Below are 207,984 nucleotides of genomic sequence, written 5' to 3'. Positions count from 1 at the left end.
GCCGGTGGCCTCAAATGCCACCCGAACGGGGAGGCCGTAACTGGCCAATGTTGTGATCAAGCGTTTGAAGTCGTCTAGTTGGTTGAGAACTGTCAATCTACGGCGTCGCTTCTTGCCTGGAATGGCAATCAAAATTTCATGGCGCGCCTTCGCGATGTCGATCGCCACCAAAATGGGCGCGTTCTGTGGAATGATGGTCTCGGTCATAGTCGGTCTCCTTTGCGGTGTGGTTTGTGCAAAACCACTGTAGGGACCTGAGGCACGGCTATGACCACCTGCTGCGCTATATGAGGGCTGCGCAGGCTGTCATAGCCTCTTAGAAAACGTCATTCCGAAGGTGTTATGGGCCGGAATTTATCGCCGACGCCGTCAGGGACTGGATCAAGGCGAGTGATGCAAAAACTGCCTACATTGAACCTAGGTCACCTTGGGAGAACGGAGACTGCGAACGTTTCTACGGGCGAATAAGGGATAAATTGCTGAAGGGTGAAATCTTCTATTCCCTGCGTGAAGCCCAAATCATCAGGAGGGACCATTGCAACACAAAATGACCACACAGTGCATTGGGTTGCCGCCGACCTGCGCCAGAGGCCATCGTGCCGATGGATCAAAGGCCAATCATGGACCAACTTTCAACATGTGCCACTCAAGTGGGGCTGCCCATGGTTGAAGCTCAAGTTAGGCGCCGTAGTTTTTGGCTGCGAGCTTTTCTGATAGCCTTCATCATAATTTTCCCGACGGAAAAGGACGGCGGCTACGTAATAGATGTATAGCCTCAGCAAAGGACACAACCATGAAGCTCGCCCTCCCCTCTCTGGCTGTATTGGCCACAACTGCACTTCCGCTTTCAGCTGAAACTTTCACGGCAGATGTTTGGGCCGACAATTGGTTCGAGATGCGCATTGATGGGGTGCAAGTAGCAGAAGACAGTGTGCCGATCACCACTGAGCGGTCGTTCAACGCTGAAAGCTTTAGCTTTGACGCTGAGCGTCCCTTTGTGGTTGGTCTGGTCGCCAAAGATTTCAAAGCCAACGACACAGGGTTGGAATATATCGGGACCCCGCGCCAACAAATGGGCGACGGGGGAGTGATCTTGCAGATATTGGATGCAGCAGGCGCGCCAGTCGCAGTGAGCAATGATGACTGGCAGTGTCTTGTAATCCATACAGCGCCGCTCGATAAATCTTGCGAAACGGCAACCGATCCTATGGCAGGTGAAGGAGCCTGCCAGTTTGAATTATCAGATGAACCAGCAGGATGGGATACAGCTGAATTTGACGCATCGGATTGGCCACATGCGAATGTGTATTCCGAGCGCGAGGTCAGCCCCAAGGATGGCTACGACAAAATCAATTGGGTCGAGGGCGCTGAATTGATCTGGGGCCCAGATCTTGAACAAAGCAACACTATTTTGTGTCGCCTGACTGTAGAATAATAGATCGGAGCATCACACTATGACCCTTGTCAGACCTATCGCGCTTATCACCGTGTCGCTGATTTCTGTTCCCACATTTGCCAGCGCTCACGATGATCACTGCAACGCCGTGACCGCCTCTGTCGCGGAGGCGGGATTTGACGATGATGTCACTGTGACCTGCACCGACAGCCACGCCATTTTAACGTCAGACACATATCCAGATCATGACTTAATGACAGGGATCATCGGCACAAATGAACAGGTGCCAGTGCCCGCGGAATACGCCGCGCCGATCATCTTGGCGCCAAAGCTGGGGACCACACCCTTGACGCGCGATGCGGCTTTGGGCGTCGCGGTGAACGGTGTGCCGATTTATGATTACACAGGTGGCGGAGAGATGTCTCAGGCCGATCTCGCGCACCACCAAGCGCACCACGACACGCTGCAAACCAATCAGTTGGACGTCTGCGGTGGTCATGCGGGGCGGGGTGATGATTACCACTATCACGCCAAACCCACTTGTATGATCGAGCAGATGGAAAACGCTGGTGATGCCGCGATCATAGGCTGGGCTTTTGATGGTTTCCCAATCTACGGCGATGCCAATCCGGACGGCACAGCCATTGCAGAGGGAACATTGGACGTCTGCAATGGGCAACCCGACGAGGAGTTTGGCTACCGCTACCATACGTCACCCGACTCTCCGTACATCGTTCAATGCCTCATGGGCGAAGTCCCTAACTTCGATGCCCTGCCCCGCGTGCGGCCCTTGTCTGCTGCAACGGGCGGTGGAGCGCAGCCAGGTCGCCCCCCTCAAGGTGGCGTTGAAGATCTAGTTTTCACACAAAACGATGATGGCAGTCGCAGCATGGACTACACTTATGAAGGAAAACCCTATTACATCCGCTACGCACCTACCGAGACTGAAGGTTGCTATTCATTCACAACCAAAACGGTCACAAACAGCGGTGAGATTATGAAGGGCGAATTCTGCCGTTGATGCGGTTTGTACAGCTAAGTGCGGTCGCTGCAATGGGCGCACTTGTGGCAACTGCCTGTGCGGCACAAGACAGTCTCAAACTGTCCAGTTCTGAGATTTAGGACGGTGGGATGCTTCCCGTCGCGCTAAAATGCACGCGCGACGGTGGCGATGCTGTGTCGCCGCCGCTGCAATGAGACGTCTCTGAGGGCACCGAAAGCCTGTCGGTGATCATGCCTCATTATCCGGGTGGCACTGTGGCTAGGAGAGTTGCCCCTCAGCCAATATTGGTTGCTGTGGAATAACCCGCCCGATGTCCGCGCCATAGATCGCGCGAACCCTTTGTCTATTAGGATGAAGTTGCCGCAAAATATGAGCGTCGCACTGGCTATACGCTACCGTGTTCTCCCGTAGGTTCCGTTCACGAATACACCATAGATGTCTATGCCTTATATACCGCACTTTCGGACCTGCCTCAAACCGATGACATTTCTGTTGATTAAATTACTTTATCCTATGCAATGGCGAGTCATGTCATCTCAACGCAAAGTTCAGTTTTAAGAATTAGTGTTTATGTGATGCATCGCGAAACATTCCTACGATTGTTGCCACATAGTGGCCGTTCGCCACGAGGCCGCCGGAAGTCAGCTTTCAGCCTATTCTGTTGAAAAACTCATGTTGATCTAGGTCATTGCGGCCGATTCAATATCTGAATTGATATTGGAGATTGAAGGCAATGATGAGATCACACTAGGAAGCTAGGCGACTCTTTTCTGCGCTTTCTCGGTAGAGGGCCACGTTCCTATGGACCATGTGTTGCGAGCGAATGATAGTGTTATCGATCCGTCCAGCGTTCGGACGCATCTGACAGAGTTTTATAGCTCTGCTGGCTGGCCTTCGATTGAACCAGAACTGATGATGCGGATGTTGTTGGTGGGATACGTCATGGACGTTGCTGATCGTTGGTTCTGCAAGATGACTTTGTCCGATCCAATTCCCGATCTTTCGATATTTTACAAGAACCGATATGGTCGATTTCGCGACAGAGATGTGCTGCGTCATGTGTTTGTGAATGAGCCTTGCAGCGCCATTGATGAAGTAGATGACTCCCGTTTTCGGCATCGCAATGTGCTATAATTAGGGCTTGAACACGGACAGCAATGGGAGCCATCCATGACTGACATTGTCACAATCGGGACCGATCTGGCGCAATCTGGTTTCCAACTGCACGGTGTCTACGCCAAAGGCCGCCCGCTGCTTCGCCGCCAACTCTGATGCAACCAAATGTTTGAGTTCTTTCAGCGCCAGCACGTATTACTGGGCGCATGAATTGATCAAGTATGGCCATGACGTTCGGCTGATGCAGTCCAGCTATGCGATTTGTTCCCGCCGAGAGCGAGGACACGCAGGCGTGGCTGATGATACACAAGGCGCTTCCAGTCCGCTAGCAGCCCTAGATCGTGAACGCCATGCGCGCGTATCCGGGCGAGTTCGGGAGCGTCGTTCTGAAAGGTATTCATAACGTCGAGCGGCTGATCACGGCATGTGACGGGGGTGATCTGCCCGTGCCAGCGCGTAAGGCGCTAAACTTGCAGGCCGATCAACCGGTGGACACACAAAAGAAGACCGAGGAGATGATCGCGGAAATCCGCGCAGACGCTAGAGCCAATGACGCCGCACAGAGCCTGCAAACGATCCCTGGCATCGGGCCGGTTACCACCAGCGCACTGGTTTTTGCACTGCCGATATCTCCGACTTCAAATCAGGTCGCGACCTTTCTGCTTGGCTAGGTCTGACGCCACGACCGCATTTAACTGGCGGCAAGGAAAGGCTGGGGCGCATATCGAAGATGGGCAACAGGTTTCACCGGCACCTTGTTGCAGGGGCCTAAATGGCTATTCGCAATGTTCGTATTCCGAGTCCACGCAAGCCGCAGCACGCGCACGGGCGTCGGCGATGTCCTCGTCGCTTAGCCTATCATCCAGCATCCGAACCATCGTGCCGCTCGGGGTGAAGCCATTCAGTTCGGCGGCGGCAATCCACATCCGGCCCTTGGTTCTGTCAGTTTCCACTCTGTCGCCAAATCCGTAGAGCAAGCCAAGCGTGCTTTGGGCTTGGGGAAACCCGAGTCTTGCCGCTTTTTCAAACCACGCGACCGAGGCCGCGGCGGCCTCTTTCGCTGTGTCACTCAGGTCGTCCGGTGCGACGCCCGTATAGACGAGTGTGCCAAGTTCATACATCGCGAGAGGGCTACCTTGATCTGCGGCACGTTCATACCAGCGGATCGCCTCCTGGATGTCTTTCTCAGCACCGAGACCATACTGATAGGACTGTGCAACACTAAGTTGTGCCTGTAGATCGCCGGACTCGGCCTTGCTGATCTGAGGTGACAGTGCGGTCTGCGCGAACGTGAGCGCGGGCACGAAGAGACCCAAAAGGATCAAGAGTAGGGTTCTAACAAACATCGACGATTTCCTTTCCAATGCACAGGACACTTGGCTCGATCCGCGCGCTTGATCAAAGCCAATTCGTATCGCATATTGTATGAATTCAAGCAAGATTTTCACAATTACGGAGTTTAGCCTTTGCTCACGTTGTTCCGGATTGCCGCCCTCGTTTTATTCAGTTTCCCAGCTGCCACAGCAGCGGAGCAATTGGGGACGGTTTCGATCATATGGGATGGTGAAGCACAGGACTGGTTCACCATATCGGACGATACTGGCGACGCCCTGATCGCATCGGCAAGCCTCAAGAATGGGGAACGCTTGTCCAGCATCAGCATTCAAGCGCATCCAAATCCGAGGTTTTCGTCAAAAAATATTCTCAGCATCAGCTTGACCTATTTGGGCGCTTTCGAGCCGGACACACCGCCCAATGAGGCAGAGTTTATATACACGACGAATGGGATGCGCCCGCCGTTCTATACCAGCGCAGGTGCACCGATTGCCCCCACGGTTACGATTGAGGGATACGAAGCAACCCAACAAGATGGGCAGTTAACGGGAACTTTTTCCGCTACACTGTGTCTGGCAAAAGACCTCTATGGCGATGTCGACACCAACGATTGCAAGGTCCTTTCCGGAAGCTTCAGCACCGGCATCTTGTTGCGGTGAGATTTCGCGTAGCGGTTCATTCCGTATTACGAACAGCGTTTGCGAGCAGGTTGTCCGAGTTGGTCGCTCTGTCGATTACCACCAAGAAATGTGCTGGATTACGATACAATTGACGATGGCGAGCGCCGCTGGAGTTGTAGCCGCTTCGGGGCAAACGCAGGCGCGAAATATCTAAGGAATGCGATCTGAAGTGCCCCGACTGACATGCGGATGGCAAGCTGCACCCATAAAGAGCGCGGACGAAGAGGTCATGCGTTGACAGCCCTCAAAAGAGGAACGGACACACGCTCAATTGCAAATTTGTGGAATTTTTGTTAGGATTGCACACCGTTTGAGGCTGTGTGGCCTTAGCCGTTTATGTCTCTACAGCGGAAATTTAAGCATGAGCATACATCCAAGCCTTTCGAAATTTACGCGAGCCCTCATGGTAAGCCTTTTGCTTTGGCCACAGTTGCCGGACGGGGTTTGGGCTTGCACCGAATATAAACCACCGAGCATGTGTGATGATATCGCCCACGAGGAGGCATTCTGGATCGGTGAATACAGGGGGCATGATTTGTCGTTCGAGATGACGATTAATGGCACGCGATTTGACCCGCCACGCGAGACAAAGGGCACACTTACCTTGTTCGAGATGAATGGCCGGCTCGGATTCGATGGTGGTGGTGCCTTCAAGGGAGAAGCGGATTTCGGGATGTTGCACAGTGGCGACGAGGCACTTCAGACCCGCCCGGGGTTCAAATTCCTGTTCGACAAGCCGATCAGGGAAGTGCTTCGCAAGTTTGAAGACGAGTATTGCACATTCGAATTCTGGCCACGATGGACAGGAACGTACAAACCGCCCCAGTCACCAACGATGAGCATTGAACTGGTCGCTTTTACGGCGAACAATCTTCTGGGACATGTCTACTTTGATGGTGTACAGGATGGCGCCCTCGTCCATATATCCTCCACATTCGCTCTTTCGCGCGAAAGACCGGATGTCACAGGTTGGGCAACCGTGTCTCACCCCGACGACTCTGCAATATGCCGCGATAATTGCAAAATTAATCAGTTTTCTGTTGGCTATGCGGGTTCTCTTTGGGGAGATTGCCCCGCGGATTGAGCGGTGTCTCTGACCACTCTTTTATTGCCCTGCCAAATTCGACACCTGTCTTATCCCGCGTCAGGACGGCGCTGCGGCCAAAACTATGATCTTCGCGACGGTATGCCGATCATGGCTCTAACGGCCTCTCCAGCTCAGGGCATGGAGGCGCTTTCTGGGGCTAAGCCCGGGTCAAATCGAACGCCGTCATGAGGCAGGCATTCTCCCGTAAAACCAGCCATACTTCAGATCTGTCCCAGAAACTTCCACCACAGAAAATCGAGTGGCATCAAGAAGAGTAGGGTGATCATAAACAGCGAGAGAGTGATTTTTAACAGGGGCCTCGTGCTTTCACCAGCGAGCCCCATAGCAACGATCAAGGGTCCGACTTGATAGGGGAACAGGATGGTTGAGAAGCCGATTACCTGCGTCATCAGGATGGCGTTAAGCGAGAATCCTGTTGTCTGGGACAGCTCCGGTGCAAGAGGCGTCAAGACAGCTGGCATGCCCGGAGCGGTTGTGAAAACGGATGTAGCGACGCCGAGAAGCGAGAGCGACATGAAATTCAGGAAGTCGCTCCCTTGTTGGAATGGCAGAACCTTCAAGACAGCATGCGCGATGATGTCGCCCAAGCCGCTGCTGTTGACGACGGTGCCAAGTGTTAATGCACCCGCAACGAACAGGATCATGGAGAAGTCGAGCGAGTTCTTGAACACGGGCGGCGGAAGAAAGCCCAGTTGAGGGATCATCAACACCAAAGATGCAGCCAGTCCGATCCACGCTGCGTTGATGCCGTGTAGTTGATCTGTGGACCAAAAGCCCAATGTCACCAGCAGGATCGACAAAAGAGCGATTTGGGTGCGGTTGGAGCCTTTGATCGGGGCAGGCGCATCCGTTGCCGCCGTGACGCGGGCAGGGAAGAAATAAAGCACCAGCCCGACGATGAAGGTGGACTTGATGATGCCAAGGACAGGGTAGTGCAGCAACAGGTAGTCAGCATAACTGAAGTGCGCGCCAAATGATTGTTCGGCGACACCTGACAGGATGATATTGGGGATGTTGGACGGCAGGATCGCAGAGCTCGGCATGTTGGTCCCGATCGCGATGATGATGGCAACGCCTGTGCGTCCCAGTGAGCCTTTTTCAAAGCCGAGCGCGTCGGCAAGGGCCATGCCGATCGGCACAAGCACTGCCGCCCGTCCGAGCGAGGAGGGCATGACAAAGCCAAGTACCATGCCCAAGACCATCAACCCGCCGATCAATGCCGGGTAGCTTTTTGAGAGATGCGGGCGTGCATAGGCCCCCATGCGCGCGCCAAGACCCGTCTGGGTGATCGCCGCGCCAATGACGAAGCCCGCAACGACAAGCCAGATCGCAGTGGACGAGAAACTGGAGAACACCTCTTGCGGCGTTGCGATCCCTGCGAGGATCAAAGTCACGAACAGGAAGGTTGACGCCACATACCCTGGCACCAGTCCCGTGCCCCAAAGGGCGAGCGTGATAAGGACGATCCCGAAGGTCATCCCCTGATTGAGTGTCATTCCAATTGGCTGGGCGGCGGACACCCAAACAGCCGAGGCGACAGCTATGACGAAAACAGTTTCTTTGAAACGGAGCATTGCGGGCCTCTAATCAATTTAGCCGCAAGGCTACCGCGTGGGTGTGGTCTGTGGTAGAGCGACAAAATGCCAATTGATGTCGTTTTTCCGCCAAGTGGCCGTTTGCCCGTGGTGGCGTGGTCTGGCCCTTTGTCAAAAGGGGACGAATTTACGCCGCGCAGTGCGCAGGCCATGGTCCTGTTTTGCTTTGGCGGGCTCATGCGTGTCGAGGTTGGCGATGATCGCTGGTTTATCCCAGATCGCTACGGGATATGGCTCCCTGCGGGGACTTGGCCAACGGTTGAGGCATCGGGCGACATCGAATTTCAGGCGTTTCAACTGCATCCCAAGTTTGGTAGTCGCATCACGATGCCAAGCAAGCCAACGGTTTTGCGTGCGACGCCTTTGATGCGCGGAATTGCGCGGCGTCTGATGCGGGACGAGCCTCTACCGCAAGCACAACAAAGGCGATTGGGCTGGGTCGCGCTGGATGAAATCGCCCGTCTTGAGCGCCCCGATCTTCACCTTCCAGGCAGTGGTGAGCCGCGTGTTGCGGCTGTTATGGCGCGTGTAATGGAGGCCCCGCGCGAGGCCAATAGCCTGAGCCAGCTTGCTCAGGCGACGGGCACAAGCGAGCGGACGCTCAGCCGTCTTTTCCTGCAAGAGACGGGGATGACTTGGCGGGACTGGCGCGACAGGATGCGCTTTGTGCTGGCGCTTGAGGGGCTGCAATTGGGCCAAAACAGCAGTGCGCTTGCCGCGTCGCTCGGATATTCAAGCCCGTCCGCCTTTATCGCGGCCTTCCGCCGCCAGAGCGGGATGACGCCAACCGAATGGCGCCATCGCCGTTAGCAGACCTGCGATCAGCGGCTCTCAAAATAGTTCAATGGCAGCTTCAGATAGGAGCTCCCGTTGTTTTCCGGCTCAGGCAGGCGCCCGCCACGGATGTTGATCTGCAACGCTGCCAGCATCAGTTTGGGCAATGCCAGCGTGGCGTCGCGGGCATCGCGCACCGCGCGATAGTCGGCCTCTGACGGGGCATCTTTCCAATGGATGTTCGACGCGCGATGCTCGGCAACACTCGCCTCACAAGCTGCCTCGCGGTTGGGGGCGTAATCGTGCCCGACAAAAACGCGCGTGTCCTCTGGCAGGGCAAGGATTGCGGAGATGCTGTTATACAATTCCGCCGAACTTCCCCCAGGAAAATCAGCGCGGGAACTGCCGCTGTCTGGCATCATCAGGGTGTCATGCACAAAGGCCGCGTTGCCCGCGACATAGGTGATCGAGGCCAGCGTGTGACCAGGTGAAAACATCACCTTCACGGGCACGTTGCCGACCATGAATTCGTCGCCATCTGGGAACAGGCGGTCCCACTGGCTGCCGTCCTTGGGGAAATCATCGGGCAGGTTATAGATGCCCTGCCAAAGGACCTGCACGCCTGTGACTTTCTCACCGATTGCCGTCTGCGCCCCTGTCTGCGCTTTGAGCCAAGGCGCGGCGGAGAAGTGGTCGGCGTGGGGGTGCGTATCGAGAATCCAAATCAGGTCGATCCCCGTCTCGCGCACATAGTCGAGCAGCCGCTCTGCGTTCTTTGTCGATGTCGCGCCTGCAAGCGGGTCAAAATCCAGCACAGGGTCAATGATCGCCCCTTTCATGGTGTCGGGGTCGTGAAACACATATTGCCAGCTTCCTGTCGGTTTGTCCCAGAAGCCTTTTACGATTGGATTGCTCATTGGTTCTCTCCTATGCGTTTGGGGTGGGGTAGGTGGCCAAGCCCGAAGGCTTGGTGTCGGTGGATCAGCGGGTGCTTGATTTCATCATCCACAGTTCCTTTTCATGATAGTCGAGGCGGTCTGTCAGCATTCCTGCCGAGACTTCGTCCCCTGCGTCTGCGCTTGCGGTGATTGCGTCGCGCAGCGTTGTGGCAAGGGCCTCGTGGCCAGCGATCAGCTTGGCTATCATCTCTTCGGCGGATTGCGCCGCTGTATCCTCGGGTGCGGCCAGTGCCATGAGGTCGGCAACGGAACTCGGTGCATAGGCCCCTTGCGTGCGGATGCGTTCAGCGATCTCGTCCAGTGCGCCCCGGAGGTTCTGGTACTGCTCTTCGAACAAGGCGTGCAGCTGGCGGAAATTGGGACCTTCGACGTTCCAGTGATAGCCGTGGGTCTGGACATAAAGGCGGAATGTTTCGCCCAAAACTGTGTTCAGAGCATCGATGTTCTTTTGGGATGCGGTCGTCATGGGGCGTCTCCTTGTTTGATCATTTGTTTCGGTGGTTGGGGCGGGCCACTTGGGCCCGCCAAGGCGTCAGAGTGTGCGGGTGGAGAAATACCAGTCCACTGTCTCGTACCCTTCGTCCGCGCGTGCCATTGCGGCCTCGGGTGTTGCGGGTGTCGGCACGATCACGGGCTCGCCTGGCTTCCAGTTTTCAGGCATCGCACAGCTGTTTTCGTCGCCTGTCTGCATGGCGACCAAGAGGCGGTAAATCTCATCAACCGAGCGGCCTGCGTTCATCGGGTAGTAGACCATGGCACGCAGCACCCCTTCGGGGTCGATCAGGAACGTTGCGCGGACAGCGGTCGTATCGGATGCGCCTGGCTGGATCATCCCGTAGGCTTGCGCCACTGCCATATTGAGGTCGGCAATGATCGGGAACTTAATCTCAACGCCGAACTTTTCCTTGATGTTCAGCATCCACGCGATGTGGCTGTAGTGGCTGTCGATCGACAGGCCGAGAAGCTCAGTATTGCGGGCGTTGAAATCGTCCTGCTTCTTGGCGAAGGCGATAAATTCGGTGGTGCAAACAGGTGTGAAATCGGCGGGGTGCGAGAACAGAACCAGCCATTTGCCGCGGTAATCTTCAAGCGTTTTACGGCCGTGCGTGGTCGGGGCGTCAAATGCGGGTGCGGGTTCGTTCAGGCGTGCACCGGGTGTCTGGATTTGGTCGGTCATATCTTCTGTCCTTCGATGTATCGTTTCGATGAGACAGAGATAGGCGCTGGACTAAAATAGAGGAAATTGAATATAAAACTAATAATGATAGAGGAGATCTATAAGTGATCACACTTCGTCAAATGCGCTACCTCACCGCTGTGGCTGACACGTTGAATTTTTCGCGTGCGGCTGAGATGTGCTTTGTCACCCAGCCCACCCTCAGCGCTGGCATCAAGGAACTCGAAGACCGCTTAGGGGTTCAACTGATCGAACGCACCCGCCAGAGCGTGATGCTCACAACCATCGGTGAAGACATCACTGCGCGCGCACGTCAGCTTTTGCTGGATGCTGCCGAGATCGAGACCGTCTCGAAAGCGCACCGCAATCCGTTTGAGGGTGATTTGAAGCTGGGGGCGATCCCGACAATTGGCCCCTACATTTTGCCGCGCGCTCTGCCCAAAATCCGCAACACCTTTCCTGATCTGCGCGTCTATATGCGCGAAGAGATGACCGAAAGTCTGATCGAGGGGCTTCAGGCAGGGCGTCTTGATCTGATCCTGATCGCGCTGCCTTTTGAGACGGGTGCCTTGGAGATCATGCCGTTGTTTGAAGACGGCTATCAGTTGGCAACGCCCGTTGATTGGCCCGTCGGGCGCGATGTAGAGATGTTGACAGAAGGCGGGCAACTTATGCTGCTGGAAAAGGGGCATTGCCTTCAGCGTCACGCATTGGAAGCATATCCTGAACGCAGGTTATCCGTACAAGACAGCTTTTCCGCGACCAGCCTCACGACATTGATTGCGATGGTGTCTGAAGGGCTTGGGGTCACTCTATTGCCCAACCTTGCAATCGAAGCGGGGGTTGTGGGGGTAAGCGCAGTGCGCCTGACGCCGCTCCCCGACGCCTGTCCGCGTCACGTGGTCCTCGCATGGCGACCAGGCTCAGCCCGCGATGCGCTGTTCAAGGAACTTGGAAACTTGTTGCAAGGCGACGGGTGAGTTCCGATTGAATACCGCAAGAAAAGTGAACCAGGTGCGTCTGGTACAATTTGTATTTGGTATCACTTGTGGCTTATGTCGCAGAAGGTCAGTTCCAGCCCACGGTCTTTGGCATCACTGTTTCGGCGCCCGCTAAATGCCCAGAGAGCAAATTGTAGTTGTGTCCCACGCAGCTGTCATGTGAGTGAATGGAACACCACGTCAGATGCCGCCCGTAGCCGCCATTGATCAGTTCTTTGAGCCGTCAGGCTCAGATCACACCCATGGCGCGCATTGCATCGGCCACGCGTACGAAGCCTGCGATGTTGGCACCAAGGACGTAATCTCCAGGCACGCCGTATTCCTCGGCGGTGTCGTGACACGCCCCATGAATATTGATCATAATTTCTTCAAGGCGGCTTTCCGTCTTGGAGAAACTCCAACTGTCGCGGCTTGCGTTTTGCTGCATTTCGAGCGCGGATGTTGCCACGCCGCCTGCGTTGGCCGCTTTGCCCGGTGCAAAAAGGACGTTTGCGCTTTGGAATAGACGTACTGCTTCAGGAGTGCAGGGCATGTTGGCGCCTTCTGCGACAGCAATCACACCATTTTCTATCAGTGTTTTGGCGTCGCTGCCGTTCAATTCATTTTGTGTGGCGCAGGGCAATGCAATCTCGCAGGGCACATCCCAGATAGAGCCACCCTCGACATAATGGCAGCCATCTCCACGCAGCTTTGCATATTCAGAAATGCGACCGCGTTTCACCTCTTTGATCTGTTTGACCAGATCCAGATCAATGCCGTTTTCGTCAACGACATAACCACCCGAGTCTGAACAGGCGACGACCTTTCCGCCAAAGGAGATGACTTTTTCCATGGCGTAGATCGCCACATTTCCGGAGCCAGAGACGACGCAGCGCTTGCCTTCCAGATCGTCTCCCTTAACGGCCAGCATGGAGCGCATAAAGTAGGCGGTACCAAAGCCCGTTGCTTCCTTGCGAGCGCGGGAGCCGCCATAGACAAGGCCTTTACCAGTCAAAACACCTGCTTCGAACCGGTTGTTCAGCCGTTTATACATACCGAACATATAGCCGACTTCGCGCGCACCAACGCCGATATCGCCTGCGGGAACGTCAACATATTCGCCGATATGACGGTGCAACTCGATCATGAAGGACTGGCAGAACCGCATGATTTCGCCGTCCGATTTGCCTTTGGGGTCGAAGTCCGAGCCGCCCTTGCCGCCGCCAATAGGCAGACCCGTCAGTGCATTTTTAAAGATTTGTTCAAACCCGAGGAACTTGATGATCCCGAGATTGACCGACGGGTGAAAACGGATGCCGCCCTTATAGGGGCCAAGCGCCGAATTGAACTGCACGCGGAAGCCACGGTTGATCTGAACCTGATTGTTATCGTCGACCCACGGTACCCGGAAAATGATCTGGCGCTCGGGTTCGCAAATCCGCTCGATCAGCGCCTCGTCAAAATATTCGGGGCGTCTTGCGACAACACGGCCGAGGCTTTCAAGGACCTCACGGGCGGCTTGGTGAAACTCGGTCTCACCGGCATTGCGGTGCAAAACAGTGCTAAAGATGGGTTGGAGTTTTTCGTCAATGGTTTCCATAATGCTGCATTCCTAATCACAAACGACAGCTAGATGGTCAAAAAATAGGCGGTTTGCAACGAGAAAAAAGGTACTGCAACGCTTTGTCGCTGGCACATGTCGATACAATGGGCGGCTTTGTATACGTCACCCGCGGGCTTTGATGGCCCGCGATGTGTTCCTATCTACATGCAGGTACGTTTCAAGGTGTCAGACGGCAGCTCCCCAAAACGCTCGCGGTAGGCCTTTGCGAACTCGCCCATATGAATATAGCCCAAGTCCTTAGCAATCTGGCTGACGGTTTGATCTCTATCCGCGACAAGCAATTCTCTTTGCGCCGCTTTAAGGCGCTGCTCCCGAAGAAACTGGCCCGGTGTGCAGCCGCGGAATTTCTTGAAGTTCATGGTGAGATTTCGGACGCTGATGTCCAAGGCGCCCGCAACCTCAGTCAATGTCGGAGCGTCGGCGGCATGTTCAATCATGTAGTCTTCTGCCATGCGGATAATATGTGGAACAATGACACGATCTTCTGCACTGAGATTTATACCCGCTTGCGCAGCCCAGTTTTCGAGAAGATTTGCGGAGAGGGTCTCCTCAATATGTCGCACATTTCGGTCGGACAGCGGGTGTGGCGTATCTGAAATCAACCGCATGACATAGTATAGACAGGCATGCCAACTTGTCCCGCGCCCGCCGAAACGGGTTTTGATTTGCCACGTTTCGCGATTTTGGACATTCCCAAACCAACTAAAACAAATTTCATCCAGTAGCTTGGGTGAGAACGCGAGTTGAAGTTGCACATTGTCACAGCTTAACTGACTTCGGTGGAAACTCTGCGAAAGGTCGAAAACAAAGCTCCTGTCTGTTCCATTTACCCCGTTTTCGCGGCCCTCCAGATCCGGGATCGAAAAGCCCTGTAAATTTGTCGCAACAATAACGGGAGCGCCGGAAAATCCATCGACTTTGACGAGAGCCGCTTTTCCAAATGTCGTCCGCGAAATCCCTATGCGCCCCACTTTTGCCGAGTGGATTACACCATCCATTTGATCGCCTGAATCGAACGGCAGCAACGTCATGGGGCTGATATTGCTACTGGCCCATTCGGACATTTTATCCCAGTTACGTATTTGATGTTTGCGAGCCTGAGGAATTTCGATGTCCGATGCATCGAAAAGTGGCAACTCCTTCATAGCGCCCATCCAAGGATGGAAGCTTGCAGGTTCGATCGCAAGTCGTACTTCTCTTCAATCTCAACAACCAATGAGCCGCCTGTGCATGTCGACGGCACTAGACTGTCAGGAGAAAACAGAGAGATGTGCATGAGGGACACCTAAATCTAAACGCGAGTTTCTGAATTCGGACTCAACCATAGGCATTATTACAAGACCGTGTATACAGACTTTTGGGCGAGGGTGAATGATAATAGGTGTATTTCTCGGATATATTTTCGATCGACAGAGAAAATCTGGGTTTCCCAAGAATCGCACCGCCCCAATTAAACCCTCCCGACCGCCAAAAATTTAATCGTTTATCGGGGTAATAGCTGCCTCAAATGTCGGAAAAAAGACTCCCACGTCTTCATTTGGCAACTATCAATATCGCACTCGCTGAAAAACCTCCTTTTCGCGAGACAGCCCGAATGAACTCAACCACAAGTATAGTATGTGGCGTTCATGTCAGGGCCTGATGTTCCCCCAAATTGCCCTGAGAACGCTCTCGTGTGAGCCACTGATCAGGAAGGGAAATGGCGTGTCAATTTGTTCCGTCCCTCCATTCCGACACTCAGACGCTCCAAACGGCATGCATATCGCGGGCCCCCAGTACCGCGTAATGGCAGCGTTTATACGAGGAATCCGCTCTGCCGCGTCTCTCGGGCAGAGCGGAATTTCTCGGATGCACCTAAACGTCGGGACCGCCCGGCTTCGAACCTGACGGCCACGTTCTATCCCTGAGAATACAAAAGGATTGAAAATATGAGTGTTTCATTAACTGCGGACAACAGCCTTTATGCCTACAACGGCTCTCTCGTTAGTCTACTTGGGGTTGATGTGGCTTTTTCGGTAAATGCTCCCGTTTCGGGCGAATTTACCGACGATGATGGAACGCTGAACTCGGGTGAAACGAGTACCGTTTCTATCGCAGGCGGTGCGGATGAACCCATGACATATATTGGGACGGGAACGGCCACAGGTTTGTTGGGGCTTACGGGCACAACCCACTTTATGGTGTTCTCTGTGGGGACAGGCCTAAGTGAACAGATCTACCTCTATGCTCCTGATGGTTTTCCAGCGGCAGCAGGTCTAATCGTTTCTCTCAACGTTGACACCTCCGCTTCATTCGACCTGTCGCCAAGCACTGACGCTGTGGACGGGACAAGTGGCGATGACGTGATGGATGTTGGTTTCACAGATCCCGACGGTGACGAAATTACGGATTATGACGAGGGTTTTCTCGGGGTCGGATATCAATCCGGCGAAGATGAAATCTACGGATATGCGGGTAATGACTGGATCAATGGCGGCAGCGGAGATGACATCATTGATGGTGGCACAGGCAATGACACACTGTTGGGCGGTGATGGTGATGACACCATTTACGGCGGCGATGGCGACGATACGATTTCGGGTGGTACAGGCAAGGATACTGTCTATGGCGGTGACGGCAATGACACGTGGCTCGCTGGCGACACCGAGTCAGACTCGGACGTGGTCTATCTGCAAGGCGGGGATGATTACGCCGAGATCGGATTTTTCACCACGGGCGACCCCGATGTTCTGGATGGTGGCGATGGTGTGGATACGCTCGCTCTGGATAACCCGATCGTTGATGATCTCGACAGCGGCATAACGCTGAACGATGACGGTACCAGCACGACGGTCAACTTTGGCACAACGGTCAACAATTTCGAAAACGTGCGCGGCAGTTCTGGCGACAACGTGATCACCGGCAACTTTCTGGACAACACCTTTTGGGGATTGGACGGCGAAGACACGTTGGACGGCGGAGCCGGCAATGACACAATCTACGGCGGTGCCGGAGCAGATACCATGTTCGGCGGTGACGGCGATGACACATTTATCATCGGATCGGCCGCAGATGCCGATGGCGATGTCATCACTGGCGGGTCGGGACCAGATGACACATCCGACATGGATGAAATCGACCTCAGTGCCATTGACCGCGACAGTTACACGATCACCGCAACCGAAGACCCCAACGACAGCGGTGCCCTGACCGGCACGGTCAATTTCGACACCGGCGAAGTGCTAAGCTTCAGCGGGATCGAAATCATCTGCTTTGCCGCAGGCACCGAGATCATCACATCGGAAGGCCCCGTCAAAGTGGAAGATCTCGAAGTCGGGAATCTGGTTCTGACAATGGACCACGGGATGCTTCCGCTACGCTGGATGGGGAGCCAAAAACTTGGACCCGCTGAATTGGCTGCACGCCCCAAGCTCAAGCCGATTAGAATTGCGGCAGGTGCGCTTGGGAACGGCGTCCCCACAAATGACCTCTTCGTCTCACGTCAGCACAGGGTTCTTCTCCGCTCCGTGATTGCTGAACGTATGTTCGGGGTTCCTGAAATTCTGGTCGCGGCCATTAAATTGACGGATCTACCCGGGATCGACATTGTCGAAGATGCGCAGAGTGTCGAGTATTTCCATATGCTCTTTGACCAACATGAAATCGTTTTCTCTAACGGAGCTGCAACTGAAAGCCTCTTCACAGGCCCTGAAGCGCTTAAAGCGGTCTCGGCGGAATCGCGCGCTGAAATTTTGGACCTGTTTCCAGACATTGAAACCCAAGCCGCGTTGATTCCTGCACGTCAGATCGTTGAGAAAGGCTCTTTGGCAAGGAAATTGGTGGCAAGACATGTGAAAAATAACAAAGCGCTTATTGCCGAGCCGCAGTTTCACAAGGCGTTGGAAGAGTGTGTGTTACAGCGCATTTGAGCCGCGACGTAATTGCGTTTTTGCGCATCGGGGTGTCGTCCGTGAACTCAACGGTTCCTTCGCCAAGATTGTCTAGTGACGCCTTGGAGACATTGAAGGGGCCGTTCGGTTGGTGTTGTCGCACACGGAAGGGCTCGCATTCGTCAATTGGCTATGGGGGCTAGTGGCGGCCTAGGCTTAAAGGGGCTGGTTTAGACCCGACCGGACGTTTCATTTGTCCGGTCGGGTCCATGTTTTTAGTGGTGCGCGTGGTGATCGGCCTCGATGATGTTGAGGGCCGGCGCGGGTTCTGCGAGGTCATGGCTGTCTTGGCCTTCCGCTGGGATATTCACCCAGTTGTGGGACCCGTTTGCGCATTCTTGGATGACGGGGAAGTAGACTGTCGTCCCTGCTTTCAAGCTGTCCGTGAGCTTGCCGCGAAATGAGAATTGGTCAAAGTGCGCGTCATCAAGCTCACCTGTCCAGATCAATTCGACGGGCCCTTCGCTCAACGGTGTGCCGTAGTAGTCGTAGCTTGTCGCGTATGTGCCTGTGACGATTTCAAGATCCCATCCCGCTTTCGGTACGGGTTTTACGGCGATGACGCCTTCGGGGATTTGAACGCGAACGCGACGCGTCGGTTCGCCCTCGCACCCGTGGCCGATGTTGAGCACTCCGATGTAGGTCGAGCCTTGCGATGCTTCGGGTGTTGCGAATGTCACGTGAGCGACGGCGGCTGTGGATGTCATGGCGATGGCCGCGATTGCAGTTGCGATAGTTTTCATAGGAATTCTCCTGTTCAGAGGTCTTTGATTGATGTGAAAGAGACACCCGCTCGGCTCTGTTCCCTGATTTTTGCATGAGGGAAAAGAGGGCCGAAAAGGGCAGGGCACCGTGTGAATGTGCCGTCAATGCGCAAGGCAGGGCCCGACATGGACCAATGTGGTCATGTCGAAAGAGCTGCAAATGCGTCTTGGGGTGTCAGGAGAATGTCGGTGGTGCGCGCGGTTGAAGCGGGGATTGTTCCGCTATGAGCGCACGGCGGCGGTTTATGAACGTCGCGCGATACGGAGAAAACTCGGCCGTATTCACAAGGGCATCATGCCACGCCTGCACCAAAACCAGAGATAGCGTGATGGCAAGGCAGTTGGGCAGATCGGGTGCAGAGTTATCCGCTGGGGCGTCGTCAAGAATGTCGCCATCGGCAGACAGCCAAACCTCTGTTGGTCCGCCTGATGTGCAAAGAACAAGCATTATGCCATCGTCATCCGAGGACCGCATGAAGCCCTGAGGCACTGTGCCGGACAGGATCAGCGCGAATATGAGGGTACAGAAAAGAACCGATTGCCGCGTCACAAATGACACCGCGCGCCCGAATAGGCCCTCGCGAAAATGTCCTATGTTCACGGTCGGGTTCGTCACAGTTCTTCGTCTCCTCACGGGGTTGTTATCAATGGACCTGACGTCTGACAAACACTTAAGCCCGAATGCCCTGAGCCCGAGCGCGTGTTATACGCCTCTCGCGCGGTGAACTCTCCATGCCCTGATCGCATTCGCCTTGTGGGGCAGGGGGCGGACGTGGTGCCTTGGCTGGTCGCACTCATTGAGCAGGGGCAATGTGTCGCAATCTCCGTGGGCGGAGTTCTCCTTTGTCGCGGCGAAGGACTTTGCCTCACCGTGCGTGAGATTGTCCATTTAGGGAGAACACCGCACCACTCAGGTTTTGCTGCATATGGAGCAGGCGACGAACGGGTCGTTGAGCGTGTCCTGACGATACTCAACTTGCACGCTCTCGCCGATCGGGACTTCGGCACATTGTCGGGCGGCGAGCGTCAGCGCGTCATGGTGGCCCGTGCCTTGGCACAGGAACCTCAGGTTCTCATCCTTGACGAGCCGACCAACCATCTCGACGTGCGTCACCAACTGGAAATCGTGTCGCTGCACGATCTCAACATGGCGATTGGTGTCTGCGACGATGTTCTGGTTCGCAAGAACGGACAGTCCCAAGGGGTCGGCCCGCCTCACACACTTCTCACCAATTCGCTCGTCTCCGACGCATTTCGCGTCGATGCGCAGCGTGAGCATTTGGCCCAAGCGGGGCATCCCATTTTTCCTTCTCCTTACCAAAACAGGAAGGCACCCTCTCATGAAACGCATTATTTTCACCCTCGCCCTTCTCTCCAGCGCCAGCACCTCAGCCGCGCAGGCAACAGTGCAAGGCTGCGACCGTCAGGTCACATTCGACGCGCCGCCACAGGCCGCCGTTTCCAATGACGTCAACCTCACCGAGATGATGCTGGTGCTTGGCCTCGCTGACCGTATGGTAGGCTACACAGGCATCTCTGGCTGGAAAACGCTCGACGAGGACATGCGCGAAGGCGTGGAAAAACTGCCTGAACTCGCCTCGAAATATCCCTCGAAAGAATTGCTGATCGGGGCTGATGCGGATTTCTTCTTTGCGGGTTGGAACTACGGCATGAAGGTGGGCGGTGAAGTGACGCCTGAGACCTTGGAACCATTCGGCATCCAAGTTTATGAGCTGACTGAAAGCTGCATCCACATTGGGGAGAAAGCCCCCGCGTCGATGGAGGATATGTATAACGACCTGCGCAATCTCGGCGCGATCTTTGATGTCTCCGAGCGAGCGGAGACTTTGATTTCGGGCTATCAAGACGAGCTTGCTACCTTCCTCGATACACTCCCCGCTTTGGAGCGGGCGCCGCGTGTGTTCGTCTACGACAGCGGCGAGGATGCACCCTTCACTGCAGGTCGCTACGCCATGCCCAATGCGCTGATCGAGGCTGCTGGCGGCGTCAATATCATGAATGACTTCGAGAAGAGCTGGGCCACTGTCGGCTGGGAGGCGGTCGTGGAACGCAATCCCGAGGTGATCGTGAACTACGGCGAGGTCACAGCCGAGCAAAAGCGAAACTTCATGATGACCAACCCTGCCTTTGCGGGCATCGACGCAGTGCGCAATGACCGTTTCGTTGACCTCGAATACGTTGAAGCCACACCAGGTCCGCGCAACATTAGGGCGGTCAAGACGCTTGCCACTGCATTTCGGGGCGAGTGATCGGATATGAATACGATACAGCAATCGGCAGCCAAACGAGCGATCCTTGCCAGCTTGGTCGGTGCGGGGCTGGCGATGGTCGGGGCGAGCCTTCAGGCCGTGACGCGCAATCCCTTGGCTGACCCGCATTTGCTTGGCATTTCGGCAGGAGGTGCATTTGGCGCGATTTTGGCTCTGCTTCATACGGGGCTGTTTATCGGCCTTCTGACCGTGCCGTTGCTGGCTTTCCTCGGCGCGACCCTCATCGTGCTTGCGGTGGCGCAACTTGCCGCCGCCACAAGTGCGGATCGATTGGTTTTAGCGGGTGTGGCCGTGTCTTTCATTGCGATGTCTGCGGCGAATGTTCCCATCTTTTTAGGTGTTCCACGGGCGACACATACGGTGGTGTTCTGGATGCTCGGCGGTCTTGGATTGGCACAGTGGGATCAACTGATCTATCCCGCCGTGGTGCTGCTTGGCTGCGGGGCGTACCTGTGGCTCAAGTCGGGATACTTGAATGCCATGACTGTCGGGGATGAAACAGCGACCACATTCGGTATTCCCGTCGCGCGCTTTCGCCTCACCGTCTTTGTTGTCGGCGCTTTAATCACGGGGGTGATGGTCGCGTTTTCGGGCATAATTGGCTTCGTCGGACTTATGGTGCCCCATATTGTCCGCCTCGTGGTGGGAGGTGATTACCGCCGCTTGTTGCCCGTCACGGCCCTGTGCGGCGCGGTTTTTCTCGTATGGGCAGATATCATTGCACGGACCATTATGGCACCAGAAGACATGCCCATCGGCATTGTCACGGGTCTCATCGGCGGCATTTTCTTTGTCTGGCTTCTGAGACGTCGGTTCGGCTAAGGCTGTGGTGGGAGGTTGGTGTGGATTAGCTGTCACTACCCTGACCGAGGACTGTCGCGCGGGCGCGTTTGACCGCAAACCAGCCGCCAACAAGACCGGTAAAGATCAGACCCGCCGAACAAAACAGTGAGAGCCAGAAATAACGTGTAAGATAGCCCAAATCGACCGCGCTTTGCTTGGGGTCGTCTGGCAGATACCAAACGTCAATCGGGCCGCCCCCGCTCAGCGTGTCGAAAAGCTGTTTTCTGACACGTTGATTCCCACGGTTATACGGATCGGCTTCGGTGGCGAAGATATAGGCGACATCGTAGGTATTTGGCTTGTTCGTTATGGTCTCGTGCAAATTGGTGACTTCACCGACCACCTTGATGCCGCTGTCCGAGAATGCGGCCGCTGTCCGATAGTCGGACATCTTGAGCATCCCAAGCCCGATGCCCGCAATGATAAGCAATGGGTAGACCCATATTTGTTGACGCCACATCACTTTGGCCAATGTCTGTTTTTGTTCGTCCATCGTCATATCCTTTGATCCTATCCGCGCGTGAGCGTCACAGCGCGCCAGCTTTTGACGGGGATGCCATTTGCGACAGACGATGTATGGAAAATGCCATACATCTGATCAGGCCCGACGACCATCAACCGCATTGTCATGTCTAATGTGACCCCGTCGAGTGTGGCCTGTGTTCGCCCGACCAGGCGGGCAAGGTTTTCGACGCCACACCCCATCAGCATCTCCACGTCAGAGGACGACAGCATGGGGGCAGGTACGCCATCTTTGCTTGCATCTGCCTCAAAGCTCCATGGTGGCTCGTCGGCCCAGACGAAAGGGATGGGATGTTGTGCTTCTGGATGCGTGCCCACAAGCCCGCCATCTGGAGACATTTCGATTTGCATCGTTTCAACGTCTCCACTTGCAGGGAAGGGGATCGTCATTGGGCCTGAAATCACATAGCCCGCATGATGGGCGATCTGCCAAGGACCGACATACATAAGGCTAATTTTGTCCCATGCTTTTTGTGATCCGTAGTCGCAGGCGACATTCGGTTCTGCTTGCGCGGGAGACATTGCCAGTAATGCAGTCGCGATACAGCAGGTTAATGAAAGGGCCTTGAACATTATTTTACTCGCTTATGGATTGGAACGGGACGTGTAAGCGCATTTTGGATGCGCTCTGCGTGTTGTTTCCGTCATTGGTCTTTCAACAAGGCCTCGGGTAAGGTTGCACTGAAATGTCCGTCGATCTGTTTTGCTTGCGAAGGATCGACCTGACTGCTCACCAAGTTGTCGCTGTAATGCGTGGTCGATGCGAAACGTCCTTCCACCAGAAGGCCGCCCTCGACTTCCTCTAACGTTGTCAGAGTCAGGACGGTTTGCTCCTCCTCATTGGCCAACCAACCTGAGGCCCAGCCGTCAGCGAGATAGGTCAGAGACGCATTCAACGGGATCGTGTTTCCACCAACGGTCATGACACCGAAGCCGAGCAGCAAGCTGTCTTTGGTCTCGGCAATAGTGTCCTCCGTTGGTTGTCCCCACAGGTTGAAACTCTGCATATTCGCGACAGAGATCGTCAGGCCGTGGCTTTGGCTTTGTCCGTTATCTGACGTCAAAAACCAAGTGCGTTCGGCGCCGTCGATGGTGGCTGTCAGGGTGCCAAACACATCTTGCGCGACACAAAGTGCAGGCGTGAAAGAGATGGCTAGGGCAAAAGCGGTTTTGCGAAAGAATGAGCGTGACATAGGAACTCCGAAATCAAAACGAATGCGGTCATCGCGGTGAAAAGCAAGTCAAACACATCGACGTTGGCGCAGGCAATATCTGCACATTTCCAACCGTCTGGCACGGTGTCGTTGTCTTTGAGTCAACTATGCGCGAATACGTTCATGCGTCAATAGCCGCCATCGGGGGTGCAATGGCTCCACAGTGAGGCTTATGAGCGGCCCGGCGCGTAGAACACTGATGGGCCCCGCGGGCCGTTCCTGCGCAACCTGATGAATTTGGGTTGTTAAAACTTGGGATCTGAGCCCGACGGCCCGTCGTCGGGGGACCGCGTGTTTTTATACCATCCGTACCCCACGCCGCAGATCAATCCGATGCCGGCAGGCAAGACCGCGAATATAGCGATGATCACCAGTCCGATACCTTCCCAGCCTGTGCCCTGAGCGGCATATCGCAGATATCCGAGGAGCAGCGCGATGCAGGCGATAACGGTTACAGGCTTCCACCAGTGATGCTTGCGCATTCCGTAGCCGACAGACACCGAGATGGCAAAAATTACGAAAGAGCCCAGTGGAAGCAGAATTTCACTCATGACAGGCCGACCTTATTCAATGCAATGCGTGGACCGTATCAGGTATTTTGCGCCATGAAAATTCACTTCACGAGCCCGTCCGTTTCGCCGTAGAGGCTCATGTGAATGGAGAGCAGAGATGCCCCTTTAAATATGATCGCAAAACCCATCAACACCTGCAATGATGGAGGGGATTTGGTGAAAGATGAGACTGTATGCCTATGCCCGCCCCGTTGATGTATGACGATGAAATCGCCGCATTGCCCGCGTTTCGTACGCTTGCCTATCTGGATGGCGCGCCCGATGACCCGCGGATCGCGTTGGCCGTTGGAGCGATGTTCGACGCGTTTGTCGCGCGGTTCAGGGACGATCTGGGGTTGATATCCATGCGTCTCGTGGGCCGCTCGGGGAAGCCGTCGAAGGTCACGCCGAAGGCGCTGAAAGACCTTCGCGAGTGGATCAGTGCGCCTGACCAGTTGGACTCTGGTGCGGGGGTGCGCCTTGGCTCGCTCAATACAGATGAGCTGCCGCCCGCGATGCCGTGGTTTCGCCTTGAGCAGCGCTATGATGATCAAACGCTGGTGGAAATTTCGGTCGCGCCAGATGCGCCCGACGTATTGAGCTTTGCCGATGAGATTGCAGGGGCATTGGCCACGGCCCCGATGATCTGTGCGGCGCAGGGCTTCGGGTTCTTTTTGCCCACCGCCTATGACAGTCTCAATTGGCTGCTCCCGCGCCTCGCCGAGCGCTATAAGACCGCGTTGCTCCACACGCTTGATATGCCCTCTTGCGGGTTGCGTCGCGCCCATTCGACGATGCCCTATACCGACGATATGAAGCCCGGAATTGCCGACATCGGTTGGCGCACCTTTGTTGGGCCAGAGTATCTTGATCGCCTCCCGTCACCCTTTGACCTTCCCTACGATGTGCGCGTTGAGGCGGGCGAGGCGATGCTGATCCTAACAGCGGGGGACGCGCCGATGTGGGGCGACGTCCAGAAGGCGGAAAATATCGACAGCTACCGCGCGATTGCCGCCGCTCTCGCCCCTGTGCGCTATCCCTATGCCATCGCACTCAATCAAAACTTCGGCGGCGATACGGCGGCGCCTGATCAGGCGGATCTGATCAAAGCCCATTTTCATCGGCTGGATTGATCGTTGGCGGAAATCGTGGAGTTGGGGCATCTCCAAAAGGCTTTCATCTCGTTCCAAATTTGCGCTCCCTGCGTCAGAGACTTCGCGAAACAGGGTCGCTAAAATAGTGGTAAGCGGAAGTCATTCTCGTTTGATACACTCGGTTGCCAGCAAAGAATATCGCGTGGTCGAGGCGTGAAGCCAATACATGGCATATGAATTCGGGCTTTGGGACAGACGTAAAATTGCGCACATGAAATGACTGAAGACAGGAGTGCGCAGGGCACGCCTTAGAATGGCGCGCTCAAGGTTGGTTGTCCTGATTTGATATGACGCGTGATCATATGACGTGCTTTGCGACCTTTGACAAAAACGCGGGCTGGTTTGGGCGTGTAAGCTGCGTCGGCGTTTTTCAGTTCGGCGCAGGCCTCGGGGGTCAAAGTCTCCAAAGCCATTTTGCCCATATAAAGGTTTTCGGTTGGGACACCGTTTGCAAAAACGACCTCGTGTTGATCGAACATGAAATGGTAATAGGTCACGTCGATGAGCTCCGTCGCAACACTCACCCCCGCCAGTTCAAGCAGGTCTTTGTAACCGCTATCCATTGTCCGCACACGGTCGCCGAAATTTAAATCGGCAACGTCGACGTGGCCCTTCGCGGTTTCGATCAGTGTGCTGCCCGCAAAGTAAATGAAGGAAGTGTTATAGGCACTGAAATCTGCACGGTTCATATAAGTGGCTTTTGGGCCATCGATCCGCGATGCAAATTCGATCGCCGAAATGATTTTGTCATCGAATGTGTTGCTGCCATAGTTTTGGAGAAACACATCGCCACTATCGGTCTGAATGACGCGCGCAAGAACGTTATTGGTGGTGCTGAAGGACCCGTCTGGGTTTTGGTAGGTGATGTTGATGTAGTAGCCGGTGATGCTGTCGATTGCGACCGCGCCACCCGCCGCGGCTCCCCATCCTCGTGCGTGTTGACGTCCCCGTCGCCATAGGTTGTGCCGTCTGGAAGCTCGTATTCAAGGCTTTCGCCCATATACGAATAGCCATCGCTATAAGTTCCGACGCTGCCATGATTGTAGGTGTCGTAATCATCCCTGCCGATGAGGGTGTCATTCGCGCCGCCGCCTGCTTTGACAGGTGTCACGTCGACAATGGCCATTTGAGATCCGAAGAATGTTTTGCCCCAAAACACCGTCGTTTGGTGTTGCGGAGGATCCTCCATCATCGACATCCGTATAGGCGCCCGTCAACGGTCCGGCTGTACCGGACCCATCTTCGAAGTCGTTAAATTTGCCAAGGTATATTAGATTGTTTGGCACGGGCACGGTCCTTTGTCGGTCGGCTCCCTACTCCCTAAATGGTCTTCCGAAGACTTGGGTGTGAGCTATAATGCCAACACCAAACGGGCCACAAAGAGCGTGCCTGTTGATGACATGTTAAGCTGAAAATGTGGTGAATATTGCCAATGAATGCAGTGGGTTAGGTGTGCTCTCATGGGGGCAAGCCCTTGGATTTAGTACAATTTGTACGGGCTTTTTGCCGTCATATTTGGTTGCCTTCTGGGTTTTGGGGCGTGTTTTTACAAGCCCGTTCCTTACTCCAACGCAACACGCTGCATTTTAAGACCGGAAGGCGCGAAGGAGGCTGATCCCCGCATCTGTGAGATCGGCGAGGCGGGCAAGGATGTGTTCAGGTGCGAGATCTGAGGTTTGTCCTTCGACTGCCGAGATTTTATCGAGCAGCCGCAGCAAGCGCCGCCGGTGGATGCCAAGGCGCGATTGAATCGGGTCGGCGATTATGCCTGCAAAGGTGGTCACGATAGAGGCGATCATGGCCAACACAACGCCCGTGCCGATCACAAACCAGACGGGCAGGGCCACGGGGAAGACCCCGTACCAGAGGCTTCCCAATCGCGTCCCAAGGGGAAAGTCTGCGACAGCGGCAGCATGGGCGACAAAGCCTGACATTTTGGGGGTAAGCGATGCAATGCCAGGTGTCGCTGTGCCGAAAAGGACGAACCCTGCCAGAAGGACGAGCAGCGATGTGGTGATTTCAGCGACAGCGGAGCGGGTGCTGGTGTATTGGTCAATCAGCGCACGACTGCGCGGGGTTAAGCTGGCGTTCTCCAACAAATCCGTTGCGATATGGGTCTCGATCCTGCGGGCGACGGCCGTCTTTAGGAAGACTTGCCGTTTCTTTAACGCATTGCTGATACTGTGAAATCCAAGACGTTGCGCAACTGCTCCTGTAAATTTCAACAACAAATAGAGTGGCGCTAAGACGACATTGACAGGCGCTCGCAACAGATCCCAACCAAGGGCTTCTCGATGCAGCCGAAGGGTGCCTGCTACATTGAAATGGGTGCGCACAAAGGCATCAACCCGTTGGCGCACATCCCGAACGTTGTCGTTTAAAGGCTGGGGCATGTTCGTTGTCCGTTTGGGAGAATGGTCGGACTATCTCCCAGAACGCACGAAACTGGAATAGCAAAGGTGGGGGTGTCTGCGGATGGTGTCTTGGGGGACCTCGTAGAGATCCCCCAAACGGGCCTCGCGGCTTATTGCAAGAGGTCGTACATATTGCCGAGGAACTCTTCGAATTCCACGCACATCACCATCGATTTGGAGTCACTGTCGTAGTAGGCGTTTGCCTCACCACAAGTCTCGATGGATACGGGCAAGGTCACGTCGAGGCCCATATCTTGGTTGAGCGCTTCCAGTTCGGCGGTGATCACCGCTTCGGTGACAGGGGCACCGTCTTCGATTGTGCCTATGACGAAGCTGCCGCTGTTTGCCTTTTCGCTAAGGCGGTCAAGCAAGGTGCCCCAGCTTTTTGTGGCAACGTCATATTCGTCGGCACAGCGCTCTGCGCGCCCTTCGGGCAGTTCCATCATGTCGGCCCACTCTTGGCGGGCTTCCGTGTCGCCACCGTAGTAGATGCAGACCGTGTTGAAGAAGCGGCCTTGGTCGCTGCCGTGGGTATCTGCGTAATCGGCAAAGTCTTCGATTTCGCCACGATCAATGCCCTCGGCGGCAAAGAGGTCCGCCGCTGCGGTGATCATTTGCATCGAGGTTTCTGGCGGATAGAGACGCTCAACGATCATAACGGAGGCGATGTCGGCGCTTGGCTCGTTGGGGCCGTAAAGCGGGAGCTGTTCAAGGTCGATCAGCGCATGGCCAAGCTCATGGTAAAAGACTGTCAGCAAAGTGTGCTCAATGAACGTATCGCGTTCATCGGCCATCGCCGCGGTTCCAAAAAGCAGTGCCGCGGTCATCAGAATGGATTTCATGTTACCCTCGAAATCTGTGTAAAAACATGCGTGGAATCAGCAAGGTTCCCTCAGGGCATGTCTGCTTCGCACGTGGTCAGTATTCGGGTGAAATTTGAAAACCTACAAGTAATTTCTGACTTTGTTTGCCGTGTTTGTGGCAAAGCGACGTGAGGGATGGGGGGTGTCATCGTGACTTGCGCAACCACAGCGATACTACGGTAAATGCGTTGTCATTGGGCAGCCAACCCCATAAGAAAGGTCGGCGCAATTTGAATAGTGTGGCTATAGAGCATGTAATTTTATGATGACGCCGAAAACCAAAATCCATTGGACCTCGTCGCTTTTGTCTGCGGTGCGTGACGGCGTTGATCTAAGGGCGCGTTGTCGTTCATCTGCTGTGGGATTTCGCAGCCTTGGTTTGGTGCTTCTTGCCATTGTGGTTGTCGGCACGTCTTCGGCTGTGGCGCAGGACCGCAAGCGCCTTGGCGTGCTTGATGCAGGACAGGTCGTGCGGTTGCCAATTTCAACCGAGACTGTGTTTGAAAACCTGAGCGTCGAAATCGATGGGGTCATGTTTGACGGTCAAATCGGGCGTGCGGGCACGACCGTGCTGATATCGGTTCCGGATAACCTTTCAGGGATTTACCACCAGATTGTTCTGTTCACAGGAGAGCATCCCAATCGCCATATTCTGGGAGTTTGGGATTTCGAGACCCAAACGGGTGAATGGGCCAAAAGCGCGACACTGAGCACCGAAGTGGGCCAACGTGCGGGCGAGGGGCGCCATGAGGGCTACGGGCTTGGTAGCGGGCGCTTGAGCTTTAACAATGATGACGGACGCACACGCGGGGCTTTGGGGTTTTCCATTCCCGAGGGCGCGAGGGATGCGGGGGATATCACCCTCGACACATGGTACTTGGAGCGCCGTATGACGGTTGCGGGACAAGATGCCTATTTGCGGTTTGGGGATCAGAGCTTTGATGCGCCCAGCCGCCTGATCGGGTCAACGGTGCGGCGCGGTGCTTCGTTTCGGTTGGCCGCACCATCGGGGGCACATGACACGGCGGTCTTCGCGGTGCAGGCCAGCGGTGCGCGAGACCCCCAGTCACTTTTCGGAATGACGCGTGACGATTATCTGTTTGGGGCTCTGAGCAATATCAAACCTTTCAAGGATCACGGGCTGACCTTTGGGCTGACTGGGTTTGACGGGCATAGTCCGCAGGTGGCCGATGGAATGCCCGGACAGGTATCTGGCGCGGGATTGGCCGTTTTGGCGCCTTTGTCCGACCATATCGATCTCGCCGCTCAAGTAGATCGCAGTGTGGCGGGCGGAGAGACAGGCCTTTATCGTGCTGTGTCGGGGGACTTTTCCTTGCTGCCGGATGTCACGGATCGGCTGTTGATCCTGTCGCTTGGCTATGAGGCGATGGATCAATACTTTTTCACACCTCTGACCACCAATGACGAACAGGGCCAAGAGCGGGTGCGTGTGTCATTGGAGCGCCTGAGCCAAGATTGGATGTGGTTGTTAGAGGGAAGCGTGGCGACGACAAATTACAACGGCTCAAGTGATGTTCCTGTGGACCGTCTGGCCAAGGTGACATTTGATGCTTCCTTTGTTCCGACATCATCAAGCGGTCTGTGGGAAGGAGCGGCCTTGTCGTTCGGAGCGAGTTACATGGAGCAGCGCCGGCAGATCACGCCTGCCTCTGCATTTGGCCCTCAAGATCACGACATCTGGACCGCCTATATCGGTTATGATCGTCTGAGCGACTTTGACAGTTTTGCGGTGCAATACAGTTTTGATTGGTTTCAGGACCGTGTGGACGGAGCGACATCGGAAAAAATTCATAAGATTGAGACCTATTACAATCGCATCCTGTCGCCACGCAGTGATGCGCATTTGTCGTTGAAGGTCGAACATACATCGACGCCAAGCACGAGTTACTTGTCGGCACAGGGCCTTGCCGAAATTTCCTTTGACCTCGTTCCCGATGAATGGACCTTGCGCGCCATTGGCGAAATCTCCGCGTTCGAAGACCCGAGCAAAGAGGATGGCGCGGCCTTCGGGGCTGCCCTTGAATGGGAAGTGTTTGACGACCATACCTTGGTGTTACAGGCAGATTACGGCAGAGGGGCGTCACGCCCCGATTTTCTGACGCAAGACGGGTGGCAGATCGGTCTTGCACTTCGTTCTGATTTTTCGCTGTTTTAGGGGAGGGCGTAGATGAAAGATGCACAATTGCGCGCTCTTCTGACACGGATCGTGGCCAAGGATAAAATCGCGTTCAAACAGGTCTATGAGGCGTTGGAGCGACCTTTGTTCCGGTTTATCCATTTAAAATTGAACGATCCCTTTCAGGCCAGCGACATACTCCATGACGTGTTTATGGAGGTATGGAATAAAGCAGACAGGTATCAAGGACGATCGACAGTCAAGTCTTGGGTGTTTGGCATTGCCCACAACAAGACAATGGATGTTTTTCGGAAGTCCTCTCGCTTGGTTGTGACTGACACCTTTCCTGATGTGGAAGATGAGGGACCAACTGGCGAAAGCTGTGTTTTGGCGGCCCAAGAGGCTGCCCATGTCAAAGCCTGCCTCGGCACGCTGAAACCACAGCAAAAGGAAGTCATCGAACTGGCGTTTTACGAGGACATGTCTTACCGCGATATCGGAACTGTTTTGAACATACCTGAGGGCACGATCAAAACACGGATTTTCCACGCCAAGCAGCTCCTTTTGCGCTGTCTGACGGATCGGATTCAAGGAAAAGGATCGCGCCATGACTGATACATTGCCCGCCGATATGACAGCGCGCCAAAGGCTAGAGGCGTTGTTGCCGTTCTATGTGAACGGGACGCTTGAGGGTAATGAGTTGTTGCAGGTGCGTACCGCTCTTGATGCGGACGAAGAGTTGCGGAGGCAAGTGCAATCTCTCGAGGCTATTCGTGAGCAGATGCAAGGCGAAGACCTGTCCTATTCTCCGGGCGAACTGGGATTTGCACGCCTTTCCAATGCGATTGATGGCCAACGGCGGCCCGCTGCAGGTCTATGGCGCACGGGCCTTGTGGCCGCTTGTGCCGCTCTCGTCGCAGTGGTGGTGACGTTGCAGGTGCAACGGCCAGAGGTGGCATTGCCGCTCTATGAACAGGCCTCATCCGCCGTTGATGTTCCGTATCTGCAAGTCGGGTTTCAGTCAGGCGCGTCGATGGATGACATCACCGTATTGTTGTCCGAGGTGGAGGTCGATATCGTTGCGGGACCATCAGCGGTCGGGCTATACGAGCTTTCAACCCATGAAGGTGTGAACGCTGCGCAGGCGCTTGCCGAACTGGAGGAGCATAGCGACTTGGTCGATTTCGTCGAATTGGTGCAATGATGTTTGTGCGGTGTTTCTCTCTCTTGGCTGCGATCTTTTTTTCAACCGCGGCGATGGCGTGTTCCGGCATCGGTTCGACAAACACTTTGGCGCGACCCGCAGGCTTGGCCGATGGGACGACAGAATTGTATCTCGGTCCGAGTTTCGGTTGGGCCACGATACCTATCACACGTTTAACGTCGTCAACGGTCACTTTTGAACTGCCGGCATCGGCACAGTCGGACACAGTGGCCGTCTACTTTTTGGTCGAGCGAACTGCAAACCGTGTGGTGTATTCACGGCTAGGAGAGTTGACGTGCGACGAGCCAATTGATCCCGTCGATCCGATCGACCCAGTAGACCCTATTGATCCTGTAGATCCGACCGATCCAGTGGATCCGGTCGATCCCATCGACCCAATTGATCCGATCGACCCAACGACGCCGATTGGCTCTATGGGGGCGACCTCTTTGTCTCAGGCTCGTGATAGTTTCCGTGCTGCACAAGCGAGCCGCGTAATGGTGCGTGCGACCTCAACTGAAATGGCCGCACCCAGTGGGGCGCCTGAAATTCTCATTACCGGCTCAGGTGTTCAGATCACAAAGGCTCGCACTTTGGTTCCGAAACTGGGCGGCGTAGTCTTGCGCGAGCGATCCTTGGGGGGACTCGGATTGTCCATGCTCGCCGTTGATATGAAGGGCGCATTGTCGAAACAGGCCCTGATGATCAAACTGGCGCAGGGTGGTGCAAATGTGACCGTCGGAAGCAATTCACTCTATTCCGCATCGAGCAGTCGAACCTATGTTAACGAGATGGTTGGAGGGCAGGATTGGGACGGGTGTATCCTTCCCAGAGGGCTTCGGATCGGCCTGATCGACGGCCCGATTGATCTGACCGCCCCTGCATTGCAAGATGTCCAAATCTCGATGCAAAGCGTCTTGGGACGTGCCGAGCGCAGCGGGTCGACCGACCATGCCACGGAACTGGCAACCCTCATTGCGGGGCGTCCTACGGATAAAACGCCAGCAGGTCTGGCGCGTGGGGCGCATATTTATGCCGCAGCTGCCTTTATGCGGTACAAGGGGCGCAATGTTGCCTCTTTGGAGCATATTTCGGTTGCGCTTGACTGGATGGCGGCGCGAAGGGTGCCCTTGGTCAATATGTCTCTGGCGGGGCCGAAAAACGATACCCTGTCAAAAGTGGTGTCCTTGGTGGCGCAAAAAGGCATGATCATCGTGGCCTCCACGGGGAATGATGCGCTGGCCAGTGTGTCATTTCCTGCCGCAGATCCCAATGTGATTGCGGTGACGGCGGTGGATGCAAAGGGGCGTTTGTTCGGCAAGGCAAATCGTGGTCCCGAAGTGGATTTCGCAGCGCCCGGAGTCGACGTATTGGTGCCGAAAAAAGGGGGGCGGACATTCCGCTCTGGTACGTCCTATTCGGCGGCAATTGCCACAGGGATCATCGCGCATGAATTGGCGGGTGGAGCGCAGTCGCGTAACGCCGTCGTTTCCCGTCTGAGTAAACGCGCAAAAGACCTTGGCCAATCTGGGCGCGATGAGGCTTACGGATACGGCTTGATCGCTATTAATCGCTGCCAGAAATAAATCGTAAAAACTTTTGAACCTTTGTTGCCTTATGACCGACTTACTCAATGTAACGAGTGAGATGTTAACGACAGGCAAGTAATGAGTATCAAGGTGTGCCGCCCTCATCCCAATTTTTGGCACACCTTGAAGTTAAAGGGTTTGATCGTTGTCCGTCCTATTCAACAGACTTCGTTCCTACGTGAACCGGTCAGTTAGAAGGCCCAGCTTGGCAGAGTTGGGCCTTCTCCCTTTAACGCTTTTCCATGGTATTTTTCTGTCACAGTCTTTTTGCTGTGTGTCGCCTGTCGCCTCACGATTTTGGTTTTCGTGCCCCTGATATTTCAAACGTGCTCTCTCGCGCCCTGCCTTGCATGGGAGTGAGTTTGTTCGCTATGGTGCGGCGGAGAATATGCTATTGTTTTACCAACCTATTTGTGAGGTCGGATAAGATTTGGCGTATTGTCATGGTGCGGCGCTTGGACACGGAAACTTGCGAATGAAATCAACCTTCATTGTTCTGGGCTGGCCGCGATGCGAGCGGTGTCAGCGGCATGATTGCTTCCCGTTGTCACGCCATGTTAGCGCGTTTCCATGAAGCGCCATCTCCTTCCATATGCACGTGCGGGGCAAGTCATTGGACTTCTTGGTGGATCGTTTGATCCCGCGCATGAGGGGCATGTGCATATTACCCATGCTGCGCTCAAACGGTTTGGGTTGGATGCCGTTTGGTGGCTCGTCACGCCTGGAAATCCGCTTAAATCCGAGGGGCCGGCGCCACTTGATAAACGGCTTGAACGAGCGCGTGCGGTTATGGATCACCCCCGTGTCCAGATCACGGATATAGAGGCCCATACTCAAACGCGCTACACTGCTGCCACGCTTGATGCGCTGCGAGATCTCTATCCTGACGTCACCTTTGTGTGGCTGATGGGGGCGGATAATCTGGCACAATTTCACAAGTGGCAGGACTGGCGCGGCATCATGGCGACAACGCCCGTCGGGGTGATTGCGCGACCAGGTACGCGAGGCGCGGCGCGCAATTCGGTGGCGGCGAAAACCTTTGCCCATGCCAAATTGCCCGCGCGATATTCACGGTTGTTGGGGCGGCATGGTGTTCCTTCGTGGTGCTTTATCAATGTGCCGATGAGTGATGCCTCCTCGACACGTATTCGTAATGCGGGGGCGTGGTCGCGTGAAGAGCCGTAAATGGGTCTTGCCCTTCGCACGGTGCGCCGATTAACTCAACGTCATGTATGAAAAACGTTCGACATTGGTGAGCCGCCGTGCGGCATTGGGGCTGCTGTTGGGCGGCGTCGCGGGAGCCGCCATTGGCCAAGAGGCCGCGCCAAAGTTTACTTCTCCTTTTCCCATTGCCCGTCCTGCTGACCTATACAAACGCGCGATCCCGAGCGCCGAGGCGCTGATTGAGGCTTCGGGGTTGTCAGGGCAGGTGTCGTTCTCTGTGGTGGATTTGGCCACAGGCGAGACCCTTGAGACGCGCAATCCGATTTTGCGTTTGCCGCCTGCGTCGGTGGCAAAATCCGTCACGTCGATCTATGCGCTTGAAACCTTAGGAGCGGATTTCACGTTCAAAACACAGGTTTTTGTGACGGGGCCTGTGGTTGAGGGTCGCGTGCAGGGCGATCTGATTTTGGCGGGAAGCGGTGATCCGACGCTCGATACGGATATGCTTGGTGCTTTGGCTGAACAGGTGAAAGCGGCCGGCATTACGGGGGTGACGGGGCGGTTCCTGATTTGGGACGGGGCCTTGCCGCGGATCGAACAGATTGACCATCAGCAAACCGAATACGCGGGCTATAATCCGACGATTACGGGATTGAATGTGAATTACAATCGCGTGCATTTCGAATGGCGTCGCGCGGGTGAGGATTACACGGTCAAGATGGATGCCCGCGCCGAGCGCTATGCCCCTGATGTGCGGATCGCCTCTATGCGCATAGCGCCGCGTGATCTGCCCGTGTTCGATTGGGAAGCAGGGCAGGGGCGCGATGATTGGACTGTGGCTCGCTCGGCGCTTGGCAACGGTGGCGCGCGATGGCTTCCAGTGCGCCTGCCTGCGCTCTATGCAGGAGAAGTGTTTCAGGCGGTGGCAAAGATGCAGGGTGTCGTGCTGCCCAAAGCAAGCCGTGCAGAGAATGCTCCGAACGGCGAGGTTGTCGCGTTGCATGAAAGTCCGCCACTGTCGGTGATGGTGCGTGATATGTTGCTCTATTCCACCAACCTCACGGCGGAAGTTTTAGGCTTGAGCGCGACACAGGCACGAGGAGGGGATGCGAGTTCTCTTAGAGCCTCCGCGAAAGCGATGACTGAGTGGGCAAGAACACGCCTTGGTACGCGGCACTTGGACTTTGTCGATCATTCAGGATTGGGCGGTGAGAGCCAGGTGTCTACCTCTGACATGGTGCGCCTGTTTGCGGAAGACGGGGTCGAAGCTCTCATTGGGCCGCTATTGAAAACCATCGGGATGCCCGACGCGAGTGGGAAAAAGATTGATCCTGATCACCCTGTAAAAGTGGCGGCCAAGACGGGGACGCTTGATTTCGTGTCGACTTTGGCAGGGTATGTGACCGGACCAAACGGGCGGCGCATGGCTTTTGCGATCTTTGCTGCCGATCTGCCTGCGCGGGCACAGGCCAAGGCCATTGGCAATGAGGTTCCGCGTGGGGCTAGATCGTTTAATTCCTCGGCCAAGAAGCTGCAAAAGCAACTCTTGGACCGTTGGGGTATGTTCTACGCCAGTTGATGTACGGACGTCAGCTGTTCGGCAATGTGGCGTAGCGGGCGCGGGCGCCACGCTCAATCGCGGCAGCGTGCAGGCGATCAATCGACAATTCGTAGCGGATTTCGGCGAGCATCTGTAGCTCGGCCTCATAGGTATGCCCGTCGGCTGCGGCAACATCACAGGCCAGCGCATAGGCGGTTTCATACAGCGGCTGCGGCAGGTTATCGCGGATCAGACCGAACAAGGCGTCCAACCCGTCCTCTTCGCCAAACAGATCAAAGACTACGGAGGAGACCGTTTTGATGCGGTCGGGATCGAAATCTGCGAAGATCGGCAAGTGATTGACGATGGTTTCAATCGTCACAAGCTCCGAGGTGCGCATGTTCTCGTCGGACAAAGAGACGGCGATCATTGTGGCCACAAGACAGTCTTGAGGTGTGAGAGAATGCGGAAGATCGGCCATTTTTGGTCCTTTTCAGGTTGTTTGAACCTCAGACATTATTGACCTAGAGGCTCATGAGCAATAGGAGACGAAGGCTGCGGGGTGGTCCCGTGCAAGAAACAAGGATTGCTTGATATGTCTGACCTGCGTGACGCTGGTATGAACTCGAAAGCGTGGCCCTTTGATGAGGCGCGTAAAGTTCTCAAACGGTATGAGCAATCCAAAGACAAGAAGGGCTATGTGCTCTTCGAGACGGGCTATGGCCCCTCTGGCTTGCCGCACCTTGGCACCTTTGGCGAAGTGTTGCGCACGACAATGATCCGCCGCGCGTTCGAGGTGATTTCAGATGTGCCGACGCGTCTGATCTGTTTCTCCGATGACATGGACGGGATGCGTAAAGTGCCCTCCAATGTCCCGAACCAGGAGATGTTGGCCGAACATGCGCAAAAGCCGCTGACCTCTGTGCCTGATCCCTTTGGCACGCATGACAGCTTTGGGGCGCATAACAATGATATGCTCAAGCGGTTCCTCGACACCTTCGGGTTCGATTACGAATTTTATTCTGCGACCGAGTTTTACAAATCGGGCCAGTTCGATGAGGTGCTTAAACGCGCCGTCGACAAATATGACGACGTCATGAAAGTGATGCTGAAATCCCTGCGCGAAGAACGCGCGGCGACCTATTCCATTTTCCTCCCGATCCACCCCGAAACAGGTCGTGTTTTGTATGTGCCGATGAAGTCGGTGAACCGCGATGATTATACGATCACGTTTGACGATGAAGACGGCCGTGAATGGACCCTGCCTGTGACGGGCGGCAATGTGAAGTTGCAGTGGAAGCCTGACTTCGGCGCGCGCTGGGCCGCCCTAGGCGTGGATTTCGAGATGTTTGGCAAAGACCACTCGACCAACGCACCGATCTATGGCCGGATTTGCGATATTCTGGGCGGGCGGCGACCCGAGAACTACACCTATGAGCTGTTCCTCGATGCGCAGGGTGAGAAAATTTCGAAGACAAAAGGCAATGGCCTGTCGATCGACGAATGGCTTGCCTATGCCTCGACCGAGAGCCTGAGCTATTTCATGTTCCAAAAGCCCAAGACCGCGAAACGGATGCACTTCGACATTATCCCACGGATGATGGATGAGTATCACCAACAGCTTCGCGCCTATCACACGCAAGATGTAGCGCAACAGGTGTCCAACCCTGTCTATCATATCCACGGTGCGGACGTGCCGCAGTCCGATATGGTTGTGCCGTTCTCGATGCTGCTTAACCTCGCCTCTGTTGCGGGGGCTGCGGAAAAAGAGCAGCTTTGGGGCTATATCCAAAGCTATGCGCCTGAAGCCTCTCCCGAAGCCAACCCGCAACTGGATGCGGCGGCGGGATATGCGGTGCGCTATTACAATGATTTTGTGAAACCCCAAAAGACCTTCCGTGCGGCGACAGAAGTCGAGCGGGCCGCAATGGCCGATTTGGTTGCGGCGCTCAAATCCCCTGAGGTGGCCTTGACCGAAATCGCGAAGAAGAACGCAGAGATGGGGTCGGATGAGGCGCTGCCCGAAGCTGATTTCACCGACGGTGATTTCTTGCAGTCGGTCGTGTTTGCGGTTGGCAAAAACCATGGGTTTGAAAACCTTCGCGAGTGGTTCAAGGCGCTTTACGAAGTGCTTCTTGGCCAGTCCCAAGGCCCGCGATTTGGCTCGTTCATGGCGCTTTACGGTGTTGAAGACAGTATTGCCTTGATCGAAAAAGGTATTGCTGGCGAGTTGTCGTAAGGCTGAATTCCTTAGACGTTTTCCACCAATAACAAGGCTGTCTTTCGTGGCGCTGGGATAACATTCTAGCCCACGGAGCGCCTGTGGTGTTGCGCCAAGCGACGAGGCAGCGAACGACCCCATAAGGGCTGCGTAAACCCTATCGTTTATCCCTTTCGTATCTCGGGACATGTGCCTTGAGGTCCATGGTTTCGGCTGTGGAGCTTGGCGGCGCATGGCCTTCAATGGATTCGAAAGGGGTTCGGATGAACAAGGCCATTACAGACGGGCTGGCGCTTATGCCGCCGGCATTTGCAAGCGGATTGGACGTATGGTCCAGTGAGAACGGTACACCAGGATCGGCGACCTACGACGGTGCAGGAAACGCGGCCTTTGTCCCCGCGGACGGTGATTTCGGCGGCGCGCTTGAAATCATCAAGCAATCAACAACATCCAAACTGCGCTACATGGGCGAGACGCCTTTGTTGCCCGGCATGTATTTGCGCATAACGGCGCGGGTCAAGGCGATCTCTGGCAACCTTCCCAACGTTCGCATTGCAGGTTGGGCGATGAACGCATCCGATAACCATGTCGCAGGTCTGACGGAAGTCGGATCGGAAGTGGCCTTGACCACTTATGGTGAGGTCGTGGAAGTGTCGGCCATTGTAGGGTCGGGATCGCGCAACGGCGTGGACATGCCGTGGGGATTGGAGGCCGTTTACGGGCATTTCGGTCTGGATCTGACCGGCGCGAATGGCGGCACGGTGCGCATTGATGATATTCGGATCGAGGATGTCTCGTCGTTTTTCTTTGCCGATAGCACCGGGTCGGTTGATGTGCGCGATTACGGGGCTGTTGGTGACGGTGTCACGGATTGCGCCGCGGCATTCGAGGCCGCTGATAATGCTGCCAACGGGCGCAAAATTCTCGTGCCGGAAGGTACCTATCATATTGGTGCGAACCTGAGCCTTGTGCATGAGCCGATTTTTGAAGGCTTCGTGACCCAACCTGACGATAAGTTTCTGGCGCTGCGTCGCGGCTACCATCTCAATTCCTATATTGATGCGTTCGGGGATGAGGTGTTGGCGTTCAAGAAAGCGTTCCAAGCGCTGTTGAACTATACCGACCATGAGGCGCTTGACATGTGTGGTCGCCGTATCGAAATCGACGCGCCGATTGATATGCATGCCGCCGTGGGGAACAAGAGCACCTTTGCCACCCGTCGCAAAATCTACAACGGTCAGTTCAACGTCCAGGACTCAAGCAATTGGGACCCCGAAACAGTGACATCGCAGGCGAGTTATTCGACGGCGAACGAGTTTGAACTCACCAATGTTGCCAATATCGCGAACATCCAAGTTGGCAGTCTCGTGACGGGTAATGGTGTGGGCCGTGAGGTCTATGTCAAATCGGTTAATGTCGGTGCGCAGAAGCTGGAGTTGAGCCAACCGCTTTGGAATGCCAACGCAAACCAGTCGTATACGTTTACGCGCAACAAATACGTGCTTGATTTCTCGGGATTCACCAAACTTTCCCAGCTTGAAATTATCGAGGTGGAATTCCTGTGTAACGGCCATGCGTCGGGTATCATGTTGGCCCCCGAAGGTATCTCGTTTGCCTTTAAGGACAGCCACATCAAATACCCACTTCAACGCGGTATTACCTCGATTGGTCGCGCTTGTCAGAACCTGACGATTGACGGCTGTCAGTTCGTGTCCAATGAGGGCAGCGTGGATGCAGATCAACGCACGTCGATTGCGTTCAACGTCAACGCCAACGACCCCAAAGTGCGCAATAACCGTTTTGTGTTGTTCGGGCATACGGCGGTGCTTGCGGGGACGGGCAACTTGTTCGTTGGAAACCACTGGTTCCAAGGCGATTACAAAACAGATAGCCCACGTGTGGCGGGGCTGGTGTTCACCGCAATGAACGTGAAATCCATCATCACGGGTAATTACATCGATAACTGCTTTATCGAAATGACGAACGAGCACGATATCGATCCCGATTTCAACTCCGAGTTTTCCTTCGGTGGTTTAACTATTACGGGCAATATCTTTGTGGCGACGGATGCCGCATCGTGGTTCTCGTTTATCGTGTTCACACCGCGCGGCGATGGCCATTTCATCAATGGTCTGTCTGTGCAGGGTAATACGTTCAAGGCGATCAACGGGTTCTTGGATCGTATCGACCGCGTGGACACAACCTATGCCGATCTCAATTACGGTCGGATGCGCAATATTGTGTTTGAGGGGAATACCTTCAACGGGATTTCGGAGTTGACGTTTAACCCTGTGTCGCTTGATTTTACGCAGGCCACAGCGTCGAGCAATTGGGTTCTAGATCCGTCTGAATACCTGCCGTTTGGCGGCTGGGCGCGGACGGTTGAGAGCATTGTGTTCAATGGCGAATTGACCGATAGCAGCGGTCAAACGGCCTCTGCGATGCCCTATGTCACTCCGAACTACGGAGCCAACTCGAACCAGATTCGACTGACTTTCCCGCAAGCGACACGCGGTACGGTTCAGATGTCTGTGCGGATGGACCGTCCGATCTAGTGGGACGCTTCAAAACTTTGCCAAAGGCCGGATCTCGAAAGCGGTTCGGCCTTTGTGCATCAGGCGATCAGGTCGTCGGCGCTTAGGGTATAGGCTTTGCCAAACCCGCCATTCAGATCGGCTGAGAGCGGTGTAAACTGAACGAAATTAAAATCGGCAAAATCGATATACAGTTTGGACTTCGGATGGTGGCTCAACCATGCGGTGCGTAGGGCGTCACTTTTGGGAACCACCTGTGCCTTTGCCGAGAGGCTAAGGCGCGGGAAAGCGAGAGGATCGCCTTTTGTTGGCGCTTCGCCGATCAAGAGCGAACAGATCGGGGAGGCCTTGAGACGGGCCGCATGTGCGGAGAGATCGGAGATCAAGGTGAGTAGTTCCCCGTCGGGCCCGCATCCGAAAGCGATACGCGTCACATAGGGCGCTCCCGTGTCCGGATCTACAACGCCGAGGGCGGCAATGCGGGCTTGCGCGATGAGGTCGCGGGCCAAGGTGCGCGCGGTGTCATCGGTCGGGCGGATCGGGGAGAGGGTGTCTTGTGTCATGCCCGCACCTTATGCGCTGAGGCATGTGCGGCTCAAGCCCGCTTTGGCAATTTGTGTTAGGCAGCCATACCCTGCGGGCGGGCTTGCGCGGAAATCCGGTAGCCAAGCCCCCAAACGGTTTCCAACATGTTCGCATCTCCCCCGCTTGCTTCGATTTGTTGACGGATGCGGGACAGGTAGACGTTGATGATCCGTGCATCGGGTTCGTCGTCCCACGCATAGAGATGCGCCATTAAGGCTTCGCGTGTGACCAAGCGCTCGCGATTCAGGACCAGCAATTCGAGAATTTCGTACTCTTTGCGTGTCAGGTGTAGCGATGTGCCGTTGATGTTTGCATGGTTGAGGACGGTATCGAGAACCATCGGTCCGACCTTAAGCTGCGCCGAGGCGTATCCTGATGCGCGGCGTACGGCAGCTTTGATTTGCGCGGCGAGGTAGGCAGGGTTCACGTCGCCCGCCATCACCACATCTGCGCCCAACTCATAGGCCTTGCGGCGGGCGGCCCAGTCTTCGTTTTGCGACAGGACATAGATTGGCATTAACGGCTGACGGTCACGCAGGTCAGAGAGTAATTTGTGTCCGTCCATATCCGGAATATCGAGGTCAAAGACGATGGCGCTTTGCTCGCCGAACTTGGCAAACTCAAGCAACTCAGTGCCATCGTTGACGCGCGTCACCAACAGGCCGGCTTCTGAGAGGCCCGCACCCGCGGTCATTGCATTCCAGTTCGTTTCGGCAAGAAGTACTCGCATAATCGACGTCCTTTCCAATGGGGCTACTCGTAAGGGGGGATCCATTCTGGACAAGTCTTGCGGCTTTTTCGCGCGGGGCTTGGGGCTGACTACGCCGTCTAATCGGGCGTGGGGGTCGGTTAAACAAATGTAAGCACTTTCGTTAATCGCCGCACAAGGTCTTGTTATGGTTAACGAAAAATACCGCGCTAAATGCGGCGAAAGACGGGGCGATGCAGAGTGGATTGTGATGGAATTACGGCGCAAGGGCGGTGAGTTCGCGAAGGATGCCCGTGTTTTCTTGGTAAATGCGCTGAACTCAAAATCCGACAGCGTCCTGTTTGATGGCGCCGAGAGGGAATCACCTTCGTTGACACGCGTCATTGCGCGCACTGACAGCGGGCGATCCTCGTGCTAGGCTTAGTCTGTCGCGCGACAGTTTTAGGGAGGACCACATGCCCCAGATAATCAAAGACGCCCACATCCAAACCGTTCTGACCACGTTCGAGACATCGCCAGCTTCGGCGCTTGATCTTATGGAGGCGCTTCAGGCGGCTTACGCGGAGTGTATTTCAAAACAGCCCGGCTTTATTGCTGCCGCGCTGCATATGAATGACGCGCAAACGCGGATTGCCAACTATTCGCAGTGGCAAAAACGTGAAGACTACCAAGCGATGCTACGCACAAATGAGATGCGTAAACGCAATCGCGAGATCAACAATATGTGCAAGACGTTTGAACCCGTCATGTACGATGTACAGGGAGTTTATTGATGCGCCTTTTAACAGCTTTGATGATTGTGGCTGCAAGTGCTGCAAGTGCCGATCCTGTGGGGATCACGAAGGACATTATGAGCGTGACGGTCGAGACCGCCTCCGGGCCTGTCGAGATTTCGCGTGTTCAGGATAATGCCGCAGTGATCGAGGGGGATTTCGCTCAAATCGCCCGCCCGTGTCCAAACTTCTGCATCCAGCCGATGATCCCCGCCGAGGGGGTAACCCCTGTGGGCGAATTGGAAATGCTCGAGTTCCTGAACGATCCGAACGTGGTTGTGGTGGATGGTCGTGTGCGCTCGAACTTTGTGGCGGGTGCCATCCCGGGGGCGATCAACATTCCATACACCGAGGCTGCGGATCGTTTGGGCGAATTGGGCTGCGAGCCTGATTTCGAAGGGTACATTTGCGAAGGGGACGATGTGAAATCCGTCGCCCTTTATTGCAACGGTCCGTGGTGTGGCCAGTCGCCCACCGCCGCGCGGCGCATGATCGAAGCGGGGTTCCCTGCGGAGAAAATCTATTACTACCGTGCAGGGATGCAGGGGTGGACTATGTTGGGTCTGACGGTTGCCAAGTAAGATTGGCCGCACCTGTTAGGGTCGGCGATAATAAAAGGGCGCGGTGCTGCGGGTCTTCCCGGCCTCATCGCGCCCTCATTTTGTTTAAGTGGTGTTAGTCGCGCAGCGCGCCTTCGTCGTCGGCGCGAGCCCGCATTTGAGCTTTCACTTTGCGTCCCACGATGAGCGGCAAGATGAACCCGACGATGGCAATGACCCACAGCGTGATCGACAGCGGACTATCGACCAAAGTCGTCCAGTCCCCGTTGTCGATGGTGATCGCACGGCGCAGGTTGTTTTCCATTGCGTTGCCCAACAGTGTGCCGAGAATGATTGGCACAAGTGGCACGTCAAGTTTGCGCAGCACCCACCCCAAGATGCCAAATCCGATCATAACGAGCAGATCGAACGACGATCCGGAGATGCCGTAGATACCGACGAAGGAGACCATCGCGACGATGGGCATCAAGATGCGCGGGGGCACCATCAGCACACGGGTGAACAGCCCCACCATCGGGATGTTCATGGCCAAGAGCATGATGTTCGCGATGAACAGTGCCGCGATCAGACCCCAAACCACATCTGGGTTCTGGCTGAACAGCAATGGGCCCGGTGTGATGTTGAGCGACAAAAGAACCGCCAATAGCACAGCCGTGGTGCCAGATCCCGGAACGCCGAGCGCCAACATCGGGACCAAGGCTCCGCCTGCAGCGGCGTTGTTGCCTGCTTCGGGAGCGGCAACGCCACGTGGATCACCTTTGCCAAAGGTTTTGCCGTCTTTATCGACAAGGCGCTTTTCGAAAGAGTAGGAAATGAACGATCCCAGCGAGGCCCCTGCACCGGGCAACACCCCCGCGATAAAGCCCAAAGCCGTTGAGCGGATCATGGTAGGTGTCGTCTCTTTGAGCATCGACAAAGGTGGCGTTAGACGGCCAACTTTGATTTTGTCCGCCGAGCCTTCGGCGTCGCCGTGACGACGCTCGAGAAAGATGAAAACTTCGGACAGAGCAAACAGGCCGACGATGGCGACGAGAAAATCGAGGCCGTCATAAAGGTGGACTTCGCCAAAGGTAAAGCGTGGCACGCCTGTTTGCGTGTCGACGCCTATCATCGCAAGGCCGAGGCCAAGGGCGGCGGCGAAAGCGGATTTGGCTTGGTTGGTTGAGGAAACCCCGCCAAGGGTCATAAAGGCCAAGGCAAACAACGCGAAATATTCCGCAGGCCCAAACAGCAACGCGATTTTGACCAGTTGTGGTGCGAGGAAAATGAGACCCCACGTGGCAAAGAAGGCTCCGACGAAAGACGCGATGCCAGACAGCGAGAGCGCTTGTCCCGCCATGCCCTTTTGCGCCATCGGGTAGCCATCGAGACAGGTCATCATCGCGGGTTCATCGCCCGGAATGTTGAGCAGGATCGACGAAATTCGGCCCCCGTACATCGCCCCATAATAGACCGAGGTGAGCAAGATCAACGACGGTGCCGCGCCAAGCCCGAGTGTGAAGGCGAGGGGGATAAGAATTGCCACGCCGTTGGACGGGCCAAGGCCGGGCAGGGCGCCCATGATCGTGCCAAGAAAACAGCCCAACAGGGCGAGAAGGATATTTTGCCACGTCAATGCGATGGCAAATCCGTCTGCGAGAGACGACAAAGTGTCCATGAGTTCTCTCCTTTAAAACCCGAGCGGGCCGCGTGCGAGCGACAGGCCGAGGATGAGGTGAAAGACAACGTAGATGCCAACGGAAGTGCCGAGGCCTGTGAGAACGGTTGCGAGCAATCCGGACCCCAAACGCCACGTCAGGTAGGCGGCGGCAAAGGCGGTGGAAATGACGAAGCCGACCACGGGGAGCAGTTCGGCATAAAGAACCATCACAACGATCGCCGCAAGAATTTCGGTCAAACGGCCAAGGCTCGGCCATTCAGGGGCAGTATCAGGCTTGAGGGCAATGGCGATGGAGCTAAGGCCGAGAATGGTGGCTATGATAAGCGGGAAGGCTTTGGGGCCAACGGCATCAGACAGGAAGCTCTCCTCAATCGCCAAAGCGGCCAAGGCAAAACCAATCGCGATTAAAAGGCCAACAACACCAAAAATACGATCACTCATGGGACTATCCTTTTGAGGGTATGGTTTGGGAGACGTGCTTAAACTTCGGGCGCCACATTGATATGCGGCGCCCTCATGTCAGCGGATGCACATCAATTATTTGATGATGCCGATCTCTTTCGAGATTTTCTGGATCTGGGCAACGCTATCGGCCACAAAGGCTTCGAACGCAGCGCCTTGCAGGTCGAGTGGAGCCAGACCGTTGTTGGCCATCGTCTCTTTCCACTCAGGTGTCGCATAGAGGTCCGCGATTTTGCCGACCCATGCGTCATAGGCCTCGTCGCTCATATTGCCAGGGGCGTAGAACCCGCGCCAGTTTGCGCCGATGGCGTCAACGCCTTGTTCCTTGGCTGTTGGGAAGTCGGCAAACTCGCCCTCAAGACGTTCTGGGGAGAGAATGGCCAAGACGCGAATGTCGCCACTATCGACGAAGCCTTTGGCCTCGGAGATGTCCCCAGTGAAGGCCTGAACAGACCCTGCGAGAAGCTGCGTGACAGCCTCGCCGCCACCGTCAAAGGCGATGTATTTCACCGCGCGTACATCCTCGATACCATAGGCATTTGCGGCGATCAGCACTTTGAGGTGATCCCATCCGCCAACGGCAGAGCCGCCAGCCACCGAGATTGCGGTCGGATCGGCCTTGATGATGTCGAGCAGCGCGGGCAGGTCTGCGATTTCGCTATCTGCGGCCACTGCGATCACGCCGTAGTCCGCGCCAATGGAGGCCAGCCAGCGCACTTCGTCCATCGAGTTTCCGGGGAAAGCGCCTTGGGCCAGTCGGGTTGCTGTCGCAGAAGAGGCTGCAACGATCAGGTCGTTATCATCGCCACGTTTGTTGACAACTTCAGCAAAGGCCACGCCGCCACCGCCACCAGCGAGGTTCACAACCTGCATGGTTTTGTCCAACAGTCCCAGGTCTTGGAGAGATTTTCCGACTTGGCGGCAGGTGAAATCCCAGCCACCGCCGGGGTTCGCGGGGGCGATACATTCAGGATTTTCAGGGGTGAAGCCTTCAGCGAGTGCGCCAAAGGTGGATGCGCCGAGCAATGCTGCGGCGACAACGGTGAGGCGTGTTGCCTTGATGAACATGTGTATTCTCCTCCACAAATTTTCTTCGGGCCGTATGGCCGCCCGATGTCCAAAGCAGTCGCACCACAGGTTTGCGGTCTCCTCGCGACTTGCTATGAGGTTGTGTACACGGCAAAGCTGTCGTGAACCTGTCATGGGGAGACACTGGGCAGGGGGAGGAGGGACCATGCGAATATTGATCGTCGAGGATGCCGCCGATGTCGCCGAGGCAATCGCCATTCGGTTAGGCAAAACCGGTATGGCATGTGATCTCGCGGAGAGCTGCGCGGCAGCCGAGGACTTTCTCGCTGTGCAGCGCTATGACGCGATCGTGCTCGACATCAATTTACCCGACCGCAACGGCACCGAATTGCTGCACGCTATGCGCCAACGTGGCGACCGCACGCCCGTCTTGATGCTCACCGCACTGTTCTCGGTCGATGACCGCGTTTCTGCGTTGGACCTCGGCGCGGATGATTATCTTGTCAAACCGTTTGATCAACGTGAATTAGAGGCGCGATTGAGGGCGCTCGTCCGTCGTGAAGCCGAGCAGAAATCCGATGTGATTTCTCTTGGTCCGCTCACCTTTTCCCCTGCCACCTTGAGCGCGACGTTGGGAGGTGAGCCGCTGGATCTCACGCGCCGAGAGGCCACTCTGTTGGAGCTTTTGTTGCGCAGTCAGGGCGCGATTTTGAACAAGCAGCGCTTGTATGACGGCTTGTTCGCCTTTGAGGATGCGGACGTTGGGTTGAACGCCATCGAGCTTTACATCGCACGCCTGCGCAAGAAACTCGCGCCTTCAACCGTGGGCATTGAGACGCAACGCGGGCTTGGGTATCGGATTTTTAACGATGGATAGACTGGCAGCAACTCAGGCCCTTGATCTTGCGGGACAACGAACATTGTTGTCGCGGGTGATGGGGGGCGTGTTGTCATTGCTCGCGATGGGCGGAGTGGTGGTGATGCTGGCCTCCTTTGCCTATGGGAAAAACGCGGCGCGTCAGTCTTTTGACCGCCTCTTGGTCGGCGCGGCAAGTGACATCGCAGAGTCGATCAATGTGGTGGATGGCGTGCCAATTGCCGACATTCCTGTCTCTGCCTTTGGTCTCTTGGCTTTCGCGGATGAGGACCGTGTGTCCTATTCTGTGCGCGGTCCGGATGGAGACCTATTGACGGGACATGAGGAGGCAAAGGAGCGCATTGATGTGGCCCACTCGTTGACGCAACCCCATTTTTTCGACGCCAAAATTCACGGCGAGCCTGCGCGCTTTGTTACCGTTGTGCGGCGGTTTTCGGAGCGTGATTTCTCTGGCAATGTGTTTGTCACCGTTGGGCAGACGTTGCGGGCGCGTAACGCGATGGCGATGAGCCTGACGAAAGGGGCTGCTCTTGTGACGGGCTTGGGCGGGCTTGCGTTGATTTTGAGCGCGTTCTTTGTGATCCGCTCCGCCATGCGCCCGCTAGACCGGATGACGCGAGAGCTCTTGGATCGCGACCCTTATGATCTGACGCCAATGCCTGCCGATGGTCCTGCGGAAGTGGCCGTCATGGTCCACGCGATGAACCGCTTTATGCAACGCCTCGACCGACAGGTCGGCGCTATGCGGCACTTGATCTCCGATACCGCGCATCAACTGCGCACGCCCGTTGCCGCGATCCGCGCTCAGGCAGAACTGGCTATTGAGGATGACGGGGATCACCTGCCGCAACGATTGGACCGTCTGGTGCGCCGTACGCGCTCGCTCGGTACTTTGCTCGATCAAATGCTGTCGCGGGCCTTGGTCATTCACCGTGCCGATAATGCGCCACCCACACCTGTGGATTTGCGCGACATCGCACTCAAGGTGTTAGAGGACCGCGATCATGAGGTTCTGGCTCCTGAAGCGGTGGTGGAATTGCGAATTGGCGAGGCCCCTGTGATGGTGATGGCGGATGACATTTCGTTGAGCGAAGCCGTTAAAAACATGCTTGCGAATGCGCTGCGCCATGGTGTGTCGCCCGTGGTGATCGGCACGTCTTGTTCGCAAGATCGCGGCGCGATTTGGGTTGAGGATGCGGGAGACGGACCGCCCCCTTATGTGTTGGACAAGATCGGCCAAAGGTTTGAACGCTCTGCGGCTTCCAAGGGCAATAGTGCGGGTCTGGGCCTGTCGATTGTGAGGGCCGTGGCGCAGGCCTTCGGTGGTGAAGTGCAGATGGGAAAAACGGACAGGGGGTTCCGTGTCACGTTGAGCCTACCCCAAAAGATGGAAGGCGCTCCCACATGACTCGATCAAAGTTTCAGCAAGGTCTGCGCGGCGCTCTCGCGGGGCTTTGTCTTTGCGCGGCACCTGTGGCAGCCCAAGAGGCCATTGCCCAATTTTCGGCACAAGGCGCGTTATCGCCCACCGAGTTGCTTGTACGCTCTACTACGGACATCGCCATTCTTGCGCCTGCGCTCACCGCTTTTGTCGAGGCCAATCCGCGTGTGTCTATCACCTATGAACAATGGGGGTCGAATGCGCTCTATAGTGATAGCCGTGCGGCGTGCGAGGGAACCGCGAAATCTGCGGATGTGGTGATCTCATCAGGCGTTCATCAAATGTTGGATCTGGTCAATCGCGCCTGTGCGAGCCCTTATGTGTCGACCTATACGGCGACCCTTCCGTCCGCGCGCAAATGGCGCAACGAGCTTTGGGGCATTACACAAGAGGCCGCGGTTATCATTTACAACACTGCCTTGGTGCCTGATGAGGATGCTCCACGCACACGTTTTGCATTGCTTGATCTGATGCGCCGTCAATCGGCGCAATACCGTGGTCGGATCGCAACCTATGATATTGAACGTTCGGGGCTCGGGTTTCTGTTTGCCTTCATGGACAGTCAGGAAGCCACAACATTCGGGGGGCTTTTGGAGGGCTTTTCGCGGGTTGATGCGGTGGCGACTTGTTGCTCGGCGGAGATCATCAAGGGCGTCGAACGCGGAGAGTATCTTATTGCGTATAATGTGCTGGGCTCCTACGTGGCCTCCGCTCCGCATGAGAACCTCGGGGTCATTTACCCCAAAGATTATACGCTATTCTTGTCGCGAGCCTTTATGATTCCGAAAACAGCGCAGCGGGCAGAACAGGCCGCACAGTTTCTGGATTTCCTGTTGTCACCTGAGGGGGAACAGATTCTGGCGCAAAGCAATCTTGTCCAGCGCCAGGACGGGATTGATCCTTCATTGCCGCAAAGCGCACAGCGTTACATCCCCATTGATATTACCTTGCTGGTCGCAATGGATCAGCACCGTCGGGCGAGTTTTGTCGAAAAATGGCGTGCAACGTTTGGTGATGAGTTGCGTTAGCGAGCGATGAGGTGCTCCAAGTGCGGCAGACGTTGGTGTTTTCCTCTGATTGAAAGCCCACAATTCTGTGGTGCGAAAGCCGATGGCGCGCTGTTCCCTTTCGTATGCGCATGACTTCAATTGTATGAAAAAAGTGCCGGGAGCGCCGTCAGTCTGGCGTTTGTCGCAGAGATCGAGAAGCGAACCGTTCGTGCTGATTGGTCCTTTTATCCATCTATCTGTTCTGTTAAGAAATTTCAGTGGTTTTGGCCCCGTAGCTCAACTGGATAGAGCAGCCGACTTCTAATCGGCAGGCTGAGGGTTCGATTCCTTCCGGGGTCGCCATTCCACCGCATGTGATGGCTTTGGAGTGCAGCTGCGAATGAGGCGGGACATGGTTTCTCTAAAGGATTTGCCGCTCGTTACGCGTATCGTTTACGTGGTGGAGCAGGGTTTTGTGCATGTGCTCTTGCCTTTGATCTTTATTCTTTTGGCCGTTCGCGCTCGCAAGGAACCCGCCCACTTACATCATTTATCGCATCGGTTCGGGTTCTCCCCGCCTTGTTCCAAAGGCGCGGTATGGGTCTTTGCGGCATCCTTGGGTGAAACACGTGCGGCTAGCCCTTTGATTCGACGCTTGAGGGCCGCGGGCCACCACGTCCTTTTGTCTCACCAATCTCCCGCCGGATTGGCCGAAGGGGCGCGCTTGTTTGCGCAGGATGAAGGCGTGACGCAGTGCTACGTCCCATTGGATGTATTTTGGGCTGTGCGGTTGTTTTTGCGCCGAACGCGCCCTGCGGCATTGGTGGTGATGGAGATCGAACTTTGGCCCGCCATGCTGTTTGAAACGGTGCGCAAAGGCATTCCTGCCGTGATGGCGAATGGCAATCTTTTAGAGCGTTCGATCGGCAATGGCCGTGGTTTGCGGGGACAAATTCTCAAGCTGTACTATTTGTTCAGCCATATTTTTACGCGTACACAAGAGTATAGTGATCGCTATGCCCGCATCGGCGTAGACCCGTCGCGGGTCTCTGTGGTGGGAGATATGAAATTCGATCAGTTGATTGATCCCACGCATTTGGCGCTCAGTGACAGATTACGCACGGCTTTTGACGGCGGCGCACGTGTTTTGATGATCGCGTCGTCGGTTGAGGCGGAGGAGCGCATTCTTTTGCCAATGGTGGCGCGGCTTTTGGCGGCAGATTCCGGATTGCGTGTATTATGGGCCCCGCGCAGCCCGCAGCGGTTTCAGGCTGTGGCGGACGCCCTTGTCTCGCTTGGCCTGACGGTGGCACAGCGATCTTCTTTCGGGGCCGATGCAGCAGAAACCTTGCCGCAGGTGCAGGTCTTGGTCGGGGACAGTACGGGCGAAATGAATGCCTACTATCCGTTGGCGGATTTGGTGTTCGTGGGGGCGAGCCTTGTGGATCATGGCGGGCATAATATCGTTGAACCTATGGCGCTCGGACGTCCCGTCGTGATGGGGCCCTCGACATATGGCATAGACTTTGTTGCCGAACCTGCCGCGCGTGTTGGTGCCTTTGAAAGCCTGCCAGATGCGGCGACATTGGAGGCCCGTATCGCGGCACTGCTTGCAGATCCTTCTGCACTTGCCCAAATGGCCGCGGCGGCGGTGGCGTTTATGGCCAACCAAACAGGCGCTTCAGATCGGACCTTTTTGGGCCTGCAGCCTTTTCTGAACTTGGACGCTTAAGGAGCCAATAGATGAGCCGCAAAAAGCAACTGTTCTGTGCTATGCCTCATCGTTCGGCGTGTTTTGGTGAGGTCTCAGACAACCTAGATACTGCCGCCGAAGAGGTTGAAAGCTACCTTCTTGGTCTGTAGAAACCGAAGTGATGTCGCCCGTTGGGCGCAATAAAAGATGGAGCCGCAGATGCTTTCGAATTCCACTATTCTCGTAACTGGCGGCACTGGCTCATTCGGCCATGCTTTCACGCGTATGACGTTGGAGCGCTATAATCCCAAAAAGATCATCATCCTGTCGCGCGACGAGATGAAGCAGTGGGAAATGGCTAAAATTCACGGCGATGATCCCCGAGTGCGTTTTTTTATCGGGGATGTGCGCGACCGTGAACGGTTGTACCGCGCATTCCGTGGGGTGGACTATGTGATCCACGCTGCGGCGACGAAGATTGTTCCGACTGCCGAATACAACCCGTTCGAATGCGTCAAAACCAATATCAATGGCGCGATGAACGTGATTGATGCCGCGATTGATTGCGGAGTGAAGCGCGTGGTTGCCTTGTCCACAGATAAGGCGTCCTCCCCCGTCAATCTGTACGGCGCCACTAAACTGGCCTCCGATAAGCTGTTTGTAGCCTCCAACTCCTACGGTGGTGAACACGGCACACGCATGGCCGTTGTGCGCTACGGCAACGTCATGGGCTCGCGGGGCTCTGTCATCCCGTTCTTTAAATCCATCGCGGATAAGGGCGTTTTGCCCATCACGGACCCTCGCATGACCCGCTTCATGATCAGCCTTGAAGAGGGTGTCGAGCTTGTTTGGCATGCGCTTGATGACATGGAGGGCGGCGAGATTTATGTGAAGAAGATCCCGTCCATGAAAGTGACCGATGTCGCCCGCGTTCTGGCCCCTGACGCGAAACAGGAAGTGGTGGGAATCCGCCCAGGTGAGAAGCTGCACGAGCAAATGATCGGCCCCGAAGATGCGGCGCACACCTACGAGTATCCCGAACATTTCAAAATCTTGCCTGCAATCAACAACTGGTCGGCAAGCCCCGCACGGATCAAGGATGGCGTGAAGGTGCCCGATGACTTCACCTATGCGTCCGACACCAATCCTGAATGGATGAGCGACGCCGATTTGCAAGCGTGGATCACGGCTAATGAAGCCAAGATCGGCGAGATTTGATTGTGGTGTTCGTAGTGAATATTCTGGCCATGACGTTTAAATAAAACGTGTTTTGTCCTGGGCTTGGTTGTTGGTTCCAATGTCTGGGTAAATGTGTTTTTCTACTCAACGCGGAGTGACGCAATCAACTCTAACAATTTGCAGGAATAATGAGACTGTGACAGTTTCTATTCAGCCTGAATTTTCAGTTGTAATTACTTGCTATAATAAATCATCCACAGTCGCGGGTGCAATAAAGTCAGTTCAAGCGCAAAATTCGAACTGTGAGATCATTGTCGTTGATGATTGCTCCACCGATACCTCTCGTGAAGTTCTGGCGCAGTTTTCAGATATCAATGTCATTCTGCACGATGTGAATAAAGGTGCGTTGCAGGCCTACTTAACTGGAATGCGAGTGGCCCAAGGGCGATTTATTGTTATGCTTGATGGAGATGATGCGCTCGCGGACGGCATTTTAGAGGAATTGAGTAACGCTGAGATCCTTGATGATACTACAAGTATCCGTATGGGAATTGCTCAGCGTAAAGATGCTACCAATCGAACTGGGGCGCCATCTGGCGTTCGGGTTAACATTACTTTCCGGCCTGGGTGGCTTTTTGCGGCAACCCAGTCAACGGGCGGTGCTGCAAATATATTTCCCAATACCCTCTTCAAAGAAGTCGATCAGGCGTTAGGCCAAAACTGGCCCGACATCGTCGTTCAAGACCATATTTTGCCTGGGATGCTCGCATTTGTATCAAGGCGCGTTTTGAAGCTATCGAATGTCGGATATTTGATTCCAGATGTTCCTTTGGATCGTTCATTAGGTCAGAAAAGGCATAGAATGGATAACGATAGGTTGTTATCGGACCAAGCTCTCGCTGCGGCCACATTTAATCCAGCGTTTTCGCAAGGATGGATTAGCCGTGTCCTCTTGCAACTAGCACTCGTTATTCGCATCAGAAGATTAGGGCGTAAGTACGGGGTCGCGACTCGCAACGCATTTGGCTTGTTATTGTCCTCCCGCCAAAGGAACGATGCAGTTGATAGAATCTCATCGGTCATTCGTTCAAGCCCTAGTTTTTAGAGGTTCACGCGATCAAAATGCTGCGCCAAAGTGTTGTCTATGTTTAGCCTCTGCTTCACTGTCTGTTGCGATTCAGTAGTCCAATCGAAAGCAAAGCCATGACCAACACCTTCATCCCTTACGGACGGCAAGACATCACCGACGAGGACGTCGCTGCGGTGGTTGAGGTTTTGCAAACGGATTTCTTGACACAAGGCCCACAGGTGCCCGCGTTCGAGGCTGCTGTCGCTGAGCGTGTGGGCGCAGCTCATGGCGTGGCGATGAATTCGGCGACATCGGCTTTGCATGCCGCCTGTATGGCGCTTGACCTTGGTCCGGGCGATTGGCTTTGGACCGTGCCCACGACTTTTGTGGCCTCGTCAAATTGCGGGCTGTATTGCGGGGCACAGGTGGATTTCGTGGACATTGATCACGAGACCTACACCATGAGTGTCTCGGCATTGAGTGCGAAACTCGAAGCTGCGCAGGCGGCAGGGACATTGCCCAAAGTGATCGTGCCCGTGCATCTATGTGGTCAGTCTGCCGACATGGAAGCGATAAGCCGTGTCGCACGGGCCTATGGTGTCAAGATTATCGAGGATGCGAGCCATTCCATCGGGGCCGACCATCAGGGGCTCCCTGTTGGTGACTGCCGCTATTCGGACATCACTGTCTTTTCGTTCCATCCCGTGAAAATCATAACCACCTGCGAAGGCGGTCTTGCCACGACGCAGGATGCGGGCCTTGCGCGGAAAATGGAATTGGCGCGCAGCCACGGTATTACGCGCGAGGCAGATGAAATGACCCATGCGCCAGATGGTCCGTGGTATTATCAGCAAGTCACCCTGGGCTATAACTACCGTATGACCGAAATTCAGGCCGCTCTTGGTCTGTCGCAGTTGACGCGGCTGGACAGTTTTGTGGCGCGGCGGCGGGAGCTTGCGGCGCGATATAATCAGTTGTTGGCTGACCTGCCAGTCACCTTGCCCGCTCAACATCCCGATACAAACTCGTCATGGCATCTCTATGTGGTGCGCGTTGCCGCGGATCGCCACGCGGCGGTGTTTGACGCCTTGCGGGCTGCGGGAATTGGGGTGAACTTGCATTATATACCCGTCCACACACAGCCATACTACCGCGCGATGGGCTTTGCCGAAGGGCAGTTTCCCAATGCCGAGGCCTACTATGCCGAGGCTATTTCTATCCCGCTTTACGCGGGGCTGAGTGATGCCGACCAAGATCGTGTGGTCGCGGAGTTGGCCAAGGCCTTGGCGGTGACCCAATGAGCCTGTGTGTGATCCCCGCACGTGGCGGATCAAAACGAATTCCGCGCAAGAATATCCGTGAGTTTCACGGACGTCCGATGATCGGTTGGTCGATAGCTGCGGCTCGTGAGAGCGGCCTGTTCGACCGTATTGTGGTCTCCACGGATGACGCGGAAATTGCACAGATTGCACGTAGGGAAGGGGCTGACGTGCCGTTTATGCGCCCTGAAGAGCTGGCCAATGATCATGCTGCAACGGTGCCTGTCGTCGCTCATGCGATCTCGGAACTCGGTTTGACGGAGGATGTGCCAGTGTGCTGCCTCTACGCGACCGCGCCGTTTGTTCAGGCTTCCGATCTTGTCGAAGGATTGCGTCTGTTACACGCGGGGGCAAGCTATGCGATGGCAGTGACGGAGTTTGCCTATCCGATCCAACGGGCCTTGCGGCGCGACGCGGACGGAGCGGTGGCGATGATGGATGAGGCGCAAATGCAGGTGCGCAGCCAAGACCTTGAGCCCGCGTGGCATGATGCGGGACAGTTCTATTGGGCTTTGGCCGCAACATGGAAGGCTGCTGCCCCCGTCTTTGGCGTTGGCGCACATGGTGTGGCGTTGCCCTCTTATCGCGTGGTGGATATCGACACGCCCGACGACTGGGTTCGTGCCGAAGCCCTGTTTCAGGTTTTGCAAAAATGAAGGTGGTGTTTCGCGCTGACGCTTCCGTGCAAATGGGCACAGGCCACGTGATGCGGTGCTTGACGCTTGCGAAGGGTCTGCGAGAGCGGGGACACGACTGTCGTTTTGTCTGTCGTGACTTGAACGGCCATCTAGGTGAAAGAGTTGTAGGCGATGGGTTTGATCTGACCTTGCTCCCCGCGCCCTCAGTCGCGTTTACACCTGCGGCGGATGATCCTGCACATTCGGCATGGGCCGAGGTGGCGTGGGACGTGGATGCGGCACAGACCCGCGCGGCTGCCCCTGATTGCGATTGGCTGGTTGTGGACCACTACGCTTTTGATGCGCGGTGGCAGAAGATGGCGCTCTGCGCTGGCGCGAAATTGGCGGTCATTGACGATCTCGCCGACCGCCCGCATATCGCCGATCTGTTGTTGGACCAAAACTTGGGGCGGCTTGCGTCGGACTATGACGGCTTGGTTCCCGATGGCTGCATTCGCCTCATTGGTCCGCGTTATGCTTTGCTGCGCCCGGAATTTGCACGGTTGCGAGATGAAAGTCTGGCACGGCGTGAAGGGGCGCACTTAGACCACATCCTTATCTCAATGGGTGGTGTCGACAAGGATGACGCGACTTCACGTATACTCATGGCTCTGGCCGAAAGTTCGTTGTCGGATCAATGCCGTATCACCGTAGTCATGGGGCGTAACGCTCCTTGGTTGGACAACGTTCGATCTCTTGCCACAACGATGATCAATCCAACAGAAGTGGTGGTCGATGTGACGGATATGGCGGCGTTGATGGTGCAGGCCGATCTGGCTATTGGCGCTGCGGGCGGCACGTCGTGGGAGCGGTGTGCATTGGGGTTGCCGACACTGATAGCGGTATTGGCGGACAATCAAATGTCTGCCGCCGCAGCGCTCGCCTCCGAAGGGGCCGCGATAGAGGTCGGAGGCCCTGATTCCCCCGAGTTTTCCGTACGCTTGTCGGACGCATTGCATCAGGTCCAAACCTCAACCACGCTGAACGCGCTGTCCCAATCCGCAGCGTGTATTGCGGATGGGCGTGGTGCGACGCGTGTCGTCAACGCCCTTGAGCAGCCGTTAACCCTGCGCCGCGCGACGATGAATGACGCCGAAGTGATTTGGACGTGGCGCGACGCATTACCTGCGTCGCATTTTCACACAGGGATCAAGCCGTCCCTTGCCGATCACCTTGCGTGGTTTTCGCGAGCCCTCGATGATCCGTACCGCCGCCTCTACGTTGCGGGAGATCCTGCGATCGCGCACCTTCGGTTGGATGTCGACGACGCAAAGGGTTGCGATGCCCGCCGTGCGGTGGTGTCGATTATCCTTGCACCAGAGGCGCGTGGAGGAGGGCTCGGGGTTCGACTTTTGGCAGGCCTTGCTGATATCGGTCGCGCAGAGGGTCTCGCTACGCTTATTGCCGAGGTGCAAGTTGAGAATGAGGCCTCATTGGCCCTGTTTCAATCCGCAGGCTACGCGCAGGTCGGGCTTGAAAACGGTTTTTGTTCATTCCGCCTCGACCTTTTTTGACCCCTTGAAATCCACTTCTCTATGCGCCACCAGTTCCTGATAGGAGACAGCCATGACAGTACATCCAGAACTCAGCATCGCCGGACGGCGCATTGGTCCGGACCATCCCCCGTATGTGATTTCCGAGTTGTCGGCGAACCATAACGGGAACCTTGATGCGGCGCTTCGGCTTATTGATGCGGCCGCGGCATCGGGGGCGGATGCGGTGAAAATCCAGACCTACACCGCTGATACGATTACGCTCAACTCCACGCGTCCTGAATTTCAAATCACTTCTGGAAAATGGGCAGGACAAAGCCTGTATGAGCTTTACCAGTCGGCATACACGCCGTGGGAATGGCATGCCGAGATGTTCGCACATGCTCGCAAGCGCGGCATCACGATGTTCTCCTCACCGTTTGATCCTACCGCGGTCGACTTGTTGGAGGACTTGAACGCGCCTGCCTATAAAATCGCGAGCTTTGAGGCGGTGGATCTACCGCTCATTCGTTATGTGGCGTCGACGGGAAAGCCGATGATCATCTCGACGGGGATGGCGGATGCCGAAGAGATCGCCGAGGCCATTGCTGCGGCGCGTGAGGGTGGCTGCAAGGAACTTGCTATTCTGCACTGTGTCTCGGGCTATCCTGCTCCTGCGGGCGATTATAACCTTGCCACAATCCCTGACATGATGTCCCGCTTTGGTCTTGTTACGGGGCTCTCGGATCACACGCTCGATAACACCACGGCCATTGCCGCTGTGGCGCTTGGCGCCTCGGTGATTGAAAAGCACATGACCGAAGACCGCAACGGTGGTGGCCCCGATGACAGTTTTTCACTGGAGCCAGACGAGTTCGCAAAGCTGTGTACGGGTGCGCGCACCGCGTGGGAGGCCTTGGGGCGTGTGGATTACGGGCGCAAGTCTAGCGAGACATCTAACGTGACCTTCCGCCGTTCCCTTTATTTTGTACGTGATTTGAAAGCGGGCGATACGATAACCGCCGAAGATTTCCGTTCTGTTCGCCCCGGATTTGGCGCGGCGCCAAAGCTCACTGATCAGATCATCGGTATGCGGGTCCGCGAAGCGGTCGAAGCCGAAACGCCCGTTTTGATGGATAACTTAGAGAAATGATCAGCACCTGACGTTTGCGGGTCTGGCGATGTCAGACCCGCTCGCGTGGTGTTCGATGGTGATCATCGGCACTCTGCCGTGATCAGATCATAGGCGCTTCCCGAGCTCTACGAACAAATTCTTGCGCTCGTTTTGCGGCGTCGCTGTTGTGCGGACGACGTTGCAGCGCAAGCGTGGCTCTGTTGGGTTTAGTGGCCCGCTCCGCTTTGAGGAAGGGAGCGATACGGCTGCCTTTCGAAGGGGTGTGACCAGTATCGTTGACTTCACGTGTCATGAGAGGACTCCTTTCGTGTGCAGCAGTATAGCACAAATCACACGCCGTTGTCTGATGTCGCTCAAATCTAGCGCAGATTTCCGCCTGTTTTGCGTTGCCACCTCACGAGAATGATAAAGCAAGTGGCGGTCAAAAGGGCGGCGATCAAAAAGGGTGCGCCGGGGAGGCGGATGGGGGCATCTGAGCGCGTAAAGATTGCAAAAGTTTCGGTCATCAGGAGCGGACTGACGATGGTCGCAAGGGCCGCAATGGAGCCTAAAACGCCTTGCAATTCGCCTTGGCGGTCATCGGGGGCCGCGCGGCTCATGATGGCTTGGAGCGCGGGCATGGCGATGGAACTGACCCCTGTGATCACCGTCAAGAACCACATCACAGCGACAGAGGTTGCAAAGCCGATGCTGACGAAGGCGACGACATCAATCACGATTGTGCCGAGGACAACCACATAGGCCCCGAACCGTTTTGTTAGAGGGGCGATGAGGAAGGCCTGCGAAATGCCCATGGAGACACCAAAGACAAAAAGGGTCAGGCCGATGGTGGTTGTGTCGAGGGAGAATTGCGCCTGAGCAAAGAAGGCCCAGATCGCGGGATAGACGAAATAGGCGACCTGATAGAGGCCAAACACCACGAGCAGGGGTAGTACGCCGCCGAGTGTGCCGATGGCATGGAACGCGGCAAAGGGATTGGCGCGTTTGAGGGAAAAGGCGCGGCGTTTATCCGCGGCAAGGCTTTCGGGCATGACGAAGAGACCAAAGAGCGCGTTGCCGCCTGCGAGGATGGCGGCGGCATAAAAGGGCGCGCGGGTGTCGATGCCTGCCAGAAGCCCGCCGATGAGGGGGCCAAGGGCAAAACCGATGCCCATGGCTGCGTGGACAAGACCAAAGTTCTTTTCGCGCTCCTCAGGGGCCGACACATCCGCCATGAAGGCGCTCGCCGTAGATTGCGTGGCGGCTGTGATTCCCGCAAGGAGGCGCCCCAAAAGCAACAGCCAGATGGTGTGCGCCATGGCCATGATGAGGTAGTCGAGGGCGAAGATAATGAGTGCGGAAATCAGAATGGGTTTGCGCCCGAACCGATCTGACAAGTTGCCCACGATCGGCCCGAAAAAGAACTGCATCACTGCATAGCTCGTTGCCAGAACCCCGCCCCAAATTGCGGCGTCTGATAGGTCGCGGCCCGTCAGCTCGCGGATGAGGTCGGGCATAACGGGAAAGATAAGCCCGATGCCGATCCCGTCGATCAAGATCGTCAACGTGATGAAAATCAGCGGGAGGCGGCCCGTCACGGTTGCGTCCCCTCGGGGGCGGTCAGAATGCAGTCGACCAAGCGTTTGGGCATGGAGAAAAACGGTGAATGCGACGATGGCAAATGGTGCACGGATGTGGTGGGCCAGTCGCTTGTCATTGTGGCCTGATAGGCGGGCGGGATGACGCGGTCGTGGTCGCAAATCACAAAACTGCGCGGGACAGATTCATAGGCGGCGGTCAGCATGAGTGGGGTTTCTTGCGGTGCGATGGGCTGCGGGTCAATACGGGCAAGCGCGAAGTTGATGACTTCGGGCGGGCAATCATGGAAAAAGGCGTCAGGCGCTTTGGCTGTGATAAATTGAAATGCCAAGCCGTCATCGGTGCGCTCGATCAGGTCGAGGATCGGATGGGTTGGTGCGGCGCGGCGGCGGTCTGCAAGGCTTACACCGTCAAGCGGTACATAGGCGCAGACATAGACAAGGCGGACGATTTTGTCGGGGGCCGCTTCGGCAGCTGCGGAAATCGGATAGCCCCCTGCGGAATGACCGACCAGCACCACAGGAGCGCCGCCATGCGCATCAATATCGGCTAGAATGGCGTCGCGGTAGGCGTCCAGTGTGACAGCCGCGAGAGGCGTGTCATCCGCGCCGTGCGACGGCAGGTCCAAGGCTCGTGCGGAATGCCCGCGCCGCGTCATTTCGGCCAAGACATCGCGCCAACACCATGCGCCGTGACCAGAGCCGTGAATGAAGAGATATGCGGGGTTATTCATGGTCAGCGCCGCCGCTGGGAATGTGCCCAATGTCGGTGAGGAAACTGGTGAGCAAAGCGGCGAAATCTTTCGGCGCGTCGACGCAGGGCAGGTGTCCAGAACGGCGCATCAATTCGAACCGTGATCCAGGGATCAGGTTGACGGTCTCGCGCACCAAGTCGGGCGGGGTTGATCCGTCGTATCCGCCCGCAATCCCGAGGCAGGATAGCCGCAGGCCGGACGTCGGCGTGTAGAAATCCGTGCCTGAAATAGCTGCGCAGCATCCCAAATAGCCGCGCTGATCTGTGTCGAGAATGGCGTTGCCCCAGCGGGTCGCCTCATCTGTGGCGCGGAACTCTGGCGCAAACCACCGCTCCAGAGTGGGCACAACAATACTGTCGAGGCCCCCGTTGCGGATCTGGGTCATGCGTGCGTCCCACACGGCGGGCACACCAAGTTTGGCGGCGGTATTAGACAGCACCAAAGCGCGGATTTGGTCGAGGCGTTTGATGGCGAGCCCTTGGGCAATCATCCCGCCGATGGAACTGCCAACAAATACCGCGTCGCGCACGTCCAAGGCGTCGAGCAGTTGTTCGGCATCGGCAATCAGTTGGCCCATAGAATAAGGAGCGGGCGGGGTGTCCGAGTGACCATGCCCGCGCATGTCGTAACGGATGAGGCGGAGCCCATTAGGCAAGTGGGCGAGGGCGGCGTCCCAGACATCAAGTGTGACCCCCAAGGCATGTGAAAAAACCACAGCGGGGGCGTCTTTGGGGCCTGTGTCTATTACGTTGAGTTGGATTCCGTTGACTTCGACGCGCATCGCTTATCCTGTTTCAGCAATCTTGTGATTGCCCTATTCAGTAGCGGCGCGCGTCGACGCGTTCAATGAGCTACGGCAATCATGCCCGAAATTATCAGGGCGCCACCGAGGATCATTCGGGGCGTGAACTTTTCCCCCATGAACAATGCAAAGACGAGTACGAGTGCCGTCTCGACACCCACCAAGACGAGGTACAATTGCCCCATCGAGTTGTTTTTTAGAAGTGCGATCTCGCCAGATGCGGCGAGTGCAAGACCCGCGAGGATGAGAGCAGCTCCTCCCCAAGCGAATTGTATACCTGAGACGAGTTTCATCCCCATGGTGGCAAGCGCGTAGCTTGAACCGACTAGGATTAAAAGAACGGATTGCGGTACTGCATAGGCAAACATATGGCCTCTTGTTGTTGTTAACGATGCCCTCAATATAGCGCTGCACCGCCGCATCTCCTACAAGAATTAAATTCCTATCGACTGAACCTAACGGCAATCTGAGCCAAAAAGCGCTCAATCACGTCGAGGCTTTCGGATTCATCCAGAAACGGCACATGTCCGCGATCTTTTACTTCGGAGAAAATCATATCCGGCCGACGGCGGCGCATCTCTTCAACGCATTCGCGAGTGAGAAGAGTGGAGTTTTCGCCCCGTAAAAGCGCCAAAGGCAGGCCGGAAAAGGAATCAAACAGCGGCCACAGGTCGGGCGTTTGTCCCGTGGCGCCCGCTGCCTCGACGGCGTCGCGGAGCCGTGGATCATAGCGCAATTCGAGCCGTGTTGGGCCTTGTGCCCAGATCCGCCGCGCATAGGTCATCCAACCGTCCCGTGTGACGTTTGGAAACTGGGTGCCAAGTGCGATTGGCAGCTTGTCGGCGGCACCGTCGTATGAGCGGTAGGCGCAGGGGCGGCCAAGGTAGTCCATGATGTGCGCCAGACCCGCAGGGTTCAACTCGGGGCCAATGTCATTGAGTAGGACACCCAACAGGCGAGGCTTTGCCGTGGCGGCCAAGACCATAGCAATCAATCCACCGCGAGAGGTGCCCAAGATTGCCGCTTGGTCAATGTTCAGATGATCAAGCAGAGCCAGAGCATCCGCGCTTTCTTGGGCGATGGTATAGGTCGCAGGGTCGGTGAATTCAGACGCGCCTCGGCCACGGCTATCGAGGCGTATCACCATCGCGCGGTCTGCGAAGTGAGTCACAACAGGCTCGAAATCATCCATGTTGCGGGTTAGGCCCGCGAGGCACAAAAGCGGTGTGCCTTGCCCCTGCAAGTCATACGCGAGGGTTACACCATCGGTGGTTTGAAATGTGGACGGTGACGGTGACATTTGCCCTCCTGTGGTCGTGTGAGCCAATGGGGTTAGGCTTGCACGGGGACGGCGCAGAGGGAAGGCCTTACATCAGGCTGTTAAGAAGCCACCATCCGCCTGTGAAGTGCGTGCAAAGAATGAACGCATAAGCGGCCATGACCAAGAGGGCTTGGTTCGGGGTGAGCATCTGGATTTTGTCGCGCCGTTTATGCAGAAGGCTTTGGAGGCCCGCCCCCGTCAGCACAAACATGGCGATGGACCCGTCTTTGAGCGCGGCAGAGAAGAACGCCGCTGTCATAAAGACCGTGATGAGCGTGCCCATGCGGGGCCAGAAGGCCTCGGAAATGGCGCGCACCACATGCCCGCCGCCGAAGGGCAGGAAGGGCAGTAGCATGATAAAGTTGAAAGCGCCGAGCATGATTGCGGTGGCGCGGAACACATTTGCTGCGGCAGGAGCGGATGCGGCGAAGGTGTGGAAGAGGGCAAAGCACAGCACCATCGGCACAATGGAGAGCGCGGGGGCATAAAGCGCCACGTAGCTTTCCTCAAGGGCGGTATTGAACCGTTGATCCGAGCGGGGCGCTGCAAAATAGGGCAGGGGAACGAGACGCACACGGGCGACCTCATGGCCGACAAAACGACAGGCCAGTGCGGCACTGATCTCATGCAGCAGCACGGCAAAAATGAAGGCAAAGCCCATGAGGGGCGATGTTGCTGCGGCAACCAGAGAGGTAATGCCAAATCCGACAACAACGCTCACGCCATCAAATCCCGAAGGTTGGATGCGTCCGCTTTGCGCTGTGACCCCTTTGAGCAAGGGAAGCGCGAAGACGCCCAAGGCCAGAGCGAGCATCAAAAATGACATATAGAGTTCCCAGACTTTGCGTGGTTGGTATTCGGTCAGATTTGCGGTCAAAATATGGCGAGAATGTGGCGGCGCCATAGTTAACCGTCGAGCATTAGTCCTAAAAACGGAGAGTTTCGAATTGGTTAACAAAACAAAATCCGCAACAGCGAGAGGGCCGCTTTCAGGGCTGGATCAGGCCGTCGCAAAACCCACATTTGATCGGGTTTTGTAAGGGGCGTTGAGCAAAGAAAAGCCCCGCATCCGAGCGAGGCTTTGCAAGGTCGTTTTAAGGCCGCTCCGCGCGTCTTACAGGTTTTCTTCCTGCGGCATCCCGAGGACGTGGAACCCGCCATCAACGCGGATGATCTCGCCCGTCGTATAGGCTCCGCCATCGGAGTTGAGGTAGACGGCTGTTGCGCCCACAGATTCTAACGTTGCATTGGAGCGCAGCGGAGCGTTTTCCGTGGTGTGGCGATAGGTTTTGCGCGCACCGCCGATGGCCGCCCCCGCGAGGGTTTTCATCGGGCCAGGCGAGATCGCATTGACGCGGATGCCTTCGGGGCCGAGGTCATTGGCGAGGTAGCGCACTGAGGCCTCCAACGCCGCCTTGGCCACGCCCATGATGTTGTAGTTTGGTGTGACGCGGTTTGAGCCGCCATAGGTCAGCGTGATCAGCGAGCCACCGTCGGGCATCATCTCTGCGGCGCGTTTGGCCACGTCGATAAAGGAGTGGCACGAGATGTGCAGGGAGTTTTTGAAGTTCTCCACGGAGGTGTCGCGAAAGCGTCCCGTCAGCTCGGCTTTGTCCGAAAACGCGATGGCGTGGACGACGAAATCGAGCGTGCCCCATTTGTCCTTGAGCGCCGCAAAGGCCGCGTCCATTTGCTCGGGGTTGGTCACATCCACGTCGACCATCGTGTCCGACCCAACGCTCTCGGCAAGGGGTTGAAGCCGTTTGCCGAAGGCCTCGCCTTGATAGGTAAAGGCCAATTCCGCGCCCGCTTCGGCACAGGATTTTGCGATCCCCCAAGCGATGGAGCGTTCATTGGCGACCCCCATAATGAGACCGCGTTTGCCTTTGAGAAGATCGGACATGGTTCAAACCCTTTTTGTGTTGGAGGGTAATTGACCGTTTAAACGGAAAAGGTCAAGTTTTTGGAGTAGACGACCCACTTTGCAGCTCTCAAAGAAAACGGCCGCGCTCTTGCAAGCGCGGCCGTCTGAGCATTCTCGCAAAACAAGATCAGTCGCGATACTTCGACAGAAGCATAGAGCCGTTCGTGCCGCCAAAGCCGAAGCTGTTGGTCATCACCGTGTCCAACCCTGCGTTGTCGACGCGGGTGGTGGCGATCTCGTTTGGATTAATGGCAGGGTCGAGAGTTTCGACGTTGATCGACGGTGCGATGAAGTCGTTCTCAAGCATCAGCAAGCAATAGGCAGCTTCTTGTGCGCCTGTGGCCCCTTGGGAGTGGCCTGTCATCGACTTGGTGGAAGAGATCAGCGGGGTGCTGCCTTCACCAAAGACACGGCGGACGGCCTCGACTTCGCCGACATCGCCCACAGGTGTGGAGGTGCCGTGCGCGTTGATGTAGCCGACCTTGCGGTCCTCGCTGAGTGTGGACAGGGCCACACGCATCGCGCGCTCGCCGCCCTCACCAGACGGTGCGACCATGTCGGCCCCATCGGATGTGGCGCCGTAGCCCGTGACTTCGGCGTAGATTTTCGCGCCGCGAGCAATCGCGTGGGACAACTCCTCAAGCACGAGGATCGCGCCGCCGCCACTAATGACGAAGCCGTCACGGTCGGCATCAAAGGCACGCGAAGCTTTCTCGGGCGTGTCGTTGAATTTGGACGACATCGCGCCCATGGCATCGAACAGGCACGACAGGGTCCAGTCCAGTTCCTCGCCGCCGCCTGCGAACATCACGTCTTGCTTGCCCATCATGATCTGCTCGGAGGCAGACCCGATGCAGTGCAGGGACGTCGAACAGGCGGAGGTGATGGAGTAGTTGATGCCTTTGATCTGATAGGCGGTCGCCAAGTTGGCGGAGATGGTCGAGCCCATGCACTTCGGCACCGCGAACGGCCCGATGCGTTTGGTTGCCCCAGAGGACAGCGCGGTTTGGTGTGCGGCGAACATGGCGGAGGTCGACGGACCACCAGAGCCCGCGATCAGACCCGTGCGCGGGTTGATGATATCGCTTTCCTCAAGGCCAGAATCCGTGATCGCCTGTTGCATGGCGATATAGGCATAGGCAGCGCCTGGCCCCATGAAACGCAGGGCGCGTTTGTCGACGTGATCCTTGATGTCGAGTTTCACATTGCCCGCAATCTGACTGCGGAAGCCGTGCTCGATCATATCTTCGTTGGCGGTGATGCCCGATTTGCCTGCTTTGAGCGAGGCGAGAACTTCTTCGGCATTGTTACCGATGGAGGAAACAACCCCCAAACCTGTGACGACGACGCGACGCATTGCGTGCTCCTTTTATTGCTTGGGTTCGTTGTACGGCAGGGGGGGAGGGGCGTGCAAGGGGGAGGGTGGTGCGAATGATGATAGAACGTAAGTCCCAATGACTACAGGGACGCAATCTTAAGAGCCATTGTTTTTGCCCTAATCTGTACTCACTTCGCCCATTCCAAAAAATTGTTGCGCCAAAATGCCAAAGCGTCTTCGTGCAGCGATGAATATGGTAATAGGGTTAGAGTTTTATCGGATATCACGGAATAATCTAAGGCCTCGATAATTGCGTTATCCGTCAATAATTCAATGAGGTTTACGATCATCTCGGCGAATGTAATCAAGTCTCTGATGGGAGCATATTCGTCGCGCTCCCCTTGTATAAAATTTTTGTCGGAGTGGGCGGCGACTTCGTCGCGAAATTCTTTGATTGTTTTGGAATATGGCCTAGAATCTGTGTTGAATTTTCTAAAGGCGTTATGAATCTTCGTTTTTGTTTCGGCACTTTCTACAGGGTTAAGCCCGTCTAAAAGGAAGTTTTTTAACTGCTTCACGTTGTGGCTGTGCTGCGTATCTTCAATTGTTTTCGTGCAAAACAGGACAAGTGTATCCGTTGTCGTGTCGAGTCTTCTAATCGCTACGCGTCCAATCGGGTTTTCGAGTGGATTGGAAAGGTCAGACTTATTTTCTTGCTTGCAGCATAACTAGCTCGCGTTTCCTCGAACGCTCTTATGAACGCTATGTCTGCCAAAGCGTTGTTAGCTTGAAGAACCCAAAACTCTAATACTTTGAGCTGGTAATGGTTTTCCATTGCCTCGTCCGTTTAGATTGTTTCTTAATGAACATATCTGCTCCCGCACAACTGATCACGTCAAGCAAACAAAAAACGGCGAGGCCCATGCCCCGCCGCTTCAATCTCTCATAACCAAAATAGGCCGTGCGCTTTCGCACTTAGCTCTCGCTAAGCGCCACTTTCATGTCCTTGACCTCATAGGCCAGTTCGCCGTCGATCTTCACGATCCCGTCGGCCACGCCCATCGTCAGGCGGCGGGTTTGGACGGCTTTGGTGAAGTCGATCTCATAGGTCAGCAGTTTCGCCTCTGGGCGCACCATGGCTTTGAGTTTGATTTCTCCGACGCCAAGCGCATAGCCGCGACCGGTCCAGCCGCGCCAGCCGAGGTTGAAGCCGGTGAGCTGCCACAGGCCGTCAAGACCCAGACAGCCGGGCATGATCGGGTTGCCGGGGAAGTGGCATTCGAAGAACCACAGATCTGGCGTAATGTCGAACTCGGCGCGGACATGGCCTTTGCCATGTGCGCCACCGTCGGCGGAGATGTCGGTGATACGGTCCATCATCAACATCGGTGGGGCGGGGAGTTGGGCGTTGCCCTCTCCGAACAGCTCGCCACGGGCGCATTTCAGAAGGTCGTCTTTGTCAAAGCTCGTTGGATAATCGGCCATTGAGGCGTGCCTTTTCTGTCGGTCTTTATAGGTTCCGACCCGTTTATCATTCCCTTTAGGGACCGCGCAAGGGCGCAACATTCAATGTGTCGCGGTGTGGGATTTGGGAATCTCATTGAAAAAGGGCGGTAAAAGACCCTATATTGAGCTTCAGAGTGAAGGAACCTGCGCCAACATGAAACAGATGACCGAGATTCAGACACGACGCGGTGAAGCGTGGCTGTCCACAGCCAATGTGCGCCCGACACGGCAGCGCGTGGCCTTGGCGAGCCTCTTGGTCGGGGATGGGCATGATCGTCATGTGACCGCCGAAAGCCTTTATGCGGCTGTGTGTGATGCGGGTGAAAAGGTGTCGCTTGCAACGGTTTACAACACGCTTCGGGCGTTTTGTTCTGCGGGCCTGATGCAAGAGGTCACGGTTGACGGGACGCGGTCCTATTTTGATACCAACATGGCAGATCACCCGCATTTCTTTTGGGAATCCTCGGGTGAGTTGACCGATGCCCCTGCCGAAGAGCTTGAAATTTCCCGCCTTCCAGAGCCGCCCGCAGGGATGGAAATTGCCTCGGTTGATGTGGTGATCCGCCTGCGCGCCAAATCCAGCTGACCCGTTTTTGTGTATATGCCGCAACTGTGGCAAGCCTTGGCTTGGGCGGGGCCGCATGGGCGCAGGGTGCTGTTCCGTTGCTTTTTGTCGATGCCCCAAGCCCGACGACATTTTCGATCTCCTTTACCGACCGACAGTTCAATGCCGATGAGGTCTGGTTCGTTACGGGGACGTGTCGCGACACGCCCACCCCCGCGCCGATCTATGTCACGCCGTTGGAACTGGACGCGGAACTCAAAGTGTTCTTGTCGCGCTATCGGTTCTCTGCTGTGCGTAGCGTTTGTGTCGTGAACCAAGAGGATGCGCCGCCCGCGTTTTGGGCGGCTTACGAGAAAACACGGGAGAAAAAGTGATGGCTGTGTTTCAGGGCGAGGATGGTCAGGTCCGCTGCGCATGGTGTGCTGCGCATCCCGAATACATTCGTTACCACGACGAGGAATGGGGCTACCCCGTTACCGACGACGTGCGCCTGTTCGAGAAGATCTGCCTTGAAGGGTTTCAGTCGGGCTTGTCGTGGTGGACCATCTTGCAAAAACGCGAGAATTTTCGCGCCGCTTTTGCCGGGTTTGATATCCATGAGGTCGCGGCGTTTGATGATGCCGATGTGGCGCGTCTTGTGCAGGATGCGGGGATTGTCCGCCATCGTGGCAAGATTGCTGCGGCGATCAACAATGCGGCCCGTGCCATTGATCTAACCGCCGAATATGGTTCGCTCGCCGCTTATTTCTGGTCGTTCGAGCCAAGTGCGGAGCGGCAAGAGCGCGAAAAGGGCGGGGAGATGTTTGTGGCCACGACCGAGACTTCGGTTCGCCTGTCCAAAGACCTCAAGAAACGTGGGTGGAAATTCGTGGGGCCGACGACTTGCTATGCCTTTATGCAAGCGATGGGTATGGTGAATGACCACATGCCGACCTGCGCCAGTCATGCAAAATCGGAGCGCGCCCGCGCGGCACTCATCCGTCCGAAACCTGTTTAGCGCGCGAGGTGTTCGGCCAGTCCGCGCAGCCATGTGCGGATGGCTGTGGCGGTGCCATTGGCGTCAAACCGGCTAAGGCTTTCCCGTGTCCAAGTGCTGTCCAATGCGGCAAGCCACGCTTCGCGCTCGGCGGATTTCTCATTGGGGAGGGGCAGGGTCTTTGCCGCGCGTAACAGTTGGCGCAACTCCTGAATGTCACGCATGGTGCGAAAGGCGTCTATCATCGGGGCGGTGAGTTTGGGCACCTCGCGCCATGATTGCCCGAACATGGCCGTCACGCGCTGCCCCGCGCCTAAGCATTCATAGGTCACGCAGCCTTTATAGCCGCGCGTCTCCAAATCGTTATGAATCGCGCATTGGTGCTGTGTCAGATGTTTACAGGCCTCGCCTGCGTCTTTGTCGTGGGCAAAGCGCTCCCCTTTGTCGAAGGCAAAGGCGAGACAACATAGGGCGGCGCAATTGGCACAGTCTGAGGTGAAATCAGCAGAACTCATGCGAGCGTTTTCCTCTCCCGTGTCAGGACTGTCAAAGGAAAAGGCGGTCCGCATTTCTGCGCACCGCCTCTTTTTGTTTTCGTTTCACGGGCCAGAGCCTTAGGCGACGATCTCGACAACTTCGATATCAAAGGTCAGGTCTTCGCCAGCCAGACGGTGGTTCGCGTCCAGAACAACTTCATCGTCAGAGATGCTGACGACAGTGACAGGGATCACTTGACCTTCGGGTGATTGCATCTGAAGTTGCAGACCGACCTCAAGTGGGATCTCGGCAGGGATTTGTGCGCGGGGTACGGCTTGCTGTGCTTCGTCGTGGCGTGGGCCGTAGGCCTCATGTGCTTCAGCGACGATGGTTTTCTTTTCACCGACACTCATGCCAGGAAGGTGTTTGTCCATGCCGGGAATGATTTGACCAGAGCCGACTTCGAACTCAAGTGGGTCGCGACCCTGCGAGCTGTCGAACACAGTCCCGTCTTTAAGGGTGCCTGTGTAGTGGATGCGAACTTTGTCGCCGGATTTAACTTCGCTCATATTGAATTCTTTCGTGCCGAAGTGGATTTTGAGGATGCCCTTCGGCAGTCCCTCTGCGAGTGCGGGACAAGATAGGGGCTGAAGCTATGATGTAAAGGCGTGAGGAGGGAAAGCTGTTAACGGCTGCCAAAACGTCACGGAGTTTGAGGCGCGGGCGGGCAGATGATCCTTAGCGGTCCTATAGGCCGTCGCGTTAGAACCACTGCCCAGGTTCGATGAGACCAAGCGACAAAAGCTGTTGGCTGTTCCATTTGAACTCGGTTGAATTGTGCCACATGAAGGTGTCGATGTCGAAGGTCGACCCCGCGTTGGCTTTGAGCGCTTTGGCTGTGCGGAACGATCCGACGGCTGCGGTGATGTTGTTATGCCACGGGCAGGCGTAGGTGTTGTATTCTTCGTCGTTGAACAGATGAGCCTCGGAGAGTTTCAGGCCCTTCTTTGCCTTGAAAATCGAAATGCGATCTATGCGGCGGCGGCTTGGTTCAACGTGTTCCTCGAAACGCCACCGCAAGCCCCCAAAGAAATCGAGCTGTCGTTCTTTTGGGCCTGCGTTGCCACTGCGGCCCAAGGCGTAGTACCCCGAGCGATCCAAGTGGGCGTCTTCCAAGGAAACGGCGCTCGGGCACTCCCAAAGATTGCCTGCGTAGAGATCAATCACATAGGTCAGCATCGAGTCGCGGCGTTCCTCGGTGTGAAAGGTCAGCAGGTCGTTGATGGTGCGGGTCTCGCAAAACGGGAAAAAGAGGTATTCCGCATTGTAGCAGTAGTAGAACCAAATCCCAGGCGCGGCGGCGATCAGCGCGTTGACTGCATGTGTGAGCATGCCCGGGGCGCGGGTGTTGTAACGGATGCGCACAATTTTGGTCACAATCCCCTTTGGCACATCAATTTCGTCGGGCGCGAACAGGATGACGGTTTTGAAGCCTTGAGCGAGGTGGTGGCGCAGGGTGGAGGCCACTTCGACATCATCCTCAGCAAAGATCAGCGCTACAGGCCCTTTGGCAAGGCTGTCTTTGCCGTCTTTCAGGAAGATATCTAGGCTCTCGTAACGCATTGGTACTCCGACTCACATGGAACTGAGTGTCCACGATTGCGGTAAAAAGGCCATGAAGATTAGGGGATTGCAAGCAAACGGGAAACAATCTCGGTCCTGTGTGTTGAGGTGGGGCTGAATGGTCGCACTCTTGCGCTGTGGTTGCGGGGTGTGGCTGGCATCGGCGTTTTTGAGGCGCGTTGGCGGGGGAACGGCAAAACCCGTTTGCTCCAAAACCACCCCTGCTGTAGAGAGACGCCTTGAATTCCTCATGAAACGCGGACGCAAAGCCATGGCCGAGACCAAAAAGCTCTTCATCAAAACCTACGGGTGTCAGATGAATGTTTACGACAGCGAACGCATGGCCGAAAGCCTTGGCGGATCAGGCTATACTGAAGTGTCGTCGCCCGAAGAGGCGGATATGATCCTGCTCAATACCTGCCATATTCGCGAAAAGGCCGCTGAAAAGGTTTATTCCGAATTGGGGCGGATGAAAGAGCTCAAGATCGCTAATCCAGACCTCAAAATCGGTGTTGCGGGCTGTGTTGCTCAGGCCGAGGGTGAAGAGATCATGCGCCGCCAGCCAGCGGTCGATCTGGTCGTGGGGCCGCAAAGCTATCACCGTCTTCCCGATTTGGAGGCCAAAGCGCGCAAAGGGATCAAAGCCCTCGATACGGATTTTCCTGAGGAAGACAAATTCGAGATGCTCAAGGCACGGCCAAAGGTCAAACGCGCCCCCGCTGCCTTCCTCACGGTGCAAGAGGGTTGTGATAAATTCTGTGCTTTTTGCGTAGTGCCTTATACGCGCGGTGCCGAGGTGTCGCGTCCCGTGGATCGCATCTTGCGCGAGGCCGAGGATCTGGTGGACCGTGGCGTGCGTGAGATCACGCTCTTGGGCCAGAACGTCAACGCCTATCACGGCACGGGCGAGGGCGGCACATGGGGGCTTGCGCGGCTCATTCGCCGCTTGGCCGAGGTTGATGGCTTGGAGCGCATTCGCTTTACCACGTCTCACCCCAACGATATGGAAGACGACCTGATCGCTGCGCATGGTGATTGTGACAAATTGATGCCTTACCTGCACTTGCCCGTGCAGTCGGGATCGGATCGCATCCTAAAGGCGATGAACCGTAAACATACGGCGCAAGATTATCTGCGTCTCATGGAACGCATCCGCGAGGCGCGACCCGATATCGCCTTGTCAGGTGATTTTATTGTCGGATTTCCGGGCGAAACGGATCAGGATTTCGAGGACACGATGAGCCTTGTTCGTGAGGTCGGTTACGCCTCCGCTTATTCGTTTAAATATTCCCCCCGTCCAGGAACCCCCGCCGCCGAGAAGGGCGACAAAATGGTGGATGAGGATGTGGCAACCGAGCGGCTTTACCGCCTGCAGGGCCTCATCACAGAACAGCAAAAAGCGTTTCAAAACGAAATGGTCGGTCGTGAGGTCTCTGTGTTGTTTGAACGCAAAGGACGTGAAGCGGGCCAAATGGTTGGAAAGTCCGAATATCTTCACGCGGTACATGTCACCGATGACGTGGAGATTGGCGAGATCAAACGGGTGAGAATCGTGGAGAGTGGAACAAATTCTCTGGGCGGCGTTCTGGTTTCTTGACCTAAAGTCAGGAGGCAATGCCACCCAACACGCCCTTAATGGCAACAATTACCCCATTCCATGGCGAAAGTTTCCACACTAAACACAATATATAGTAAAAGTTTCTTCACAAGCCCACGGAATTTGCTATCCTTCGCCAGTAATGGGTGATCATTTTTTTGTCGCGTGGGTTCGCGGGTCAAAAAGATGACAGCAACAATGAATTTGTGGGGGGCAGCCAGCCGTGTTGAACCAGTATATTAAAAAAGGCATCGCCATAGCAGCAATTGCAGGCATGACCTTCTCAGCGACAGCAGCTTCGGCTCAAATGATTTCGGGGACCGTCAACGGCGAGCGTTATGCGCCGACGATCTGGATTGATCCCGATGGATGCGAGCACTGGGTTATGGACGATGGTGTTGAGGGCTATATGGACCTCAAAGTGAACCGCCAAGGTCTTCCGACCTGTCACCCGGTTCAGTCTTGCGCAGTGATGAACTCTGATCAGTTGTTTGCGACGGACAAATACACCATTTCCGCGGCTGGGCGTCAGCGTCTCGCGGAATTTTTCTCGAAGGCAAATGCACGCGCCTACATCATCATTGGTCACACCGATAGCCGTGCCTCTGACGAGTATAACATGCGCCTGAGCTATAACCGTGCAAATGCGGTTGCCAAGGTTGCCAAGCAAACGGGCGCGCGTATCGCGGACGTTCGTGGCTACGGGGAGCGGATGCCAAAAGCGTCCAATGGCACCGCAGCAGGCATGCGCGAAAACCGCCGTGTCGAAATTATCTGTATCAAGTGAGGAGAGCTCCGATGAAACTACTCAAAGGCATGGCGCTTCTCGCCGTTATTGGTTCCCTTTCAGCTTGTGAAGGCGGCGGCATTGGCGTCGGTAGCAAGCAAGACAAAACTGTCGACCGTGGATTTGACAACAAGCACCTGAGCCAGTTGGTTGCGGGGATTTGGGTTGATCCAATCGGGTGTGACCATTGGATCATCGATGATGGTGTCGAGGGTTACCTGTCCCCACGCGTGGACAAATACGGCAAGCCTGTTTGCTCCGGTATTGCACCACCAAATACGGCTGTTGGACCGTATAAGGACGGCTCGACCTTCGCTGACTCGATTTAAGATCGCAGTTAAGTCCATACCTCAGTTAAATAGAGGCCTCCGCATTAGGCGGGGGCCTTTTCTTTGCGCGGCGATGGCGCGTTTGTGAGCAGATCATATGACGTTTTTGCAAAGTTGGCGTGTCGGCCCTTGCGTTGCCTCTCATCCCTTGGCACCATCGACGTAATATCCCTTTCGGACACGGAGAACCATTTGGGCACGAGCGCATTGACCCCCCCGAACACACAAGTCGGCGCCCACGAGACGCTGTTGGAGTTTAACGATAATCGTCTGCTGATTGATTTGTGTGGCGCATTTGATCGCAACCTCGCCCAAATTGAACAACAGTTAGAAGTCCAGATTGTCCGACGGGGCAATGTCTTGGTCGTGATGGGGGCCGTGCCCGCACGGGAGCAGGCCACATCAACGTTGCAAGAGCTTTACGCCAAACTTGAAGTGGGTCGCGAAATCGACGCGGGTGGCATCGACGGTATGATCCGTATGGGGGAGGGCGGCTCTGACACTGATCAATCGGGCAACCAGATCGAGATGTTCAAAGGTGGACCGGTCGAGATCAAAACCCGCAAGAAAATGGTCGAACCCCGCACGGCGGGACAAAAGGCTTATGTGCAAAGCCTGTTCGACAATGAGATGGCCTTTGGCATCGGACCTGCGGGGACGGGTAAAACCTATCTCGCTGTGGCGGTGGGTGTGAATATGCTCATCAATGGCAAGGTCGATAAAATCATCCTGTCTCGCCCTGCGGTCGAGGCAGGTGAACGGCTTGGCTTCTTGCCCGGTGATATGGGCGAAAAGGTCGATCCTTATATGCAGCCGCTTTATGACGCGCTCAATGATTTCATCCCGCCCAAACAGCTCGCTCGCATGCGCGAAGACAAGACCATCGAGATCGCGCCGTTGGCCTTTATGCGCGGGCGAACATTGAGCCGCGCCTTTGTGGTGCTTGATGAGGCGCAGAACGCGACGACCATGCAGATGAAGATGTTCCTGACCCGTATGGGCGAGGGGTCGCGTATGGTGATCACAGGCGACCGTTCGCAGGTTGACCTCCCACGCGGGCAAACCTCGGGGCTGCGTGATGCCGAGCGTATTCTCGCAGGGGTCAAGAAAATCTCGTTCAATTACTTCACCGCCAAAGACGTGGTACGCCACCCGCTCGTGGCTGCGATCATTGAGGCCTATGAGGCCGCCGACGAGGGGTAGAGCCGCGACGAGGGCGGACTAGGCACGCGGCGTGATCATGTATAAAGCAACGTGAGCAGCGTATTATGAGAGCGACACCACAGCGTGACAGTTGACGTATTGATAGAAGATGCCCGTTGGAAGACGGTGGACATTGAGGCCTTGGCCCTCGCCGCCGAGCGTGCAACCCTCACGTATCTTGGTCTGGATCCCGAGGTTTGCGAAGGATCGGTTCTGGCCTGTGATGACGCAAAGATCAAAGAGTTGAACACGCAGTTTCGCGAAAAGGACAAGGCGACGAATGTGCTGTCTTGGCCCGCAGCCGAGCGTGCGACCCCAAATGCGCGCCCGCCATTGCCCGAACCCGACTTTGATGGCGCGGTGGAGCTTGGTGATATCGCGATTTCCTTTGACACTTGCGCCCGCGAAGCAGAGGAGACGGGCACGCCATTTGCGGATCACGTAACCCATCTCATCGTTCATGGACTGTTACATGTGTTGGGATATGATCACATCACGGACGCAGATGCGGATATAATGGAGTCCACAGAGACAGAGATACTTGAATCTTTGGGGGTTGCGGACCCATATTAGGGGCCAGCCCGCGTAATTGGGCAAGAAATGTTGGAAAGGGAATATGGGCGACACAGAGCCTGGGTCTTCTACGGCAGCGCAGAGCGCGCCAACGGAACCATCACAGAATTTAACTGAGCCGCAAAAAACGTCGGGATTTTTAACCCGCATTTTTTCGGGCTTTTCGTCCACCCCGTCTCAAGAGACAGAGCCAACGGTGTCAAACACGGCCCCTGCACAGGTGGAGCGTGCGCGGTTGGGCATGCTCAACCTGCGTCACATGCGGGTGGATGACGTCATGGTGCCAAAGGCCGATATCGTGGCGGTCCCTTCAGATATCAAGAAAGACGATCTGGTGGCCAAGTTCCGCGAAAGCGGCAACACGCGGTTACCTGTCTATAAGGGCACGCTTGATACCCCTATCGGTCTTATCCACCTCAAAGACTTCGCACTCATTCACGGCTTTAACGGCAATGGCGGACGGTTCAACCTGTCCAAAATGATCCGCCCGCTGTTATTTGCGCCGCCATCCATGCCCATCGGCGTGTTGTTGCAAAAGATGCAAAATGACCGTCGTCATATGGCTTTGGTCATCGACGAATACGGAGGCGTGGACGGCTTGGTGACGCTTGAGGATCTGGTGGAGCAGGTCATTGGCGAGATTGAGGACGAACATGACATTGAAGAAGATGTATTCTGGACCCAGACGGGACCGGGTGCATTTATCGCGCAGGCCAAGGCCCCGCTCGACGAGTTCGAGCAAGCGGCGGGCATGAGCTTTACCGATGATGTCGATGATGAAGAAATCGATACCATTGGTGGCTTGGTGTTCTTGTTGTCGGGGCGGGTTCCTGCGCGGGGGGAAATGATCCCGCACCCATCGGGGGCAGAGTTCGAGATTGTTGATGCCGATCCGCGCCGCATCAAGCGTGTGCGCGTGCGTTTGCCTCAAGCCGCGCAAACTGGCAGCGCTTAGGCCTGTCATGCCGCGCCTGACCCGTTTTTTGTCACATCCGTTGTTCGCCGTTTGTGCGGGAGGTGTGGCGGCGTTGGGGCTGGCGCCATTCGGGCTTTGGCCTCTTTCTCTATTGGCCTTCGCCGTTGCTGTCTGGATATGGAAAGACAGCCCCACACCGCGCGGCGCTGCGGTGCGCGGGTGGGCGTTCGGGTTTGGCTATTTCGTCGTTGCCCTGTCGTGGTTGGTGAATCCGTTTATGGTAGAGCCGCTCAAAACGGCATGGATGATCCCCTTTGCGCTGTTTTTCATGTGTGGTGGATTGGCGCTGTTGTGGGCACTTGCCTTCTTTGCATCCAAGCGGTTCGGGCTGGGGTCTATGGGATTTGTGGCGCTGTGGGCCTTGGTCGAGTTCGGGCGCGGGTATCTGTTCACGGGGTTCCCGTGGGCGCTTCCGGCTTATATCTGGCTCGATACGCCGCCCGCGCATCTGGCCGCATGGGTCGGTCCATATGGGCTTACGACGCTCACGCTTTTAGTTTCGGCTCTTTTGGCTCGCGCTGCCGTGTTGCGCACACTTGTGGCGCGATTGTCGGCGGTTGCGGTTCTGGCGGTTCTGTTCGGAACTGGCGCATGGATCGCAGCCCGTCCAATGGCTGCCGACAGCGCGGCGATGGTGCGAGTTGTTCAGCCCAACGCCCCACAAGCGCTTAAATGGGACCCGCGTTACATTCCGATCTTCTTTGATCGTGCTTTGGAGATGTCCGACCCTGAGGGGGCCGATTTGGTCATTTGGCCTGAGACCGCGATTGCTCCGATCCTTGACGGGGCGCAAGCAGAGTTGCGTGCTATCAATGACCGTGTTGCACCTGCTCAAACGGTTGCAGGTGTGCGGCGCATCGACGGCTATCGCGCCTATAACTCGGCGGTGGTGATTAATCCGCAGGGTGAGGTCGGTCAGGTTTATGATAAGCATCATCTCGTGCCGTTTGGCGAATACATCCCATTTCCGCGCCTTCTTTCGGCGCTCGGATTTTCCACCTTTACGTCGGAGGAGGGCTATGGCTTTTCTGCGGGGGAGGGGCCTGCCTTGATGGACTTCGGCCCGCTTGGCATGGCGCTTCCGCTGATCTGCTATGAGGCAATTTTCCCGCGCGATCTACGCGGCACTGCGCGGCCCGATTGGCTTCTGCACCTGACCAATGATGCGTGGTTCGGGACATTTTCTGGCCCGCAACAAAGCCTCGCCCAGTCGCGGTTTCGCGCCATAGAGACGGGTCTGCCGATGGTGCGCGCTGCCAACACGGGGATCTCCGCGGTGATCGACGCGCACGGCGAAATCCGCGGTTCTATCCCTCTTGGACAGGCAGGAGCCTTTACCGCAGCGCTACCGGTGGCCTCGCCACCAACGGTCTATGCGCGCACCAAAGAGTTGCCATTTCTACTCTTGATTGTGATGTTGTTTCTACTAGCTGCAACAAACTGTTGGCGGCGTAAGGGTCGGGAAACCGATTGACGCGGTGTCGGCGTAGCTATATCGCCTTTTAATTATTGGCTCTCACAACGGCTTCCTGACGTGAGAGCGACAAACAATGGAGCACGTCCCCTATGTCTCGCAAAGACTACGTTTTCACTTCGGAATCCGTTTCCGAGGGCCATCCCGATAAAGTATGTGACCGCATTTCCGACGCCGTTCTCGACGCGTTCCTCGCTGAGGAACCCGAGGCCCGTGTGGCTGCCGAAACCTTTGCCACCACCAATAGCGTCGTTATCGGCGGTGAAGTGGGGCTGAGCGACAAGGGTAAATTGACCGAATATATGGGCAGTATCGACGCCATCGTGCGCGATTGCGTCCGTGACATCGGCTATGAGCAGGATAAATTCCACTGGAAGACCCTCAAAGTCACCAACCTGTTGCACGAACAATCCGCGCATATCGCGCAGGGTGTCGACGCCAGCGGTGAAAAAGACGAAGGGGCGGGCGACCAAGGGATCATGTTTGGTTATGCCACCAATGAGACCGAAGCACTGATGCCTGCGCCGCTCCAGTACGCGCATGCGATTCTGCGTCGCTTGGCGGAGGTGCGCAAAAATGGCACCGAGCCACGTCTTGGCCCCGATGCGAAATCCCAGCTTTCCGTGAAATATGTGGATGGGAAGCCTGTGGGGATTTCGTCCTTGGTGCTGTCCACGCAGCACCTTGATGAAAGCATGACAAGCGCGGATGTCCGCGACTTGGTCGCGCCCTATATCACCGAGGTGCTTCCAGACGGATGGCTCACAGACGAGACCGTGTGGCACGTTAACCCAACGGGGAAATTCGTCATCGGCGGCCCCGATGGTGACGCAGGCCTCACGGGGCGCAAGATCATCGTGGACACCTATGGTGGCGCGGCCCCGCATGGCGGCGGTGCATTCTCGGGCAAAGACCCGACCAAAGTGGATCGCTCGGCAGCCTATGCCGCACGCTATCTGGCCAAAAACGTGGTGGCCGCAGGTCTGGCCGATAAATGTACGATCCAGTTGAGCTATGCGATTGGTGTCTCGGCGCCACTGTCGATCTATGCCGATCTGCATGGCACGGGCGACATTAAACCCGCACTGATCGAAGCGGCGATTCCCAAAGTGATGGACCTCACGCCACGTGGCATTCGAACCCATCTTGATCTCAACAAGCCGATCTACCAACGCACGGCGGCTTACGGTCACTTCGGACGAGCACCCGAGGCGGATGGCGGCTTCTCATGGGAGCGCACCGATCTGGTCGACGCGCTGACAAAGGCCGTCTAACGGGGCCTTGCCCATTGGACGTGGATTTGCGAAAAGCCCCGCTAATTAAACGCGCCTCACTGCGGTGTTGATCCTCAACGCAGCGTGGGGCGCGCTCCATGATGTGATGTGTCGGGGTTGCGCAAATGCGCTCGTTGTCCCGTCATGTCGAAACGCTTGAGCGGGGCTTTTGATGTCTGACGAAACCAAACATAAATCCGGATCTCCGTGGCGCAATTTCTATGGGCGTATTCATGGCAAGACGCTCAACAAAGCGCAAAAGGTCTATCTTGCTGAAGACCTGCCGCGCGTGTCTCCTGGTCCTGTATCGTGGGAGGAAAACCCCGAGCGCACCAAACTCGACATGGAAAAGAGGTTTCATGGCAAGCCTGTCTGGCTTGAAGTCGGTTTCGGTGGCGGCGAGCATCTTGTGCATATGGCGCAGCTTTACCCCGACGTCGAGATTATCGGTTGCGAGCCCTACGTGAATGGTGTGGCGATGTGCTTGAGCCGGATGCGCCGCGAGGGTGGCGTCGACAATATCGCGATCCATGCAGGCGATGTGCGCGATTTGTTTGACGTACTGCCCGATGCGTCGATTGAAAAGGCGTTTCTCAACTACCCCGATCCGTGGCCCAAAGCCCGTCACCATCGTCGCCGCTTTGTGACGCCAGAACACCTCGGCCCGCTGCATCGCGTGTTGAAGGCGGGCTCCGAGTTCCGCGTTGCGACTGACATTCCCGACTATGTGCGCCAAACAATGGAAGAGGTGCCAAAGGCGGGGTTTGAATGGCTTGGTGCGCATCCCGAGGATTGGGATACGCCGCCGCATGATTGGCTCTCAACGCGCTATGAACAAAAGGCGCTGCGCGAAGGTCGCACACCGCATTACATGAGCTTTCGGCGTATCTAAGGGGCACCGCTTTTGCGGGCTGCTTGAGAAATGCGCGCCCGCTAAAGTCACGCATGGACCCCCTTGAGCGGTTGCGCTATCAGTTTGGCGACAAAACGAGGAGTTCCCATGTCCGCTCACGGCAATCCCATCCCGATGACCTCCCGCAAATGCGGTCCGCTGTCTGGCACCGCTGCGGTTCCCGGTGACAAATCCATCTCGCATCGTGCGCTGATTTTTGGCGCGATGGCCGTTGGTGAGACAAAGATCACGGGGCTTTTGGAGGGAGAGGACGTGTTGGACACGGGCAAAGCCATGCAAGCCTTGGGTGCGCAAGTGATCCGCCACGGTGAGGGCTCATGGTCGGTGCATGGCGTTGGTGTTGGCGGGTTCTCCGAGCCTGAACAAGTGATCGACTGCGGCAATTCCGGCACGGGTGTGCGTCTCATCATGGGGCTTGTGAGTACCTATGATTTTGCTACGACCTTTACGGGTGACGGCTCCTTGCGCAAACGCCCAATGGCGCGGATCACCGATCCTTTGGCGCTGTTTGGGGCGAAGTCCTATGGTCGTTCTGGCGGGCGTTTGCCGCTGACTATTGTCGGCACCGCAAATCCCGTTCCCGTGACTTATGAGACGCCGATGCCATCCGCGCAGGTCAAAACCGCCGTCTTGTTTGCAGGGTTGAATACACCCGGTGAAACCGTGGTAATCGAGAAAGAAGCCACCCGCGACCACACAGAGCGGATGCTCAAGGGATTTGGTGCGGACATCACCACCGAGACCACGCCAGAGGGCTACAACAAAATCACTCTGAAAGGTCAGCCAGAGCTTCAGCCCCAAGAGGTCGCCGTGCCGCGCGATCCGTCTTCGGCGGCGTTTCCTGTCTGTGCTGCGCTGATCGTCGAAGGCTCAAACATTCTCGTTCCCGGGGTGAGCCAGAACACCACGCGTAACGGCATCTACACCACGCTTGTGGAAATGGGCGCGGACATCACGTTCGAGAACCCGCGCACCGAGGGCGGGGAACCTGTTGCTGACCTGCGCGTGAAGTATTCCAAACTCAAAGGTGTCGAGGTGCCGCCCGAACGGGCTGCGTCGATGATCGACGAATATCCCGTGTTGTCCGTGGTTGCCGCTTACGCTGAAGGGACCACGACCATGCGCGGGGTCAAGGAACTGCGGGTCAAGGAAAGCGACCGCATCGACGCGATGGCGCGAGGCCTTGAGGCTTGTGGCGTCGAGATTGAAGAGGACGAAGATACCTTTATCGTTCACGGGCGCGGACCGAATGGTGTGACGGGTGGAGCCACCTGCGCCACGCACATCGACCACCGTATCGCTATGGCGTTTCTTGTGTGCGGTATGGCCAGTCAAAAGCCCGTCTCCATTGACGATGGATCGCCAATTGCGACGTCTTTCCCAGTCTTTGAAAAGCTGATGTCGGGACTGGGTGCACAGGTTACGCGCGCGAACAGATGACGATTTTACGGCGCCACTAGGCAGCGGTGCCGTAAATTTTCACGACCACACTTGCAAAGTGGGGCTTGCTCTTGATCTGTCTCTTGGTCATGTTTGTCCTCCAAGTAAGGAAAAAAGCATGAGTTTTTGCGTCGCAATTGATGGACCCGCCGCCGCAGGCAAAGGCACTGTGTCCAAAGCTGTCTCCAAGCATTTCGGGTTTCCCTACCTCGATACGGGGTTGTTGTATCGCGCAACGGGGGCGAAGACCTTTGAGGGGCTTACCCCATTGGAAGCGGCGGAAAGCCTGACTACGGCCGATTTGGAACGCGACGATTTGCGTTCGGGTGATGCGGGGCAGGCGGCGAGTCGCGTTGCGGCTCTGCCCGAGGTGCGCAGCGCCTTGGTTGATTTTCAACAGGCCTTTGCCCGACGCGAGGGCGGTGCGGTTCTGGACGGGCGCGATATCGGCACGGTGATTTGTCCCGACGCCGAAGTGAAGCTCTATATCACCGCCTCTGATGAAGTGCGTGCGCAGCGCCGCTATGCCGAATTGGTGGCGAAAGGCGAAAACGTGACAGAGGAGGAGGTGCTGGCCGATTTGCGCGAACGCGACGAGCGTGATAGCGCCCGCGCCACGGCGCCGCTTAAACCCGCCGAGGATGCCACGGTGATAGATACCTCCGAGATGTCTATCGACGAGGCTGTGGCCAAGGTCATTGCCTTGATTGAGGCTGCGCAACAGGCACAATAGGTTTGTGCGAAAATTTGGGTCAGTGATATTTAGTCGATATTTTGGTGCAAAAATGCGCCACCCTTGTGCAGCGATGATATGAAGATCCGTAACTGATTGAAAAAGTTATATTTTGTAGAAAGTTGCCTCGCTTTCTCTTGTTTTGGCGCGGCTTGCATCCGCGCGTATTGGGTCCATATGGAGTGTCAGAACAACAAAGGACATTCCCATGTTTATGGACAAACTTGACTGGCGTTATGCCGTGAAAAAAATGGATGCGAGCAAGCCCGTTTCCGAAGACAAAGTCACTAAAATTCTCAAAGCAATCCAGATGGCTCCGACCTCCTCAGGGTTGCAGCCGTTCAAGGTGTTCGTGATTACCAATCCTGACATTCGCGCGAAAATTCGCCCCGTGGCGTGGGATCAGGCGCAGATCACGGATGGATCGCACCTCTTGGTCTTTACGGCGTGGGACAACTATACCGAAGAGCGCGTTGAGGCCGTTGTCGATCAGCACGCAGCGGAACGCCCCGGAACACGTGAGGCTCTCGACACCTATTACGATAACCTCAAGGCAAAATACCTGCCGCGTGACGCAAAAGCCAACGCAGAACACGCGGCCCGTCAGGCCTATATCGCGCTTGGCTTTGCCTTGGCGGCTGCGGCTGAATTGGGTGTGGATAGCACGCCGATGGAAGGGTTTGACCCTGCGGCTGTGGACGAGATCCTTGGCCTGAAAGAGCAGGGGCTCACATCGCTGACGCTTTTGCCATTGGGCACTCGCGCCGAAGAGGGCGATTGGCTCCAAGGCATGAAAAAGGTGCGCAAGCCCTTTGACGTTCTGTTCGAGTGGATCGACTAAGAAATCGGTCTTGGGCTGTCGCCCACTGACTTTAAGAGCGGGCGCGATATTTTCGCGCCCGTTTGCATGTCTGATGGCGGTCGTGTTGAGGGGCGTTCCGCACAGGGAGCAGGTTTTGACGCCGCAGAGCCTTGCGTCATTGGGTGAAACGGCCTATACGCGCGTTTGTCTGACGACCGTTAAGAGTCGCGGGCATGGGTGAGCTGGGCCTGAGGGTTTCCGATTTGGAAATCTCCGGCCCTTCTTGTTTGTGTTTGCACCCAGTCCTTCGACGCTTTGAAAGCGGCCACAGACGCAATGAAACTAAGACCCGTGGAGACAACCGCGCGGCCCGAATAACGTTTGAAAAGGAAATTGAGACCACATGGCTCAGAACGTATCTATGGAAGACTTTGAAGCTCTTCTCGCAGAAAGCTTCGAAATTGACACACCCGAAGAGGGTTCAGTTGTCCGCGGCAAAGTCCTCGCTATTGAAGCAGGCCAAGCCATCATCGACGTAGGCTACAAAATGGAAGGTCGCGTCGACCTCAAAGAATTCGCAAACCCTGGTGAAGCTCCTTCCGTTGCTGTTGGCGACGAAGTTGAAGTGTTCCTCGACCGTGTCGAGAACGCCCGTGGCGAAGCTGTCATCTCGCGTGACAAAGCCCGTCGTGAAGAAGCTTGGGACCGTCTGGAGAAAGCCTACGCCGCTGAAGAGCGCGTTGAAGGTGCAATCTTCGGTCGTGTTAAAGGCGGCTTTACAGTGGACCTCGGCGGCGCTGTTGCGTTCTTGCCAGGCTCCCAAGTTGACGTGCGCCCCGTTCGTGACGCTGGCCCACTCATGGGTCTCAAGCAGCCGTTCCAGATCCTCAAGATGGACCGTCGCCGTGGCAACATCGTTGTATCGCGTCGTGCGATCCTCGAAGAGTCCCGTGCAGAACAGCGCGCTGAAGTCATCGGCAACCTCACCGAAGGTCAGGCTGTTGAAGGCGTCGTCAAAAACATCACCGAATACGGTGCGTTTGTTGACCTTGGCGGCGTAGACGGCCTTCTCCACGTCACAGACATGGCATGGCGTCGCGTGAACCACCCATCCGAGATCCTCACAATCGGTGAGACGATCAACGTTCAGGTGATCAAAATCAACAAAGAGACCCACCGTATCTCCCTCGGCATGAAACAGCTGCAGGACGATCCATGGGATGCTGTTGAAGCGAAATACGCGCTTGAAACCGTTCACACTGGTCGCGTGACCAACATCACCGACTACGGTGCATTTGTTGAGCTCGAGCCAGGTGTCGAAGGTCTCGTTCACGTGTCCGAAATGTCTTGGACCAAAAAGAACGTTCACCCCGGCAAAATCGTGTCCACTTCGCAAGAAGTCGAAGTCATGGTCCTCGAAATCGACAGCGCGAAACGCCGCGTATCGCTCGGTCTCAAGCAGACTATGCGCAACCCATGGGAAGTTTTCGCGGAAACTCACCCCGAGGGCACGCAGGTCGAAGGCGAAGTCAAGAACATCACCGAATTCGGTCTGTTTGTTGGCCTCGAAGGCGAGATCGACGGCATGGTTCACCTCTCCGACTTGTCATGGGAAGACCGTGGCGAAGACGCGATCCAGAACTACGCCAAAGGCGATGTTGTTAAGGCCGTTGTCACCGAAGTTGATGTCGAGAAAGAGCGTATCTCCCTCTCGATCAAAGCTTTGGATGACAGCTTCTCCGGCGCAGTTGAAGGCGTTAAGCGCGGCTCCATCGTGACCGTGACTGTGACTGCCATCGAAGAAGGCGGCATCGAAGTTGAGTATGAAGGTGCTAAATCCTTCATCCGTCGCTCCGATCTGTCCCGTGATCGTGCTGAGCAGCGCCCTGAGCGCTTCCAGGTCGGTGATAAGCTCGATGTGCGCGTGACCAACGTGGATCAGAAAACCCGTCGTTTGGGGCTGTCCATCAAGGCACGTGAAATCGCGGAAGAGAAAGAAGCCGTCGAACAGTTCGGGTCGTCTGACTCGGGTGCGACACTCGGCGATATTCTCGGCGGCGCGCTCAAAGGCGGCGACGAGTAAGCTCTACGCTTAAGCGTTATACTGATTGGAAACGGCCTCGCTTAAGCGGGGCCGTTTTCGTATGTCGCCCGCCGAATCGCATGGGGCTTGCCGCGCCGCAGCGCGGCCCTTGTGGGCGGTCAATGGTTGGCTCTGGGCCCAATTGTGTGAAATTTTGACCATTTGTCAGGGGATTAGGTCGAAAAAATCGGATTTCTGGTGAGGGAGACTATTCCCCGATTGAAATCCCCATCCTATAGTCGAACCATGCTCGCATGCTGATACTATCGGCGCTAACACGACGAAGGGGAGATGAAATGATCCGGTCAGAATTGATCCAGAAGATCGCGGATGAAAACCCGCATCTTTATCAGAGAGATGTCGAGCGGATCGTGAATACGATCTTCGAAGAAATCATCGAGGCGATGGCGAATGGCGATCGTGTGGAACTGCGCGGATTTGGCGCCTTCTCCGTGAAGCAGAGAGATGCCAGGATGGGCCGTAACCCGCGTACAGGTGAAAGTGTTCCCGTCGAGGAGAAACACGTGCCGTTTTTCAAAACGGGCAAGCTGCTACGCGACCGCCTGAACGAAGAAAAATAAGGAGCGCACAATGCGCTACATCCGCTACGCTTTTCTTGCGGTGATTGCCGTGGTCCTGATCACTTTGGCTTTGGCCAACCGCAGTATGGTCACACTGAACCTGCTTCCATCCGAATTGGCGCAGTTGGTTGGGATTGGCTACGCCATCACCGTGCCACTGTTCTCCGTGATTTTTGCGGCTGTTGTCGCAGGACTTTTGATCGGGTTCTTTTGGGAGTGGATGCGCGAAAGCAAACACCGCGCCGAAGCACGGAACAACCGTCTGGCGAAAGAACGCCTTGCGCGGGAAGTCTCCAAACTGAAGACCGCAAAAGCCAAAGACGAGGGTGACGAAGTGCTCGCCTTGCTCGAAGGCTAAACCAGACACATGGACACACGCGTTAAGATTTGCGGGCTGAAAACGCCTGAGGCTGTCTCTGCGGCTGTCGAGGCGGGAGCGCAATACCTTGGCTTTGTGTTCTTCCCGAAAAGCCCACGTCATGTCGATGTCTCCACCGCTCGTGCGTTGGCGCTTGATGTGCCTGTGGGCGTGGCTAAGGTCGCTTTGGTTGTGGACCCCAGCGATGAAGAGCTTGAGCGGATCACAGGCGAGGTGCCTGTTGATATGATTCAACTGCACGGCAAAGAGAGCCTTGAGCGTGTGGCCGAGGTGCGTGAGCGCTTTGGCTTGCCTGTGATGAAGGCCGTGGGTGTCTCTGGCCCCTCCGATCTACAAGCGCTCAACGCCTATGGGATGGTCGCGGATCAGCTTCTTGTTGACGCAAAGGCTCCCAAAGGGGCGGACCTGCCCGGCGGGAACGGTTTGGCGTTTGATTGGCGTTTGATTTCAAAACGCGGATGGAATGCGCCTTGGATGCTCGCGGGCGGTTTGACGCCTGAGACCGTAGTTTTGGCGTGTCAAATGACGGGCTCAAAGCAGGTGGACGTCTCATCGGGCGTGGAAAGCGCGCCTGGTGTCAAAGACCCCGCCAGAATTCGCGCCTTTATCGACGCCATTCGCGCCGCGTGACCTACTCCATCTGAGTTTCAGCCCTAAATAGACGTCATGCGCTTTACCGCATGACCCCCGTGAGCTACATCCCAATGGACCCCAGATTGGAGCATCGCAATGAACGATCTTTTCAACTCCTTCATGAACGGCCCTGATGAAAAAGGCCGCTTTGGCAATTACGGCGGGCGCTTTGTCTCTGAGACATTGATGCCGCTGATCCTCTCGCTTGAAGAGGAATACAACAAGGCCAAGACTGATCCGACATTCTGGGATGAGATGCGCGATCTCTGGAAGAATTATGTGGGTCGTCCGTCGCCGCTGTATTTTGCAGAAAAGATGACCAATGAGCTGGGCGGCGCTAAGATCTATCTCAAGCGCGAGGAGCTCAATCACACCGGCGCGCACAAGATCAACAATGTGCTGGGGCAGATTTTGCTGGCGCGCCGCATGGGCAAGACGCGGATCATTGCGGAGACCGGTGCGGGGCAGCACGGGGTGGCCACGGCGACGGTCTGTGCCAAGTTCGGGCTGGAGTGCATCGTCTACATGGGCGCGACCGATGTGGAGCGTCAAAAGCCGAATGTGTTCCGCATGGAGCTTTTGGGGGCCAAGGTTGTTCCGGTCTCCTCCGGTCGTGGCACGCTCAAGGATGCGATGAACGATGCGCTGCGCGATTGGGTGACCAATGTGCGCGACACGTTCTACTGCATCGGCACGGTGGCGGGACCGCATCCCTATCCGGCGATGGTGCGGGATTATCAGGCCATCATCGGGCAGGAGACGCGCTGGCAGCTTGAAGAGCAGGAGGGCGAAGGCCGTTTGCCTGATACGCTTGTGGCGGCTGTGGGCGGTGGCTCCAACGCGATGGGGCTGTTCCACCCGTTTCTTGATGACGAGAGCGTGCGCATCATCGGCGTCGAGGCTGGCGGGCATGGCGTGGACGACCGGATGGAGCATTGCGCCTCTTTGACGGGCGGGCGTCCGGGGGTGCTGCATGGCAACCGGACCTATCTGTTGCAGGATGATGACGGGCAGATTCTGGAAGGGCATTCGATCTCTGCCGGTCTCGATTATCCGGGTATCGGGCCTGAGCATAGCTGGCTGCATGATACGAAGCGCGCGGAATATGTCTCCATCACTGACAAAGAGGCGCTGGAGGCGTTCCAGTTCTGTTGTCGCACCGAAGGCATCATTCCCGCGCTCGAATCGAGCCATGCAGTGGCCCATGTGATGAAAATTGCGGGCGATTTGCCCAAGGATCATATCATTGTCATCAACCTGTCGGGGCGTGGCGACAAGGACATCTTCACCGTGGCGCGTCACCTTGGTGCTGACCTCGCCGGAGAAGAAGGCCGCGACGCGGACTAACGCCAGAGACGCACCCCTTTGTGTCCGTAAAAAAGCCCCGCATGTGCGGGGCTTTTTGCGTTCAGGATTTGAACTTATCGCGTAGACGCTCAAACGGGCTGCGGGTGTCCGTCGTCTTCTCAGGAGCGGGCGGCGCTTTGGGTTTTGTTGGGGCCTTTTTGCCAGTCGATGGACGTGGCGGAGCCACACGAAGGGCGACAGCATTGGAAAACTTACCACCATCGCGCCGCGCCAACTCAGGCGCCCCGTCAGAGCAGCCACGGATTACATCATCAAGCCAGTTTTGATCGGCCTTGGCGAAATCGGACAGGACATAACCCGCCACGCGATCCTTATGGCCCGGATGCCCGATCCCCATGCGCACGCGGTCATACTCCGCGCCGATATGCTGATGGATGGAGCGCAGCCCGTTGTGGCCCGCGTGGCCTCCGCCTGATTTGACCCGCACCTTTCCTGGGGCAAGATCCAACTCGTCGTGGAAGACCACCACATCGGCGGGCTCAAGTTTGTAAAACCGCATCGCTTCGCCCACGGATTGCCCGCTGAGGTTCATAAAGGTTTCGGGCTTGAGCAGGATCACCTTTTCGCCGCCAAGAACGCCTTCGGAGACTTTGCCCTGAAACTTGCTGCGCCACGGGGCAAAACCGTGATCTTCGGCAATGCGCTCTACGGCCATAAAGCCGATGTTGTGACGGTTTCCCGCGTATTTCCCACCGGGGTTTCCGAGGCCGACGAACAAGCGCATGAGAGGGGTCCTTTGCTCAGTATGTAGGTGCCGATTGCGGCGTGAGTTGAAATCGAAACGCGCGCGGCGTCAACTCGTTGCGGGGTGTTTTCTACAAGGTGGTCGGGCAAGAGCCATGATAAAGAAAAACGCGAGAGCTTTCGCCCCCGCGTTTCAAATCGTTCAAAGCCCTGCGGCGGAGGATTATTCCTCTGCGGCTGCTTCTTCTGTTTCGACTTCTGCTTCGTCTTCGTCGTCGGAACCGCCGCCGAGACCGGCAGGAGCTGCGATGTTCGCAATCACGAAATCACGGTCAATAACAGAGCGCGCGCCCTCAGGCAGTTTGATGTCGGAGATGTGGTAAACATCGCCGATTTCGCCTTTGGAAACGTCAAGCGTGATGTGATCGGGGATATCCGCCGCGGTCACCATCAATTCGACTTCAGGACGGATGTGCGTGATTACGCCACCTTTCTTGATGCCGGGTGCTTGGTCTTCGCCTTCAATCTGAACGTGGATGAACAGGTTGACGCGCGAGGTGCGCTTGAGGCGCATGAAGTCGACGTGTGTTGGCAAGTCTTTGACAACATCGCGCTGAACGTTGCGGCAGATAACGCGCACGTCCTCGTGGCCTTCGACCTTTAGGTTGAAGAGCGTGGACAAAAAGCGGCCTGCTTTAAGGCGCTTAATCAAAACGTTGAACGGAATGTTGATCGGAAGCGGATCGTTGTCGCCACCGTAAACAATACCTGGAACCAAGCCGTCGCGACGTGCTTGACGAGCGGCGCCCTTGCCTGTCCCCGTACGTTCCGTGGCAACAAGATCAGGAATCTCACCAGCCATAATAAATCTCCAATATTTTAGGGCGGGTCTCCTCCAAGGCTGTAGACCCGCGTGAAGTCGCGCGTATAGGCGAGAATCCCTCAAATTGGAAGCCCTGATTTACATCCCGTAGCGGGGCTTGCAAAAATGATCGTTGCTTGCGCGATGTTTGCTCTCTAGCATCTCGACCAAAGCGCTTTGAGTTGCTTGAGGTGAGTGGACTCTCATAGCGCTAAGGAGGAATAAATGTCGATTGTTAAAGCCATAAAGGTCTCACGGTCTCCGATTGCGGCCTTGGCCACTGTCGGCACGGTTTGGGGCACCTTTGCCGCAATGGTCCCCACGATGAAGGCTCAAATCGGTGTCAGTGACGGACTGTTGGGCTTCGCGCTCATTTCCTCGGCTGTTGGCGGGATGCTTTCAATGTATCTCGCGCCGAAACTGGTGGCGAAGGTTGGCAAGTATGCGATGCCCGTTTTTGCGCTCATTGCGATTACGGGGATGCTCCTGCCGCCTCTGGTTACCAATGTGGTCTTCATTTTTCCTGCGCTGATCCTGATGGGGTTTTCCGTGGCGCTTCTCGATATGAGTGCCAATATCCGTATCTCCCTGCTCGAAGGACGACACAGATTGCATCTGATGAACGTCAACCACGCTATGTTTTCATTTGCCTTTGCCGCTGCTGCGGTGATTGCGGGGTCGTTGAAGCAGGCAGGGTGGGACTACGGCGATATCGTGCATGTCAATGTGGGGCTGGCGGTGATCCTGATGCTTTTGACAATTGAGGGGCGCGATTGGTCGGCAGAGGTCGAGGATGACGATGGCCATCACGCTGCTGCGAGTGGCTTGCCGTGGCTTGCAATCGGGCTGACGGGGCTGATCCTTTTCGCCACGTTCATTGGCGAAAATTCGGTCGAGGCATGGTCGGCGCTCTTCCTTGAGCGGGTCATGGGCGGTGCGCCTGGAGAGGGGAGCTTTGGTCCCTTTACGCTCGGGATTGTTATGGGCGTTGGCCGTTTGGGCGGTCAGCTCATCGCGGAGAAAGCGGGAGAAGAACGGCTTGTTCTGTGGTCTGGCGTGCTTGGTGCCTTGGGCGCTTTGGGGCTTGCGACGGCGCAGACTTGGAGCATGGCCGTTGTGTCCATCGCGGCGATTGCATTGGGCATGGCGGTGATCGTGCCCACGGCCAATTCAATCCTTGCGAAATTCGTGCGTCCTTCGCTGCGTGGCCTCGCCATTTCTCGGGCGTGGATGTTCGGGTTTACAGGGTTCTTCGTCGGGCCATCGCTGATCGGCTTCGTGTCGGAGGCGTTTAACTTGCGGATCGCGTTCGGTTTTGTTGCCGTCCTGATTTCGCTGATTGTCCCTGCCGTCCTGATATTGCGCGCGCGTTTGTCGCAAGTGCCGGCGCGTGTCGCGACAGCCAAATAGAGGCGCAGATACTCAAATGAAAACGGCGCCCCGTGAGGCGCCGTTTTGCTGTTTGGGTGCGGAACCTATTTGGCCCAACGGCCTTCGAAATCTTCGGGGACGAGCACCACATCGCGGTCCACGTCTTCGATATGTTTGCGGCCACATAGCGCCATGGTGATATCCATTTCTTTGTGGATGACCTCAAGCGCCTTGGTCACGCCAGCTTCGCCCATTGCGCCCAAGCCGTAGATATACGCGCGACCGATGTAGGCGCCTTTCGCGCCCATAGCCATGGCTTTCAACACATCCTGACCCGAGCGGATGCCGCTGTCGATATGGACCTCTGTTTGGTCGCCCACTGCTTTGACAATCGGTTCCAACATGCGGATGGAGGACAAGGCGCCATCCAGTTGGCGTCCGCCGTGGTTCGACACGATAATCGCATCCGCCCCAACGTCCGCCGCGCGGCGGGCATCTTCTTCGTCGAGTACGCCTTTGAGGATGAGCGGGCCGCCCCACATTTCCTTGATACGCTTGATCTTGTCCCAATCGAGACGCGGATCGAACTGCTCTGCGGTCCATGAGAACAGAGAGCCGAGGTTGTTCACTCCCTTCGCGTGGCCGACGATGTTGCCGAAGCTCTTGTTCTTCGTCCCCAGCATCTCCAGACCCCATTGCCATTTGGTCGAGAGGTTCAGCAGGTTGCCGAGCTTGGGCTTGATCGGGACGACCAGACCGTTTTTCAGATCCTTATGGCGTTGTCCGAGGATTTGCAGGTCGAGGGTGAGGACGAGTGCGGAGCATTTCGCCTTCTTCGCGCGCTCGATGATGTTTTCCAGAAACTGCTGATCGCGCATCACGTAGAGTTGGAACCAGAAGGGTTTGGTCGTGTGCTTGGCCACTTCCTCGATCGAGCAGATCGACATTGTTGAAAGTGTGAATGGCACGCCGAATTTTTCGGCTGCTTTCGCGGCTTTGATCTCACCGTCGGCGCGCTGCATCCCCGTTAGGCCGACGGGGGCGAGGGCGACGGGCATGGCAACATCCTGACCGATCATCTTGGTCGCTGTCGAGCGCCCCTCCATGTCCACAGCCACACGTTGGCGCAAGCGGATTTTGTCGAAGTCGGAGACGTTTTCGCGGAAGGTCTGCTCCGTCCATGCGCCACTTTCGCAATAGTCGTAGAACATTTTTGGCGTGCGTTTTTTGTGCAGCCGTTTGAGATCGTCGATGTTGGTAATGACGGGCATATCGTCCCCTATCCCTCGAATTGGTTTGGTTTCTCGACCAATTTGCACTTTTGAGCGCAAAATCCAAGGGTAAAGAAGCCAATTGCAGGCTATTCTCAAAAAGACTAACAGTTGGCAGGTAAGGCCTAACAAACGAAGTGAGAGCGATTGAATGAGTGTTATCTGGCTCGGAATTTTGGCGTCTCTTGGTGCGGGTCTAATGACGGGCGTCGGGGCCATTCCGGTTCTGTTCGGGAAAACCATGTCACAGCGGACCAACGACACCTTGTTGGGGTTTGCTGCGGGCGTCATGATTTCCGCCTCGTATTTCTCTCTCATCGTTCCTGGTCTTGAGGCGGCGGATGATCTTTATGGGGTTGTCTGGATTTCGGCTGCAATCGCAGCGGGCGGAATTGCCCTTGGCGCGATCCTTGTTGCCGTTCTCAATGAGACCTTGCCGCACGAGCATTTTATCGTCGGTCCTGAAGGCGCGGACCCAGGTGCCTTGTCCAAAATCTGGCTCTTTATCATCGCCATTACGATCCACAATTTCCCCGAGGGGATGGCCGTAGGTATCGGTTTTGGCGGCGGAAATGTCGCCAACGGCATGAGCCTTGCCACAGGGATCGGACTGCAAAACGCCCCTGAGGGGCTTGCGGTTGCCGTGGCGCTGCGGGGGCAGGGCTATTCCAAGATCAGATCCTTTACGCTCGCGCTTTTGACGGGGTTGGTGGAGCCTATCGGCGGGGCTTTGGGCGTGGCATTGATCCATGTGTCACAGCACGTTTTGCCGTGGGGGCTGACCTTTGCCGCAGGGGCGATGCTCTATATCATCAGCCATGAAATCATCCCCGAGACCCACCGCAAGGGCTACCAAAACTACGCCACCACGGGGCTGTTGGTGGGGCTGATCATGATGATGTTCCTTGACGTGACTTTGGGGTGAGGTGCGGAGAACGATGCCGCGGCATGTGCGTTGGAGCCGCGTGAATCTGCCCAGCCAAGAGATCAAAGGCCCGCCGATTTGGCGGGCCTTTTTTGCTATCGGATAGCTGTCTGCTATCTGTCGGACATCTGTCGGACCCTTCGGGCGTTGCGTTAACCCGAAGGGTGCGAGGTCAGGCTTCGAACCAGGCCTTGTCCTCGCCGCCAAGTCCACCGATCTGAACGCGGGTGGGCAGACCCATGCGGTCAAGAAGGGTGAAGAAGGGTTTGGGGTCCAGTTCCTCGACATTGACCATCGTCTTTGCGTCCCATTCGCCCGTGGCGATGAGCATGGCGGCTGCCACGGGCGGTACACCTGCGGTATAGCTGATCCCTTGGCTGCCGACTTCCTCATAGGCGTCTTTGTGGTCGGCGGTGTTATAGACAAAGACTTCGACCTCTTGGCCATCCTTGGTGCCTTTGACCAAATCACCGATACAGGTTTTCCCCGTGTATTCGGGTGCGAGGGAGGCGGGGTCGGGCAGGCAGGCTTTGACCACTTTGAGCGGGACGACTTCCTGACCTTCGGCGGTGGTCACGGGCTGCTCGGACAAGAGGCCGAGGTTTTGCAGCACGGTGAACACATTGATGTAGTGGTCGCCAAATCCCATCCAGAACCGCACGTCGGCCTGTGGGTAGTTGGCCGAGAGCGAATGCACCTCGTCGTGGCCTGACATATAGGCCTTGCTCGGGCCGACAACGGGCATGTCCCATTCACGACCAACCTCGAACATCTTGTTGGTTTGCCACGCACCGTTTTGCCACGAATAGACAACGCCCGTGAATTCACGGAAGTTGATTTCGGGGTCAAAGTTGGTGGCGAAATATTTGCCGTGGGAACCTGCGTTGATGTCGACGATGTCGATGGAGCTGACCTCGTCCATGAATTCGTCGATGGCAAATCGCGCAAAGGCATTCACAACACCGGGATCAAAGCCCGCGCCCAAAATGGCGGTGATGCCATTATCGGCGCAGCGGTCACGGCGTTTCCATTCGTAGTTGCCGTACCACGGAGGTGTCTCACAGATTTTGTTGGGCTCTTCGTGAATGGCGGTGTCGATGTAGGCCGCACCCGTCTCGATACAGGCCTCAAGCACATGCATGTTCACAAAAGCGGTGCCCACATTGATGACGATTTGCGCACCTGTCTCACGGATGAGGGCGGCCACTTGATCGGGCTTGGTTGCGTCAACCGCATGGGCACGCAGAACGCCGTTGACCTTCATCGCCCCTTTGTCATGGACCGATGCGATAATGTCGTCGCATTTGGATGAGGTGCGGCTTGCGATATGGATGTCGCCGAGCACGTCATTGTTCTGCGCACATTTATGCGCCACGACCTGAGCGACGCCACCAGCGCCGATGATGAGAACATTCCGTTTCAACTGTCTAGGACCCCCTGTGGTTGGGACATGAAAAATGCGGCTCAGCCGAGAGCCGCGACGAAGTCTTCATACCCGAATTCGCGGACAAGTCGAACCGTTCCGTCGAGTTCACGTATGGCGATGCTTGGCATTTTGAGGCCGTTGAACCAGTTCTTTTTGACCATGGTGTAGCCTGCGGCGTCCTCAATCGTGACGCGATCCCCGATTTGGAGCGGTGCGCTGAACTGTCCTTCGCCAAAAATATCGCCTGCCAAACAGGTTTTTCCCGCGATTTGGTAGCTGTGCTTGCCCTGTGCGGGCAGCTTTGCGGTTTCGCGGTAAATCAGCAGATCGAGCATATGGGCCTCGATCGAGCTGTCGACGATGGCGATTTTCTTGCCGTTGTCGATGATGTCGAGGACCGAGGTTTCCAGCGTGGTCGAGCGGGTGATCGCCGCCTCGCCGGGTTCCAAATAGACCTGCACGCCCATGGCGTCCGAGAAGGCCTTGAGCCGGTCGGCCAACTTGTCGAGGGGGTAGCCCTCGCCGGTGAAATGAATGCCGCCGCCAAGGGAGACCCAGTCGAGACGTTTGAGAAAGGTGCCGAATTCGGTTTCGATCCGTGTGAGTTGGGCGGAGAACAGGTCAAAATCGCTGTTCTCGCAATTGTAGTGGATCATCACGCCGTTGATGCGTCCCGCGGCCTGTTCCAGACGCGCCATGTCCCATTCGCCCAGACGCGAAAAGGGGCGGGCGGGATCGGCCAGATCAAAGTCGGATGTGGAAAAGCGCGGATTGAGGCGCAAGCCACGGGCGATGCCCTCGGATTGGGTCGCAAAGCGGTCGAGTTGGCCGAGCGAGTTAAAGATGATCTTGTCCGCGTGGGACACGGCGTCGTCGATCTCGTCATCGGCCCAACCGACCGAATAGCCGTGGGTCTCGCCGCCGAATTTCTCCGCACCGAGGCGCAATTCATAGAGCGAGGACGAGGTGGTGCCGTCCATGTAGTCGCGCATGAAATCGAACACGGGCCATGTAGAAAAGCATTTGAGCGCCAAGAGGGCTTTGGCCCCCGAGCGGTCCCGCAAACGGGCGATTTTCTCCAAGTTCGGCAAGAGCCGCTCTTTGTCGATCAGGTAATAGGGTGTCTGGATCATGCCCGTTGCGTCCCGAGAAAAGTTGCGTTGAAGAGTGGACCTAGGGCGATTGCGTCATTCGCGCAAGAAAAAGCTGTTCTCTTGGTGTCGTTGCGCGGGTGGGTGTTGCCTCTTGCGTCGGGGGCGGTTGCCGTGGAAAGTCGGTGCAAAAGAGGAGGTCGCAATGACCAAACGCATTGATCCGACATTGGTGGATATTGCTGCACGGTTTTCAACGCCGAGTTTTATCGTGGAGAGCAAGGCGGAGATGCCCGCCATTCGCGAGGCCGTCACACAGGCGCGGCGCGGTTTGGTCGGGCGACACGCCGCCGATGTCGATGTGGCGGATTTGGGGGATTTACGGCGGTTCACGCCCAAGTTTGATCTCGACCGCTCAACGGTTATTATCTACGTGCATGGTGGCGGCTGGGTGAATTGCGACACGATCACCCACGGCGCAATCATGACCGATCTGGCGTATCTCACAGGGCATGAAGTGCTTGGCCCCGAGTATCCGCTTGCCCCCGAGGCCCCCTATCCCGCAGGGCTCGATCATGTGGTTGCCCTTGTGGAGCAGACCCGCGCCGCGCGGTCCAATGTGAACCTTGTCCTGGCGGGGGACAGTGCGGGGGCGAATCTGAGCTTGGCGGTTGCGGCCAGATTGCGCGACATGGGCAAGGGTGGGGCGGTGTCGGCGCTCTTGCTGTGGTATGGCTGTTATCGCGCCACGTTTGAGACATGGTCACACGCGGCGTTCGGGGGCGGAGATTACGGCCTGACGACAGAGGCGATGCGGCGCTGTTGGGATTGGTATCTCGACGGGCAGGACGCGGTTGCGGCGCCTTACGGCGATTTAAGCGCGCTTGATGTGACAGGCCTGCCGCCTGCGTGGATGTGTGAGGCGGAACTGGATTGTCTGGCCGCCGACACCCGTTGGCTTGCGGGGCTTTATACCGCCGCAGGGATTGATCACAGCTATGACCTGTTTGAGGACGTCAATCACGGCTTCAACCATTTCGGTCAGTTCTATTCACCGTCCTTGCGCTCCATTGAGCGGGCGGCGCATTTTCTCAAGCGGCCCAAGAAACGCTAAAAGCGGGGGCGGAAAACGACGTAGAAACGACAAAGGGAGCCAATGCGGCTCCCTTTGGTGTCTTCGGTGTGCGCGTGATTTAGGCGCGATGGGCACCGTCGGAGAGCGTTTTGACAAAGGCGGCGACCTCGGCCACGGATTTACCCTCTGCGATCTGCTTGACGATAGCGGAGCCAACCACGGTGCCATCGGCGATGGAGGCGATCTCTTGCGCCTTTTCGGGGGTGTTGACGCCAAAGCCGACAATGACGGGCAGATCGGTTTGCGATTTGATCCGCGCCACTTCGGGGCCCACGTCGGCACCTGCGGCCTCTGCAGCACCCGTCACGCCCGTCACGGAGACGTAGTAGACAAAGCCGGAGGTGTTCTCCAACACCTTGGGCAGGCGTTGATCGTCGGTGGTGGGGGTGGCCAAGCGGATGAAATTTAGGCCCGCCGCCTGCGCAGGGATGCACAACTCGTCGTCTTCCTCAGGGGGCAGGTCAACGATGATCAGCCCGTCGATGCCTGCCTCGGCCGCATCGACCAGAAACTTGTCCACGCCGCGGGAATAGATCGGGTTGTAATAGCCCATCAGCACCAGTGGGGTGGTGGTGTCGGTCTCGCGAAACGCCTTTGCAACGGCCAGCGTTTTGGTCAGGGTCATCCCGTGATCAAGCGCACGTTGGCCCGCCAGTTGGATCGTGGGGCCGTCCGCCATCGGGTCGGTAAAGGGCAGGCCCAATTCGATGATATCGACACCCGCCGCAGGCAGCGCCTTGACGATTTCAAGTGATTTTTCCTCGTCGGGATCACCCGCCATGACATAGGCGACAAAGGCTTTCTTACCTTCGGCTTTGAGTTGGGCGAATTTGTCATCAATACGGGTCATTGGGCGCTCCCTTGGAAAACTTCCTGTCGGGTTTCGCCGATCTTGCGCGTAAGTGCAATGGGCTAGGCTTGCGCGAGACCCCATTGCGGCTTAGACACGCGTGGAATTTGTAGACAAAGGAGGCCGATATGGGCTTCAAAATGGGTATCGTTGGCCTGCCGAACGTCGGTAAGTCCACGCTTTTCAACGCACTGACAAAGACCGCTGCCGCACAGGCCGCGAACTTTCCGTTCTGCACAATCGAGCCGAACGTCGGCGAGGTCGCTGTGCCTGATCCTCGGCTTGATCAACTGGCCGAGATCGCAGGGTCCAAACAGATCCTGCCAACGCGCATGACCTTTGTGGATATCGCAGGTCTGGTCAAAGGCGCGTCCAAGGGTGAAGGCTTGGGCAACCAGTTCCTCGCCAACATCCGTGAATGTGACGCGATCGCCCATGTGGTGCGCTGTTTCGAGGACGGCGATGTGGTTCACGTCGAGGGCCGCGTTAACCCCGTGGACGATGCGCAGGTCATCGAGATGGAATTGATGCTGGCCGATCTGGAAAGCATCGAGAAACGCCGCGCCAACCTCGTGCGTAAACTCAAAGGCAACGACAAAGAGGCCGCTGTCCAAGACCGTCTTTTGGCTGCCGCCCAAGCCGCCCTTGAGAACGATCAACCCGCGCGCACCGTGTCGGTGGACGAAGAGGACATGAAGCAGTGGAAAATGCTGCAACTGTTGACGCAAAAGCCGATCCTCTACGTGTGCAACGTCGAAGAGGACAAAGCCGCCACAGGCAATGCCCATTCCGATGCCGTGGTCAAAATGGCCGCTGAGCAAGGGGCAGGGGCCGTTGTGATCTCCGCCAAGATCGAAGAGGAAATCTCCCAACTCGACGCCGAGGAAGCCGAAATGTTCCTGGGCGAAATGGGATTGGAAGAGGCTGGCCTCGACCGTTTGATCCGTGCGGGCTACGAGCTTTTGCACCTTGAGACCTATTTCACGGTTGGCCCCAAAGAGGCCCGCGCATGGACGATCTCGAAAGGCACGGCTGCGCCAGCCGCCGCAGGGGTCATCCACGGTGATTTCGAGAAAGGGTTCATCCGCGCCGAAACCATCGCCTATGACGACTTCATCGCCTACAAAGGCGAAGCGGGCGCAAAGGAAGCGGGCAAGATGCGGGCAGAGGGCAAGAGCTACATCGTGCAGGATGGCGATGTCATGCACTTCCTCTTCAACACCTGATCCTTAGCCGCACAGTTTTGAGAAAGGCCGCTCCAAAGGGGCGGCCTTTTACGTTCCAAGACTGCGTTACAAGACTTTGCGCAGGGCGTTCAGGGCGCGGGCTTTCCATCCCTTGAAGGGCGGTTCGGTGACGAACATACCGTTCCACCGCGCTTGCCGCAGGACTGGTTTCATGTGGGAAAATGTCTCGAACCCTGCTTGTCCGTGATAGGCGCCCATCCCCGATGCACCGACCCCGCCAAAGGGCAGGGTGTCGACGCTGACGTGGATCACCGTATCATTGACCGTCACCCCGCCTGAGATCGACCGGTCGAGCCAAAGGTCCTGTTCGTCCTTGTCCTCGGCAAACACATAGAGCGCCAAGGGATGATCGCGGGCGGCGACAAAGGCCAATGCTTGCTCGGGGGTGTCATAGGGGATGAGAGGCAGGATCGGCCCGAAGATTTCCTCGCGCATCATCGCGGTATCAGGCGGCGGATCTAACACCACAATCGGTGCGAACTTGCGCGATCCCGCCACGGGCGCGGTCGGCTCGTTTGACAGGATTTGCGCCCCGCGGTCTTTGGCCTCGTCGCGCATCGCGTGCAGTCGCGCCAGATGTCGCTCCGAGATGATCGCAGAGTAATCGTCGCTCGCCGTGCCTTTGGGGTAGAGGCGCATCATCGCCCCGAGGATGGCGTCAGCGGTCATCTCCATTTTCTTACGCGGAACAAGCACATAGTCAGGCCCGACACAGACCTGACCCGCGTTTGTCGTCTTGCCCCAAGCGATACGCCGCGCGGCGCGGTCCAGATCGGCGGAGGGCATCAGGATGACGGGAGATTTCCCGCCCAGTTCAAGAGTGACAGGGGTCAGGTTGCGGGCGGCGGCCTGTGCCACTTTGCGTCCCACGGCGGTCGATCCTGTGAACAGCAGATGGTCAAAGGGCAGGGCGGAAAAGGCCGCGGCCACATCCGCGCCGCCTGTAATGACCGTGGCCACATCCGCAGGAAAGGTGGCGCTGATCATTTCCGCCAAGACATCCGAGGTGCGTGGCGAGAGTTCGGAGGGTTTGATCATCACGCGATTGCCTGCCGCCAATGCCGCCGCCATCGGTGCCAATGCGAGGTAAACGGGGAAGTTCCACGGCGAGATGACCCCCACCACGCCCAAGGGCTGCGGGTGTATCTCGCTTTTCGCGGGCTTGAATTGCAACGGTGTCTTGACCCGCTGCACCCGCATCCACCGTTTGAGGTGTTTGCGATTGGTGCGAATGTCCGACAGCGATGTGGTGATGTCGAGGATACGGCACTCATGGGGCGAGCGATGGGAGAAATCCGCGCTCATGGCCGTCACCAAAGCGTCCTCATATTCCAAAAGCGCCGCCTCGAGCGCGTCGAGCTGTGCCATGCGGGATTGCGCATCCGCAATCGGTGCGGCTGCGTGGGTCGATTTCATAAGCTCGAATGCGGATGTCGGATCAGTCATATCGCCTCACTGCTTGGTCGGTTCCACAAAACCGCAGTGCGCCCGCTTTGGGAAGCGGCAATTCCGCCGTGCGCGCCCCTGACGCAGCGTTCCCGACGACATGCGACGCGCAATTCACAAGTAAAACGCCCTCCTTGTGGTTTTTCAACTTGTCACCCACAGGTGAGGACATTAAACGGGTCGACGGAGACGTGGCCGAGTGGTCGAAGGCGCTCCCCTGCTAAGGGAGTAGGCCCGGAAGGGTCTCGAGGGTTCGAATCCCTTCGTCTCCGCCATAACTTCGGAGAAAGCGTTTTTCTGATCCGGCTGTGGGCGGATTTTTCCGTTATATCCGGGGCTAGGCAGGGGGCTAAATCGTGCCTGCACGGCGTCGAAGCGGCGTCAGGTGTGGAAACCGTGCAATCTTTGGTACAATTCGCGAAAGCGTGCATAGCCACTGTTGTAAAGCGGGGCGGTGTTTGTGCCGGGGCGGAGTTTTAGCCCTGTTTCCACCAACCCCGTAGCGCCCTCCCAATCCGCTAGCCCTGCGCCAACGGCGGCGACCCATGCCGCGCCGAGGCAGGAACCGGGGTGCTGTTTGAGCAGTTGCACCTCTTCGCCCAGAATGTCGGCAACAATCTGCATCCAGATGCGGCTGGCTGCGCCGCCGTCAGATGCGACAAATCGGGTGGGAGCGTAGCCCGCGTCGCGCAATACGTTGATATGATGGCGCAGGGCATAACCGTAACTCTCTAGGATGGCCCGCCAGATGTGACCGATGCCGTGCGAGAGGGTCAGGCCCTCAAGAGCGCCTCGCACCCGTGTGTCGTGGATCGGGGTCTTTTCGCCAAGGAAGTAGGGCAGAAAGCACAGTCCCTCGGCCCCCGCTGGCGTGGCTTCGGCGAGCTTGTCCAGCTCTGCGTGCGGCTCGGGCCCAAACCTTTGATCTCCTCCGAATGTCTCGACCGCCCAGTTCAACACCGAGCCGCCCGTCGACATGCAGCCGTTGGGCATGAACAGCTCCGGCACAAGGTGGTAGTCGAGATAAAGACGCGGGTCGGGGCGGGCTTCGGCCACAGAGGTCAGAATGTCGACCGAGCCGCCGAATTTCAGCAGTACATCGCCTGCCGCCGTAATTCCCGCGCCAAGGGCGGAGGCGATGAAATCGGCTGCGCCACCCATGACGGGCGTGCCTTTGGCAAGCCCTGTGACGCGAGCGGCTTCGGCGGTCACATGGCCCTGCACCTCGGCGGAGCCGATGCGCGGGGGCAAGGCTTCCCACGGCACACCTGTCATCTGCGCAAGATCGCGCGATAATGTGCCGGTCGCGATGTCGGTCACACCCGCCTCCAGTGCCCAGTTCTGCTCCACGGTTCTGACGTCCGTCAGGCACCAGTTGATGTAGTCGTAAGAGCCGAACACGGTCGCAATGCGGGCATGTATCGCAGGTTCGTGTTTGGCCAGCCAGCGCAGTTTTGCGCCGACAAGTTGTTGATTGAGGCCGTTACCTGCGCGGGAAAGGAAGGCGGTTTCTTCGATCTCGGTGCGCATCTCGTCGACCTCGGCTCCGCACCGTGCATCGCTTTGCTGGATCGAAGGGCGCAAAATCCTGCCCCCGCTGTCGAGAAGCACCACGGCGGGGAGCATCCCCGCCACGCAGACCGCCGCGATGTCACTCGCCTCGGCTCCTGCCTTTGCCAGAAGGTTAGGGACGAGGGCGCAGAGATTGCGCCACCAGTCCTGCGGGTCTTGTTCGGCCCACCCGGGACGAGGGGAGGACAGGCGCATGGGGCGCGAGGATACGGCCCGCACCTCCGGTCGCATATCCGAGCCGACCTCCAGAAGTAGCCCGAGGGTGGAGGTCGTGCCGATGTCGATGCCGAGGACGAGGGACATTCAGCGCAGGGTCTCGACCTTGTCCATGAAACGCGTGACGCGATCGGCGTCGACCTTGTTCCATGTGTCACCGTCGACCTTGAAATGCGTGCCGATCACGCAGCCCGACGCGTGTTGGAAGACATCCGCGACATTGTCGATATTCACGCCCGTGTTGGCGAATATCGGCACTTCGGTCACGGCTTCCGCGACCTTGCGCAGGTCCGAGGCCTCGGCGGGTTGTCCCGTGATCGGCCCAGAGACGAGGATCGCGTCGGCCAGCGAGGAAAAGACTGCACTTTTGGCACGCAACTCGATGGGGCGCTGGTCGAGTGAATGGGCAAATTCCGCGTTGATGTTGAACAGCATTTTCATGTCATTGCGCCCGAGGGTCGTGCGCAAGCGGCTTGCTTCGCCGCAGTCAGGGGCCCAGACACCCATGTCGGAGGCGAAGACACCTGTGAAGATTTCGCGCACGAAACTCGCGCCAGTGGTCGCCCCGATTGCGACTGTAGCCGTCGGATCCCACAGGTAGTTGACGCCGAAGGGCACCTTCAGATGCATCTTGATTTCCGTGACCACGCGGGTCATCGCGGCGACACTTTCGGGGGTAGATTTGAACACATAGGGGCGATCATTTTCGTTGCCGAACATGATCGCATCGACCCCGCCCGCCTGTAGCTTTTCGACATCCGCAAGTACGTCTTCGATTAGCCCATCAACGCCTCGGTCGGCGTTATACAGCGGTGCGCCAGGCAAAGCGCCGATATGTGCCATGGCGATGACCGCCTTCTTTTTGTTTCCCAATACTTCGAGAACCATGTTTTGCTCCTTGTGGAAATTGATTGTTCAGTCGCGGGCGATAAGCCAGCCCAGCAGATTTTTCCAAAGCTGTGCATAGCCGTGCCATTCGCAAAATTCGGGTGATAGCCAATGTGGGCCAATATCGGATGTCCATGCTGCGGTGCGCCCCATTTGATGCGCGCCGAGTACAAGAAGCGGATGCCCGCCCTGCTCCTCAGGAAGCCGTGCAAGCACCTTGGCATCTTGGCGCGGGACCACTTCGTTGACGCCAAGGATTGGCGGCCAATCACCTTCGATGCCTGCAAAAATCGCGTGGTTTTCGTCGAGCAGTGTGGCCTGTGCGCCCTCGGGGATTTCGACTCGATCATCCCACGGGTGGCAGGTGACGGGCAGGGTGTCCTCGACGGGCGTGGCACGCCAACGAGCCTTGCCGTCGATGCCTTGGAAAGAGAAATAGCCGCCGATCATCATCAGGTTGCCCCCGTCGGCCACCCAGTCTTTTAACAGGCGGAGTCGGTTGGGAACTGTCTTGGAACGGAGCCAGACATCTGGTGGTAGCAAAAAGGTGTTGGACCCGATGTCCGACAGGATCACCACGTCATAGGGATCAAGCCCCTCGCGGGTGAAGGGGAACTTTTCCGAGGCCTCGTGAGCGGGCATGTAGTCAAGCTCGAATTCAGAGCCATCGAGAGCCTTGACCAAGGGCTCCGCGCCGAGATGGTAGTGCACCGATCCGAATTGGTCGAACCCCTTGTAATGGGTTTCTGACGTTATCCAGCTTTCGCCGACCAGCAGCACTTTGTGTCCCATGTTTCATCTCCCGTGTGGGCCTGAATGCCCGATTCTCACTTAGTAAATCGGTTTAGTAGTGGGTCAGTTGTCCGCCACGCCATGCCGTGCTTCAAGAAAAATCTTTTGCGAAACCTCGATTTGTCGGCCCAAGCGTGTCGACTGCCCAAGAAAGTGGCGGTGCGAGAGGTTTCGGTAGGGCTTTGGGGACGGGGGGCTGCGGCGCGGTAAGCTGAGCGCGGAAAATCGGGCGTTTTGGCCCTTAGGTGCGGGGGGGCGCGGAGGACTCGCGCACGATCAATTCCACAGGCACGCGGGTCTCATGCGCCACGGTTTCACCCGCCATCGCTCTAAGCAGGTGGTTGAAGGCAAGCCTGCCCAATTCCGGCGCGGGTTGGCGCACGGTTGTCAGGGCAGGGCCGATGAGGGCCGAGTATCGTGCGTCATCGAAGCCGACGATAGAGATGTCTTGCGGGACGCGGATGCCTGCGGGGCGGAAGGCCTCGATCAGGCCGATGGCGATTTCGTCGCCCCCCACAACCAGAGCCGTTGGCAATTCGCCTTCCAGCAATCGTGCGGCTGCGGCGCGGCCGTGTTCGCGAGAATAGTCGCCGCCGAAATAGGCAAACGGGGCCAACCCGTGAGCGGCAAGCGCATTGCGCCAGCCGCGCTCGCGTTCGACCGCTGAGAGCACGCCCTCGGGACCGCCGCCGACCATGGCGATCTTCCTGTGGCCGAGTGCGACGAGATGGTTCACCGCAAGACGCGTGCCCGCTTCGTTTTCGACGAAAATACGGGGTTGGGCCGCGCCGTCGATGTCTTCATCAACGATCACGATATTACCCAGCCCTTCGAGCGCCTTGAGCAATGTACCGTCGTCCGGTTGGCTGGGGAGAAAGATCATCCCGTCCACGTGGCGGTCGCGCAGCCGCTGTATGGCCGCGATCTCGCGTTCGGGGTCTCCCTGTGTTGACGAGAAGTAAACGGAGTATCCCGCCTGTGCTGCGTCCTCTTCCACCGAGGCGGCGAACTCGGTGAAGAAGGGGTTGTTGATATGCGGGGTTACGAGACTCAGGGCTTCGGTGCGTCCGGTGGACAGGCGTTTCGCCATGAGGTTCGGCCGATAGTCCAGATCCTTGATCGCCTTGTCGATCCGCGCGCGCGTCTCGGGCGGGAGGGATATGCGGCCATTCAAATGGCGCGAGACGGCAGCAGGCGAGAGACCCGCCGCCTTTGCCACGTCTTTTATGGTCGCCATGTCGTCTCCTTTGCGCGTTCAGCCGCGAATCCGATGAGTGAGTGGTGACGTGCTTCGTGGATGGTCTCGTCGAGGTGGCTCGATACGGGCAACTTAAACACTACTACGCTACCTCGATACTATGTTGCTTTGAAGACGCAAAGCGGGGCACCCCCGAAAGTCGAAAGCAGGGCTTCGGTTGAGGAGGCGTAATCGACAGGGCCGGACATCTGGGCGAGCCATGCCCTTTTTATCTGTGCAGGGGCGATGCCACGCGCTACCAGTTCGACCAGAGCGGACATGACCGGTTGGATGGTCGGGTTGAAAGCGACGCTTTCAATTACCCCGCCCGTGACGATCTGCCCTCCAGCTTCAAAGGCCACGGCCGCTTTTACACCAGAATATGGGGCGTGCGAGCGACTGATCGCGCGGGTGAGTGGGGCCGAAACCGTGTCGGGCGCCTCAAGGAGCGTTATTTCGCTTTGCGCAGTGGGGTCGGCGCCCTTCTTCTCTAGGTCTTGTGGTGTGAAGGCCCAAGGGAAGAGTTCGGACAGTTTCAGCCGATGGCCGAGCGGGTCGATCACCAGCAGGTCGCTCGCGGTTGCGAATTCAGCAAGACATTGCCTGCAGTGACCACAAGGCCGCGCTTGGGAAACGGCGACATGTGTGAGCGAAAGCCCAAGCTGGAAGGCGCGAATGGCGACGAACCCCTCGCCGTGCAGGGTCATGCCCAAATGCGCGCCAGGCCATTCGAGATTGCCGCCAAGCACGATTGCACCCGTGGTCGAAAGACCTGTTGCGCCAACGTAGAAGTCCGAGATCGGCGGTTGGGCGATGGACGTCGCCAGAGGCAGCAGATGAAGCATCAACTCCTCGGCGTCATCGAGATCGAAACGCGCAACGAGCGTTTCAACATTTTCGGGCATGATCACAGCCCCGTCCGAAAGCAAGTTTTTTGCCGCCTTGCATATCGCGTCACCCTTGCGTAGCTGCAGCCGTGCGGGGATACTCGGTGTCGGGGTGAAACAATTTTCTCCAAGCATGTTGATGCCCCTTTGATGTTCTTAAAGATTTAGAAATGCACGTGTTTTGTGCATTACCCAGCCTGACGGGCGCTCTTGGTCAATACGTTTGCCAAATGAATTGACAAGTTCGAAAGGAATCAGGTTACGGTTAGTAAAGCGGTTTACCAGAGGCCGGTCAACACTGAGACAACAGCGGGTCATATGACGTCAACATTACTTTTCAACGCAGCGATCCTGACTGCAGACATCGACGACAACAGCTTTGAGGGCGGTTGGATTTCCTTCGACGGACCGCAGATCACAGGGGTGGGGTCGCAAGAGTCCTGCCCGCCGCGCGAGGGGTTCGATCTTGTTCACGACCTGACGGGGCATCTTGTGATGCCCGGAATTATCAATGCCCATACCCACACGCCCATGATCCTGTTTCGCGGTCATGCGGAGGGGCAATCCCTGCTCACGATGGAGGGGTGGTATAACGCCATTCGCGAGCCTGAGTTGTCGCTGGTTGCCGAGGATATTCCGCCCGCTGTGGCGTTGTCCTGTGCCGAGATGGCCCTGTCGGGGACTACGACATTTTGCGAACAGTATTTCTTTGCGGACGAGATAGCTGAAGCGGTTGGATGTGCGGGGCTGAAGGCGGTCATCGCCTACGGCATCGTGCAACTGGGTGACGAGGAACGCGGGGCGCAAGAATTGGCAGCTGCGGGGGATTTTGCCCGTCGCCAGCGCAGCGCTGATGGTCGCATTATCCCGTGGTTCGGGCCCCACGCACCCTATGTTGACAATTCCGAAGCCTTGCTGCGCGAGGAAGTGGCGCTGGCCAACGAGTTGGGCTGCGGGATGCATTTGCATATGGCGGCAGGTCCAGAGGACAACGAGATCACCCAAGAGCTTTACGGCACGACGGCGACGGTTGCTCTCGAAAAGACAGGATTTTTCGAGGGCAGGGTTCATGCGGCGCATTGCCTTGATCTCTCTGACGACGACATCAAGGTGTTTGCCCGTGCGCCAGCTGCGTCTGTCGCTCATTGTGCTTCTGCTGCTATGCGCTCGGGTCGTCCGTCCATCTGCCCCGTCGTTCCGCTCAGGGAGGCGGGTGTCACCGTGGCGCTCGGCACCGATAATGTGGCGGCGAATAATTCCTACGACATGGTGGCGGAGATGCGGATGGCGGGACTGGTCGCCACCTACCGTCAGGGCGAGGCGCAACCGATTTCTGCGCGTGACCTCGTACGAATGGCGACAATCGAAGGCGCGAAGGCGCTCGGCATCGAGGACAGAACAGGGTCGCTCGAAGTTGGCAAGGCAGCCGATATCGCCGCGTTTGATATGCGAGGGACAGGGTGGTCTGAGACACCAGATTCAGCGGTGACGTTGGTCTATTCGGGGTCTGGGCGCGACTTGCGGCACCTGTGGGTCGATGGCGAACAGATCGTGCGGGACAGAACCTTGACACGCCGCCCCTACGAGGAAATCCGCTCCGAATACTCCGCAACCTACAAGACGTTCTGGGATCGCGTTGCGCTGGACAAAGCCGTGCGCGCTGAAAAAGAGAAGGCATCCCAATGACAAATCCACTCATTTTCGACACTGACGGCGGCATTGATGACGCGCAGGCTTTGGTGATGCTTCTTGCTCACGGGTTGCGTCCGATGGCGGTGACCACTGTGTTCGGCAATGTCACCCTTGCCAATGCCAGTCGCAACATGCGGGCAGTGCTCGCCCTGTGCGAGGCAACAGATATTCCTGTGATCGCGGGCGCCGACCGTCCACTTGCGCAGCCGATCATTCATGCCACCCATGTGCATGGCGAAGATGGACTGGCGGGTGCGCCGATCCCTGATGATCTGCCGCCGCTCGACCCGCGCCATGGAGTGCAGTTCATTGCCGATACGCTCGCGGATGCGGTTGAGGCGGGCACGAAGGTTGATCTGTTGATGATCGGGCCGCTTACCAATCTTGCTCTCGCCCTGCGGCTTAAGCCCGGGATTGAAGCGGGGATCGGAATGCTCACGATTATGGGCGGCACGATTTACGGTCGCGGCAACACGACCCCTGCCGCCGAGTTCAACATCTACGCCGATCCCGAAGCCGCCGACATCGTGCTGCGCGCTGATATTCCGACGCGGATCGTCCCTTGGGAGCCTTGCACAACTCACACCATTTCTGGCGAGGAGATGGACGCGATCTATGCGGGCTACACTGACGATGCTCTGGGTGCCTTCAACAAAGCCATCGCCGATCAGACCCGCGCTGTGTCTCTTCGTTTCGGCGGATGCGACGAATTCCGCTTTGTCGATCCCTTCGCGGCGGCAGTCGTTCTCGACGACAGCTTGATCCAAACAACGGTCGAGGCCTCCTCTGCGGTGGTGCTCGCGCCAGGTCTCACCCGCGGGATGACCCTTGTCGATCCGTCGGGGCGGCTAGAAACGCCACCTGTGACCTTTATCGAGACGGGCGATATCGCCCGACTAACCGAAATCCAAACCGCCGCAGTGCGGTGGAGACCTTGAAGACCAAAAACAGACCCCAACAGGAGACCAACAATGCCCATCAATATGACACGTCGTCAGGCCGCGCAGATGCTGCTGGCTTCAACTCTTGCGGCGGCTGCCGCGCCTTCTGCGCTTCTTGCTCAGGACAAGCTTAAAGTTGCACTAGTTCTGCATGGCACACTCGGCGACAAATCTTTCCTCGACTCCGCGGCAGCAGGCATGGCCCGCGCCGAAAAGGAATTGGGCGTCGAAGTGACGATCATCGAGGCCAGCAACGACCGTTCGCGCTGGCAGCCCGCTCTGGCCGACGCTTGCGATCAGGGCTTTGATGTCATTATCTGCGGCACTTGGGAAATGAATGGCTTCATGCAGGAGCTGGCGCCAGAATACCCTGATACGAAATTTATCCTGTTCGACGATGCGCCCGATTTCTCGGCGGGTGACTTCTCGAACATTCTCGGAATTACCTATAAAACGTCGACTGCGGCCTATCTCGCAGGTTATGCTGCGGCGAAAGTGTCTAAGACCGGCAAGATCGGGGAAATCCTCGGTGTCGAAGGCACAACCATTCTGGAATTTTCTGTTGGCTTCGAACAGGGCGCGAAGGCCGCCAACCCCGATGTGGAGGTCGTGCGTGCGGTTGCTGGCACCTTCACCGACCCTGCCAAGGGCAAGGAACTGGCGCTGGCGCAATTCGCGCAAGGCGTAGATGTGGTGTTCCCGATTGCGGGCGGCACAGGTATCGGTGCGCTTCAGGCGGCCCGTGATGAAGGATTGATGGGCGTTGGCGTCGATAGCGATCAGGCGGCGATCTTTGCGGAAACGGACCCCGCACAATCCGCAGTCATTCTGACGTCAGTTGAGAAGAAGGTGGGCGACTCTCTTGTCTCTATTTTGGAGCAGACCATCGCCGGGACCGCGCCTTATGGCTCCGCCGTGCTGCTTGGTCTTTCTGACGGTGCCGTCGGAATCTCGAAAAATAGCTACTACGAGGCGTTGGTGCCTGAGGACGTGCGTGCCGAGATCGAAGCCGTGGAAGCGCAGATCATCGCGGGCGAAATCGACGTCGAAACCGTAATGCAATAACGCGCAAGCACCATTGCCCGCCCCACGTATCGGGGCGGGCAATTTCTGAACGAGGCGATGCATGAAGACCGCAATCGAAGCCGTAAACATAACAAGAATATATCCGGGTGGGACCGTCGCGAACCAAGGGGTGACCCTTCGGGTGCGCCCTGGCGAAGTGCATGCCGTGGTGGGTGAAAACGGCGCTGGGAAGTCGACCTTGATGAAGGTGCTTTTCGGGTTGGAAAAACCCGACGCGGGTACCTTGCTGGTAAATGGCAAGCAAACCGCGTTTGACGGGCCGCGTGATGCCATCGACCACGGTATCGGCATGGTGTTTCAGCATTTTTCACTGGTGCCGTCCTTTAAGGTTTATGAGGTTGTTGTGCTCGGCTCGGAGCCGCGCCGTGGAATCCGTTTTGACCGCGCAGCCGCAATCGAGAAGGTTCAGGCGCTTTCCGAGAAATTTCGTTTGAACGTCGACCCAGAGGCGCGGGTGTCGAGCCTGCCCGTGGGACAACAACAGCGTGTCGAAATTCTCAAAGCGCTTTATCGCGATGCGCGCATTCTCATTCTCGACGAGCCGACCGCCGTGCTTGCGCCGCAGGAAGTCGAGGAGCTTTTCGTCGCCATCCGCGCACTTGTCGCCGAGGGGCGCACGGTGATCTTCATCGCACACAAACTCCCAGAGGTGCTGGATATTTCCGACCGTATCACGGTGATGCGGGCGGGAAAAACCGTCGGATCTGTCGAGACATCTTCTGTCACCGAAAACGAGTTGGCGGCGATGATGGTCGGTCACGAAGTGGTGCTGCGCGTCGACCGTTCGGCATACGAAGGACAACGCAAACTCAGTGTTGAAAACCTTGTCATCCGAAATGGCGCGGGTCGAGTGCTCGCAGAAGATCTCAGTCTGAATGTGAACGGCGGCGAGATTGTCGGGCTGGTTGGGGTCGAGGGGAATGGTCAAGCGGAACTGCTTGAAACCATCGGCGGACTTAGGCCTGCGGCGGGCGGACGGATCGTGTTAGAGGATTTGGAAGTTACCGATCTTTCGGTGCTTGCGCGGCGCGAAAAGGGAGTGGCCTCGATCCCCGAAGACCGGATTGCCGAAGGACTCGCAATCGGCGCGACCACGGCCGAAAATCTGGTGGCGACACGCCTCGACAATCCGCGTTTTGTGCGCCGAGGCCTGCTCGATATGAAAGCCATAACCGAAAATGCCCGCGTCCTGATCGACCGTTTTTCGATCCGCGTCGGTGGTCCCGAGTTTCCGGTGGGAACCCTGTCGGGGGGCAACATGCAGAAGGTGGTTGTCGCGCGCGAGCTGGCGGAGCAGCCCGAGGTGCTTTTGGTAAACCAGCCGACACGGGGGGTCGACCTTGCTGCTACGCAATTCATCTGGAAATCGATCACCGATGCTCGAGACGGTGGTGCTGCCGTCCTTCTATCTTCCGCCGACCTTTCGGAATTGCTGGCGCTCTCCGACCGGTTGGTAGTGTTCTATCATGGCCGCATCGTTGCGGCTTTTGCGAATGATGAAACCGTCACTGCCGAGATGCTGGGCGCATATATGCTCGGCATCAGCACGCAGGACGGTGCCGAAATGAAAGCTGCCTTGCAATGAGCGACCTTCGCCCCTCCCGCCTTTCTTCCGTCCTTGCCGATAGTTCGCGTGCATTGATCGCGCTGGCCGTCGCTCTGCTTGCGGCTTTTGCGATCATCCTGCTTATGTCCGACGATCCGGCCAAGGCCTTCGACACCTTCCTTACTGGGCCGTTGGGCTCGGCGCGGACACGGGGGCTGTGGATTGACGATGTGGCCAAGCTCACACTGACGGGGCTTGCCTTCGTGCTGGTTTTTCAGGCCAAACAGTTCTCGCTTGGCGTTCAGGGACAGGTCTATTTCGGCGGGTTGGCAGCGGCCTTTGTGGCCCTGTCTCCCATCGGTCAGACGTGGGCGGGCATTCCTTTGGGGATGCTGGCGGCGATGATTACGGGGGCTGCCTACGGGTTTATCCCTGGCTACGCCAAGGCGCGATTCCAGGCCTCTGAGATCGTGTCGTCCCTGATGCTGAACTACATCGCCATTCGGGTGGTCAATTGGGTAGTGCGGGCGCATCTCGCACCCGAAGGCACAGGTCAGCTGATGAGCCCCAAATTCCCCGTGACAGCAACCTATCCGCCCTTCATTCCCAAAACGCGGTTCGACCTCGGCATCCTCTTTGCCCTGATAGCGGTCGGCGTGGTCTGGTTCCTGATCTACCGCACCCGTTGGGGGTTAAAGCTGCGGCTCGTCGGTGAAAACGCCCGGTTCGCGGAATATGCGGGGATTCATTCTTCGGCGGTGATGATTTCAGCCATGACCGTATCGGGCGCCATTGGCGGGCTTCTTGGCTCCGTCTTCGTGCAAGGCCAAGCCTTCAAGCGCATCGCCATAGACTTTGATAGTAACCTCGCTTTCGAAGGCATCCTGATCGCCATTGTCGCCCGCGACAAGCCGCTTGCCGTGCCCTTCGTCGCGCTCGGATACGGCTACCTGCGCCAAGGGGCGCAGCTGATGGGGCTGCGCACGGATGTGCCGACAGAAATGATCGCCGTGGTTCAGGCTCTCATCATCCTGCTCGTCGCATCGAAATTCACCCTGCCGGGGCATGATACATTGGCCCGACTGTTCGGCCAGAAAAAGGAGAACTGATCATGTGGGACCTGCTGGCCGCAGTCTTTTCTGTAACCTTCTTTGTCACTGTCCTGCGGGCCACCACGCCGCTTTTGTTCGCGACGCTGGGGGGCTTGATCTCGGACCTGTCGGGGGCGCTCAACGTGGCGCTTGAGGGGATGATGCTCATTGCCGCACTGACGGCGGTGGTCACATCGGTCTACGCTCCGTGGTATGTCGCCGTCGTGGCGGGCGTCGGTGCGGGGGCGCTTCTGGGCTGCGTTATGGCGTTCTTTCACCTCAAGTTGAAAGCAGACGTGATCCTCGTCGGTTTCGGGGTCAATATCCTTGCCTCGGGCGGAACGGTTTTTGCCCTGTCCATCGCGACAGGCGGGGACAAGGGCACCTCGATCAACCTACCGTCGAAGTCGATCCCGACGATCGACCTGCCGTTTTTTGATGGCATCCCCGTCCTGAATCTGCTGTCTGGGCATTCGGCTTTGACATGGATCGGCGGTCTGTCGGTGTTCCTGCTGTGGTATTTTCTCTATCGCACCCCTTGGGGCCTGTGGCTGCGCGGGGTAGGTGAATATCCTGCCGCGCCCGAAGCCGCAGGGATCAACGTTTTGAAAGTGCGGTTCTGGGCGCTCGTGGCCTCGGGTGCCTTCGCGGGCATGGGCGGTGCGCAGCTTGCCATGTTCAACTACGTGGGCTTTACCCGCGATATGACCTCTGGGCGAGGGTTTATCGCGCTTGGGGCTGTGTTGCTCGGGGCGCGCCATCCTGTTGGGGCGTTGATCGCGGCGCTACTGTTCGGCCTGTTCGAGGCGCTGTCCATCGTGATGCCAAGTTTGTTTTCGTGGATTCCCTCGGAGTTGATCCAGACGATCCCCTTCCTCGTCACGATCATCGCGCTTGTGCTGTTTTCCGTCCGCGCCCGCCAGATCGCGAACAAGACATGAGTGGCGCTGCGATTGAGGTAGGCAACAGTGGTGGGTGCGCAGGCGGTGCCCTAGCCGACAATGATGTCACTCCCCGAAAGGTAATGATCCGATGATCCGTGATTTCCGACAAATGAGCTGGCCCGATGTGGAAGAGGCGCTCAAGTTGAACCTGCCCGCGATTTTGCCCTTGGGCGCGGTGGAGCAGCATGGTGCGCACCTTCCCTTGACGGTTGATGCCGATTTGGCGGAGGGGGTTGCGCGGGCGTTGGCCGCACGGACGGGAGCGCTGCTGTTGCCTGTGTGCACCTATGGCGAAACATGGTCGAGCGAGGCCTTTGCGGGCACGCTCTCGATTAGCCCCGAAACCCTGCGAGCAATGATCTTGGACATCGGGCGCGGCCTGATCCGCATGGGCGTGCCCGCGCTGATTACCCTCAATGGGCATTTCGGGAACAGCGGCCCCATCGGATTGGCCGCACGCACGCTTCAGGCCGAAGGTCTTCCCGTTCTTCATCTTGACTATCCCGACCTTGAAAAGATCGCGGGGCGGATTTGCACCAGCAAACCCGCGGGCCCCAGTTTTTTCCACGCCGATGAGGTCGAGACCTCGATGATGATGGCCCTGCGTCCCGAGGCAGTCGATCTAACGCGGGCAGAAGCGGAGTATCCCGCGTTCCCGCAGACTTTCGGCTACGAGCAGTTCCAGTTGCGCGACATTTCCAAAACCGGCGTGTTCGGTGATCCACGCGTGTCGACGGCGGAGAAGGGGGAGCAGTTGATCGAAGAGATTGTCGATGCTGCGATCCCGTTGGTCGATGCGTTTCTGTCTCGTCACGAATTAAGCGCACAGGACAGCGCTCAGGGAGAAGATCATGAGTGAGATGACGGGCACGGGGCCTCTTCCCGACGATCTTTTACCTGATGCGGGTGACGAGGTGCGGCTGCGACAGGCGCTGACCCTTGTCGCGCTCGGCAAGAAACCTGCTGACCTCATCGTGCGGGTGGGGCGGATGCTCGACGTGCATTCGGGGCTCTGGATGAACGACTGCGATATTGTCATCAGCGGTCGGCGCATTGCGTGGACGGGGCCATCGGGCACATGGTCGGGAACCGCCGCGCGGATCGAGGAACGCCTTGATCTCGCCGCCGTGCCAGGCTTTGGCGAGGTGCACAAACACATCGAGTCCTCGCATCTCACGCCCGAATGGGAAGCGGCTCTGGTTATGCCACATGGGTGCACATGGACTTGCGAGGCGAGCCACGAATATTCCAATGTCGATGGGCCGGGGAACCTTGAGTTCTGGCTGGCGCACCGCCGTGCGGGGATGCCCGCAAAGATTTTCCCATTGCCTGGATCGGCTGTGCCGCCAACCGCCTACGAGGGCGGGGGGGGCTACTTCGGTGCGAAAGAACAGGCCCAGTTTCTCGCCACGCCACAGGTTGCGGGTCTCGATGAGGTGATGGACTGGCCTGCGGTCTGGGACGCGAGAAACCCGAGCCACGACCGCCTCTGGGGCATGATTGGCGCGACATTCGCCGCCCGTGGTGTGGTCGAAGGCCATGCCGCAGGGATGCGCGACATCTCGGAGATTTCGGCCTTTGCCGCGGCGGGGATGGCCTCGGATCACGAAGCATGGACTGCACAGGAGGTGATGGACAAGCTCAACCACGGCCTCTTCGTGGAGCTGCGCCCGCATTCTTTGCCTGCTGCGATTTCCGACTTGCTAGAGATGGGACTGAAGAACTGGAGCCATCTTGCGCTGTGCACTGATGATCGCGCGGCACAGGACACGATGAAAATTGGCGCTACCGACCACAATGTGCGGTTGGCAATGGAGGCGGGGTTGCCTGTCGAGACTGCCATCCAGATGGTCACGCTCAACCCCGCGCGGCATATGCGGCTTACCCCTTGGGTGGGGGCCATCGCGCCGGGGCGCTACGCGGATTTGGTACTGCTCGACGACGTGGACACGCTGTCAATCGCCGAGGTCTGGGCCGACGGCCAGCAGGTTTCGCGCGGTCAGGACTATCTGCTCGACGTGCCAAAGATCGAGCGCCCCGAGCGGGCGCGAAACTCGGTCCGTTTGCCGCGTGATCTCACGGCGGAGGATTTCGCCATTGCCGCGCCTGAGGGGCGTGACGAGGTGACGGCGGCGGTGCTGCGTCCGTTCCATTGGGAGGATGACTTCCTCACCGTGACTTTGCCTGTAAAAGACGGGTTGGTGCAGCGCGACACGGCGCAGACAGTGACAAAATTCGCGGTGATTGACCGACATCTTGGCACGGGCCGCGTGGCGCGGATGTTCTGGCGCGGCACGGGCCCTGCGACAGCGGGAACGGCGCTGGCCTGCTCGATGGCGCATGATCAGCACAACATCTGGTCGGCGGGGTCTTGCGACGCGGCAATGGCGCTTGCGGTCAATACCCTGCGTGAGATGCAGGGCGGATGGGCGCTTGTGCGCGAGGGGAAACTCGTTGCCACCGTGCGTTACGAGATCGGCGGGTTGATGACCTGCCGCCCTGCGGAAGACCTCGCCCGCGAGATGGAGACGCTTTATGCTGAAGCCGAGAAGGTGGAGTGGATGTGGGAACCCACGTCTTCGCCCCGTTGGCACGCAGGCTTCCCCGAAAGACTGGCCTTTGCGACCCTGACCTGTGCGCCGTGGCGTTGGGTGTTGGTGGCACCGAGCGACGAGAACCCCACGGGGTTCGTCAACGTCAGCACGGGCGAGACGCATCCGGTCGTCTGGTGAAACAACCGACTAACAAAACAAGAAACACGCAACAGGAGAGACCCAATGACCACACGCCAGACCCGACGCGCAATTTTGCGCGCGGCACTGCTCGCAGCGCCAATGCTGCTGCCAGCAGTTTCCTACGCCCAAACATCTGATACGGCGCTCAAGATCGCTATGATTATGCCGGGGCCGATCACTGACAATGATTGGAATTCCGTGGGCTATAACGGTCTTCAAGCAGCGGGTGAAGCGCTCGGTGCCGAAGTGGCCTATGCCGAGAATGTCACCGACGCTGATGCCGAACGCCTGCTGCGTGATTTCGCTTCGCGGGGCTATGATCTCGTGTTCGCACACAGCTTTTCTTTTGGTGATGCTGCGCTAAATGCGGCGGAAAGCTTCCCAAAAACCATTTTTATGGCCGGGACTGCCTCGGAACCGAGTGACAACCTCGGGACCTATTCCAACCCCGACTATCAAGGCGCCTACCTTGCCGGGATGCTGGCTGCGGGTGCGACTGAAACGGGCACTGTTGGCTGGGTTGGCGGGATGCCTGCACCGAACATGCTCGCCAACCTTCACGCCTATAAAGCGGGCGCTATGGAAGTGAATGCGGAGGTCAACGTGCTGCATACCTTTATCGGTAGCTGGTTCGATCCGCCCAAGGCCAAGGAAGCAACGATTGCCCAGATCGAACAGGGCGCGGATGTGGTGAGTGCCCAGGGTGTCGGTGTGATCGACGGTGCGGCGGAGAAGGGCGTGCTCGCGCTCGGTGCCATGACGGACCAGAACTTCCTCGGAGAAGAAACGGTTCTCACCAGTGTGACATGGGACTTGGGGCCACTTATTACTGCTGTTGGTGAAGCGGTCTTGGATGGGAGTTGGGCCAGTCAGAACTGGTCTTACGGTGTCGCCTCCGATTCCGTTGGTCTTGCGCCGTTCCACGGTCTCGACACCAATGTGGATACTGTTGTGATGGAGGCTGTTGAGGCCAAGATTGCGGCGATCAAGGATGGCAGCTTCGAGGTTCCACTCGACACCAGCCCCGTCGATTGATCCGCTCATGACCACCACCTTGCCAAAATCCTCTTTCGCGCAGGCGGCCACATCGGTCAGCATGTCCGGCGTGACCATCGCGTTCGACAAGGTGGTGGCCAATCAAAGCGTGGATCTCGACGTCCGACACGGCGAGATCCACGCGCTCTTGGGCGAAAACGGCGCGGGCAAGACGACCCTCATGCGTGCGCTGTGCGGGCTGCTCCAACCTGACGCGGGCACCATAAGCCTCGACGGCAAACCCGTTGTCATCCGTGATCCGCAACGCGCACAGGAACTCGGCATCGGGATGGTGCACCAGCATTTCATGCTGATCGACACCATGACCGTGGCGGAAAATATCTCGCTTGGCCTGCCGCGAGCGCGTGCAGGGCGGCGGGTGTTCTTTCCCGATCTCGACCAGGTTGCGCAACAGATCGACGCGCTTGGTCGCCAGCATGATCTTCAGGTCAACCCCACGGCGCGCGTGGACAGTCTGACGGTCGCGGGCCAGCAGCGGGTCGAAATTCTCAAGGCACTCTACCGCGGCGCGAAGGTGCTTATCCTTGACGAGCCGACAGCGGTGCTTTCGCCGCAGGAAAGCCAGCGGTTGTTCGCAGTCCTGCGCTCACTTGCGGCACAGGGAACGGCGATCATTTTCATCAGTCACAAGCTGCACGAAGTCATGGCGGTGACGGACAGGATCACGGTTCTGCGGCGCGGGAAAGTGGCGGGGTGCCTCGAAACCGCGAAGACCACCGAGGACGAAATCGCGCGCCTAATGGTCGGAGCGCAAACCGTCCAGCCGTCGCGCACCTCTGCACCGCGCGTAAAAACAGGCACCGTCTTGCGCCTGCGCAATGCAGGTTTGACGGACGGGCGGGGTTTGCGCCTTCTTGACGGGGTCAACCTTGATATCGAAGCCTCCGAAATCCTTGGCGTGGCTGGCGTCGACGGGAACGGGAAATCGGAGCTTGCGGAGGTCGTGGTTGGATTGCGCAGGTTGACCGAAGGGCACATTGAGTTCGACGGCAAGGATGTCACACATGCCTCCACAGCAACACGGATCAATCGCGGCCTTGCCCATGTGCCCGAGGACAGGCACCGCACCGCGCTGGTGTCGGAAATGTCGGTGGCTGACAATGCGGTTATCGAGATGGCGGGCTGGCGCAGGTTTGCGCGGATGGGGCTGCTTAGGCGCGGGCGCATCGCCGCTTTCGCGCGGGATCTTGTGAAGGATTACGATGTGCGGCCAGGGGATATCACCCAACCCATCGGTGCGCTCTCTGGCGGCAACCAGCAGAAACTTGTGATGGGGCGGGCGCTGACGCGCGATCCCAAGCTGATCGTCGCCGTGCAACCCTCGCGCGGGCTGGACTTCGGAGCAACCGCCTTTGTTCAGGGGCGTTTGCTCGACAGTCGGGCAAGGGGCGCGGCGGTGATGTTGATCTCTGCGGAAATGGACGAGCTGGTCGCCTATTGCGATCGTATCGTCGTGATGTATCGCGGCTCGATCATCGGTGAACAAACAGGGCCGGATTACGACGTGGCCAAACTCGGATTGATGATGGCGGGACGCGCGACATGAGCGGCGAAACAACCGCAGGTGCACAGGCGCTTGCTTTTCTCAAGGACCGGCTGGTCGCGCAAAACGCGCTCTCGGGTGTCGTCGCTTTGACGCTGGCTTTCGGCGTGGGCGCTGTATTGATCCTGTCGATGGGCGTAAATCCGATACAGGCCTATGCGGTGTTGTTTCAAGCCTCGCTCGGTAGCCTGAACGGTCTGGCCGAAACCGCGATCCGCACCGTGCCTCTGGCGCTTGCGGGGATCGGGATTGCGCTGTCGTTCCGCGCAGGTGTGTTCAATGTGGGCGCAGAAGGGCAGATATTTATTGGCGGGGTCGCAACGGCCTTTGTCGGTGTCCAGCTTGCGGGGGCTCCGCCCGCCATCGTGATGCCCGCGATGATGCTTGCGGCACTGGCAGCGGGGGCTTTGTGGTCCTTGATCGCAGGGGTGCTCAAGCTGCGTTTCGGCGCGGATGAACTCATCACCACGATCATGCTCAACTATGTGGCCATCCACTTTGTCAGCTACCTGTTGCACGGGCCGTTGCAGGCACCTGCCTCGCCACTGGCGCAGACCGAGCGGCTGGCGCGGGAGTTTCGCCTGCCGATCCTTGTGTCGACGACGCGACTTCACGCGGGGATCGTGCTGGTGGTTCTCGTGACCATCGCGGCGCAGGTCTGGCTGTGGATGTCGGTGGGCGGTTTCAAACTCCGCGCGGTCGGCCATAACCCGCGGACGGCTGGCGCGGCGGGGATCAATGTGACGAGGGTCACTGTCTTAGCCTTTGTGCTCTGCGGGGCGCTGTCGGGACTAGCGGGATTTTCTGAAGTGGCTGGCGTGCATCGGCGCATGATCGAAAACCTCTCGCCAGGGTTCGGCTATACCGCGATTATTGTGGCTCTTCTGGGGCGCACCAGTCCGCTTGGCGTATTGATGGCCGCCGCGTTGTTTGCCGCGCTTCAGATCGGGTCGTCCACAATGGAAAGCGCACTTGGTGTTCCAGGGGCGTTGATTGCGATGATACAGGCATTGGTTGTGCTGTTCCTGATCGGGCAAGGGGCGCTCCTCGCGCCGATTACCCGCCTGTTGCGCCGACGTATGACTAAGGAGCCGCAACCATGATGGCCTTTCTGTCTGACCCAGTGTTTGCGGGCTTTCTGTCTGCCAGTGTGCGGCTCAGTATTCCGATCCTTCTGGCCGCGCTTGGCGGTGTCTTTGCAGAACGTTCTGGCGTGCTCAACGTGGGGCTAGAAGGGATGATGCTGGCGGGTTGTTTCGCGGGTTTCATGATCACCTTCCAAACTGATCTTCTGATCCTCGGGCTGCTCGCTGCGATGATCGTTGGAGGGGGTGTGGGGCTGTTGCTCGGCGTGTTCGCGATTAGCCTTCGGGCCAATCAGGTGGTGGTCGGGATCGCAATCAACCTGCTTGTCGCGGGAGCCACGGCTTTCCTCTTCCGACTGGCCTTTCGTGCTGGGGCCGAGACACCACGGATCACGCCTTTCGCCGCGCTCGATTTCGGCCCGCTGGCGACGATCCCCGTATTGGGGCCGATGCTATTCAGCCATGACATCCTTACCTATGCGGCGCTTGGCCTCGTGGTGGTGTCATGGGTGGTGCTGTGCCGTTCGACCATCGGACTTGCGGTGTCGGCGGTTGGCGAAAACCCTGTGGCGGCCACCACGCTCGGCCTCTATGCCATCCGCACGCGCTACCTCGCCGTGATCGTCAGCGGTGTTCTGGCGGGGCTCGGCGGGGCGTTCCTGTCGATGAGTGCTACGGGGCTGTTTCTCGACAATATGACGGCGGGGCGGGGGTATATCGCGCTGGCGATCCTGATCCTTGGACGCAGGCATCCCTTCGGAATCGTTGCTGCATCGCTGGTGTTCGGGGCAGCCGAAGCCCTGCAACTGCGCGCGCAACTGATGCCAACGGGTGTGCCGCTACAGGCGCTCATCGTTCTGCCCTATGCGCTGACACTGGTGGTGCTCGCGGGGTTTGCGGCTAAAAGTGGGGCACCGAAATCACTCGGCCAGCCGTTCCCGAAATCGGGTGTGCGGTAGCCGGTGTGAAAGGCTGAACTATCTTCAAAATTCTTTCATGAAGGTGTTTGTGGTTCGTTCGGTTTCTTTTTGTAAAAGCGATTAATGACCCTCTGGTTAAAGCGGCTTTTTATGCAGCTCCGCATTTGGCGAGGAAAATGTACGGCAGAAATCAAAAAGGCGGTCCGCCATAAACCGCGCCCATCTTGTTTGAAGGGCACTGCTTTCCCAATGTTATTGCCGGAAAAAGTTTGGTGCATGTGAACCACAGTACCCATGCTGCGCTTAGGTTGGTGCAGACATTGATGAGATGTCGTGGTCGAATTCGGATTTGGACTGCCATGGAGAAAGTTTGACTGTAGGAACATCCCCTCCGCCATTGCCTATTGTAAGATATTTATTTCATTCATTAAGCACCATGCGCATGGTGTTTATCATGTTTTGTTGTGTATTTTAAAATTGGCTGAAGATGGGGCTGAAGATGGGTTGGAAAATGCCCTCATTAAGGGTGCTGTCGGACCAAGACGAGGCTTGGACTTATTTTGTCCGCAAGATTCTTCGGTTTTAGTGTTGGACGCGGTGGTTCGATGCTCAGCCGCTTGGCTGTCTTGCATCACCTTTGACAACCAGCCTCCCACATGATCTGGAACCTTCATAGTTTGACTGTGACTTGATTACGGACAAATTCACGGCCAGCCGTCTAACGGGATACCCGATTTAAGTAACCGAATTGCGCGGTGTGGTAGGCCTTGAGGTGAAATGTCAGGCGCACCGCATTGCCCCAAGTTTGCGCCAAATTATCCCAACTGTGTTACGTGGTCGAAAGCCGCTTTGGCCCATTTAGGGTGCGCGTTCTGACTTCGTCCCCTGTGTGTAGATCGGGCCTATGGGTCACTCCATCGATGCCAAAACAAAGTGCGTACAGGTATCGGACCAAGCCTGTATTTCTGATGGTTTCCCGTCGTAGTTTGGGTCTAGGACCGCTTCGCGTTGGGCGCCGTTGATCATGCTGCGCAGGAGGCCAGCTCTTTCGCGGATCTTGTCCTCGTCCAAGGAGGAGAGGCCGGAGCACAGTGTGACGAAACGTTGGTCGAAGGCTTGGGCCACTTTGTGGATGGACGAGAGGTAGTTGTCGCGAAACTCGGGGAATTGGGCTTGTTCGGCAAAAACCGCGCGGGCTTTTCGGACGCCTTCGTTGCTGAGAACAAGGTCTGAGTAGGCGCGGGACAGGGCCAATATCGCACCGTCGCGAGACGTCACATCGGCTGGGGTGTCGAGATGGGCGATGCTTGTTTCAATCGCGTCGTCAGCAACCAGTCTGAACAGGTTCGCCTTGTTCGATACGGTTTTGTAAATTGTGCGGGTGGACATGCCTGCTTTGCGAGCTACGGCCTCGATGCTCGTGCCTGCGTAACCTTCGCTGAGAAAGACTTCGCCTGCGACTTTGATGAGTAGTGCGCGCGTCTCTTGTTCTGTGCGCACAGAGGGGCGCCCACGGGGGCGTTTTGTCTTGGTCGCTTTGGGCTGTGTCATGTCGGCTCCTCACGTCGCTTTATAAAAATATAAATTTTCATAAATCAAGTGTCTGTTGCTTTGTGCGACTTTTTGGGGTGTCACGAATGCTTGTGGCGCGTAGTTTGTCATTGACTCACTTGTCAAAATGATTTTAGAAAACCACAATTTTCCAAAACAAATGAAACATCGAGGACTACCGATGAAACCGAACAAAACCGCAGTTATCGCAGTGATCGCCGTCGCCGCTGCAGCGGGTTATCTGGCTTGGACCGTGAGCCAACCCGCGACCTATCTTGTGCAGGGCGAAGTCGAGGCGACACGCATTGACTTGTCCGCGATGATTTCGGCGCGTGTCTCCGAAACCCCTGTGGATGTCGGTGATCGCGTCGCGGCAGGGGATGTTTTGGTGGAGATGGAAAGCGCGATACTGGAGGCGCAACATGCCGCCGCACTCGCCGCACTGGAGGTCGCGCGTGCCAATCGCGATCTCACATACTCCACGCGACCAGAAACAATTGCAGCAGCTGAGGCGCAGTTGGAATCGGCGCGTTCAAACGTATCCTTGGCGCAAAGTAACTATGACCGGATCACACAGTTGCGCAGCGAATCTGTCGTGTCGCAGGCGGGTTTGGATCAGGCTGCCAACCAACTGACCGCCGCGATACAGGCACAAGCCGCTGCGCAGGCCAGCCTTGACCAAGCCCGCAATGGTGCGAGCCCAGAGCAAAAAGCTGTGGCCGATGCGCAGGTCAAGCAAGCCGAAGCCTCCGTCGCACAGACCTCGGCGAGTGTGGATGAGTTGACCGTTGTGTCGCCTATCGACGGTGAGGTAACGACACGCACCTCGGAAAAAGGCAAACTGTTTAGTGCAGGGGCACCCTTAATCTCGATCGTGGATGTGGATCACGCGTGGTTCACCTTTAACCTGCGTGAGGATTTTCTTGAGGGGCTTGAGGTTGGTCAGCCGTTGAAAGTTCGCGTGCCTGCTCTTGGCGAGGATGCAGATCTGATTGATGCGGTGATTTCCTCGATCAACGTGCAGGGGAGTTACGCCAATTGGCGCGCGACTAAGGCTACAGGCGATTTCGATCTGCGCACCTTCTCCGTTCGTGCCGACCCCGTTGCGCCTGTTGCGGGATTGCGTCCGGGCATGAGCGTTTTGGTGGATTGGCCTGCCACAAACCGTAGCGGAAAGTAATCCAGTGACCTCCTCCCACCTTCCTCCCGGTTTTCGTCGCATCTGGCGGCGTGAGTTGCGCCAGATCGCAACGCGGCCTGCGCTTGCCTTTATGCTCGTGCCCTTGCCGTTAATCCTGTTCCTCGCATTGGCCGTGGTGTTCGCTCCGGGTTTGCCGCGTGATTTGCCTGTGGCCGTTGTCGATCTGGATGGATCAACCACGTCACGGCAGATCGTGCGCATGGTTGATGCGACCTCGGATGTCGAGGTGGTCGAACAAGTCACGACACTCTCAGAGGCGCGGCAGGCGCTTGTCGCGCAGCGGGCCTATGCGATTTTGATGATCCCCGCCGAGATGGAGCATGATCTGTTGCTCGGGCAACGGCCCGAGGTTGTGGTGTTTTCCAACAGCCAGTTCCTGACTGCGGGCGGCATTGTCGGACGCAGTGTGAGTACGGCGGTCTCTACGGTGTCGGCGGGTGTGTCATTGCGGTTGCTTGAGGCTAAGGGAATCGGGACGGATCGCGCGATGGACCTGATTACGCCCATCCCTGTGCAGCAAAGTCCGCTATTTAACCCGTCGCTTGATTACATCCAGTTTCTTCTCTCCACGGTGATGCCGACCGTTCTGCAAATCTTTATCTGCGCCACGGCGGTTCTGTCGTTCTCGCGTGAGCATCACTCGCCCAATGGTATGGCGCGTTTGTTGCGTCTGTCGAAAACGCCTGCGCGTGCCATTCTGGGAAAGCTGCTTCCATATACCTTTGTCGGCACCTTCGTATTGTTGCTTGGGGACGTGTTGTTGTTCAGCTTTTTCGACGCCAGTTTCCGCGGCAATGTGATCGTGTTCTTCCTCAACGGGTTCATGTTCATTCTGGCCTGTCAGGCGATGGGGGCGTTCATCGCCTTGCTTGCCAAAGATACGACAGGGGCGCTCGGCATGATGGGGTTGATCGTCGCACCTTCTTTCGGGTTCGCGGGGGTCAGTTTTCCACGTTTCGGGATGACGGCCTTCTCACAAATCTGGGGCGCGATCATTCCGCTGACTCCCTATCTCCAACTGCGCACCGACCAGACATTGCGCGGAGCGCCTTTGGAATATTCGCTGCCAACGATGGCGTGGCTCTTCGCGCAGCTTGTGGTGTTCGCGACCCTGTTGTGGATCATGACGCGCAAGACAATGGCGCAGGAGACAGCGGAGCCCGACGTCGCATCCGCCACTTCTAAAGACGGGAAGGCATGAACATGTTGCGCCGTTTCCTCTCTGATGTTTTTGCCGCTATCCGCACAATTCTGGCGGATGATAGTGCCCGATCCACGATGATTGTGGGCATTTTGATCTATAGCGTACTTTACCCGCAACCCTATGTGGGCGAGGTGCTGCGCGATGTTCCTGTGGTCGTCATCGACCAAGACAACTCAAGCGCCAGCCGCAGTTTTGTGCGCAACATTGATGTGACGGATTTGGTCGATGTAGTCCAATCCGCACCTGATATGGAAAGCGCACAAGACGCCTTTTTCCGGCGGGATGTCTACGGCATTGTCGTTATCCCTGCGGGGTTTGAGGCCGATATCCTCGCCAGTCGCCCTGCGCCCGTGGCCGCCTACAGTGATGGCAGCTATTTGTTAATCTATTCAAATGTGATGAAGGCGGTGGCAACGGTTGCGGGAACCATGGGCGCTCAAGTCAACTACGCCCGCCTGACAGCAATGGGTGTGGATGATGGTGTGGCCCGCACGGCCCTGTCGCCCATAGCGGTGACAAATGTATCCGTGTTCAACCCGCAAGGGGGCTATGCCAGTTATGTGGTGCCTGCGGCCTTTGTCCTGATCTTGCAGCAAACCTTGTTGATGGGGATCGGGCTTCTTCATGCGGGGCGCAGGCTTCCTACGGGGCGGCGTTTGGCGGCGACGATAGTGGCCTACTTTTCGCTCTATATGATCTGGATCGTGTTTACGCAGATGACCTTGCCCTACTTCTACGCCATTCCGCGAACGGGTGATCTTGGCACGCTATTGATGATCGCGGTGCCATTTCTTTGCGCCTCGATCGCGATGGGGTTTGCGATTTCTCTGGCCATTCCGTGGCGTGAAGGGGTGGTGTTCTTCCTCGTCGTCATGGGGATGCCACTGTTTTTCCTGTCAGGCATTTCGTGGCCCGTGGAAATGATCCCCGAACACTTGCGGATACTGTCGTTACTTGTGCCATCTTCAACAGCGATTTCCGCATTCGTCGCCGTGGACCAGATGGGGGCCTCTGCACTTGACGTTGCGGCCGCGATTAAGACGCAGCTCGGATTGACAGTGGGCTATACGGTTTTGGCGGTGGTTTTGTCACGATTGACGCGCCACCGCCATTAGGCGTCACGTTAAGTGAAACAAGGGTGTTTGGGTCGCCGGACGGCATTAATCTACTTTGGCGTGTATTTTTAATCTACCCTAGCGTGCATTAAGGTGCCATCATTCAATCTGAAAGGATTGAGTGATGATTCCAGTTCGAAGATTCGGTCACTTTGACATTGCATGTCTGTCCCGTTCGCAATTGGTCGATACATTCTTCGCTGCGCACAGTGAGGGTGTAGAGCGGGCTCAGGTGGTCATGGATGCAAACGGGCATGCCTTATCCCTTGCTCAAACCTCGTCTGTGTTTCGGAATTCCATCGCGCAGGCGGATCTCATTCATGCCGATGGCGGGTTTCTCGTGACCATGTCCCAGAAGGTCAAAGGCAATGTGATCCCCGAGCGGTCCGCGACAACGGATATGATCCATGACTTTGCCGCAGCCTTTGAAAAGTCAGGACATAGTTTTTTCCTGTTAGGTGCGGATGAGGAGACAAACCGGGACTGCGCCAAGAAGCTTCAATTGCTCTACCCGAATTTGAAAATCGTCGGACGGCATCACGGGTTCTTCTCTGAGGAAGAGGAACAGGATGTCATCGCACAGATCAATGCGGTCAAACCGGATGTGGTTTGGGTCGGTCTTGGAAAGCCAAAGGAACAATCTGTCAGTTTGCGGTTAAGGGATCAGATCAACGCGACTTGGATCATAACCTGTGGCGGTTGTTACAATTACATTACCGGTGCCTATCCCCGTGCGCCACAATGGATGCAAAACAATAATCTTGAATGGTTGCATCGTATGCTGACCAATCCCCAGAAGTTGTTTTGGCGCTACCTTGTGACGACGCCACATGCGCTTTGGATTGTCGGACGTGGTGCGTTGAAGTAACGGACCTCCGGTTTTTTTCTCAGCCCCAAACGATGCAATTCGTTTGGGGCCTTTATTGGTATGATGTGGTGTTGAGCCTTTTTTGCCTCACAGGGAAAGTGCCCGATCGTAGAGGTAAAGTGCTGACACTCGCGCGTGAGCGGGTCCGAAGTGAAGCGTGGCCGCATCGCTCAAGTCGATGGTTGTGTCGGACGGCATCCCCCCGTCAAGTGCAAGCGACATCGTGCCCGTCTGCCACGACAGGGCGAGTTGGTGAGGCGCATTGAACGAGACTGTGGCGGGGTGTGTCGAGGTGTTGAGAGATAGGCTCCCCGATCCATCACGCGACAGTTGTGCCACAACCGTCCCGCTGCCATCTTTGAAGGCAAGAATGTCACTGTCCTCACCGTGCAGCGTGGCAAGCTCAAGAATGCAGCCTCCCTTGTCTGGTGCGAACCACATTCCTAAGGGAAGATGTGGTGTGTCAGCCGGACGGGTGTGCTGTGCCGTTGTCGTCTGGATGTAATCCGTCGCATTTTGTCCGTTCTCGACTTGCGCGGCATAGGCAATAACGGTTTGTCCCGCTGTGGTGCTGCTTGGCCCGACGCCGAAGGTGACATTCGAAACGGTCGATGTGGCAGTGACCTGAAAACTTACCCTCCACAGACCACCGATTTGTTCTTGCGAGAGGTTCGAAATAGTCCCGCCTGATTGGTAGGTGGCGGCTAAGGCGCCGATGGTCCCTTCCACAATCAAATCAACGCCCGCGCCATAAAGTTCGAGGCGTGCGCGGCCCGATGTGCCCGCCGCGATCCATGTGCTGACGGTGAAATCTGCCCCTGCGGTCAAGGTGAACATATTGCTAAAGGCGCGTCCCCACGAGACGCCACCACTTGTGATGACACATCCATCCAGTCCCGCAAATGTCATGCCACTTGCCGGTTGGATTGTGGTGCTTCCGTTCGTTCCCCAACCCGAGGAGGCAACAGCGGACGGGTACACCAGATTGATCCGTTCGGGTTCGAGCACCAGTCCCTTCGTCGCGCCGAGAAAGAGGCTTTGATCTAGCCGTGCGCCAAGGAGCGGGGCGCTGACGTCGCGCCCTGCAACTCGCCAGTCGCGTGTCGTGAAATCGAGCGCCAAAACGGGAGCAACCCCATTTGACGCCGTGATCGCATCCCGTTCAACCGCAGCGAATACTTGCGGTCGATGCGCGATGACCGAACAGTTTTGAGTGATCGTCATGCGAGCACCAATGCATGGATTCCCGACGCTGTGGTGCCTGTTTCCAAGACGCGTGTGACCCCAACGGGCAGAATGCTCAATGCGCCGACTGCGACGGTACGGATTTCGCCCTTTGCCGTTTCACACACGATGGTTCCCGCCGTTTCACAATACAGGCCAATGGCGGTGACAGGCAAAGACAGGCTGTCGTCCGGTGTGACAGGCGCGATATCATACGCAGGGCCGGACAGGGGAAGCGCGCGGCCCGTTTGGAAAGGATTAGACATGATGTACCTCGTGATAGGATTGATGAAGTCCTATCTAAGGGAGGGAGGTTTCCAATGCCTAAGGGCAGCGAGCGTTGCGTCAGACGCCTGCGCGGCTTACGACGATATTTACAAGTTTTCGATATGTTTCCGAGGGCACAAATGAGCGCAGGATTTGGCGTATCGTGATCGACAACGGGACACCCGCCAATATCCAACCTGCGAGAATATAGGACAGGGCTTTGAACGGTTTTTCGGGGGCCATGTAATAGGCTAGGGTTGTGGCCCTATATCCACGTATTGCCTTCGGCGTCATGATCGGGGCGGATTTGTCCAACCATGCAAGAGGGGCTTCATACCCACGGTGCCGCGACGTGCGACCCTCTTCTGATTGGTCAACCCAGATGGATTGCGGATGTGCTAGCATCACAAAATGCGCTCCTGCGTGAGAGAGGCGCAGACACAGGTCGAGGTCTTGCCCCTTCCTCAATGTCGGATCGAACATCACGCGTCGAATGAAGCTGGTTCTCACCGCGATTGTGGAGGTTTGTATGAAGCAGTTTTTGACAAACATATACTCGCCGACATCTTCATCGGGGCCAATCGCGCGGTGTGGGCGCACCCACCGTTTCTCAACGCCGCGGTCCACCAGATTTTGAGAATAGAACACAGTCGTTTCCTCGGCATCGGCAAAGCGTTCACGATAAACGGCCAGCTTCTCAGGCAAGAACAAATCATCGCTGTCGAGAAATGCGATCCAAGGGGCCGTGGCAGCCTCAATCCCTGTATTGCGCGCAGCGCCGCCGCCCCCGTTTTCGCGGTGGATCACGCGGAACCTCGGATCGTTTAGCGACGCGACAACTTCTTCAAGCTCGCCTGCATCGTCCGATCCATCATCCACAACGATACATTCAAAGTTTTCAAAGGTTTGATCCTTTACGGACATCAGCGTGGGCAGGATAGTCGCCGCGCGGTTGAAGCTCGGGATAATGACGGAAATTTCGGGTGTCATCGCGATGCACCTTGCTTTGGAATGTGTCTAAGGGCGCTATAGGCGACGAGAAACACGATCCAATCGATACGGTCGCGGTCCAACAGTCCCACTTCGAGGAATGAATGGAGCCAAACGAATGCGAAGATTGCGAGGCAGGCAAACCGTAAATTTGAATAGTCGCGGCTGGATCTAAATGTGTGGAAAAAGGGCGCAATGACAAGTGCGAAGAGAAAGAGCCCCAAGCCGATCACGCCAATAGAAATCAGCATTTCGACATAGGCATTATGTGCATGTGGTAGCGTCATAAGAAATTGGCTGCCGCCAAAGACATGCCGCAGAGGACTATTAAGCCCCGTTTGAAAGATGGATTGGAACCCCATCCCAAACAACAGTTTGTCGTGGGCCATTTCAATCATACTGGTCCAGATCAGACCGCGTCCGGTAAAAGCGTCAGATTCGATAAGCGCTGTGCCTAACCGTTCGTTTATCCAGTAAAATATGCCGAATATGGCGATGAGAGAGAGGGCGTAGATCGTTCCGAGCAACAGGCCCAGACCGCCTTTTCGGCGATCAGTTGTCAGCGAAAACCACAAGAACAGAACGCTGAGAAATGTGATGGATATTGACGTCTTAGAGCCTGATTTCACCAACAAGAACGCCATGACAATGAGGGAGAGATACAAAGCCGTCTTTTTGATCTTGGTCCCCGACAGAAGTTCAAACGAGACGATGATAATCCCCGGAGCCAATACTGATCCCAAGATGTTCTTATGATAAAACACGCCCCGCCAATCGCCGATAACGGAGGACTCCGGATCGCCCGGTTGGTGTATGCCAAGCTCGGGGACGAGGAGGGCGGTGGCCAAACTGGCGATGCTCAAAAAGACAATCGTCTGCCTGAACCGAGTGAGGAACTGGAGCGGTGAGGCGAGTGTCGAGAGCGCAAAAACGGTGACGACAGTCACAACCGTCAGCACATAGCGGCGAAACCCGATGGCAGGCGCTATCGACCAAAAGAGCGACAGACCTGCCCAGATCAACAGCAAGCCAAGCGATACCGATGTGAGGTTTGAGAGCATCGTCAGTCGTTTATTAAACACGCAAAGCAGGACGCCCCAGACCATGATGGCAATGTAGATGATTTGCCGAAATGCGGTCCCCGATCCTGTATCGCTCAGGCTTTCGATTGCGATACGGGGTTGCCAAAAACTATTCACGCTCGTGAGCAGAACGCCGAACGAGATCCATAAGGCCAAATCGGTCAGAAAACTTGTCGGTGTCTGTGGAGGAGCCGTTGTTGTCATGTTTGATCGCCTCCCCGCTGCATCAAAACCGCGTGCTGAGAGGAAATGCGACTGGGATCATAAGGCGACAGATCAAGTGGCGTTTTCGGTGGCAAACCCCGCAGCACATTCTCGATAACCTCTGTCGTCAGCTCACCCTCATAGAGATTGACCCAGTCTGTCCCCAAGTCGATTTGAAGGTCGTGCAGTGCCCCGAGGTCGGGGGCCAGAACGGGACGGTTCATGGAGAGAGCAGCCAAAACGCTCCCTGAGTTCAGAATGGATTTGAACCCGAACACAATAAGGTCACAGGCCTGCGTCATGCCAAGGATTTCCTCGTCGGATACACGGCGCGGGATAAAGACAAAGCGGGCATCGTCTCCAATGGCCTCTTGGATGGCTGAAATCTCGGCCATAGCTCCAGAACCCGCGATCACGAATGTGAACGGGCGGGATAGGCCTTTCATCGCGCGTATGGTGTCTGGGATAGCCTTATACGCCCGCAGCATACCAAAGGTTCCTAACGTCGGCCCGGACATGAGGTTGGTCGCTTCGAGTTCAGGAGGAGTGCGTGGCGTCAGGCGGGCGAAGTGATCTTTGTAGTGCGGGTGACGAATGATGTGGAAGCGAGCATTGCGCAGTTCGGGAAAGGCATCGTGTGCCGCATCCCTAACGGTCTCGCTCATACAAATCACATCCGTGACGAGCGGGAGAAATTCGCGGCACATGGTGTCGTAAATGGCTTTATGCGCCTCGTTTTTGAAATCATGCGGACGCAGGTTGTGAACGGTCCAAAGAACAGGACGACCGAGTTTGTTGTTTCTGCGCGCCAAGGCAATGACGCGGTTCATGCGCCATGTTGCCCAAAACGGAACCCGAGAGGCCAAGCGCCCCCATTGCGGAAATTCAAGCCAGTGAACATGCAATGCCGAGGTCTTGGACCATGCGGGAACGATAGGCAGGCCTTTCACTGTCACCCCTTGTTCGGTCAGAGATTTCGTCAGGATCGACAGGTAGGGATTGTCGTTCTTTCTCGTTTTCGCGGGTGCCATTACAATGCTCATGCGGGCGCTCCCTTGGGGTGCACGCATGCGTTGAAATGGCGCGTGATCAACACGGCGGTCACGACTTCGCCGAGCAAAACGGCGGTTAGGATGAGAGCCACGGTGTGTTGCCCAATCCAGATGGCCACAAGGGTGCCCAAAATTGTGATGGGGGCGGCAATCACGGTCACAAGGGCCAAGGGTTTGTAGGCGCCTGCGCCTTGCAATGCCGCGCTGCTTCCGGTGCGCAAACTCCGAACGAGTTGGCCCGCTGCGAGTAAGATAGCGAGGGGCAACAGAATGGCCGTTGCATATTGCCCGTTCCCGATCAGTGATGGAAAGAACGCGATCACGCCCAAGACGCCAAGCGTATTGAACAGGACGACTGCGGTGAGAATGACATGGATTTTCCGCACATCCCGTTTCATGCCGCCAAAGTCTCTGGCTCGAAAAGACCGTGCGAGGACGGGCCGTTCGTATTGGGTGATCGCCTGCATCAAGATCGGGATGGGGCGAAAGAACAACGCCAGTGTGGCGACAGGCGCAAAGGCAGCGGGGCCGAGAAATATGGTGATGACGTAGGAATGCAGGTTGGCCATCGCCTCGGTTGTGATGACGCCCAGCAATGCCCACCGCCCATGCTGTCTGAACACGCCCACATAGGTCTGCAATGATCCTGAGGCGCGGCGACGTACTGTTCTCACCGTTCCTTTGCCGATGACGAACAAAGACAAAACAGTGCCAAAGGACATCGAGATCAAGGCCGAGGTGACGTCTAGGCCATTTAGCGCAAATAGAACCGTGCCACACGTTAACGTCGCTACGCCGTACACAATGTCCGCAAGGGCAGGCATGGTGAAGTTATGTGAGGCCAATTCAAAAGCCCGAAAGAACCACCGCATCCATAGGAATACGGCTTGGAGGCCAACGAGCCAGACCTGTAGGGGAGGCATCCCCATCAATGAGAGAGCGCCGCAGATGAGCAGAGCGCCAAGCGCGCAGAATATGATATTTGCGCGAAAGTAGCTCCCGATGAGGCGGTCTTTGGGCGCATCGTCATCTGCCAGAGACACCACCATTGGTGAGGCGAATAGGGCATTGGAGAGCGATGTGCCAAACTGGATGCACACCAAAGCAAAGGCATAGAGACCGAATTCGATCGCGGTGACAGAGGCCTGAAGTGTAAAGGCCAAGGCAAAATTTGCCCCCGAATAGGCAAAGGCTCCAAGCAGTCCCAAGCGGCGCTTCGCCATGAGGAGGAGGCGACTAGACATCAGCCAACCTCGCACGTGTGACGATCATACCCTTACCCTTTTGCACCTTGTCCGCGTGCGTAGATATCCTCGAAGCGGATGATGTCGTCTTCGCCAACGTAGGAGCCGGTTTGGACTTCGATCAGGACCACCGGAACTTTGCCCGGGTTTTCCAAGCGGTGCTTGGTGCCGAGAGGGACGTAGACGGATTGGTTTTCAGACACGATGCGTACCTCGTCATCAACGGTGACGCGGGCGGTCCCCTCTACCACGATCCAATGCTCGGAACGGTGGAAGTGGCTTTGCAGGCTTAGCGCCGCGCCGGGATGCACATAGATGCGCTTCACTTGGAAACGGCCGCCAATGACAAGGCTCTCGAACCAGCCCCATGGCCGGTGGTCTTTGGGGAACATTGTTGCTTGGTTCGCGCCTTTGGCCTTGAGAGCTGTGACTGCCCTTTTGACGTCTTGGGCGCGGGACATATCAGCGACCAGAACGGCGTCTTTCATGGCGATGGCCATAATGTTTTTCAAGCCGATGCCCACGACTTCAAGATGTGAGTTATCGGAGCGCAAAAGGCTGTTTTCGCACTCGATTGCTGTGGCCTCGCCCGAGGTCACAACGCCATCGGCGTCAGGTCCCAATTCGCGCCAGACAGCATCCCATCCCCCCAAATCGGACCAACCGCCATTAAAGGGAACAACAGCCAGATTGGTGGCGCGTTCCATCACGGCGTAGTCAATGGAGATGTCGTCGGCTTCTGCCCATGCTTCAGGATCAAGACGTAAGAATCCAAGGTCGGTTTTCGCCTTTGCCACTGCCGTGGCAACTGAGGCCATTAATTCGGGGGCATGTGTTTTGAAAGCCGCAATCATGTCTTTGGCTTTGAACAGGAATATCCCCGCGTTCCACAAGAATGTTCCCTCCGCGAGCATTTCGGCAGCACGGTCGGCGTCTGGCTTTTCGACGAACTGTTTGAGATCAACGGCGGTACCATTGGCGTCAGGCTCGGCGCTCAATTCGAGGTAGCCATAGGCGGTTTCTGCATGGGTTGGTGTGATGCCAAAGGTGACGAGCTTGCCGGCGGCGACCGCCGCCAAGCCTTTTTCAATGGCATCGTGAAAGGCCTGTGTATCGGGCACAACGTGATCAGAAGGTGCGACAAGCATGACGGCGTCGGGGTCCGAGGTGCTCAAATGCAGAGCCGCCGCTAGGATTGCCGGGGCGGTATTGCGTCCCTCTGGTTCGATGAGGATCGCGCCGGGGTCAATGCCAATCGCGGTGAGCTGCTCGGTGACAATAAAGCGAAAGTCCGAGGCCGTCAGGATGGAGGGCGCGGTGAATGACAGGCGACCAGTTGAGCCGCTCAATCGCTTGGCGGAGGCTTGGAAGAGCGTTTCTTCGCCAACGAGCGGGACAAACTGCTTGGGGTAGGATTTCCGCGATAGCGGCCAAAGTCGAGTTCCAGAACCGCCGCATAAGATGACGGGTGTGATACGTGCTAACGTCATGATGAGAAAATATCCTGTCGTTTGGTCCCCTTGCTCAATCTACTCTTACGCGAATATCCCCTCATTTCAAAGACATCTTATCGTTGAGATACCTGTTGTTTTTGGTGTCGATCCATCAGGCGCGGAGGTCTGGTGTTTACGCTTGTGGTTTGCATATCGGACGCGGCGCACAGGTGCGCCGCGTCAAGGGTCTCGCGTTCTATCAGGCTGTACCGCGAGGAGGGCGGTTGTTTTCTACAGTGAAAATCATACCGTCCAATAGCTCTTCCAGATCAGGGCGCGCAGACGGGCCATTGGAGATCGAGATTAACAGGATGCTACCGTCGGGGCGCAGAACAAAGACCCCTGGTTCGGCAAAGCGACGATCGGTTTCTGTTGGGGTCAAAGGGTCTGAGACATAGACGCCGAGGCGAGCCATGTGCTCCTCGGTCAAGTTGTAGCCGATGTCAAATCCCCAGCCCAATTCATCGCGATCTGCTTGCGCTTTTTCCTGGGTATCCGCCGAGACAACAGCGATGTCGAAGCCCGCATCATGCCACTTTTGGCGCATGTCGTTCAGGATGTTCAGGTACTTCTTGCAGCGGCTGCAATGCTTGCCGCGATAGACGACGATGAGCGACCAGTTCTCACGGGCTCCGCCGAGCACGATCTCGCCGCCACCCAGTTTGGGGAGGGTGATGGGGGCGAGGATATCGCCAGCAATGGGTTTGGGTGTTGGCACAGGATCAACCTTTCGTTGTGAATGTGAATGAGCCTATCTGGAGAGGCCCTATCGGGCAATGCGCGGGCGGTTTTTAATTCTGCATACCCCGTAACGGCTTTTTGTTACGTGGTTCAGAACGGGGAGCATCAGACGTATTGGGAGGTAAGCTAAAGACCGTTATGGCGCGGTGTCCGCTCCGTAATAACCTTTATATGCGGTTTTGGTTTCGTCGGCATTCAGGATTGTGAACACGGGTGTGTCAGGGGCTTTGGCATCATTGATTTGTGCGTAGGCGTCGCGGACGTCGCTTTGTGATGTTTCGCCGTATCTGACGGTGAGCAGAATGGCGTCGACGAGAGGTGCGATATAGCGGGCGTCGACGACGGGCAGAAGTGGTGGCGTGTCGATGATGACGACATCCATGCTCTGGCGGGCACTGGCGAGCAGGTTTGAGAAGGCCTCGGTTTGGAGTAATTGATCCGTCGGAAGTTCGGCCTGTTCGCGTCCCAAAATGATGCCCGTTTGGGATCTGGGGTCCGCGACATAAAAGGTGCGTTCGACACCGACTTTCTCGGTCGGGTCTTTGAGGTATTCGAGAAACCCTTCGTCGGGTTTGAAACCGATGTGCTTGTGCAGCGCGGGTTTGCGCAGATCGGCGTCGATGAGCAGAACGCGCTTTCCGGCGGCGGCATAGGTGCGGGCAAGCGCCAACGCGAGGGAGGATTTCCCTTCCCCGAGATTGGCGGACGTCACCATCATGACTATGCAGGAGGACGGGGCGCTTCTGAGGCCTTGATCGACATGGGCGCGGGTGCGGCGCAGGGCCTCGCTGAACAGCGACATCGGCTCGTCGACGATCAGGTCGGCGACACTGAGTTGATCATCCATCAGGGTGACTTTGGGCAGGGTGCCCACCGCAGGGCCCGGCACGATGTTGCGCAACTGGCTCAGCGCCGTGACGCCGCCGATGACATATTCGTTGAGCACAGCCATGCCGAGACCTATGCCCACGGCGAGGGTGAAGGCCATGCCGAGGATCAGCTTTTTATGCGGCGCACTAGGATAGATTGGGGCAATAGCCTCGGAGACGACACGGCTGTCTGCGACCTGCACGAGGGCCTGCGCCTCGATATCGCGCAGCCGCGACAGCAGGGTGGAATACTGGCGTTGGGCGATGTCGGATTCCTGTTGCAACTCAAAGATTGTGGCGAGGGTTTCTGGTGATAGATCGCCCTGCATGACCTCGCTGCGCAGCGCCCCTTGCAGTTCGTTGAGCGTCTCCTGTTTGGTACTCAGGTTGCGTTGAAGGGCAGTGACCACCTGTCCGGCTTGTTCCTCCATCTGGATCTGGATTTGGGCGAGACTGGCACGCAAGTCGATCTCGGCGTCAGAGCCGCGTTGAGTGGCGTTGAGACGTTGTTCTATTTGGCGGCGTTGACGGTCAAGAGCGTAGAGCGCCGCATCAGAGAGGGTGGTGGTGAGCTGGTCCCACTCGCCGCCGTCGAGGGCGGCTTGGGCGGTCTGGAGTTGCGCTTGGGTTTGCAAGGTGCCGTCGCGGGCCTGTTTGAACTGTTGCTGAAGCGTGGCGAAGCGCTCGGTGCCCACTTCGGAACTCAGGCGGGTAAGGTTGTCGATGATGAACGTATCGAAATTGGCCTCGCTTTGGGACAGTTGAGCCTTGGCGGTGTCGATCTGGGCTTGCAAGACATCGCGAGAGGCGAGGGCGGCCTCGGTTTTGGAGGCGACCTGTTGGGCGATGTAGACCTCGACCATGGTATTGGCGATGTCGGCGGCGGTTTGCGGGTCGGCGGACTGCGCGGAGACGGAGATCAGATAGGTTAGCCCCTTGCGGCGGATTTGCACGGCCTCGCTCAGGCGCTGAGATGTGGTGGCGACGAGGACGCTCGGATCATGAGGGGAGGGCACGTCGATCCCGAGGGCGATCTTGATCTGATCAAGGCGGCTGAGGCTCGGGCCGAACTCGGGGCTTTGGATGAGATTCAACCTGTCCATGGTCGCAAACAGGACGCGGTTGGAGCGCAGAATTTCCACTTCGCTTTCGATTTTGGCGTTCTCGGCGGCACCGGACATGGACGAAAAAGGCGCGTCGGCGAGCAGATCCTTTTTGGACGGATCGACATAGATCAGGGCGGAAGAGGTGTAGATCGGCGTAGCGTTGAACAGATAGAGCAGAGCCAGCCCGACGAGGATGGCAACACTGAGAACAATGAGCCGGCCCTGACGACGCAGCATGGAGATAAGGCCGCTCAGATCAACGGTGTCTGTCTGTATCATGGCGCGTCTCCTTGAGGTCAAAGTCGTGAGGGTGCCGAAAGTTAGGGTAACGTATTGAGCGTGTTGATGGAAACACTAATCAACCTGACGTTGTAATCTTTTGCCAACCTGACGGCGCTGAGCGCAGCAGAAACATAAATCTCCGTGTCCACGTTGAGTGAGACCAGAGAGGGTAGGAAGGCGCACACCAACTAAATCGGGAGGAAAAATGTTTAGAGTGTCTGTGCGGCAGTTGGGATCAAATTTAGCCGAATCTTTCCCGATGCGAATCTCAACGAAGCCATCAAACGGAGTCGGTTTAGACTATGCGGGCGTGGGAAAAGGGCCCGTGAAACCCTACTCTGGCAAAGGAATCTCATATACTCATCATACCTGTTGACATTGGGGCGAGAATTCCGACAACATGTGTCCTAATCAGTCGGGCTTTTTGCAGGGCTGAGATCTAGGGAGGACTAAAATGAAAACCAATCGTCGTATATTCTTGTCAGGCCTTGCGAGCGTTGTGACCCTTGCGGGAACATCTGTAAGCTTTGCTCAAGGCAAGGGCTTGATCGCAATTATTACGCCAAGCCATGACAACCCGTTCTTTAAGGCTGAAGCCGTTGGTGCTGAAGCTCGTGCAAAAGAGCTCGGGTATGAAACTATCGTTCTGGTGCATGATGATGACCCGAACAAACAGTCGGAACTGTTTGATACGGCCATCGCTCGTGGCGCGAGTGCCATTATCCTTGATAACGCAGGTGCTGATGCAACTGTTGCTGCGGTTCAACGTGCAAAAGACGCGGGCATCCCCTCGTTCTTGATTGACCGCGAAATCAAGGAAGCAGGCATCGCAGTTAGCCAGATCGTGTCCAACAACTACCAAGGCGCACAATTGGGCGCTGAAGAGTTCGTGTCGATCATGGGTGAGGAAGGCAACTATGTGGAGCTTGTTGGCCGTGAAGCCGACACCAACGCAGGTATCCGCTCCTCTGGCTACCACGACATCATCGACCAGTATCCAGACATGGTCATGGTTGCGCAGCAATCTGCAAACTGGTCGCAGACCGAAGCCTTCGAAAAGATGGAGTCTATCTTGCAGGCGAACCCTGACATCAAGGGTGTGATCTGTGGCAACGATACGATGGCAATGGGCGCATGGGCCGCATTGGAAGCCGCAGGCCGTGACGATGTTATCGTTGTTGGCTTCGATGGCTCTAACGATGTGCGTGACAGCATCCTTGCAGGCGGGATCAAAGCAACGGTGCTTCAACCTGCATACCGTCAGGCTCAACTCGCTGTAGAGCAAGCTGACCAATACATCAGAACTGGTTCCACTGGTCTTGATGAAAAGCAACTGATGGATTGTGTCTTGATCAATGCCGACAATGCGGCTGATCTCGAAACCTTCGCACTCGGTGCCTAAACGGTTCTTTTGAACGAAACGGGGCCCGGCAAGCATGTCGGGTCCCTCATCAATGGGGTGGGAAGAATATGCGTCACACGATCTTAGTTTCGACGATGGCATGCGGATTGTTAATCTCCGCTGCCGGGTGCAAAATTGTTGAGAATCCAGATCCCAATTCTGCGAGCGAAACCGAGGCGGCCCAGAGCGATGAGGTCCGCATGGCGAATTATGCGCGTGAAATCTGGGAGGCACAGGTTTTACCAGCCGTTGCACAAAAACTTGTCCCGATCACCGAGCTGCGCGCACAGATGGAGCAGGACGCCGACGCGGCAGGGCAAGCGCATGGTATGCGCCCCGAAGGCGAAGCAAACCCGTGGAATTTTGCGGTGAGTGGTTCAGGCGTGATCGTCGAGGCGAAGACGCAAAGCCGCGCCGCTAAACTACAGGTCGATACGGATGCGGATGGTGAAGCCGATGTTACGGTTCAACTTGGCCCTGTTATTCGTGGAACGGCCATTCGCGATGCCATGCCGTTCCTGTCCTTTACCGATTTCCGCGACCAGATTGAGTTTGCGAAACTTGCGGCGGGGCTGAACGCGATGGCCCATGAGGGGATCACAATTCCCGAGGGGGACGTCGTCGGGCAGACCGTCACATTTGAAGGGGTGTTCACCTATAAGAACGCCACCACAAGGCCGGAAATCGTGCCCACTGCTCTTACGTTTGGCGATTCATGATGGAACATCCGATTGGTCTTTCTATTCGCGGCGGAACCAAGGTCTATCCTGGGACGGTCGCGCTAAGTGCTGCGAATTTTGATCTGCGCATGGGCGCGGTCAATGTGTTGGTAGGAGAAAACGGAGCAGGCAAATCCACGATGATGAAAGTCATCGCGGGTGTTGAGCAACTCACCGAAGGTCAGATTTTTATCGGCGACGAAGAGGTTGTTCTGCGCAACTCGGATGAGGCCGCCCGCCGCGGTATCGGCATCGTGTTTCAGGAATTGAACCTGTTTCCCAATTTGACCGTAGCGGAAAACATTTTTATTGCTCGGGAAAAGACACGTGGCGGTATTGATATCGACAAAGCCGCGCAGAGGGAGGCGACCCGCGCCTTGATGAAGCGCCTTGAGCAGGACATCGCTCCGGATGATCTGGTCGGGGATTTGCGCGTTGGGCAACAGCAAATTGTCGAGATCGCCAAATCACTGGCCCAAGATGCGCGTATTTTGATTTTGGACGAGCCGACCTCGGCGCTCTCGGCGGCGGAAGTCGACATTTTGTTCCGCGTGATTGCGGACCTCAAACGTGACGGTGTGGGGATCGTTTATATCTCTCACCGACTCGAAGAGTTGATCCAGATCGGTGACTACATCACGGTTTTGCGCGATGGCGTCGTCACGGGCGCGCGGTCTATGGACGGCGTCGATGTCGATTGGATCGTGCACAATATGATCGGGGAAAGCGGCAAAGATTTTTCCAAGGAAATTGAGCATCCCTTTGGGGATGAGGTCTTTCGGGCTGAACATGTGTCGCTTGGAAATGGCAGTGGCGGCATGTTGGTTGACGATGTGTCCATGTCGTTGCGCAAGGGTGAAATCCTAGGGGTTTACGGCCTCATGGGCGCAGGGCGTTCCGAGTTTTTGGAGTGCGTCATTGGGCGCCACCCTTATGCGTCGGGCCAAATGTTCATTGAGGGGCAGCCGCTCAAGGAAAAGACAGTGGCCGGCCGGATTAAGCGCGGCATCGCGCTTATCCCCGAGGACCGCAAAAACGACGGTTTGGTGCAAATGCTGTCCATCCGCGAGAACATGACGCTCTCGAGCCTTGCCCAGTTTACGCGCGGCATTCACATGAGCCTCATGCAGGAAAAGGCAACTGTGACCGATTTCGTCAAACGTATGACCGTCAAGATTGCCTCGCCAGAACATGCCGTGTCGTCTCTGTCGGGCGGCAACCAGCAAAAGGTCGTGATCTCGAAAGCCCTGATGACTGACCCCAAGGTTCTCCTCATGGACGAGCCGTCGCGCGGGATCGACATCGGCGCCAAGGCCGAAGTGTTCCGCGTCATGCGCAAGCTGGCGGCGGACGGGCTAGGGATCATTTTCGTGACCTCCGACCTTGATGAAGTCATGTCGCTATCCGACCGAATATTGGTGATGTCCAATGGGCATATCACTGGCGAGTTTTCTCGTGAAACAGCAACCAACAGCGCCCTCGTTGAGGCGTCTGCCGTTGGTCACTCCCCTCTCTCACGCCATAAGGAGCCTGCATGATGGCTAACCAATCTGTTGCCACGCGCACCCCATCTAGCCCCGACGCATTGCTCGTATTGCTCAAGGCGCGGACATTTATCGCCTTGATTTTGGTCTTTGTGTTCTTCGCGGCCAATGCACCGAACTTTATGTCGACCGCCAATATGGTCATCATGTCCAAACACGTCGCCCTCAACGCGATCCTCGCCATAGGCATGACCTTTGTCATCGTTTCAGGCGGGATCGATTTGTCGGTCGGCTCCATAGTGGGGCTGTGCGGAATGGTGGCGGGCTACCTCATACTCTACGGCGTCGATCTCGGGTTCGGGTGGTCCATCCAGTTCAATACCTTGGAAATCTGCCTATTGGTGATCCTTGTCGGGGTTGCGGTCGGGGCGATCAACGGGTTCTTGATCACAAAGTTGAATGTGGCACCGTTCATTGCGACCCTTGGTACGCTCTACGTTGCGCGTGGGGCCGCGATGCTAAGCTCTGACGGGCGCACCTTCCCCAACTTGAACGGTAATCCCGAATATGGGTCGGACACGTTTCGATGGATCGGTGCGGGTGAGATTTTTGGTATTCCGGTCTCGATCTGCATCTTGATCACGGTTGGCCTGCTCGCCGCTTATATTGCGACACGCACACCGCTTGGGAGGCACATCTACGCTGTGGGCGGCAATGAACGCGCTGCTGGCCTGTCTGGGATCAAGGTCAATCAGACCAAGTATTTCGTGTATCTGTTCTCTGGATTTTGTGCCGCTTTGGTCGGGCTGATCATCGCCTCGCAACTCGTTGCCGCACACCCAGCAACAGGTGACACATTCGAATTGAACGCGATTGCTGCCGCCGTGTTGGGTGGCACATCGATGTCGGGCGGGCGCGGTCGGATCGGCGGGACTATCATTGGGGCCTGTGTGATCGGCGTTCTCTCCGACGGGCTTGTGATGATGGGCGTGTCGTCGTTCTGGCAGACCGTTATCAAAGGTCTTGTGATTATCGCCGCTGTGGTCATCGACCAGGCGCAGCAAAGACTACAGGCGCGCGTTGCCCTTCAGGCGCAAGCGGCCTTGGGCAAATAGGAGGCGACATGAAAGGTGCATTGATTGGCTGCGGATTTTTCGCACAGAACCAACTTCACGCATGGCGCGACATTGAGGGCGTCGAGATCGTCGCACTGTGTGATCGCGACGAAGAACGGCTAAACGCAAGCGCCAAGGCCTTTGGCATCGAGCGGACCTATACTGATACGGCGCAAATGTATGCCGATGGCGGCTTTGACTTTGTCGACATCGCCACGACCGTGTCGTCGCACCGCCCGTTGGTTGAAATGGCTGCCCAAGCGGGAGTTCATATCATCTGTCAAAAGCCGTTCGCGGAGACGATGGATGATGCCCGCGCGATGGTTGCCGCTGCCGATGCAGCTGGGAAGACGCTTATGGTGCATGAGAACTTCAGATGGCAATCCGCGATCCAAGCTGCCTTGAAGGTTGTAAAATCTGGCGCGATTGGCGAGCCGTTCTTTTGCCGTGTCAGCTTTCGATCCGGATATGACGTGTTTTCGGGACAGCCCTATCTGGCTGAGGGCAAGCGCTTCATCATTGAGGATCTCGGCATTCATATCCTCGATATTGCCCGCGCCTTTGTGGGTGATGTCGTTCAGATGTCAGCCACCACGCGGCGCATAAATCCCGCGATCAAGGGCGAGGATGTCGCGACCATGTTGTTGCGTCATGAGGGTGGGGCCACCAGCGTGGTGGACTGTTCCTACGCGACGCAGCGCCGTCCCGAAACTTTCCCGCAATCCTTGCTCGAAATCGACGGGCCAAAGGGCACTGTGCGGCTCGATGCGGGCTATGTGCTGACCGTGCAGAACGAGAGCGAGACGGTGACGGATGTCTCGCCGCCTGTGTTGCCGTGGGCCGAAAAACCGTGGCACAATATCCAAGAAAGCGTTTTTGCCATCCAGCAGCATTTTGTTGATTGCTTGAAGGCGGGCAAGCAGCCCGAAACCTCGGGTGCGGATAACCTTAAAACCCTTGCTCTTGTCGAAGCGGCGTATCAGTCGGCGGAACAAGGACGCATGATTGAAGTGTCGTCGCTATGAGCCGCAATCAGGATCTGTTTGGTACTGAGCAGCCTCCCGTTGTGCGCCGTGAATTTACGGCGGGGCGGCTTTCGTTTGCGTTAGAGAACGGGGCGCTCCGCCATGTGACTTTGGACGGCGTCGAGGCTATCCGCGCGATTGCGTTTTTGGTGCGTGATCGTGATTGGGGGACGGTTAATCCGACCATATTGGACGAGGTTATCACCCAATCCGAAGACGCCGTGCGTATCGCGTTTATGGCTCGGTATGAGAATGGTGGCGCGCGTTTGGATGTCGAGGTCGCGGTGCAAACTGCGGCTGATGGTGTCACGGTCTCGGCCAAGGGGCGTAGCTTTGGCGATTTCGAAACCAACCGTGCAGGGTTCACAGTGCTGCATCCGATCAACGGTGTGGCGGGCCAGCCTGTGCGTGTGGATCACAGCGATGGATCGTCGGAGGCTTCGGTCTTTCCGTATCTGATCGAGCCTTGGCAGCCCTTCATGGATATCACCGGCCTGACCCACCACGTTGGGGACAGTGCGGTGACCTGTGCCTTTCATGGCGATACCTTTGAGATGGAAGATCAGCGTCAATGGGGTGACGCGTCATATAAGACGTACAATCGCCCATTGGCCAAGCCGTGGCCCTATCTGATCGACGACGGTGCGGCGCTTGAGCAGTCGGTTTCATTGACGTGGGCGGCAGCTGAGCGTGCAGATGTCCGTCGTGCGGATGCCGAGGATTTTGACGCGACCGTAGCGCAAATGGCTTTGGTCATGTCGCCGCAAGATGCGTTGCGATTGGCCTCTAGCCCGACCGATCTCTTGGCGGTGAATCCACAGCGATTGCTGTGTCATCTCGATGCCACTCTTGGCGATACAGCAGGACAGTTCGACGCCTTTGCGCAGGCGCAACGGGCCTGTCCGGAGACCACATTTGACCTAGAACTGATTTGCCGCTGTGATGCGGACCCCGAGCCGGAGATGATGGAACTTTCGGCGCAGATGGCCGTAGCGGGCTTTGCGCCTGCAAGTGTGCTTGTGTGTCCGTCTGTGGATCGTCAGTCCACTCCGCCAGGATCGGAATGGCCCGCTTGTCCGCCGCTTGAACAGGTTCATGCAGCCGCGGCACGCGCCTTTCCCGACTTGGTCCGAGGCGGCGGCACAGTGAGCTTTTTCCCAGAATTGAACCGCAAGCGTCCACCCGTCGAGATGCTCGATTTCGTCAGTCATGGGCTGTGCCCCATCGTGCATGCTGCCGATGATCTGTCGGTGATGGAAACGCTGGAGACAATCTCGCATATCACGCGCTCGGCGCGCGCCATTATAGGCGCGCGATCTTACCGTATTGGACCTGCAAGCATCGCCATGCGGCAAAACCCTTATGGCGATCGTACTTTGCCAAACCCGGACAACGGTCGGGTCTGTATGGCGGATGATGATCCGCGTCATCGGGCGAAGTTTGGCGCGGCCTATGCTGTTGGGTTGGCTGCGGCCCTTGCGCCTGCTGGCCTTGAGGTCTGGACCCCTGCGGGTCTGTATGGCCCTCGTGGCGTGATCGGTGATGCGGGGGAGACTTGGCCGTTGACTGCCGCGCTCAAACGGCTTGCTGCCTTGGCAGGTCAGCCCGTGAAACAGGCTACGCAATCGGGCGGCATTGCACGTCTTGTTGCGGGGAATGTCGAGATTGTCGTGAACGTGACGGACCAACAGATCAACGATCTTGGCCCCTATGAATGGCGTCTAACCGACCTGTCTGCCTGAGCAGATCAATTGAACGGCGGGCCTTAGTTGGCCTTGGCTGCGCGGACCCAAGCGACGATTGTGTCGCGGGCTTCGTCATCCATCTCGATTGCATTGGGGGGCGGCATGGCGTGGCTTAGCCCCGCGTGGAGAAAGACCTGTTCGGCATGATGCGCGACGTCGCTCTCGGTTTCCAGAAAGACCCCCTTGGGCGCAACGCGCAAACCGTCCCATGACGGCTCGCGGGAATGGCACATCGAGCAGTTACCGACGACGGTGTAATAGGCATCTTCGAAGCCTTCGGCGGAGGCGAACTTCTGCTCGTAGGGCGTCAGATCGCGCGCCTCGGCCTCTTCATAGGTTTCACCCGTCGGTACGGTCGACAGCCATGCGATGATGATGAACAAGATAACGGTAACGGCCCATGTCCACGCCGGCCCTTTGCCCGTTTTGTGCAAGGTGTTGAAGTAATGGCGGATGGTCACGCCTGTCAAAAACACGAGGCTGGCGATGATCCACGAATACTCGGTGCCAAAAGCGAGCGGGTAGTGATTGCTCAGCATCAGGAAGATCACAGGCAGCGTCAGGTAGTTGTTATGGGTCGAGCGCAGTTTGGCGATTTTGCCGTATTTCGCGTCGGGGGTGCGGCCCTCTTTGAGGTCTTTCACAACGATGCGTTGGTTCGGCATGATGATGAAAAACACGTTGGCCGTCATGATCGTTGCCGTAAACGCGCCAAGGTGTAAAAGCGCTGCACGGCCTGTGAATATCTGGTTGTAGCCCCATGACATCACGACGAGCATCACGAACAGGAGCAACATCAACAGCGTCGGTGTTTCGCCCAGTTTTGATTTGCACAAAAAGTCATAGATGATCCACCCGATGGTGAGCGAGCCACCAGAGATCAAAATGCCTTGCCAGAGCGTTAGGTCGGCTTTGGACGGGTCGAGCAGGAACAATTCGCCGCCCATCCAGTAGACGATCATCAAAAGGGCAGCGCCCGAAAGCCACGTCGTATAGCTTTCCCATTTGAACCACGTCACATCATCGGGCATGCGCGGCGGGGCGACATTGTATTTCTGGACGAAATAGAATCCGCCTCCGTGGACCTGCCATTCCTCGCCCGAGACTCCCTCGCTCTTGTCACGCGACGGGTGCAACCCGAGGTCGAGGGCAATGAAGTAAAACGACGCGCCAATCCAGGCCATCGCGGTAATGACATGCAGCCACCGCACCGCAAACGCGATCCAGTCCCAGATGATTGCCAATTCGAACATAGGTGTCTCCTGCAGGCGAAATTCCAAAACCACTCTAGGTTAAATCCCAGTGTTCAGCTATTGTTGTCAAATATCAAGCAGCATCAAAAAAATCAGAACAATGTCATATCTCGATAACATTCGCACCTTTGTGCGTGTCTATGAATTAGGCAGCATGTCCGCCGCAGGGCGCGATTTGCGCATCTCGCCGGCTGTGACCTCATCGCGCATCTCGCAGCTTGAGGAGCATTTGAGTGTGCGCCTGTTCCAACGCACCACGCGAAGCCTGACGCCAACGGAACATGGTAAGGCGTTCTACGGCGGGGCTTGCGAAGTCCTTGAGGCCGTCGAGGCCGCAGAGGCGCGGGTCATCAATATCACCGAGAACCCCAAGGGGCCGCTTTATGTTGCGGCACCGCTTGGTGTCGGACGCCGTCTCATCGCGCCGTTGATCCGTGAGTTTTTGAACACTTACCCCGAGGTTAATATCCGCCTGCGCCTGACTGATCGGACGGTAGACCTGACGACCGAGGGGCTTGATCTGGCGTTTTTCCTTGGTCAGCCCGAGGATAGCAATCTGCGCATTCGCAAGATCGCTGATATTGAGCGCATTCTCTGCGCGTCGCCCGCCTATATCGAGGCCCGTGGCAATCCAGCCTCGGGGGCGGAACTCATCGCGGATAAGCATGAGTGTTTGAATTTGCGGTTTCCAGGAGCGACCGAATTCCAGTGGCGCCTGATGACGGAGGAGGGGCCGAAACGGTTTCGGGTCGAGGGGCGATACGAATCCGATGACGGGGATGTGCTGACCGATTGGGCGCTCGCGGGCAATGGCATCGCGATGAAGCCGATCTTTGAAATCATCGATCATTTAGAGGCGGGGCGTCTCATTCCTGTGGCAACAAAAACGCCACCTGAACCGATCCAGATGGCGTGTCTTTATACCCATCGCAGACGCCAAGACCCCAAAACGCGTCTGTTTATGGAGTTTGTGATCGAGCGGATTAGCAAGACGGTCCGTAATAGTTCAGTGACAGCTCAACTGCCTCGGTAGGTCGAATATCCGAACGGCGAGAGCAAGAGGGGGACGTGGTAGTGGGACGCTTCTGACATGCCGAACCGCAACGGAATGACGTCCAAAAACCGTGGCTCCTCGGGCGGGATGCCAATTGCGTCGAGATAGTCTCCGGCGTGAAACACCAACTCGTATGTGCCGACCTCAAACTGGTCGGCAGGCAAAATCTGTTGGTCTGTCCGCCCGTCTGCATTGGTCACAAGCGAAATGACCTTTGTGCGGGTCTCGCCGTCTATTTTGTAGAGGTCGATTTTAAGCCCGCTCGCAGGGCATCCACGCGCGGTATCAAGCACATGTGTCGTTAGGTATCCGGACATAGACTGCCTATCCTTTAAGTTTGAGCGTTGAACGCTGCACAATAATAGGCAGACTCTATGACAAGTGACGCAAAACGCGAAGCAAAAGGCTCCTTATGAAATTTTTTGATAATGGGCCGGATTATTTGGTTTACTGATGTCTTAATCTTGAGAGGAAAAATCTGTGCACCGTTACCCTCGTGATATGACTGGCTATGGCGCAACGCAGCCTGCCGCAAACTGGCCGAATGGCGCAAAAATCGCCGTTCAAATCGTCCTCAACTACGAAGAGGGCGGAGAAAACAACATCCTGCATGGTGATGCCGCTTCGGAGGCATTTTTGTCCGAGATCACAGGCGCACAACCGTGGGTAGGGCAACGCCACTGGAATATGGAATCCATCTATGAGTATGGCTCACGCGCAGGGTTCTGGCGCGTGCATCGGTTGCTGCGCGATCTGCCTGTAACCGTCTATGGCGTTGCAACCGCGCTCGCGCGCGCGCCCGAGCAGGTGGCCGCGATGATTGCTGCGGACTGGGAAATTGCCAGTCACGGCCTGAAGTGGGTCGAACACAAGGATATGCCCGAGGACGAAGAACGTGCCCAGATTGCCGAGGCGATCCGCCTGCACACTGAAGTCGTTGGTGAGCCGCCACGCGGATGGTACACAGGGCGCTGTTCCAACAACACCGTGCGTCTGGCGGCTGAAACAGGTCAGTTCGCCTATGTCGCGGATAGCTATGCCGATGATCTGCCCTACTGGATGCAGTTTGGTGACGTGGACCAGTTGATCGTGCCCTATACGATGGATTGCAATGACATGCGCTTCGCCATTCAGGCGGGTTATACCAACGGCGATCAGTTTGAATCCTACCTCAAAGACAGCTTTGACATGCTCTACGCCGAGGGCGAAAGCGGCCAGCCAAAGATGTTGTCGATTGGGTTGCATTGTCGTCTGGTCGGCCGTCCGGGGCGTGCTGCGGCTTTGGCCCGTGTGTTGGAATATTTCAAATCCCATGAGGGCGTGTGGTTTGCCTCGCGCCTCGAGATTGCCGAACATTGGGCGAAAGAGCATCCGCCTGTGCGCATGGCGCGTCCCTCCGAAATGGACCGTCATACGTTTGTCGCCGAATTTGGTGGCGTGTTCGAGCATAGCCCGTGGATTGCTGAAGCTGCATTCGGTAGCGAGCTTGGCCCGACGCATGACACGGCTTTGGGGGTGCATAACGCGCTCGCACGAGTGTTCCGCTCGGCGTCTGAGGAGAAGCGTCTTGGCGTGTTGATGGCGCACCCCGATCTGGCGGGTAAACTGGCCGCAGCTAAACGTCTGACGGCGGAATCCTCCGCCGAGCAAGCCTCCGTGGGGCTGGATGAATTGACCGACGACGAGCGCGAAACCTTTACGCAGTTGAATGACGCCTACACCTCGAAATTCGGGTTTCCGTTTATCATTGCCGTGCGTGACAACACCAAGGCGTCAATCATGGAGGCCTTCCGCAGCCGTATCGAAAACGACCGTGACACCGAGTTTGCGCAAGCGTGCAAACAAGTGGAGCGGATCGCGCAATTGCGTCTGATTGAGAAGTTTTCGTCATGACTGAAACTGTCCGCCTTGAGCCTTTGACCGCCGCAGCCTTTGCGCCCTTCGGGGACGTGTTGGACACCTCGGGTGCGCCGGACAAGATGATCAATGCGGGGCTGTGCGGGCGGTATCATGATCGGGCAACGCTTGATTTCTCGGATGGTCGGGCGGGCATTAGCCTGTTCGACGCCGAGGTCCGTTCATTGCCGCTGACACTTGATATGATGGAACGCCATCCCGAAGGCAGTCAGGCGTTTTTGCCGATGAGCCATACCGCCTTTGCCGTCATTGTCGCCCCCGATGAGGGCGGCAAGCCTGGACAGCCACGCGCCTTTCTCACGGCACCTGGTCAGGGCGTGAATTTTCACCGTGGGACATGGCACGGAGTTTTGACGCCTCTTCATGCCCCCGGACTATTTGCCGTCGTTGACCGGATCGGGGAGGGCGCAAACCTAGAAGAATACTGGTTCGATACACCGTTTACGATTTCGACCTAACCTAACCAAAACAAAAAACAAACCAAAACAAAACCATAAGACCCGCATTCAAGCTGGCTTAAATTCCTAACAGAGGGACACAACATGGCTAATCAATCCATCGGGACACCGGAGCAACTCCGCGATCCTAATTATACACCCGCGCTTCGGCGCGCTATTCCACTGGGCATTCAGCACGTTCTGGCGATGTTCGTTTCCAACGTCACCCCTGCGATTATCGTCGCGGGCGCTGCGGGCTTTGGCTTCGGGTCTGATGCGGGGGCGCAAGGCTTCCCCGATATGACCTATATGATCCAGATGTCGATGCTCTTCGCGGGCATCGCGACACTGTTCCAGACCATCGGATTTGGTCCCGTGGGCGCGCGGTTGCCCATCGTTCAAGGGACGAGCTTTGCCTTTATTCCAATCATGATCCCACTTGTTGCGGGTAAGGGCGTCGAGGCGCTTCCTGCGCTGTTTGGCGGTGTGTTGATCGGTGGCTTGTTCCACATGTTGATCGGGACATTTGTCGGGAAAATCCGCTTTGCCTTGCCGCCTTTGGTGACAGGTCTGGTTGTGATGATGATCGGTCTCGCCTTGGTCCAAGTCGGCATTCAATATGCCGCCGGCGGTGTGCCCGCGATGACGAAACCCGAATACGGGTCTCTGCTCAACTGGTCGGTGGCGCTGGTTGTCATCCTTGTTACGCTCGGCCTCAAGTTCTACGCTAAAGGCATGTTGGCTGTGTCCGCTGTCGTGATTGGTATTGTGGTCGGGTATTTCTACTCGATGGCAATGGGATTGGTGACGCTTGAAGGCATTGCCACAAGCTGGAGCCGTGCCGCTCCTGTCGCTTTCCCTTCGCCGTTCAAATATGGTTTTGAGATCAGCTTTGCTGCCGTAATCGGGTTCTGTTTGATGGCCATTGTGTCGGCTGTTGAAACTGTGGGCGATGTCTCTGGTATCACTAAAGGTGGTGCAGGGCGTGAAGCAACCGAAGAGGAAATCGCGGGCGCGACCTATGCCGATGGTTTCGGGACTGCCGTTGCAGGCGTGTTCGGCGGTTTGCCTAATACCTCCTTTAGTCAAAACGTTGGCCTGATTGCGATGACTGGCGTTATGAGCCGTCACGTTGTGACCATCGGTGCGATCTTCTTGATCGTCTGTGGTTTGATCCCGAAAGTCGGTGCTGTGATCAACACGATTCCGATTGAGGTTCTTGGCGGCGGTGTGATCGTGATGTTTGGCATGGTTGTCGCATCGGGTATTTCGATGCTCTCCGACGTAATGTGGAACCGTCGCAACATGGTAATTTTCGCGATTGCCTTGTCTATTGGTCTGGGTCTGCAACTTGAGCCGAAAGCGGTTCAATACCTGCCTGATGCGCTACGTGTTTTGATGACAAGTGGCCTGCTTCCTGCGGCGTTTATTGCCATCGTATTGAACCTCGTTCTGCCAGAAGAGTTGTCCGATGAAGCCACCGAGGAAGTCTCGGGTGGCCATGCGGGGCGCGGCACTGGTTCGCTTGGGTCCAAGGACGACAGTTAAGCGCGAATACCCACCATATAGCGAAAGGCCCGGTCGTGAGACTGGGCCTTTTCATTTGTGCGTTGTGGTGAATGACGAGGCGTGGCAGGACTTATCCCGCGTGCGAAAAGGGCCGCAATTTCATGTGGCGGTTGACGTCCTTGTAGAGCAGGTAGCGGAATTTTCCGGGACCGCCCGAGTAGCAGGCTTGCGGGCAAAATGCGCGCAGCCACATGTAGTCGCCCGCTTCGACCTCAACCCAGTCATTGTTCAAGCGATAGACCGCTTTGCCCTCCAATACGTAGAGGCCATGTTCCATCACATGGGTTTCCAAAAACGGAATGACCGCGCCCGGTTCAAAGGTCACGATTGTGACATGCATGTCGTGGCGCAGGTCGCTTGGATCAACAAAGCGCGTTGTCGCCCATTTGCCGTCGGTGTCGGGCATCACTGTGGGGGCGATGTCTTTTTCGTTGGTGATGATGACATCTGGGGTGTCCAATCCGTCAACGGCTTCATAGGCCTTGCGGATCCAGTGAAAGCGCAACATGGCGTCGGATTTGTTGTGGAGTGTCCAGTCGGTGTTGGGCGGCAGATAGGCGTAGCCGCCCTCATCCAACAGATGCTCCTTGCCATCGACCGTTAGCGTGGCTTGTCCCTCAACCACGAACAACACGCCCTGTGCGGCGGGGTCCAACTCGGGGCGCTCGGAGCCGCCCTGTGGCGAGACTTCCATGATGTATTGCGAAAAGGTCTCCGCAAATCCGCTCAACGGGCGCGACAAAACCCAAAGCCGTGTCTTGTCCCAAAACGGCAGGAAACTCGTCACGATATCGCGCATCGTTCCCTTGGGAATGACGGCGTAGGCATCCGTGAAAATGGCGCGATCCGTTAGGAGTTGGGTTTGGCTCGGATGCCCACCCGTTGGGGCGTAATATTTGGATGACATGGTGACTCCTAATCGCTCAAAATCTGAGGCTTACGGTGAAAACGGGCGGGGGCGCACCCCGCCCAAATCGCTTAGCGTGCTTTGAGCTCAAGGCGCCGCGCATGCAAAACAGGCTCGGTGTAGCCTGAGGGTTGTTCGCGGCCTTTGAACACCAGATCACACGCTGCCTGAAAGGCAATGCCGTCAAAGGCAGGGGCCATCGGCGTGTAGTTCGGATCATCTGCGTTTTGACGATCCACCACCTCGGCCATCTTCTTCATGATCTCCATGACCTCATCGTGAGAGGCGATGTCGTGGTGCAGCCAGTTGGCGATGTGCTGTGCCGAAATCCGACAGGTCGCGCGGTCTTCCATTAGGCCCACATCGTTGATGTCAGGCACTTTGGAACACCCCACGCCCTGATCAATCCACCGCACGACATAGCCGAGAATGCCCTGTGCGTTGTTTTCGATTTCGCGGGTGATTTGCTCTTTTGTCCAACGGCGATACTGCGCGATTGGAATGTCGAGAACGGCGTCCACATGAGCGCGGCGACCGCCCTTGGCGAGCTTTTCCTGTACCGCGAAGACGTCAATCTGGTGGTAATGCAACGCGTGCAAAGTGGCCGCTGTCGGGCTTGGCACCCATGCGCAGTTGGCACCTGCTTTCGGATGTTCGATCTTGGCGCTGAGCATATCCGCCATTTTGTCTGGGACAGCCCACATGCCTTTGCCGATTTGTGCCTTGCCCGACAGACCACATTCCAAACCGATATCAACGTTCTGGTCTTCGTATGCGGAAATCCAGCCTTTGCGTTTGATGAAGTCCTTGCGGCTGAACGGTCCAGCTTCCATCGAGGTGTGAATCTCGTCGCCAGTGCGATCCAGAAAGCCGGTGTTGATAAAGGCAACGCGGGATTTGGCGGCGCGGATGCATTCCTTGAGGTTCACACTGGTGCGGCGTTCCTCGTCCATGATGCCGAGTTTGACGGTGTATTCGGGCAGGCCGAGCGTACGTTCGACGTGCGAGAAAATCTGATCGGCAAAGGCGACCTCTTCGGGGCCATGCATCTTTGGCTTGACGACATAGATTGATCCGTGGGTCGAATTGCGCAGCCCGTCGGTTTTCTTGAGGTCGTGCATTGCGATGAGGGTCGTGACCATTGCGTCCATGAGGCCCTCAAAAATCTCGCGCCCGTCGCGGTCCAGAATGGCAGGGTTGGTCATCAGGTGGCCAACGTTGCGCACCAACAAAAGCGCGCGCCCTTTGACCGACATCGGTGCGCCGTCGCGACCTGTGTAGGTGCGATCAGGGTTGAGAGCGCGGGTGATGGTTTTGCCGCCTTTTTCAAAGGTCTCGGACAGGTCGCCCTTCATCAGGCCAAGCCAGTTGCGGTAGGCAACGATCTTGTCTTCGGCGTCAACGCAGGCCACGGAATCTTCGCAGTCGATGATGGCCGACACGGCGGCTTCAAGCCGCACATCGGCCAGGCCAGAAGGCGTCGTTTTGCCGATAGGGTGATTGCGATCGAATACCAGTTCGACGTGCAGGCCGTGATTGCACAGCAAGACGGAGGAGGGATCAGCCGCATCGCCTGTGAAGCCCTCGAACTTATCGGGATCAACCAATGGAGAGCCGTCAACCATCAATGCGCCACCTTCGACGGCGTATTGGGTGGCTTTGCCGTGGCTCGTTCCAACAATGGGGAAGGCCTCGTCAAGGAAAACCCCAGAGCGGGCCACAACGCGGGCGCCGCGTCCGTTGTCAAATGGTCCCGCAACGGGCGGTGTTCCCATTGCGTCGGTGCCGTAGAACCCGTCGTACAGACTGCCCCAACGTGCGTTGGCGGCATTGAGGACAAAGCGGGCGTTTGTGACCGGGACGACCAATTGCGGCCCCGCGATTGTCGCGATTTCAGGGTCGACATTTGTGGTCTCAATCGTGAAATCCTCGCCTTCGGGCAAAAGATAACCGATCTCGCTGAGGAAGGTTTTATAGGCGTCTTGGTCATGCGCTGTGCCGCGCCGCTCAATATGCCATTGATCAATTTGCGTTTGAATGGCTTCGCGCTTTTCAAGCAAAGCGCGGTTGGTCTCGCCGAACTCATGCGCGAGTGTGGACAGGCCAGACCAGAATGTATCGGCATCGACGCCCGTGTTGGGCAGGGCCTCGGTCTCGATAAAGCGCGCCAGATCGGCGTTCACTTGTAACCCGGCGCGGGTCTCAAAGCGGGATTGATTGCTGTCACTGGGCATGGGTCTGTCTCACAATCTAGAAGTTATCATTTCACGTCTGCAATTTTATGGATTGCAAAAGCGCACGAGTGGCATGTGTCCCCAGTTCTATAGCATTCCGATGGATGTGACGTCATGCGCCATCGCGCGAAAACGCTCTGCAAACCTGAGAAAGGAGTTTCAATAAAAGACGAATAATCAAAAAATCTATGTTGAATACCGTGGATAATTGAGGGCTCGCACGGTGTTATTGAGGTGTGACTTTTGTATTGAGTTTGCACGTTTTGGTTGTATGGTCGTTGTTGAGGTACACTTAAGGAATTTTGAATGAGACGTATTTTGGTGATGTAACGATGACTTATTTAGACGATACCGTAGAAACAGCGCGTCAAAAAATCCCTTCGGTTTACCGTATGGGTGGGAAGCGTTTCTTTGATATCGTCTTTGTCCTCCTCGCCGCTCCGATCATTCTTCCTGTCCTTTTATTGTTCGCTGTGCTCATTCGTCGGGATGGTGGTGCGGCGTTTTATGTTCAGCCGCGCGTTGGACGGGGCGGCAAGATTTTTCCCTGTCTCAAGCTTAGAACAATGTCGGTTGATGCGGAGGAGGCGCTGCTGACCCTATGTCGTGAAGATCCCGCTATTGCGGCTGAATGGCGTGCCTACCAAAAGCTGATAAATGATCCACGCATTACGCCCATTGGGAAATTTCTGCGGGCGACGTCGCTTGATGAGCTGCCACAGTTTTGGAATATTTTGGTTGGTGATATGAGTCTGATTGGCCCCCGTCCGTTTATGGCCGAGCAAGAAGCGCTCTATTCGCCTGATCGCTCTGCGGCATATTACAAGCTCCGTCCGGGCATTACGGGCCCGTGGCAAGTGGTTGCCCGCAATAATAGCGTGTTTGCGGAACGTCTTGCCTTCGACGAAGAATACTATGCAGCGCTGTCTTTTGTTGGTGACATGAAAACGGTGTTCAAAACCGTTGCTGTCGTGCTTGGCCAAAAAGGCCACTGACGACAGGTCGCGGACCAATCGTTACACTGGACTGCGCCGCCTTCGTGCAGGCTTCAAACAAATGAGACATGCGAGTGGCTTAATGCGGCGATAACCCCGCGCATTTCCGCCAAGCCACGCATCCGTCCGATCAAAGGGTATCCAGGGTGCGTGCCTGATCCGATATCAGACAGCAATTCATGGCCGTGATCCGGACGCCACGGCAGGATGGCATCGGCGCGTCCCTCTTTTTTGCGGCGTGCTTCCTCGTCCAGCAGCGCTGCGACGAGGGCAACCATATCCGTGTCGCCTTCAAGGTGGGCGGCCTCCTCGAAAGAGCCGTCGGCGTCCTTGCGCACATTGCGCAGGTGGGCGAAGTGAATGCGCTCGGCGAAGCGGCGGGCAATAGCGGGCACGTCATTGGCTGGGTTCGCGCCAAGCGAGCCTGCGCAAAGCGTCAGTCCGTTTTCCACGGCGTCCTGTTGGTCGAAGACCCACGCTATGTCATCGGCGCAGGATACCACGCGGGGCAGGCCGAATATGTCGCGTGGCGGGTCATCGGGATGGACGCAGAATTTCATCCCGAGGTCTTGTGCCGCAGGGATGATTTCCGACAGGAAGCGTGCGTAGTTTGCACGGATCTCGCGGCGTCCGATACCGTCATATAGGGTTAGAGCCTGTTTGAGAGCGGGGACGTCGTAGCGGTCATAGGCACCCGGAAGACCCGCCATGACGGCATTGATCAAAGCCTCGCGATCATCTTCGGTCGAGGCATCGAACCATGCTTTCGCCTGTTCCTGAATCTCGTCGCTAAAGTCGGCTTCGGCACCGTCGCGCTCGAGCATGTGCAATTCCAACGCAGCGATTTGGACCTGATTGAAGCGCAGGCTTGTGCCGCCATTGGGCAACTGGTTGGCCAGAGCGGTGCGCGTCCAGTCGATTAGCGGCATGAAGTTGTAGCAGATGGTTGTCACGCCCTCAGCGGCGAGGTTGGCCATGCTTTGACGATAGTTTGCAAAGAGACCCGACAAGTCACCATCGCCCCGTTTAATCCGTTCATGGATTGGCAGGCTTTCGACAACGTTCCACGTTTGGCCGTGACGGGCCTCGGCGATTAGAGACTTGCGCGCGGCAATGGCCTCGCGCGACCAGACCTCGCCATAAGGGATTTCGTGCAAGGAGGTGACGATGCCCGTCGCACCGGTTTGGGCGATTTGGGGCAGGGTGATTTTGTCCAGAGGGCCGTACCAGCGCCAACTTTCTTGCATTTGAAATCTCCGTAAAAGTGGCCATTGTTCCGCGGCCAGATGAATCGGTGTAGCGGTTGGGGCCGAGTTCGCGACACCGTATCATGTGCTATTGTGAACTTCTAGTATGTTAGATTGTCGGCCGTGCGTTCATCGGCAGTTTTTGTGCTGTGAACGTGAGCGCAGTAAGATGCAATAGGGATGCGGATTAGGGGGTAATGGTCGAGATCGGTGGATTGGTTTGTTCCACCACGGTTTCCATCGCCACGTAGGTCGAGGTTGAGACGACATGGGGCAGGGCCGAAATGCGTTGCCCCATAACTGCGCGGTAGGCTTCTATATCGTGGGTGCGGACTTTGAGCAGGTAATCGTATCCACCCGCAATCATGTGGCATTCTGCAATTTCAGGCACAAGTTTTGCGGCGGCATTAAAGTCGCGGAGGGACTTTTCACGGGTATCGGCCAGTTTCACCTCGACAAAGGCGATATGGCTGAGCCCAAGTTGCGTGGTGGACAGGACGGCGCGATACCCCGTGATGATCCCGTCATCCTCCAGTCGCTTGATCCGTGCCGCGACGGGGGTTTTCGATAGCCCAACCCGTGCGCTCAGTTGGGTGATGGGCATGCGTGCGTCAGTTGTCAAAAGATCGAGAATCTTGCGATCAAAGGTATCGAGCGTCGTTTTCATTTGGACTGCCTTTTTGCTAAAAAATAGTCAACATGACTGCTGCAATTAAGTCAATAGGTCACAAGGGGTGTTGATATGGGTGTAATCTGGTGTGAATCGCACTTCTTCAATATTGGTGAACCCCCATGAATGCTGCCACTATCCCCTTTGCTATGCCTGCATCTCTCGTTGCGGGTAAGTGCCGCCCAGAGGCCGCGGTTCTGGACGAATTGATTGCCCGTGCGGCTCTGTCAGATGAGGTTCGCGCCGCTGCGACCCGTCGCGCCGCTACGTTAGTGACGCGTATTCGTAAAGAATCCACTCCGACTTTGATGGAGCATTTTCTGGCTGAATACGGTCTGTCGACCCGCGAAGGGGTTGCGTTGATGTGTCTGGCTGAAGCCATGTTGCGGGTGCCTGATCGTGAAACAATGGACGATCTGATCGAGGATAAGATTGCGCCGTCCGACTGGAGCCGACACCTCGGTTCTGCCTCCTCACCGATGGTCAATGCCTCGACGTGGGCCTTGATGCTGACAGGGCGCGTGTTGGATGATGAAAAGCCGGGATTGGCGCGGACATTACGCGGGGCGATCAAGCGGCTGGGCGAGCCGGTCATTCGCACTGCCGTATCGCGCGCGATGAAGGAAATGGGCCGGCAGTTCGTGCTTGGCCAAACCATTGACGGCGCATTGGAACGCGCCGCCCGCCAAGAGGTCAAGGGCTATACCTATAGCTATGACATGCTTGGCGAAGCGGCGATGACCGCCGCCGATGCAGCGCGCTATGCCAAGGCCTATAGCGCCGCGATGACGCAAATTGCGACGCGGTGTGACAAAGGCTCGGTGCGCGATAACCCTGGCATTTCGGTGAAACTCTCGGCACTGCATCCGCGCTACGAAGTGGCGAAGGAAGACCGCGTGATGGCGGAACTTGTCCCGATCGTGCGTGATCTCGCACGTCAGGCCCGCGCGGCCAATATGGGCTTTAACATCGACGCCGAAGAGCAGGACCGTTTGGTGCTTTCTCTCAAGGTGATCCATGCGGTCTTGTCCGATCCCGAGTTGGCAGGATGGGACGGGTTTGGCGTTGTGGTGCAGGCCTACGGGCGGCGAGCGAGCGCTGTGATTGACTGGCTCAATGCGACGGCGATTGCCCTTGATCGCAAACTTATGGTGCGTCTTGTGAAGGGCGCCTATTGGGATACGGAAATGAAACACGCCCAAGTCGAGGGGCATGAAGATTTTCCGTTGTTCACAACCAAATGCGCCACGGATGTGAGCTACATCACCAATGCGAAAACCCTGCTTGGCTACGCGGACCGTCTGTATCCGCAATTCGCCACGCACAACGCCCATACGGTTGCGGCAATTTTGGAAATGGCGGATGGGCAGGCCTATGAATTCCAGCGCCTGCACGGCATGGGGGAACGTCTGCATGACATCGTGCTGCGTGATGAAAAGACGCGGTGCCGTATCTACGCGCCCGTTGGCGCACACCGCGATTTGCTTGCCTATTTGGTGCGCCGCTTGCTTGAAAACGGTGCGAACTCCTCTTTCGTTAACCAGATCGTTGATGAGGACGTGACACCCGAAGAGGTCGCCCGCGATCCGTTTGAGGTGCTTGCCGAACATGAGACGCACGACGGCCTCGTCGCCCCTTCCGCGCTCTTTGGATCTGAGCGCGACAACTCGCGCGGGTTCGATTTGACTGATGAGGCGACGCTGGCCGAGATCTACGCCGCTCGTGACGCCGCCGTGTTGCCTGACGCTGCGCCCCGTATCGTAGGGGAGGCCACAGGGGTATCCCGCGACGTGATCAATCCTGCGACGGGCACACGCATTGGGTCCGTGATCGAGGCTGATACCGCGTCGGTCGCGCGGGCCTTGGAAGCGGCCAAGCCGTGGGCGGCTCCCGTGGCTGCACGCGCCGAAGTGCTGCGCCGCGCGGCTGATCTCTATGAGGCCGAGTTTGGAGTGATCTTTGCTGCGCTTGCGCAGGAGGCGGGAAAATCGCTCGCCGATGCGGTGGGGGAATTGCGCGAAGCCGTGGATTTCCTGCGCTACTATGCGGCACGAGCCGAGGAGATGGGGGATGTGACCCCGCTCGGATGTGTCACTGCAATCTCGCCGTGGAACTTCCCTCTGGCGATTTTCACGGGGCAAATTGCGGCGGCGCTTGCGACTGGCAATGCGGTGCTCGCCAAGCCTGCCGAGCAAACGCCGATCATCGCCACATTGGCGGTGGACCTGCTGCACAAAGCAGGCGTGCCGCAGACTGCCTTGCAACTTTTGACGGGGGCAGGGGCCACGGTCGGTGCTGCGCTGACGAGCGATCCGCGCGTCAATGGCGTGGTGTTTACAGGTTCGACCGCCACGGCGCTGCGCATTCGAGCGACGATGGCTGAACACCTCGCGCCAAACGCGCCGTTGATTGCCGAGACGGGTGGTCTGAACGCGATGATCGTCGATAGCACGGCCTTGCCCGAACAAGCCGCCCGCGACATCGTGGCGTCTGCTTTCCAATCGGCGGGGCAAAGGTGTTCTGCGTTGCGTTGCCTTTACGTCCAAGAAGACATTGCGCCTGCGTTAATCACGATGATCAAAGGGGCAATGGATGAACTGGCCGTTGGCGATCCGTGGGATTTGGCCACGGACGTAGGCCCCGTTATTGACGCCACCGCGCGGGATCAGATTAACGACTATATCGAACAGGCCATCAAAGGCGGGCGGTTGCTTTATCGCACTTTGCCTCCCAAAGACGGAACCTTCGTCGCGCCGAGCTTGATCAAGGTGGACGGGATCGCCGATCTGGAACGCGAAGTGTTTGGCCCTGTTCTGCATGTTGCGACGTTCAAATCGAACAAGCTCGATGATGTGATCGACGACATCAATGCGCGGGGGTATGGGCTCACTTTTGGTTTGCACACCCGTATCGACAGCCGTGTTCAGGAGATCGCGGACAAGGTGCATGTCGGCAACGTCTATGTGAACCGGAACCAGATCGGCGCAGTCGTAGGCTCGCAACCCTTTGGAGGCGAAGGGCTATCGGGAACAGGACCGAAAGCGGGCGGGCCACTGTATTTAACGCGGTTTGTTGCAGGCAAAGACGGCGTTGCAGCGGGTGATTGGGATGCCGCTGAGGAGAGCGCTGATTTGCAGCAGTTGATCCATGAGGCTGCGGCCAGTGTGGATGACATGCCACGTCAGGCCGTCGAAATGCCGGGTCCGACCGGTGAGGCCAATACGCTCACAACCTTGCCCCGTGGTCCGATCCTGTGTCTTGGCCCGACGCTTGCAAGCGCCGAGGCTCAGGTCGCGGCCGTGGAACGGTTAGGCGGGATTGCCGTTCATACCAACGGTCGCCTTGCGCCAGAGGTCTTGGAGACGCTCGATGGAATTGCGGGGGTGGTCTATTGGGGCGCCGATGCGCGCGACTATGCGCGGGCTTTGTCGCGTCGTGAGGGGGCCATTGTCCCACTTATCACCACGTATCCTGATCGGGGGCACGTCATGCACGAACGGCATCTGTGTGTGGATACCACCGCTGCGGGCGGCAACGTAGCTCTGATCGCGGGGACATGATCCGCGGCGCATAGACCGTTTCTCGTCTGACATCATTGCAACACGCCCGTTTGGTTCGCCCCAAGCGCGGCGTGTTTTCATCTGGTCATCGCACCACTTGTGACTTCGTCACAGACCGCCGCTGTTCATTGGCGCTAGAGAGGTGTGCGGCCCGTGTTGCGCGGGTCCGAAATGCGATTGCGCTACGACCCAACGGAAAAGGATTCTACCCATGAGGCTCTTGATGATTGTGGCCATGATTGGCCTGTGGCCCCTGACGAGCATGGCTGACACGGTGATTGCGCCATCGACCGTGACCGAATGGAAAGCGGTCTATGGACGGATCGAGGCGCGTGATCTGGTACCCGCGCGGGCGCGGATCGGTGGGACGCTTGTCGATCTTGCGGTTTCCGAGGGCGACCTCGTTGAGGCGGGGCAGGTTCTCGCGCAGGTCTATGATCAAAAACTGGATTTTCAACTCAGCGCCATAGACGCGCAGATCAGCGCGCTCCAGACGCAACTGGACAATGCTCAGGCGGAGCTGACGCGGGGCGAGAACCTTTTGGAGCGGGGTGTCACCACGGCGCAGCGATTGGACGCCTTGCGAACACAGGTCGGCGTCTTGGAGGGGCAGATCGCCGCAACAGGGGCACAGCGCAGCGTGATTGAACAGCAGGCCGCCGAAGGCGCGGTTCTCGCCCCTGCAACGGGTCGCGTGCTTGACGTGCCCGTGACAAAGGGCGCGGTCGTGATGCCTGGTGAGGCGGTGGCCAGTATCGGCGGCGGCGGGTTCTACCTGCGCCTTGCGATCCCCGAGCGACACGCGAGTGCGTTGGTTGAGGGTGCCTCGATTGTGATCGACAGTGCGGATCAACCTGCCAGCGGTACTTTGGCGCGCATCTATCCCCAAATTGAAAACGGGCGTGTGATTGCGGATGTCGAGGTTGACGGGTTGTCATCGGCCTTTGTCGACGCCCGTGTGTTGGTGCGCATCCCCGTAGGAAACCGCACCGCGATTACTGTGCCTGCGTCATCGCTTATCACCCGTTCGGGCATGGATTTTGTTCCTGTGCGTGACGGGGATGACGTGGTGCTTCGCGCGGTGATTCCGGGAGAGGTGCATGGCGACATGGTCGAGATCGTGACGGGGCTGAATGCCGGTGACGTGATCGTGCCCGCCGATGGGGAGTGCTGTAATGAGTAATCCCGACGTGAAGAAATGGAAGCTCGGCATCGCGGGAGCTTTAACACGGGCCTTTATCAGCTCGCCATTGACGCCGCTGTTGATCATCGTGGCACTGGCTGTGGGACTTGTCGCGCAAAGCAGTCTGCCGCGTGAAGAAGAGCCGCAGATCTCGGTCCCGCTCGTGGACATTCATATCCAAGCACCGGGATTGAAAGCGCCCGATGCTGTGCGTCTTGTCACCGAGCCGATGGAAACCATCGTCAAAGGGATCAGCGGTGTGGAGCATGTCTACTCCCAGACCTCCGACGATTACGCGATGGTCACGGCGCGGTTTGTCGTTGGCACTTCCGCCGACGCCGCGATTTTGCGCGTCCATGATAAGGTGCGTGCCAATATCGACCGCATCCCCGTGGGCATCCCCGAGCCGCTGATTGTCGGGCGGGGCATTGACGATGTGGCGATTGTTTCGCTGACCCTGTCGCCCAAACCGGGACACTATGAGATCACCGCCAACGAATTGACCCGAATTGCGCGTGAGTTGCGCGGCGAGATTGCGAAAATTTCCGATGTGGGGCTGTCCTATATCGTTGGCGAAGCGCCCGAAGCGATCCGTGTCATGCCCGACCCCGAGCGTCTCGCGCTTTACGGTGTGACGCTGCAACAGCTTGCGGGAAAGGTGCAGTCGGCCAATACTTCGCTCAACACTGGAACGCTGCGCGACGGCGGCCAGATGATTGATCTTGTTGCGGGTGAAACCCTGACATCACCTGCACAAATTGGCAGCCTTTTGGTCACGACCCGCGACGGGCGGCCCGTCTATGTGAGCGATGTGGCGGATGTGGAATTTGTCTCGAACACCTCCGATCAGATCGTGTCCTCCGTCACCAAAGAGGACGGAGTGGTTCACCGTATGCCTGCCGTGACCTTGGCCGTGGCCAAACGCGCAGGTTCGAACGCCGTGATCCAAGCCGAAGAAATTTTGCACAAGGTCCACATGGCCGAAGGCTCGATCATTCCTGACACGATCCACGTCGAGATCACACGCGATTACGGTGAGACGGCGGACGAAAAAGCCAACGAGCTTTTGTTCCACCTCGGTCTGGCCACGGTATCGATCATCGGCTTGGTTCTCATCGCGATCGGATGGCGCGAGTCAATCGTGGTTGCGATCGTGATCCCTGTGACGATCCTGCTCACGCTCTTTGCCTCGTGGATCATGGGCTACACGCTCAACCGCGTGTCGTTGTTTGCGCTGATTTTCTCCATCGGGATTTTGGTCGATGACGCCATTGTGGTGATCGAAAACATCGCCCGACATTGGGGGATGAAAGATGGCCGTGACTGCAAGTCTGCCGCTATTGATGCGGTGGCCGAGGTGGGCAACCCGACGATTGTTGCAACGCTAACGGTGGTCGTGGCGCTTTTGCCGATGCTGTTCGTGTCGGGGCTGATGGGACCGTATATGTCGCCCATTCCCGCCAATGCTTCCGCCGCGATGATCTTTTCCTTCTTTGTGGCTGTGATGATTACGCCGTGGCTGATGTTCAAGATTGCGGGCAAAGCGCCTGTGCATTCTGACGGGCATGGCGCAGGCGATGGCGATCACGGCGGCGCTCTCGGTCGCGTCTATGCCAAAGTGGCTAAGCCGATCCTCGCCTCGAAAGGGCGCTCGGGTCTGTTTTTGATCATCACTGCGGTTCTGTCGTTCGGGTCGCTCACCGCGATCTACACCAAGGACGTGACTGTTAAACTGCTGCCCTTCGACAATAAATCCGAACTGTCGGTGGTGATCGACATGCCCGAGGGTGCGTCGGTGGAGCAAACCGATGCGGTGGCACAATCCATCGCGCGTTTGGTGGTGGATCTGCCCGAGGTCGTCTCGGCGCAAACTCATGCTGGCACCGCCGCCCCGTTTAACTTTAACGGCTTGGTGCGTCACTACTATCTGCGCGAGCGGGCCAATATGGGGGATGTGCAGATCAACCTGACGGCCAAGCATGACCGCGATCGCACGAGCCACGAGCTTGCTCTGATTATCCGCGAGATGGTTGCCGAATTGGACGTGCCTGCGGGGACCAACATCAAGACGGTTGAACCGCCCCCCGGACCGCCCGTGATGGCCACGCTTCTGGCAGAGGTCTACGGACCGAATGCCGAGGCGCGTCGGGCCACTGCGACCAAAATTCGCGCGGCCTTTGATGCGGTGCCCTTTGTGGTCGACGTCGATGACAGTTTTGGCGAGCAACCGCGCCGTTTGCGGGCGACCGTCAACACCGACAACCTCGAGTTTTTCCAAGTCCAAGAACAAGACGTGTTCGACACGATGGCCATTCTCAATGGCGGGGCCACTGTCGGCTATTCGCATCGTGGCATGGGGCGTCATCCGATCCCGATCATTGTTGAGCGGGGCAAGGGCGAGCGCGTCATGGATGAGGCGTTTTTGTCCACTCCGATCCCTGCCAATGTGCTGCCTGGTGCGCGGGGCGTGGTCGAGCTTGGCGATGTCGTGGAGGTGCGCGAAGAGTTGGTGTCCTTCCCGATCTTCCGCCACAACGGGCGCTTTGCCGAGATGGTCACAGCGGAACTCGCGGGTGATTTCGAGGCACCGATCTACGGCATGTTTGCTGTCTCCGACGCGCTTGATGCGATGGAGTGGGAAGAGGGCGAAAAGCCCGTGATCTCCTACTACGGCCAGCCTGATGACGAGAGCCATCCGACCCTGCTTTGGGACGGGGAATGGGAAGTGACCTATGTTACCTTCCGCGATATGGGGGCGGCGTTTGCCGTGGCACTTTTGGGGATCTACATCCTCGTGGTGGCGCAATTCGGATCGTTCCGTTTGCCGCTCGTGGTGCTGACGCCCATTCCGCTGACCTTCCTCGGGATCATCTTTGGTCACTGGCTGCTTGGTGCGCCATTCTCGGCGACGTCGATGATCGGCTTTATCGCGCTTGCGGGCATTATCGTGCGCAATTCGATCTTGCTCGTGGACTTCATCCGCAATGCAGATCAGAGCGTGGACAAGGTGCAAATCCTCATCGACGCAGGGGCAATCCGGTTTAAACCGATCCTGTTGACGGCCATTGCCGCGATGATCGGGGCGGTGGTGATCCTTGCCGATCCGATTTTCCAAGGGTTGGCAATTTCACTGTTGTTCGGCCTTTTGACCTCAACCTTACTGACGGTTTTGGTGATCCCCGCGATCTACCGTGTGTTTAAAACCTGACGCGAACGCATGACCTGAAACGCTCAAACGCCCCTGCGTCACATCCGATGCGGGGGCGTTTTTGTACCCGCTTTATTGACAGGCTCAAACCGTCCCCCTACATAGAATCTATTCTCAGGGCGGGGTGAAATTCCCCACCGGCGGTTATAGCCCGCGAGCGCTTGTGTGTTTCTTCGGAGATCACTTGGTCAGCAGATACTGGTGGAATTCCAGAGCCGACGGTTAAAGTCCGGATGAGAGAGGATGAACGACCCGCATGGTGCGGGGCGACCTTTATGCTCTGGGATTCTGTCTGCTTAGAAGGATCAAGAGCTATGACAAAATCCCCAAAATTTGCTTTTATCAAAGCCCGTTGGCATGCCGATATCGTTGATCAGGCGCTTGTCGGGTTCAATGCGCGTCTTGCCGAATTGGGCGTCGATGCGACTGTCGAGACCTTTGACGTTCCCGGCGCATTCGAGATGCCACTTGTCGCGCAAAAACTGGCGCAGACGGGGGGCTATGACGCGATTGCCGCTGCGGCTTTGGTCGTGGACGGAGGCATTTACCGCCATGATTTCGTGGCCCAAGCGGTTGTCTCTGGCCTGATGGATGCGCAGTTGAAGACGGGCGTGCCGATGTTGTCCGTGTCGCTGACGCCGCATCATTTCCAACCCAAATCAGAGCATGAAAATTTCTACTTTGAGCATTTCGTCGGCAAAGGCCGTGAAGCTGCGGACGCGGCTGTTCAAATCTGGAAGTTGAATGCGCAGATCGACGCACCTTCCACTCTCGCTGCGCAGTGACGGTCTGATTTTTCGCCCCGTGCGTTCACCGCGCGGGGCAGTTTGTGTGGGTCAGTTCGCGATTGTATGGGGCGCGGCCACGCTGTTCTTCATCACGGTTTCCGCATTCTTGAGATCGTTTTCTTGCGCCTTTTTGAGCGCGTCTTGTGGGGAGAAGCCGTGGTCAATCCAACGCTGAGTGAGGCGTTCGCGCAATGTGTCGGTGTCGACGCTGAGCATGATCGTTATATCCCAAAGCGGGTGAAGGTCGCGCCATGTGACATCGTCGAGCAAGAGATAATTTCCCTCGACGATGAGGATGTCAGCCTCTGCGCGCAAGTGGCCTGCGTCCTGAACCACACCGTCGATAGAGCGATCAAAGAGCGGGTACGTGGTGACGGTTCCGTCGCGCAATCCGCGCACCAGTTGTACAAACCCTGCCGCGTCAAATGTTTCGGGAGCGCCCTTTCGCGCGCGAAGCCCACGCGCATCAAGCCAAGTGTTGTCGTGGTGGAACCCGTCCATCGGCACGACCTGTGCGCGCGTCCCGAGCGCGCGGGCAAGTTGGTCTGCGAGGGTTGATTTTCCAGCCCCCGGAGGGCCGGCAAGGGCGATGAGCGTCCGCTCCCGCCCCTGCGCAATCGTTTCGATTTCGGTTGTGAGAACCGAAGGTGTCATAGATCAGGCCGCCTGATCTTCTGTGGGGGCTTCCATCGCCCCTGTCATAAAGGCCACCGCATCGGACATGGTGTAGTCCTTCGGGTCGATCACGCATAGGCGTTTGCCCAGTCGGTGTACGTGGATGCGGTCAGCGACTTCAAAGACGTGCGGCATGTTGTGGGAGATCAGGATGATCGGGATGCCACGCGAGCGTACCTCTTGGATCAATTCCAACACCCGACGGCTTTCCTTAACGCCAAGAGCCGCTGTGGGCTCGTCAAGGATGACGACCTTTGAACCGAAGGCGGCTGCACGGGCCACGGCAACGCCTTGGCGCTGTCCCCCTGACAGAGTCTCGACCGACTGGTTGATGTTCTGAATGGTCATCAGGCCCAGTTCCGAGAGCTTGTCGCGGGCGAATTTCTCCATCGCGGGGCGGTCGAGTTTGCGAAATAGAGATCCCGCGATGCCGGGTTTGCGCAACTCACGCCCCATGAACATGTTGTCGGTGATCGACAGGGCAGGGGACATTGCGAGGGTTTGATAGACGGTTTCTATCCCTGCGTTGCGGGCATCATTGGGCGAGCTGAAGTGGACGGTTTTGCCATCAAGTGTCACCTCGCCTGCGTCGGCTTGAACCGCGCCCGACAGGGCTTTGATCAGGGTTGATTTCCCCGCCCCGTTGTCGCCGATCACTGCGAGGATTTCGCCCGGGTAGAGGTCGAAATCACAATGGTCGAGGGCGACGACTTTGCCGTAGCGTTTGACGAGGTTGCGGGCTTTGAGAATGGGTTCCATTACGCGGCCACCTTTCTGATCCATTGGTCCACGGCCACAGCCGCAATGATAAGAGCGCCGATGAGCAGGTAGGTCCATTGTGCATCCGCTCCCATGAGGCGCAGGCCGAGGGTAAATACACCCACGATGAGTGCGCCAAAGAGGGTGCCAAGGATTGATCCGCGTCCACCAAAGAGGGAGATACCGCCGATCACCACGGCCGTGATGCTTTCAATGTTTGCAAGCTGTCCTGAGGTCGGAGAGACCGATCCGATCCGCCCGATTAAGGCCCAACCTGCAAAGGCACAGATGATGCCCGAAATGACATAAACGGAGATCAACGTGCCCTTGACGTTCACGCCCGACAGTTCTGCGGCTTCGGGATCGTCGCCAACGGCATAAACATGGCGGCCCCATGCCGTGTGGCGCAACACATAGGCCAGAACCGCAACAAGAAGCACCATAAAGAACACGCCGATGGTGAACACAGCGCCACCAATTTTGAACTTGGTCGCAAAGAATTGCAGCATTGGTGCGTTTGCCGCGATCTCTTGGGCGCGAATGGTTTCATTGGCGGAGTAGAGGAAGTTCGTGGCCAGAACGATTTGCCACATGCCGAGTGTGACGATGAAGGGCGGGAGTTTCATTTTGGCGATAAGATAGCCATTGATGTAGCCGCAAATTGCCCCGACACCGAGACCGGCAAAGATCGATACGCCCACGGGTAAACCATAGCGGAATGTGAATGTGCCCATCACAACCGAACTCAGAACCATGATCGCACCAACCGAGAGGTCGATCCCTGCGGTCAGAATGACCAAAGATTGCGCAGCGGCCACAATCCCGACGATTTGCACCTGCTGAAGGATGAGCGTGAGCGCAAATGGTGAAAAGAATTTCGACCCCAACAAAAGGCCGAAAACCACAATGGACGCGACCAGAACGATCAATGGGACCAGAGCGGGTGTTGTGTGGAGTTGATGTTGAAATCTTGCGACAGGGCTTTTGTACTCGTCGCTGAAACTGGCAACTGCATCGGATGCGCGATCCGTGATCGCTGCCTCGTAATTGTCGTTAGACATGACTGCCTCCCAATATGACCAACACTATGCGGTCATCCCCGTTTTGCATAGGGGCGGACATTTCTGTCCGCCCCTGCTGTTACATCCGTGGGTCGATCCGAAGATCGGCCGACTTACCCCCAGCAGAGGTCCATGCCTTCAGCAACGGATTTGGATGGGACACCGTCAACAGGTTGATCGGTGATCAGGGTTACACCTGTGTCAAAGAAGTCTTTGCCTTCGGTGTTTTGGGGTTTCGTGCCGTCTTTGGCCCAAGCCGCAATCGCTTCGATCCCTTTGGAGGCCATCAGGAGCGGATATTGCTGCGAGGTTGCGCCGATAACGCCATCAGCGATGTTTTGAACGCCAGGGCAGCCGCCATCGACGGAGACGATCAGGACGTCGTTTTCGCGGCCGATGGATTTGAGTGCTTCGTAAGCGCCCGCTGCGGCAGGTTCGTTGATGGTGTAGACCACGTTGATTTCCGGATCAGACGCGAGCAGGTTTTCCATCGCTTTGCGACCGCCCTCTTCGTTGCCCTGTGTCACATCGTTGCCGACGATCCGTGGGTCATCCTCGTCGCCCCATTTTTTCGGGTCGCCAAGGTCGATGCCAAAGCCTTGAAGGAAGCCTTGGTCGCGCAAAACGCCAACGGTTGGCTGGGATACGGCGAGGTCGAGCATGGCGATTTTCGCATTTGCTGCGTCGTCACCCAATTTGGCGGCGGCCCATTTGCCGATCAACTCACCAGCAAGGAAGTTGTCGGTGGCAAAGGTCGCATCCGCAGCGTCGATAGGGTCGAGAGGGGTGTCGAGCGCGATCACCAAAAGACCTGCGTTGCGGGCCTGTTGGACGGACGTGGTGATGGACGAGGTATCCGAGGCGGTGATCAGGATGCCTTTTGCCCCATCTGCGATGCAGGTTTCGACAGCAGCCACTTGTGTCTCGTGGTCGCCATCCACTTTGCCTGCGAAGGATTTCAATTCGATACCAAGCTCGGCCGCCTTGGCCTCAGCGCCTTCTTTCATTTTTACGAAGAAGGGGTTGGTATCTGTTTTGGTGATAAGGCACGCGGAAATGTCAGCGGCGAAAGCGCCGGATGTCATGGTTGCGAGCGCAATTGCGGTGCCTGCGAGTAGTGTTTTCATGGTCGTTCCTCCCAAAGTACAGACCTCGCCATTGTGGCGATTGGCCCGATAATTCCCCGTTCTCTCAAACGGAACATAGCTAAATGATCCGATTCTCAGTGATGCGTCAATAAATAAATCCATTTGATTTATTAAATGACATGAGGCAATGTCACCGAACGGGAGGACGGCTGGTGACGAGCGACAAGGTTAAAGAATTGCGATCTGGCGTGAATCAGATCGGTGTGCGTGCGCTCAACGAGCGGCTTGTGATGTCGCTCATTCAACGCCACGGCGGGATGCCGGGTAGCGAGTTGGCAAAACGAACGGATTTGTCGCCGCAAACGGTGTCGAATATATTGCGTAAGCTCGAAGCGGACGGATGCGTGAGGCGAGGGGACCCGCAGCGTGGCAAGGTTGGAAAGCCGTCGATTCCGATGGAGATCAATCCGGATGGCGCTCTGACATTCGGCCTTAAAATCGGACGGCGTAGCGCGGATTTGGCGGTGATGAACCTTGAGGGCGATGTGCTGGGTCAGACTATTGAGACCTACCGCTATCCCATGCCCGATCAGATTTTCACCTATCTGCGCGACGGGATGGCGGAGTTGTCCGAGGGACTTAGCCCCACCCAACGTGCTCGTATTTGTGGAATTGGTATTGCCGCCCCATCGGAGATCTGGAGCTGGACCGAGGCACTTGGCGCGCCTGAAGATTTCAAGATATGGCGGGATATTGATTTCGCCGAGGAAATTGCAAAGTTCTCCGATCTGCCTCTGTTTACCGAAAATGATGGCACCGCTGCATGTCGCGCCGAATATGTGTTCGGGCGCGGGCGCGAGTTTTATGATTACGCTTACTTCTTTATCGGGTCATTTATTGGTGGTGGGATCGTTCTGGATTCCAAGGTTATCGTGGGCCGTCAAAGCAATGCTGGTGCCTTGGGGTCGCTTTCGGTGCCTAACGGTGACGGCCACGAGTGTGCTTTGATCGATGCCGCTTCGCTCTACATGCTTGAGGCTGCCGTGGCAAAGGCGGGAGGCGATACGGATAAAATGTGGGCTATGCCGCAAGATTGGTCCAGCTTCGGTTCTTGCCTTGAGACGTGGATTGCCACATCGGCCAAGGCGCTTGCCCATGCGGCTCGTACGGTGGTCAGTGTGATTGACTTCGAAGCTGTGATGATTGACGGCGCGTTTCCCGATGATGTTCGCAGGCGCTTGGTCGAGCAAACGCGTATCGAATTCGAGCGTCTTGATTTGCGAGGGATTTCCGCGCCGCGCATTGAGCCTGCGCGTGTGGGCGGCAATGCCCGCGTGATTGGCGCTGCGGCATCGCCACTGCTGTCGCAGTTCTTCCTGAACTAAAGCAATTTCGCGGCGTCGAGCGCCAAGGGGTCGAGACCCGTACCGCCTTGGGCCGCATAGGCGCTGAGCTGTGCGCGCATCGCGGGGTCCCAAAAGTCGGTGAGATGCGCGGCCACTTTTGAGGCTTTGTCCGCATCGGGCTGTGTGGCGAAAAACGTCGCGATCTGGTTTGCCATCCGCACCAATTTATCGTCTGTCAAAACGTCGTCTCCTCGTCGGTGCCTGCGTAATAGATCAATCCATCGGGCGCGACCGTGCATAGGGTCATGCCGCAGCGTTGGGCCTGCGCCACGGCGGCCTTGGTCGGACGCGATACGGAATAGAGCGCGGGGATGCCCGCATGGGCGCATTTCTGCACGAGGTCGATGGAGAGGCGTGACGTCATCAAAACCCCGCCACAGGTCACATCCGTATCTCCCATCGCGCCGATGAGTTTGTCGAGCGCATTGTGGCGGCCAACGTCCTCACGCAAAGTCACCAATCCGCGCGCATCAAAATACCCTGCCGCATGCATGGCGCGTGACTGTTTGCGCATCACTTGGCGGGTGTCGAGCGCAATTACGGCATCGCGGACGCGACAGGCCAGAGCGGGGTTGGGGGCGCCCACATCGGGTGGATCGGCCATCGCCATCTCGAGGCTTTCGATCCCACACAACCCGCAGCCCACGGGGCCGACCGAGGCACGTCGGCGGGCGTCAATGGCGGCAGCGCGATCCTCTGGGATGCGGCCGCGGACTTCGATCCCGTTGGGGTGCTGCACGACTTCAATGGCGCTGACGTGGTCGTGTCTGGCGACAATTCCTTCGCCAACAGCAAAGCCGCACAGCAGTTCGGGCAAGTCTTGTGGCGTGGCCATAACGATCGCAACGGTCGAGCCGTTGAGGACCAGTGCAATCGCGACTTCGTCGGGCAGGGTATCTGTCTGTCCGATCATTCGCCTGCCTCACGAATACGGCGCGACTGCGCGGCCTGATAGCGATAGTCATTCTGCCAAGTGGTCGGGCCGTTAGAGAGCGCCACCTGCACCGCCGTCACTTTGTATTCTGGGCAGTTTGTCGCCCAATCGGAGTTGTCCGTTGTGACCACATTGGCCTGAGTGTCAGGGTGGTGGAAGGTGGTGTAGACCACGCCGGGCGAAACACGTTCGGTGAGCGTGGCCCGCAGGGTTGTCTCCCCCGCTCGTGAGGCCAATCGCACGTGGTCGCCTTCGGTGATGCCGCGCGTTTCGGCGTCGTGGGGGTGGATTTCCAACAAGTCCTCATTGTGCCAAACGGTGTTGGCCGTGCGCCGCGTTTGCGCCCCGACATTGTATTGCGACAGGATGCGGCCTGTTGTGAGCAACAGCGGAAAGCGTGGGCCTGTTTTCTCGTCGGTCGGCACGTATTCGGTGACAATAAACCGCCCTTTGCCACGCACAAATCCGTCCACGTGCATGATCGGGGTGCCCTCAGGGTGGTCCTCATTGCAGGGCCATTGGATCGAGTTTTTCGCGTCCAGAAGCGCGTAGGTCACTCCCGAAAACGATGGCGTCGTCGCCGCGATTTCATCCATGATTTGTGATGGATGGGTGTAGGTCCAGTCCGCCCCACAGGCATTGGCGAGAAGCTGCGTGACCTCCCAATCGGCATAGCCCGCTTTGGGGGCCATAACGCGGCGTACGCGGTTGATGCGGCGCTCGGCATTGGTGAAGGTGCCGTCTTTTTCCAGAAAGGTCGATCCGGGTAAGAACACATGGGCATAGTTGGCGGTCTCGTTGAGGAACAGGTCATGCACGATGACGCAGTCCATCGCAGCCAAACCTGCCGCGACGTGTTTGGTGTCTGGGTCTGATTGCAGGATGTCTTCGCCTTGGATGTAGAGCCCTTTGAACCGCCCCTCAACGGCGGCGTCGAGCATGTTGGGGATCCGCAAGCCAGGCTCAGGATCAATCTTCACGCCCCATGCGTTCTCGAAAATGGCCCGCACGTCGGCATTTTTGACGTGGCGGTACCCGGGTAATTCGTGCGGGAAGCTGCCCATGTCACAGGCGCCTTGCACGTTGTTTTGTCCGCGCAACGGGTTCACGCCTACGCCCTCGCGTCCGATGTTGCCCGTTAGCATTGCGAGGTTGGCAATGGCCATAACCGTGGTCGAGCCTTGGCTGTGTTCGGTGACGCCCAAGCCGTAGTAAATCGCCCCGTTGCCGCCTGTGGCGAAGGCCCGCGCTGCGGCGCGTAGGGCGTCTGCGTTTACAGATGTCAGAAGGGCCGTGGCCTCAGGGCTGTGACGCGGGTCGGAGATAAAGTCGCGGTAGGTCTCGAACTCGTCCCAATCACAACGGGTGCGGATAAACTCTTCGTCGAAGAGCCCTTCGGTGACGATAACATGGGCCAGTGCCGTGACCACGGCCACATTGGTTCCGGGTTTGAGTGGCAGGTGATGTGCCTCCCCGATGTGGGGCGTCTCCAACAGGTCGATGCGGCGGGGGTCCAATACGATGAGTTTTGCCCCTTGGCGCAGCCGTTTGCGCAGCCGCGAGGCAAACACGGGATGGCCATCTGTGGGGTTCGCGCCGATGACAATCGCCACGTCGGTATGCTCAACGCTGTCGAAATCTTGCGTGCCCGCCGAGGTGCCAAAGGCCTGTCCCAAACCGTAGCCCGTGGGCGAATGACAGACCCGCGCACAGGTGTCGGTGTTGTTGTTGCCAAACACCGCGCGGGTGAGTTTTTGCACCAGATAGGTTTCCTCATTGGTGCAGCGGCTCGATGTGATGACGCCGATTGAGCTTTTGCCATGAGTGGCCTGTAGGCCTTTGAGGCGGGAGGCGGCAAATGCGAGCGCCTCGTCCCATGACACTTCGCGCCACGGATCACTCACTGCCTCGCGGATCATCGGGCGGGTGATGCGGTCGGAATGTTCGGCGTAGCCATAGGCAAACCGCCCTTTGACGCAGGAATGCCCGCGGTTGGCGCGGCCCTCTTTGTGGGGAACCATGCGCACCACTTGGTCACCGTTGAGTTCCGCCTTGAACGAACAGCCGACACCGCAATAGGCGCAGGTGGTCACAACAGAGCGCGTGGGCGTTCCCAGATCGCGCACGGATTTCTCTTGCAGTGTGGCGGTGGGGCAGGCCGCGACACAGGCCCCGCAGGACACGCATTCAGAGGACAGGAAATCGTCCAGTGACGTGCCCGCCGACACGCGACTGTCGAAGCCGCGCCCCTCGATGGTCAGTGCGAATGTGCCCTGAACCTCTTCGCAGGCGCGCACACAACGCGAGCAGACAATGCATTTGCTTGGGTCGTAGGTGAAATACGGATTGCTGTCGTCTACGGGACGCCAGTCAGCGGCCTCGTCGAAGTGGTTCTCGCCCTCTTTGTAGCGCACGTCACGCAGGCCAACCATGCCCGCCATATCCTGTAACTCGCAATCGCCATTGGCCGAGCAGGTCAGGCAATCCAGCGGGTGATCGGAGATATAAAGTTCCATTACGCCGCGCCGGAGTTTTTGCACCTTCGCGCTTTGAGTGTGAACGACCATCCCCTCGGCCACAGGTGTGGTGCAGGATGCGGGTGTGCCGCGTCGCCCCTCAATTTCAACCACGCACAAGCGGCAGGAGCCAAAGGCCTCAACGCTGTCGGTGGCGCAGAGTTTGGGGATTTTGAGCCCTGCCTCCATCGCGGCCCGCATCACCGATGTGCCGCTTGCCACGCTGATCTCAATGCCGTCAATGGTGAGTGTGACAGGCGCGCCCGTTTGTTTCGGTGTGCCGTAATCGGTGTCGTCCCACGGGATAATGAAATCTCTCATAGTGCGGCCTCCTGTTTGGCTAGACCAAAGTCCTCGGGCCATCCGTTCAGGGCGGAGAGGACGGGATAGGGCGTGAAGCCACCAAGGGCGCAGAGCGACCCGTCGCGCATGGTTTCGCACAGGTCTTCAAGCAGGCCGACTGCCGCTTTGTCACCCGTGCGGATGCGTTGAACCGTCTCGACGCCGCGCACAGCGCCGATGCGGCACGGGGTGCATTTGCCGCAGCTTTCAATGGCGCAGAACTCCATAGCGAACTGCGCCAACGCGCCCATGTCGGCGCTGTCGTCAAACACCGTGACCCCTGCGTGGCCGATAAGCCCGCCTGCCTGATCCATTTCCTCGTAGCATACGCGGGTGTCAAATTGGTCGGGGTGTAGATAGGCTCCAAGGGGGCCGCCGATTTGTGCTGCTTTCACAGGGCGACCGCTTGCCGTGCCGCCGCCGATGTCATTGATGGCCTCACCCACGGTCATGCCAAAGCCGGACTCGAACAGACCGCCATATCTGATGTTGCCCGCCAGTTGCAGCGTCACCGTGCCTTTGCTGCGTCCGATGCCATGTGTGGCGTAATACGCGGCGCCTTTTTCAAAGATGACGGGAATGGTTGCGAGGGAGATAACGTTGTTGACCACGGTCGGCTGCCCCATGAACCCTTCAAGAGCGGGCAGGGGCGGTTTGGCCCGCACGGTGCCGCGCTTGCCTTCGAGCGAATTCAACAGGGCGGTTTCCTCGCCACAGACATAGGCCCCCGCGCCAACACGCAGGTCGAGGTCAAAGGCCTTGCCTGACCCCAAAATATCGTCGCCAATGAGGCCCTCACGACGGGCAATCTCTATGGCGTCGCGCAACACGCGAATGGCAATGGGATACTCGGAGCGCATGTAGATGTAGCCGCGTGTCGCCCCCACGGCGAGGCCTGCGATGACCATGCCTTCGATGAGGGAATAGGGATCGCCTTCCATCAGCATACGGTCGGCAAAGGTGCCGCTGTCGCCCTCATCGGCGTTGCATACGATGTATTTCTGGTTGGCCTGAGCTTTGCGCACGGTCTCCCATTTGATCCCCGTGGGGAAGCCAGCGCCGCCGCGTCCGCGTAGGCCGGAGGCGGTTACCGTTTCCACCATCTCCGCCCCGCTCATTGTCAGGGCGTGCTTGAGGCCCGAAAGGCCGCCATGTGCCGTGTAATCATCAAGCGAATGCGGGTCGATAAGGCCGCAGCGGGCAAAGGTCAGGCGGGTTTGCCTTGCAAAGAACGGGATATCCTCGACGGGGCCAAGACTGTCCAATGTGCCTTCCATAAGAGCGGGCACATCGGCGGGCGCGACAGGGCCAAAGGCACGACGGGTGCCATTTGTTTCAATCTCGACCAAGGGTTCCAGCCACACCATGCCGCGTGAGCCATTGCGCACGATCTCGATATCCATGCCGCGTGCTTTGGCGTAGGCGGCGATTGCCGATGCGACGTCATCCGCTCCAAGGGCAATGGCTGCGCTGTCGAGGGGGACGTAGACTTTCATGCGCAGACCTCCGTAGCAAGGCTTTGGGCGCTGACCCGTCCGCGTGGTTGTTCATTGACCAATGCCGCAGGGCCGCAGGCGCAAAGCCCGAGACAGTAGACGGCCTCGACAGTGACCATGCCGTCACGTGTTGTGCCGAAATCTTTGAGGCCAAGCCTGTCGAGCAAGGCAGCTTGCGTCTGCGCCGCGCCCACAGACTGGCACGCTTCGGCGCGGCACAGTTTGATCACATGATGTCCGTCGGGGTGGGTTTTGAAGTCGTGGTAAAAACTGACAACACCATAGACCTCCGCGCGTGTCAGGTGCAGCGCATCGGCCAAGGGGGTGAGCGCATCGTCGGGAATATGGCCAAACGCCTCCATCATGTCATGCAGGATCGGCAGGAGTGGACCCGCGCATGCGCGGTGTCGCGCGATGATGTCGTCGAAATGGGATTGTGAGAATGGGGAGTGGGACATGGCGGGCCTATGCTGGCGTTCTATGAGGTGAGGGTCGTCGATGTGATTGCGTATTTCAATTTGGGCTATGGGCCTGAGAGTTGAGCGGCTGCGGCCATAAGGGCAGTGAGAGTCGGGGTTTGGCTGGCGCGGTGCGGGGCGGTGAGGCCGACTGTTGGGCCCGCCGCGCCTCCTTCGTGTTCTGGTACAATCGGGATAATCCGCAGGTCATTGCCTGTGCTTAAAAACGCGGCCAAATCGCGCGACAGAACCGTGACCCAACCCGTCTCTTGAACCATGCGGGCCAGAACGACTGTGGAGTTTGCGTCAAGGCGCACATCAGGGGTAACGCCTGCCTCTTGCAGGTGGCCATTGATGATCCTGCGGTTTTGCATGTCGGGGGTCAGCAGGCACATCGGCTGTCCCTCGAAATCGGCCCACGTCATCGAGGCTCGGGTGGCAAGGGCTGTGTCCGCACGGGTCAGCGCCACGGGCGTTTCGGTATAGAGCGCCTGCGTGACAACGTCGCCAAGCGGCTCTGTGTCAATATAGGTTAGGCTCGCGTCGATCTCATGCGCGTCCATCATCGTCAGGATTTCCGCCGAGGTTCGCGACAAAATGGTGAAGCGCACATTGGGGTGGTGCTTGCGCATCTGCGCGGCCAGACGGGCGGCCCATGTGAGCGCGGAGGGGATGACGGCGAGGCGGATTTGCCCTGTCAGCTCCACACCCGTGCCGTGCATTTCATCGCATAATTGACGCGTATCGGCGGCGATGCGTTGTGCCCAATGCAGGGCGCGTTTGCCCTCGGGCGTCAATCCGCCAAAGCGTGATCCGCGCAAGATCAAGGTGACGCCAAGCTGTTCTTCGAGGTGTTTGATGCCGCTGGAAAGTGTTGGCTGCGTGATGCCAAGGGAGGTCGCCGCGCGTCCGAAATGACCCTCGCGCGCCACAGCAATGAACATTTCCAACTTGTCGATCACGTTCAGATTTCCTGATTGATTACCTCCTAATTGATAGATTAAACCTAATGAAAAGAAAAGCTGGCACGGTAGTGTTTTTCGTGTCGGACTTTTGTCTGCTTTCTGTCGGACCCCTGTCTGGCTTGCAATGATTTGGAGAACCATCATGAAGACTCGCGCCGCCGTCGCATTCGAAGCAAACAAACCCCTCGAAATTGTCGAGATCGATCTCGAAGGCCCGAAGGAGGGCGAGGTTCTGATCGAGGTTATGGCCACTGGCATTTGCCACACCGACGCCTATACGCTCGACGGTCTGGATAGTGAGGGGATTTTTCCGTCGGTTCTCGGCCATGAGGGCGCGGGCATTGTGCGGGCCGTGGGCGCGGGCGTGAAATCTGTCAAACCCGACGACCACGTGATCCCGCTCTACACCCCTGAATGCCGCCAGTGTAAATCGTGCCTGTCGGGGAAAACCAACCTGTGTACCGCGATCCGTGCGACGCAGGGCAAGGGCGTGATGCCCGATGGCACCTCGCGCATGAGCTATAAGGGCGAGACGATTTATCACTACATGGGCTGTTCCACATTCTCGAACTTCATCGTGGTGCCCGAGATTGCCGTGGCCAAGATCCGCGAAGATGCGCCCTTTGATAAGGCCTGCTACATCGGCTGTGGCGTGACCACGGGTGTCGGCGCAATCACCAATACGGCCAAGGTTGAGCCTGGCGCGAATGTCATCGTGTTCGGGCTCGGCGGTATCGGCCTCAACGTGCTGCAAGGCGCGCGGATGGTTGGCGCGGACAAGATCATCGGTGTTGATTTGAATAACGATAAAAAGGCATGGGGCGAGCGGTTCGGCATGACCCATTTCGTCAACCCCACCGAGATTGACGGCGACATCGTAGAACACCTCGTGGCGCTGACCGATGGCGGTGCGGATTACACGTTTGATTGCACGGGCAACACCACCGTGATGCGTCAGGCCTTGGAAGCCTGTCACCGTGGCTGGGGCGTGTCCACCGTGATCGGCGTGGCCGAAGCGGGCAAGGAAATCTCCACCCGTCCGTTCCAACTGGTCACGGGGCGCGTCTGGCAGGGCACGGCATTCGGCGGCGCGAAAGGACGCACAGATGTGCCGAAGATCGTGGACTGGTACATGAACGGCAAGATCGAGATTGATCCGATGATCACCCATGTGTTGTCTTTGGAAGAGATCAATAAGGGTTTTGATTTGATGCATGCGGGTGAAAGCATCCGTTCTGTTGTGGTATTTTGATCCATGCCGATTGAAACCGTATCAACAAACCGCAGTCACGGCGGCACGCAGGGCGTCTACACCCATGCCTCCTCTGCGACGGGGACGGACATGGAGTTTTCCGTCTTTGTGCCTGATCACGCGGACGGGGAAAAACTGCCCGTGGTGATCTACCTGTCGGGTCTGACCTGTTCGCAAGCCAATGTGACCGAAAAGGGCGAGTATCGCCGTGCCTGTGCCGAACTTGGCCTGATCTTTGTCGCGCCTGACACCTCGCCGCGTGGCGAGGGTGTGCCGGATGACGCGGAGGGGGCCTATGATTTCGGCCTTGGCGCGGGCTTCTATGTCAACGCGACCGAGGCGCCGTTTGATCAGCACTACAAGATGCGCGATTACATCGAGCGCGAATTGCCTGATCTCATCGGGACTGAATTTCCCGCCGACATGAGCCGCGTGTCAATCATGGGGCATTCCATGGGCGGGCATGGGGCTTTGACCATCGCGCTGCGCAATCCCGAACGGTTCAAGGCCGTGTCGGCCTTTGCCCCTATCGTGTCGCCGCTCAATTGCCCGTGGGGTGAAAAGGCTCTGACGGGATATATCGGCGCGGATCGTGGGGCGTGGCGGGCCTATGATGCCTGTGCCTTGATCGAGGACGGGGCGCGGGTCGCGGATATTCTGGTGGACCAAGGAACGGCAGATACCTTCCTTGAGAGTCAGCTCAAACCGGAGTTGCTTGTGGAGGCCTGTGCCAAGGCGGATCAACCGCTCACCCTGCGGATGCAGGAGGGCTATGACCATTCCTATTACTTCATCTCGTCGTTTATGGCCGATCATCTGGAATGGCACGCGGTGCGGCTTGGGGCGTAACGCCGCGCACATTTAAAACGTAAAAAAAGCCCGCGTCGTTGGATCGCGGGCTTTTCTGGTTTTTAAAACCATAGTCGAATGGGGTCTTTATTTGCGGACCGCTTTCTTGATGTGCTCCATGATCTCGTCGTCGACTTTGACGGGCTTGGGCTTATCACCGAGCATGATGATGTCGAAAGCAATCGCTTCCGTTTTGAAGTGTTTCGGGTCTTGGCAAAAATATTGACCAAAGCCCACGATGAGGGTCTCGCCGGGTGGGCAGGGGCTTTCCAACTGAGCCTGCGCTGCTGTTGGCAGGTATGCAGCTGCGGTCAGGGTTAGTAGGGCGATCAATTTGGTTTTCATATCTTTGGACTCACTTTGTCATTTGGTCCCCATGGGAGAAACACGCCCCGCACCGTCTACGTGTGGGGTGGCGTGCGTGTGAGAGTGCACGGCCAAGACAGTGTGGCCAACTACCATACGGTAGTGGCGCCGCGATTTGTATGCGGCAGCTATAGATTTACGGACGGTTTGAAATCCAGCGGCATTGATAGGGCGCAAAGTGAAGCGATGGGGCGGCGGCGTCGATCCGTTGTCCTGTCAGAATGTCCCACCATGCCTCACCGTCAATGAGATTGATTGAGGTGAGCGGCACGTCAACGGCGCGGTCGGTGACGTTGTGCATGGCAAAGATCGACTGGCTGCGGTCGCGCGATTGTCGCCATACCCCGAAAATGTCATCGCCAAGCTGCATGGTGAATTGCGTGGCGTTGGGGTTGAAGGGGCTGTGCGCGGTGCGGATCGCGATGCGTTCCTTGAGCGCGTTGAGTGTGCGGGCGTGGATGGTGGTGTCATCTTCCAAGAGTTCGCGCAGCTGCGGGTAGTCCCAGCGATGGCGGTTGATGGCGCGGTTCACCTCGGTTTTGGCGACTCCCTCGTGATCGTTTGGCGTGCCCAACAGCGAGTGGATGTAGAAGGCGGGAACCCCTTCGAGCGCCATGACGATGGTTTGCGAGCAGATAAACCGGTCGAACTGAAGCGCATCCTCGCCGCCCGCGATGGTGCCTTTGCAAGCGTCGAAAAAGGTGATGTTCATTTCATAGGGTTTTTGCGAACCGTCGGGCAGGGCGCGCATGGAAACCAACCCGCCGAACTCCGTGACCGCGCCGATCATTTCGCCAAGCTCCTCGCCCGAGAGCAGTCCTTCGGCTCCGCGCACACCGATCCCGTCATGGGAGGCGGAGAAATTGAGATAGGCGCAGCCGTGTTGCGCGGGGGGCATTCGCATGAGCCAGTGGTTGAGGTGGCGGGCCGATCCCGACAACAGCGCGTGCAGCAAGAGCGGCGGCAGCGAGAAGTTGTAGATCATATGGGCTTCGTTGCGGTTGCCGAAATAGCTGAGGTTCTCGGCATTGGGCACATTGGTCTCGGTGATCAGAACCACGGGGTCGATGGCGTAGTCACACAGCAGCCGCATGAGGCGGACGATGGCGTGGGTTTCGGGCAGGTGGACGCAGGAGGTGCCAAGCTCTTTCCAGATGAACGCCACCGCATCAAGGCGGATGATCTGCACTCCGTGGTCTATGTGCAGCCGCATGATCCGCAGGAATTCGAGCAAGACTTCGGGGTTGTGAAAATCGACATCGACCTGATCATGGCTGAAGGTGCACCAGACATGTTTGGTCCCGTTGGCGGTCTCCACCTCGCGCAGCAGCGGCGCGGTGCGCGGACGCACCACGGTGCTGAGATCATCGCTGGGGGAGGCTTCGACGAAGAAACGGTCAAAGGGTTCGCGCCCTTGCAGGTAGTCGGTGAACCAGTGCGACAGGGAGGACACGTGGTTGAGGACCAGATCGGACATCAGGCGGAACTCGCCCGAAATGCGCTCGATATCTTCCCAATCGCCCAAGGCGCTGTTGACCTGTCGGTAGTCCGTCACCGCAAAGCCGTCGTCGGAGGTGAAGGGAAAGAACGGCAGGATATGCACCCCGTTGATCGTGTCCTTGAGGTAGCGGCGCAAAAAGTCGTGCAACAGATCGAGCGGTTTGTGTTTGCCGTCCTGCACCGAATTTCCGTAGGTGATGACCACGCTGTCTTTTTCCGACCACAGCGATTGCCCTGGCGCGCGGGCGCGGGTTCGCATTTGCGTTCCCTCGGGCCAGAAGGCGGCGATGATTTCATCGCGCAGCGCGGCGCTGGGGCAGTCGGGATAGATTTGGGTCAGCAGCGCCTCAAGGCGGCGGCTCAGTTGGACAGGTAGGGTGGACATATGTCGGGCCACATGGGGTTAGGAGCGTTCACATCAGTGAAGCAAACCACGCCCCCCGCGACAACGCACAGCACGGCGACATCATACAAAACGCCCCGCAATCAGCGAGGCGCGTGTCAAAGTGATGAAATTTGAGGCAGATTGCCTAACCGCTGAGGCGTGTCGCCTCTTAGGCGTGATCCCCCGCGGCTGTGTCAACGAGCCAGCCGCCTGGTCCGGCGATGCGATCAGGAAGGGTGACAATCATGACTTCGCGAAGGGCGACCACCGTCATTGCAGCCATTGCAATTTGATCGAAGCTAAGCGTGGTGAAGGTCATGTCGTGTCTCCCGTTTGGTGTTGATTCCTTTTTGCTGTTCAATTTGGGCACAAATGGGGCAACCGTGGGACGGGTTCACGGCGAACCGTTCAATTTAGAGTTGTCGGCCTGCCGTGGTGGCACAACATCCTCTTGGTTGCCTTTGTTCACGCCGAGCGGATCGGTCGGATAGCCAACGCCCATCAGGTAGAGACCATAGGGTGGGCAAACGGGACCACAGGCCGCGCGGTCGCGGGCCTCAAGGGCGGCGGTCACGTCGTCGGGCGTCCAGCGACCTGCGCCAACCCGCTCAAGCGTGCCGACGAAGGAGCGCACTTGGTTGTGCAGAAAGCTGCGGGCGCGGAAATAGAGGCGGATCTCTTGCCCATAGGGGGAGTCAAAGGCCTCGACCCGTGCTTCATCAAGCGTCTTTACGGGGCTTTGAGCTTGGCACATGGTCGAGCGGAAGGTGGTGAAGTCGTGATGGCCCACCAGACGGTCGGCCCCCAGTTGCATTGCCTCAGGATCGATGCCGTGTTTGACGTGCCATGCCAGACCTGCGTCATGGACCAAGGGGGCACGGCGCGAAATCATGCGGAACATGTAGCGTCGCTCGATGGCGGAGAAACGGGCATGCCAGTCGTCCTCGACACGCACGGCCTTGACGATGGCGACGGGTTTGGGCTTGAGGTGTTGGTTGATCGCCGCAGCAAGGCTGAACGGGTCCCATTCCTTGACCATATCGCAATGGGCAACCTGACCCATGGCATGAACACCCGTATCGGTGCGCCCTGCCGCGCCGATGGTCGGGCAATCGGGTTCAAGCACACGCAGCGCCTCTTCGATGCTTTGCTGCACCGAAGGGTGTTCTTTTTGACGTTGCCACCCTGAAAAGGGCGCGCCGTTATATTCGATGAGAAGGGCATATCTGGGCATATGCGTGCTTTAACGCGCTGTGCGGGAATGGTCTAGACCGTGGCGGCGCTTTGCATGGCCCCTTTGCATGGGCTCTCCGCGCTCCTATGTTAAGGGGTGACAAACGGTGGAAGGGCAAGGCCTTGATCATAAACGATATCGCGGATCGCATCCTGCGCAGTGTGGAAACGGTGCAGGACGGTGTGAATGAGGCTCTGTTCGAACCTGTGATCCGTTTGGGTGTTACGGGATTGAGCCGTGCGGGCAAGACGGTGTTTATCACTTCGCTTGTGGCCAACCTGCTCAATCGCGGGCGGATGCCGCAACTGGGCGGGTCGGCGGCGATTACGGCCGCCTATCTGCAACCGCAGCCCGACGATACGGTGCCACGGTTTGAATATGAGGCGCATCTGGCCGCCCTGACCGCGCCCGAGCCGCATTGGCCCGAAAGCACGCGGGCGGTGTCGGAACTGCGCCTGTCGTTCAAGGTGCAGCCCACAGGGTTATTGGGCTCCTTTTCGGGGCCGCGCACCGTGCATCTAGATATTGTCGACTATCCGGGGGAGTGGCTTTTGGATCTGTCGATGATGGACAAAAGCTATGCCGAATGGTCGGCGGAAGCCTTGGCTGCCGCACAGGCCCGTCCCGAGGGGGCGGCGTTTGTGGATGCTTTGGCAGGTGTGGATGCGCAGGCCAAACATGATGAACCAATGGCCAAGGCCTTGGCCGATCCCTTTGCCGCCTACCTTAAATCAGCCCGCGCGGCAGGGTATTCCGATTGCACGCCAGGGCGGTTCTTGCTGCCCGGTGAAATGGCGGGATCGCCCGTGTTGACCTTCGCGCCCCTGCCACAGACGCAGGGCGGGCGCGGGTCTCTGACGCGAGAATTCGAGCGGCGTTTCGAGGCCTATAAACGCGAGGTCGTAAAGCCGTTTTTCCGTGACCACTTTGCCAAGATCGACCGCCAAGTGGTGCTTGTCGATGCGCTGGGCGCGATCCATGCGGGGCCGAAAGCCGTTGAGGACTTGCGCCGCACCATGTCGGAGATACTCGGCGCTTTCCGTCCGGGACGGGTGGGGCGGTTGTTGTCGCTCTTGGGGCAAAAGAAGGTGGAGAAAATCCTGTTTGCGGCGACCAAGGCCGACCACATTCACCACAGTCAGCACCCGCGTTTGACGGCGATTATGGAGGCGCTTGTGCGCGAGGCGCGTGATCGTGCGGATTATTCGGGTGCTGCGACATCCGCCATGTCCATCGCAGCGTTGCGCGCCACCGTCGAGGAAACCCGCGAACATGACGGGCAGACCTTGGACCTTGTGCGCGGGCGTGTGTCGGACGGGCAGGGCGGCAGCAAACAGGCGGCGTTCTATGTGGGCGAATTGCCCGAAGACCCCGCGCATATTCTCGCACCTGCCCGCAAGGGGGAGGAGGCGTGGCTTGACGGATCGTATGAGGTGATGGCGTTCTTGCCTGCTCCGTTGACGTTGCGCCCTCATGAGGGGCCGCCCCACATTCGTCTCGATCGCGCGGCGGATTTTCTGATCGGAGATAAGCTATGAGCGACAAAAAACGCAGCGGTCCCGTGTTGATCGAGCTTGAGGATGCGCCCGAGATGACGCCCGCAAGCGCCGATCCCGTGCCCGATCTGGTGCCCCTGCGCAGCCCGTCTGCGATGGAGCGCGTGGCGGTGATCGCCGCGAAAAAGCCGAGTGCACTGGCACGGTGGTTCTGGCGGCTGTTGGGCACTTTGTTTGTGTTTGTTCTGACGCTCAGTGCCTATGATTTCGTGGCAGGGCTGATCGCCCGCAATCCGGTCCTTGGCTATGCCGCGCTTGGCCTGACGGGGGCGTTTATCGCTGTGCTGCTTGCCATCGCGATTAAGGAGCTGTCGGCCTTTGCCCGTCTCAAACGCATTGATACGCTGCATAAAGAGGCCGATACGGCGATTGCCAATTCGGATGTGACCGCAGCGCGGGCGGTGACGGCGAAATTGCTCGACGTTTATAAAGCCCGCGATGAGTTGGCGTGGGGACGCGAGCGGTTTGCCGAACGCGAGTCAGAGGTGTTTGACGCGGATGGCGTGTTGCATCTGGCCGAGCGCGAATTGCTTGCCCCGCTGGATGCGGCCGCGCGTCGCGAGGTTGAAGGGGCCGCACGCCAAGTGGCCACGGTTACGGCCTTGGTCCCGCTTGCCCTTGCCGATGTCTTTGCCGCGCTCACGGCCAACTTGCGGATGATCCGCCGCATTGCGGAAATTTACGGCGGGCGTTCGGGCACGCTTGGCTCATGGCGGGTGACGAAAACCGTACTGACGCATCTGGTCGCCACGGGTGCGGTGGCGGTGGGCGATGATCTCATCGGGACCATGGCGGGGGGCGGCGTGATGGCCAAGGTGTCGCGCAGGTTCGGCGAGGGCGTCGTCAATGGCGCATTGACCGCCCGCGTTGGCGTGGCCGCGATGGAGGTCTGTCGGCCCTTGCCCTATTTGCGCGAGACGAAGCCTTCGGTTTCAAGCCTTGTCAAACGGGCTTTGACGGGGTTGTTTTCCAAAGGCGACGAGGCGCAGTAGCATCAGAACAGGCTTGGTGGTGCGTCGGGCGCTTGGTCGCGCTGGGCCACGCCCATGCGCAAGGCCCGCCCGATACGGTGTGCCAAGGCCGACCATTTCATCGCGGTGTCTGCGTCGAGTTCACGGGTCAAGACCTCGTCAAACAGCCCGAGCCAGATGGCGAAATGCGCCTCCTTGACCTCATTTGCGGCCATGTGGGCGCGTTGCGGCGAGCCGTCATAGACCCGCTCGTGGCGGATCGCATTGCGCCAGAACCGCCCGATCTTTGCCTCATGCTCCGGCCAGTTTTCCACATGCGCCCCGAACACGGGGCCAAGCACCTCATGGGCGCGGACGCGGGCATAAAAGCGCGTCACGACACGATCGATGTCGGCGGGCGAGATGTCGAATTTTGGCGGTAGGGCGGAGCGTGCGTTGGTCATCTGTCATTCCTCGTTATACGGTCGGAAGGTGACGCGAAAGACGTTGCTGCGCAATGCGGCAAGTGGTCTTGCCCCTGTGCCATTGGCTGCCTATAACGGGCGCATGAATTTCATGGCTATCGCAATTATACGAATTACAAGCCCGGCGCTCTGAGACCTCGTGATCCTTTGAGCCGCCGGGACAAGGCGCTTGGGTTGACCCGCGCCGCCCTATGAGCCTTAGCCATTCTCCCTTTTCAAGGACCGATCAGATATGTGTTCCGATGCGACCACTCCCGCCGATAACGGGCCCGACTACAAAGCCACTTTGAACCTGCCAAAAACCGATTTCCCGATGCGTGCGGGTCTGCCCAAACGCGAGCCCGACTGGCTCAAACGGTGGGAAGAGATCGGTGTTTATGACCGCCTGCGCGAGAGCGGCAAGGCCGAGGGGCGCACCCCGTTCGTGCTGCACGATGGCCCGCCCTATGCCAACGGTCATTTGCACATCGGTCACGCGCTCAACAAAACGATCAAAGACATCATCGTGCGCTCGCATCAGATGATGGGGTTTGATGCCCGTTATGTTCCCGGTTGGGATTGTCACGGTCTGCCGATTGAGTGGAAGATCGAGGAGAAATACCGCCAGAAGGGCAAGAACAAAGACGACGTTCCCGTCATTGATTTCCGCCAAGAGTGCCGCGCCTTTGCGGCCGAGTGGGTTGACGTGCAACGCGCCGAGTTCAAACGTCTGGGTATCACCGGCAAGTGGGACGATCCCTACCTGACGATGGATTATCACGCCGAGGCTGTGATTGCCGACGAGTTCATGAAGTTCCTGATGAACGGCACGCTCTATCAAGGCTCCAAGCCCGTGATGTGGTCGCCCGTCGAAAAGACCGCGCTGGCCGAGGCCGAGATCGAATACCACGATCACAAGTCGCACACGATCTGGGTGCCCTTTGCGGTCAAGTTCGCGGACGACTTCCCCGATACAGACGTGTGCATGACCACCGATCTGTTGTCGGCGCGGGTTGTGATCTGGACCACAACGCCGTGGACAATCCCGTCGAACAAGGCTGTCGCGTTCAACCCGAAGATTGCCTATGGCCTTTACCGCGTGGATGCCACCGAAGAAGAAAGCTGGACCAAGCCGGGTGACTTGTATCTCTTTGCTGATGCTCTGGCCGAAGATGCCTTGGGCAAATCGCGCGTCACCGAGTTTACCCGTGTGCGCGATGTGAATGCTGACGAGCTTGGCGGTTTGACGCTGTCCCACCCGTTTGCGGGTCTTGAGGGCGCGGATGGGTTCTGGGACTACGATGTGCCGATGATCGACGGCGACCACGTCACCGCAGATGCAGGGACGGGGTTTGTCCACACCGCGCCAAGCCACGGGGCCGACGACTATGAGTGCTTCGTCAAGCGCAACTGGCTCGACCGGATGACGCACAACGTGGGCGAGGACAGTGAGTTCCTACCGCATGTGCCGTTCTTTGCCGATCTGCGTGTGATTGATCACAAGGGCAAAGAGGGCAAGGCCAACACGGCTGTGATTGCCAAGCTCGTTGAAGCGGGCGGGATCATTGCCCGTGGGCGCGTGACCCACTCCTATCCGCATTCATGGCGTTCCAAAGCGCCGGTGATTTTCCGCAACACGCCGCAGTGGTTTGCATCGGTAGATCGCAAGATCGACGACGGCATGGGCACCTATGGCGACACCATCCGCACCCGCGCGCTGCGTTCCATTGACGAGTTGGTCAAATGGTATCCGCAGTCGGGGCGCAACCGTCTGTATTCGATGATCGAGAGCCGCCCTGATTGGGTGCTGTCGCGTCAACGGGCATGGGGTGTGCCGCTCACCTGCTTCACCAAGAAAGGCCTGATCCCGACGGACGAGGGCTTCTTGTTGAAAAACGACGACGTGAACGCGCGGATCAAGGCCGAGTTCGAGGAAAAGGGTGCAGACGTCTGGTATGAGGATGGCTTCAAGGAGCGCGTTCTCGACGGGATCGTGGACCCTGCCGACTATGAGCAGGTCTTTGACGTGCTTGACGTGTGGTTTGACTCTGGGTCGACCCACGCCTTTGTGCTGCGCGACCGCGAAGATGGCGCTCCTGATGGCATCGCTGATGTGTATCTCGAAGGCACCGACCAACACCGCGGATGGTTCCATTCGTCGCTGTTGCAGGCTTGTGGCACCAAGGGCCGTGCGCCCTATAAGAACGTGATCACCCACGGGATGACGCTCGATGAAAAGGGCCTCAAGATGTCCAAGTCCATCGGCAACACCATCGCGCCCGAGCAGATCATCAAGCAATACGGGGCCGACATTGCCCGCCTTTGGGTGGCGCAGTCCGACTATATGAACGACCAGCGCATCGGGCCGGAAATCCTCAAAGGGGTTGCTGACAGCTACCGTCGTTTGCGCAACACCATGCGCTACATGCTTGGCTCACTGGCCGATTTCACCGAGGCCGATCGTGTTGATGTGGCGGATATGCCCGAGCTTGAACGTTGGGTTCTGCACCGTTTGGCCGAACTGGATGAACAGGTGCGGGACGGCTATACCAATTTCGATTTCAACAGTGTGTGGACGGCTGTGTTCAACTTCGCCACCGTTGATCTCTCGGCCTTCTATTTCGACATTCGCAAAGACGCGCTCTATTGCGATGGCGACACCGCGCGGCGTCGTGCGGCGCGGACGGTTCTCGATATCCTCTATCATCGCCTCACGCGGTGGTTGGCTCCGATCCTGACCTTTACGATGGAAGAGGTCTGGCTCGAACGGTTCGACGGCAAAGACGCCTCGATCCACTTGGAGGATTTTGTCGAAACGCCAAGCGACTGGAAAGACGAGGCACTGGCTGCGAAATGGGCGGCGATCCGCAAGACCCGTCGCGTGGTCACCGCCGCGCTTGAAATCCAACGCCAAGACAAGGTGATCGGCGCGTCTTTGGAAGCCGCTCCCGTGGTGCATGTGGACGATGCTGATGTGCGTGCTCTGTTGGCGACCGTGGATTTCGACGATCTGTGCATCACCTCTGCGATCAGCGTGACGGGCGATCCCGCCCCTGCGGAGGCCTTCCGTATGCCTGAGAGCGAAGGCGTTGCGGTGGTGTTCGAGAAAGCAGACGGCGAGAAGTGCCAACGCTGTTGGAAAATCCTGCCCGATGTCGGCACACACAGTCACGCGGGGGTCTGCGGACGTTGCGACGAGGCGTTGAGCTAACGCCCTGCCGACTATGTGAGAACAAGCAAAGGGCGCCGTCGTGGCGCCCTTTTTGTGTCTTAGTTGGTCTTCGCTGACCGCGCACCTAAGCTAGGCGCGGGATGCTGCCTAAACCGCGGTTGGAATGATCAGGTTTTGTAGGGCGCATGGGCATTGGTCGCTGCGGCGATTTTCCGTCGCTATGGTCAATCTTTGCGTTCAAAAATCTGCTGCGCGATCCCTGCGCCGAGCAGGTAAACGGAGCTGAGGGTCAGTGCGATTGTAAGGCCTGTGGTGTGGGTGCCCGCCATAATGATGGCCGCCGCTCCGGTCCAGATGATCGCAACGGGCAGGGTGATCTTGCGCCACCGCGCGGTGCGCACGGGATGGACAAACCGCAGCGGCAGGAACATCGCGGGGGTCAGCAAGACGATCGTTGCGACCATCACCCACGGCGCGGGCTCCAGCGCGAGAAAGACAAGAACAACCATCGACCATGCGCCGGGGAATCCCTCGAACGAGCCGTCCGAGGTTTTCATCCGTGTATCTGCGAAATAGAGCGCGGAGGCGGGGGTGACGATGAGGGCTACGAGCCATCCGGTCCACCCCGCCAAGAGGCCCGATTGGAACAGGGCAAAGATCGGAATGAACACCCATGTGAGAAAGTCGATCACCAGATCGAGGATCACGCCATCAATGCGGCCTGCGTGGGTTTTGACATCAAAGCGCCGCGCCAAGGGGCCATCTATGCCATCCACGATCATGGAGGCGAGGAGCCACAGGAACATGGCTTTCCACTGTTCTTGGGCGGCGGAAAACAGCGCCAACATGGCGAGGGTTGCCCCTGTCGCGGTAAGGGCATGGACGCTGTAGGCGTTTCGGCTGTGCGCAGAGTGTGTCATGTTCCCTGTGATGAGCGATGCGGGGCTGTGTTGCAAGCCTTCAGATCACGCGGTCAGCTCGCTTTTTGCATATCGTCCTCAATGCGTTGCCAATCTTCCTCGGTCAGCCACCCGTCTCCATCGCTGTCATAGGCGTCGATCAGAGCGGCCAGTTGCGCCAGAAAGTCGACCTGTGTGACGCGGGTAATGGAGGCGTCTTCGCGCTCTGGGTCCATTGGGGTCTCCTTTGCTCGAATGCAACGAGCGTAACGTGCAAGTCGTTACTGAAAGGTGACGTGGCGCGGGATCAGACGGATTTGGCGCGGGGGTGGGCGTTCTCGTAGACCTCCAACAGGCGCGTGGCGTCCACGGCGGTATAGGCCTGTGTGGTGGAGAGCGAGGCGTGGCCAAGCAGTTCTTGGATAGCCCGTAGATCGCCGCCCGCGTTGAGCAGATGCGTGGCAAAGGAGTGGCGCATGGCATGGGGCGTGACGGTGGAGGGAAGGCCAAGCTTCATCCGTGCGGCTTCGGTCACTTTGGAGATTTGACGCGGATTGAGCGCCCCGCCGCGCTTGCCGCGAAACAGGGGCGTGTGCGCGTCGAGATCATAGGGGCACAGGCGCACGTATTCGGCTACGGCGGCGCGGGCCGCGGGCAAGACCGGCACGACGCGTTCCTTGCCGCCTTTGCCGACGATGCGGATCACCTCGGCCAAGGGCACATCTGCCCCCGTGAGCGAAAGCGCCTCGGAAATCCGCAACCCGCAGCCATAGAGCACGGTGATCACAGCGCTGTCGCGGGCGGCGATCCACGGTTCGTCATGTTGCATCGCAACGGTGCCGATCATATCGCGGGCGGCATCCGCCGACAGGGGGCGCGGCAGTTTGCGTTGGTATTTGGGCGAGCGGGTGGACAGGATCGCGGTGGCGTCAAACCCGTCGCGTTCTGCAAGCCAGCGGGTGAAGCCTTTGACCGCAGAGAGCGCGCGGGCGAGCGAGCGCGGTCCCGTGCCGCGTCCGCGTTCATGCGCCATCCATGCGCGCATGTCGGAAATGGTCAGAGTGGCAATCTTGGCCACGCCAAAGCCCTCGCCGTGGTGCGCCATCAAGAATGACATCCACCCCGATACGTCGGTGGAGTAGGCGGTGATGGTGTTGTCGGCCACGCCTTTGAGGGCGCGTTCATGGTCGAGCCAGTCGCCCAGAGCAGCACGAAGCCCGCCTGTGGGCGCGAGGGTCATCCTTCCAACCACCGACGCATGAGCCGCTCCAAGGAGCCCGAGAAGAATGACAATAGGTCAGTGCCCTGTGCAGGGCGGAACAGGTGCGGGTCTTCGGAGCCGAACACCAGAAGCGCGGGCAGGCGGCCCTCACCAAGATCGAGCATCATGCAGGCTTCCGAGCGGATGTCGCTGGCATGGTCGCCGTAGATCAAATCGGTGTCGGGGGAGACTTGGCGCAGGGTCACGGTGCGCGCGGGCACATTGCGGCCCAAGGTGACATAGGCTTTCGCAAAGCCCGGCTCGGCTGTGACGATCACATCGCCAAGGCTGCGTAGCGCGGGGATGTCTTCGTCCACTTCGGTCTCAAGCAGAAGTTTGACGGCATCAACGCGCAGGATGTCCGCGACATCTTGGCCAATGCGGGTCAGGAAGTCTTTGAAATCCCGCGCTTCGAGCAGGCACAGAACGGCGCGGTGGATCTGGTTGGTGCCTGCGAGGTTTTCGTAGGCGGCGGCGATTACGCCACGGTGGGTGTCCTCAAGGCGATCAAGGCGGTTCTCCAAACGGTCCATCGCAATGCCGCGCAGATCGACCACATTGCCGCTCGCGGTGTTTTCATTGGCGGAGACGAGTGCGCGCATTACGTCGAGATCATCAAGGATCAGATCGGGATCGGAAATGATCTTTTCGCGCAGGTCTTCGTCCAAGGGCGCGATGGCTTTGGGGAATTGGTTGGTCATGCTGCTCTTCTCGTTTGGTGCCGATTTTTCGGTCTGTTAAGGCAATATGCCCCTGAAGCGACGTTTAGATCAATGATTTAAAGGTTAATGTTTTTGCCCGATGCGGCCCTGTGGCGCGTTTGCATAGGCCCGAGACGAGACCGCCCCCCATGCGGTGACACATGAGGGGCGGCTCAAAATTGGCGGTGGAGTCGAAGATCAGATGATCTTGATACCCGCTTCTTTGATGTCTGCGACGAATTGGGCGAGGCCCTTGTCGGTCAACACGTGGTTTGCCATGGATTTGATCACGCCGGGAGGGGCGGTGATCACGTCGGCACCGATTTTGGCGCAATCAGAGATGTGATTGACGGTGCGGATCGACGCGGCGAGGATTTCGGTGGTGTAGCCGTAGTTGTCGTAGATGGTGCGGATGTCTTCGATCAGGTCGAGGCCATCAATGTTGATGTCGTCCAGGCGACCGACGAAGGGCGAGATGAAGGTCGCGCCGGATTTCGCAGCCAGAAGGGCTTGGTTCGCGGAGAAACACAGGGTCACGTTGATCTTGTGGCCTTCGCTCGACAGCGTTTTACAGGCTTTGAGACCGTCGAGGGTCAGTGGCAATTTGATGACAACGTTGTCGGCGATGGTCGCAAGTTTGCGGCCTTCGGCGATCATGCCGTCATAATCCACAGCGGTCACTTCGGCGGAGACAGGGCCGTCAACCATGTCGCAGATTTCTTTTGTGACTTCGAGAATGTCGCGGCCCGACTTCTTGATCAAAGAGGGGTTGGTGGTCACGCCATCGACAAAACCAAGTTCGTTCAGCTCACGGATTGCATCGACGTCCGCTGTATCAACAAAAAATTTCATGTGGGTAGCTCCCTTATGTCGCCAGATTTCGGCCAAGACATAATGCAAACGCGCGCAAGGAGAAAGGGGTTCTGGCCCCGCTCGTGTAAAAGGCCTATTTAACAGACATGAATGCGATACATTTTTTCCCTGAAGGCACATTAGTTGCCGTGCTGACCTGTGAGCCGATTGATCGGTTGCTTGACTACAAGGCTCCGGCGGGCGGTTGCGAGCTTGGGGCCTTTGTCGAGGTGCCGCTTGGCCCGCGCAAGGTGTTGGGATGTGTCTGGGGCGCGGGAAAGGGCGGGTTTGATCTGTCCAAGGCCCGCTCGATCTCCAATGTGCTCGATGTGGCCCCGATGCGTGAGGAGATGCGATTGTTCCTCGAAAAGGTGGCCGATTACACGCTGACGCCTCTGGCCGCGATGCTGCGCCTTGCCACCCGTGCGCCCGGGTTGATGAACCCGCCGTCGATGCAAAAGGTCTATCGGCGCGGCGAGGGGCGGCCTTCGCGCGAGACCGAGGCCCGCACGCGGGTGCTTGCCGTTCTGGACGAATATGGCGGTTTGGCCTTTACGCTCAAAGAGTTGGCGGAGGCGGCGGGGGTGACGCCGTCGGTGATCAAAGGCCTCGTGCCGCAAGGTGTGGTTTTCGAGGAAGATACACCGCGCGACCTGCCCTATGGGCGGCTTGATCCAACGCAGGCGGGCAAAGAGTTGAGCGGGGCGCAGGAGGCGGCGGCCAAGGCGCTGCGCGACTCGGTGGCGGCGCAGAGCTATTCAACCACCTTGCTCAAGGGTGTGACGGGATCAGGTAAGACCGAAGTCTATCTGGAAGCGGTCGCGGAATGTCTGGCGCAGGGGCGTCAGGCGCTTGTGCTGTTGCCCGAGATTGCGCTGACGGCGGAGTTTTTGACCCGCGTCGAGGAGCGGTTTGGCGCAAAGCCCGCCGAGTGGCATTCGGGCGTGACCATGACCGAGCGGCGGCGGGTGTGGAAGATGGTGGGCTCTGGTGGCGCGCAGATGGTGATCGGGGCACGGTCCGCGCTCTATCTGCCGTTCCAGAACCTCGGGTTGATCGTGGTCGATGAGGAACATGATCAAAGCTACAAGCAAGAGGACGGTGTGCTTTATTCCGCCCGCGATATGGCGGTGCTGCGGGCGACCTTCTGTTCTGCGACGGTGGTGTTGGCGTCGGCCACACCGAGCCTCGAATCATGGGCCAATGTTGAAGCGGGCAAATACAGGCGGCTTGATCTTGAAAGCCGCTTTGGTCCCGCCGTGATGCCCGATATGCACGCGCTTGATCTGCGTTCGGAAAAGCTGCCCGCGACGCGGTTCGTGTCGGATGCCTTGGCGCGGGCGGTGACCAAACGCATTGGTCTTGGCGAGCAAAGCCTGTTGTTTCTCAACCGTCGCGGCTATGCGCCCGTTACCATCTGTCGGGCCTGCGGGTTTCAGATTGCCTGTGATCATTGCGATGCGCGGATGGTTGAGCACCGTTTTCTCAAACGCCTCGTGTGCCACCAATGTGGCGAGACAAAACCGATACCTGCGGCCTGTCCCAACTGTCAGGTTGAGGGACGGTTGGCTCCTGTCGGGCCGGGGGTCGAGCGTCTGGCCGAGGAGGTCACGGAGCGCTTCCCCGATGCCAAGGTCTCGGTGCTGTCATCGGACCTGTTCGGATCGGCGCGCGCGCTCAAGGAGGCCATCCGCGACATTGCCGAGGGCGACACGGATATTGTCATCGGCACGCAATTGGTCGCCAAGGGGCACAATTTTCCCAACCTTACATTGGTGGGGGTGATCGACGCGGATCTTGGCTTGCAAGGCTCAGACCTTCGCGCCGCCGAACGCACGTTTCAATTGATGCGCCAAGTCGCAGGGCGAGCAGGGCGGTCGGAGAAAAAGGGCGTGGCCTTGTTGCAAACCTATCAGCCCGAACACCCCGTGATCCGCGCGATTATTGCGGGCGACGAAGAGGGGTTTTGGCGGGCTGAAGCTGCTGAGCGCAAAATGGCAGGCGTGCCGCCCTATGGGCGCATGGCGGGGATCATCCTGTCGGGGCCTGATCTGGCGCAGGTGATGGACGTCGGCAATGCGCTTGCCCGTCGCGCAGGTCCACTGCATCAGGTCGGTGCGCAGCTCTTTGGCCCTGCGCCCGCGCCGATTGCGCGCGTGCGTGGACGGCATCGTATCCGTCTTTTGGTCAAGGCCGAGAAAACCGCGCCGATACAGCGGGCGGTGAGCGCATGGGTGGGGCAGGTCAAACTCCCCGGTTCCGTGCGCCTACAGATCGACATAGACCCGCAGAGCTTTTGGTGAGAGCGCCGTCTTGAAAACGTCGTGGGACGCCCCCCTCTAAACCTGCGAGAAGGTCAGCGGTTTGGTGGCGTGGCGGATCATCACGCCCTTGGCTTCGAGATCAAGCTGCACGCATTTGAGCCACCATCCTGCGGTGGCGCCTGCGGGAAACAGGTCGTCGGGCAGCAGCGGCAGAATGCCCGCTTTGATCTGTGCCGCGGTGAGGCCCTTGGTCCCTTTGGGGACGACCGCCAACATCGCGGTTTTCATCGCCGTATATTTGGCGGCGTCCACGCGGGTGGTCTTTCCGGGGGTGTTGATGTTTTCAACGTCGATTTTATCGGCCATCTGTGCGCCTCCCTTTTGGTAAGGTTAGCACGGATCAGGCCGCTTCGGGACCAACAAATCGGTCAAGGACGTAGGTTGTCGTCATGCCGCCGACCCACATGCAAAACAGGGCGAGCCATGCGGTGGCCGCAAAGACCGACCCGCCTGTGACGCCGGCGCCAATCGCGCAGCCGCCCGCCAGCATCGCGCCAAAGCCCATCAGAACTGCGCCAATCATCGAGCGGCGCATCACGGGTACACTGTCGAAGCTCTGCCATTTGAATTCGCCCGACCACATGGACGCAAGGAACGCGCCGATCACAACGCCGGGGATGAGGCCCACGTCAAATTCCAACACCGCGTTTCGGTCGAGAAAGAACATCAGCGTATTGGCGGAGGGGCCAGAGAAGGTGGCGGAGACCACGGGCACGGGGTCAAAGGCCACCTGTGCCAAGGACCATGTCAGCACCCATCCAACGGCCACGGAAAAGCCGACACCCGAGGCGAAAATCCAGATGCGCGGCCCGATCTGGTTCTTGACCGCGAGGTAGAGCGCGAGAGCGGCAATGCACAGGCCAAGGATCAATCCCGTTTGCGAGGGCAGGTGCAGCGCGGCCAACATGTGGACGTTCTCGCCGTTGGGCGTCACCCAGAGCGCGGCAAGGTGGTCGCGGTAGGGGGACAGAATGCCTTTGAGGCTCATTTGTGCGGTGACGGCAAAGATGAGGCCAGAGACGACCGAGCGCAGGTTGCCCGAGGAGGCCATGACCAACAAACGTCCCGAACAGCCCCGCGCCAAAATCATGCCAACGCCGAACATCAATCCGCCGATGATGGCCCCCGACCATGATCCGGGAACGGCCATGATGCGGGCGTCGGAAGCGCGAAACAGCCCAAGCATCTGGGCCCCTTGGACCCAGACCACAGCGGTCGAGAAGGTGAGCAGCCACACAGCGACCTTTTTGCCCAACTGTCCGTGAGCAAATTCGATGGTCGCGGCGCGAAGGCAAAAGTGGGAGCGTTGTGCGGAGATGCCGAAAATGAGGCCTGTGATCATGCCGAACAACGCGGCTGAGGGTGCTTCGCCAATGCGTTCGACAAGTGCAAGAATATCCATAGGTGCGATCCCCCGCGCGAATGATTTCATCGCTTATGGTGGCTGGTGAGGCAGGTTGCCTTGATCTATATCACACGCGTTCATTTATTCGAATATGAAATCATCGCGCGGAGCGTCCTTAGCGAGTGGTGAAAACGGGGACGCGCAGGCGTGTTGTAGGGCCTGTGCGCGGCTAGGCGCTATCCAAGCGCATAAAATGGCCCTAAAGGTCTTTCCATGAAAAATGCACTCTTTCCCATTTCGCGTGCTCGCGAGCTGCCGCTTTGGCGTCGTCCCGAAAGCCTCTTGTTCCTGATGGCCTTCGCGATGCCGATTGCCTTCAACACATGGTCGGCTTTGCTCAATAACTTTGTGATCGAAGCGGCGGGGTTCACCGGCGTCGAAATCGGATGGTTGCACACCGTGCGCGAAATTCCGGGGTTTCTTGCCGTCGGGGTGATTGCGCTTTTGATGTTCATGCGCGAGCAGGTGTTGGGACTTGTGGCCTTGCTGCTGTTAGGCGTGGCGACCGCGGTTACTGCGTTTTTTCCCTCGCTTGGCGGGATTTTGGTGGTGACGATGCTCTCGTCGATCGGGTTCCATTACTATGAGACGGTCAACCAGTCGCTTCAGCTTCAATGGCTGTCCAAAGAGCGCGCGCCGATTGTGATCGGGCGGTTGATGGCCGCGGGCAGTGCCGCGTCGCTTTTGGCCTATGGCTCCTTGATGCTGACGTGGAAGGCGTTCGAGCTGTCCTATGCGCTTGTCTATATGGTGGGGGGCGGGTTCACCGCCTTGGTCGCGCTGTTTGCGATGTTTGCCTATCCGCAGTTCGAGGAGCCAAGCCCCCAAAAACGCTCCATCGTGCTGAAACGCCGCTACGGCCTTTATTATGCGCTGCAATTCATGGCAGGGGCGCGGCGTCAGATTTTCGTGGTTTTTGCCGCCTTTATGATGGTCGAGAAATTCGGCTTCGAGGTGCATCAGGTGACGGGGCTGTTCCTGATCAACTTCGTGGTCAATATCGTGGTTGCCCCGATGATGGGCAAACTGGTGGCGGTGCGTGGCGAGCGGTTTGTGCTTGTGCTTGAGTATATCGGGCTGATCATCGTGTTCTTGATGTATGGCGGAATTTATTGGCTCGGTTGGGGCGTGGTGTTGGCAGCGACGCTCTATGTGATCGACCACATGCTGTTCGGTCTGGCTTTCGCGCTCAAAACCTATTTTCAGAAGATCGCCGATCCCGAAGACATTGCGCCCACAGCGGCGGTGGCTTTTACCATTAACCACATCGCGGCGGTCTTTTTGCCTGCTGCCCTTGGCTATCTGTGGATCGTCTCGCCCAGCGGGGTGTTTATTCTGGCTGCCTCGATGGCCTTTGTCTCACTCTTGTTGGCGCTGTTGATCCCGCGCAATCCGCGCAAGGGCAATGAATGGCGGCTGTTCCGTCTCGTGGCGGCGGAGCCGGCTGCGTAACGGAACTGTGCGAATATTCACCTTGGCGTGTCGCTATTCTGCGCTAAACTCATTCGCGAACGCGCATATAAATAAAGTATAAAACCGCACAAGGAGGTGACCGCCATGATTGGTATGCTCACTAAGAAACTGTCTCTACCGACGCCCGATGAGGCATTGGACGGGCGTCCCGACCCGATTGAAACGGCGCAGGAACACTATGTGTTCAAATGCCCGCTTAAGGCGCCCGTTGCCGAGAACCACGAAGTGGCGATTTTTGGCATGGGATGCTTTTGGGGCGTCGAGCGGTTGTTTTGGGAATTGCCAGGTGTTGTGAATACAGCCGCGGGCTATGCGGGGGGCTATACGCCCAACCCGACCTATGCCGAAGTCTGCACGGGCAAAACGGGCCACACGGAGGTCGTCCGCGTCGTCTATGATCCCGCAAAGATCAGCTATATCGAGCTGTTACGGGTGTTTTGGGAGAACCATGACCCGACACAGGGGATGCGCCAAGGCAATGACACTGGCACACAGTACCGCTCCGCGATTTTCTATGACAACGGGCGCAAACAGTTGGAGGCCGAGCAGACCAACCAACAGTTCAATGCCCAGCTTCAGGAAAAGGGATTTGGCGCGACCACCACAGAGTTGCTGCCTGCGGGTGCGTTCTATTACGCCGAGGCCGAACATCAACAATATCTCGCCAAAAACCCGAATGGCTATTGCGGTCTCAAAGGCACAGGCGTGAGTTGCCCGATCAATTTGGGTGTCGGTGTTGCCTAGGCTTCCGTGCCAATAATCCCGCAGGGGATGAGACGAAACATGGGACCCGCGCTTGAGTAAAGCGCGGGTTCACTTTATGGCGAAGGCAGCATCAACGCGGAGCCACGTCATGCCTACATTTACAGCCGTCACACAGATCACCGGAAAATCATTGGCCGAAGCCGTCGGAGAACGTCTCGAGGCGTTGCTACCCGAACCTACGGGCGTAGGCGTGTTCGAGGTTGAGGACGGATCGGACCTTTGGGAAGTGACCGCGTATTTTAACGAGACACCTGATGCGATTGAACTGGCGCTTTTGGCGAAGGCCAACGGGGTGACGGATTTCGAGATTGCCGAACTACCCGAGACCGATTGGGTCGCCAAGGTGCGCCGCGATCTGGCCCCCGTCGAGGCGGGCCGCTTTTTCGTCTATGGCGCCCATGATGCCGACAAACTTCCCGACGATAAAATCGGACTTCTGATCGAGGCGGCGATGGCCTTTGGCACGGGGCATCACGGCACGACACTTGGCTGTTTGCGGGCCTTTGATCGCTTGCTCACCGAAGGACGCACCTTTGACACCGTGGCTGATATCGGCTGTGGCACGGCGGTGCTTGGGATGGCGGCGGCGAAAGTGTCCGACCGAACCGTTTATGCCTCTGACATCGACGAGGTCGCCGTGGAGGTGGCGCAATCCAATGTCGATGCCAACGGGTTGACGGGGCAGGTTGTGTGTCTGGAGGCCGCAGGGTTCGCTCATGAGACTCTCATCGCCAAAGCGCCCTATGATCTGGTCTTTGCCAATATCCTCAAGGGGCCGCTGATCGGCTTGGCGCCCGACATGGCTGCACAGGTCAAAGAGGGGGGCGTGGCGATTCTCTCGGGGATTCTGCACGCTCAGGCCGACGAGGTGATTGAGGTTTATTCACGCTCTGGCTTCAATCTTATCCACCGCGAAGAGATTGTCGACTGGACGTCACTAACGCTTGTCCGCTCCTCTGAAAAATAGGGCTAAATGCGGCCATTTTGGCCCCTTTGCCCTATTTATGCCACATTTCGCCGCAATATCGTCACTGTCGGTGGGGGCCGATATGTAAGAGGTATGCCATGGCTTATGCTGGGGCTCAGTCACTTGAGAAGCGTCTGACGCGGATCGAAGCTCAACGTCGAAAGTTGGCTCGTGGTGCAGTGTATTCTGTGAATCAAGATGGTCTGATTGTTGCACGTCCGCGTCGCCATACGTCGCGTCGCCCACTACGCTTTATGTTTTTTACGCTTCTCGGAGCGCTTTTGTTCAAAGCCTTCGTGTTCGCGTCTCTTGGTGCGGTATCCTACAACGCCCGTGTTGAGGCTCTCCAAGAGGGCACTTTGGTCGAACGTATCGGCGCATGGGTTATGACGGCCGATCCGACAACGGTCTGGATTGCCGAACACGGTAAAATGTTATTCTCTGGTCTGTAAAAGGGCTTCATACATCAGGCAGCGCGGCGTGTTTCCCTCATAGCCCCGTCTGATGCCACGTAAAGGACCGCACCCCACTCGGGTGCGGTCTTTCGCATTTCGGGGTCTGATCTTTGGCGAGAAATCCGGTCTCGGAACGGACAATGTCATAAAAGCACTTGGTCAATGTTCTCGTTTCGTGCTAATGCCTGTGTAACGATAAAAACAGAGCAGGGCAAAGATATGCGTGTGTTGGGCATCGACCCCGGATTGCGCAATATGGGGTGGGGCATCATTGATGTCGCCGGTCCGCGTATTTCCCATGTGGCCAATGGCGTGTGCCATTCACAGGCCTCCGACGAACTGGCCACGCGCCTGTTGTCGCTTTTCGATCAATTGACGGAAGTGGTGCGCAGCTACAGTCCCGATTGCGCGGCTGTCGAGCAGACCTTTGTAAACAAAGACGCGGTGGCCACGCTCAAATTGGGCCAGGCCCGTGCCGTGGCGCTTTTGGTGCCGGCGCAGGCGGGATTGCCCATCGGTGAATATGCCCCGAACGCGGTGAAAAAGACCGTGGTGGGGGTGGGGCACGCAGCCAAGCAGCAGGTCGAACATATGATCAAGCTACAGCTTCCCGGGGCGAAACTGGCGGGCCCCGATGCGGTTGACGCGCTTGCCATCGCCATCACACATTCCTTTCACGCGCAGTCGTCCTCCCGTTTGACCGCCGCCCTGAAAAAGGCCACGGCCTAATGGAGATGATATGATCGGTAAACTCACTGGCATCGTTGACTATATCGGCGCAGATCACGTGATGATCGACGTGCGCGGCGTGGGCTATATCGTCCATGTTTCCGAGCGCACGCGCATGGCTTTGCCGCAGCGGGGTGAGGCGATCTCGCTCTATACGGACCTTTTGGTGCGCGAAGATTTGATGCAGTTGTTCGGCTTTGCCTCGCTGTTGGAGAAAGAGTGGTATCGCTTGTTGATCTCCGTGCAGGGTATCGGCGCGAAGGCGGCGATGGCCATTTTGGGCACGCTTGGCGCAGAGGCCACGGGCCGCGCGATTGCCTTGGGCGATTGGAACGCGATCAAGGCCGCTCCGGGTGTTGGGCCGAAAACGGCGCAGCGCGTGACGATGGAGCTGAAGGATAAAGCACCCGCCGCCATGGCGCTTGGTGGCTCTTTGGCAGACGCTGTATTGGACACCGATGACGTGGGCGACTCGGGCGAAGTGATCGAGGCTGCGACCCCGCCCGCTCGAAAACCTACGCCGAAACCTGCGCCTAAAGCCAACGCCAGTGCGGAGGCTGAGGCGCTATCGGCGCTTCAGAACCTTGGCTATTCGCCGTCGGATGCGGTGGGAGCCGTGGCGCAATCGGCACAAGACGCGCCTGACGCGGACACGGCGACGCTCATTCGGGCCGCCCTTAAACTGCTCGCGCCGAAAGGGTAGGATGCCGCTATGAGTGATGATCATCAGCCAGACCCGACCCTGCGCCCCGAACCGCGTGCCGAGGATGCCGACCGCGCCTTGCGTCCGCAGGTGCTTGGCGAGTTTATCGGACAGGAAGAGGCGCGCGCGAACCTGCGCATTTTCATTGAGAGCGCCAAGCAGCGCGAAGAGGCGATGGATCACGTGTTGTTCCACGGTCCTCCCGGTTTGGGCAAAACCACTTTGGCGCAGATTATGGCCCGCGAATTGGGCGTGAATTTCAAGATGACCTCAGGGCCTGTGTTGGCCAAAGCGGGCGATTTGGCGGCGATCCTGACAAATCTGGAAGCCCGAGACGTGTTGTTCATCGACGAGATCCACCGCATGAACCCCGTGGTCGAGGAGGTTCTTTACCCCGCAATGGAGGATTTCGAGTTGGACCTCGTGATCGGAGAGGGCCCTGCGGCGCGGACCGTGCGGATCGAGTTGCAGCCCTTTACGCTTGTCGGTGCGACCACGCGGTTGGGCCTGTTGACCACACCGCTGCGCGACCGTTTTGGTATCCCGACACGGTTGCAGTTCTACACCACGCAGGAGTTGCACGAGATCGTCACGCGCGGGGCGCGGCTCTTGGGCGTGCCGACCGAGACCGAAGGTGCGCTTGAGATTGCCAAACGGGCACGTGGCACGCCACGGATCGCGGGTCGGCTCTTGCGCCGCGTGGTGGATTTCGCTGTGGTCGAGGGGAATGGCAAAATCTCCAAGGCGCTCGCGGACAATGCGTTGACGCGGCTTGGCGTAGACCTTTTGGGTCTGGACGGGGCCGACCGTCGTTATCTGTTGATGATCGCTGAGAACTTCAATGGCGGGCCAGTTGGCGTGGAAACGATGGCGGCGGCCTTGTCGGAAAGTCGCGATGCGATTGAGGATGTGATTGAGCCGTATCTGTTGCAGCAGGGTTTGATCCAACGCACCCCGCGCGGACGGATGATTACCCAAAAAACATGGACGCACCTCGGGTTGGACGCGCCCAAGGCTCCCGATCAAGCGGTGCTTTTTGACAAGTGAGTATTTGCGCGTCGGATCGTGACGCGCTAAACGCTGCCCCATGACACAAGACCAGCCACAGACAAGCCCCGACGCCATTGAATCTCTATTTACCCGCGCGAGTGGTGACTATGTGTTTGCCCGCTGGGGCAGGCCCATTGCGCCCGTGTGTTTCGGGGTCGAGGATGCGACGCTCGAAATCGTCAAAGGTGCGATTGAGGCCTGTGTGGCCATTGCGGGCCATGAGATTGCCGAAACCGATCCTGAATTGGGCTCTAACCTCATGGTGTTCTTTTTCGCCGAGTGGGATGAGTTGCTCGACGTGCCGCGTTTGGGGGATATGATCCCTGATCTGGAGAATAAGGTCGCCACGCTGAAAGAGCGCAAGGCGCACCAGTACCGTGCTTTCCGGTTTGACGATGAGGGCGCGATCAAGGCGTGTTTCACCTTCGTGCGGATGAGCGAGGCGATGCAGGAAGTGCCCGCCGATGTGATTGCCCTGTCGCAAGCGGTGCAGGCGATGCTGCTATGGTCTGACACGGCCTTCACCCAAGACAGTCCGCTGGCGGTGGCACCCGAGGGCACTGTTGTGCGTCCCGATGTCGCCAATGTGCTGCGGGCGGCTTATGATCCTGTCTTGCCGAGCGCGGCGCGTGATGCGTCCCATGCCTTGCGTCTGTATGCGCGGCTGATTGCGACCTGAGGGTGATACGGTGCGGGCAGGCGGGTCTCGCCTCTTGTCTGTGTCTTGGGTGCCCCGTAAGTTCGACGCAAATCTTATAGAGGCCGCGCCTTATGACCCATACATTTCCCGTGCATGTCTATTACGAAGATACCGATCTCGCGGGGATCGTTTACTATGCCAATTACCTCAAATTCATAGAGCGGGCACGGACCGAATGGGTGCGTGATATGGGGGTGGATCAGGGCATTCTCAAAGAGGAGGACGGCGTCGTCTTTGCGGTGCGCCGTGTGGAGGCCGACTATTTCATCCCCGCCAAATTCGACGACGATTTGATCGTTGAGACCCGCGTGGATACGATGACGGGCGCACGGATCATCCTCACCCAAGAGGTGAAACGCGCTGGCGAGACGCTCTTTGCGGCGCAAGTGACGATTGTGGCGATCACCGAGAGCGGCCATCCGGCGCGGCTTCCGGCAATTATCCGCCGAAATCTGCACTGATTTCCCTGTTTAAGAGGCGAATTTCGCCCTTTTGCGCCGAGCTTCACAGGTTAGTGTTGGCGAGAGGGCTGCCGGTAGAGTAAACGATAGGTTAACTATAGAGCCGTCAAAAGGCGGCCAGAGGCGGAAAAAGAGCAGTTATGGAACAAACCACCCTTGCTATGGCATCGGAGATCGACTTCTCCTTGCTCGCGCTGTTTATGCGCGCAACCTTCATTGTGAAAATCGTGATGCTGATGCTGATCGTGGCCTCGTTCTGGTCATGGTCGATCATCATCCAAAAGCACCTCACCTTTCGCGCCGCTCGTGGTGCGTCGGATAGTTTTGATCGTGCGTTCTGGTCGGGCGAGCCGCTTGATGAGCTGTATGACCAGATGGCGGGCAACCCGACCACGGCTTCCGAGCGCGTGTTCTTTGCGGGCATGACCGAATGGCGGCGCTCTCACCGCGACGACGGTCGTCTGATCGCGGGCGCTCAGGCGCGGATTGATCGCTCGATGGATGTGGCGATTGCCAAAGAGGCCGAGAGCCTCAACAGCAATCTGTCCTTTCTTGCCACCGTTGGATCGACCGCACCGTTTGTGGGTTTGTTCGGGACGGTTTGGGGCATCAAGACCGCGTTTGAAGACATCGCGATGGCGCAATCGACAAACCTTGCGGTTGTGGCTCCCGGCATTGCCGAGGCGCTTCTCGCCACCGCATTGGGTCTGTTGGCCGCTATTCCTGCTGTTGTGTTCTACAACAAGCTATCGGCAGACAGCGACCGCATTCTGGGTGGGTATGAAGCCTTTGCTGACGAATTTTCCACCATCCTGTCGCGCGAATTGGACGCCTGAGCCATGGGCGCAGGTGTTGTGAAAAAGTCGGGCGGAGGCGGGCGCAGATCGCGCCGCCGTGGCCAGTCTGCCGCGATGAGCGAGATCAACGTCACGCCCTTTGTCGACGTGATGTTGGTGCTGTTGATCATCTTTATGGTAGCGGCTCCGATGATGACGGTAGGTGTGCCCGTGGAGTTGCCCGAAACGGCGGCCACGGCGCTATCGCAAGAGGAAGAAGAGCCGTTGTCGATCACCTTGACCGCGGACGGGCGGGTTTTGTTGATGTCCAACGAAGAACCTGTTGACGAACTTGTCACCAAGCTCAGGGCCATTGCCGCCGAGCGGACTGATGACAAGGTGTTCTTGCGTGCGGATGGGTCTATTCCCTACGCTGATGTTGTTCAGGTCATGGGTGCCCTCAACGCGGGCGGGTTTCGCAACATCGGTCTTGTGACCGAGCAGGGCGGCCCCACGCTCGACGGTTCAAGCAACTAGAGGCGCAGGTGAATACGGGCCAGTATATCTCTGCGGCGGGCCACCTTGGCCTGATTGCCTATGCGCTCCTTGGCGGTCTGTTTCTGACGCCTGAGGACAGTGAACCTGTGACGACACAGGAGGTCGCGTTGATTTCCGAGGCCGAGTTCGCGGCGATGACCGCGAACACTGCTCCCGCTGTGGTCGAACAGGCTCCCGAGCAGGCCGCCCCTCAGAGCGAAATGGCCCCTGATGCTGCGCCCAGTTCGGATGCTGCCCCGCAAGCGCGGCCACAAGTCGAGCCCGAAGCCACGACACCCGATCCCGCGCCGCAGACGCCGTCGCCCTTGACGCCGCAGGTGGAGGTCAACGAGCAGCCGCCGCAACAGGCCGAACCTGAAGTGTCTTTGGAAGACCCAGGTGCGGGTCTGCCGGATGTGCCAAACCAAGAGCCGACGCCGCGCCCCGTGCCGCGCATCGCGCCCGAGGCCGTGACCACGCCAGAGCCGCAGCCCGAAATTGCGGAGGCCCCAACGCCCAAGGTGTCGCCCGATGCCGAGGAGACGCAGGTGGTCGAAGAAGACAAGCCCGACGCCGCACCCGAGGAGGCCACAACCGAGATCGTGACCGAGGCCGAAACGCCATCGGGCATGTCCACCTCGCCGCGCCCTAAATCGCGTCCTGCCAATCTTGCGGCAAGGGCCGCCGAGGCGCGTGAGGCCGAAACGCCTACACCCGCAGCGCCGCAAGAGACGGATAGCGATGCCGCCGATGCGGTTGCCAACGCGGCCGCAGATGCCGCCTCAGCGCTGATTGCGCAGGCTGCGAATGATACGCCGCAAGCCCCTGCGCGCCCTGTCGGGCCGCCGTTGACAGGTGGTGAGCGCGAGGGGCTACGTGTAGCCGTGTCACAATGTTGGAACGTGGGGGCGCTATCCTCGGATGCGCTACGTACGACCATTACGGTTGGCATGTCGATGAACCAGGACGGCACCCCGAATAGCGGGTCGCTCAAGTTGCTTGGTTTCTCGGGTGGTTCAAAAGCCGCCGCTGACGCTGCATATGAGGTCGCCCGTCGCGCAATCTTGCGCTGTGGTGCCCGTGGATTTGATTTGCCGGTGGAAAAATACGACCATTGGCGAAATATTGAAATGACGTTCGATCCCGAACAGATGAGGTTTAAATGAAACGAGTGATCTCTTTTGCCTGTGTGCTGCCCTGTGCGCTTGTCGCGGCGATGTCCTTTGGCATGGCGACGCCCGCCGTGGCGCAAGACCCCGGACCGCTCAGGATCGACATCACCCAAGGTGTGATCGAGCCCGTGCCACTGGCGATCCCCGATTTCATCGCCGAGAGTGCGGATGCCGTCGAGTTCGCGCGTCAGATCAGTGATGTGATTGCCGCCGATCTTGTGGGGACGGGCCTGTTTCGAGAAATCCCGCCCTCCGCACATATCAGCCAAGTGACTTCGTTCAACGCGCCTGTGCAATATGCCGACTGGAAAGCGATCAACGCCCAAGGTCTGGTGACGGGGGCCGTGGCCACCGATGCCGAAGGCAACCTGAGCGTCAAGTTCCGCGTCTTTGATGTCTACGCCGATGTGCCTTTGGGCGACGGTCTGCAACTGGGTGGCACCTCCCGTTCGTGGCGCCGTATCGCGCACAAAGTGGCCGATGTGGTCTATTCGCGCATTACGGGCGAGGGGCCGTATTTCGACAGCCGTGTGGTGTTTGTCAGTCAGACAGGACCAAAGAACGACCGCAAGAAACGTCTCGCTGTGATGGATTACGACGGCGAGAATTTGCAGTACCTCACCGACGACAGCTCCATCGTGCTTGCTCCGCGCTTTTCGCCCACGGGCGACCGCGTGCTTTATACGTCCTATGAGAGCGGCTTTCCGCAGATCACCATGCTCGACGTCGGCACGGTCACGCGCCGCACGCTGCCCGTGCAGGCCGAAAGCATGTCCTTTGCCCCTCGGTTCTCGCCCGATGGACGATCCGTTGTCTATTCCGTGTCGACGGGGGCCAATACCGACCTCTACCGCATGGACATTGCCAGCGGGCAAGCCGAGCGTCTGACCTCGACACCCGCGATTGAAACCGCGCCGAGCTTTTCGCCCGACGGGTCGCAGATTGTCTTCGAGAGTGACCGCTCGGGGACGCAGCAGCTTTACATCATGCCCGCAAATGGCGGAGAGGCAAAACGCATCTCCTTTGGGCAGGGGCGTTATGGCACGCCTGTCTGGTCGCCGCGCGGGGATCTTATTGCTTTCACCAAACAGGCCAACGGGCGGTTCCACATTGGTGTGATGCGCACGGACGGCTCCGAGGAGCGGCTGCTTACTGCGTCCTTCCTTGATGAGGGTCCAAGCTGGTCGCCAAATGGCCGCGTCATCATGTTTACCCGTGAGGGCCAAGGGGCAGGGGGCGAGTCCGCGCTCTATACCGTGGACATTTCGGGGCGAAACCTCAAACGCCTTCCGACCAATGCAGGAGCCTCTGATCCCGCATGGTCGCCATTGTTGAAATAGAGCGTCAACGGCACTCTCCCCAAGTCGTGAGCAGAGTGCTATAGTCAAGACAAGTAACGAGCAGATACACTTCCGCAAAGGATGATCGATATGACTAAATTCTTGAAAACACCCGCGACCCGCACAGTTCTCCTCGTGGCCGC

Annotated in this window: 198 protein-coding genes, 2 tRNA genes, 2 pseudogenes and 2 riboswitches (1 of these 204 running past the window's edge); of the genes and pseudogenes, 114 read left to right on the top strand and 88 right to left on the bottom strand. The window is 57.5% G+C overall.

Translation table 11 applies throughout. The features are described 5' to 3' along the window. Positions 1–207 (bottom strand): annotated as a pseudogene (locus tag ACN0TS_RS04745) (IS110 family transposase); the annotation flags it as partial. 137 nt (positions 208–344) lie between these two features. Between ACN0TS_RS04745 and ACN0TS_RS04740 the strand changes: the two are divergent. From ACN0TS_RS04740 to ACN0TS_RS04715, 6 genes and pseudogenes are all read left to right on the top strand, one after another. Continuing rightward, positions 345–548, top strand: a pseudogene (locus tag ACN0TS_RS04740) (integrase core domain-containing protein); the annotation flags it as partial. Positions 549–793: 245 nt separating this feature from the next. Further along, positions 794–1,435, top strand: a complete 642-nt coding sequence (locus tag ACN0TS_RS04735) for a PEBP family protein (RefSeq protein ID WP_417258151.1) — start codon at positions 794–796, stop codon at positions 1,433–1,435. A gap of 19 nt (positions 1,436–1,454) precedes the next feature. Then, positions 1,455–2,417 carry a YHYH protein gene (locus ACN0TS_RS04730; protein WP_417258150.1) on the top strand — a complete coding sequence of 321 codons (963 nt, stop codon included), beginning with the start codon at positions 1,455–1,457 and terminating at the stop codon, positions 2,415–2,417. Positions 2,418–3,200: 783 nt separating this feature from the next. After that, positions 3,201–3,533: a hypothetical protein gene (locus ACN0TS_RS04725; RefSeq protein ID WP_417258149.1), complete on the top strand. Its 333-nt coding sequence runs from the start codon at positions 3,201–3,203 to the stop codon at positions 3,531–3,533. A 323-nt stretch (positions 3,534–3,856) separates the two neighbouring features. After that, on the top strand, positions 3,857–4,186 hold the full coding sequence (locus tag ACN0TS_RS04720; protein ID WP_417258148.1) for a hypothetical protein: 330 nt from the start codon (positions 3,857–3,859) through the stop codon (positions 4,184–4,186). Further along, positions 4,144–4,287 (top strand): transposase, encoded by a 144-nt coding sequence (locus ACN0TS_RS04715; RefSeq protein ID WP_417258188.1) that lies wholly within the window; start codon positions 4,144–4,146, stop codon positions 4,285–4,287. The genes ACN0TS_RS04720 and ACN0TS_RS04715 overlap by 43 nt, the downstream gene beginning before the upstream one ends. A 4-nt stretch (positions 4,288–4,291) precedes the next feature. Here ACN0TS_RS04715 and ACN0TS_RS04710 read toward each other — a convergent pair whose 3' ends face one another. Continuing rightward, the gene (locus ACN0TS_RS04710) at positions 4,292–4,861 is read right to left on the bottom strand and encodes a tetratricopeptide repeat protein (RefSeq protein WP_417258147.1); all 570 of its coding nucleotides are present in this window, start codon (positions 4,859–4,861) and stop codon (positions 4,292–4,294) included. Positions 4,862–4,981: 120 nt separating this feature from the next. Between ACN0TS_RS04710 and ACN0TS_RS04705 the strand changes: the two genes are divergently transcribed. Both ACN0TS_RS04705 and ACN0TS_RS04700 read left to right on the top strand, forming a co-directional pair. Beyond that, the gene (locus tag ACN0TS_RS04705) at positions 4,982–5,509 is read left to right on the top strand and encodes a hypothetical protein (protein WP_417258146.1); all 528 of its coding nucleotides are present in this window, start codon (positions 4,982–4,984) and stop codon (positions 5,507–5,509) included. A gap of 496 nt (positions 5,510–6,005) precedes the next feature. After that, positions 6,006–6,614 (top strand): hypothetical protein, encoded by a 609-nt coding sequence (locus ACN0TS_RS04700; protein ID WP_417258145.1) that lies wholly within the window; start codon positions 6,006–6,008, stop codon positions 6,612–6,614. Positions 6,615–6,838: 224 nt separating this feature from the next. Here ACN0TS_RS04700 and ACN0TS_RS04695 read toward each other — a convergent pair whose 3' ends face one another. Further along, complete coding sequence (locus ACN0TS_RS04695; protein WP_417258144.1) at positions 6,839–8,212, bottom strand: SLC13 family permease; 1,374 nt, start codon at positions 8,210–8,212, stop codon at positions 6,839–6,841. Between the two features lie 66 nt (positions 8,213–8,278). On the opposite strand from ACN0TS_RS04695, the gene ACN0TS_RS04690 reads away from it, so the two are divergent. Next, positions 8,279–9,043 (top strand): AraC family transcriptional regulator, encoded by a 765-nt coding sequence (locus tag ACN0TS_RS04690; protein WP_417258143.1) that lies wholly within the window; start codon positions 8,279–8,281, stop codon positions 9,041–9,043. Positions 9,044–9,054: 11 nt separating this feature from the next. Here the strand turns inward: ACN0TS_RS04690 and ACN0TS_RS04685 are convergent, their stop codons facing one another. From ACN0TS_RS04685 to ACN0TS_RS04675, 3 genes are all read right to left on the bottom strand, one after another. Further along, positions 9,055–9,924 carry an MBL fold metallo-hydrolase gene (locus ACN0TS_RS04685; RefSeq protein ID WP_417258142.1) on the bottom strand — a complete coding sequence of 290 codons (870 nt, stop codon included), beginning with the start codon at positions 9,922–9,924 and terminating at the stop codon, positions 9,055–9,057. A 64-nt stretch (positions 9,925–9,988) separates the two neighbouring features. Then, positions 9,989–10,432 (bottom strand): Dps family protein, encoded by a 444-nt coding sequence (locus ACN0TS_RS04680; RefSeq protein ID WP_417258141.1) that lies wholly within the window; start codon positions 10,430–10,432, stop codon positions 9,989–9,991. 66 nt (positions 10,433–10,498) lie between these two features. Further along, complete coding sequence (locus ACN0TS_RS04675) at positions 10,499–11,143, bottom strand: peroxiredoxin (RefSeq protein WP_417258140.1); 645 nt, start codon at positions 11,141–11,143, stop codon at positions 10,499–10,501. Positions 11,144–11,247: 104 nt separating this feature from the next. Here ACN0TS_RS04675 and ACN0TS_RS04670 point away from each other — a divergent pair, with 104 nt between their 5' ends. Continuing rightward, on the top strand, positions 11,248–12,123 hold the full coding sequence (locus tag ACN0TS_RS04670; protein WP_417258139.1) for a hydrogen peroxide-inducible genes activator: 876 nt from the start codon (positions 11,248–11,250) through the stop codon (positions 12,121–12,123). 250 nt (positions 12,124–12,373) lie between these two features. Here the strand turns inward: ACN0TS_RS04670 and gdhA are convergent, their stop codons facing one another. After that, positions 12,374–13,723, bottom strand: coding sequence for an NADP-specific glutamate dehydrogenase (gdhA, locus tag ACN0TS_RS04665; protein ID WP_417258138.1), 1,350 nt, complete (start codon positions 13,721–13,723; stop codon positions 12,374–12,376). 164 nt (positions 13,724–13,887) lie between these two features. Continuing rightward, complete coding sequence (locus ACN0TS_RS04660) at positions 13,888–14,892, bottom strand: helix-turn-helix domain-containing protein (RefSeq protein ID WP_417258137.1); 1,005 nt, start codon at positions 14,890–14,892, stop codon at positions 13,888–13,890. Between the two features lie 783 nt (positions 14,893–15,675). Here ACN0TS_RS04660 and ACN0TS_RS04655 point away from each other — a divergent pair. Then, complete coding sequence (locus tag ACN0TS_RS04655; RefSeq protein ID WP_417258136.1) at positions 15,676–17,655, top strand: Hint domain-containing protein; 1,980 nt, start codon at positions 15,676–15,678, stop codon at positions 17,653–17,655. A gap of 236 nt (positions 17,656–17,891) precedes the next feature. Here ACN0TS_RS04655 and ACN0TS_RS04650 read toward each other — a convergent pair whose 3' ends face one another. Both ACN0TS_RS04650 and ACN0TS_RS04645 read right to left on the bottom strand, forming a co-directional pair. Then, on the bottom strand, positions 17,892–18,419 hold the full coding sequence (locus ACN0TS_RS04650; protein WP_417258135.1) for a YcnI family protein: 528 nt from the start codon (positions 18,417–18,419) through the stop codon (positions 17,892–17,894). 196 nt (positions 18,420–18,615) lie between these two features. Further along, positions 18,616–19,056 carry a hypothetical protein gene (locus tag ACN0TS_RS04645; protein ID WP_417258134.1) on the bottom strand — a complete coding sequence of 147 codons (441 nt, stop codon included), beginning with the start codon at positions 19,054–19,056 and terminating at the stop codon, positions 18,616–18,618. Between the two features lie 84 nt (positions 19,057–19,140). Between ACN0TS_RS04645 and ACN0TS_RS04640 the strand changes: the two genes are divergently transcribed. The 3 genes from ACN0TS_RS04640 to ACN0TS_RS04630 are packed head-to-tail and all read left to right on the top strand — an operon-like array spanning position 19,141 to position 21,553. After that, complete coding sequence (locus ACN0TS_RS04640) at positions 19,141–19,908, top strand: ABC transporter ATP-binding protein (RefSeq protein ID WP_417258133.1); 768 nt, start codon at positions 19,141–19,143, stop codon at positions 19,906–19,908. Continuing rightward, complete coding sequence (locus tag ACN0TS_RS04635) at positions 19,790–20,710, top strand: ABC transporter substrate-binding protein (protein WP_417258187.1); 921 nt, start codon at positions 19,790–19,792, stop codon at positions 20,708–20,710. The genes ACN0TS_RS04640 and ACN0TS_RS04635 overlap by 119 nt, the downstream gene beginning before the upstream one ends. A 6-nt stretch (positions 20,711–20,716) precedes the next feature. Beyond that, positions 20,717–21,553 (top strand): FecCD family ABC transporter permease, encoded by an 837-nt coding sequence (locus ACN0TS_RS04630; RefSeq protein ID WP_417258132.1) that lies wholly within the window; start codon positions 20,717–20,719, stop codon positions 21,551–21,553. 25 nt (positions 21,554–21,578) lie between these two features. Here ACN0TS_RS04630 and ACN0TS_RS04625 read toward each other — a convergent pair whose 3' ends face one another. From ACN0TS_RS04625 to ACN0TS_RS04610, 4 genes are all read right to left on the bottom strand, one after another. Continuing rightward, complete coding sequence (locus ACN0TS_RS04625; RefSeq protein WP_417258131.1) at positions 21,579–22,067, bottom strand: DUF3592 domain-containing protein; 489 nt, start codon at positions 22,065–22,067, stop codon at positions 21,579–21,581. Positions 22,068–22,084: 17 nt separating this feature from the next. Then, entirely contained in the window at positions 22,085–22,669 is a 585-nt protein-coding gene (locus tag ACN0TS_RS04620) for a hypothetical protein (protein ID WP_417258130.1), read from the bottom strand. Positions 22,670–22,740: 71 nt separating this feature from the next. Beyond that, positions 22,741–23,289 carry a hypothetical protein gene (locus tag ACN0TS_RS04615; RefSeq protein WP_417258129.1) on the bottom strand — a complete coding sequence of 183 codons (549 nt, stop codon included), beginning with the start codon at positions 23,287–23,289 and terminating at the stop codon, positions 22,741–22,743. A 266-nt stretch (positions 23,290–23,555) separates the two neighbouring features. Continuing rightward, a complete protein-coding gene (locus ACN0TS_RS04610; protein WP_417258128.1) occupies positions 23,556–23,861 on the bottom strand; it encodes a hypothetical protein in 306 nt (101 codons plus the stop codon). A 194-nt stretch (positions 23,862–24,055) separates the two neighbouring features. On the opposite strand from ACN0TS_RS04610, the gene ACN0TS_RS04605 reads away from it, so the two are divergent. Then, positions 24,056–24,994 (top strand): hypothetical protein, encoded by a 939-nt coding sequence (locus ACN0TS_RS04605; RefSeq protein ID WP_417258127.1) that lies wholly within the window; start codon positions 24,056–24,058, stop codon positions 24,992–24,994. Positions 24,995–25,263: 269 nt separating this feature from the next. On the opposite strand, the gene ACN0TS_RS04600 is transcribed toward ACN0TS_RS04605, so the two are convergent. From ACN0TS_RS04600 to ACN0TS_RS04585, 4 genes are all read right to left on the bottom strand, one after another. Next, positions 25,264–25,704: a Hint domain-containing protein gene (locus tag ACN0TS_RS04600; protein ID WP_417258126.1), complete on the bottom strand. Its 441-nt coding sequence runs from the start codon at positions 25,702–25,704 to the stop codon at positions 25,264–25,266. After that, the gene (locus tag ACN0TS_RS04595; protein WP_417258125.1) at positions 25,701–26,141 is read right to left on the bottom strand and encodes a hypothetical protein; all 441 of its coding nucleotides are present in this window, start codon (positions 26,139–26,141) and stop codon (positions 25,701–25,703) included. Before ACN0TS_RS04595 ends, ACN0TS_RS04600 begins: the two co-directional genes overlap by 4 nt. Before the next feature lie 460 nt (positions 26,142–26,601). Next, positions 26,602–27,408: a DUF6635 family protein gene (locus ACN0TS_RS04590; protein WP_417258124.1), complete on the bottom strand. Its 807-nt coding sequence runs from the start codon at positions 27,406–27,408 to the stop codon at positions 26,602–26,604. A 131-nt stretch (positions 27,409–27,539) separates the two neighbouring features. Then, positions 27,540–28,271, bottom strand: a complete 732-nt coding sequence (locus ACN0TS_RS04585; protein WP_417258123.1) for a DUF4344 domain-containing metallopeptidase — start codon at positions 28,269–28,271, stop codon at positions 27,540–27,542. 283 nt (positions 28,272–28,554) lie between these two features. On the opposite strand from ACN0TS_RS04585, the gene ACN0TS_RS04580 reads away from it, so the two are divergent. From ACN0TS_RS04580 to dacB, 6 genes are all read left to right on the top strand, one after another. Beyond that, positions 28,555–30,468, top strand: coding sequence for a hypothetical protein (locus ACN0TS_RS04580; protein WP_417258122.1), 1,914 nt, complete (start codon positions 28,555–28,557; stop codon positions 30,466–30,468). A 12-nt stretch (positions 30,469–30,480) separates the two neighbouring features. Next, entirely contained in the window at positions 30,481–31,044 is a 564-nt protein-coding gene (locus ACN0TS_RS04575; protein WP_417258121.1) for an RNA polymerase sigma factor, read from the top strand. Then, the gene (locus ACN0TS_RS04570; protein WP_417258120.1) at positions 31,037–31,633 is read left to right on the top strand and encodes a hypothetical protein; all 597 of its coding nucleotides are present in this window, start codon (positions 31,037–31,039) and stop codon (positions 31,631–31,633) included. Before ACN0TS_RS04575 ends, ACN0TS_RS04570 begins: the two co-directional genes overlap by 8 nt. Positions 31,634–31,656: 23 nt before the next feature. Next, positions 31,657–33,219, top strand: coding sequence for a S8 family serine peptidase (locus ACN0TS_RS04565; protein WP_417258119.1), 1,563 nt, complete (start codon positions 31,657–31,659; stop codon positions 33,217–33,219). Positions 33,220–33,792: 573 nt separating this feature from the next. Then, the gene (locus ACN0TS_RS04560; RefSeq protein WP_417258118.1) at positions 33,793–34,407 is read left to right on the top strand and encodes a nicotinate-nucleotide adenylyltransferase; all 615 of its coding nucleotides are present in this window, start codon (positions 33,793–33,795) and stop codon (positions 34,405–34,407) included. 43 nt (positions 34,408–34,450) lie between these two features. Next, the gene (dacB, locus tag ACN0TS_RS04555) at positions 34,451–35,965 is read left to right on the top strand and encodes a D-alanyl-D-alanine carboxypeptidase/D-alanyl-D-alanine-endopeptidase (protein WP_417258117.1); all 1,515 of its coding nucleotides are present in this window, start codon (positions 34,451–34,453) and stop codon (positions 35,963–35,965) included. Positions 35,966–35,975: 10 nt separating this feature from the next. Here dacB and ACN0TS_RS04550 read toward each other — a convergent pair whose 3' ends face one another. Continuing rightward, complete coding sequence (locus ACN0TS_RS04550; protein WP_417258116.1) at positions 35,976–36,407, bottom strand: tellurite resistance TerB family protein; 432 nt, start codon at positions 36,405–36,407, stop codon at positions 35,976–35,978. Positions 36,408–36,521: 114 nt separating this feature from the next. Here ACN0TS_RS04550 and ACN0TS_RS04545 point away from each other — a divergent pair, with 114 nt between their 5' ends. Together ACN0TS_RS04545 and ACN0TS_RS04540 are read left to right on the top strand one after the other, a co-directional pair. Then, positions 36,522–38,165 carry a lysine--tRNA ligase gene (locus tag ACN0TS_RS04545; RefSeq protein WP_417258115.1) on the top strand — a complete coding sequence of 548 codons (1,644 nt, stop codon included), beginning with the start codon at positions 36,522–36,524 and terminating at the stop codon, positions 38,163–38,165. 245 nt (positions 38,166–38,410) lie between these two features. Beyond that, the gene (locus tag ACN0TS_RS04540; RefSeq protein WP_417258114.1) at positions 38,411–40,702 is read left to right on the top strand and encodes a right-handed parallel beta-helix repeat-containing protein; all 2,292 of its coding nucleotides are present in this window, start codon (positions 38,411–38,413) and stop codon (positions 40,700–40,702) included. Positions 40,703–40,761: 59 nt separating this feature from the next. Here the strand turns inward: ACN0TS_RS04540 and ACN0TS_RS04535 are convergent, their stop codons facing one another. Both ACN0TS_RS04535 and ACN0TS_RS04530 read right to left on the bottom strand, forming a co-directional pair. After that, positions 40,762–41,244 carry a HugZ family protein gene (locus ACN0TS_RS04535; protein ID WP_417258113.1) on the bottom strand — a complete coding sequence of 161 codons (483 nt, stop codon included), beginning with the start codon at positions 41,242–41,244 and terminating at the stop codon, positions 40,762–40,764. Between the two features lie 56 nt (positions 41,245–41,300). Further along, complete coding sequence (locus tag ACN0TS_RS04530; protein ID WP_417258112.1) at positions 41,301–41,996, bottom strand: response regulator transcription factor; 696 nt, start codon at positions 41,994–41,996, stop codon at positions 41,301–41,303. Between the two features lie 166 nt (positions 41,997–42,162). Between ACN0TS_RS04530 and ACN0TS_RS04525 the strand changes: the two genes are divergently transcribed. Genes ACN0TS_RS04525 through ACN0TS_RS04515 form a run of 3 tightly spaced genes read left to right on the top strand, consistent with a single transcriptional unit; the run spans position 42,163 to position 43,329 of the window. After that, positions 42,163–42,393 (top strand): hypothetical protein, encoded by a 231-nt coding sequence (locus ACN0TS_RS04525; protein WP_417258111.1) that lies wholly within the window; start codon positions 42,163–42,165, stop codon positions 42,391–42,393. A 37-nt stretch (positions 42,394–42,430) separates the two neighbouring features. Beyond that, positions 42,431–42,748, top strand: coding sequence for an antibiotic biosynthesis monooxygenase family protein (locus tag ACN0TS_RS04520; RefSeq protein ID WP_417258110.1), 318 nt, complete (start codon positions 42,431–42,433; stop codon positions 42,746–42,748). Further along, entirely contained in the window at positions 42,748–43,329 is a 582-nt protein-coding gene (locus tag ACN0TS_RS04515) for a rhodanese-like domain-containing protein (protein ID WP_417258109.1), read from the top strand. The genes ACN0TS_RS04520 and ACN0TS_RS04515 overlap by 1 nt, the downstream gene beginning before the upstream one ends. Before the next feature lie 94 nt (positions 43,330–43,423). Here ACN0TS_RS04515 and ACN0TS_RS04510 read toward each other — a convergent pair whose 3' ends face one another. The 3 genes from ACN0TS_RS04510 to ACN0TS_RS04500 form a co-directional block, all read right to left on the bottom strand. Then, a complete protein-coding gene (locus ACN0TS_RS04510; RefSeq protein WP_417258108.1) occupies positions 43,424–44,965 on the bottom strand; it encodes a tripartite tricarboxylate transporter permease in 1,542 nt (513 codons plus the stop codon). A gap of 12 nt (positions 44,966–44,977) precedes the next feature. Further along, on the bottom strand, positions 44,978–45,409 hold the full coding sequence (locus ACN0TS_RS04505; protein WP_417258107.1) for a tripartite tricarboxylate transporter TctB family protein: 432 nt from the start codon (positions 45,407–45,409) through the stop codon (positions 44,978–44,980). A 96-nt stretch (positions 45,410–45,505) separates the two neighbouring features. Further along, positions 45,506–46,498 carry a Bug family tripartite tricarboxylate transporter substrate binding protein gene (locus tag ACN0TS_RS04500; RefSeq protein WP_417258106.1) on the bottom strand — a complete coding sequence of 331 codons (993 nt, stop codon included), beginning with the start codon at positions 46,496–46,498 and terminating at the stop codon, positions 45,506–45,508. 166 nt (positions 46,499–46,664) lie between these two features. Here ACN0TS_RS04500 and ACN0TS_RS04495 point away from each other — a divergent pair, with 166 nt between their 5' ends. From ACN0TS_RS04495 to pseI, 11 genes are all read left to right on the top strand, one after another. Next, positions 46,665–47,336 (top strand): response regulator transcription factor, encoded by a 672-nt coding sequence (locus ACN0TS_RS04495; protein WP_417258105.1) that lies wholly within the window; start codon positions 46,665–46,667, stop codon positions 47,334–47,336. Next, positions 47,329–48,744 (top strand): sensor histidine kinase, encoded by a 1,416-nt coding sequence (locus tag ACN0TS_RS04490; RefSeq protein ID WP_417258104.1) that lies wholly within the window; start codon positions 47,329–47,331, stop codon positions 48,742–48,744. Before ACN0TS_RS04495 ends, ACN0TS_RS04490 begins: the two co-directional genes overlap by 8 nt. Continuing rightward, on the top strand, positions 48,741–49,805 hold the full coding sequence (locus tag ACN0TS_RS04485; protein WP_417258103.1) for an ABC transporter substrate-binding protein: 1,065 nt from the start codon (positions 48,741–48,743) through the stop codon (positions 49,803–49,805). The genes ACN0TS_RS04490 and ACN0TS_RS04485 overlap by 4 nt, the downstream gene beginning before the upstream one ends. 247 nt (positions 49,806–50,052) lie before the next feature. Next, positions 50,053–50,129 (top strand) — tRNA-Arg (locus tag ACN0TS_RS04480). Between the two features lie 49 nt (positions 50,130–50,178). Continuing rightward, on the top strand, positions 50,179–51,498 hold the full coding sequence (locus ACN0TS_RS04475) for a 3-deoxy-D-manno-octulosonic acid transferase (protein WP_417258102.1): 1,320 nt from the start codon (positions 50,179–50,181) through the stop codon (positions 51,496–51,498). Positions 51,499–51,678: 180 nt separating this feature from the next. Then, entirely contained in the window at positions 51,679–52,677 is a 999-nt protein-coding gene (gene pseB, locus ACN0TS_RS04470; protein WP_417258101.1) for a UDP-N-acetylglucosamine 4,6-dehydratase (inverting), read from the top strand. A gap of 157 nt (positions 52,678–52,834) precedes the next feature. Next, a complete protein-coding gene (locus ACN0TS_RS04465) occupies positions 52,835–53,743 on the top strand; it encodes a glycosyltransferase family 2 protein (protein WP_417258100.1) in 909 nt (302 codons plus the stop codon). Between the two features lie 98 nt (positions 53,744–53,841). Then, a complete protein-coding gene (gene pseC, locus ACN0TS_RS04460; RefSeq protein ID WP_417258099.1) occupies positions 53,842–55,008 on the top strand; it encodes a UDP-4-amino-4,6-dideoxy-N-acetyl-beta-L-altrosamine transaminase in 1,167 nt (388 codons plus the stop codon). Continuing rightward, a complete protein-coding gene (gene pseF / locus ACN0TS_RS04455) occupies positions 55,005–55,682 on the top strand; it encodes a pseudaminic acid cytidylyltransferase (RefSeq protein WP_417258098.1) in 678 nt (225 codons plus the stop codon). The genes pseC and pseF overlap by 4 nt, the downstream gene beginning before the upstream one ends. Continuing rightward, positions 55,679–57,217: a UDP-2,4-diacetamido-2,4,6-trideoxy-beta-L-altropyranose hydrolase gene (gene pseG / locus ACN0TS_RS04450; protein ID WP_417258097.1), complete on the top strand. Its 1,539-nt coding sequence runs from the start codon at positions 55,679–55,681 to the stop codon at positions 57,215–57,217. The genes pseF and pseG overlap by 4 nt, the downstream gene beginning before the upstream one ends. Before the next feature lie 52 nt (positions 57,218–57,269). Further along, positions 57,270–58,328 carry a pseudaminic acid synthase gene (gene pseI / locus ACN0TS_RS04445; protein ID WP_417258096.1) on the top strand — a complete coding sequence of 353 codons (1,059 nt, stop codon included), beginning with the start codon at positions 57,270–57,272 and terminating at the stop codon, positions 58,326–58,328. 82 nt (positions 58,329–58,410) lie between these two features. On the opposite strand, the gene ACN0TS_RS04440 is transcribed toward pseI, so the two are convergent. The 11 genes from ACN0TS_RS04440 to fabA all read right to left on the bottom strand — a co-directional run bounded on the left by ACN0TS_RS04440 (position 58,411) and on the right by fabA (position 67,492). Further along, a complete protein-coding gene (locus tag ACN0TS_RS04440) occupies positions 58,411–58,602 on the bottom strand; it encodes a hypothetical protein (protein ID WP_417258095.1) in 192 nt (63 codons plus the stop codon). A 67-nt stretch (positions 58,603–58,669) separates the two neighbouring features. Continuing rightward, positions 58,670–59,887, bottom strand: coding sequence for a TCR/Tet family MFS transporter (locus tag ACN0TS_RS04435; protein WP_417258094.1), 1,218 nt, complete (start codon positions 59,885–59,887; stop codon positions 58,670–58,672). Then, positions 59,884–60,621: an alpha/beta fold hydrolase gene (locus tag ACN0TS_RS04430; RefSeq protein WP_417258093.1), complete on the bottom strand. Its 738-nt coding sequence runs from the start codon at positions 60,619–60,621 to the stop codon at positions 59,884–59,886. The genes ACN0TS_RS04435 and ACN0TS_RS04430 overlap by 4 nt, the downstream gene beginning before the upstream one ends. Beyond that, on the bottom strand, positions 60,614–61,423 hold the full coding sequence (gene pcaD / locus ACN0TS_RS04425) for a 3-oxoadipate enol-lactonase (protein ID WP_417258092.1): 810 nt from the start codon (positions 61,421–61,423) through the stop codon (positions 60,614–60,616). Before pcaD ends, ACN0TS_RS04430 begins: the two co-directional genes overlap by 8 nt. A gap of 62 nt (positions 61,424–61,485) precedes the next feature. Beyond that, positions 61,486–61,812 (bottom strand): hypothetical protein, encoded by a 327-nt coding sequence (locus ACN0TS_RS04420; protein WP_417258091.1) that lies wholly within the window; start codon positions 61,810–61,812, stop codon positions 61,486–61,488. A gap of 74 nt (positions 61,813–61,886) precedes the next feature. Beyond that, positions 61,887–62,744, bottom strand: a complete 858-nt coding sequence (locus ACN0TS_RS04415) for an alpha/beta fold hydrolase (protein ID WP_417258090.1) — start codon at positions 62,742–62,744, stop codon at positions 61,887–61,889. Between the two features lie 67 nt (positions 62,745–62,811). Next, positions 62,812–63,591, bottom strand: a complete 780-nt coding sequence (locus ACN0TS_RS04410; protein ID WP_417258089.1) for a hypothetical protein — start codon at positions 63,589–63,591, stop codon at positions 62,812–62,814. Between the two features lie 288 nt (positions 63,592–63,879). Next, positions 63,880–64,668: an enoyl-ACP reductase FabI gene (locus ACN0TS_RS04405; RefSeq protein WP_417258088.1), complete on the bottom strand. Its 789-nt coding sequence runs from the start codon at positions 64,666–64,668 to the stop codon at positions 63,880–63,882. A gap of 148 nt (positions 64,669–64,816) precedes the next feature. Further along, entirely contained in the window at positions 64,817–66,046 is a 1,230-nt protein-coding gene (gene fabB / locus ACN0TS_RS04400; protein WP_417258087.1) for a beta-ketoacyl-ACP synthase I, read from the bottom strand. Positions 66,047–66,195: 149 nt separating this feature from the next. Continuing rightward, entirely contained in the window at positions 66,196–66,681 is a 486-nt protein-coding gene (locus tag ACN0TS_RS04395) for a hypothetical protein (RefSeq protein ID WP_417258186.1), read from the bottom strand. Between the two features lie 301 nt (positions 66,682–66,982). After that, positions 66,983–67,492: a bifunctional 3-hydroxydecanoyl-ACP dehydratase/trans-2-decenoyl-ACP isomerase gene (fabA, locus tag ACN0TS_RS04390; RefSeq protein WP_417258086.1), complete on the bottom strand. Its 510-nt coding sequence runs from the start codon at positions 67,490–67,492 to the stop codon at positions 66,983–66,985. A 184-nt stretch (positions 67,493–67,676) separates the two neighbouring features. Here fabA and irrA point away from each other — a divergent pair, with 184 nt between their 5' ends. The 3 genes from irrA to ACN0TS_RS04375 are packed head-to-tail and all read left to right on the top strand — an operon-like array spanning position 67,677 to position 69,075. Further along, on the top strand, positions 67,677–68,099 hold the full coding sequence (irrA, locus tag ACN0TS_RS04385; protein ID WP_417258185.1) for an iron response transcriptional regulator IrrA: 423 nt from the start codon (positions 67,677–67,679) through the stop codon (positions 68,097–68,099). 26 nt (positions 68,100–68,125) lie between these two features. Continuing rightward, entirely contained in the window at positions 68,126–68,452 is a 327-nt protein-coding gene (locus tag ACN0TS_RS04380) for a hypothetical protein (protein WP_417258085.1), read from the top strand. After that, positions 68,449–69,075, top strand: coding sequence for a DNA-3-methyladenine glycosylase I (locus ACN0TS_RS04375; protein ID WP_417258084.1), 627 nt, complete (start codon positions 68,449–68,451; stop codon positions 69,073–69,075). Before ACN0TS_RS04380 ends, ACN0TS_RS04375 begins: the two co-directional genes overlap by 4 nt. On the opposite strand, the gene ACN0TS_RS04370 is transcribed toward ACN0TS_RS04375, so the two are convergent. The 3 genes from ACN0TS_RS04370 to ACN0TS_RS04360 form a co-directional block, all read right to left on the bottom strand. Further along, positions 69,072–69,569 carry a hypothetical protein gene (locus ACN0TS_RS04370; protein ID WP_417258083.1) on the bottom strand — a complete coding sequence of 166 codons (498 nt, stop codon included), beginning with the start codon at positions 69,567–69,569 and terminating at the stop codon, positions 69,072–69,074. The genes ACN0TS_RS04375 and ACN0TS_RS04370 overlap by 4 nt on opposite strands. Before the next feature lie 99 nt (positions 69,570–69,668). Continuing rightward, complete coding sequence (locus tag ACN0TS_RS04365) at positions 69,669–70,100, bottom strand: FKBP-type peptidyl-prolyl cis-trans isomerase (protein WP_417258082.1); 432 nt, start codon at positions 70,098–70,100, stop codon at positions 69,669–69,671. A 193-nt stretch (positions 70,101–70,293) separates the two neighbouring features. After that, positions 70,294–71,154, bottom strand: coding sequence for a glycosyltransferase family 2 protein (locus tag ACN0TS_RS04360; RefSeq protein ID WP_417258081.1), 861 nt, complete (start codon positions 71,152–71,154; stop codon positions 70,294–70,296). A gap of 271 nt (positions 71,155–71,425) precedes the next feature. Between ACN0TS_RS04360 and miaB the strand changes: the two genes are divergently transcribed. From miaB to trpB, 17 genes are all read left to right on the top strand, one after another. Beyond that, complete coding sequence (miaB, locus tag ACN0TS_RS04355; protein ID WP_417258080.1) at positions 71,426–72,751, top strand: tRNA (N6-isopentenyl adenosine(37)-C2)-methylthiotransferase MiaB; 1,326 nt, start codon at positions 71,426–71,428, stop codon at positions 72,749–72,751. 274 nt (positions 72,752–73,025) lie between these two features. Further along, positions 73,026–73,538, top strand: a complete 513-nt coding sequence (locus ACN0TS_RS04350) for an OmpA family protein (RefSeq protein WP_417258184.1) — start codon at positions 73,026–73,028, stop codon at positions 73,536–73,538. 11 nt (positions 73,539–73,549) lie between these two features. Further along, on the top strand, positions 73,550–73,867 hold the full coding sequence (locus tag ACN0TS_RS04345; protein ID WP_417258079.1) for a hypothetical protein: 318 nt from the start codon (positions 73,550–73,552) through the stop codon (positions 73,865–73,867). 192 nt (positions 73,868–74,059) lie between these two features. Then, positions 74,060–75,070 carry a PhoH family protein gene (locus ACN0TS_RS04340; protein ID WP_417258078.1) on the top strand — a complete coding sequence of 337 codons (1,011 nt, stop codon included), beginning with the start codon at positions 74,060–74,062 and terminating at the stop codon, positions 75,068–75,070. A gap of 84 nt (positions 75,071–75,154) precedes the next feature. After that, on the top strand, positions 75,155–75,643 hold the full coding sequence (gene ybeY / locus ACN0TS_RS04335) for an rRNA maturation RNase YbeY (protein WP_417258077.1): 489 nt from the start codon (positions 75,155–75,157) through the stop codon (positions 75,641–75,643). 43 nt (positions 75,644–75,686) lie between these two features. Beyond that, complete coding sequence (locus ACN0TS_RS04330) at positions 75,687–76,598, top strand: transporter associated domain-containing protein (protein WP_417258076.1); 912 nt, start codon at positions 75,687–75,689, stop codon at positions 76,596–76,598. Positions 76,599–76,605: 7 nt separating this feature from the next. Beyond that, positions 76,606–78,093, top strand: coding sequence for an apolipoprotein N-acyltransferase (gene lnt / locus ACN0TS_RS04325; protein ID WP_417258075.1), 1,488 nt, complete (start codon positions 76,606–76,608; stop codon positions 78,091–78,093). A gap of 36 nt (positions 78,094–78,129) precedes the next feature. Next, a riboswitch (SAM-SAH riboswitch) is annotated at positions 78,130–78,177 on the top strand. Positions 78,178–78,185: 8 nt separating this feature from the next. Further along, complete coding sequence (gene metK / locus ACN0TS_RS04320) at positions 78,186–79,367, top strand: methionine adenosyltransferase (protein WP_417258074.1); 1,182 nt, start codon at positions 78,186–78,188, stop codon at positions 79,365–79,367. Between the two features lie 172 nt (positions 79,368–79,539). After that, on the top strand, positions 79,540–80,259 hold the full coding sequence (gene trmB, locus ACN0TS_RS04315; protein ID WP_417258073.1) for a tRNA (guanine(46)-N(7))-methyltransferase TrmB: 720 nt from the start codon (positions 79,540–79,542) through the stop codon (positions 80,257–80,259). A gap of 108 nt (positions 80,260–80,367) precedes the next feature. Further along, the gene (aroA, locus tag ACN0TS_RS04310) at positions 80,368–81,720 is read left to right on the top strand and encodes a 3-phosphoshikimate 1-carboxyvinyltransferase (protein ID WP_417258072.1); all 1,353 of its coding nucleotides are present in this window, start codon (positions 80,368–80,370) and stop codon (positions 81,718–81,720) included. Positions 81,721–81,838: 118 nt separating this feature from the next. Further along, the gene (locus tag ACN0TS_RS04305; protein ID WP_417258071.1) at positions 81,839–82,453 is read left to right on the top strand and encodes a (d)CMP kinase; all 615 of its coding nucleotides are present in this window, start codon (positions 81,839–81,841) and stop codon (positions 82,451–82,453) included. A gap of 208 nt (positions 82,454–82,661) precedes the next feature. Next, the gene (locus ACN0TS_RS04300) at positions 82,662–83,294 is read left to right on the top strand and encodes a nitroreductase family protein (protein WP_417258070.1); all 633 of its coding nucleotides are present in this window, start codon (positions 82,662–82,664) and stop codon (positions 83,292–83,294) included. A gap of 364 nt (positions 83,295–83,658) precedes the next feature. Further along, positions 83,659–85,338 (top strand): 30S ribosomal protein S1, encoded by a 1,680-nt coding sequence (gene rpsA, locus ACN0TS_RS04295; RefSeq protein ID WP_417258069.1) that lies wholly within the window; start codon positions 83,659–83,661, stop codon positions 85,336–85,338. Between the two features lie 296 nt (positions 85,339–85,634). Further along, complete coding sequence (ihfB, locus tag ACN0TS_RS04290; protein ID WP_417258068.1) at positions 85,635–85,919, top strand: integration host factor subunit beta; 285 nt, start codon at positions 85,635–85,637, stop codon at positions 85,917–85,919. A gap of 10 nt (positions 85,920–85,929) precedes the next feature. After that, positions 85,930–86,277, top strand: coding sequence for a lipopolysaccharide assembly protein LapA domain-containing protein (locus tag ACN0TS_RS04285; protein ID WP_417258067.1), 348 nt, complete (start codon positions 85,930–85,932; stop codon positions 86,275–86,277). 9 nt (positions 86,278–86,286) lie between these two features. After that, a complete protein-coding gene (locus tag ACN0TS_RS04280; protein WP_417258066.1) occupies positions 86,287–86,928 on the top strand; it encodes a phosphoribosylanthranilate isomerase in 642 nt (213 codons plus the stop codon). Between the two features lie 99 nt (positions 86,929–87,027). Continuing rightward, positions 87,028–88,278 (top strand): tryptophan synthase subunit beta, encoded by a 1,251-nt coding sequence (gene trpB, locus ACN0TS_RS04275; protein WP_417258065.1) that lies wholly within the window; start codon positions 87,028–87,030, stop codon positions 88,276–88,278. 61 nt (positions 88,279–88,339) lie between these two features. On the opposite strand, the gene pth is transcribed toward trpB, so the two are convergent. Next, the gene (gene pth, locus ACN0TS_RS04270; RefSeq protein ID WP_417258064.1) at positions 88,340–89,023 is read right to left on the bottom strand and encodes an aminoacyl-tRNA hydrolase; all 684 of its coding nucleotides are present in this window, start codon (positions 89,021–89,023) and stop codon (positions 88,340–88,342) included. Between the two features lie 183 nt (positions 89,024–89,206). Continuing rightward, positions 89,207–89,845 carry a 50S ribosomal protein L25/general stress protein Ctc gene (locus ACN0TS_RS04265; protein WP_417258063.1) on the bottom strand — a complete coding sequence of 213 codons (639 nt, stop codon included), beginning with the start codon at positions 89,843–89,845 and terminating at the stop codon, positions 89,207–89,209. A gap of 225 nt (positions 89,846–90,070) precedes the next feature. Between ACN0TS_RS04265 and ACN0TS_RS04260 the strand changes: the two genes are divergently transcribed. After that, positions 90,071–91,255 (top strand): MFS transporter, encoded by a 1,185-nt coding sequence (locus tag ACN0TS_RS04260; RefSeq protein ID WP_417258062.1) that lies wholly within the window; start codon positions 90,071–90,073, stop codon positions 91,253–91,255. A gap of 65 nt (positions 91,256–91,320) precedes the next feature. Here ACN0TS_RS04260 and ACN0TS_RS04255 read toward each other — a convergent pair whose 3' ends face one another. Next, complete coding sequence (locus tag ACN0TS_RS04255; protein ID WP_417258061.1) at positions 91,321–92,487, bottom strand: alpha-hydroxy acid oxidase; 1,167 nt, start codon at positions 92,485–92,487, stop codon at positions 91,321–91,323. Positions 92,488–92,638: 151 nt separating this feature from the next. Between ACN0TS_RS04255 and ACN0TS_RS04250 the strand changes: the two genes are divergently transcribed. Continuing rightward, positions 92,639–93,412 (top strand): ZIP family metal transporter, encoded by a 774-nt coding sequence (locus ACN0TS_RS04250; RefSeq protein ID WP_417258060.1) that lies wholly within the window; start codon positions 92,639–92,641, stop codon positions 93,410–93,412. 172 nt (positions 93,413–93,584) lie between these two features. On the opposite strand, the gene ACN0TS_RS04245 is transcribed toward ACN0TS_RS04250, so the two are convergent. Both ACN0TS_RS04245 and ACN0TS_RS04240 read right to left on the bottom strand, forming a co-directional pair. Beyond that, the gene (locus ACN0TS_RS04245) at positions 93,585–94,835 is read right to left on the bottom strand and encodes a saccharopine dehydrogenase family protein (RefSeq protein WP_417258059.1); all 1,251 of its coding nucleotides are present in this window, start codon (positions 94,833–94,835) and stop codon (positions 93,585–93,587) included. Between the two features lie 41 nt (positions 94,836–94,876). Beyond that, positions 94,877–95,971, bottom strand: a complete 1,095-nt coding sequence (locus ACN0TS_RS04240; protein ID WP_417258058.1) for a carboxynorspermidine decarboxylase — start codon at positions 95,969–95,971, stop codon at positions 94,877–94,879. A gap of 163 nt (positions 95,972–96,134) precedes the next feature. On the opposite strand from ACN0TS_RS04240, the gene ACN0TS_RS04235 reads away from it, so the two are divergent. After that, positions 96,135–97,043, top strand: a complete 909-nt coding sequence (locus tag ACN0TS_RS04235) for an alpha/beta hydrolase fold domain-containing protein (RefSeq protein ID WP_417258057.1) — start codon at positions 96,135–96,137, stop codon at positions 97,041–97,043. A 79-nt stretch (positions 97,044–97,122) separates the two neighbouring features. On the opposite strand, the gene trpA is transcribed toward ACN0TS_RS04235, so the two are convergent. Beyond that, positions 97,123–97,914, bottom strand: a complete 792-nt coding sequence (trpA, locus tag ACN0TS_RS04230; RefSeq protein WP_417258056.1) for a tryptophan synthase subunit alpha — start codon at positions 97,912–97,914, stop codon at positions 97,123–97,125. A 128-nt stretch (positions 97,915–98,042) separates the two neighbouring features. Between trpA and ychF the strand changes: the two genes are divergently transcribed. Beyond that, entirely contained in the window at positions 98,043–99,140 is a 1,098-nt protein-coding gene (ychF, locus tag ACN0TS_RS04225; RefSeq protein WP_417258055.1) for a redox-regulated ATPase YchF, read from the top strand. A 66-nt stretch (positions 99,141–99,206) separates the two neighbouring features. Here ychF and ACN0TS_RS04220 read toward each other — a convergent pair whose 3' ends face one another. Then, positions 99,207–100,607, bottom strand: coding sequence for a coniferyl aldehyde dehydrogenase (locus ACN0TS_RS04220; protein ID WP_417258054.1), 1,401 nt, complete (start codon positions 100,605–100,607; stop codon positions 99,207–99,209). Between the two features lie 185 nt (positions 100,608–100,792). Here ACN0TS_RS04220 and ACN0TS_RS04215 point away from each other — a divergent pair. Further along, positions 100,793–100,882, top strand: a tRNA-Ser gene (locus ACN0TS_RS04215). Between the two features lie 106 nt (positions 100,883–100,988). Here the strand turns inward: ACN0TS_RS04215 and ACN0TS_RS04210 are convergent. The 5 genes from ACN0TS_RS04210 to cdd all read right to left on the bottom strand — a co-directional run bounded on the left by ACN0TS_RS04210 (position 100,989) and on the right by cdd (position 106,334). Beyond that, positions 100,989–102,482 (bottom strand): FGGY-family carbohydrate kinase, encoded by a 1,494-nt coding sequence (locus tag ACN0TS_RS04210; protein ID WP_417258053.1) that lies wholly within the window; start codon positions 102,480–102,482, stop codon positions 100,989–100,991. Beyond that, positions 102,483–103,283, bottom strand: coding sequence for a BtpA/SgcQ family protein (locus ACN0TS_RS04205; protein ID WP_417258052.1), 801 nt, complete (start codon positions 103,281–103,283; stop codon positions 102,483–102,485). It lies immediately after the preceding gene. Positions 103,284–103,310: 27 nt separating this feature from the next. Further along, the gene (locus ACN0TS_RS04200; protein WP_417258051.1) at positions 103,311–104,075 is read right to left on the bottom strand and encodes a glutamine amidotransferase; all 765 of its coding nucleotides are present in this window, start codon (positions 104,073–104,075) and stop codon (positions 103,311–103,313) included. Positions 104,076–104,316: 241 nt separating this feature from the next. Then, positions 104,317–105,312, bottom strand: a complete 996-nt coding sequence (locus ACN0TS_RS04195) for a LacI family DNA-binding transcriptional regulator (protein ID WP_417258050.1) — start codon at positions 105,310–105,312, stop codon at positions 104,317–104,319. 119 nt (positions 105,313–105,431) lie between these two features. Continuing rightward, a complete protein-coding gene (cdd, locus tag ACN0TS_RS04190; protein WP_417258049.1) occupies positions 105,432–106,334 on the bottom strand; it encodes a cytidine deaminase in 903 nt (300 codons plus the stop codon). A gap of 183 nt (positions 106,335–106,517) precedes the next feature. Between cdd and ACN0TS_RS04185 the strand changes: the two genes are divergently transcribed. The 12 genes from ACN0TS_RS04185 to ACN0TS_RS04130 all read left to right on the top strand — a co-directional run bounded on the left by ACN0TS_RS04185 (position 106,518) and on the right by ACN0TS_RS04130 (position 120,877). Then, positions 106,518–107,885 (top strand): amidohydrolase family protein, encoded by a 1,368-nt coding sequence (locus ACN0TS_RS04185; protein WP_417258048.1) that lies wholly within the window; start codon positions 106,518–106,520, stop codon positions 107,883–107,885. After that, a complete protein-coding gene (locus tag ACN0TS_RS04180) occupies positions 107,882–108,829 on the top strand; it encodes a nucleoside hydrolase (RefSeq protein ID WP_417258047.1) in 948 nt (315 codons plus the stop codon). Before ACN0TS_RS04185 ends, ACN0TS_RS04180 begins: the two co-directional genes overlap by 4 nt. 33 nt (positions 108,830–108,862) lie before the next feature. Further along, positions 108,863–109,897 carry a BMP family lipoprotein gene (locus ACN0TS_RS04175; RefSeq protein ID WP_417258046.1) on the top strand — a complete coding sequence of 345 codons (1,035 nt, stop codon included), beginning with the start codon at positions 108,863–108,865 and terminating at the stop codon, positions 109,895–109,897. Between the two features lie 61 nt (positions 109,898–109,958). Next, a complete protein-coding gene (locus ACN0TS_RS04170) occupies positions 109,959–111,503 on the top strand; it encodes an ABC transporter ATP-binding protein (RefSeq protein WP_417258045.1) in 1,545 nt (514 codons plus the stop codon). Beyond that, positions 111,500–112,573 (top strand): ABC transporter permease, encoded by a 1,074-nt coding sequence (locus ACN0TS_RS04165; protein ID WP_417258044.1) that lies wholly within the window; start codon positions 111,500–111,502, stop codon positions 112,571–112,573. Before ACN0TS_RS04170 ends, ACN0TS_RS04165 begins: the two co-directional genes overlap by 4 nt. 2 nt (positions 112,574–112,575) lie before the next feature. Continuing rightward, positions 112,576–113,496: an ABC transporter permease gene (locus ACN0TS_RS04160; RefSeq protein ID WP_417258043.1), complete on the top strand. Its 921-nt coding sequence runs from the start codon at positions 112,576–112,578 to the stop codon at positions 113,494–113,496. Between the two features lie 91 nt (positions 113,497–113,587). Further along, on the top strand, positions 113,588–114,358 hold the full coding sequence (locus ACN0TS_RS04155) for a creatininase family protein (protein ID WP_417258042.1): 771 nt from the start codon (positions 113,588–113,590) through the stop codon (positions 114,356–114,358). Next, complete coding sequence (locus ACN0TS_RS04150; RefSeq protein WP_417258041.1) at positions 114,351–116,231, top strand: adenine deaminase; 1,881 nt, start codon at positions 114,351–114,353, stop codon at positions 116,229–116,231. Before ACN0TS_RS04155 ends, ACN0TS_RS04150 begins: the two co-directional genes overlap by 8 nt. Positions 116,232–116,276: 45 nt before the next feature. Continuing rightward, entirely contained in the window at positions 116,277–117,269 is a 993-nt protein-coding gene (locus ACN0TS_RS04145) for a BMP family protein (protein ID WP_417258040.1), read from the top strand. Between the two features lie 7 nt (positions 117,270–117,276). Further along, entirely contained in the window at positions 117,277–118,836 is a 1,560-nt protein-coding gene (locus ACN0TS_RS04140; protein ID WP_417258039.1) for an ABC transporter ATP-binding protein, read from the top strand. After that, entirely contained in the window at positions 118,833–119,936 is a 1,104-nt protein-coding gene (locus tag ACN0TS_RS04135) for an ABC transporter permease (RefSeq protein WP_417258038.1), read from the top strand. The genes ACN0TS_RS04140 and ACN0TS_RS04135 overlap by 4 nt, the downstream gene beginning before the upstream one ends. Continuing rightward, a complete protein-coding gene (locus ACN0TS_RS04130) occupies positions 119,933–120,877 on the top strand; it encodes an ABC transporter permease (RefSeq protein WP_417258037.1) in 945 nt (314 codons plus the stop codon). The genes ACN0TS_RS04135 and ACN0TS_RS04130 overlap by 4 nt, the downstream gene beginning before the upstream one ends. An 870-nt stretch (positions 120,878–121,747) precedes the next feature. Here ACN0TS_RS04130 and ACN0TS_RS04125 read toward each other — a convergent pair. Next, positions 121,748–122,389 (bottom strand): TetR/AcrR family transcriptional regulator, encoded by a 642-nt coding sequence (locus ACN0TS_RS04125; RefSeq protein ID WP_417258036.1) that lies wholly within the window; start codon positions 122,387–122,389, stop codon positions 121,748–121,750. Between the two features lie 181 nt (positions 122,390–122,570). Between ACN0TS_RS04125 and ACN0TS_RS04120 the strand changes: the two genes are divergently transcribed. From ACN0TS_RS04120 to ACN0TS_RS04105, 4 genes are all read left to right on the top strand, one after another. Beyond that, complete coding sequence (locus ACN0TS_RS04120; protein WP_417258035.1) at positions 122,571–123,569, top strand: HlyD family secretion protein; 999 nt, start codon at positions 122,571–122,573, stop codon at positions 123,567–123,569. Positions 123,570–123,573: 4 nt separating this feature from the next. After that, positions 123,574–124,791: an ABC transporter permease gene (locus ACN0TS_RS04115; protein WP_417258034.1), complete on the top strand. Its 1,218-nt coding sequence runs from the start codon at positions 123,574–123,576 to the stop codon at positions 124,789–124,791. Continuing rightward, positions 124,788–125,909: an ABC transporter permease gene (locus tag ACN0TS_RS04110; RefSeq protein ID WP_417258033.1), complete on the top strand. Its 1,122-nt coding sequence runs from the start codon at positions 124,788–124,790 to the stop codon at positions 125,907–125,909. The genes ACN0TS_RS04115 and ACN0TS_RS04110 overlap by 4 nt, the downstream gene beginning before the upstream one ends. Positions 125,910–126,033: 124 nt before the next feature. Beyond that, on the top strand, positions 126,034–126,777 hold the full coding sequence (locus tag ACN0TS_RS04105; RefSeq protein ID WP_417258032.1) for a WecB/TagA/CpsF family glycosyltransferase: 744 nt from the start codon (positions 126,034–126,036) through the stop codon (positions 126,775–126,777). Positions 126,778–126,864: 87 nt separating this feature from the next. Here the strand turns inward: ACN0TS_RS04105 and ACN0TS_RS04100 are convergent, their stop codons facing one another. The 9 genes from ACN0TS_RS04100 to ACN0TS_RS04060 all read right to left on the bottom strand — a co-directional run bounded on the left by ACN0TS_RS04100 (position 126,865) and on the right by ACN0TS_RS04060 (position 137,328). Further along, positions 126,865–128,001, bottom strand: a complete 1,137-nt coding sequence (locus ACN0TS_RS04100) for a phage head spike fiber domain-containing protein (protein ID WP_417258031.1) — start codon at positions 127,999–128,001, stop codon at positions 126,865–126,867. Next, on the bottom strand, positions 127,998–128,267 hold the full coding sequence (locus ACN0TS_RS04095) for a spike base protein, RCAP_Rcc01079 family (RefSeq protein ID WP_417258030.1): 270 nt from the start codon (positions 128,265–128,267) through the stop codon (positions 127,998–128,000). Before ACN0TS_RS04095 ends, ACN0TS_RS04100 begins: the two co-directional genes overlap by 4 nt. Positions 128,268–128,346: 79 nt before the next feature. After that, positions 128,347–129,258 carry a glycosyltransferase family 2 protein gene (locus tag ACN0TS_RS04090; protein WP_417258029.1) on the bottom strand — a complete coding sequence of 304 codons (912 nt, stop codon included), beginning with the start codon at positions 129,256–129,258 and terminating at the stop codon, positions 128,347–128,349. Further along, positions 129,255–130,544, bottom strand: coding sequence for an O-antigen ligase family protein (locus ACN0TS_RS04085; RefSeq protein ID WP_417258028.1), 1,290 nt, complete (start codon positions 130,542–130,544; stop codon positions 129,255–129,257). The genes ACN0TS_RS04090 and ACN0TS_RS04085 overlap by 4 nt, the downstream gene beginning before the upstream one ends. Then, positions 130,541–131,587: a glycosyltransferase gene (locus ACN0TS_RS04080; protein ID WP_417258027.1), complete on the bottom strand. Its 1,047-nt coding sequence runs from the start codon at positions 131,585–131,587 to the stop codon at positions 130,541–130,543. The genes ACN0TS_RS04085 and ACN0TS_RS04080 overlap by 4 nt, the downstream gene beginning before the upstream one ends. Next, positions 131,584–132,840 carry a lipopolysaccharide biosynthesis protein gene (locus tag ACN0TS_RS04075; protein WP_417258026.1) on the bottom strand — a complete coding sequence of 419 codons (1,257 nt, stop codon included), beginning with the start codon at positions 132,838–132,840 and terminating at the stop codon, positions 131,584–131,586. The genes ACN0TS_RS04080 and ACN0TS_RS04075 overlap by 4 nt, the downstream gene beginning before the upstream one ends. A gap of 32 nt (positions 132,841–132,872) precedes the next feature. Continuing rightward, positions 132,873–134,330, bottom strand: a complete 1,458-nt coding sequence (locus tag ACN0TS_RS04070) for a mannose-1-phosphate guanylyltransferase/mannose-6-phosphate isomerase (RefSeq protein WP_417258025.1) — start codon at positions 134,328–134,330, stop codon at positions 132,873–132,875. Between the two features lie 202 nt (positions 134,331–134,532). Beyond that, positions 134,533–135,051, bottom strand: a complete 519-nt coding sequence (locus ACN0TS_RS04065; protein ID WP_417258024.1) for a peroxiredoxin family protein — start codon at positions 135,049–135,051, stop codon at positions 134,533–134,535. Between the two features lie 159 nt (positions 135,052–135,210). Beyond that, entirely contained in the window at positions 135,211–137,328 is a 2,118-nt protein-coding gene (locus ACN0TS_RS04060; RefSeq protein ID WP_417258023.1) for a GumC family protein, read from the bottom strand. Positions 137,329–137,785: 457 nt separating this feature from the next. On the opposite strand from ACN0TS_RS04060, the gene ACN0TS_RS04055 reads away from it, so the two are divergent. The 6 genes from ACN0TS_RS04055 to ACN0TS_RS04030 all read left to right on the top strand — a co-directional run bounded on the left by ACN0TS_RS04055 (position 137,786) and on the right by ACN0TS_RS04030 (position 144,818). After that, positions 137,786–138,733 (top strand): D-ribose ABC transporter substrate-binding protein, encoded by a 948-nt coding sequence (locus ACN0TS_RS04055; RefSeq protein WP_417258022.1) that lies wholly within the window; start codon positions 137,786–137,788, stop codon positions 138,731–138,733. A 68-nt stretch (positions 138,734–138,801) separates the two neighbouring features. Beyond that, positions 138,802–139,452, top strand: coding sequence for a DUF2291 family protein (locus ACN0TS_RS04050; protein WP_417258021.1), 651 nt, complete (start codon positions 138,802–138,804; stop codon positions 139,450–139,452). Next, the gene (locus ACN0TS_RS04045; RefSeq protein WP_417258020.1) at positions 139,452–140,990 is read left to right on the top strand and encodes a sugar ABC transporter ATP-binding protein; all 1,539 of its coding nucleotides are present in this window, start codon (positions 139,452–139,454) and stop codon (positions 140,988–140,990) included. The genes ACN0TS_RS04050 and ACN0TS_RS04045 overlap by 1 nt, the downstream gene beginning before the upstream one ends. Then, positions 140,987–142,051: an ABC transporter permease gene (locus ACN0TS_RS04040; RefSeq protein WP_417258019.1), complete on the top strand. Its 1,065-nt coding sequence runs from the start codon at positions 140,987–140,989 to the stop codon at positions 142,049–142,051. The genes ACN0TS_RS04045 and ACN0TS_RS04040 overlap by 4 nt, the downstream gene beginning before the upstream one ends. Positions 142,052–142,059: 8 nt before the next feature. Continuing rightward, on the top strand, positions 142,060–143,076 hold the full coding sequence (locus ACN0TS_RS04035) for a Gfo/Idh/MocA family protein (protein WP_417258018.1): 1,017 nt from the start codon (positions 142,060–142,062) through the stop codon (positions 143,074–143,076). Beyond that, the gene (locus ACN0TS_RS04030; protein WP_417258017.1) at positions 143,073–144,818 is read left to right on the top strand and encodes a hypothetical protein; all 1,746 of its coding nucleotides are present in this window, start codon (positions 143,073–143,075) and stop codon (positions 144,816–144,818) included. The genes ACN0TS_RS04035 and ACN0TS_RS04030 overlap by 4 nt, the downstream gene beginning before the upstream one ends. A 23-nt stretch (positions 144,819–144,841) precedes the next feature. Here the strand turns inward: ACN0TS_RS04030 and ACN0TS_RS04025 are convergent, their stop codons facing one another. Further along, positions 144,842–146,074 carry a urate hydroxylase PuuD gene (locus ACN0TS_RS04025; RefSeq protein ID WP_417258016.1) on the bottom strand — a complete coding sequence of 411 codons (1,233 nt, stop codon included), beginning with the start codon at positions 146,072–146,074 and terminating at the stop codon, positions 144,842–144,844. 100 nt (positions 146,075–146,174) lie between these two features. Between ACN0TS_RS04025 and ACN0TS_RS04020 the strand changes: the two genes are divergently transcribed. After that, on the top strand, positions 146,175–147,107 hold the full coding sequence (locus ACN0TS_RS04020; RefSeq protein WP_417258015.1) for a LysR family transcriptional regulator: 933 nt from the start codon (positions 146,175–146,177) through the stop codon (positions 147,105–147,107). On the opposite strand, the gene uraH is transcribed toward ACN0TS_RS04020, so the two are convergent. Continuing rightward, complete coding sequence (uraH, locus tag ACN0TS_RS04015) at positions 147,092–147,445, bottom strand: hydroxyisourate hydrolase (protein ID WP_417258014.1); 354 nt, start codon at positions 147,443–147,445, stop codon at positions 147,092–147,094. The two genes, ACN0TS_RS04020 and uraH, sit on opposite strands and share 16 nt — an antisense overlap. Positions 147,446–147,608: 163 nt before the next feature. On the opposite strand from uraH, the gene puuE reads away from it, so the two are divergent. The 3 genes from puuE to ACN0TS_RS04000 all read left to right on the top strand — a co-directional run bounded on the left by puuE (position 147,609) and on the right by ACN0TS_RS04000 (position 151,030). Further along, entirely contained in the window at positions 147,609–149,021 is a 1,413-nt protein-coding gene (puuE, locus tag ACN0TS_RS04010; RefSeq protein WP_417258013.1) for an allantoinase PuuE, read from the top strand. Continuing rightward, entirely contained in the window at positions 149,018–149,503 is a 486-nt protein-coding gene (locus ACN0TS_RS04005) for an ureidoglycolate lyase (protein WP_417258012.1), read from the top strand. The genes puuE and ACN0TS_RS04005 overlap by 4 nt, the downstream gene beginning before the upstream one ends. A gap of 84 nt (positions 149,504–149,587) precedes the next feature. Then, positions 149,588–151,030, top strand: a complete 1,443-nt coding sequence (locus tag ACN0TS_RS04000) for a uracil-xanthine permease family protein (protein WP_417258011.1) — start codon at positions 149,588–149,590, stop codon at positions 151,028–151,030. Positions 151,031–151,121: 91 nt separating this feature from the next. Here ACN0TS_RS04000 and ACN0TS_RS03995 read toward each other — a convergent pair whose 3' ends face one another. Together ACN0TS_RS03995 and ACN0TS_RS03990 are read right to left on the bottom strand one after the other, a co-directional pair. Continuing rightward, positions 151,122–151,958, bottom strand: a complete 837-nt coding sequence (locus tag ACN0TS_RS03995; RefSeq protein WP_417258010.1) for a bifunctional allantoicase/(S)-ureidoglycine aminohydrolase — start codon at positions 151,956–151,958, stop codon at positions 151,122–151,124. A gap of 71 nt (positions 151,959–152,029) precedes the next feature. Further along, complete coding sequence (locus ACN0TS_RS03990; RefSeq protein ID WP_417258009.1) at positions 152,030–154,192, bottom strand: malate synthase G; 2,163 nt, start codon at positions 154,190–154,192, stop codon at positions 152,030–152,032. 332 nt (positions 154,193–154,524) lie between these two features. Between ACN0TS_RS03990 and ACN0TS_RS03985 the strand changes: the two genes are divergently transcribed. After that, the gene (locus tag ACN0TS_RS03985; RefSeq protein ID WP_417258008.1) at positions 154,525–155,187 is read left to right on the top strand and encodes a sugar transferase; all 663 of its coding nucleotides are present in this window, start codon (positions 154,525–154,527) and stop codon (positions 155,185–155,187) included. 53 nt (positions 155,188–155,240) lie between these two features. Here the strand turns inward: ACN0TS_RS03985 and uxuA are convergent, their stop codons facing one another. Both uxuA and ACN0TS_RS03975 read right to left on the bottom strand, forming a co-directional pair. Beyond that, positions 155,241–156,434 carry a mannonate dehydratase gene (gene uxuA / locus ACN0TS_RS03980; protein WP_417258007.1) on the bottom strand — a complete coding sequence of 398 codons (1,194 nt, stop codon included), beginning with the start codon at positions 156,432–156,434 and terminating at the stop codon, positions 155,241–155,243. Positions 156,435–156,621: 187 nt separating this feature from the next. Beyond that, positions 156,622–157,101 carry an Lrp/AsnC family transcriptional regulator gene (locus ACN0TS_RS03975; protein WP_417258006.1) on the bottom strand — a complete coding sequence of 160 codons (480 nt, stop codon included), beginning with the start codon at positions 157,099–157,101 and terminating at the stop codon, positions 156,622–156,624. Between the two features lie 152 nt (positions 157,102–157,253). On the opposite strand from ACN0TS_RS03975, the gene putA reads away from it, so the two are divergent. From putA to ACN0TS_RS03955, 4 genes are all read left to right on the top strand, one after another. Continuing rightward, the gene (putA, locus tag ACN0TS_RS03970; RefSeq protein WP_417258183.1) at positions 157,254–160,664 is read left to right on the top strand and encodes a bifunctional proline dehydrogenase/L-glutamate gamma-semialdehyde dehydrogenase PutA; all 3,411 of its coding nucleotides are present in this window, start codon (positions 157,254–157,256) and stop codon (positions 160,662–160,664) included. A 211-nt stretch (positions 160,665–160,875) separates the two neighbouring features. After that, complete coding sequence (locus ACN0TS_RS03965; protein ID WP_417258005.1) at positions 160,876–161,847, top strand: efflux RND transporter periplasmic adaptor subunit; 972 nt, start codon at positions 160,876–160,878, stop codon at positions 161,845–161,847. Further along, positions 161,840–165,055, top strand: a complete 3,216-nt coding sequence (locus ACN0TS_RS03960; protein WP_417258004.1) for an efflux RND transporter permease subunit — start codon at positions 161,840–161,842, stop codon at positions 165,053–165,055. Before ACN0TS_RS03965 ends, ACN0TS_RS03960 begins: the two co-directional genes overlap by 8 nt. Before the next feature lie 106 nt (positions 165,056–165,161). Next, positions 165,162–165,304: riboswitch (FMN riboswitch) on the top strand. Between the two features lie 65 nt (positions 165,305–165,369). Beyond that, positions 165,370–165,840 carry a 6,7-dimethyl-8-ribityllumazine synthase gene (locus ACN0TS_RS03955; RefSeq protein ID WP_417258003.1) on the top strand — a complete coding sequence of 157 codons (471 nt, stop codon included), beginning with the start codon at positions 165,370–165,372 and terminating at the stop codon, positions 165,838–165,840. 51 nt (positions 165,841–165,891) lie between these two features. Here ACN0TS_RS03955 and ACN0TS_RS03950 read toward each other — a convergent pair whose 3' ends face one another. The 4 genes from ACN0TS_RS03950 to ACN0TS_RS03935 form a co-directional block, all read right to left on the bottom strand. Then, positions 165,892–166,497: an AAA family ATPase gene (locus tag ACN0TS_RS03950; RefSeq protein ID WP_417258002.1), complete on the bottom strand. Its 606-nt coding sequence runs from the start codon at positions 166,495–166,497 to the stop codon at positions 165,892–165,894. 3 nt (positions 166,498–166,500) lie between these two features. Beyond that, the gene (locus ACN0TS_RS03945) at positions 166,501–167,277 is read right to left on the bottom strand and encodes an ATP-binding cassette domain-containing protein (RefSeq protein ID WP_417258001.1); all 777 of its coding nucleotides are present in this window, start codon (positions 167,275–167,277) and stop codon (positions 166,501–166,503) included. Next, entirely contained in the window at positions 167,277–168,338 is a 1,062-nt protein-coding gene (locus ACN0TS_RS03940) for an ABC transporter permease (RefSeq protein ID WP_417258000.1), read from the bottom strand. The genes ACN0TS_RS03945 and ACN0TS_RS03940 overlap by 1 nt, the downstream gene beginning before the upstream one ends. Before the next feature lie 113 nt (positions 168,339–168,451). Then, entirely contained in the window at positions 168,452–169,465 is a 1,014-nt protein-coding gene (locus ACN0TS_RS03935; protein WP_417257999.1) for a sugar ABC transporter substrate-binding protein, read from the bottom strand. 173 nt (positions 169,466–169,638) lie between these two features. Here ACN0TS_RS03935 and ACN0TS_RS03930 point away from each other — a divergent pair, with 173 nt between their 5' ends. Further along, positions 169,639–170,811 carry an ROK family transcriptional regulator gene (locus tag ACN0TS_RS03930; RefSeq protein ID WP_417257998.1) on the top strand — a complete coding sequence of 391 codons (1,173 nt, stop codon included), beginning with the start codon at positions 169,639–169,641 and terminating at the stop codon, positions 170,809–170,811. Here ACN0TS_RS03930 and ACN0TS_RS03925 read toward each other — a convergent pair. The 6 genes from ACN0TS_RS03925 to ACN0TS_RS03900 all read right to left on the bottom strand — a co-directional run bounded on the left by ACN0TS_RS03925 (position 170,808) and on the right by ACN0TS_RS03900 (position 177,540). Beyond that, positions 170,808–171,011 (bottom strand): formate dehydrogenase subunit delta, encoded by a 204-nt coding sequence (locus ACN0TS_RS03925; RefSeq protein WP_417257997.1) that lies wholly within the window; start codon positions 171,009–171,011, stop codon positions 170,808–170,810. The two genes, ACN0TS_RS03930 and ACN0TS_RS03925, sit on opposite strands and share 4 nt — an antisense overlap. Next, complete coding sequence (gene fdhD, locus ACN0TS_RS03920) at positions 171,008–171,745, bottom strand: formate dehydrogenase accessory sulfurtransferase FdhD (RefSeq protein ID WP_417257996.1); 738 nt, start codon at positions 171,743–171,745, stop codon at positions 171,008–171,010. The genes ACN0TS_RS03925 and fdhD overlap by 4 nt, the downstream gene beginning before the upstream one ends. Continuing rightward, entirely contained in the window at positions 171,742–174,603 is a 2,862-nt protein-coding gene (gene fdhF / locus ACN0TS_RS03915; RefSeq protein ID WP_417257995.1) for a formate dehydrogenase subunit alpha, read from the bottom strand. The genes fdhD and fdhF overlap by 4 nt, the downstream gene beginning before the upstream one ends. Beyond that, on the bottom strand, positions 174,600–176,120 hold the full coding sequence (locus ACN0TS_RS03910) for a formate dehydrogenase beta subunit (RefSeq protein WP_417257994.1): 1,521 nt from the start codon (positions 176,118–176,120) through the stop codon (positions 174,600–174,602). Before ACN0TS_RS03910 ends, fdhF begins: the two co-directional genes overlap by 4 nt. After that, positions 176,117–176,578, bottom strand: a complete 462-nt coding sequence (locus ACN0TS_RS03905; protein ID WP_417257993.1) for an NAD(P)H-dependent oxidoreductase subunit E — start codon at positions 176,576–176,578, stop codon at positions 176,117–176,119. The genes ACN0TS_RS03910 and ACN0TS_RS03905 overlap by 4 nt, the downstream gene beginning before the upstream one ends. Before the next feature lie 65 nt (positions 176,579–176,643). Then, on the bottom strand, positions 176,644–177,540 hold the full coding sequence (locus tag ACN0TS_RS03900; protein ID WP_417257992.1) for a LysR family transcriptional regulator: 897 nt from the start codon (positions 177,538–177,540) through the stop codon (positions 176,644–176,646). Positions 177,541–177,685: 145 nt separating this feature from the next. Here ACN0TS_RS03900 and ACN0TS_RS03895 point away from each other — a divergent pair, with 145 nt between their 5' ends. Next, positions 177,686–178,795 carry an S-(hydroxymethyl)glutathione dehydrogenase/class III alcohol dehydrogenase gene (locus ACN0TS_RS03895; RefSeq protein ID WP_417257991.1) on the top strand — a complete coding sequence of 370 codons (1,110 nt, stop codon included), beginning with the start codon at positions 177,686–177,688 and terminating at the stop codon, positions 178,793–178,795. Between the two features lie 3 nt (positions 178,796–178,798). Beyond that, positions 178,799–179,644, top strand: coding sequence for an S-formylglutathione hydrolase (gene fghA, locus ACN0TS_RS03890; RefSeq protein WP_417257990.1), 846 nt, complete (start codon positions 178,799–178,801; stop codon positions 179,642–179,644). Positions 179,645–179,731: 87 nt separating this feature from the next. Here fghA and ACN0TS_RS03885 read toward each other — a convergent pair whose 3' ends face one another. From ACN0TS_RS03885 to truA, 4 genes are all read right to left on the bottom strand, one after another. Continuing rightward, the gene (locus ACN0TS_RS03885; protein ID WP_417257989.1) at positions 179,732–179,989 is read right to left on the bottom strand and encodes a hypothetical protein; all 258 of its coding nucleotides are present in this window, start codon (positions 179,987–179,989) and stop codon (positions 179,732–179,734) included. A 157-nt stretch (positions 179,990–180,146) separates the two neighbouring features. After that, positions 180,147–181,895 carry a sugar phosphorylase gene (locus tag ACN0TS_RS03880; protein WP_417257988.1) on the bottom strand — a complete coding sequence of 583 codons (1,749 nt, stop codon included), beginning with the start codon at positions 181,893–181,895 and terminating at the stop codon, positions 180,147–180,149. A gap of 169 nt (positions 181,896–182,064) precedes the next feature. Then, entirely contained in the window at positions 182,065–182,214 is a 150-nt protein-coding gene (locus tag ACN0TS_RS03875) for a hypothetical protein (protein WP_417257987.1), read from the bottom strand. A 75-nt stretch (positions 182,215–182,289) separates the two neighbouring features. Continuing rightward, a complete protein-coding gene (truA, locus tag ACN0TS_RS03870) occupies positions 182,290–183,129 on the bottom strand; it encodes a tRNA pseudouridine(38-40) synthase TruA (protein ID WP_417257986.1) in 840 nt (279 codons plus the stop codon). Between the two features lie 122 nt (positions 183,130–183,251). On the opposite strand from truA, the gene ACN0TS_RS03865 reads away from it, so the two are divergent. Both ACN0TS_RS03865 and ACN0TS_RS03860 read left to right on the top strand, forming a co-directional pair. Further along, positions 183,252–184,667 carry a YcjX family protein gene (locus ACN0TS_RS03865; RefSeq protein ID WP_417257985.1) on the top strand — a complete coding sequence of 472 codons (1,416 nt, stop codon included), beginning with the start codon at positions 183,252–183,254 and terminating at the stop codon, positions 184,665–184,667. After that, positions 184,664–185,677, top strand: coding sequence for a YcjF family protein (locus tag ACN0TS_RS03860; RefSeq protein WP_417257984.1), 1,014 nt, complete (start codon positions 184,664–184,666; stop codon positions 185,675–185,677). The genes ACN0TS_RS03865 and ACN0TS_RS03860 overlap by 4 nt, the downstream gene beginning before the upstream one ends. Positions 185,678–185,679: 2 nt before the next feature. Here ACN0TS_RS03860 and ACN0TS_RS03855 read toward each other — a convergent pair whose 3' ends face one another. Further along, positions 185,680–186,099 carry a group III truncated hemoglobin gene (locus ACN0TS_RS03855; RefSeq protein ID WP_417257983.1) on the bottom strand — a complete coding sequence of 140 codons (420 nt, stop codon included), beginning with the start codon at positions 186,097–186,099 and terminating at the stop codon, positions 185,680–185,682. A gap of 253 nt (positions 186,100–186,352) precedes the next feature. Here ACN0TS_RS03855 and ileS point away from each other — a divergent pair, with 253 nt between their 5' ends. Further along, positions 186,353–189,310, top strand: a complete 2,958-nt coding sequence (gene ileS / locus ACN0TS_RS03850; protein ID WP_417257982.1) for an isoleucine--tRNA ligase — start codon at positions 186,353–186,355, stop codon at positions 189,308–189,310. A 185-nt stretch (positions 189,311–189,495) separates the two neighbouring features. On the opposite strand, the gene ACN0TS_RS03845 is transcribed toward ileS, so the two are convergent. The 5 genes from ACN0TS_RS03845 to fsa form a co-directional block, all read right to left on the bottom strand. Continuing rightward, positions 189,496–190,191 (bottom strand): CDP-alcohol phosphatidyltransferase family protein, encoded by a 696-nt coding sequence (locus ACN0TS_RS03845; RefSeq protein ID WP_417257981.1) that lies wholly within the window; start codon positions 190,189–190,191, stop codon positions 189,496–189,498. A gap of 53 nt (positions 190,192–190,244) precedes the next feature. Further along, the gene (locus tag ACN0TS_RS03840; RefSeq protein ID WP_417257980.1) at positions 190,245–190,406 is read right to left on the bottom strand and encodes a hypothetical protein; all 162 of its coding nucleotides are present in this window, start codon (positions 190,404–190,406) and stop codon (positions 190,245–190,247) included. A gap of 71 nt (positions 190,407–190,477) precedes the next feature. Beyond that, positions 190,478–191,410: a tyrosine recombinase XerC gene (locus ACN0TS_RS03835; RefSeq protein WP_417257979.1), complete on the bottom strand. Its 933-nt coding sequence runs from the start codon at positions 191,408–191,410 to the stop codon at positions 190,478–190,480. Next, a complete protein-coding gene (locus ACN0TS_RS03830; RefSeq protein ID WP_417257978.1) occupies positions 191,407–192,132 on the bottom strand; it encodes a DUF484 family protein in 726 nt (241 codons plus the stop codon). Before ACN0TS_RS03830 ends, ACN0TS_RS03835 begins: the two co-directional genes overlap by 4 nt. 198 nt (positions 192,133–192,330) lie before the next feature. Further along, the gene (gene fsa, locus ACN0TS_RS03825) at positions 192,331–192,984 is read right to left on the bottom strand and encodes a fructose-6-phosphate aldolase (RefSeq protein WP_417257977.1); all 654 of its coding nucleotides are present in this window, start codon (positions 192,982–192,984) and stop codon (positions 192,331–192,333) included. A gap of 107 nt (positions 192,985–193,091) precedes the next feature. Between fsa and ACN0TS_RS03820 the strand changes: the two genes are divergently transcribed. After that, positions 193,092–195,287 (top strand): primosomal protein N', encoded by a 2,196-nt coding sequence (locus ACN0TS_RS03820; RefSeq protein WP_417257976.1) that lies wholly within the window; start codon positions 193,092–193,094, stop codon positions 195,285–195,287. Positions 195,288–195,323: 36 nt separating this feature from the next. Here ACN0TS_RS03820 and ACN0TS_RS03815 read toward each other — a convergent pair whose 3' ends face one another. Together ACN0TS_RS03815 and ACN0TS_RS03810 are read right to left on the bottom strand one after the other, a co-directional pair. Continuing rightward, entirely contained in the window at positions 195,324–195,614 is a 291-nt protein-coding gene (locus ACN0TS_RS03815; RefSeq protein ID WP_417257975.1) for a DUF6958 family protein, read from the bottom strand. A 34-nt stretch (positions 195,615–195,648) separates the two neighbouring features. Next, entirely contained in the window at positions 195,649–196,710 is a 1,062-nt protein-coding gene (locus ACN0TS_RS03810; RefSeq protein WP_417257974.1) for a YeeE/YedE family protein, read from the bottom strand. Between the two features lie 216 nt (positions 196,711–196,926). Here ACN0TS_RS03810 and ACN0TS_RS03805 point away from each other — a divergent pair, with 216 nt between their 5' ends. The 14 genes from ACN0TS_RS03805 to pal form a co-directional block, all read left to right on the top strand. Continuing rightward, positions 196,927–198,165, top strand: coding sequence for an MFS transporter (locus ACN0TS_RS03805; protein ID WP_417257973.1), 1,239 nt, complete (start codon positions 196,927–196,929; stop codon positions 198,163–198,165). 105 nt (positions 198,166–198,270) lie between these two features. Next, complete coding sequence (gene msrA, locus ACN0TS_RS03800; RefSeq protein ID WP_417257972.1) at positions 198,271–198,930, top strand: peptide-methionine (S)-S-oxide reductase MsrA; 660 nt, start codon at positions 198,271–198,273, stop codon at positions 198,928–198,930. Between the two features lie 109 nt (positions 198,931–199,039). Continuing rightward, positions 199,040–199,918, top strand: a complete 879-nt coding sequence (locus ACN0TS_RS03795; protein ID WP_417257971.1) for a 50S ribosomal protein L11 methyltransferase — start codon at positions 199,040–199,042, stop codon at positions 199,916–199,918. A 98-nt stretch (positions 199,919–200,016) separates the two neighbouring features. Then, on the top strand, positions 200,017–200,370 hold the full coding sequence (locus tag ACN0TS_RS03790) for a hypothetical protein (protein ID WP_417257970.1): 354 nt from the start codon (positions 200,017–200,019) through the stop codon (positions 200,368–200,370). A 222-nt stretch (positions 200,371–200,592) separates the two neighbouring features. Next, positions 200,593–201,102, top strand: coding sequence for a crossover junction endodeoxyribonuclease RuvC (gene ruvC, locus ACN0TS_RS03785; protein WP_417257969.1), 510 nt, complete (start codon positions 200,593–200,595; stop codon positions 201,100–201,102). A 10-nt stretch (positions 201,103–201,112) separates the two neighbouring features. Beyond that, positions 201,113–201,805 (top strand): Holliday junction branch migration protein RuvA, encoded by a 693-nt coding sequence (gene ruvA / locus ACN0TS_RS03780; protein ID WP_417257968.1) that lies wholly within the window; start codon positions 201,113–201,115, stop codon positions 201,803–201,805. A 9-nt stretch (positions 201,806–201,814) separates the two neighbouring features. Beyond that, positions 201,815–202,852 carry a Holliday junction branch migration DNA helicase RuvB gene (gene ruvB / locus ACN0TS_RS03775; RefSeq protein ID WP_417257967.1) on the top strand — a complete coding sequence of 346 codons (1,038 nt, stop codon included), beginning with the start codon at positions 201,815–201,817 and terminating at the stop codon, positions 202,850–202,852. A gap of 40 nt (positions 202,853–202,892) precedes the next feature. Then, positions 202,893–203,534: a hypothetical protein gene (locus ACN0TS_RS03770; protein ID WP_417257966.1), complete on the top strand. Its 642-nt coding sequence runs from the start codon at positions 202,893–202,895 to the stop codon at positions 203,532–203,534. A gap of 92 nt (positions 203,535–203,626) precedes the next feature. Then, a complete protein-coding gene (ybgC, locus tag ACN0TS_RS03765) occupies positions 203,627–204,016 on the top strand; it encodes a tol-pal system-associated acyl-CoA thioesterase (RefSeq protein ID WP_417257965.1) in 390 nt (129 codons plus the stop codon). Positions 204,017–204,156: 140 nt separating this feature from the next. Further along, positions 204,157–204,852 (top strand): protein TolQ, encoded by a 696-nt coding sequence (tolQ, locus tag ACN0TS_RS03760; RefSeq protein WP_417257964.1) that lies wholly within the window; start codon positions 204,157–204,159, stop codon positions 204,850–204,852. 3 nt (positions 204,853–204,855) lie between these two features. Next, complete coding sequence (tolR, locus tag ACN0TS_RS03755; protein ID WP_417257963.1) at positions 204,856–205,329, top strand: protein TolR; 474 nt, start codon at positions 204,856–204,858, stop codon at positions 205,327–205,329. Positions 205,330–205,337: 8 nt separating this feature from the next. After that, complete coding sequence (locus tag ACN0TS_RS03750; RefSeq protein ID WP_417257962.1) at positions 205,338–206,495, top strand: energy transducer TonB; 1,158 nt, start codon at positions 205,338–205,340, stop codon at positions 206,493–206,495. Between the two features lie 5 nt (positions 206,496–206,500). Continuing rightward, entirely contained in the window at positions 206,501–207,841 is a 1,341-nt protein-coding gene (gene tolB, locus ACN0TS_RS03745) for a Tol-Pal system beta propeller repeat protein TolB (RefSeq protein WP_417258182.1), read from the top strand. 90 nt (positions 207,842–207,931) lie between these two features. Further along, positions 207,932–207,984, top strand: partial view of a peptidoglycan-associated lipoprotein Pal gene (pal, locus tag ACN0TS_RS03740; protein WP_417257961.1) — the 5' portion only. 487 nt of this gene lie beyond the right edge of the window; only the first 53 of its 540 coding nucleotides appear in the window; its start codon is at positions 207,932–207,934; its stop codon lies beyond the right edge, outside the window.

Origin of the sequence: Celeribacter sp., assembly GCF_048266405.1 — a bacterium.
Taxonomy (GTDB): Bacteria; Pseudomonadota; Alphaproteobacteria; order Rhodobacterales; family Rhodobacteraceae; genus Celeribacter.
Note: the sequence above shows the minus strand (reverse complement) of the source record. Positions and strands in the feature narration are given on the sequence as shown.

Bases quoted from the DNA above. Each gene is read 5' to 3' on its own strand.
- ACN0TS_RS04735 (WP_417258151.1), top strand. From the start codon at position 794: ATGAAGCTCGCCCTCCCCTCTCTGGCTGTATTGGCCACAACTGCACTT.
- ACN0TS_RS04730 (WP_417258150.1), top strand. From the start codon at position 1,455: ATGACCCTTGTCAGACCTATCGCGCTTATCACCGTGTCGCTGATTTCT.
- ACN0TS_RS04725 (WP_417258149.1), top strand. From the start codon at position 3,201: ATGGACCATGTGTTGCGAGCGAATGATAGTGTTATCGATCCGTCCAGC.
- ACN0TS_RS04710 (WP_417258147.1), bottom strand. From the start codon at position 4,861: ATGTTTGTTAGAACCCTACTCTTGATCCTTTTGGGTCTCTTCGTGCCC.
- ACN0TS_RS04700 (WP_417258145.1), top strand. From the start codon at position 6,006: ATGTGTGATGATATCGCCCACGAGGAGGCATTCTGGATCGGTGAATAC.
- ACN0TS_RS04695 (WP_417258144.1), bottom strand. From the start codon at position 8,212: ATGCTCCGTTTCAAAGAAACTGTTTTCGTCATAGCTGTCGCCTCGGCT.
- ACN0TS_RS04690 (WP_417258143.1), top strand. From the start codon at position 8,279: ATGCCAATTGATGTCGTTTTTCCGCCAAGTGGCCGTTTGCCCGTGGTG.
- ACN0TS_RS04685 (WP_417258142.1), bottom strand. From the start codon at position 9,924: ATGAGCAATCCAATCGTAAAAGGCTTCTGGGACAAACCGACAGGAAGC.
- ACN0TS_RS04680 (WP_417258141.1), bottom strand. From the start codon at position 10,432: ATGACGACCGCATCCCAAAAGAACATCGATGCTCTGAACACAGTTTTG.
- ACN0TS_RS04675 (WP_417258140.1), bottom strand. From the start codon at position 11,143: ATGACCGACCAAATCCAGACACCCGGTGCACGCCTGAACGAACCCGCA.
- gdhA (WP_417258138.1), bottom strand. From the start codon at position 13,723: ATGGAAACCATTGACGAAAAACTCCAACCCATCTTTAGCACTGTTTTG.
- ACN0TS_RS04660 (WP_417258137.1), bottom strand. From the start codon at position 14,892: ATGAAGGAGTTGCCACTTTTCGATGCATCGGACATCGAAATTCCTCAG.
- ACN0TS_RS04655 (WP_417258136.1), top strand. From the start codon at position 15,676: ATGAGTGTTTCATTAACTGCGGACAACAGCCTTTATGCCTACAACGGC.
- ACN0TS_RS04650 (WP_417258135.1), bottom strand. From the start codon at position 18,419: ATGAAAACTATCGCAACTGCAATCGCGGCCATCGCCATGACATCCACA.
- ACN0TS_RS04630 (WP_417258132.1), top strand. From the start codon at position 20,717: ATGAATACGATACAGCAATCGGCAGCCAAACGAGCGATCCTTGCCAGC.
- ACN0TS_RS04625 (WP_417258131.1), bottom strand. From the start codon at position 22,067: ATGGACGAACAAAAACAGACATTGGCCAAAGTGATGTGGCGTCAACAA.
- ACN0TS_RS04620 (WP_417258130.1), bottom strand. From the start codon at position 22,669: ATGTTCAAGGCCCTTTCATTAACCTGCTGTATCGCGACTGCATTACTG.
- ACN0TS_RS04615 (WP_417258129.1), bottom strand. From the start codon at position 23,289: ATGTCACGCTCATTCTTTCGCAAAACCGCTTTTGCCCTAGCCATCTCT.
- ACN0TS_RS04610 (WP_417258128.1), bottom strand. From the start codon at position 23,861: ATGAGTGAAATTCTGCTTCCACTGGGCTCTTTCGTAATTTTTGCCATC.
- ACN0TS_RS04605 (WP_417258127.1), top strand. From the start codon at position 24,056: ATGCCTATGCCCGCCCCGTTGATGTATGACGATGAAATCGCCGCATTG.
- ACN0TS_RS04600 (WP_417258126.1), bottom strand. From the start codon at position 25,704: ATGAACCGTGCAGATTTCAGTGCCTATAACACTTCCTTCATTTACTTT.
- ACN0TS_RS04595 (WP_417258125.1), bottom strand. From the start codon at position 26,141: ATGGCCATTGTCGACGTGACACCTGTCAAAGCAGGCGGCGGCGCGAAT.
- ACN0TS_RS04590 (WP_417258124.1), bottom strand. From the start codon at position 27,408: ATGCCCCAGCCTTTAAACGACAACGTTCGGGATGTGCGCCAACGGGTT.
- ACN0TS_RS04585 (WP_417258123.1), bottom strand. From the start codon at position 28,271: ATGAAATCCATTCTGATGACCGCGGCACTGCTTTTTGGAACCGCGGCG.
- ACN0TS_RS04580 (WP_417258122.1), top strand. From the start codon at position 28,555: ATGATGACGCCGAAAACCAAAATCCATTGGACCTCGTCGCTTTTGTCT.
- ACN0TS_RS04575 (WP_417258121.1), top strand. From the start codon at position 30,481: ATGAAAGATGCACAATTGCGCGCTCTTCTGACACGGATCGTGGCCAAG.
- ACN0TS_RS04570 (WP_417258120.1), top strand. From the start codon at position 31,037: ATGACTGATACATTGCCCGCCGATATGACAGCGCGCCAAAGGCTAGAG.
- ACN0TS_RS04560 (WP_417258118.1), top strand. From the start codon at position 33,793: ATGAAGCGCCATCTCCTTCCATATGCACGTGCGGGGCAAGTCATTGGA.
- dacB (WP_417258117.1), top strand. From the start codon at position 34,451: ATGTATGAAAAACGTTCGACATTGGTGAGCCGCCGTGCGGCATTGGGG.
- ACN0TS_RS04550 (WP_417258116.1), bottom strand. From the start codon at position 36,407: ATGGCCGATCTTCCGCATTCTCTCACACCTCAAGACTGTCTTGTGGCC.
- ACN0TS_RS04545 (WP_417258115.1), top strand. From the start codon at position 36,522: ATGTCTGACCTGCGTGACGCTGGTATGAACTCGAAAGCGTGGCCCTTT.
- ACN0TS_RS04540 (WP_417258114.1), top strand. From the start codon at position 38,411: ATGAACAAGGCCATTACAGACGGGCTGGCGCTTATGCCGCCGGCATTT.
- ACN0TS_RS04535 (WP_417258113.1), bottom strand. From the start codon at position 41,244: ATGACACAAGACACCCTCTCCCCGATCCGCCCGACCGATGACACCGCG.
- ACN0TS_RS04530 (WP_417258112.1), bottom strand. From the start codon at position 41,996: ATGCGAGTACTTCTTGCCGAAACGAACTGGAATGCAATGACCGCGGGT.
- ACN0TS_RS04525 (WP_417258111.1), top strand. From the start codon at position 42,163: ATGGTTAACGAAAAATACCGCGCTAAATGCGGCGAAAGACGGGGCGAT.
- ACN0TS_RS04520 (WP_417258110.1), top strand. From the start codon at position 42,431: ATGCCCCAGATAATCAAAGACGCCCACATCCAAACCGTTCTGACCACG.
- ACN0TS_RS04515 (WP_417258109.1), top strand. From the start codon at position 42,748: ATGCGCCTTTTAACAGCTTTGATGATTGTGGCTGCAAGTGCTGCAAGT.
- ACN0TS_RS04510 (WP_417258108.1), bottom strand. From the start codon at position 44,965: ATGGACACTTTGTCGTCTCTCGCAGACGGATTTGCCATCGCATTGACG.
- ACN0TS_RS04505 (WP_417258107.1), bottom strand. From the start codon at position 45,409: ATGAGTGATCGTATTTTTGGTGTTGTTGGCCTTTTAATCGCGATTGGT.
- ACN0TS_RS04500 (WP_417258106.1), bottom strand. From the start codon at position 46,498: ATGTTCATCAAGGCAACACGCCTCACCGTTGTCGCCGCAGCATTGCTC.
- ACN0TS_RS04495 (WP_417258105.1), top strand. From the start codon at position 46,665: ATGCGAATATTGATCGTCGAGGATGCCGCCGATGTCGCCGAGGCAATC.
- ACN0TS_RS04490 (WP_417258104.1), top strand. From the start codon at position 47,329: ATGGATAGACTGGCAGCAACTCAGGCCCTTGATCTTGCGGGACAACGA.
- ACN0TS_RS04485 (WP_417258103.1), top strand. From the start codon at position 48,741: ATGACTCGATCAAAGTTTCAGCAAGGTCTGCGCGGCGCTCTCGCGGGG.
- ACN0TS_RS04475 (WP_417258102.1), top strand. From the start codon at position 50,179: ATGGTTTCTCTAAAGGATTTGCCGCTCGTTACGCGTATCGTTTACGTG.
- pseB (WP_417258101.1), top strand. From the start codon at position 51,679: ATGCTTTCGAATTCCACTATTCTCGTAACTGGCGGCACTGGCTCATTC.
- pseC (WP_417258099.1), top strand. From the start codon at position 53,842: ATGACCAACACCTTCATCCCTTACGGACGGCAAGACATCACCGACGAG.
- pseF (WP_417258098.1), top strand. From the start codon at position 55,005: ATGAGCCTGTGTGTGATCCCCGCACGTGGCGGATCAAAACGAATTCCG.
- pseG (WP_417258097.1), top strand. From the start codon at position 55,679: ATGAAGGTGGTGTTTCGCGCTGACGCTTCCGTGCAAATGGGCACAGGC.
- pseI (WP_417258096.1), top strand. From the start codon at position 57,270: ATGACAGTACATCCAGAACTCAGCATCGCCGGACGGCGCATTGGTCCG.
- ACN0TS_RS04440 (WP_417258095.1), bottom strand. From the start codon at position 58,602: ATGACACGTGAAGTCAACGATACTGGTCACACCCCTTCGAAAGGCAGC.
- ACN0TS_RS04430 (WP_417258093.1), bottom strand. From the start codon at position 60,621: ATGAATAACCCCGCATATCTCTTCATTCACGGCTCTGGTCACGGCGCA.
- pcaD (WP_417258092.1), bottom strand. From the start codon at position 61,423: ATGCGCGTCGAAGTCAACGGAATCCAACTCAACGTAATAGACACAGGC.
- ACN0TS_RS04420 (WP_417258091.1), bottom strand. From the start codon at position 61,812: ATGTTTGCCTATGCAGTACCGCAATCCGTTCTTTTAATCCTAGTCGGT.
- ACN0TS_RS04415 (WP_417258090.1), bottom strand. From the start codon at position 62,744: ATGTCACCGTCACCGTCCACATTTCAAACCACCGATGGTGTAACCCTC.
- ACN0TS_RS04410 (WP_417258089.1), bottom strand. From the start codon at position 63,591: ATGTCATTTTTGATGCTCGCTCTGGCCTTGGGCGTCTTCGCGCTTCCC.
- ACN0TS_RS04405 (WP_417258088.1), bottom strand. From the start codon at position 64,668: ATGTCCGATCTTCTCAAAGGCAAACGCGGTCTCATTATGGGGGTCGCC.
- fabB (WP_417258087.1), bottom strand. From the start codon at position 66,046: ATGCGTCGCGTCGTCGTCACAGGTTTGGGGGTTGTTTCCTCCATCGGT.
- fabA (WP_417258086.1), bottom strand. From the start codon at position 67,492: ATGGCCGATTATCCAACGAGCTTTGACAAAGACGACCTTCTGAAATGC.
- irrA (WP_417258185.1), top strand. From the start codon at position 67,677: ATGACCGAGATTCAGACACGACGCGGTGAAGCGTGGCTGTCCACAGCC.
- ACN0TS_RS04370 (WP_417258083.1), bottom strand. From the start codon at position 69,569: ATGAGTTCTGCTGATTTCACCTCAGACTGTGCCAATTGCGCCGCCCTA.
- ACN0TS_RS04365 (WP_417258082.1), bottom strand. From the start codon at position 70,100: ATGAGCGAAGTTAAATCCGGCGACAAAGTTCGCATCCACTACACAGGC.
- ACN0TS_RS04360 (WP_417258081.1), bottom strand. From the start codon at position 71,154: ATGCGTTACGAGAGCCTAGATATCTTCCTGAAAGACGGCAAAGACAGC.
- miaB (WP_417258080.1), top strand. From the start codon at position 71,426: ATGGCCGAGACCAAAAAGCTCTTCATCAAAACCTACGGGTGTCAGATG.
- ACN0TS_RS04350 (WP_417258184.1), top strand. From the start codon at position 73,026: ATGACCTTCTCAGCGACAGCAGCTTCGGCTCAAATGATTTCGGGGACC.
- ACN0TS_RS04345 (WP_417258079.1), top strand. From the start codon at position 73,550: ATGAAACTACTCAAAGGCATGGCGCTTCTCGCCGTTATTGGTTCCCTT.
- ACN0TS_RS04330 (WP_417258076.1), top strand. From the start codon at position 75,687: ATGGGCGACACAGAGCCTGGGTCTTCTACGGCAGCGCAGAGCGCGCCA.
- lnt (WP_417258075.1), top strand. From the start codon at position 76,606: ATGCCGCGCCTGACCCGTTTTTTGTCACATCCGTTGTTCGCCGTTTGT.
- metK (WP_417258074.1), top strand. From the start codon at position 78,186: ATGTCTCGCAAAGACTACGTTTTCACTTCGGAATCCGTTTCCGAGGGC.
- trmB (WP_417258073.1), top strand. From the start codon at position 79,540: ATGTCTGACGAAACCAAACATAAATCCGGATCTCCGTGGCGCAATTTC.
- aroA (WP_417258072.1), top strand. From the start codon at position 80,368: ATGTCCGCTCACGGCAATCCCATCCCGATGACCTCCCGCAAATGCGGT.
- ACN0TS_RS04305 (WP_417258071.1), top strand. From the start codon at position 81,839: ATGAGTTTTTGCGTCGCAATTGATGGACCCGCCGCCGCAGGCAAAGGC.
- ACN0TS_RS04300 (WP_417258070.1), top strand. From the start codon at position 82,662: ATGTTTATGGACAAACTTGACTGGCGTTATGCCGTGAAAAAAATGGAT.
- rpsA (WP_417258069.1), top strand. From the start codon at position 83,659: ATGGCTCAGAACGTATCTATGGAAGACTTTGAAGCTCTTCTCGCAGAA.
- ihfB (WP_417258068.1), top strand. From the start codon at position 85,635: ATGATCCGGTCAGAATTGATCCAGAAGATCGCGGATGAAAACCCGCAT.
- ACN0TS_RS04285 (WP_417258067.1), top strand. From the start codon at position 85,930: ATGCGCTACATCCGCTACGCTTTTCTTGCGGTGATTGCCGTGGTCCTG.
- ACN0TS_RS04280 (WP_417258066.1), top strand. From the start codon at position 86,287: ATGGACACACGCGTTAAGATTTGCGGGCTGAAAACGCCTGAGGCTGTC.
- trpB (WP_417258065.1), top strand. From the start codon at position 87,028: ATGAACGATCTTTTCAACTCCTTCATGAACGGCCCTGATGAAAAAGGC.
- pth (WP_417258064.1), bottom strand. From the start codon at position 89,023: ATGCGCTTGTTCGTCGGCCTCGGAAACCCCGGTGGGAAATACGCGGGA.
- ACN0TS_RS04265 (WP_417258063.1), bottom strand. From the start codon at position 89,845: ATGGCTGGTGAGATTCCTGATCTTGTTGCCACGGAACGTACGGGGACA.
- ACN0TS_RS04260 (WP_417258062.1), top strand. From the start codon at position 90,071: ATGTCGATTGTTAAAGCCATAAAGGTCTCACGGTCTCCGATTGCGGCC.
- ACN0TS_RS04255 (WP_417258061.1), bottom strand. From the start codon at position 92,487: ATGCCCGTCATTACCAACATCGACGATCTCAAACGGCTGCACAAAAAA.
- ACN0TS_RS04250 (WP_417258060.1), top strand. From the start codon at position 92,639: ATGAGTGTTATCTGGCTCGGAATTTTGGCGTCTCTTGGTGCGGGTCTA.
- ACN0TS_RS04240 (WP_417258058.1), bottom strand. From the start codon at position 95,971: ATGATCCAGACACCCTATTACCTGATCGACAAAGAGCGGCTCTTGCCG.
- ACN0TS_RS04235 (WP_417258057.1), top strand. From the start codon at position 96,135: ATGACCAAACGCATTGATCCGACATTGGTGGATATTGCTGCACGGTTT.
- trpA (WP_417258056.1), bottom strand. From the start codon at position 97,914: ATGACCCGTATTGATGACAAATTCGCCCAACTCAAAGCCGAAGGTAAG.
- ychF (WP_417258055.1), top strand. From the start codon at position 98,043: ATGGGCTTCAAAATGGGTATCGTTGGCCTGCCGAACGTCGGTAAGTCC.
- ACN0TS_RS04220 (WP_417258054.1), bottom strand. From the start codon at position 100,607: ATGACTGATCCGACATCCGCATTCGAGCTTATGAAATCGACCCACGCA.
- ACN0TS_RS04210 (WP_417258053.1), bottom strand. From the start codon at position 102,482: ATGTCCCTCGTCCTCGGCATCGACATCGGCACGACCTCCACCCTCGGG.
- ACN0TS_RS04205 (WP_417258052.1), bottom strand. From the start codon at position 103,283: ATGGTTCTCGAAGTATTGGGAAACAAAAAGAAGGCGGTCATCGCCATG.
- ACN0TS_RS04200 (WP_417258051.1), bottom strand. From the start codon at position 104,075: ATGGGACACAAAGTGCTGCTGGTCGGCGAAAGCTGGATAACGTCAGAA.
- ACN0TS_RS04195 (WP_417258050.1), bottom strand. From the start codon at position 105,312: ATGGCGACCATAAAAGACGTGGCAAAGGCGGCGGGTCTCTCGCCTGCT.
- cdd (WP_417258049.1), bottom strand. From the start codon at position 106,334: ATGCTTGGAGAAAATTGTTTCACCCCGACACCGAGTATCCCCGCACGG.
- ACN0TS_RS04185 (WP_417258048.1), top strand. From the start codon at position 106,518: ATGACGTCAACATTACTTTTCAACGCAGCGATCCTGACTGCAGACATC.
- ACN0TS_RS04180 (WP_417258047.1), top strand. From the start codon at position 107,882: ATGACAAATCCACTCATTTTCGACACTGACGGCGGCATTGATGACGCG.
- ACN0TS_RS04175 (WP_417258046.1), top strand. From the start codon at position 108,863: ATGCCCATCAATATGACACGTCGTCAGGCCGCGCAGATGCTGCTGGCT.
- ACN0TS_RS04170 (WP_417258045.1), top strand. From the start codon at position 109,959: ATGAAGACCGCAATCGAAGCCGTAAACATAACAAGAATATATCCGGGT.
- ACN0TS_RS04165 (WP_417258044.1), top strand. From the start codon at position 111,500: ATGAGCGACCTTCGCCCCTCCCGCCTTTCTTCCGTCCTTGCCGATAGT.
- ACN0TS_RS04160 (WP_417258043.1), top strand. From the start codon at position 112,576: ATGTGGGACCTGCTGGCCGCAGTCTTTTCTGTAACCTTCTTTGTCACT.
- ACN0TS_RS04155 (WP_417258042.1), top strand. From the start codon at position 113,588: ATGATCCGTGATTTCCGACAAATGAGCTGGCCCGATGTGGAAGAGGCG.
- ACN0TS_RS04150 (WP_417258041.1), top strand. From the start codon at position 114,351: ATGAGTGAGATGACGGGCACGGGGCCTCTTCCCGACGATCTTTTACCT.
- ACN0TS_RS04145 (WP_417258040.1), top strand. From the start codon at position 116,277: ATGACCACACGCCAGACCCGACGCGCAATTTTGCGCGCGGCACTGCTC.
- ACN0TS_RS04140 (WP_417258039.1), top strand. From the start codon at position 117,277: ATGACCACCACCTTGCCAAAATCCTCTTTCGCGCAGGCGGCCACATCG.
- ACN0TS_RS04135 (WP_417258038.1), top strand. From the start codon at position 118,833: ATGAGCGGCGAAACAACCGCAGGTGCACAGGCGCTTGCTTTTCTCAAG.
- ACN0TS_RS04130 (WP_417258037.1), top strand. From the start codon at position 119,933: ATGATGGCCTTTCTGTCTGACCCAGTGTTTGCGGGCTTTCTGTCTGCC.
- ACN0TS_RS04125 (WP_417258036.1), bottom strand. From the start codon at position 122,389: ATGACACAGCCCAAAGCGACCAAGACAAAACGCCCCCGTGGGCGCCCC.
- ACN0TS_RS04120 (WP_417258035.1), top strand. From the start codon at position 122,571: ATGAAACCGAACAAAACCGCAGTTATCGCAGTGATCGCCGTCGCCGCT.
- ACN0TS_RS04110 (WP_417258033.1), top strand. From the start codon at position 124,788: ATGAACATGTTGCGCCGTTTCCTCTCTGATGTTTTTGCCGCTATCCGC.
- ACN0TS_RS04105 (WP_417258032.1), top strand. From the start codon at position 126,034: ATGATTCCAGTTCGAAGATTCGGTCACTTTGACATTGCATGTCTGTCC.
- ACN0TS_RS04100 (WP_417258031.1), bottom strand. From the start codon at position 128,001: ATGACGATCACTCAAAACTGTTCGGTCATCGCGCATCGACCGCAAGTA.
- ACN0TS_RS04095 (WP_417258030.1), bottom strand. From the start codon at position 128,267: ATGTCTAATCCTTTCCAAACGGGCCGCGCGCTTCCCCTGTCCGGCCCT.
- ACN0TS_RS04090 (WP_417258029.1), bottom strand. From the start codon at position 129,258: ATGACACCCGAAATTTCCGTCATTATCCCGAGCTTCAACCGCGCGGCG.
- ACN0TS_RS04085 (WP_417258028.1), bottom strand. From the start codon at position 130,544: ATGACAACAACGGCTCCTCCACAGACACCGACAAGTTTTCTGACCGAT.
- ACN0TS_RS04080 (WP_417258027.1), bottom strand. From the start codon at position 131,587: ATGAGCATTGTAATGGCACCCGCGAAAACGAGAAAGAACGACAATCCC.
- ACN0TS_RS04075 (WP_417258026.1), bottom strand. From the start codon at position 132,840: ATGTCTAGTCGCCTCCTCCTCATGGCGAAGCGCCGCTTGGGACTGCTT.
- ACN0TS_RS04070 (WP_417258025.1), bottom strand. From the start codon at position 134,330: ATGACGTTAGCACGTATCACACCCGTCATCTTATGCGGCGGTTCTGGA.
- ACN0TS_RS04060 (WP_417258023.1), bottom strand. From the start codon at position 137,328: ATGATACAGACAGACACCGTTGATCTGAGCGGCCTTATCTCCATGCTG.
- ACN0TS_RS04055 (WP_417258022.1), top strand. From the start codon at position 137,786: ATGAAAACCAATCGTCGTATATTCTTGTCAGGCCTTGCGAGCGTTGTG.
- ACN0TS_RS04050 (WP_417258021.1), top strand. From the start codon at position 138,802: ATGCGTCACACGATCTTAGTTTCGACGATGGCATGCGGATTGTTAATC.
- ACN0TS_RS04045 (WP_417258020.1), top strand. From the start codon at position 139,452: ATGGAACATCCGATTGGTCTTTCTATTCGCGGCGGAACCAAGGTCTAT.
- ACN0TS_RS04040 (WP_417258019.1), top strand. From the start codon at position 140,987: ATGATGGCTAACCAATCTGTTGCCACGCGCACCCCATCTAGCCCCGAC.
- ACN0TS_RS04035 (WP_417258018.1), top strand. From the start codon at position 142,060: ATGAAAGGTGCATTGATTGGCTGCGGATTTTTCGCACAGAACCAACTT.
- ACN0TS_RS04030 (WP_417258017.1), top strand. From the start codon at position 143,073: ATGAGCCGCAATCAGGATCTGTTTGGTACTGAGCAGCCTCCCGTTGTG.
- ACN0TS_RS04025 (WP_417258016.1), bottom strand. From the start codon at position 146,074: ATGTTCGAATTGGCAATCATCTGGGACTGGATCGCGTTTGCGGTGCGG.
- ACN0TS_RS04020 (WP_417258015.1), top strand. From the start codon at position 146,175: ATGTCATATCTCGATAACATTCGCACCTTTGTGCGTGTCTATGAATTA.
- uraH (WP_417258014.1), bottom strand. From the start codon at position 147,445: ATGTCCGGATACCTAACGACACATGTGCTTGATACCGCGCGTGGATGC.
- ACN0TS_RS04005 (WP_417258012.1), top strand. From the start codon at position 149,018: ATGACTGAAACTGTCCGCCTTGAGCCTTTGACCGCCGCAGCCTTTGCG.
- ACN0TS_RS04000 (WP_417258011.1), top strand. From the start codon at position 149,588: ATGGCTAATCAATCCATCGGGACACCGGAGCAACTCCGCGATCCTAAT.
- ACN0TS_RS03995 (WP_417258010.1), bottom strand. From the start codon at position 151,958: ATGTCATCCAAATATTACGCCCCAACGGGTGGGCATCCGAGCCAAACC.
- ACN0TS_RS03990 (WP_417258009.1), bottom strand. From the start codon at position 154,192: ATGCCCAGTGACAGCAATCAATCCCGCTTTGAGACCCGCGCCGGGTTA.
- ACN0TS_RS03985 (WP_417258008.1), top strand. From the start codon at position 154,525: ATGACTTATTTAGACGATACCGTAGAAACAGCGCGTCAAAAAATCCCT.
- uxuA (WP_417258007.1), bottom strand. From the start codon at position 156,434: ATGCAAGAAAGTTGGCGCTGGTACGGCCCTCTGGACAAAATCACCCTG.
- ACN0TS_RS03975 (WP_417258006.1), bottom strand. From the start codon at position 157,101: ATGAAAACGACGCTCGATACCTTTGATCGCAAGATTCTCGATCTTTTG.
- putA (WP_417258183.1), top strand. From the start codon at position 157,254: ATGCCTGCATCTCTCGTTGCGGGTAAGTGCCGCCCAGAGGCCGCGGTT.
- ACN0TS_RS03965 (WP_417258005.1), top strand. From the start codon at position 160,876: ATGAGGCTCTTGATGATTGTGGCCATGATTGGCCTGTGGCCCCTGACG.
- ACN0TS_RS03960 (WP_417258004.1), top strand. From the start codon at position 161,840: ATGAGTAATCCCGACGTGAAGAAATGGAAGCTCGGCATCGCGGGAGCT.
- ACN0TS_RS03955 (WP_417258003.1), top strand. From the start codon at position 165,370: ATGACAAAATCCCCAAAATTTGCTTTTATCAAAGCCCGTTGGCATGCC.
- ACN0TS_RS03950 (WP_417258002.1), bottom strand. From the start codon at position 166,497: ATGACACCTTCGGTTCTCACAACCGAAATCGAAACGATTGCGCAGGGG.
- ACN0TS_RS03945 (WP_417258001.1), bottom strand. From the start codon at position 167,277: ATGGAACCCATTCTCAAAGCCCGCAACCTCGTCAAACGCTACGGCAAA.
- ACN0TS_RS03940 (WP_417258000.1), bottom strand. From the start codon at position 168,338: ATGTCTAACGACAATTACGAGGCAGCGATCACGGATCGCGCATCCGAT.
- ACN0TS_RS03935 (WP_417257999.1), bottom strand. From the start codon at position 169,465: ATGAAAACACTACTCGCAGGCACCGCAATTGCGCTCGCAACCATGACA.
- fdhD (WP_417257996.1), bottom strand. From the start codon at position 171,745: ATGATCGGACAGACAGATACCCTGCCCGACGAAGTCGCGATTGCACTG.
- fdhF (WP_417257995.1), bottom strand. From the start codon at position 174,603: ATGAGAGATTTCATTATCCCGTGGGACGACACCGATTACGGCACACCG.
- ACN0TS_RS03910 (WP_417257994.1), bottom strand. From the start codon at position 176,120: ATGAAAGTCTACGTCCCCCTCGACAGCGCAGCCATTGCCCTTGGAGCG.
- ACN0TS_RS03905 (WP_417257993.1), bottom strand. From the start codon at position 176,578: ATGTCCCACTCCCCATTCTCACAATCCCATTTCGACGACATCATCGCG.
- ACN0TS_RS03895 (WP_417257991.1), top strand. From the start codon at position 177,686: ATGAAGACTCGCGCCGCCGTCGCATTCGAAGCAAACAAACCCCTCGAA.
- fghA (WP_417257990.1), top strand. From the start codon at position 178,799: ATGCCGATTGAAACCGTATCAACAAACCGCAGTCACGGCGGCACGCAG.
- ACN0TS_RS03885 (WP_417257989.1), bottom strand. From the start codon at position 179,989: ATGAAAACCAAATTGATCGCCCTACTAACCCTGACCGCAGCTGCATAC.
- ACN0TS_RS03880 (WP_417257988.1), bottom strand. From the start codon at position 181,895: ATGTCCACCCTACCTGTCCAACTGAGCCGCCGCCTTGAGGCGCTGCTG.
- ACN0TS_RS03875 (WP_417257987.1), bottom strand. From the start codon at position 182,214: ATGACCTTCACCACGCTTAGCTTCGATCAAATTGCAATGGCTGCAATG.
- truA (WP_417257986.1), bottom strand. From the start codon at position 183,129: ATGCCCAGATATGCCCTTCTCATCGAATATAACGGCGCGCCCTTTTCA.
- ACN0TS_RS03860 (WP_417257984.1), top strand. From the start codon at position 184,664: ATGAGCGACAAAAAACGCAGCGGTCCCGTGTTGATCGAGCTTGAGGAT.
- ACN0TS_RS03855 (WP_417257983.1), bottom strand. From the start codon at position 186,099: ATGACCAACGCACGCTCCGCCCTACCGCCAAAATTCGACATCTCGCCC.
- ileS (WP_417257982.1), top strand. From the start codon at position 186,353: ATGTGTTCCGATGCGACCACTCCCGCCGATAACGGGCCCGACTACAAA.
- ACN0TS_RS03845 (WP_417257981.1), bottom strand. From the start codon at position 190,191: ATGACACACTCTGCGCACAGCCGAAACGCCTACAGCGTCCATGCCCTT.
- ACN0TS_RS03840 (WP_417257980.1), bottom strand. From the start codon at position 190,406: ATGGACCCAGAGCGCGAAGACGCCTCCATTACCCGCGTCACACAGGTC.
- ACN0TS_RS03835 (WP_417257979.1), bottom strand. From the start codon at position 191,410: ATGACCCTCGCGCCCACAGGCGGGCTTCGTGCTGCTCTGGGCGACTGG.
- ACN0TS_RS03830 (WP_417257978.1), bottom strand. From the start codon at position 192,132: ATGACCAACCAATTCCCCAAAGCCATCGCGCCCTTGGACGAAGACCTG.
- fsa (WP_417257977.1), bottom strand. From the start codon at position 192,984: ATGAAATTTTTTGTTGATACAGCGGACGTCGATGCAATCCGTGAGCTG.
- ACN0TS_RS03820 (WP_417257976.1), top strand. From the start codon at position 193,092: ATGAATGCGATACATTTTTTCCCTGAAGGCACATTAGTTGCCGTGCTG.
- ACN0TS_RS03815 (WP_417257975.1), bottom strand. From the start codon at position 195,614: ATGGCCGATAAAATCGACGTTGAAAACATCAACACCCCCGGAAAGACC.
- ACN0TS_RS03810 (WP_417257974.1), bottom strand. From the start codon at position 196,710: ATGGATATTCTTGCACTTGTCGAACGCATTGGCGAAGCACCCTCAGCC.
- ACN0TS_RS03805 (WP_417257973.1), top strand. From the start codon at position 196,927: ATGAAAAATGCACTCTTTCCCATTTCGCGTGCTCGCGAGCTGCCGCTT.
- msrA (WP_417257972.1), top strand. From the start codon at position 198,271: ATGATTGGTATGCTCACTAAGAAACTGTCTCTACCGACGCCCGATGAG.
- ACN0TS_RS03795 (WP_417257971.1), top strand. From the start codon at position 199,040: ATGCCTACATTTACAGCCGTCACACAGATCACCGGAAAATCATTGGCC.
- ACN0TS_RS03790 (WP_417257970.1), top strand. From the start codon at position 200,017: ATGGCTTATGCTGGGGCTCAGTCACTTGAGAAGCGTCTGACGCGGATC.
- ruvC (WP_417257969.1), top strand. From the start codon at position 200,593: ATGCGTGTGTTGGGCATCGACCCCGGATTGCGCAATATGGGGTGGGGC.
- ruvA (WP_417257968.1), top strand. From the start codon at position 201,113: ATGATCGGTAAACTCACTGGCATCGTTGACTATATCGGCGCAGATCAC.
- ruvB (WP_417257967.1), top strand. From the start codon at position 201,815: ATGAGTGATGATCATCAGCCAGACCCGACCCTGCGCCCCGAACCGCGT.
- ACN0TS_RS03770 (WP_417257966.1), top strand. From the start codon at position 202,893: ATGACACAAGACCAGCCACAGACAAGCCCCGACGCCATTGAATCTCTA.
- ybgC (WP_417257965.1), top strand. From the start codon at position 203,627: ATGACCCATACATTTCCCGTGCATGTCTATTACGAAGATACCGATCTC.
- tolQ (WP_417257964.1), top strand. From the start codon at position 204,157: ATGGAACAAACCACCCTTGCTATGGCATCGGAGATCGACTTCTCCTTG.
- tolR (WP_417257963.1), top strand. From the start codon at position 204,856: ATGGGCGCAGGTGTTGTGAAAAAGTCGGGCGGAGGCGGGCGCAGATCG.